Annotated in this window: 191 protein-coding genes and 1 pseudogene (1 of these 192 running past the window's edge); 138 read left to right on the top strand and 54 right to left on the bottom strand. The window is 30.5% G+C overall.

Annotation, left to right across the window (positions count from 1 at the left end):
• The 6 genes from QZU90_RS02295 to QZU90_RS02270 form a co-directional block, all read left to right on the top strand.
• The coding region (locus tag QZU90_RS02295; protein WP_296855309.1) for a 4Fe-4S dicluster domain-containing protein at nt 1-322 on the top strand (322 nt) is incomplete at its 5' end.
• A gap of 109 nt (nt 323-431) precedes the next feature.
• Nucleotides 432-1,538, top strand: coding sequence for a hypothetical protein (locus QZU90_RS02290; protein ID WP_296855308.1), 1,107 nt, complete (start codon nt 432-434; stop codon nt 1,536-1,538).
• A 51-nt stretch (nt 1,539-1,589) separates the two neighbouring features.
• Complete coding sequence (locus QZU90_RS02285) at nt 1,590-2,480, top strand: formylmethanofuran--tetrahydromethanopterin N-formyltransferase (protein WP_296855305.1); 891 nt, start codon at nt 1,590-1,592, stop codon at nt 2,478-2,480.
• 31 nt (nt 2,481-2,511) lie between these two features.
• Nucleotides 2,512-3,555, top strand: coding sequence for a carbohydrate kinase family protein (locus QZU90_RS02280; protein WP_296855303.1), 1,044 nt, complete (start codon nt 2,512-2,514; stop codon nt 3,553-3,555).
• Between the two features lie 156 nt (nt 3,556-3,711).
• The gene (locus tag QZU90_RS02275; RefSeq protein WP_296855301.1) at nt 3,712-4,539 is read left to right on the top strand and encodes a 4Fe-4S binding protein; all 828 of its coding nucleotides are present in this window, start codon (nt 3,712-3,714) and stop codon (nt 4,537-4,539) included.
• Nucleotides 4,540-4,628: 89 nt separating this feature from the next.
• On the top strand, nt 4,629-5,264 hold the full coding sequence (locus QZU90_RS02270) for an HPP family protein (protein WP_296855299.1): 636 nt from the start codon (nt 4,629-4,631) through the stop codon (nt 5,262-5,264).
• A 130-nt stretch (nt 5,265-5,394) separates the two neighbouring features.
• Here the strand turns inward: QZU90_RS02270 and QZU90_RS02265 are convergent, their stop codons facing one another.
• Both QZU90_RS02265 and QZU90_RS02260 read right to left on the bottom strand, forming a co-directional pair.
• Nucleotides 5,395-5,730 carry a DUF2085 domain-containing protein gene (locus tag QZU90_RS02265; protein WP_296855297.1) on the bottom strand — a complete coding sequence of 112 codons (336 nt, stop codon included), beginning with the start codon at nt 5,728-5,730 and terminating at the stop codon, nt 5,395-5,397.
• Between the two features lie 86 nt (nt 5,731-5,816).
• A complete protein-coding gene (locus QZU90_RS02260) occupies nt 5,817-5,960 on the bottom strand; it encodes a hypothetical protein (protein WP_296855295.1) in 144 nt (47 codons plus the stop codon).
• Between the two features lie 242 nt (nt 5,961-6,202).
• On the opposite strand from QZU90_RS02260, the gene QZU90_RS02255 reads away from it, so the two are divergent.
• Complete coding sequence (locus QZU90_RS02255) at nt 6,203-7,198, top strand: NAD-dependent epimerase/dehydratase family protein (RefSeq protein ID WP_296855293.1); 996 nt, start codon at nt 6,203-6,205, stop codon at nt 7,196-7,198.
• A 178-nt stretch (nt 7,199-7,376) separates the two neighbouring features.
• Here the strand turns inward: QZU90_RS02255 and QZU90_RS02250 are convergent, their stop codons facing one another.
• Together QZU90_RS02250 and QZU90_RS02245 are read right to left on the bottom strand one after the other, a co-directional pair.
• Complete coding sequence (locus QZU90_RS02250; protein ID WP_295607497.1) at nt 7,377-7,874, bottom strand: zinc ribbon domain-containing protein; 498 nt, start codon at nt 7,872-7,874, stop codon at nt 7,377-7,379.
• A 157-nt stretch (nt 7,875-8,031) separates the two neighbouring features.
• Nucleotides 8,032-8,448, bottom strand: coding sequence for a DUF3795 domain-containing protein (locus tag QZU90_RS02245; RefSeq protein WP_296855291.1), 417 nt, complete (start codon nt 8,446-8,448; stop codon nt 8,032-8,034).
• 227 nt (nt 8,449-8,675) lie between these two features.
• On the opposite strand from QZU90_RS02245, the gene QZU90_RS02240 reads away from it, so the two are divergent.
• The 3 genes from QZU90_RS02240 (at nt 8,676) to QZU90_RS02230 (ending at nt 10,241) form a co-directional block, all read left to right on the top strand.
• Nucleotides 8,676-9,413: a thermonuclease family protein gene (locus tag QZU90_RS02240; RefSeq protein WP_295607502.1), complete on the top strand. Its 738-nt coding sequence runs from the start codon at nt 8,676-8,678 to the stop codon at nt 9,411-9,413.
• A 146-nt stretch (nt 9,414-9,559) separates the two neighbouring features.
• Nucleotides 9,560-9,883 carry a carboxymuconolactone decarboxylase family protein gene (locus tag QZU90_RS02235; protein ID WP_295607504.1) on the top strand — a complete coding sequence of 108 codons (324 nt, stop codon included), beginning with the start codon at nt 9,560-9,562 and terminating at the stop codon, nt 9,881-9,883.
• Nucleotides 9,884-9,920: 37 nt separating this feature from the next.
• Nucleotides 9,921-10,241 (top strand): carboxymuconolactone decarboxylase family protein, encoded by a 321-nt coding sequence (locus QZU90_RS02230; RefSeq protein WP_296855288.1) that lies wholly within the window; start codon nt 9,921-9,923, stop codon nt 10,239-10,241.
• 56 nt (nt 10,242-10,297) lie between these two features.
• Here the strand turns inward: QZU90_RS02230 and QZU90_RS02225 are convergent, their stop codons facing one another.
• The gene (locus QZU90_RS02225) at nt 10,298-10,837 is read right to left on the bottom strand and encodes a TIGR00730 family Rossman fold protein (protein ID WP_295607510.1); all 540 of its coding nucleotides are present in this window, start codon (nt 10,835-10,837) and stop codon (nt 10,298-10,300) included.
• Between the two features lie 757 nt (nt 10,838-11,594).
• On the opposite strand from QZU90_RS02225, the gene QZU90_RS02220 reads away from it, so the two are divergent.
• The 34 genes and pseudogenes from QZU90_RS02220 to QZU90_RS02055 all read left to right on the top strand — a co-directional run bounded on the left by QZU90_RS02220 (nt 11,595) and on the right by QZU90_RS02055 (nt 45,437).
• Nucleotides 11,595-12,788, top strand: a complete 1,194-nt coding sequence (locus tag QZU90_RS02220; RefSeq protein ID WP_296855285.1) for a glycosyltransferase — start codon at nt 11,595-11,597, stop codon at nt 12,786-12,788.
• 150 nt (nt 12,789-12,938) lie between these two features.
• Nucleotides 12,939-13,409: an MGMT family protein gene (locus tag QZU90_RS02215; RefSeq protein WP_296855283.1), complete on the top strand. Its 471-nt coding sequence runs from the start codon at nt 12,939-12,941 to the stop codon at nt 13,407-13,409.
• Between the two features lie 100 nt (nt 13,410-13,509).
• Nucleotides 13,510-13,989 carry a GNAT family N-acetyltransferase gene (locus QZU90_RS02210; protein ID WP_296855281.1) on the top strand — a complete coding sequence of 160 codons (480 nt, stop codon included), beginning with the start codon at nt 13,510-13,512 and terminating at the stop codon, nt 13,987-13,989.
• A 382-nt stretch (nt 13,990-14,371) separates the two neighbouring features.
• Nucleotides 14,372-15,682 (top strand): uracil-xanthine permease family protein, encoded by a 1,311-nt coding sequence (locus QZU90_RS02205; RefSeq protein ID WP_296855279.1) that lies wholly within the window; start codon nt 14,372-14,374, stop codon nt 15,680-15,682.
• A gap of 243 nt (nt 15,683-15,925) precedes the next feature.
• On the top strand, nt 15,926-17,248 hold the full coding sequence (locus tag QZU90_RS02200) for a UDP-glucose/GDP-mannose dehydrogenase family protein (RefSeq protein WP_296855277.1): 1,323 nt from the start codon (nt 15,926-15,928) through the stop codon (nt 17,246-17,248).
• A 258-nt stretch (nt 17,249-17,506) separates the two neighbouring features.
• A complete protein-coding gene (locus tag QZU90_RS02195) occupies nt 17,507-19,570 on the top strand; it encodes a glycosyltransferase (RefSeq protein WP_296855275.1) in 2,064 nt (687 codons plus the stop codon).
• 8 nt (nt 19,571-19,578) lie between these two features.
• Entirely contained in the window at nt 19,579-21,021 is a 1,443-nt protein-coding gene (locus QZU90_RS02190; RefSeq protein ID WP_296855273.1) for a glycosyltransferase, read from the top strand.
• A gap of 312 nt (nt 21,022-21,333) precedes the next feature.
• On the top strand, nt 21,334-22,155 hold the full coding sequence (locus QZU90_RS02185) for a glycosyltransferase (RefSeq protein ID WP_296855272.1): 822 nt from the start codon (nt 21,334-21,336) through the stop codon (nt 22,153-22,155).
• An 18-nt stretch (nt 22,156-22,173) separates the two neighbouring features.
• On the top strand, nt 22,174-23,169 hold the full coding sequence (locus QZU90_RS02180; RefSeq protein WP_296855270.1) for a hypothetical protein: 996 nt from the start codon (nt 22,174-22,176) through the stop codon (nt 23,167-23,169).
• Between the two features lie 89 nt (nt 23,170-23,258).
• Complete coding sequence (gene upp, locus QZU90_RS02175; RefSeq protein ID WP_296855268.1) at nt 23,259-23,885, top strand: uracil phosphoribosyltransferase; 627 nt, start codon at nt 23,259-23,261, stop codon at nt 23,883-23,885.
• A 24-nt stretch (nt 23,886-23,909) separates the two neighbouring features.
• Nucleotides 23,910-25,385, top strand: coding sequence for a hypothetical protein (locus QZU90_RS02170; RefSeq protein ID WP_296855266.1), 1,476 nt, complete (start codon nt 23,910-23,912; stop codon nt 25,383-25,385).
• A gap of 64 nt (nt 25,386-25,449) precedes the next feature.
• Nucleotides 25,450-26,382 (top strand): glycosyltransferase family 2 protein, encoded by a 933-nt coding sequence (locus QZU90_RS02165; protein WP_296855264.1) that lies wholly within the window; start codon nt 25,450-25,452, stop codon nt 26,380-26,382.
• A 93-nt stretch (nt 26,383-26,475) separates the two neighbouring features.
• Nucleotides 26,476-26,859 carry a GtrA family protein gene (locus QZU90_RS02160; RefSeq protein ID WP_296855262.1) on the top strand — a complete coding sequence of 128 codons (384 nt, stop codon included), beginning with the start codon at nt 26,476-26,478 and terminating at the stop codon, nt 26,857-26,859.
• A gap of 20 nt (nt 26,860-26,879) precedes the next feature.
• The gene (locus QZU90_RS02155; RefSeq protein ID WP_296855260.1) at nt 26,880-27,764 is read left to right on the top strand and encodes an FkbM family methyltransferase; all 885 of its coding nucleotides are present in this window, start codon (nt 26,880-26,882) and stop codon (nt 27,762-27,764) included.
• A 194-nt stretch (nt 27,765-27,958) separates the two neighbouring features.
• Nucleotides 27,959-29,131 carry a methionine adenosyltransferase gene (gene metK / locus QZU90_RS02150; protein ID WP_296855258.1) on the top strand — a complete coding sequence of 391 codons (1,173 nt, stop codon included), beginning with the start codon at nt 27,959-27,961 and terminating at the stop codon, nt 29,129-29,131.
• A gap of 633 nt (nt 29,132-29,764) precedes the next feature.
• Nucleotides 29,765-31,261, top strand: a complete 1,497-nt coding sequence (locus QZU90_RS02145; protein WP_296855256.1) for a DUF2193 domain-containing protein — start codon at nt 29,765-29,767, stop codon at nt 31,259-31,261.
• A 107-nt stretch (nt 31,262-31,368) separates the two neighbouring features.
• Nucleotides 31,369-32,142, top strand: coding sequence for an MIP/aquaporin family protein (locus tag QZU90_RS02140; RefSeq protein ID WP_296855254.1), 774 nt, complete (start codon nt 31,369-31,371; stop codon nt 32,140-32,142).
• Nucleotides 32,143-32,458: 316 nt separating this feature from the next.
• Entirely contained in the window at nt 32,459-33,436 is a 978-nt protein-coding gene (gene bsh, locus QZU90_RS02135; RefSeq protein ID WP_296855252.1) for a choloylglycine hydrolase, read from the top strand.
• 100 nt (nt 33,437-33,536) lie between these two features.
• Nucleotides 33,537-34,082 carry a rubrerythrin gene (gene rbr, locus QZU90_RS02130; protein WP_296855251.1) on the top strand — a complete coding sequence of 182 codons (546 nt, stop codon included), beginning with the start codon at nt 33,537-33,539 and terminating at the stop codon, nt 34,080-34,082.
• Nucleotides 34,083-34,537: 455 nt separating this feature from the next.
• Nucleotides 34,538-35,086 (top strand): 50S ribosomal protein L15e, encoded by a 549-nt coding sequence (locus tag QZU90_RS02125; RefSeq protein ID WP_292787240.1) that lies wholly within the window; start codon nt 34,538-34,540, stop codon nt 35,084-35,086.
• A 147-nt stretch (nt 35,087-35,233) separates the two neighbouring features.
• Complete coding sequence (locus QZU90_RS02120) at nt 35,234-35,674, top strand: RNA-binding protein (protein WP_296855249.1); 441 nt, start codon at nt 35,234-35,236, stop codon at nt 35,672-35,674.
• A 94-nt stretch (nt 35,675-35,768) separates the two neighbouring features.
• The gene (gene rnp3, locus QZU90_RS02115; protein ID WP_296855247.1) at nt 35,769-36,674 is read left to right on the top strand and encodes a ribonuclease P protein component 3; all 906 of its coding nucleotides are present in this window, start codon (nt 35,769-35,771) and stop codon (nt 36,672-36,674) included.
• The gene (locus tag QZU90_RS02110) at nt 36,671-37,060 is read left to right on the top strand and encodes an Rpp14/Pop5 family protein (RefSeq protein ID WP_296855245.1); all 390 of its coding nucleotides are present in this window, start codon (nt 36,671-36,673) and stop codon (nt 37,058-37,060) included. Before rnp3 ends, QZU90_RS02110 begins: the two co-directional genes overlap by 4 nt.
• Nucleotides 37,061-37,561: 501 nt before the next feature.
• Nucleotides 37,562-38,449 carry an archaeal proteasome endopeptidase complex subunit alpha gene (psmA, locus tag QZU90_RS02105; protein ID WP_296855242.1) on the top strand — a complete coding sequence of 296 codons (888 nt, stop codon included), beginning with the start codon at nt 37,562-37,564 and terminating at the stop codon, nt 38,447-38,449.
• 289 nt (nt 38,450-38,738) lie between these two features.
• A complete protein-coding gene (locus QZU90_RS02100) occupies nt 38,739-39,443 on the top strand; it encodes a ribosome assembly factor SBDS (RefSeq protein ID WP_296855240.1) in 705 nt (234 codons plus the stop codon).
• Between the two features lie 140 nt (nt 39,444-39,583).
• A pseudogene (gene rrp4 / locus QZU90_RS02095) lies at nt 39,584-40,414 on the top strand (exosome complex RNA-binding protein Rrp4); the annotation flags it as partial.
• Between the two features lie 617 nt (nt 40,415-41,031).
• Nucleotides 41,032-41,742, top strand: coding sequence for an exosome complex exonuclease Rrp41 (gene rrp41 / locus QZU90_RS02090; protein WP_295607562.1), 711 nt, complete (start codon nt 41,032-41,034; stop codon nt 41,740-41,742).
• A gap of 11 nt (nt 41,743-41,753) precedes the next feature.
• Entirely contained in the window at nt 41,754-42,545 is a 792-nt protein-coding gene (gene rrp42, locus QZU90_RS02085) for an exosome complex protein Rrp42 (RefSeq protein WP_296855238.1), read from the top strand.
• A gap of 504 nt (nt 42,546-43,049) precedes the next feature.
• Nucleotides 43,050-43,319, top strand: coding sequence for a 50S ribosomal protein L37Ae (gene rpl37A / locus QZU90_RS02080; protein ID WP_292788178.1), 270 nt, complete (start codon nt 43,050-43,052; stop codon nt 43,317-43,319).
• Entirely contained in the window at nt 43,320-43,451 is a 132-nt protein-coding gene (locus QZU90_RS02075; RefSeq protein ID WP_292777583.1) for a DNA-directed RNA polymerase subunit P, read from the top strand.
• A 227-nt stretch (nt 43,452-43,678) separates the two neighbouring features.
• Nucleotides 43,679-44,170, top strand: coding sequence for a Brix domain-containing protein (locus QZU90_RS02070; RefSeq protein ID WP_295607567.1), 492 nt, complete (start codon nt 43,679-43,681; stop codon nt 44,168-44,170).
• A gap of 40 nt (nt 44,171-44,210) precedes the next feature.
• A complete protein-coding gene (locus QZU90_RS02065; RefSeq protein ID WP_295607569.1) occupies nt 44,211-44,504 on the top strand; it encodes a KEOPS complex subunit Pcc1 in 294 nt (97 codons plus the stop codon).
• A gap of 200 nt (nt 44,505-44,704) precedes the next feature.
• Complete coding sequence (locus QZU90_RS02060) at nt 44,705-45,052, top strand: prefoldin subunit beta (protein ID WP_295607572.1); 348 nt, start codon at nt 44,705-44,707, stop codon at nt 45,050-45,052.
• 88 nt (nt 45,053-45,140) lie between these two features.
• The gene (locus QZU90_RS02055; RefSeq protein ID WP_295607575.1) at nt 45,141-45,437 is read left to right on the top strand and encodes a DUF3194 domain-containing protein; all 297 of its coding nucleotides are present in this window, start codon (nt 45,141-45,143) and stop codon (nt 45,435-45,437) included.
• Nucleotides 45,438-45,592: 155 nt separating this feature from the next.
• On the opposite strand, the gene QZU90_RS02050 is transcribed toward QZU90_RS02055, so the two are convergent.
• The 3 genes from QZU90_RS02050 to QZU90_RS02040 all read right to left on the bottom strand — a co-directional run bounded on the left by QZU90_RS02050 (nt 45,593) and on the right by QZU90_RS02040 (nt 48,928).
• Complete coding sequence (locus QZU90_RS02050) at nt 45,593-47,029, bottom strand: glycosyltransferase family 2 protein (protein WP_295607577.1); 1,437 nt, start codon at nt 47,027-47,029, stop codon at nt 45,593-45,595.
• A gap of 131 nt (nt 47,030-47,160) precedes the next feature.
• A complete protein-coding gene (locus QZU90_RS02045; protein WP_296855233.1) occupies nt 47,161-47,469 on the bottom strand; it encodes a hypothetical protein in 309 nt (102 codons plus the stop codon).
• Nucleotides 47,470-47,476: 7 nt separating this feature from the next.
• Complete coding sequence (locus QZU90_RS02040; protein ID WP_295607582.1) at nt 47,477-48,928, bottom strand: hypothetical protein; 1,452 nt, start codon at nt 48,926-48,928, stop codon at nt 47,477-47,479.
• Nucleotides 48,929-49,154: 226 nt separating this feature from the next.
• Between QZU90_RS02040 and QZU90_RS02035 the strand changes: the two genes are divergently transcribed.
• On the top strand, nt 49,155-49,913 hold the full coding sequence (locus tag QZU90_RS02035; RefSeq protein WP_295607585.1) for a 4Fe-4S binding protein: 759 nt from the start codon (nt 49,155-49,157) through the stop codon (nt 49,911-49,913).
• A 138-nt stretch (nt 49,914-50,051) separates the two neighbouring features.
• Here QZU90_RS02035 and QZU90_RS02030 read toward each other — a convergent pair whose 3' ends face one another.
• On the bottom strand, nt 50,052-51,041 hold the full coding sequence (locus QZU90_RS02030; protein WP_295607588.1) for an rRNA adenine N-6-methyltransferase family protein: 990 nt from the start codon (nt 51,039-51,041) through the stop codon (nt 50,052-50,054).
• 328 nt (nt 51,042-51,369) lie between these two features.
• Between QZU90_RS02030 and QZU90_RS02025 the strand changes: the two genes are divergently transcribed.
• From QZU90_RS02025 to QZU90_RS01980, 10 genes are all read left to right on the top strand, one after another.
• Nucleotides 51,370-51,882: a hypothetical protein gene (locus QZU90_RS02025; RefSeq protein WP_295607590.1), complete on the top strand. Its 513-nt coding sequence runs from the start codon at nt 51,370-51,372 to the stop codon at nt 51,880-51,882.
• Between the two features lie 312 nt (nt 51,883-52,194).
• Nucleotides 52,195-53,391, top strand: coding sequence for an NAD(P)/FAD-dependent oxidoreductase (locus QZU90_RS02020; RefSeq protein WP_296855230.1), 1,197 nt, complete (start codon nt 52,195-52,197; stop codon nt 53,389-53,391).
• A 397-nt stretch (nt 53,392-53,788) separates the two neighbouring features.
• On the top strand, nt 53,789-54,574 hold the full coding sequence (locus tag QZU90_RS02015) for a TlyA family RNA methyltransferase (protein ID WP_296855228.1): 786 nt from the start codon (nt 53,789-53,791) through the stop codon (nt 54,572-54,574).
• A gap of 274 nt (nt 54,575-54,848) precedes the next feature.
• Nucleotides 54,849-56,876 (top strand): ferrous iron transport protein B, encoded by a 2,028-nt coding sequence (gene feoB / locus QZU90_RS02010; RefSeq protein ID WP_295607602.1) that lies wholly within the window; start codon nt 54,849-54,851, stop codon nt 56,874-56,876.
• A gap of 78 nt (nt 56,877-56,954) precedes the next feature.
• Nucleotides 56,955-57,164 (top strand): hypothetical protein, encoded by a 210-nt coding sequence (locus QZU90_RS02005; RefSeq protein ID WP_295607604.1) that lies wholly within the window; start codon nt 56,955-56,957, stop codon nt 57,162-57,164.
• Between the two features lie 71 nt (nt 57,165-57,235).
• A complete protein-coding gene (locus QZU90_RS02000; RefSeq protein WP_295607607.1) occupies nt 57,236-57,859 on the top strand; it encodes a metal-dependent transcriptional regulator in 624 nt (207 codons plus the stop codon).
• 37 nt (nt 57,860-57,896) lie between these two features.
• Nucleotides 57,897-58,592: a HisA/HisF family protein gene (locus QZU90_RS01995; protein WP_295607609.1), complete on the top strand. Its 696-nt coding sequence runs from the start codon at nt 57,897-57,899 to the stop codon at nt 58,590-58,592.
• Between the two features lie 126 nt (nt 58,593-58,718).
• Nucleotides 58,719-58,898: a hypothetical protein gene (locus QZU90_RS01990; RefSeq protein WP_296855224.1), complete on the top strand. Its 180-nt coding sequence runs from the start codon at nt 58,719-58,721 to the stop codon at nt 58,896-58,898.
• 159 nt (nt 58,899-59,057) lie between these two features.
• Nucleotides 59,058-59,441, top strand: a complete 384-nt coding sequence (locus QZU90_RS01985; protein ID WP_295607615.1) for a helix-turn-helix transcriptional regulator — start codon at nt 59,058-59,060, stop codon at nt 59,439-59,441.
• A gap of 65 nt (nt 59,442-59,506) precedes the next feature.
• Nucleotides 59,507-62,188: a cation-translocating P-type ATPase gene (locus QZU90_RS01980; protein WP_296855222.1), complete on the top strand. Its 2,682-nt coding sequence runs from the start codon at nt 59,507-59,509 to the stop codon at nt 62,186-62,188.
• A gap of 100 nt (nt 62,189-62,288) precedes the next feature.
• Here the strand turns inward: QZU90_RS01980 and QZU90_RS01975 are convergent, their stop codons facing one another.
• Nucleotides 62,289-62,855 carry a sugar O-acetyltransferase gene (locus QZU90_RS01975; protein ID WP_296855220.1) on the bottom strand — a complete coding sequence of 189 codons (567 nt, stop codon included), beginning with the start codon at nt 62,853-62,855 and terminating at the stop codon, nt 62,289-62,291.
• A gap of 77 nt (nt 62,856-62,932) precedes the next feature.
• Nucleotides 62,933-63,355, bottom strand: a complete 423-nt coding sequence (locus QZU90_RS01970; RefSeq protein WP_296855218.1) for a hypothetical protein — start codon at nt 63,353-63,355, stop codon at nt 62,933-62,935.
• 130 nt (nt 63,356-63,485) lie between these two features.
• Between QZU90_RS01970 and QZU90_RS01965 the strand changes: the two genes are divergently transcribed.
• Nucleotides 63,486-64,436: a bile acid:sodium symporter family protein gene (locus QZU90_RS01965; RefSeq protein WP_296855216.1), complete on the top strand. Its 951-nt coding sequence runs from the start codon at nt 63,486-63,488 to the stop codon at nt 64,434-64,436.
• Nucleotides 64,437-64,514: 78 nt separating this feature from the next.
• Here QZU90_RS01965 and QZU90_RS01960 read toward each other — a convergent pair whose 3' ends face one another.
• Complete coding sequence (locus tag QZU90_RS01960; protein WP_296855214.1) at nt 64,515-65,051, bottom strand: YgjV family protein; 537 nt, start codon at nt 65,049-65,051, stop codon at nt 64,515-64,517.
• Nucleotides 65,052-65,263: 212 nt separating this feature from the next.
• Here QZU90_RS01960 and QZU90_RS01955 point away from each other — a divergent pair, with 212 nt between their 5' ends.
• Entirely contained in the window at nt 65,264-66,097 is an 834-nt protein-coding gene (locus QZU90_RS01955) for a PfkB family carbohydrate kinase (RefSeq protein WP_296855212.1), read from the top strand.
• 172 nt (nt 66,098-66,269) lie between these two features.
• Here QZU90_RS01955 and QZU90_RS01950 read toward each other — a convergent pair whose 3' ends face one another.
• Nucleotides 66,270-67,727, bottom strand: a complete 1,458-nt coding sequence (locus QZU90_RS01950) for an NAD(P)/FAD-dependent oxidoreductase (protein ID WP_296855210.1) — start codon at nt 67,725-67,727, stop codon at nt 66,270-66,272.
• Between the two features lie 408 nt (nt 67,728-68,135).
• On the opposite strand from QZU90_RS01950, the gene QZU90_RS01945 reads away from it, so the two are divergent.
• On the top strand, nt 68,136-69,014 hold the full coding sequence (locus QZU90_RS01945) for a cation diffusion facilitator family transporter (protein WP_295607096.1): 879 nt from the start codon (nt 68,136-68,138) through the stop codon (nt 69,012-69,014).
• A gap of 22 nt (nt 69,015-69,036) precedes the next feature.
• Here the strand turns inward: QZU90_RS01945 and QZU90_RS01940 are convergent, their stop codons facing one another.
• The 3 genes from QZU90_RS01940 to QZU90_RS01930 all read right to left on the bottom strand — a co-directional run bounded on the left by QZU90_RS01940 (nt 69,037) and on the right by QZU90_RS01930 (nt 72,051).
• Nucleotides 69,037-70,701, bottom strand: coding sequence for an AMP-binding protein (locus QZU90_RS01940; RefSeq protein ID WP_295607099.1), 1,665 nt, complete (start codon nt 70,699-70,701; stop codon nt 69,037-69,039).
• A 107-nt stretch (nt 70,702-70,808) separates the two neighbouring features.
• The gene (locus QZU90_RS01935; RefSeq protein WP_295607103.1) at nt 70,809-71,378 is read right to left on the bottom strand and encodes a helix-turn-helix domain-containing protein; all 570 of its coding nucleotides are present in this window, start codon (nt 71,376-71,378) and stop codon (nt 70,809-70,811) included.
• Nucleotides 71,379-71,652: 274 nt separating this feature from the next.
• Complete coding sequence (locus tag QZU90_RS01930) at nt 71,653-72,051, bottom strand: hypothetical protein (protein ID WP_295607106.1); 399 nt, start codon at nt 72,049-72,051, stop codon at nt 71,653-71,655.
• Nucleotides 72,052-72,654: 603 nt separating this feature from the next.
• Here QZU90_RS01930 and QZU90_RS01925 point away from each other — a divergent pair.
• From QZU90_RS01925 to QZU90_RS01855, 15 genes are all read left to right on the top strand, one after another.
• The gene (locus QZU90_RS01925) at nt 72,655-73,866 is read left to right on the top strand and encodes an ammonium transporter (protein ID WP_296855207.1); all 1,212 of its coding nucleotides are present in this window, start codon (nt 72,655-72,657) and stop codon (nt 73,864-73,866) included.
• A 26-nt stretch (nt 73,867-73,892) separates the two neighbouring features.
• Entirely contained in the window at nt 73,893-74,231 is a 339-nt protein-coding gene (locus tag QZU90_RS01920; protein WP_295607111.1) for a P-II family nitrogen regulator, read from the top strand.
• A gap of 271 nt (nt 74,232-74,502) precedes the next feature.
• Nucleotides 74,503-75,630, top strand: coding sequence for an adenosylcobinamide amidohydrolase (locus QZU90_RS01915; RefSeq protein ID WP_296855204.1), 1,128 nt, complete (start codon nt 74,503-74,505; stop codon nt 75,628-75,630).
• A gap of 186 nt (nt 75,631-75,816) precedes the next feature.
• Nucleotides 75,817-76,647 (top strand): ATP-binding cassette domain-containing protein, encoded by an 831-nt coding sequence (locus QZU90_RS01910; RefSeq protein ID WP_296855324.1) that lies wholly within the window; start codon nt 75,817-75,819, stop codon nt 76,645-76,647.
• Between the two features lie 203 nt (nt 76,648-76,850).
• Nucleotides 76,851-78,047 carry a type IV pilus biogenesis/stability protein PilW gene (locus tag QZU90_RS01905; protein WP_296855202.1) on the top strand — a complete coding sequence of 399 codons (1,197 nt, stop codon included), beginning with the start codon at nt 76,851-76,853 and terminating at the stop codon, nt 78,045-78,047.
• Between the two features lie 161 nt (nt 78,048-78,208).
• Nucleotides 78,209-78,667, top strand: a complete 459-nt coding sequence (gene ribC, locus QZU90_RS01900; RefSeq protein ID WP_292788836.1) for a riboflavin synthase — start codon at nt 78,209-78,211, stop codon at nt 78,665-78,667.
• Between the two features lie 72 nt (nt 78,668-78,739).
• A complete protein-coding gene (locus tag QZU90_RS01895; protein WP_295607120.1) occupies nt 78,740-79,447 on the top strand; it encodes a glycosyltransferase family 2 protein in 708 nt (235 codons plus the stop codon).
• A gap of 19 nt (nt 79,448-79,466) precedes the next feature.
• Nucleotides 79,467-79,856: a DUF2304 family protein gene (locus QZU90_RS01890; protein WP_363142475.1), complete on the top strand. Its 390-nt coding sequence runs from the start codon at nt 79,467-79,469 to the stop codon at nt 79,854-79,856.
• A 117-nt stretch (nt 79,857-79,973) separates the two neighbouring features.
• Complete coding sequence (locus QZU90_RS01885) at nt 79,974-80,714, top strand: (Fe-S)-binding protein (protein ID WP_295607123.1); 741 nt, start codon at nt 79,974-79,976, stop codon at nt 80,712-80,714.
• Nucleotides 80,711-81,937 carry an LUD domain-containing protein gene (locus QZU90_RS01880; RefSeq protein ID WP_296855200.1) on the top strand — a complete coding sequence of 409 codons (1,227 nt, stop codon included), beginning with the start codon at nt 80,711-80,713 and terminating at the stop codon, nt 81,935-81,937. The genes QZU90_RS01885 and QZU90_RS01880 overlap by 4 nt, the downstream gene beginning before the upstream one ends.
• Nucleotides 81,938-82,327: 390 nt before the next feature.
• Nucleotides 82,328-86,200 (top strand): hypothetical protein, encoded by a 3,873-nt coding sequence (locus QZU90_RS01875; RefSeq protein WP_296855198.1) that lies wholly within the window; start codon nt 82,328-82,330, stop codon nt 86,198-86,200.
• 343 nt (nt 86,201-86,543) lie between these two features.
• Nucleotides 86,544-87,263, top strand: a complete 720-nt coding sequence (locus tag QZU90_RS01870; protein WP_295607129.1) for a (5-formylfuran-3-yl)methyl phosphate synthase — start codon at nt 86,544-86,546, stop codon at nt 87,261-87,263.
• A 129-nt stretch (nt 87,264-87,392) separates the two neighbouring features.
• Nucleotides 87,393-88,886, top strand: a complete 1,494-nt coding sequence (gene guaB, locus QZU90_RS01865) for an IMP dehydrogenase (protein ID WP_295607131.1) — start codon at nt 87,393-87,395, stop codon at nt 88,884-88,886.
• A 244-nt stretch (nt 88,887-89,130) separates the two neighbouring features.
• Nucleotides 89,131-89,379, top strand: a complete 249-nt coding sequence (locus QZU90_RS01860) for a hypothetical protein (protein WP_295607133.1) — start codon at nt 89,131-89,133, stop codon at nt 89,377-89,379.
• Between the two features lie 157 nt (nt 89,380-89,536).
• Nucleotides 89,537-90,304, top strand: a complete 768-nt coding sequence (locus tag QZU90_RS01855) for a hypothetical protein (protein WP_295607135.1) — start codon at nt 89,537-89,539, stop codon at nt 90,302-90,304.
• Nucleotides 90,305-90,436: 132 nt separating this feature from the next.
• Here QZU90_RS01855 and QZU90_RS01850 read toward each other — a convergent pair whose 3' ends face one another.
• Nucleotides 90,437-90,658, bottom strand: coding sequence for a hypothetical protein (locus QZU90_RS01850; protein WP_295607137.1), 222 nt, complete (start codon nt 90,656-90,658; stop codon nt 90,437-90,439).
• Between the two features lie 344 nt (nt 90,659-91,002).
• On the opposite strand from QZU90_RS01850, the gene QZU90_RS01845 reads away from it, so the two are divergent.
• On the top strand, nt 91,003-91,740 hold the full coding sequence (locus QZU90_RS01845) for a molybdenum cofactor guanylyltransferase (protein WP_296855195.1): 738 nt from the start codon (nt 91,003-91,005) through the stop codon (nt 91,738-91,740).
• A gap of 94 nt (nt 91,741-91,834) precedes the next feature.
• Here the strand turns inward: QZU90_RS01845 and QZU90_RS01840 are convergent, their stop codons facing one another.
• The 3 genes from QZU90_RS01840 to QZU90_RS01830 all read right to left on the bottom strand — a co-directional run bounded on the left by QZU90_RS01840 (nt 91,835) and on the right by QZU90_RS01830 (nt 94,308).
• Nucleotides 91,835-92,398 (bottom strand): methyltransferase domain-containing protein, encoded by a 564-nt coding sequence (locus QZU90_RS01840; RefSeq protein WP_295607142.1) that lies wholly within the window; start codon nt 92,396-92,398, stop codon nt 91,835-91,837.
• A 43-nt stretch (nt 92,399-92,441) separates the two neighbouring features.
• Entirely contained in the window at nt 92,442-92,999 is a 558-nt protein-coding gene (locus QZU90_RS01835; RefSeq protein ID WP_296855192.1) for a UbiX family flavin prenyltransferase, read from the bottom strand.
• A gap of 88 nt (nt 93,000-93,087) precedes the next feature.
• On the bottom strand, nt 93,088-94,308 hold the full coding sequence (locus QZU90_RS01830; protein ID WP_295607187.1) for an HD domain-containing protein: 1,221 nt from the start codon (nt 94,306-94,308) through the stop codon (nt 93,088-93,090).
• Between the two features lie 539 nt (nt 94,309-94,847).
• Here QZU90_RS01830 and QZU90_RS01825 point away from each other — a divergent pair.
• Both QZU90_RS01825 and QZU90_RS01820 read left to right on the top strand, forming a co-directional pair.
• On the top strand, nt 94,848-95,054 hold the full coding sequence (locus QZU90_RS01825) for a molybdopterin-binding protein (RefSeq protein ID WP_295607146.1): 207 nt from the start codon (nt 94,848-94,850) through the stop codon (nt 95,052-95,054).
• Nucleotides 95,055-95,095: 41 nt separating this feature from the next.
• Complete coding sequence (locus QZU90_RS01820; RefSeq protein WP_295607148.1) at nt 95,096-95,302, top strand: molybdopterin-binding protein; 207 nt, start codon at nt 95,096-95,098, stop codon at nt 95,300-95,302.
• Between the two features lie 323 nt (nt 95,303-95,625).
• On the opposite strand, the gene QZU90_RS01815 is transcribed toward QZU90_RS01820, so the two are convergent.
• Nucleotides 95,626-96,063, bottom strand: coding sequence for a molybdenum cofactor biosynthesis protein MoaE (locus QZU90_RS01815; protein WP_295607150.1), 438 nt, complete (start codon nt 96,061-96,063; stop codon nt 95,626-95,628).
• Between the two features lie 147 nt (nt 96,064-96,210).
• Nucleotides 96,211-96,747: a nicotinamide-nucleotide adenylyltransferase gene (locus tag QZU90_RS01810; protein WP_295607152.1), complete on the bottom strand. Its 537-nt coding sequence runs from the start codon at nt 96,745-96,747 to the stop codon at nt 96,211-96,213.
• Nucleotides 96,748-97,049: 302 nt separating this feature from the next.
• Here QZU90_RS01810 and cofH point away from each other — a divergent pair, with 302 nt between their 5' ends.
• The 8 genes from cofH to QZU90_RS01770 all read left to right on the top strand — a co-directional run bounded on the left by cofH (nt 97,050) and on the right by QZU90_RS01770 (nt 103,958).
• Nucleotides 97,050-98,171, top strand: coding sequence for a 5-amino-6-(D-ribitylamino)uracil--L-tyrosine 4-hydroxyphenyl transferase CofH (cofH, locus tag QZU90_RS01805; RefSeq protein WP_295607154.1), 1,122 nt, complete (start codon nt 97,050-97,052; stop codon nt 98,169-98,171).
• An 834-nt stretch (nt 98,172-99,005) separates the two neighbouring features.
• Entirely contained in the window at nt 99,006-100,715 is a 1,710-nt protein-coding gene (locus QZU90_RS01800) for an ATP-binding cassette domain-containing protein (RefSeq protein ID WP_295607156.1), read from the top strand.
• A 65-nt stretch (nt 100,716-100,780) separates the two neighbouring features.
• The gene (locus tag QZU90_RS01795) at nt 100,781-101,191 is read left to right on the top strand and encodes a universal stress protein (RefSeq protein ID WP_296855188.1); all 411 of its coding nucleotides are present in this window, start codon (nt 100,781-100,783) and stop codon (nt 101,189-101,191) included.
• Between the two features lie 104 nt (nt 101,192-101,295).
• On the top strand, nt 101,296-101,454 hold the full coding sequence (locus QZU90_RS01790; RefSeq protein ID WP_295607160.1) for a rubredoxin: 159 nt from the start codon (nt 101,296-101,298) through the stop codon (nt 101,452-101,454).
• Nucleotides 101,455-101,508: 54 nt separating this feature from the next.
• Nucleotides 101,509-101,664, top strand: a complete 156-nt coding sequence (locus QZU90_RS01785; protein ID WP_295607161.1) for a rubredoxin — start codon at nt 101,509-101,511, stop codon at nt 101,662-101,664.
• Nucleotides 101,665-101,800: 136 nt separating this feature from the next.
• Nucleotides 101,801-102,298, top strand: coding sequence for a ferritin (locus QZU90_RS01780; RefSeq protein ID WP_295607163.1), 498 nt, complete (start codon nt 101,801-101,803; stop codon nt 102,296-102,298).
• 224 nt (nt 102,299-102,522) lie between these two features.
• Nucleotides 102,523-102,681 carry a hypothetical protein gene (locus QZU90_RS01775; RefSeq protein ID WP_296855186.1) on the top strand — a complete coding sequence of 53 codons (159 nt, stop codon included), beginning with the start codon at nt 102,523-102,525 and terminating at the stop codon, nt 102,679-102,681.
• Between the two features lie 323 nt (nt 102,682-103,004).
• Nucleotides 103,005-103,958, top strand: coding sequence for a malate dehydrogenase (locus QZU90_RS01770; RefSeq protein ID WP_295607165.1), 954 nt, complete (start codon nt 103,005-103,007; stop codon nt 103,956-103,958).
• Between the two features lie 202 nt (nt 103,959-104,160).
• Here QZU90_RS01770 and QZU90_RS01765 read toward each other — a convergent pair whose 3' ends face one another.
• The 6 genes from QZU90_RS01765 to hisS form a co-directional block, all read right to left on the bottom strand.
• Entirely contained in the window at nt 104,161-104,595 is a 435-nt protein-coding gene (locus QZU90_RS01765; protein ID WP_292789127.1) for an acetolactate synthase, read from the bottom strand.
• A 15-nt stretch (nt 104,596-104,610) separates the two neighbouring features.
• Entirely contained in the window at nt 104,611-105,912 is a 1,302-nt protein-coding gene (locus tag QZU90_RS01760; RefSeq protein ID WP_295607170.1) for a phenylacetate--CoA ligase family protein, read from the bottom strand.
• Between the two features lie 103 nt (nt 105,913-106,015).
• Nucleotides 106,016-106,786, bottom strand: a complete 771-nt coding sequence (locus QZU90_RS01755; protein WP_296855184.1) for a sugar phosphate isomerase/epimerase — start codon at nt 106,784-106,786, stop codon at nt 106,016-106,018.
• A 40-nt stretch (nt 106,787-106,826) separates the two neighbouring features.
• Entirely contained in the window at nt 106,827-108,887 is a 2,061-nt protein-coding gene (locus tag QZU90_RS01750; protein WP_296855323.1) for a PINc/VapC family ATPase, read from the bottom strand.
• 174 nt (nt 108,888-109,061) lie between these two features.
• Nucleotides 109,062-109,475 (bottom strand): phosphoribosyl-AMP cyclohydrolase, encoded by a 414-nt coding sequence (gene hisI / locus QZU90_RS01745; protein WP_296855182.1) that lies wholly within the window; start codon nt 109,473-109,475, stop codon nt 109,062-109,064.
• Between the two features lie 96 nt (nt 109,476-109,571).
• Complete coding sequence (gene hisS, locus QZU90_RS01740; RefSeq protein WP_296855181.1) at nt 109,572-110,876, bottom strand: histidine--tRNA ligase; 1,305 nt, start codon at nt 110,874-110,876, stop codon at nt 109,572-109,574.
• 277 nt (nt 110,877-111,153) lie between these two features.
• Here hisS and QZU90_RS01735 point away from each other — a divergent pair, with 277 nt between their 5' ends.
• The 17 genes from QZU90_RS01735 to QZU90_RS01655 all read left to right on the top strand — a co-directional run bounded on the left by QZU90_RS01735 (nt 111,154) and on the right by QZU90_RS01655 (nt 128,519).
• Nucleotides 111,154-113,145, top strand: coding sequence for a peptidoglycan-binding protein (locus QZU90_RS01735; protein WP_296855179.1), 1,992 nt, complete (start codon nt 111,154-111,156; stop codon nt 113,143-113,145).
• A gap of 241 nt (nt 113,146-113,386) precedes the next feature.
• A complete protein-coding gene (locus QZU90_RS01730) occupies nt 113,387-113,950 on the top strand; it encodes a DUF2115 domain-containing protein (RefSeq protein WP_296855178.1) in 564 nt (187 codons plus the stop codon).
• A 142-nt stretch (nt 113,951-114,092) separates the two neighbouring features.
• Complete coding sequence (locus QZU90_RS01725; protein ID WP_296855176.1) at nt 114,093-117,119, top strand: Eco57I restriction-modification methylase domain-containing protein; 3,027 nt, start codon at nt 114,093-114,095, stop codon at nt 117,117-117,119.
• A gap of 48 nt (nt 117,120-117,167) precedes the next feature.
• Complete coding sequence (locus QZU90_RS01720) at nt 117,168-117,698, top strand: DUF2115 family protein (protein ID WP_296855175.1); 531 nt, start codon at nt 117,168-117,170, stop codon at nt 117,696-117,698.
• 8 nt (nt 117,699-117,706) lie between these two features.
• On the top strand, nt 117,707-118,612 hold the full coding sequence (locus tag QZU90_RS01715) for a shikimate dehydrogenase (protein ID WP_296855173.1): 906 nt from the start codon (nt 117,707-117,709) through the stop codon (nt 118,610-118,612).
• 101 nt (nt 118,613-118,713) lie between these two features.
• Nucleotides 118,714-119,469: an ATPase gene (locus tag QZU90_RS01710; RefSeq protein ID WP_296855172.1), complete on the top strand. Its 756-nt coding sequence runs from the start codon at nt 118,714-118,716 to the stop codon at nt 119,467-119,469.
• Nucleotides 119,470-119,706: 237 nt separating this feature from the next.
• Nucleotides 119,707-119,940: an AbrB/MazE/SpoVT family DNA-binding domain-containing protein gene (locus QZU90_RS01705; RefSeq protein WP_295605334.1), complete on the top strand. Its 234-nt coding sequence runs from the start codon at nt 119,707-119,709 to the stop codon at nt 119,938-119,940.
• Nucleotides 119,941-120,324, top strand: coding sequence for a type II toxin-antitoxin system VapC family toxin (locus tag QZU90_RS01700; protein ID WP_295605332.1), 384 nt, complete (start codon nt 119,941-119,943; stop codon nt 120,322-120,324).
• Between the two features lie 128 nt (nt 120,325-120,452).
• Nucleotides 120,453-120,866 (top strand): hypothetical protein, encoded by a 414-nt coding sequence (locus tag QZU90_RS01695; RefSeq protein WP_296855170.1) that lies wholly within the window; start codon nt 120,453-120,455, stop codon nt 120,864-120,866.
• A gap of 285 nt (nt 120,867-121,151) precedes the next feature.
• The gene (pyrG, locus tag QZU90_RS01690; protein WP_296855322.1) at nt 121,152-122,780 is read left to right on the top strand and encodes a glutamine hydrolyzing CTP synthase; all 1,629 of its coding nucleotides are present in this window, start codon (nt 121,152-121,154) and stop codon (nt 122,778-122,780) included.
• A gap of 292 nt (nt 122,781-123,072) precedes the next feature.
• Nucleotides 123,073-123,651, top strand: a complete 579-nt coding sequence (locus tag QZU90_RS01685) for a ribbon-helix-helix domain-containing protein (RefSeq protein WP_296855168.1) — start codon at nt 123,073-123,075, stop codon at nt 123,649-123,651.
• 286 nt (nt 123,652-123,937) lie between these two features.
• Nucleotides 123,938-124,894, top strand: a complete 957-nt coding sequence (locus QZU90_RS01680) for an A24 family peptidase (protein WP_296855167.1) — start codon at nt 123,938-123,940, stop codon at nt 124,892-124,894.
• 59 nt (nt 124,895-124,953) lie between these two features.
• Entirely contained in the window at nt 124,954-125,394 is a 441-nt protein-coding gene (locus tag QZU90_RS01675) for a hypothetical protein (RefSeq protein ID WP_296855166.1), read from the top strand.
• A gap of 281 nt (nt 125,395-125,675) precedes the next feature.
• Nucleotides 125,676-126,494: a hypothetical protein gene (locus QZU90_RS01670; protein WP_296855164.1), complete on the top strand. Its 819-nt coding sequence runs from the start codon at nt 125,676-125,678 to the stop codon at nt 126,492-126,494.
• A 25-nt stretch (nt 126,495-126,519) separates the two neighbouring features.
• A complete protein-coding gene (locus tag QZU90_RS01665) occupies nt 126,520-127,086 on the top strand; it encodes a zinc ribbon domain-containing protein (protein WP_296855162.1) in 567 nt (188 codons plus the stop codon).
• A 42-nt stretch (nt 127,087-127,128) separates the two neighbouring features.
• Complete coding sequence (locus tag QZU90_RS01660; protein WP_296855161.1) at nt 127,129-127,812, top strand: TIGR00289 family protein; 684 nt, start codon at nt 127,129-127,131, stop codon at nt 127,810-127,812.
• Nucleotides 127,813-127,919: 107 nt separating this feature from the next.
• Nucleotides 127,920-128,519: a hypothetical protein gene (locus QZU90_RS01655; protein ID WP_296855159.1), complete on the top strand. Its 600-nt coding sequence runs from the start codon at nt 127,920-127,922 to the stop codon at nt 128,517-128,519.
• A 102-nt stretch (nt 128,520-128,621) separates the two neighbouring features.
• Here the strand turns inward: QZU90_RS01655 and QZU90_RS01650 are convergent, their stop codons facing one another.
• Nucleotides 128,622-129,194, bottom strand: coding sequence for a hypothetical protein (locus tag QZU90_RS01650; protein WP_296855158.1), 573 nt, complete (start codon nt 129,192-129,194; stop codon nt 128,622-128,624).
• A 304-nt stretch (nt 129,195-129,498) separates the two neighbouring features.
• Between QZU90_RS01650 and QZU90_RS01645 the strand changes: the two genes are divergently transcribed.
• The 3 genes from QZU90_RS01645 to QZU90_RS01635 all read left to right on the top strand — a co-directional run bounded on the left by QZU90_RS01645 (nt 129,499) and on the right by QZU90_RS01635 (nt 132,107).
• A complete protein-coding gene (locus QZU90_RS01645) occupies nt 129,499-130,365 on the top strand; it encodes a DUF1002 domain-containing protein (RefSeq protein ID WP_296855156.1) in 867 nt (288 codons plus the stop codon).
• 270 nt (nt 130,366-130,635) lie between these two features.
• The gene (locus QZU90_RS01640) at nt 130,636-131,163 is read left to right on the top strand and encodes a hypothetical protein (protein WP_296855154.1); all 528 of its coding nucleotides are present in this window, start codon (nt 130,636-130,638) and stop codon (nt 131,161-131,163) included.
• Nucleotides 131,164-131,486: 323 nt separating this feature from the next.
• A complete protein-coding gene (locus tag QZU90_RS01635) occupies nt 131,487-132,107 on the top strand; it encodes a thymidylate kinase (protein WP_296855153.1) in 621 nt (206 codons plus the stop codon).
• Between the two features lie 68 nt (nt 132,108-132,175).
• On the opposite strand, the gene QZU90_RS01630 is transcribed toward QZU90_RS01635, so the two are convergent.
• Nucleotides 132,176-132,718: an AAA family ATPase gene (locus tag QZU90_RS01630; protein WP_296855151.1), complete on the bottom strand. Its 543-nt coding sequence runs from the start codon at nt 132,716-132,718 to the stop codon at nt 132,176-132,178.
• Between the two features lie 181 nt (nt 132,719-132,899).
• Nucleotides 132,900-133,646, bottom strand: coding sequence for a 4-phosphopantoate--beta-alanine ligase (locus QZU90_RS01625; protein WP_296855150.1), 747 nt, complete (start codon nt 133,644-133,646; stop codon nt 132,900-132,902).
• A 254-nt stretch (nt 133,647-133,900) separates the two neighbouring features.
• Here QZU90_RS01625 and QZU90_RS01620 point away from each other — a divergent pair, with 254 nt between their 5' ends.
• Together QZU90_RS01620 and QZU90_RS01615 are read left to right on the top strand one after the other, a co-directional pair.
• Nucleotides 133,901-134,395, top strand: coding sequence for an SseB family protein (locus tag QZU90_RS01620; protein ID WP_296855148.1), 495 nt, complete (start codon nt 133,901-133,903; stop codon nt 134,393-134,395).
• Between the two features lie 54 nt (nt 134,396-134,449).
• Nucleotides 134,450-134,872, top strand: coding sequence for a hypothetical protein (locus QZU90_RS01615; RefSeq protein ID WP_296855147.1), 423 nt, complete (start codon nt 134,450-134,452; stop codon nt 134,870-134,872).
• Between the two features lie 47 nt (nt 134,873-134,919).
• Here the strand turns inward: QZU90_RS01615 and uvrC are convergent, their stop codons facing one another.
• Complete coding sequence (gene uvrC, locus QZU90_RS01610) at nt 134,920-136,764, bottom strand: excinuclease ABC subunit UvrC (RefSeq protein WP_296855146.1); 1,845 nt, start codon at nt 136,762-136,764, stop codon at nt 134,920-134,922.
• 252 nt (nt 136,765-137,016) lie between these two features.
• Here uvrC and QZU90_RS01605 point away from each other — a divergent pair, with 252 nt between their 5' ends.
• Nucleotides 137,017-138,069, top strand: a complete 1,053-nt coding sequence (locus QZU90_RS01605) for a hypothetical protein (protein ID WP_296855144.1) — start codon at nt 137,017-137,019, stop codon at nt 138,067-138,069.
• A 42-nt stretch (nt 138,070-138,111) separates the two neighbouring features.
• On the opposite strand, the gene QZU90_RS01600 is transcribed toward QZU90_RS01605, so the two are convergent.
• Nucleotides 138,112-138,981 carry an ion transporter gene (locus QZU90_RS01600; protein ID WP_296855143.1) on the bottom strand — a complete coding sequence of 290 codons (870 nt, stop codon included), beginning with the start codon at nt 138,979-138,981 and terminating at the stop codon, nt 138,112-138,114.
• Between the two features lie 385 nt (nt 138,982-139,366).
• Between QZU90_RS01600 and QZU90_RS01595 the strand changes: the two genes are divergently transcribed.
• The 3 genes from QZU90_RS01595 (at nt 139,367) to QZU90_RS01585 (ending at nt 141,700) form a co-directional block, all read left to right on the top strand.
• Nucleotides 139,367-140,461: a hypothetical protein gene (locus QZU90_RS01595; RefSeq protein ID WP_296855142.1), complete on the top strand. Its 1,095-nt coding sequence runs from the start codon at nt 139,367-139,369 to the stop codon at nt 140,459-140,461.
• Nucleotides 140,462-140,642: 181 nt separating this feature from the next.
• Complete coding sequence (locus tag QZU90_RS01590; protein WP_295605290.1) at nt 140,643-141,002, top strand: hypothetical protein; 360 nt, start codon at nt 140,643-140,645, stop codon at nt 141,000-141,002.
• A 224-nt stretch (nt 141,003-141,226) separates the two neighbouring features.
• A complete protein-coding gene (locus QZU90_RS01585) occupies nt 141,227-141,700 on the top strand; it encodes a tetratricopeptide repeat protein (RefSeq protein ID WP_296855140.1) in 474 nt (157 codons plus the stop codon).
• A 170-nt stretch (nt 141,701-141,870) separates the two neighbouring features.
• Here QZU90_RS01585 and uvrB read toward each other — a convergent pair whose 3' ends face one another.
• Entirely contained in the window at nt 141,871-143,832 is a 1,962-nt protein-coding gene (gene uvrB / locus QZU90_RS01580) for an excinuclease ABC subunit UvrB (RefSeq protein ID WP_296855138.1), read from the bottom strand.
• 340 nt (nt 143,833-144,172) lie between these two features.
• Here uvrB and QZU90_RS01575 point away from each other — a divergent pair, with 340 nt between their 5' ends.
• Nucleotides 144,173-147,196 (top strand): collagen binding domain-containing protein, encoded by a 3,024-nt coding sequence (locus tag QZU90_RS01575; RefSeq protein ID WP_296855135.1) that lies wholly within the window; start codon nt 144,173-144,175, stop codon nt 147,194-147,196.
• Nucleotides 147,197-147,404: 208 nt separating this feature from the next.
• Here QZU90_RS01575 and aroD read toward each other — a convergent pair whose 3' ends face one another.
• Nucleotides 147,405-148,088 carry a type I 3-dehydroquinate dehydratase gene (gene aroD / locus QZU90_RS01570; protein ID WP_296855133.1) on the bottom strand — a complete coding sequence of 228 codons (684 nt, stop codon included), beginning with the start codon at nt 148,086-148,088 and terminating at the stop codon, nt 147,405-147,407.
• Nucleotides 148,089-148,401: 313 nt separating this feature from the next.
• Here aroD and QZU90_RS01565 point away from each other — a divergent pair, with 313 nt between their 5' ends.
• From QZU90_RS01565 to QZU90_RS01490, 16 genes are all read left to right on the top strand, one after another.
• Nucleotides 148,402-149,127 carry a hypothetical protein gene (locus tag QZU90_RS01565; protein WP_296855131.1) on the top strand — a complete coding sequence of 242 codons (726 nt, stop codon included), beginning with the start codon at nt 148,402-148,404 and terminating at the stop codon, nt 149,125-149,127.
• Nucleotides 149,128-149,418: 291 nt separating this feature from the next.
• Complete coding sequence (sucD, locus tag QZU90_RS01560) at nt 149,419-150,285, top strand: succinate--CoA ligase subunit alpha (protein WP_296855129.1); 867 nt, start codon at nt 149,419-149,421, stop codon at nt 150,283-150,285.
• Nucleotides 150,286-150,395: 110 nt separating this feature from the next.
• Nucleotides 150,396-151,598 (top strand): hydroxymethylglutaryl-CoA reductase (NADPH), encoded by a 1,203-nt coding sequence (gene hmgA / locus QZU90_RS01555; RefSeq protein ID WP_296855127.1) that lies wholly within the window; start codon nt 150,396-150,398, stop codon nt 151,596-151,598.
• Between the two features lie 80 nt (nt 151,599-151,678).
• Complete coding sequence (locus tag QZU90_RS01550; protein WP_296855125.1) at nt 151,679-152,047, top strand: hypothetical protein; 369 nt, start codon at nt 151,679-151,681, stop codon at nt 152,045-152,047.
• A 120-nt stretch (nt 152,048-152,167) separates the two neighbouring features.
• Nucleotides 152,168-152,323, top strand: coding sequence for a hypothetical protein (locus tag QZU90_RS01545; protein WP_292779506.1), 156 nt, complete (start codon nt 152,168-152,170; stop codon nt 152,321-152,323).
• A gap of 145 nt (nt 152,324-152,468) precedes the next feature.
• Nucleotides 152,469-152,933, top strand: coding sequence for a hypothetical protein (locus QZU90_RS01540; protein ID WP_296855121.1), 465 nt, complete (start codon nt 152,469-152,471; stop codon nt 152,931-152,933).
• A 176-nt stretch (nt 152,934-153,109) separates the two neighbouring features.
• Nucleotides 153,110-153,775, top strand: coding sequence for a DUF116 domain-containing protein (locus QZU90_RS01535; RefSeq protein WP_296855119.1), 666 nt, complete (start codon nt 153,110-153,112; stop codon nt 153,773-153,775).
• Nucleotides 153,776-153,834: 59 nt separating this feature from the next.
• A complete protein-coding gene (locus tag QZU90_RS01530; protein ID WP_296855117.1) occupies nt 153,835-154,227 on the top strand; it encodes a hypothetical protein in 393 nt (130 codons plus the stop codon).
• Nucleotides 154,228-154,254: 27 nt separating this feature from the next.
• Nucleotides 154,255-154,950, top strand: a complete 696-nt coding sequence (locus tag QZU90_RS01525) for a hypothetical protein (protein WP_296855115.1) — start codon at nt 154,255-154,257, stop codon at nt 154,948-154,950.
• A gap of 99 nt (nt 154,951-155,049) precedes the next feature.
• Nucleotides 155,050-155,568 carry a DUF367 family protein gene (locus QZU90_RS01520; RefSeq protein WP_296855113.1) on the top strand — a complete coding sequence of 173 codons (519 nt, stop codon included), beginning with the start codon at nt 155,050-155,052 and terminating at the stop codon, nt 155,566-155,568.
• A gap of 196 nt (nt 155,569-155,764) precedes the next feature.
• Nucleotides 155,765-155,911 carry a 50S ribosomal protein L40e gene (locus QZU90_RS01515; RefSeq protein ID WP_048812436.1) on the top strand — a complete coding sequence of 49 codons (147 nt, stop codon included), beginning with the start codon at nt 155,765-155,767 and terminating at the stop codon, nt 155,909-155,911.
• Between the two features lie 405 nt (nt 155,912-156,316).
• Complete coding sequence (locus QZU90_RS01510) at nt 156,317-157,066, top strand: geranylgeranylglyceryl/heptaprenylglyceryl phosphate synthase (protein ID WP_296855111.1); 750 nt, start codon at nt 156,317-156,319, stop codon at nt 157,064-157,066.
• A 293-nt stretch (nt 157,067-157,359) separates the two neighbouring features.
• On the top strand, nt 157,360-158,448 hold the full coding sequence (locus QZU90_RS01505) for a DNA double-strand break repair nuclease NurA (protein ID WP_295605262.1): 1,089 nt from the start codon (nt 157,360-157,362) through the stop codon (nt 158,446-158,448).
• Nucleotides 158,449-158,556: 108 nt separating this feature from the next.
• Nucleotides 158,557-160,065 (top strand): ATP-binding protein, encoded by a 1,509-nt coding sequence (locus QZU90_RS01500; RefSeq protein WP_295605260.1) that lies wholly within the window; start codon nt 158,557-158,559, stop codon nt 160,063-160,065.
• A gap of 120 nt (nt 160,066-160,185) precedes the next feature.
• Nucleotides 160,186-161,478, top strand: a complete 1,293-nt coding sequence (locus QZU90_RS01495) for a DNA repair exonuclease (RefSeq protein ID WP_296855108.1) — start codon at nt 160,186-160,188, stop codon at nt 161,476-161,478.
• A 12-nt stretch (nt 161,479-161,490) separates the two neighbouring features.
• A complete protein-coding gene (locus QZU90_RS01490) occupies nt 161,491-164,265 on the top strand; it encodes an AAA family ATPase (RefSeq protein WP_296855106.1) in 2,775 nt (924 codons plus the stop codon).
• A gap of 129 nt (nt 164,266-164,394) precedes the next feature.
• Here QZU90_RS01490 and QZU90_RS01485 read toward each other — a convergent pair whose 3' ends face one another.
• The 4 genes from QZU90_RS01485 to QZU90_RS01470 all read right to left on the bottom strand — a co-directional run bounded on the left by QZU90_RS01485 (nt 164,395) and on the right by QZU90_RS01470 (nt 169,562).
• The gene (locus QZU90_RS01485) at nt 164,395-164,814 is read right to left on the bottom strand and encodes a nuclease (protein WP_295605254.1); all 420 of its coding nucleotides are present in this window, start codon (nt 164,812-164,814) and stop codon (nt 164,395-164,397) included.
• Nucleotides 164,815-165,411: 597 nt separating this feature from the next.
• Entirely contained in the window at nt 165,412-166,467 is a 1,056-nt protein-coding gene (locus QZU90_RS01480) for a ribonuclease H-like domain-containing protein (protein ID WP_296855104.1), read from the bottom strand.
• A 7-nt stretch (nt 166,468-166,474) separates the two neighbouring features.
• A complete protein-coding gene (locus QZU90_RS01475) occupies nt 166,475-166,774 on the bottom strand; it encodes a hypothetical protein (protein WP_295605251.1) in 300 nt (99 codons plus the stop codon).
• A 61-nt stretch (nt 166,775-166,835) separates the two neighbouring features.
• Nucleotides 166,836-169,562, bottom strand: a complete 2,727-nt coding sequence (locus tag QZU90_RS01470) for a DEAD/DEAH box helicase (protein WP_296855101.1) — start codon at nt 169,560-169,562, stop codon at nt 166,836-166,838.
• A gap of 274 nt (nt 169,563-169,836) precedes the next feature.
• Here QZU90_RS01470 and QZU90_RS01465 point away from each other — a divergent pair, with 274 nt between their 5' ends.
• On the top strand, nt 169,837-172,350 hold the full coding sequence (locus QZU90_RS01465; protein ID WP_295605248.1) for a DEAD/DEAH box helicase: 2,514 nt from the start codon (nt 169,837-169,839) through the stop codon (nt 172,348-172,350).
• A 128-nt stretch (nt 172,351-172,478) separates the two neighbouring features.
• Nucleotides 172,479-173,783 carry a hypothetical protein gene (locus QZU90_RS01460; RefSeq protein ID WP_296855099.1) on the top strand — a complete coding sequence of 435 codons (1,305 nt, stop codon included), beginning with the start codon at nt 172,479-172,481 and terminating at the stop codon, nt 173,781-173,783.
• Between the two features lie 103 nt (nt 173,784-173,886).
• Here QZU90_RS01460 and QZU90_RS01455 read toward each other — a convergent pair whose 3' ends face one another.
• Nucleotides 173,887-174,564, bottom strand: coding sequence for a DUF169 domain-containing protein (locus QZU90_RS01455; protein ID WP_295605244.1), 678 nt, complete (start codon nt 174,562-174,564; stop codon nt 173,887-173,889).
• Between the two features lie 315 nt (nt 174,565-174,879).
• Between QZU90_RS01455 and QZU90_RS01450 the strand changes: the two genes are divergently transcribed.
• From QZU90_RS01450 to QZU90_RS01430, 5 genes are all read left to right on the top strand, one after another.
• Nucleotides 174,880-175,632: an exodeoxyribonuclease III gene (locus tag QZU90_RS01450; RefSeq protein ID WP_296855097.1), complete on the top strand. Its 753-nt coding sequence runs from the start codon at nt 174,880-174,882 to the stop codon at nt 175,630-175,632.
• A gap of 299 nt (nt 175,633-175,931) precedes the next feature.
• Nucleotides 175,932-177,257, top strand: a complete 1,326-nt coding sequence (locus tag QZU90_RS01445; protein WP_296855095.1) for a Mur ligase family protein — start codon at nt 175,932-175,934, stop codon at nt 177,255-177,257.
• A 174-nt stretch (nt 177,258-177,431) separates the two neighbouring features.
• Entirely contained in the window at nt 177,432-178,559 is a 1,128-nt protein-coding gene (locus tag QZU90_RS01440; protein ID WP_295605238.1) for a hypothetical protein, read from the top strand.
• A gap of 101 nt (nt 178,560-178,660) precedes the next feature.
• Nucleotides 178,661-179,329, top strand: a complete 669-nt coding sequence (locus QZU90_RS01435) for an NTP transferase domain-containing protein (RefSeq protein ID WP_295605236.1) — start codon at nt 178,661-178,663, stop codon at nt 179,327-179,329.
• Nucleotides 179,330-179,430: 101 nt separating this feature from the next.
• On the top strand, nt 179,431-180,480 hold the full coding sequence (locus QZU90_RS01430; protein WP_295605233.1) for a M42 family metallopeptidase: 1,050 nt from the start codon (nt 179,431-179,433) through the stop codon (nt 180,478-180,480).
• Between the two features lie 148 nt (nt 180,481-180,628).
• On the opposite strand, the gene QZU90_RS01425 is transcribed toward QZU90_RS01430, so the two are convergent.
• Complete coding sequence (locus QZU90_RS01425) at nt 180,629-181,768, bottom strand: aldo/keto reductase (protein WP_295605231.1); 1,140 nt, start codon at nt 181,766-181,768, stop codon at nt 180,629-180,631.
• A gap of 348 nt (nt 181,769-182,116) precedes the next feature.
• Here QZU90_RS01425 and QZU90_RS01420 point away from each other — a divergent pair, with 348 nt between their 5' ends.
• Nucleotides 182,117-189,151 (top strand): DUF3320 domain-containing protein, encoded by a 7,035-nt coding sequence (locus QZU90_RS01420; protein WP_296855093.1) that lies wholly within the window; start codon nt 182,117-182,119, stop codon nt 189,149-189,151.
• A 1,454-nt stretch (nt 189,152-190,605) separates the two neighbouring features.
• Here the strand turns inward: QZU90_RS01420 and QZU90_RS01415 are convergent.
• The 3 genes from QZU90_RS01415 to QZU90_RS01405 all read right to left on the bottom strand — a co-directional run bounded on the left by QZU90_RS01415 (nt 190,606) and on the right by QZU90_RS01405 (nt 193,629).
• Nucleotides 190,606-190,890 carry a hypothetical protein gene (locus QZU90_RS01415; RefSeq protein ID WP_295605227.1) on the bottom strand — a complete coding sequence of 95 codons (285 nt, stop codon included), beginning with the start codon at nt 190,888-190,890 and terminating at the stop codon, nt 190,606-190,608.
• 68 nt (nt 190,891-190,958) lie between these two features.
• Nucleotides 190,959-191,138, bottom strand: a complete 180-nt coding sequence (locus tag QZU90_RS01410) for a hypothetical protein (protein WP_295605225.1) — start codon at nt 191,136-191,138, stop codon at nt 190,959-190,961.
• 295 nt (nt 191,139-191,433) lie between these two features.
• On the bottom strand, nt 191,434-193,629 hold the full coding sequence (locus tag QZU90_RS01405; RefSeq protein WP_296855090.1) for a hypothetical protein: 2,196 nt from the start codon (nt 193,627-193,629) through the stop codon (nt 191,434-191,436).
• A 661-nt stretch (nt 193,630-194,290) separates the two neighbouring features.
• Between QZU90_RS01405 and QZU90_RS01400 the strand changes: the two genes are divergently transcribed.
• Nucleotides 194,291-195,100, top strand: a complete 810-nt coding sequence (locus QZU90_RS01400) for a DUF368 domain-containing protein (protein WP_295605357.1) — start codon at nt 194,291-194,293, stop codon at nt 195,098-195,100.
• Between the two features lie 57 nt (nt 195,101-195,157).
• The gene (locus QZU90_RS01395; RefSeq protein WP_295605221.1) at nt 195,158-196,825 is read left to right on the top strand and encodes a hypothetical protein; all 1,668 of its coding nucleotides are present in this window, start codon (nt 195,158-195,160) and stop codon (nt 196,823-196,825) included.
• A 156-nt stretch (nt 196,826-196,981) separates the two neighbouring features.
• Here QZU90_RS01395 and uvrA read toward each other — a convergent pair whose 3' ends face one another.
• The 8 genes from uvrA to QZU90_RS01355 form a co-directional block, all read right to left on the bottom strand.
• Nucleotides 196,982-199,885: an excinuclease ABC subunit UvrA gene (gene uvrA, locus QZU90_RS01390; protein WP_296855088.1), complete on the bottom strand. Its 2,904-nt coding sequence runs from the start codon at nt 199,883-199,885 to the stop codon at nt 196,982-196,984.
• A gap of 391 nt (nt 199,886-200,276) precedes the next feature.
• Nucleotides 200,277-201,239, bottom strand: coding sequence for a zinc metalloprotease HtpX (locus tag QZU90_RS01385; RefSeq protein WP_295605219.1), 963 nt, complete (start codon nt 201,237-201,239; stop codon nt 200,277-200,279).
• Between the two features lie 151 nt (nt 201,240-201,390).
• Nucleotides 201,391-202,968, bottom strand: coding sequence for a replication factor C large subunit (locus QZU90_RS01380; RefSeq protein ID WP_296855085.1), 1,578 nt, complete (start codon nt 202,966-202,968; stop codon nt 201,391-201,393).
• Nucleotides 202,969-203,070: 102 nt separating this feature from the next.
• Nucleotides 203,071-204,015: a replication factor C small subunit gene (locus QZU90_RS01375; RefSeq protein ID WP_295605215.1), complete on the bottom strand. Its 945-nt coding sequence runs from the start codon at nt 204,013-204,015 to the stop codon at nt 203,071-203,073.
• A gap of 368 nt (nt 204,016-204,383) precedes the next feature.
• The gene (locus QZU90_RS01370; protein ID WP_296855083.1) at nt 204,384-205,589 is read right to left on the bottom strand and encodes a zinc ribbon domain-containing protein; all 1,206 of its coding nucleotides are present in this window, start codon (nt 205,587-205,589) and stop codon (nt 204,384-204,386) included.
• A gap of 407 nt (nt 205,590-205,996) precedes the next feature.
• On the bottom strand, nt 205,997-206,455 hold the full coding sequence (locus tag QZU90_RS01365) for a hypothetical protein (protein ID WP_296855081.1): 459 nt from the start codon (nt 206,453-206,455) through the stop codon (nt 205,997-205,999).
• A gap of 155 nt (nt 206,456-206,610) precedes the next feature.
• Nucleotides 206,611-207,393: an ImmA/IrrE family metallo-endopeptidase gene (locus QZU90_RS01360; RefSeq protein ID WP_296855079.1), complete on the bottom strand. Its 783-nt coding sequence runs from the start codon at nt 207,391-207,393 to the stop codon at nt 206,611-206,613.
• On the bottom strand, nt 207,383-207,724 hold the full coding sequence (locus QZU90_RS01355; RefSeq protein ID WP_295605207.1) for a helix-turn-helix domain-containing protein: 342 nt from the start codon (nt 207,722-207,724) through the stop codon (nt 207,383-207,385). The genes QZU90_RS01360 and QZU90_RS01355 overlap by 11 nt, the downstream gene beginning before the upstream one ends.
• Before the next feature lie 390 nt (nt 207,725-208,114).
• Between QZU90_RS01355 and QZU90_RS01350 the strand changes: the two genes are divergently transcribed.
• On the top strand, nt 208,115-208,969 hold the full coding sequence (locus tag QZU90_RS01350; protein WP_296855076.1) for a winged helix-turn-helix domain-containing protein: 855 nt from the start codon (nt 208,115-208,117) through the stop codon (nt 208,967-208,969).
• 91 nt (nt 208,970-209,060) lie between these two features.
• Here the strand turns inward: QZU90_RS01350 and QZU90_RS01345 are convergent, their stop codons facing one another.
• On the bottom strand, nt 209,061-210,254 hold the full coding sequence (locus QZU90_RS01345; RefSeq protein ID WP_295605203.1) for a lipopolysaccharide assembly protein LapB: 1,194 nt from the start codon (nt 210,252-210,254) through the stop codon (nt 209,061-209,063).
• Between the two features lie 211 nt (nt 210,255-210,465).
• Nucleotides 210,466-210,580 carry the 3' end of a cofactor-independent phosphoglycerate mutase gene (locus QZU90_RS01340; RefSeq protein WP_296855073.1) on the bottom strand. 1,097 nt of this gene lie beyond the right edge of the window, so 115 of the gene's 1,212 nt are visible here — the last part of the coding sequence; its start codon lies off the right edge, out of view; its stop codon occupies nt 210,466-210,468.

Here is a 210,580-nt window from a genome sequence, read left to right as displayed (position 1 = left end):
TTCCTGTGTATACTGCGGATTATGTGCTGAAAGCTGTAATTTTGAAGCAATTAAGCTTAAGGAAGAGTTCTTTACAAATAGGAATCATGAGATATTCTTTATAAAAAGAGACTTGAGAGGAAGAAGAAAGGGTACTGTAGAGATTAATCATCATGCTTGCCAATTGTGTGAAGTTTGTGTGAAAAACTGTCCGGTTGATGCATTAAGTGTTGAAGACGGAAAGGTTGTTGTAAATCATGATGATTGTATTTCATGTAGAAACTGTGAGGGAATCTGTCCAGTGAATGCAGCAAGAGTCTCAACCATTTGGCAGTTCTTATAATATCATTTTAAATTATTTTATTTTAAAATAAAATTTTCTTTTTTTATTTTTATTAGATTACACTTAATGAAATTGAAATTAAACACTTGAAGTTTAGGAAGATTAGATTATGGTAAAAAAAGTCTTTATCACAGATTGTGAAGGGCCATTGACATTAAATGACAATGCTTATGAATTGGCAGATGAGTTTATTGATGATGGTGGAAAATTATTCAAGATCATCAGTCGCTTTGATGATTACTTGGTTGATGATGTCAAGCTTGAAAATTATCATGCTGGTGACACACTTAAACTTATTGTTCCATTTTATAAATTAGCTGGACTTACAAATGAAAAAATGATTAAGTTTTCAAGGGAAAATATCTATCTTGTTGATGGTTCTGATGACACTCTCAGATTCGCAAATGAACTTATTGATTCTTTCATAGTTAGTACTAGTTATGGTCAATATATTGAAGCTCTATGCAATTATATTAATTTCCCATTCCAAAATACTTATCACACACAACTTGATGTAGATGGGGCTACTAATTTTAATCAATCTGATGCAAAATCCAAAACTGTTGGTGTCAAATCACCAAAATTTATTGAGGAACTTAAGAAAGTTGATGAGTTTAGAAAAATCATACTTGAACATGGTGATGAAAGTGAAGATGACTTCAATGTTTTGTATGACATTTTCTTCAATGAGTTTCCAAAGCTTGAAATCAACAAGTACATTGAAAGTGTGAAAACTGTTGGTGGTAAAGGTAAGCAAATTGCAGTTGAGGATATTGTTGAGAAATTGGATTTGGGTCAAGGTTCAATAATCTACATGGGTGACAGCATAACTGATGTTGAGCCATTGCAATATGCAAGGGATAATGGAGGATTGTCTGTTAGTTTCAATGGAAATGAGTATCCTTTGAATGTTGCAGAGATTGCAGTGATATCTGACCATACAATAGTAAGTTCCATATTGATTGACCTTCATTCAAGATTTGATAAGGATTATGTCTTGGACTTTATCAGAACTTATTCTGAAAAGGGTCCTGATGAGGCATTTGGAGACTTTGAAGTTGATTACTCTCTCATTGAAGAGTTTGAAAAGGTCTTCCATAATAAGAATGCCCCAATCATAGAGATTATTTCAGATGAAAATAGGGAGCATTTGCTTAAGTTAAGCAAAGAGATGAGAAATAATATCCGTGGTAAAGATATTGGCGGACTAGGTTAATATTATATTTAGAATATATTTAATTGATTTATTACTAATGAGATGACATTTATGGTAAATTATGATAAGGTTGAAGATACATTCTTTGAATCATTTGATGGAATGTATATCAGAGCATTGATTACAGCAGAAGACGAATTGACTGTAAAGGAAGCAGCTTACGATGCTACAGCTACACCAAGTGCTGTCATTGGCAGAGTTGAAGCAGGTGTGGAAGCTTTTGTAGACGCTGATAAGACTCCTGATGGAAGACCTGGAGCTATTGTCCAGTTCTGGTTAACTGATGACTTGAAAAAATTTGAAAAGGAATTATCCTACAGAATTCGTCAAGACATTCTTGTAAAGCCATTTACAAGGGTATTCAGCATAACTGAAAATCCTGTTGGCGCTATTGGAATGATGGAAAGCGTAGGCCATTGTGGGGATGGCTATGAATGGGAAATTGAAGAGTTTGGAAGAAAGATGATCAATGTCCCAATTGCAGTTCCTGATTTCCAGATTGAATCTGAACTTGCTTATGCAGAAGGAATCATGGGAGGTAACTTCTGGTATATGTGTTCCACAAAAGAAGCTGTCTTAAAGGCAGGCAGAATTATCATCGACACTATTATGGAAGTTGAAGGAGTCTGCACTCCTTTTGGAATATGCTCTGCTGCAAGTAAGCCTGAAACCAATTTCCCTGAAATTGGTCCAAGTACAAATCATCCGTATTGCCCTTCATTGAAGGAAAGACTCGGTGATGAGTCAAAAGTTCCTGAAGGGGTAAATTATATTCCTGAAATCGTTATAAATGCAACCAGTCAGGAAGGTATGAACTTGGCTATTAAAAAAGCTATTGATGCTATAATTGACATCCCTGGTGTTGAAAGGATTTCAGCTGGAAACTTTGAAGGCCAATTAGGTGAGCATAAGACCAATTTATTGGATATTTTGAAAGAATAATACTTTATAATCTTTTTACGATGTGAATTAAATGGAAGAAAATGATAAGAATATTCCAAAATCCTCAAATAATGTAACTGCTGAAGATTTAGGTGTTGATGAAATAGTTTATGATGCAATCAATGTGGATGTAATAGGCTTTGGTGCATTGAATGTAGATAAGCTCTATAAGGTTGGACATATTGCAGAAATCGATGGGGAAAGCTTCATTAAAGGTGAAGAGGAATCTCCGGGGGGTTCAGCAGCCAATACAATCATAGGACTTTCAAAGCTTGGATGCTCAACATCATATATTGGAAAGATAGCAGATGATGAGGAAGGAGACTTATTGGAATACAATTTGATGATCAATGATGTTTACTTAACAAATCTCATCTATGCAGATAGAGGCAATTCAGGTAAGGTATTGGGATTCATTTCTGATGCAGGAGATAGGGCTCTTTATGTAGACCCTGGTGTAAATGATGAGATAACAATTGATGAAATCAATCCATTGAATGTCAATGCATGCAAGATACTTCATTACACCTCATTTGTTGGGGATTCATTCAATGCTCAAAAGGAATTGTTGCCATTATTGGCAGATAAGATTGTCTTAAGTTTTGATCCTGGAATGCTTTATGCTAAAAAAGGAGTAGGAGAACTTAAGGAAATCCTTGAAAGAACTGATATTCTTCTTATTAATGAAGCTGAATTGAAGATATTGTTTGAAGATTATTATAAGGAAAAATTGAATTTATCTGATGATGATTCATTAAGCTTTAGAGATTTGGCAGTTTATGTTCGCAATGATGGCATTGATACTGTGGTTGTAAAAAGAGGCTCTATTGGAGCTTATGCAATAAATAAGAAGGATGAAGAGGTTAAAATACCTGCATTCGAATGTGATGCAGTTGATACAACCGCTGCAGGAGATTCATTCAATGCTGGTTTCCTGTATTCCTATCTTAAAGGATACGATTTGGCTAAATCATGTACAATAGCTAATTGGGTTGCTTCAAAATCAGTTCAAGCTATTGGAATTTCTGGTTTGCCTACTTTAGAGGAATTGGAAGAGTTTACACAGTCCTTATGAAAAATTTTAATTTAAAAGATTATTTGATATAATAAATTATTTAAATTATTTAAAAGATATATAAACATAATAATGTTTTAAACTAGTGAAATTTAAGATTAGAATTTTGGTCATTAGAGTAAATTGATAATAAACTTTATCTATGGGGATAAAAATATGGAAATTAAACTAAAAAAGCAGATTGAAACCTTAGAGAGGGAAATCACTCTTAAATCTGTAGATTTAGATGAAGATATTGAAGACTTTAATGTAGACATTCATGATTTCAACGATCAGGAAAAGCTAATAACCATTTCACCTCGTTGTGTCAGATGCAATCTTTGCGTTGAAGAATGCCCTATTAAGGTTATCAGTTCTTCCACTTGGCTTAAAAGAGCTAAAATAGGTGAAGATTGTGTGCAATGTGAGATTTGTGCTCAAACCTGTCCGGTTTCATGTATTTATGTATGGGATGCTGAATCAGTCATTAAGGAGGATGATTCTGTAGAATATACATTAAAGGAGATTAAGGTTCCTCATAGAACTCTTAAAATGGAAGACATTTCCATAAATCGTAATGAATGTATTGGCTGTGGGTCTTGTCTTAAATACTGTCCTACCAATGCAATATCTCTTAGAACTAAAGAATTCATTGAAGAGCATGGAGAGGCATGTCCAATAGATGGCGCTATTGACTCTGAAGATGGATATGTGTATTCCTATATTGACAAGGACCGTTGTTGCGGTTGTGGATCTTGTGCTAACTTATGTATTCAAGGAGCAATTAACCTTAAAAGGGACTTAGGTCCAGTAGTGATTTACAGTCACATTGATGTCAATCAGGATATCTGTGTAGCTTGTGAGTTATGTGAAGATAACTGTCCTGTTTCTGCCATTAAGGTTGTTGACGGTGAGATTATTCTAAATAATGATAAATGTATAAGATGCAAGGAATGCAGTTCCAGATGTCCTGTAGGTGCTTTAAATTTAGTTTTAGATGATTAAGAAATAAATGAAAAAATTTTTTAAAAAATAAAATTGGATAATGGATTATTTTTACAGATTTTTTAAAATCTTATGGAGAAGTGTTTAAAATGAAAGCTAAAGAGATGATGGATAAGGAATTTGTTTATGTATCAAAAGATGATACTATCGAAGATGTTTCTATAAAAATGGAAGAGTACAGAAGATTCACCGCTCCAGTTTTAGATGAAAACATGAAATTGGAAGGTTGGATTACTTCATTCAACATAACCAAAGGATTACGTGAAGGAAAGACAACCATTGCTGATGTTATGAGTCCTGTTGAGGAAATCATGACCATTAATGAAAATGAAGCGGCAAGAAATGTTGTTATTGCAGCTTCAAACAATAAATTAATCAGCATTCCTATTATCAATGATGAAAATCAGGTAATCGGTGTTACAAGATCTGTAGATATTGTAGATTCCATGTCTTCATTATATGATATTAAAGTAAATAAAATCTACAAAGCTATGGAAAAAGAGCTTAGAGGAGTCAGTTGGGATGAATTGATGGAAGCTTCCGCTAAAATCTCTACAAGAACAACTGGTGTAAAAATCACTGCCGAAGAGTATGAGAAAAATATTGAAAATGCCACATTTGGTGAAGCCATTTGGGCAACTGGTGGTCTTGAAAAGTTCTTTGCAGGCCTTATTTCTGTTGGAGAACTTGTTATTGCACGTAAAGTAGGTCGTGCAAGACGCTAATATTTTCAAATCTCTTTAGATTTAAAATTTCTCCTTTTTTCTTTTTTTATTTTTTTTCCCTGTTCTTATTTTTTTTATCTCTTCGGTTCCTATTTTTATTTTATTCTAATTTTAGTTATTTAAGCCATTTTTATAAGAAATTAAATACAAAAAATTCTATCATGATTTCATAGACTAAAATTAAGCCTATTCCTCCTAAAATTCCTGTAATGAATCTGAGAGTGTTATTGCTTTCTCTCATTTCAAATAGTTGCGTAAATCCATCGATTGCACATGGGATTAAAAGGATGATTCCTAAAAATAGAGTTGTTAAGGAATAGGGAACTGGGAAGAACTTTATAAGGATTATGCTAGCTATCCCACTAATGTAAAACCCTGTGCATCTTGCGCAAACAGGAAATTGGCGTCCTTTATAAAAGAAGCTTCTTTCAGGTCTTCTATGACAGATATAATCGAATACACTCATTTTTTAACCTTTCTTTTAACATTTATTCTTTAAAGAGACTTATACAATCAAGGGTCTATAATCAATAGATTTTACGATAAAGAGGTTTATACTATCAATACATTAACTATTATAAAAAGTACTGCAAGTACTATTAAGGTACTGCAACATCCTTCATTCCTATTTACATTATTTTCGTCATTTTCAAAATAAGTTTCATAAATTAAAAATTCTTCAGGACCAAGATCCATTCTATCACCCTCTAATTATATTATTTAATCTTATTTTATTCCTATTTATTATTTAAATTTAATTAAATTTACTTAATTAATTCTTAGTTAATTGCGTCTAATTGTTCCCATCCCCTTAAAATTTTTTTCATATTGAATAATTTTATTAATAATAAAAACATATCCTATAACATATAAACAGTTAAAATTATTTTTAATTAATTTAAACAAATTTAACAACTATTAACTATGAAGTGATTTTTATGTCTAAATATAATGAATATCAAGATAAAACCATATTAGTAACTGGTGGAGCAGGTTGTGTTGGAAGTAACTTAACAAGAAGATTAGCAGAATTAGGTGCAGAAAAAGTGATTATACTCGACAATATGTCTTCCGCTTATGAATGGAATGTGCCAACAAATGAAAATGTAGAGCTCATTCAGGGGGACATTTTGGATGATGAAGAGCTAAAGAGAGTATTTAAAATGAAACCTGATTATGTTTTCCATTTAGCTGCTCACTTTGCTAACCAAAACAGTGTTGACAATCCTGAAACAGATTTAATGGTAAATGGTATTGGTATCTTGAAAGTTCTTCAATATGCTCAACTTACTGGTGTTGAAAGATTTGTATATTCCTCTTCTGGTTGTGGAGTATACGGTTTAGACTCTAAAATGCCATTTGAAGAACATGACATTTCTATTTCATTGCACACTCCTTACCAAGTAACTAAATTGCTTGGTGAATTATATACCAATTATTTCCATAACTTATATGACATGCCTATTGTAAATGCAAGATTCTTCAATGTATTCGGTCCTGGGGAAGTTCCTGGAAAATACAGAAATGTTATTCCTAACTTCTTCTACTGGTCTATGACTAAACAGGCATTGCCTATTACCGGTGATGGATCTGAAACAAGAGACTGGACCTTTGTAGGAGATATTGTAAATGGTCTCTTATCAATGGGTGTTGAAGAGGAAGCTATTGGTGAAGCTATTAACCTTGGTTCCGGTAAGGACCATAGGGTTATTGACATGGCAAATAAGGTTAATGAATTAACTGGAAACCCTGAAGGAATCGCTTATGTGGCAAGACGTAATTGGGATGCTAAAACCAAATTGTTGTCTTCCATTGATAAGGCAAAAGACATTCTCGGTTACAAACCAACTGTTTCATTTGATGATGGTTTAGAAAGAGTCTATGGTTGGTTTACAGACAACTGGGAAAACATTGAAAGAGATGCAGAGTTCTGATTATCTCTTTTAATTATTTACTATTTTTTATTTTTTAATTATTTTTTAAAAAGAGTTATTTCAATTATTTTTTCTATTTTTGTTATCAATTTTTTAAAAAGAGTTTTTATCTATTTCTTTTTTAATTATTTTTTAAAAAGAGCTATTTTAATCATATAAAAAAAAGAAAATGGTTTATTTAAAAACCAAATAAACTGGATAAATTACTGGAACCACTCATGTTCATTGCACTTGAATTGTACATTTGAGTCATGTTTGTGGTATTGAATGGATTTAAGATAATGTTCGGATCCATTTGACCAGTGAAAATCAAGAAACCGATTAGAGCAAATTCAGCTATTAAAACAACTAATTGGACTAATCCATGTTTTCTCGCGTTTGAATCTTTTCTTGTTATCAGATAAATGGCAAAAATAAAACCAAGAACACTACCTAATATTGCAAATAAGTAACCTATGATAATCATCCATCTGTAACTTTCTTTTCCGGATGAGAGTTTTTCAGGCATATGATTTAGTTTGACTTCTTGTTTTTTTCCTCCACGTGTAGGAATAAAGAAGACATTGGAATCATCTTCCTCTGCATTGTATTCATCATAGATAGTCCCACAGTAAATGCAGAAATCGGTAGTTCCATCGTTTATTTTTCCACATCTAGGACATTTAATTGGATTCATTTATACCACTATTTTAAATATATTTTAAATTTTTATTATTCTATTAATCTTAATTTGAATTTTTAATATAAGCTTTGTACTATATTATTTAATATTTAATATAATTTATAATTTTTTATTCTATTTTCCCCTTATCTTTTTTTTAGAAATAAGTAAACTATTTACCATCATCTTTTAATCCACATTCGCTGCAGACATGCTCCTGAATGCTTATGATTCCTCCGCAAGACTCACACTTCCAGTTAATGCTGTCTTCCAACATTATCTTATTGATTCCAGTATAGGTGATTCTTTTTGCATTGTCTAATGTGGAAAAATTGTATCTTTTCTTGTAATTCTTATCTTGCTTTTTAATGAGTTTGCAAGGAAATTCACTGCATCTGCCACAATACCTGACTCTTTTTGTTTCAAGACATTTTTTTATTTTGCATTTCAATGCTTTTTTGGTCTTGTTAGGACTATCAATAAGGCATCCTGGACATGGGTTATTCTCTGATAAATGCTTTATGCATAGTTTGCAATTCATACCACAAGGTGCAAACATGATTGTATCAATCTTTTCAGGCATTTTCATTTTCAACACTAGAATTATCTTTTTAATTTATTTTTTAAATTCTTTTTTATTTAATTATTTTTAATTTAATATTTTTTAATTTAATTATTTTTTATTTCTCCTTTTTTATTAATTCTTTTTATAATCTTATTTTCCATTAAAGATAAATTTTATATATTTCCAATAATATAATAGTATTATTTATTTTAGAATAAATTTTTCATTTATTTGAATAAAGGGGGATTAATATGAAGTTAAAAGGTAGAAATTTATTAATCATACTAATTATTTTTATTTTAGGATTTTCCATTATATCTGCAGGATCAGCTTATACTGGAACTGGATTCACTCATGATATTCCTTTTTCCAAATATTCTGATTTGTCCAATGATGATATCTTAAAGAAATATGATGATACAGATTGCCAGCCGGAATTCACTGGTTTGTGCACTTATGTAACTGATGGTGACACCATTGAAGTCGATGGACTTGGAAAGGTGCGTTTTGTGGGAGTGAACACTCCGGAAAGAGGAGTGGAAGGTTATATCTGCTCTAAACGTTTTGTTCAGAAATTTTGCTTGAACAAGGAAGTGAGCTTGGATATTGATGATTCAAAGTACACAGATAAATATGGCAGATACTTGGCTGTTGTCATTGTAGACGGCAAGAACCTAAATGAAATGCTTTTGAAGGAAGGGCTTGCTGAAGTCATGTATATTCCTCCAAGTGAGTTCTATCCATATGATTGGGCACCTAATTCAGATGGATACTCAAAGTATGTAAGTTCATACAGCTCTTCAAACAGCGGCAGTTCTTCATCCAGTTCAGATTCTGGATCTTATATAGCAAGTGCAAACAGCCATAAGTTCCATTACACTACCTGTAGGTGGGGTAAAAAGATTTCTGAAAAGAATAAGGTCACTTTCAATAGCAGATCTGATGCAATTAGCCAAGGTTACGAACCATGTAAGGTTTGCCAACCTTAATTGCTTTTACTATAGTTATAGTGATAAAAACAATAAGTATTAGTTACTTTTTAGCATAATCAAGTGACAAAAGCATTAAATATTTTTTAAAATAAATTATTATTATCTATTATTATTTAAAAAGACTATTTTTTGGAGTTTTTACAATGAAAGAGGAAGTGTTTTACGGTAAAGGCATGGGAAAATTAAAAGAGGAAGATGAAGATTTATACCAAGCTATTGTAGCATTAAATGATGCTGTATGGAATGGAAAGGCATTGGATTACAAGACTCAAAAGTTGATAGCTATTGGAATTGCAGCTTCCAATGCAGACAGCCGTGCAACTGAAAAGCAGATCATGAGTGCTAAAAAGGAATTGGGTGTCACTCGTGATGAAGTTGTGGATGTTTTGAAAGTTGTATTGTTGACTTCAGGCATGCAACCATTCAATAAGGCTTTGCAAATAGCTAATAAAGTCTTCGAAGAGTAATTTAATAGTTTATTATTTTTTTTTAGGTTGTAAAATTATGGGTGAAAAGGTATTTTACGGCAAAGGCATTCGCAGAATTAAAAAAGAGGATTCTGAACTATATGATTCAATTGAAAATTTAGATAAGAATGTTTGGAATGCCAATGCTTTGGATTACAGGACTCAAAAGTTAATAGCTATTGCAATCTCTGCAACTAAACCTGAAAGCTCTTCATTCTTAAAACAGGTTTCTAAAGCTAAAAAGGAACTTGACATCAGTCGTGATGAAATGATGGATGTTTTAAAGGTAGTTCTTTTAACTTCAGGTATGCAGCCATTCAATAAGGCTTTAGAAGTGGTTAATAAATTGTATGATTGATTTTTTTATTTTTATTTTTAGATTAATTTTTTGCTATTTTTTTTACTTTTTTTAAATTATTCTTTTTCCAAAAGCTCAAAAACTCTTTCAATTGAATCAGCTATTTTAAAGGTGTTCTTATCAATCTCTTCTCTAACGACTCCTTCTTCCAACATAAAATCAAGCATTTCTAACATAGGGTCATAATAATCGAAGAGATTAAAGAGGATTATCTTTTTGTTGTGCTGTTTTAATTTCTTCAACACAATGATTTCAAAGAATTCATCAAGGGTTCCTATTCCACCAGGGGCTATTATGAAAGCATCTGAATTTTTTAAAAATAGCTTTTTTCTCTCATCCATGGATTCTGTGTAAATGAATTCATCGCAATCTCTACAGATTCCTTCAAAATCTTCCATCCATTCCGGTGCAATTCCTATAACTTTTCCATTATTGTCTATTGCTCCTTTTGAAACAGCACCCATAACCCCTGTAGATCCTCCACCAAATACAAGAGTATGTCCTCTTTTAGCTATTTCCTCTCCTAATTTGTATGATTCTTCAGTATATTTGGATTTTATTTGAGTGCTTCCAGCACCATAAAGACAAATTCTCATATTATCACAATTATTATTTTTAAAATGAATAGATATTTATTATTGTATGTTTAATTAATAAAAAAGCTATAGAAAAATTATAATTAAAGTATAAAAATAGTATAATTTATTATTAAAGGAAAGTAATGTTCCTTTAATAATCCCATTTTCAAGAAAATATTTTAAATAATAATTTCTAGATAATACTTAGTATTATCAATTAATATTTTACTATTTTTAATATTTAAACATTTGCTAGATATTAAAGTTAAATTAAACCATTTTAGCCCATTTTTTAATTTACTAAACTAGTTAAATAAAGTAGAGGAAATTCACTCCAAAGAAATCTAACTTTAGTTTTTTTTTAAGAAATTAATTATTTAATTAGGAGGATAATTAATTTCAAAACTTCGACAAAGTAAAAGAAAAATTCTTTGAATGAAATCTGGGAATTGATTTCAATGATTAAAAGGAATATTTCTTTAACCGAAATTTTAATATTATCACCTCCAAAATTTTCTCGAAAATGGGTGATTTTTTAATGGAGTGAAAAAACCTCTAAAATTAAATTATCTTTGTTTGTTTATAAAATAATAGGAAAATTAGAGGTTAATGTTGATTTAAACTTGGCATATTGTTTTTATTTCGTTATAACATTGATTTAAGATTAGAAAATCAATTTTTAATTAGAAATTTATTTTTTATAATTCTTTATCTATTTAAATAAAAAATTACATATAAATAAATAATAATTCTTTTTTGGAAATTTGGTGAGTTTATGAAAATATTAGTAGTTCAAGAATCAGACTGGTTAAAGAGGAATCCACATCAGCAACACCATTTGATGGACCGTATGGTACTGCGTGGACATGAAGTGAAAGTTATAGATTATCCTATTGATTGGCCAAAAGAGGATCCTGATGGATTCATGTTCAAAAGGGAAGTTCATGACAATGTATTCAAAGTAAAGCCAGAAGCAGACATTCAAGTAATCAGGCCTTCTTTCATTAAAAAACCAGTTTTAAACTACATGTCATTATATTATACTCATAAAAAGGAAATCAAAAGGCAAATTGAAGAATTCAAGCCAGATGTAATCATGGGATTGGGTTTGCTTAATGCTTATTCCGCTTCAAAGCTTGCAAATAAACATAATATTCCATTTGTATACTACTTGATTGATGTGCTATATGCACTTATTCCAGAAAAGACATTTCAGTCATTTGGAAAGAAAGTCAACATCAAGGCAATAGAACGTTCTGACCTTGTAATTACTATCAATCAAAAGCTTAAAGAACTGGCAATGGATTTGGGTGCTAATCCAAATGAAACCATTTTAATTGATGCTGGAATTGATTTAAATGACTTTGACCCTCAACTTGATGATTCAAATATAAGGGATATGTATAACATCGATAAAAATGACACAGTTCTATTCTTTATGGGGTGGATCTATGAATTTGCAGGCATGAAGGAATTGGCTATGGAACTTGGAAAAAATAAGGAAAAGTATCATAACATGAAGATTCTCATTGTAGGTGATGGTGATGCCTATGACAAGATGGTTAAAATTAAAGAGGAGTATGACCTTGGTGACCAATTGATTCTCACTGGAAAGCAACCTTATGAAATGATTCCTGAGTTTTTGGCTTCTGCAGATTTCTGTCTTCTTCCAGCTTATATCGATGAGGAAATCATGCAGGATATCGTTCCAATAAAGCTTTATGAGTATTTGGCTATGGAAAAGGTGGTTATAGCAACAGAGCTTCCTGGAATTTCTAAAGAGTTTGGTTATGGAAACGGAATTGAGTATGTTCAAAAGGCAGAGGAAGTTTTAGAGACTGCTCAAAGGATTCTTGATGAAGGAAAATATGAAGAGATTTCCAAAAAAGGAAGGGAATATGTAAAGTCAAATGATTGGGAAGCAATCACCGATAAATTTGAAAATGCTTTGAATGACTTGGTCGAGTAATAATAGTTTTAAGATATAAGAACAAGTAGAAATCTTTATAACCCATTAAGTTCAATTAAGATTTACACATAAATTTTTTAACTTTTTGAAGTGATGTTAAATTATTTTAAAAATTTTTGTTTTAACTGAAAAGTTCTAATTGGTGATATTATGGCGAGAAAAACTTTTAATGAAAAACTTAACGATTCTAAAGACATGCCTAAAATTATTAAAGTTACAGATGAGAAATCCATTGAACGTTATGGTGGAGAGGATATGCTGATTGCTCCTCCATTTGAGTATAATGAAATCATGGCTAAGATTCCTAAGGGAAAACTGATTACTACAGGCCAAATTAGAGAATTTTTAGCAAAGAAACATGGTGCTGAATTTACTTGTCCGTTGACTGCAGGTATTTTCATTTCTTTAGCTGCTCAAGCAAGTGAGGAAAGAGAGGATAATAAGATACCATTTTGGAGAACTCTTAAAAAGGATGGGGAATTGAATCAGAAATATCCTGGAGGAGTGGAATATCAAAAGGAAATGCTTGAATATGAGGGCCATAGCTTCATTACAAAGGGAAGAAAGAATATAAGATATTTTGTTGAAGATTATGAAGATAAATTATTTGAGTTAGAATAACCTTTTAGTTATTTTAACTAATTTTTATATTTGATTGGATAATTAATTTTTTATATTTTGATTTAACTAATTTTTACCATTAAATAATTGGAGACTGTTTATGCCGGAATTAACATTTAGAAATGCAGAAGAAAAAGATGTTCCTTTAATATTGGAATTTATCAAGAAATTAGCTGATTATGAGCATCGTTTAGATGAGGTTATAGCTACTGAAGAGGCATTGAAGTATTGGATTTTCGATAAGAATCAAGCTGAAGTCATTTTTGCTCTTGAAGATGGAAAGGAAATAGGGTTTGCATTTTTCTTCTTAAGCTTTTCAACTTACATTGCCAATGTCAATATGCACCTTGAAGACCTTTTCATAGACCCTGAATATCGTGGGAAAGGTTATGGTAAGGCATTGTTAAGGGAACTTGCTAAGATTGTAAAGGAAAGAGGTTATGGAAGATTTGAATGGACTTGTCTTGAATGGAATGAACCAAGCAAGGAATTCTATAAATCCCTTGGGGCGGAAGAAAAGGATTGGGATGTTTTCCATTTTACAGGAAAATCCTTAGATGATTTTGTTAATGAAGATTAATTCTTTTCAATTCTAAATTCCTTTATTCTTTTACTTTTTACAATCTTTATTTTCTATTTTTACTTTTATTTTTAAAATTATTCATTTTTTAATTATTTATATTTAATAATTAATCAATAGTTCATTTTTTCCATTATTTTATTTTTGATAATTAATCAATAGTTCATTTTTTAATAATTTTCTTACTATTTTTTATAAAAAATTCATTTATTTTATTGAAAAACACACTCTGTTCAAAAGTTTTAAAAAAGTTTTAATAATGGGATTAATAAATATAAATTTGATAATAAATTAATTAATAAATTTTGAATTAATTTATTTCTTTTTTATAATTTTTATTAATTAATTAAATTATTAACTCTTTAGTTTATAGTGTGATATAATGAGTGAAAATGATAGTGATATGATTTATGGTTTATGGGATAAACCTCCTATTTTTGAGTTGATTTTATTATCCCTTCAACGTTTATGCGCTATTTTTGGTGCTACAATCTTAGTACCAATTGTAGTAAACACCACTGTTGGCGAACCTGTGCTATCTGTTCCAGTTGCTTTGATTGCTTCAGGGATAGGTACACTTATTTATGTAATTGTTACACGGAATAGAAGTCCAGTATATCTGGGAAGTTCATTTGCTTTTATTGCTCCTATGATTGCAGGATTTGCTATTGGAGGTAAGTCAAGTATTTTCTCAGCTTTAATGGTTGTAGGTTTAGTGTATATGGCTATTGCTATAATCATCAGAATTACTGGTAATGAATGGATTAACAAGTTACTTCCTCCAGTAATTGTAGGTCCTATGATTATGGTTATCGGTTTATGTTTAGCTCCTACTGCAATTCAGGAAATCGGTCTTGATCAAGCTGTAGTTCCAATCAATAACCTTATTGTTGCACTTGTTGCATTCTTGACAACTGCTGTAATAGCTATTCGTGGTAGAGGAATGCTTAAGGTTATTCCTTTCTTGATTGGTATTATTGTATCATATGCTGTAGCAGCTTGCTTAGGTATGGTTGACTTCTCAGGATTCTTTGCAGCTAGCTTATTTGAAATTCCTGATTTCTATATGCCATTTATAAACTATAGCTTCAATCCTGCAGCTCTTTTGACAATTGTTCCAATCGCTCTTGTAACTATGGTAGAGCATGTAGGGGACCATAAGGTATTAGGTGAAATCATTGGTCGTGACTTGATTTCTGATCCTGGTTTAAACAAAACCCTTTTTGGTGATGGTCTTGCTACTTTCGTTGCAGCATTCATTGGTGGTCCTGCAAACACAACTTATGGTGAAAACACTTCAGTTGTAGGTTTAACTAGAGTTGCATCCATTTATGTAATCGGTTTGACTGCAGTATTTGCAATTCTCTTTGCATTCTCTGGACATTTAACTGCACTTCTTGCAGCTATGCCTAACCCTGTAATCGGTGGTGTAGCTATTCTCCTTTACGGTTTCATTGCAGTTAATGGGGTAAAGCTCTTGATTCAAGAGGAAGTGAACTTCAACAACAACAAGAACATTGTTGTAGCAGCTACCATGTTGGTTTTAGGTTTAGGTGGAGCTACCTTATCTATCGTTCAAGGTGACTTGTCAGTTTCCATTTCAGGTATGGCTCTTGCAGCAATCGTTGGTGTAATACTCAATTTACTTATTCCAGAAAGAAAAGAGGATAATGAATTCACTGAAGTTCATTAAGATAATGAATTCACTGAAGTTCATTAATCTCTTTTTTTCTTTTTTTTTAAAATTATTATTTTTCTTAAATCTAAAAAACTTTCTCATCTGAATCTGCTTTTTTTATTTATTTTTTCATTTCTTTTTTTAAAATTTTAATTAACTTATTTAATAAATAATCTATAAAAAATTTTATATGTTTTTAAATCAAATATTATAATAATATAATTAATTTTTTTATTATTTTATTTTTTCGGTGATTTAATGCGTATAACTGTAATTGGAACTGGCTATGTTGGCCTTGTAACTGGTGCATGCTTTTCAAAAATGGGAAATAAGGTCTATTGCGTAGATATTGTAGAAGAAAAGATAAATAACCTTAAAAAAGGAATCTTGCCTATTTTTGAACCTCATTTAGGAACTATGGTTATTAATGGTCAAGAGAAAGGAGACTTGGTTTTCACAACTGACATTAAGGAAGCTTTAGATGATTCCAATATCATTTTCATTGCTGTTGGAACTCCTATGGCTGAAGATGGCAGTGCTAATCTAGATTATATATTCTCAGCTGCAACAGATATTGCAAATAACATTTCCCATGATTCCTTGGTTGTTATTAAGTCAACTGTTCCTATAGGTACTGGTTATAAGGTTAAGAATCATATCGAATGCATACTCAAGGAAAACAATTCTCCTGTTAAAATCAGCATTGCATCAAATCCGGAATTCCTAAAAGAGGGAAGGGCTATTGAGGATTGCATGCATCCTGATCGTGTGGTTATTGGTGCTGAAGATGATGAAGTTTTTGAGACTTTAAAGGATTTGTACCAGTCATTTGTTCTTAATCATGATAGGTTTGTATTGATGGATATAAAATCTGCTGAAATGACTAAATATGTTGCCAATGCAATGCTTGCTACTAAAATATCTTTTATGAATGAAATAGCTAATATTTGTGAGGTTACCGGTGCAAATGTTCAGAAAGTGCGCTTAGGAATAGGTTCAGACAGAAGAATAGGTTATGATTTCATTTATGCAGGTTGTGGATATGGTGGAAGCTGTTTCCCAAAGGATGTTCAAGCTTTAATAAACACATCCCAATCACACGGATATTTCCCAAGGATTTTGTCAAATGTTGAAGAGGTCAATAAAGATCAAAAGATGGTATTGGTAAACAAGGTAGTAGATAGATTCGGTGATGATTTATCAGGTCTTACTTTTAGCATTTGGGGTCTTTCATTCAAACCAGGAACTGATGATGTACGTGAAGCCACATCAATCATTGTAATTTCAGAACTTATTAAAAGAGGAGCTAAAATCAAGGCATATGACCCTCAAGCTACTGCAGAGTTCAAAAGAGTTATTGATGATGAGTATTTAAGTTCTATTGAGTTTACTGAAAATAGATATGATGCTTTAGATGGGTCTGATGCTCTTATTTTAATCACTGAATGGAAAGAGTTCAGATATCTTGATTTTGAATTGTTTGAAGAGAAATTAAATCAAAAGATCATATTTGATGGAAGAAACATTTATGATAAGAAAATAGAAAAATTAGGATTTGAATTGTTCCAGATTGGTTGTTGATTCCAAGAATTTTGCGGGGATTCATCATATTATTGTTGTTTTTAAAAGAAATTGCAAACAATACATTTTTAGAATTATTACATGATAAAAACATAACCTTTTAATTTTAGTTTATGGGAAAAATTAACTCGTTTTATGCTGCAAAATACAGATTTATTGAATGGATATAAATATTTTAAATTTTAAAAATCTTTAAATATTATATTTTATATATAATATCATTATATATGAATGTATTTTTGTTTTTTGGGTGATTGTATGGTTAATGTTTCAGTGATTATGCCAGTGTATAATGATGCTTCCCGTCTTGAAAAATCTATTAATAGTTTCCTTAAACAAACTTTAATTGAAAAAGAGTTAATATGTGTTAATGATGGTTCTACAGACAATTCTTTAGAAGTGTTAAATGAGTTTGCTGAAAAGTATGAATCTATTAAAGTTTTCTCTCAAGAGAATCAGGGATCAGGTAAAGCAAGAAATTTGGGGATTACTGAAGCAAAGGGGCAATATATTGGTTTTTTAGATGCTGATGATTTTTTTATAGATGATGATGCTTTAGAGAAATTATATGAGGAAGCAAATAATAATGATGCAAATTTAGTTACTGGAAATATTAAATTAGTAAATGAAAAAGATGAGTTTTCTCCATTTGCAAATTTTAAATATTATGAAGATTATGAATCATTTGAACCTCAAGAGTATGGAATTCCTTGGTCTTTTTATAAGAACATATATAAAAAAGATTTTTTAATTTCTAATTCCATATTTTTCCCAGATTTATTAAGAGGGCAGGATCCGGTTTTTTTAGCTGAAGTTTTAGCTAATCTGGATATGATTTTTGCAGTACCTACAGATGTTTATGCTTATTTTTATGTTAATGGTGCTAATCAATGTAATACGTATAAAAAACGTTATGATCATATGATGCATTATAAAATGGTTTTTGATTATCTAAAAGATTCAAAATTTGATGAAATTAATCATTTATTTAGATATGAAATGATGGGATTTATTAATTTTATAGGGCCTGATGGTGCTAGTGATATTTTAAATGCTTCAAGAGAAATTTTTTCTAAGGATTCTAAGTTGTTAAGAGATTTTGAAGATATTTTTTATTTTAAATATAAAAATAATGAAAATTTAAAAGATTTAGTTAATTTCACTCAAAATCCTGAAAAACCAAGAATATCAGTTGTAATTCCTATTTATAATGTAGAACAGTATCTTGAAGAGGCAATTTCTAGTCTTTTACGTCAAACATTCATTGATTTTGAGCTTCTTTGTGTAAATGATGGATCTCCAGATAATTCTTTAGCTATTTTGGAAGATTTTTCAAAAAAAGATTCTCGTGTAAAAATTATTAATAAAGAAAATGGAGGATGTGGTTCTGCTAGAAATAGAGCATTAGAAGAAGCTTCTGGAGAATATGTCTATTTTTTCGACCCTGATGATTATGTTTTGCCTAACACACTTGAAGATTTGTATATAAATGCATTATTAAATGAATCAGATTTGGTTATTTTTAAAATAGCTAGATTCATTGATGGGCAGGATATCGAGTATGATTCTCCATATTTTGATTTTGATAATGTTTTTAAAGGAGTAAATTTTAATAGATTCACTTTCGATTATCATGATGCGAAACATTATGTTATGAATGCTGCTTTTGCCCCATGGTCTAAATTATATAAAAAATCATTTATAGATAAGTATGATGATTTTCGTTTTGATTTGGGGGTTGCTTTTGATGATGTTCCATTCCATGTAAAATCTATGTTAAGAGCAAAAAGGATTTCTTTCGTACCCAAATTTTTATATCATTATAGATATGTAAATCCTACTTCTGTTAATCACACATCTACAAAAAATAAAGATATTTTTAAGATTTTTGATTTAGTTGAAGACTTTTTAAAGAAAAATGGATATTTTGAAGAATTAAAAGAAGAATACTATACATTTTGTTTAACTCATACTTCTTATTATATAATTCCTTCTAATTCTGAGGAATATTTTAAATTAGCTAAAGAGAAATATGAAAGTATAGATTATCAATATGTTGCAAACCTTTCACAATATATGCAAAAGATTTATGAATATGTTCTTATTTCAGAGAATCTTAGAGAATATAAATTAAGATTAGATTATTATCTGGCTTCTGATAAGAATTTAAGATTAAATAAACGTATTGAACGTTTAGAAGCTGAAAATAAAAAGTTTAAAAAAGAAATTTCTTCATCAAAAAAGTTTAAAAAAGAAATTCTTTCATCAAAAAGCTGGAAATTAACTAAACCCCTAAGAAAAATTAAAAAATTAATCAAATAGTTAAGGTTGTGCTTATCATTAAAAATAAAATAATGTCTAAATTTTTATCTAACAGTAATCAATTTAAATATTATAAAAACAATTTCAATAAATTAAAAAAAGAAAATGGTAAGTTAAAAAAGAGTAATGTTAGTTTAAAGAAGAAGAATTCTAGTTTAAGAAATGAATTAGATTTTTCTAATCAGATTATTAACGATTTAAAAAATTTTTATATTTTAAATAAAGATTCATTAAAAAATAATCAATCTAATTCAAAGAAAAAATTATTGTATGTCTTACATTCAGGGTCTGGAGGAACACCAAAGAATGTTTTTGATATTTCAAAGAATATTACTGTTGATTTTGATATTTATTTATTAACTGCAAATAATGATGATATGATATTATATCACTTTATTGGCAATGAATTTAGAAAGATAAATGAATGGACTTTATATAGTGGATGGTATATTGAAAAAACATATATCATGGAATATTCCAATATTTATCTTAATATTCTAATAAATTATTCTATTGATATGGTTCATATTCATCATTTACTGTTCCATACATTTGATTTGCCTAGATTATGTAAAGAGTTGGAAATACCTGTAATTTTATCTATTCATGATCTTTATTTTATTTGTCCTGCTTATACTTTGTTAGATGGTGATTTGAAGTTCTGTCATGGTAAATGCATTAACTCAAGGAGTGAGAAAAATTGTTTCATGCCAATGTCTGATATTTCTAAAATAAAAAATATGAAATCTTTTGTTTACAATTGGAGATATATGGTTTCTCAAATGTTTTCAGATATTTCTTATTTTATAACTCCAACAAATTATATAAAAAATATTCTATTTGAGAATTATGATTTGGATGAAAATAATTTTAGTATTATTGAACATGGTTTGGAATTGAATGAAGTTAAAGAAGAATTATTTGAGATTCCATCTATAGAAGAGCCTACAAAAATTTTATTCCTTGGAAATTTACATCCACAAAAGGGAATTAATATTATTAAAGAATTATATGATATTGATAAAGATTCAAATTTAGAATTTCATTTTTTAGGTTTTACTCCTTCTTATTTAAAGAACATAGGAATTCATCATGGAAAGTATGATTATGAAGATTTATATGAACATATAAAGAATATTAAACCCTCATTTATAGGGATTTTTTCTATTTGTGCGGAATCATTTTCTTTTACTTTATCGGAAGCATGGAATTTTGGAATACCTGTTCTTGTTAGTAAATTAGGTGCTTTAGAAGAAAGAGTTTTGGAGAATGATGGTGGTTGGTTTATAAATATATATGATATGGATGAAACTTATAATATTATTTCCTCCATCATTGGGGATCAGGAAAAATATTGTTCTAAACAAAAGCAAATTCAGAATATTCAATTAAAATCCATTGATTCCATGGTTGAAGATTATTTACAAATTTATAATAACATTAATTATTAGGGTGATTTTATTAAGGATAAATTTTTTTCAAAGATATTATCAAAAAGTGGTCAATTTAAATATTATAAAAAAAACTACTTAAAATTTAAAAAACAGAATAATGCGCTTAAGAAAAAAAATAGAAAACTTAGTGCTGATTTAAAAATCAGTAATGCTAATTTAGCAATTACTGGGAAAAAATTAGGAAAATTCACTAAACCTAAAATAATTGAAAAGTTAAGAAATGAGGAATATGACAATTTAACTATTGCAATAAAATGTCCATCTCCTAAAGGTTCAAATCATTGGGGAGATTATTTCTTTGCAGTTGCGTTGAAAAAAGCTTTTGAAAAAAAAGGTTTTTATGTACTTTTGCATGAAAGGGAAGATTGGTATTCAATAGATGATAAAGTTGATATTAATATAGTCTTAAGAGGATTAGTAGATTTCAGACCTAGTTATGATAAAATTAATATCCTATGGAATATTTCTCACCCTGATATGGTTAGTTTAGAAGAATATGATAAATATGATATATCCTTCATAGCCTCTGAAAAATATGCAAAAATTATAAATAATAAAATTAATACTCCCGTTCTACCTCTTTTTCAATGTACTGATCCAAGTGTATTCTACCATGAAGAATGTGATGAACTTGAAGATGAAATTCTTTTTGTAGGAGTAACACGAGGTGTTTTCAGAGAGATTGTAAGAGATGTTATGGAAACTGATCATAATGTTTCTGTTTATGGTATGGGTTGGGAAAAATTTATTGATAAGGAAAATATTAAAGGGAAATTCATACCTAATAAAGATTTGCATAAAAATTATTCATCTTGTAAAATATTGTTGAATGACCATTGGGAAGATATGAAAATTAAAGATTTCCCATCAAATAGGTTATTTGATGCTTTAGCTTGTGGAACATTTATTATTTCAGATCAAATTCCCTCTGCTATTTCTTTATTTGAAGGTAATATAATCACTTATGACTCAATTGATGATTTGAATAATAAATTGGAATATTTCTTGGCTAATGATGAAGAAAGAGAAAAACTATCTAAGAAAGGTCAGGAAATAGTTTTAAATAATCATACATTTGATAATCGTGTGGATACCATTTTAAAATGTCTAAAGGACCTTTCATTAGAATAATTATTTTAGAGTGGAAAAATGTCATTTAAAGAGAACTTATTAAATAAGAGCAATAGTTATAATTATTATAAGGAAACTACCGAATCTTTATCATTAGAGAATAAAGAATTAAAAGAAATTATAAATCAATTAAAAAAAGATTTAGAAAATAAAGATAAAAATATTTCCCTTTTAAAAGAGGAAATTAAATTATTAAATGATAAAAATGATCATGAAATAGAATTTTTAGATAGTGTAAGTAATAAAATTAACACTATTCTTTCAGATAGTTTTAATAGATTTAATGATTATAAGAGGATTACTGCAAAAAATGATAAATTTTATAGGCAAATCAATAATGAACTAAAATATGCATTCGTGTTTAATGATACTATAAAGGAGTCAGAATGGTTAATTAAAAAGGATTTTTCATTAGTCAATTCTGCAGCCAATTATTCATTTATGTACTCTCTTTATAGAATATTAAATGATGCTGAACCTAAGAATATTTTGGAATTAGGAATGGGTCAAACAACTAAATTAACTTCACAATTTGCAAATTATTTTAATGATTGTAAATTAACTGTTCTGGAAGGGGATGAAATTTGGATAGAAAATTTCGCTGAACAATTGGTCATTTCTGAGAATATACATATTTGCCATATGGATTTAGAAAATGTTACAATAGATGGTACTTTAAATACTAGATTTAAAGGGGTTTTGGACATTGTTGCCGATGACAAATTTGATTTAGTTATAATTGATGGGCCTCAAGGTTTTGTTGTCGAGAATGGTGTAAGTAAAGAGTTAGATTATTCCAGGTCTAATGTTTTGGAGCTAATTCCAAAAAACCTTGCTGAAGATTTTATAATAATTATTGATGATTTTAATAGGCAAGGTGAACAAAACACTATGTCTATAGTAAAAGAATTGCTTTCTAGAGAGGGTATAGAATTTTATGAATATTCATGCACAGGTCTAAAAAGACAATATGTAATTTGTACAGAAAAATACAGATATGTAACTTGGATATGATTGAATTTTTTTTAATGATATTTTTCAAATAATAACCTATTTAACATATTTATTCCAAATATATTAACAATAATCCTTGGAGACATAATATGAATGAAATTGTTTTGAATCATCCATTAATAACACATAAATTAGGTATTTTAAGAGATGTAAATACTGGTACAAAAGAGTTTAGAGAGCTTGTAACAGAAATTTCCACTCTTTTGTGTTATGAGGCAACTAAAGATGCAAAGCTTGAAGAAACTGAAATTGAAACTCCTCTTGCAAAAATGAAAACCGGTAAGTTAAATGAGGATAATTATGCTGTTGTGCCTATTTTAAGGGCAGGTATGGGTATGGTGGAAGGAATCATAAATGTAATTCCTAACGCTAAAGTAGGTCATATTGGTCTCTATCGTAACGAGGAAACCTTTGAACCTGTTGAATACTACTACAAGATGCCTGATGGAATTGGTGATAGGATAGCTATGATTATCGATCCTATGCTTGCAACTGGTGGAAGTGTATCCGCTACTATAGATAGGCTTAAGGAAGATGGTGTAAAGGCAATTAAGTTTTTATGCATTGTTGCAGCTCCTGAAGGAATTAAAGTCATTGAAACAAACCATCCTGACGTTCAAATCTATTGTGCAGTGGTGGATAAGGGATTAAATGAAAATAAATATATCGTTCCAGGTCTTGGAGATGCTGGAGATAGAATCTACGGTACTAAATAATTTTATTATTAATGGAGGGTTTGAATGTTTGAAACAAAGGAGGCCATTGGAAAAATTTTGTTTATTATAAGTTGTTTCATATGTATATTCATGATTTTTTCACCTTTAGCAAATTCCCTTTTTCATATTGATGAATTCTTCACATTAAGTTTAATAAAATATTCAATCAATAATGCGATTACAATAACTTCTTATGATGTTCATCCTCCATTATATTACATTATCCTTAAAATTGTAACAAAAATATTAACTTTATTAAATATAAATTTTAACACTATTTTTGTTATGAAAATGATGAGTGTTATTCCATATATTTTGATATTGATAATAAGTCTTACAAAAATAAAAAAAGAATATGGTTGGTTAACTGCTGGGCTAATGTCATTTACCGTAGTTGCTATGCCTGAATTTTTTTATAAGTACTTATTCATAAGAATGTATAGTTGGGCTTTGTTCTTTTTATTAATATCCTTTGTATATTTAAAGGATGTTATTACTAAATCAGATATGAAATCATGGATAATCTTCACTGCTTTAACTATATGCTGTGCTTATACCCATTATTTTGCAGCTTTATCCTCTGTAATTATTTATTTGATTTTGTTTGTATACATTCTTTTAAATAAAGACATAGATTATGATAGGTTTTCTGAATTAAAGAAATGGGTCATTTCAGTAATCGTAATTTTCATTTCTTATATACCCTGGGGTTTGATTTTATTAAATCAAATATCCAGAGTCCATCAATCATTTTGGGTTGAACCAGTTACATTTATAACTATTATGGATTCATTATCTTATTTCATGATTCCTATAACTTGTGATGATACATTAAAGATTTTTTCAATCATAATACTTTTTGTTTTAGTGGGAAGCATAATATATTATTATAAGAATCTAAATGAAAAGGACAATATTTACATAGTATTCGGAATTTTCGCTTCATTTGGGACAGTTTTAGCTCTTATCATATTATCTTTAACATATAAGCCGGTTCTTTTACATAGGTATTTGATTCCTGTAATTGCAGTATTCTGGTTTTCAATTTCAATATTTATTAGTAAAATTGAAGAAAAGAGATTATTTGCGATTCTTTTAACTTTGGTATTAATAATGGGTAGCTGTTCTTTATTCTATTCATTTGAAGAAGCTCAAAATCTATCTGAAATTGGTAGTAATAACTGTAAATTTATTGATGGAATAAACAATAATGATTCTGTTATAATTGTAGATGAAATTGAAATTATGCAATTTGGACCTAATTTAAATCATGCAAAAATATATATAAATGCAGATTCTGTCAATGGTGTTTCTTTTGAGGATATGAAAGATGTGATGGATATTCATAAGTTAAAAGATATTAATCAAGTGGTTGAAGAAAATAAAGATAAGAAGATTTATATAATTTTACATAAAAAACGTTCAAACCTTAAATGTGATATTCCTAAAAATAATATATATTATATTGGGTTAAATAATTTTTATGAGTTGGATATATGAGCTATGGTTCTGGTTAGAAATATATTTTGTAAAGAATTAAGAATTGTTTTGGGTAGGAATTTTAATGTTGTTAAGTGTAGTTGTGCCATGTTTTAATGAAGAAAAATCTGTCATCATATTCTTTGATGAGATTTATAAAGTATTGAATGGATTAGACATGGATTGGGAAATAATTTTTATCAATGATGGTTCAAGGGATAATACTTTAGCCAATATAAAAGATTTATCTAATAAACTTAAATCAATAAAATATATTTCATTTTCAAGAAATTTTGGTAAAGAATCTGCCTTATATGCCGGTTTAAAAAAATCAAAAGGAGATTATGTGGTAGTAATTGATGTGGATTTACAGGATCCTCCTAATTTACTTCCAGAAATGTTAAAAATTATTAAAACTGAAGATTATGATATCGTAGCAACAAGAAGAGTCTCTAGAAAAGGGGAACCTGTTATACGTTCTCTTTTTGCAAGATCTTTTTATAAATTAATTAATGCATTGTCTGAAATAAATTTAGTGGATGGTGCTAGGGATTATAGGTTAATGACTAGGCCTGTAGTAGATTCAATTTTAGAATTAGATGAATATAATCGTTTTTCAAAAGGATTATTTGAATGGGTTGGATTTAAGACTAAATGGATTGAATATGAAAATGTTGAAAGGGCAGTTGGTGAAACTAGTTGGTCATTTTGGGGATTATTCAGATATTCCATAGATGCAATAGTAAGTTTTTCCACAATCCCATTATCAATTTCAACATTTTTCGGAGTTTTGTTTTCCCTAATGTCTTTTATATTGATTCTCTTTATTATTATAAAAAATATATTATACAATAACCCTGTACCTGGATGGCCTTCAACTATTTGTATCATATTGCTTATTGGTGGAATTCAGTTATTTTCCATAGGTATTTTAGGCAAATATTTAGAAAAAACATATATTGAAACTAAAAATAGGCCTATTTTTATTATAAAGGAAACAAATATTGATGATGAGTAATTGATTATGTTATTATTTAATCAAGTTGATGATGAGTAATTGATTATGTTATTATTTAATCAATTATGGATATGCATTGGAAATGTAGATATTATGAATCTTAAAAAAGAATTACTAACTTATATAATTTTTGGAATATTAACATCAATAATAAACATAGGAACTTATTTGATATTAACAGATGTTTTTCATGTTTATTATGTATTTTCAAATATTTTTGCTTGGATACTATCTGTATTTTTCGCATATTTCACTAATAGGACATGGGTATTTGAAAGTGAAAATAAAAATATAATCAAAGAAATATCAATGTTTTATTCTGCAAGACTCTTTACAGGAGTTATAGATACATTACTGATGATAGTATTTATTGATGTTTTAAGTTTAGAAAACACATTCTCAAAATTAGTTACTGCAGTTGTAATCATCACATTAAATTATTTGTTTAGTAAAGTCATTATCTTTAAAAAAGTTTAGAATTGTTTTAGAGGTTAATAATGAAAAGAAGTCAAGCTTATTATGAATTTAAACAAGCAATTAAATTATTAAAAGAGCTTTATAATCCCATTTCCTCATTTTTATATTATATAGGGGTTAAGGATAATGTAATTGTCAAATCAAAGAAAATTGGCTCATTTAAATTTGATTCAAGTCAAAGGGACCTATGCCATTCACTGTTATTGGTGTTGCCTTATTTAAAGGATTCTGATAAACAAAAATGTAAGGATTTCTTCAATCAAGCATCTCAAGGAGAAATAGTGGAACTGGAGAAATTTAAGGTTGTTCGTGAAGAATGCGGAATTTTTGCAGAGGAATTCTGTGAATATCCTTATGAGTTTAAAAATATGGAAAAGGGCAAGATAATCCTTGATATTGGATCCAATGTAGGGGATACTGCTTTGGATTTTGCAAGCAAAGGTTTAACTGTATATGGTTTTGAACCCGTAAGAGAATTATATGAATTATCTTTAAAGAATGTTGGATTAAATCCACATCTTAAGGATAAAACCAATTTATTCAACTATGCCGTTTCCTATAAAAAAGGAACAATTTCCATAGATAAAATGGATTCTACTTCAGAGTATATTGATTCTGAAGATTCTTATGAAATTGAAGTCATTACCTTGGAGGATATTTTAAGCAAATTCAATATTAAACCTACACTATTAAAAATGGATTGTGAAGGATGCGAATTTGATATCATCAGAAACACAGATCTAAGTGGTTTTGAAGAAATCATAATGGAACATCATGCAGGGTTAAGAAATGATAATCATGAGGATATTGTAAATATTTTAGAAAAACAAGGTTTTAAAGTAAATGTTGTTCCTCTTTGGACTTTTGATATAGAAGATATTGGAATTATCCACGCATATAAATAATTTTTTTTTAAAAACCAAGTATATATATAAGAAAATAGAGAAATATAAATAGATAATAATTAATCAATATTTCATATTCTTTAAAAATTTTTAAATTCTTTTTGGAATATAATTTGATTAAAAATTGAGATAATTTTTATATAAATAATTTTTTATGAACAAACAATTTATACGTATTATTATATGGTGAAAATATGAGTGAAGTATATAAAACATTCACATCCGAATCAGTAACTCAAGGACATCCTGATAAAGTTGCTGATATTATATCTGATGCAATTTTAGATGCATACATGGAACAGGACCCTCATGCTCACGTTGCATGTGAAACTTGTGTAACAACTGATTTCTGTCTGGTATTCGGTGAAGTTACAGCAGATGCTAACATTACTAGAGAAGATATTGAAAGAATCATTAGAGACACTATCATTGAAATCGGATATGACAATCCTGAATTGAAATTTGATGGTCATAACTGTGAAGTAGTCAGTTTGCTTCATGCTCAATCTCCAGACATCAAGCAAGGTGTAGACCGTGAAGGTGAAGAAAGCGGTGCTGGAGATCAAGGTATGATGTTCGGTTATGCAACTAATGAGACTGATTCATTAATGCCATTCCCAATTGATTTGGCACGTAAGCTTACAAATAAATTAACAGAATTAAGGGAAACTGGTGAAATTCCATATTTAAGGCCTGATGGTAAAGCTCAAGTTTCCGTAAACTATGATAAGGACGGAAATGTGCTTTCATTGGATGCAATTGTTCTTTCAACCCAACATGATGAGACAATGTCCAATAATCAAGAGCAACTTAAGGCAGATATCCGTGAAAAGTTATTTAAGGCAGTCATTCCACAGGAATTAATGACCGAAAACACCAAAGAGCACATCAACCCAACCGGTGTCTTTGAAATCGGTGGTCCTCATGGTGATGCAGGATTAACCGGTCGTAAGATTATTGTAGACACCTACGGAGGATATGCAAGACACGGTGGTGGAGCATTTTCAGGTAAGGACTGCACTAAAGTGGACAGAAGCGCATGTTACATGGCAAGATACATTGCAAAGAACATTGTAGCAAGTGGGCTTGCTGAAAAATGTGAAATCCAAATTTCCTATGCAATTGGAGTTGCTGAACCGACTTCCGTTATGGTGGATACCTATGGAACTGAAGTGAAAACCAGCAAATCCTTTGATGAAATCGTTCGTGAAAACTTTAAGTTAACTCCTGATGGAATCATTGAAACCTTGAACTTAAGATCTACCAAGTATAAGCAAACCGCTAAATACGGTCACTTTGGTATTGAAGGTCTTCCATGGGAGCAAACCGATAAGGCTGAAGACTTAAAGAAATACATTGTAGAATAATTTAAATTATTTCTTATATCTATTCTCAATATTTATTTCTTGAATCTTTTTGAGACTTCTTAATGAAGTTTCTACTTTTTTTTATTTTTTACATTTTTTTACTATTTTTAACACATCATGTAGGATAAACATATTACATTCATAATAATTTTCAGTTCTATTCTTTTTAACAAATTTTTGGATAAACAATTCTAATAGTTTTAGTCTAAAACATCATTTTAATTAATCATATATTCAATTAAATTAAATCAAATTTCATATCTATTTTTTCTATTTTTTTTAACGAATATAGATTATTAGTATAATTTAGAATCATTTCAAAAATTATATATATTTATTCAATTAATTATAATATAAGAGAAGATTATACTTTATAGATTTTTATTCAATATTTCATCAAAATAAAGATAAATTCTTATTTTTATTTGATTTAAATATTTTTTAATCTATTTTTTAATATAATCTTAATCTTTTATGCGTTTATTTTAATTTAACATATTGAATGAATTAATTTAATTTAACATTTTAAATTAATTTAATTTAATTTAACCTTTTAGAATAAACTAATTGATTTAACCTTTTAAAATAAAATAAACTTTAGCGGTCGAATTTTTTATATAATGTGGTGTTATGATGAAAGAATTATATGAAAAAATGATTAATGAATCAGTAGCTGCACTTCAAGCAGATATTGATGTAATTTCTAAAAATAGATACAATGACTTCAAGATTGTTGATGCAAAACCTTATGCAGATGCTGTAGCAGGCATGACCTGTGCAGATGGACAAGCAGAATCTGTAATTGACTTGCACAAGAAATCTGTAGAAAGCCATTACAAAGTATTGACTTCTGTTGCTGAAACAATCAGACCGGAAGACGATCCATTTATTGAACATTACCAAACTCCTCCTGTACTTGAAATCTTATGTGAGGAAGATGGTGAATTTGCAGATAGCATGGATGTTTTCATTAAGGCCATTGCTGACAATGAAGCATTGATTGCAAAAGAATCCATTCGTCGTTATGGCGGATTCTATGGTCCTACCTGTGTAGTGGACTTTGCATTGATGCCTGGTAGTACCTCTAATGTAGTAAACCAAATCTTGCAAACCATTGACATTCCTGTAATGCACAAGCAAGCTATTTTATCTGCAAAATCCTGGGGTATGAACACTTCCTATGGTGTTGGAGATGCATTTGCAAACGCTATTGAAGCTGGCGCAACTGCTGCTGAAGCAACTCAAAAAGAAATTGAAGCATTGCAAATGATTTACAAAGAGCCTGTAGAAGCTCAAGGAAAATTAATGGACGATGCAGGTCACTCCTCATTTGATGTAAGAAAATTCATGTTAGGATACAAAAAGGAAATGACTTCTGTTGTAAAAGCTGCAATGGATGATGGCGTACACTACGGTAACATTGTAACCGTGCCAGCATACTGTGTTGGAGATATTGGTCACCACATTGGTCAAGCAAGCTACAACATGTGTAAGGATGACGTAATCTTAGCAGTTATTCAAGCAACTGCAAAAGTAATGGAAGCTTCCTTAAAAGCTAATGTTGACAACTTCAAAACCCCTTACAATGTCTTGTCATTAGCAACCGGTTCAACTGCATGTGCTGCTGAATACATTCTTGAATTAGATGGATTCAATGCACCTATGGTTGTAGACTTATTAACCAAAAGATTCCACAACTTCGTACAACAATACCCTACCAGAGGAGCAGCTGCAGAATTGCACAACTGTGACTTTATGGACATGATCTATAGAGGTTACACTTCAATCAACAATGCTAGAAAAGCTAGAAGCAGTCAAAAAATTGACCTTGTGCCTAAAGCTGCTGGATTTGACGTTGACTTAAGTGCTATTGCTGAAAATGAAGTACTTATGAATCCACAAAGATACACTTACCCTGCTTGTGGAATTACAGTAAGATTCTCTTCATTAATGAGACTTGCAGACTACCCTTGCTTACTTACTCCTGAACCTGTAACCGCTACCATGATGACTAACATCATTGCACTTAACAAGGAAGTTCCTGGTTCCCCTGTAAGAGGATGTAAGAACTGTGCTGCATGTATGATTGATGCAAAACACGAATACTGTCAATGGAAAGAATCTGTATAAATAAGTTTATTGGATAATTTAAAGATTTTTCTTTAAGTTATCTTTATTTTTTTTTTAAGGTTTCAAACTTAATCAGTATAAGATTATTTAAATATAGGAGAGAAATTATGGCTTCATGTAATATTACTAAAAAATTCATTGCAGAGCTTATTGGTACCTTTTTCCTAGTGTTCTTCGGTACTGGATCTGCAGTTGTAACTTTACTTATTGATGATGGTGTTGATCCTGGTGCAGCTGGTATTGGGCTCCTTGGTGGTTTAGGAGACTGGTTAGCTATTGGACTTGCATTCGGATTAACTGTAATGGCATGTATTTACTTATTTGGAAAAATTTCAGGTGCACACTTAAACCCTGCTGTAACAATCGGTTTGCTTGTAAGCAAAAACATTTCATTAATTGATAGTGTTTACTACATCGTAGCACAAGCGATCGGTGCAGTTTTAGGAAGTTTATTATTATTTGTATGTTTAGGTGCTCCTGCTGTAACAATTGGAGGATTAGGTGCTACTGCGCCTGGTTTGAGTGTAGGATATATTCCAGCAATGATTGCAGAATGTATCGGTACTTTCTTCTTGATGCTTGTTGTAATGGGTGTTGCTGTGGATAAAAAAGCAGACCCTGGTGTTGCAGGTATCTCCATTGGTATGACTGTAGCTGCTGTAATCATTGTACTTGGTGCATTCACTGGTGCATCCATTAACCCAGCACGTACCTTTGGTCCTTACTTAATGGACACCTTACTTGGTGGAGCTAACCTTTGGGGATTCTTCCCAATTTATTTAGTTGGCCCTATTGTAGGTGCTATCCTTGCAGCTTTAATTTACACATACTTAGCAAAAGGAAACGACGCTTGTGCTTTGCCACAACCATTTGAAGAATAATATTTTTTTAAAATAAGAGTTTTCTCTTATTTCCTATTTTTTATTTTTTTTAATTATTAGAATTTCCCAACTTTTTTTTAATTTTTGAATTTATTGACCATTTTTCAAATTTTTTATCTATTTATTTTCATAATTGAATATTTTTTAAGATTTATATAAAAATTGTCCATTTTTTAATATTTTTATTTATACAGTTTTATAAAATTATTTTAATTTTCTATACAAAAGTTTAAATATAAGATAAAATAAATATTAAATTAACTAATTGTTTTAAAATATATGAACATTTAATTAGATTAACTTTTGAGGGATTAAAATGTGTACTGCTAGTGAATATCTAACAGCAAACCATTATTTTGGTAGAAACTTTGACTATGAAATTTCATATAATGAAAGAGTTTGCATAACTCCAAGAAACTACGAATTCAAATTTCGGAAAATAGATGACATGAAATCACATTTTGCAATCATTGGTATTACTGCAGGCATTGATGAGTATCCTTTATATTATGATGCTTGCAATGAAAAAGGAGTGGCTATTGCAGGTCTTAACTTTGCAGGAAATGCTATTTATAGAGAAATTGAGGATGATATGGTGAATGTTACACCATTTGAATTTATTCCTTATTTGTTATCGCAGTCAGAGTCGATAGAGGATGTTAAGGAATTGCTTATGAATCTTAATTTAGTAAATATAAACTATTCGGATAACTTGCCTTTATCTCCTCTTCATTGGATGATATCTGATGAGAATTCATCTATTATTGTTGAACCTTTAGAAGATGGGTTGAAAGTTTATGATAATCCTGTTGGGGTTTTAACTAATAATCCTCGCTTTGATATGCAATTATTCAATTTGAATAATTATAGGAACTTATCTGTTAAAACACCGGAAAATACCTTCTCTAAAGATATTGAATTGGATACTTATAGCAGAGGTATGGGTGCAATTGGACTTCCTGGTGACTTGTCCTCTTCATCAAGATTTGCAAAAGTGGCATTCACTAAAGAAAATTCATTCTCTGGCGAAAGTGAAAGTGAAAGTGTTTCTCAATTTTTCCATATTTTGGCCTCTGTTGAACAGCAGAAAGGATTGACATTTATTGATGATCCTGATTTATATGAATATACAATTTATTCATCCTGTTACAACACTAATAAAGGCATTTTATATTATAAAACATATGATAATCATCAAATAACTGCTGTAGATTTAAATAAAGAGAATCTTGATGGTGAAAGTTTGATCATTTATCCTTTAATTGATGAAGCGCAAATAAATTTTGTAAATTGATGCTAATCTTTTTATTATTGTTTATTTTATACAATTTTTAAAAAGTTTTTATGGCATGAAAATATAATATTAGTAATGAATTAATATTAGGAGGAATTTTATGGCAGATTTAAAAGGAACAAAAACTGAAGAAAACTTAAAAGCAGCTCTTGCTGGCGAATCTCAAGCTCGTGTAAAATATGAATTTTATGCTTCTCAAGCTAAAAAAGATGGTTATGTGGAAATCAAGGACATTTTCCAGGAATCATCTGACAATGAAAAAGAACATGCAAAAATCTGGTTCAAGCTCTTGAATGGTGGAAAAGTACCTGACACTTTAAGCAACCTTGCAGATGCTGCAGCAGGTGAGCATTATGAATGGACTGAGATGTACAATGAATTTGCAGAAACCGCAAGAGAAGAAGGATTCGATGACATTGCAGATTTATTTGATGCCGCAGGTGCTACTGAAAAGGTCCACGAAGACAGATACAATGCTTTATCTGCTAAGATAAAAGCAGACAAAGTCTTTAAAAAAGATGAAGAGATTGCATGGAAATGTAATAACTGTGGTTATATCCATATTGGAAAAGATGCACCTGAAGTCTGTCCATTATGTGATCACCCACAAGCACACTTCAGAAAACAAGACACAAGTTATATCTAATATTTTAAACTATAACTAGTTTTTTTTATTTTTTTATAGAATTAACTAGTTTTTTTTTATTTTTTTATAGAATTAACTAGAGTTTTTTTTTATTTTTTTATAGAATTAACTAGAGTTTTTTTTTATTTTTTTATAGAATTAACTAGTATTTTATTTTTTCATATTTGATTTATTTTAATAGTCTATCAATCTTCTCCCAATTCTAAAATATCTGTTTTTATACAAAAACTTTTTAAATGATTACTAGTATATATTATAATATGTTAGTGTATTTGCTGTTTGATAGCAATGTTCTAACAAAAAATTAAACTCTTATGGACTATAATATTTAGAATTTGATTAATAATTAAATAGCTATTCACTACTCTATTTAAACTAATACACTTAATCAAAAAACCATTTTAAATATTGTCCTTTGGATGTGGCGTAAAGCTGAACAAGAGGTTATTTAAATGATGTACAAATATATTAGAGATGCATGGAAAAATCCAGATGAGTCTTATGTAAGAGAACTTATGTGGCAAAGAGTTCCTCAATGGAGGAAACAACCTGCAATCACTAGAATCGATAGACCAACCAGAATTGATCGTGCAAGATCTTTAGGTTACAGGGCTAAAAAAGGTTTCGTGGTTGTAAGAGTAAAGGTTAGACGTGGTGGACGTAGGAAAACTCGTTTCAAACATGGTCGTAGACCAAAAAGAATGGGTGTAAACAAAATTACCATGGCTAAGTCTATTCAAAGAATCGGTGAAGAACGTGTAGCTAAAAAATACCCTAACATGGAAGTATTAAACTCTTACTGGGTATGGGCTGACGGAAAATACAAATACTTTGAAGTAATCTTAGTAGACCCACAAAGTCCTTCTATTAAAAACGACCCTAAAATCAACTGGATTTGTGAAAAACAGCACAGAAGCAGAGCTCTCAGAGGCTTAACCAGTGCTGGTAAAAAAGGCCGTGGCCGTAGAAATAGAGGAAAAGGTAGTGAAAAAAGATTAAAATAATCTTTTTTTAATTTTTCTTTTCTTTTTATTTTTTTTATTTTTTTAAAACTATTTTTAATTATAATCTATACTTTTTTTCAATTATTATAATTTTATTTTATAATTTTAATTAAATTTAAATTAATTTCATTATTGGGATTGTTAATCATGATTCATAATATCAGATATCGTGTCTTTATTTACGAAAATGAGGATAAGGATGAAGTTTTAGAAGCTCTTTTTAATATCTTGCCTACTGCAGAACCTGAAGTGGAAGAGGCAGAAGGTCTTTTGGAAGAGAAAATGCTTATCTTAACTGGAACTGTATCTAAAAAAAGAGAAACAAAAGAATTCATTAACACTCTTATAGAATCCATTGGAGAAGATCAGCTTGTTAAATTGTATAATGATCTAGATAGAAAAATGGATGAAAAGGGCAATTTGTTCTTAAGATTATCTAAGGAAAAGGCCTTAGAAGAGGAGTGGGAAATTCTTGATGGTGGAGACAGCATTCACTTAAAGATTAAAATAGCTGCATATCCTGCTAAAAAAGAGGTTGCAATCAAGAAAATCTCTGAAATATTCCCTGAAAATATCAAAAAAGATTAGAAACTATTTTAAACATTAATAATAAATTATAAAATATACTATTCTAATAACTACTCTAAAAAAATTATATTTAAAAGCGAATTAAGGTAATCAAATGAAATTTTATGACTTGAATCTAAGAGGGCAGAATTACGATAATGATTTGGCCTTGGTAAAGGAAGCCAATAAGTTCGGATGGGATTATCTTAATTTGAATTATTCTCCTGATAATTTTGAAAAGGCTCTTGAATATAAGGATGATTTGATTGGGGAATTATCCTCAGTTGACTTCAATCAGACCTATAGAAACAAAAAAACTAATTTTGAGCATGCTGAGCTTTCTATGGGGATAAATATCCTAAATGCCAATTCAAATGAAATCAGAAAAATAATCAACAAATATCGCAATAAGTCCAATTACATCAGCTGTTTAGGCGGTGACTTGAAGGTTAATCGTAGCGTTTGTGAAAACCATAGGATTGATGTATTGTCAAGACCTTACTATAAAAGAAGAGATTCCGGTATGAATCATGTATTGGCAAAGGAAGCTAAAAGAAACAATGTAGCTATTGAATTATGCTTTAGAGACATCTTAAACAATCATCTCAGATACAGGGCTAATGTAATAAGCAGCTTTAAGGAAATCCTTAAGTTCCATCGCAAATTCAAGTTCCCATTGATTCTAACAACAGATTCCAAATCAATTTATGATGTACGCTCTACAAGGGATGTTGTATCCTTTTTCAAGTCCATTGGATTTAGCAATGAAGAGATATACAATGGATTTTATTATTATCCTAAGCAAATCGTTGACTTCAATAAGGAAAGGAAAAGCATGATTGTTAAAGGCGTGAAACGTATAGATGGGGATGATTTCACTGATACTTATGACAATCTTGAGAGTGATTTGGAAGAATTCAATGAATTTGGGGACTTTGATGAAGACTTCGATTATGATTTGATTGATGATGAAGATATTAATGATGAATATATTGATAATGAAGAGGAGGATGAATTATGAAACTAAAGGTATTGCCTCCAACATTAAGGAAAAATCATCATTACCTGATTCTTGATGTAAAGTCAGAAGTGGAAATATCCAAGGAAGACATGTTGGTATATTGCTGGGATGCTTGCATTAGATACTGGGGAGAAAACCATTCAAGCAACTTTGACTTATGGGTCATGAGACATTATCTAATTGAAGAAAGCACCCATAATGATGAAGCTATTTTCAATTATAAGACAGTCTTAAGATGCGGAAGATCCTATGAGAATGATGTAAGGGTTGCTCTATCCACTTTAACAAGGCAAAACAAAAGGAAAATTGCCATCAATACAATTGGAGTTTCCGGAACAGTCAAATCAGGAATTTCAAAATTCATTGATGGTGATATCATCCAATAGAACTTTTTTTTTTTAAATCCGTTACTATTTAAAATCTTTCTATTTATTTCCTCTCTTTTTTTTTAAAAAATTTCTCTTTTTCTTTTCAATAAATCAATAATAAAATAAAAATTTGAAAACATTTATAAATAACTTTATTATAATATAGTATTGACAGAAATATCAATAAAATACATATTACCAAATAACAGAATGTTTGGTTTATTTTTTAAAATTAATTTGAATTTGTTTAAACGTAAATTATGGCTGAAATTTTATTTATTCTTTTTAAAAGGCTGTAATTTAGAATATAAGATGAAAATAAGATGAAATGAGTTAAATAATGCATAATCTTTAAATTTAAAAATAAATTTAAAAAGTATTTAGTTTATTTATTATTTGATAAAGTAATTATGCTGTTATTATTTTAGATAAATTGGATTGATTTTAAATAAAATATGTAATTTATTAAGTAATTTGTTTGTGAAATTAAAAATTCTAGAAAAAAATAGGTGATATTAAATGCAACCTTTACAACAACAAAATGCTGGCTATGACAGAGCAATTACTGTATTCAGTCCAGATGGAAGACTTTTCCAAGTAGAATATGCAAGAGAAGCTGTAAAAAGAGGAACCACCTCTTTAGGTCTCAAATCCAAAGAAGGTGTAGTTCTTATTGTAGATAAAAGAACTGTAAGCAGATTAGTTGAAGCAAAATCTATTGAAAAAATATTCCAAATTGACAATCATATCGGTGCTGCTACTTCTGGTCTTGTAGCTGATGCAAGAGCATTGATTGAAAGAGCACGTATTGAATCTCAAATTAACAGAATAACTTATAATGAACCAATTCTTGTTGGAGGTTTAGCTAAAAAAATCTGTGACATGAAACAAATGTACACTCAAAATGGTGGTGTAAGACCTTTCGGTTCAGCACTCATCATTGGTGGAGTGAATGGTGAAGAAGTAAAATTATTCGAAACAGACCCAAGTGGAGCTTTAATTGAATATAAGGCAACAGCTATTGGATCTGGTGTACAAGCAGCTATGGATGTCTTTGAAGAAAGATATGAAGACGACATTAGCTTATATGATGCTATAAACTTAGGTTTAGATGCACTTTATGAAGCTACTGAAGGCAGAACCACTGCTCAAAGCGTTGAAATAGCTGTCATTGAAGTAGATACTCAAAGCTACAGAAAATTATCTGATGATGAAGTATCTGAATATGTCGAAGCTCTTCTTGAGAGAAATGCTGAAGAAGAGGAAGAGGAATCCGAGGAAGATGCTGAAGATGTAGTAGATGAAAAAGCAGATCAAACCGCTGAAGCTTCCGAAGAGACTTCTGAAGATGAAGTAGATGAAAATGTTACTGAAGAAAGCGTTGGTGAAAAAGATTCTGAAGAGTAAGGCTTTAAGGGAAACTGCAAAGTTTGGCGTTAAGCTAGTTCTTACAGAAAAATTCTTAAGCGAACATAAACATTTAAGGATGATTATTAAGCATATCTAAAATCTTAGAGGATATGGGGGTTTCCCACATCTTTCTCAACATTCTTAAATTTTTATATTTTAATTTTTGAGTTCATAATGAACTCATTTTCATTTTTACATTTTTATTAATGTATATAAATTACATTTTTTATTTTTTTAAAATGTATTAAAAAGCAATATCAAATTAATTGGTTTTTGGTGAGTAAGCATGGTAAATGTAGATGATGCTATTATTGCAAGATTAGAATCTTTTGGAGAAAAATTTGAAATTTTAGTTGATCCTGATTTAGCTGCAGACTTTAGAAATCCAGATAATGAAAAAGAAATTGAAATTGAAGACATCTTGGCTGTTGAAGAAATATTCAAGGATTCCAAAAAAGGAGACAAGGCTTCTGAGGAAGCTATGGAAAAGGTATTTGGAACAACTGATGTTTTGGAAGTGGCTAGCCAAATTCTTAAAAAGGGGCATGTTCAATTAACTGCTGAGCAAAGAAGACAAATGCAAGAAGACAAGAGGAAACAGGTTATTGCTAAAATAGCTAGAGAAGGTATTAACCCTCAAAACGGTCTTCCACATCCAGCAATGAGAATTGAAAATGCAATGAACGAGGCAAAAGTTAAAGTCGATGCATTTAAATCTGTTGATGAACAGGTTCAAATTGCTTTAAAAGCAATTAAAGTTTTAATCCCAATTAAATTTGAAAAAGTTAAAATGGCTGTTAGATTGCCAAGCACAGCAGCAGGTAATGCTTATTCTGCAATTCGCCCATTTGGAAAAATTGTAAATGAAGAATGGCAGCAAGATGGTTCTTGGATTGGAATTGTAGAAATGCCTGGTGGTCTTCAAGATGATTTTAATCATAAAATGGCTTCTATCTCAGGAGGAGAAGCTGAAACTAAATTAATAAATTAACTATTTGAATGGTCTATTTGCAATTAAATGCTGATGGATTTTAATTTGATTAGAGAATAAGAGACTAATTGGATTAACTTATAGGTGTTTTAATTTAGGTGTGTAGTTGAATTTAATATACTCTTATGGGAAGTATATGTATGATATATGTGAATGAAAAAGATTTAGTTGTTCCTGGAGAATTATTAGCAGAGGATGATTATTATCCAGGAAGAGGAACCTTTGAAGATGATGGAAAAATTTGTTCCAAACTCTTAGGTTTAGTTTCTTTAAGGAATAAGAAAATTAGTGTAATTCCTTTGAAAAGCAAATATCTTCCTAAAAAAGGTGATGTGGTCATTGGTAAAATCGATGATGTCAGATTCTCAATGTGGGGAGTGGACATTAACTCACCATACTCTGGTATCTTGCCTGCATCTGAAGTATTCGGAAGAGAGAAAAAGGAATTAAGTAGAGTATTTGATATCGGTGATGTTCTTTTCTTAAGAATCGTCGATGTTGATGAAGTTAAAAAGGTTAAATTAGGTTTAAAAGGCCGTGGAATGGGCAAATTCAAAGGGGGAGTTATTGTAGATATCGCTCCTACTAAAGTGCCTCGTTTAATTGGTAAGAAAGGGTCCATGATTAATATGATCAAGGATAAAACCGGCTGTAAGATTGTAGTCGGTCAAAATGGTCTTGTTTGGGTAAAAGGTAATGAAGACATGGAACAAATCGTCAAGAACATTATCAAGTTAATCGAAAGAGAAGCTCATACCTCTGGTTTAACTGATAGAATTAAAAACAAGCTTTGTTTACTTATTGACGGCGAATTACCTCCAGAAGAGGAAGAAGTCGAAGAAATAGTCGAAGAAGAAGCTGAAGAAGAGGATGCATTTGAAGAAGGTTTGAAAAAACCTGAACTTCAAGATTTCAGAGATGAAGTTGAAAAGGAATTAGCTGAAGAAGGATTCCTTGATGATGACTCAGAAGAAGACTTGGATGATGATGATTCTGAAGAAGATGAATTCGAGGATGATGTAGAAGACTTCAATGATGAAACTGAAGATTACGAAGATATCGATGAGGAAGACTTAGATGATGAGGATTCTGAAGACGAAGATGAGGAAGACTTAGATGATGAGGATTCTGAAGAAGAAATCGAAGACTTTGAAGACGATATCTCTGATGAAGAATTGGAAGATGTAATCTCTGATGCTATTTCTGAAGATGAAGAAGACGTGGAAGAAGATTCTGAAGATTTAGAGGATTCTGAAGAGGAAATTTCTGAAGAAGAAGCTGTAGAAGAAGATTCTGAAGATGAAGATGCAGTGGAAGATGAAGAGGCTCCTGAAGAGGAAGTTGAAGAAGTTGCTTCCCAAGAAGATTCTGAAGATGATGAAAAGGAAGAAAAATCAAAAAAGCCTAATTTCATGGATACCTATGAATTTATCAATGAGCAAAAAAAGAACAATAAATCTTCTTTTGATTTAAGTCGTGCAGATAATTCTAAATCTCCTACTTTAAACATTTCACAAGGAAGAGGTATTTAAGCTGTTGAATTAAAAATTTAATAATTATTGTTAATTATGAATGTGATTTTGAAGAGGTGTTTTTTATTATCTCAAATGACAAAGAATTAAGAGCTGACGGCAGAGCTTATAATGAGCTCCGTCCAATTAAAATTGAAGCTGGAGTCTTGAAAAGAGCAGATGGTTCTGCTTACTTGGAAGTTGGTGGAAATAAAATCTTAGCATCTGTATACGGCCCAAGAGAATCCTATATCAGACGTTTATTAAAACCTAATACTGGTGTAATTAGAGTAAGATACAATATGGCTCCATTTTCAGTAGATGACCGTAAGAGACCTGGTCCAGATAGAAGATCAACTGAAATTTCCAAAATTGCTGCTGATGCACTCAGACCTGCTTTAATGTTGGAATCTTTCCCAAGATCAATGGTTGATGTATCAATTGAAGTTATTGAAGCAGAAGGAGGAACCCGTTGTGCAGGAATCACTGCAGCTGCTGTTGCTTTAGCTGATGCAGGTATTCCAATGAAAGATATTGTAGTGGGTTGTGCTGCAGGTAAGGTAAACGACCAAATTGTTTTAGACTTATCTGAAAAAGAGGATAAGGAAGGACAAGCTGACGTTCCTATCGCAATCATGCCAAGAACCGGTGAAATTACTTTACTCCAAGCAGACGGTAACTTAACTGAAGAAGAATTTGAAGAAGCTTTGGATTTAGCTATGGAAGGATGTATGAAAATTAGCGAACTCCAACATGAAGCTTTAAAAAACAGGTATAGTTCTGAATAGGTTGTGAAAATATGGATATTGTACCAGAAATTACTAGAAGAAGTATTACAAGACTTATAAATGATGGTAAAAGAGCTGATGGAAGAGCTTTTGATGAAAGAAGAGATATTTTCATTGAACCTAATGTGATCGATAAGGCAGAAGGTTCTGCAAGAGTTAGATTAGGTGACACTCAAGTTATTGTAGGTGTTAAACCAACTATTGGTGAACCATTTGGAGACACCCCTAATTTAGGTGTATTGATGACCAATTGTGAACTATTGCCAATGGCTGCTCCTGGATTTGAACCAGGTCCACCTAGCCCTGAATCCATTGAACTTGCACGTGTTGTAGATCGTGGAATCCGTGAAAGTGAATTAGTGGACTTAGAAAAGCTTTGTATTGAAGAAGGCAAAAAAGTATGGATGCTTTTCATTGACTTACACGTAATTGATTACGATGGAAACTTGTTTGATGCATCCAATCTTGCTGTAATGGCAGCTTTAATGAACACCAAATTGCCTGTTGCTGAATACATTGATGATGAAGTTGTTTTATCTGAAGATGAAACCATGGATTTACCTATTAGAGATAAATTGGCTTTATCCACCTTTGTAAAAATCGGCAATGGATTGATTTTAGATCCTTCCTTAGAAGAGGAAGAAATCTTGGATGCAAGAATTACCATTGGTGTAACTGATGAAGGAAATCATGTCTGTTCCATGCAAAAAGGTGGAGAAGCACCTTTAAGTAGAGATGAAATCCTTGATGCTGTTCACATGGCATTCACTACCAAAGATGACTTATTAAGTCATTTAGACTAGTTTGGGAACTATTCCTAACTAGTTTTTAATTATTTTTTATTTTTTAATTTATTTTCAAAATTTTATTTTTATTTTCAAAAATCCTTTCAATATATATAATTATTGTAAAAAATGGTTTAATTCAATGTTAAATTGTAAAATTAAAGATTTATTTAAATCTAAAATAAAAAATAGCTATTTTTCTCAAATTAAAATATCAAAAAACCATTAACTTTATATACTTTTAAATACTATATTATATTATTAGTTAAGTTTATAGCCTAATTGCTGTAATGGCTTTATAATTTTAACAATATTCTCTTTATTTTAATTATCGTTTATAGGTTATAATTAGTAAAGTAGATCTTTTTATTTAATCTTATAATTAAAGACAAGAGTATGTCTTATTACTTCATATTTATTGTTTATCATGTGATGGATTAAATAATACATAAAATTAAGCTTTGTAGGTGTTGAAGCTTAATCACTTATTTAATTAATTCAATTTTACTGGAGATATTTTAAATGGCAAGAACAAAAAAAGTTGGTATTACTGGCAGATTTGGTGCTAGATACGGAAGAAAAGCAAAAAGACAAGTTAAGAAAATCGAAGAAAACATGAAAAAGAAACATGTTTGCCCTAAATGTGACAGACCTTACGTAAAAAGAGTAAGCGCTGGAATTTGGGAATGTAAAAAATGTGGTACTGTCTTTACCGGTGGAGCATACGTACCTGAAACTCCAATGGCAAAAGCTGCTACCCGTAACATTAAAAGAGTAGTTGGAGGAAACTAATTGTACAGATGTCCTGAATGTGGAACTGAAGTTGACCACAAAGGTTACATGGAAAATAAATGTCCTAAATGCAGATATAGGATTTTATTTAAAAAAGTTCCAGAAGTCAGAAAACTTGTAAAAGCAAGATAGTTATTAAATAATTTTTTATTTATAATTATTCTTTAATTATCTTTAATAACTATTTAGCTTGGCGGTCTGATCACTGCTTTCATTTTCTATTTTTATTAGCTATTTAGTTATTTTAGCTATTTGCTAATTTTAATTGCCTATATTAAAATTAGCCTTTTTATAATTTTTACTAATTTTATGCATATCTATTTCTAATTCCTATCAAAATTATAAAAAAGAGGATTATCATGCTTATTTCTACATCAAGAAAACCATCTCAGAAAACAAGAACATTCTGCAAGAACTTTTCCCATGCTTTTGGATTTGATTATACCAATAGGGGAAAAAGCAGCTTAAGGGATTTGCTTATTAAAGCTAAGCAATTAGGTCATGACAGTCTTGTTTTAGTGTATCAGATAAAGGGAAATCCAAGCAAACTAACCTTTTATGACCTTGAGGCAAATGAAAAATTGGCATTGCTTGTTTCTGTCAACACTACAAATGAGCGTCTTCACATCAGCCCTAAGGATTTGAAAATCAGATCAACTGTCAGGGAGTTGGATGTTTTGGCTGAAGTATTGGGGATTGAAGTTACTACAGAGCCTCAAGACTCAAATTACATCAGGATATCCTATGCTGACTATGATGATGAAAAGAACTTTGCAATACTCTATTTTGTAAATAAGAAAGGGGAACAAATAGATTTCCAAATAAACGTAAAAAAAATAGTAGAAAATTAAATTCATTTATTATTTGCTTTAAAATCATTGATTTATTAATTTGTTTTATCCAGGGGAGATTCTTATTAGTGAAAGTGAAATTCTAAAATCAATAAACAGTGATATTGTAATTGATTTTGATACAGAAAAGCAAGCTAAAATCGTTTACGATTCCATTTTGCTTGAATTTGAGACTTCTCCTGATTACAGATCTTCTATGGATTTGAAATTGGATAAGAATTCTATCATAATCACAATAGATGCAGAAGATGCCACATCTTTTAGAGCATCAATCAATTCAGCTATCAAATGGATTAACTTATCCGTTGAGATAAATGAATTGACTGAAAACTAATTGTTTGCTTGAGATTAATTTTTAGTTTTCTAATTTTAAAATTAATCAATTTCTCAATTTCAATCAATTTAAATTTTCTAAATCAATAGTTTTAAATATTTAACTAATAATATATTATAGTATAATGATTTATTAGCTAATTATATTAAATAATTAAAAATTAAACTAATATTATTATAAAAAAGATTAAAGGTGAAAATATGGAAATTCCACAAAATATACAACATCAATTAAACCAATTCCAACAATTACAACAACAAGCTCAAGCTGTTACCATTCAAAAACAAAATGTTGACATTCAATTAAGAGAAACCGAAACTGCGCTTGAAGAACTTAAAAAGACTCCAGAAGGAGCTGAAGTATTCAAATCTGCAGGAAACTTATTAATTAAAGTTGAACGTAATGAAACTTTAGAAGAGCTTGAAGATAAAGTTGAAACTCTTAAATTAAGACAACAAACCATGACCCGTCAAGAAGAAAGAGTCATGAAAAAACTTGAAGAAATGCAAGCAACCATCCAACAAGCTATGGGTGGAGTACAAGGATAAATAGATTAAATTAATTTTTATCTATTTTCTTTTTTTATCTTTCATTTTTTAATTCGTATTGTATAAAATGATTTTTTAAGGTGTTAACATGGTATCAAAACTTAAAGAATTATCAGAAGATGATCTTGAAGACATTTCAAATTTTTTGTCTGAAACTATTGAGAAAAAAATTCAAGCATCTGTAAAGTCACAAAAGGAAATTTTGGATATGGATGTAAGCATTGAAATTAGCTATCCTGATGAAAATGGTGAACTTGATGTAGATGCATCAATTGAAATTGATACAGATGAGTTGTCCGACTTATCTAATGAAAGAATCGATGAAGTAATCGATGAGTCTTACTTAGAACTTGATGAATACATTAATGAAAATTATAGATTATAAGTTGTAATCTTTTTTTAAAATTTTCATCTATATTTTCATAACTTTTTTTATATTTTTTTATTAAATTTTCTTCTAAATTTTATAATTTTTCTATTATTTCATTTTTTTAGAAACATCTTTTTTTTTTTTTTTTAATGATAATTAATTCAACAATTTTATTCATTGTGATAAATTACTAAAGTGTATTTATCTAAAATGATGTTTTCGTCATGATTAGGAAAATTCAATTTCATAGGATATTTATTTGAATCTATTTCCATATCAAAATGAATTCTATTTTCACTATCTCTTAGATCAAATTTCATTTCATAGAAATATCTTTTAGCAATTATCTGGCTAGTTGAAATTGTGCTTTCCTCTTTGAATAAGTTCAAATCCAATGCCTCATCATTTCTGTAGGCAGTGATTCTAAAATTATCCCATGGATAAAATCCAAATGAGCATTTTAAATTTATAGAGTTTCCTTCTTTTTTCAAATCTGTAATTTTTATCTTATGATTTGATAGCTTATCAAATTCCTTTTTGCCGTAATATAAAATTAAGTCTTTATCCCATTTTTCAATATCAAAAGAATCTTTTCCATTTTTAAAACTAAGAATATGGTATTTTTGGAATTTATTTAGTTTCTGTGATAGAATTATCTCATCATCCACATGCTGAATTACATCATGGATATTTTTATAATATTCTTTCATTTCCCTTTCATCCAATATTCCATCTTGAGTATTTTCCAAAAATAGCCATTGGAGGTCGTACATTAAGACAGATTGGATATATTTCAAAACAGATCCGTATTTTTCCATTGAATATCTTATCAATTCCTTAAAATAAATCTCCATACGTGGATTAAAATATGACTTTTCAAATTTTTTTGTATTTATTAATGACTCTTCTTCAAATCGTTTTCGATAGAGATATCTTGTAGTTCCCACTACCCCAAATTTACATTTTTCAAGTATTATCTTATTTATAAAAAGGGAATCTTCGGATATGAAAAGGCCTTTCTTGAATTTAAATTTTATTGCTGCTTCTCTTCTTAAGAATGAAGAGTTTACAGGGGTTCTCGGAAAATCGTATTCCTCAAAAATGTTTACAACACGATTCTTTTTGAATTTATGATTTAAACCCATAGGGCCTTCAACGGCATCAAATTGGTATCTTGGCATTGAAATTACATCAATATCCTCATCAAAATCTAATAAATTTGAAAATATTTCCTCTAAGGCATTTGATTCTAACTTATCATCACTATCTAAAAAATTAATCCATTTACCTTTTGCATATTTCATGGAAGTATTCCTTGCAACTGATACTCCCTGATTTTCCTGATAGAAATATTCTATATTGCGAGGATATTTTTCACAGTATTCCTTGCAAATCTCTGAAGAGCTATCTGAACTGCCGTCATCCATTAAAATGATTTGAACTTTTTGGAAATCGAAGGTCTGATTTATAACAGAATCAATAGCCTCAGCTAAATATTTTTCTGTATTATATATTGGTATAATGATGGAAAAGATAAATCCCTTTTCATTATTAAAAAAATTAGTTTTTTTAAAAATTCTGTAAATGAGTTTCTCTTTTATTGACATGAAAATCTTAAAAGTATTATTTTTTTCTTTTGCATAGAAATTGAAGAAGTCATTTGATTAATTTGCTGATGTATCTTAAAGGTTTAGTAATTCTCCAACTAATAGTGGATTTGATAAGTTTATTTTCATTTTTAAGTTTTGAAATTGTTTTTTCTTTTGTTTTTGTTTCTTGTTTTAAAGCTTTCACTTTCTGTTCTTTTGCGTTTTTTTGCGTTTATTTTTTGTTTCAGTGCTTTTGTTTCCTGTTCTTTTGCGTTTATTTTTTGTTTCAGTGCTTTTGTTTCCTGTTCTTTTGCGTTTATTTTCCGTTTTAGGGTGTTTATCTCTTGTTCTAGAATAAATGAATATTCAATGTTTCGATTTAAAATTATGTCTTTTTCATTTAACAGGGAATCCAATTTATTAAAATATTCTTCATCAAATTTCTCTTCTGTTTTCATAAGGTAATCACCCAACAAACTCTTTTTGTTTTTTTTCATTTATTATGATCTTTTTAATTTCTGGAAAATGTTCTAATAAATTATTGAATTGCTTATCATTGTTTCCTTCTTTGTTGTAAAGCCATAATGTAGGAGCATTAATAAGACCAAGTTCTTGCGTAATATTTACATATTTCAGTATGTTAAAAGGATTATCAATACATGTAATTTTAGTTTTGTTTAAGACGGCCATTGCCCAAAACCAAAGATCATCAGTTGTAGGGCAGAATTCTTCGAATAAGTTTTTTTCAAATACCTTATTGGAAAGGGCATTTGGGAAATATAATATGCCTCCAGCACCAGTAGGTAAATTTAGATATGAGCTTTCACTATCATCATTAATCAGATTCCAATTGTTGTATGGAAGTATTTCATCTTCAGAATTAATTTTGATACGTCTTGTTCTTGAGGATATGATTGTATTTGGGTGTTTTTCGTATACTTTCCACATATCCTCTAGCCATGTTTCATGATAGTAAATGTCATCATCAGCAGTAACTAAAAAATCTTTAGGATATTTCTCTAGGGCAGGTATTAGTTTTTTATAGGATTTGATGTCATCACACCATTCAATTGTTAAGCCATTAGACTTTAGTTTCAATAGATTATTAGGCAAATCTTCTTCCTTATTTGGAAATTGTTCTTCAGCTAACCATAGAACTACTTTGTCTGGCTTTAATCTTTGGTTTAAAAGGGAATAGATAGTATAATGAATTTCATTTATGCGGGCTGGAAAAGAAGTTAATGTGACAATTAATAAAGGGGCATTCTGTTTATCTTGATTAATGCCTATTTTTGAAAAACTTTCTATTTCAGAATCTAGTTCCTTTTTAATAATGTAATTATAGAATCCATTTGCATGCATTTCAAAAGATGAATACTTTAATTGGGTTTCCTCATTTAAAACCCATATGAAGAATCTATACAAGTCTAAAGGTAATTTTTTAAAGATTTCATTGCTTATGTCTGTATTTATGAAATCTGAACGCATCATTCTATAAAAATCTTCTTTATGGTTCTCTTGTGAGTCCTCTAAAAATTTTTTTGAAATTTTTAATTTAAGCTTTAGGAAATCAAGATTGTAATATTCCTGCAAGGAATTTTCTTTTAGGAATCTTTCAAATTCTTTCAAAATGTCAAAAATAAATGTTTCTTCTTTAAATGAATATTCCTTAATAAAATCAGATGATTCGCCATTATCAGTTTTAATTAAATTATCTTTTACAAAATTATTATCTTGAATGGCTTTTTTTAATGGTTCAGTTTCAGAAATTGAATAAATAATTTCAGATGATTCATTATGGCTCTTAATGTAAATTATTTCAATTTCATAAAGTGTTTGATTTCTAATTGTGTTATCAAAATTATTTGCCCTATCTTCAATTTTTAAAATAGGGATTTTAATAAGTAATTTAGACATTTTTTCTCCAGAATATCATTTATTAACTAAATTAAGTTTAGTTAATCCTTTCTTTCTTTATTTAAGGATTATATGTTGAGGTATATATATATATTTTTAGTTTTTTTTATAGGGTATAATACTACTCATATTAACAAAATGTACATATTTAAAAAATAATAAATATAATAATAAAAATAGTATAAATCATTTTTTAGAAATTTAGATTTTAAATTAAGGTGAGAATATGAGTAAAATAACAAATATATTTTTTAGCCCGTCTGAAACAACAAAAAAAGTACTTAATCAAATGGCGAGTAACTTTAGTAAAGATTATGAAATTTGTGATTTGCTTTACTTTGATGGTGAAAAAGAATTTTCATCGGATGATATTGTTTTAGTTGGAATGCCTGTTTTTGCAGGAAGAATTCCAAAAACCGCAAGAGCAAGATTATCCAAGTTAACTGGAGACAATACAAAAGCAATAGCTGTTGTAAATTATGGAAATGCACATGTAACTGATGCATTGCTTGAACTTGTTGACTTATTGGATGAAAATGGTTTTGATGTAATTGCTGCTGCATCCACTATCAGCCATCATTCCATATTTGATGGTGTTGCAGTTGGAAGGCCTGATGATTCAGATATTGGAAAAATCAATGAATTTGCACAAAAGTGTATTGAAAAAATAGCAGCTGGTGATTCTTTAGAAACTGAAATTCCAGGAAACAGACCTTATGTAGATTATAAAACCCTTCCATTCATTGTATCCTGTGATGAAAGTAAATGTGTATTCTGTCTTGAATGTATAGGTGTTTGTCCTGAGAAAGCTATTCCTGATGATGATCCAGCAGATGTTGACCTAGACTTATGTACAAGATGCACTTCATGCATAAACATTTGCCCAGAAAATGCTAGGGCTTTCACTGGAGAAGCATTTGAAGCTAAAAAACCAGCATTTGAAAGTGCAAATGCAGAAAGAAAAGAACCTGAATTTTACTTATAGTTTTTTATTTTTATTTCTTTTTTTTTAATCTATTTTTATATTTTATTCCTTTTTTTATTTTTATTTCTTTTTTTTTTTTATTTTTATTTCTTTTTTTTAATCTTATTCTTTTTCATTTTTACTCATTTTTCCAAAATTTTAGATCCAACTAATAAATCTATATTTTTCAGAAAAAATTGCATGTTGTGTTTTTAATCCTTTAGAGGTATATGAAAATATGTCTATATCATTTTCTTTTAACAATTCTTTAGTATGGTCCATAGTGTTTCTTTCACCTTTTCTTTCATAATCATCAATTATGATTATAAAATCATCTGCTAGATTGGATGGAATCATTTGCCATATATTTGATCTTGAATAATCTAAAAGTTCATTTTTTCCATCTTTTACTATAAACCCTCTTGGACCGTCGATAATGATTAAATCGTATTTTTCATCTTCAACAATTTTTGAAATGTCTTTAAAACGGAGATTGATTGTGTTATTATATTCAAATGTTTCCACATCAAGGTTAAGTATTTGTATATTTTCTGAGATCTCTAGATTTTTAGAGAAATTTTCTATCCAAGTTTCATCACTTTCCAAGACTGTTAATTTAGCATCGTTAAAATATTTGGCATATTGGGAGGTTAATTTAGTAGTTTGCCCTAAACCCATTTCTAAAATATTTTTTGGCTGTGCATCATTTAAAATACGATATAATGAATACATGAATGAGTAATTTGCAGCAGAATTAACCAATGAAAAATTTCTTTCTTTTAACCATTCTGAGTTTTTTATTGTATCATTAAATACAAAAGCATATTTAAGTTCATTATTGATTATTTCTTCTGAATGATTAATATTCATTAAATCATTTTTGAGTGAATTTAAATTTTTATTCATCTCACCAATTTCATGGCTGTATTTTTTATTAAGTTCACGGATATCATGATTATATTTTTTATTAAGCTTTTCAGTCTCTTTGCCGTATTTTTCATTTAATTTTTTTATTTTATTTTCATAATTCTTTTCATCACTCTCTTTTTCCGCTATCAATTCTTTATTTTCTTTTTTTAATTTTTCAAAATTGGTTTTGTAATAATTATAACTATTGCTTTTGGATAAAATTTTATTCATTATTTTCATTTGATGCACCTGATTATTCACGTAATAATGTTTTTTGTATTGATTTTTATATTGGGAAAAATATGGGGTTTCTTAATAAAATATAAGTTTTCTAATATATAAATAGTTAATTTTGTTAATTGTTAAGTATAAAAACTATTTTATAAAAAATTCAATATTTCATTTTTTATTTAAAATATGAATATTTTTTAATTATTTTACATTTCTATTATTAAAATAGTATTAATTATTAATATTGATTAACAATTTAATAATTATTTTTAATATTTTAAAACATATATATAATGAAAGATTAATATATCTATAACAAAAACTTAAGGTTGATAATATGAATAAAAAATTATTTGCTCTATTGGTTGTAGCGATTATAGCTATTGTTAGTATAGGGGCGGTCAATGCTTTTGATCTTGGAAGTCTCCTGGGTGGTGGAAATACAGTAACTGTGGATGGAGTCAATTTCAATGTTCCTGATGGATTTGAAGAAGTTGTAAGAAACACCACAACAAAATATAACAAGACTGTTGATAATATAGCTTATTTCTCAGAGATAAAGAATTATAAAAAAGATAATGATACACTTTCATTAAGCGTTTCTAAAAACCCTAGCCATAAGGCAACTGATGACACAGCTCGTCATTATGGGGGGAATAGTGAAACCATAAATGGAGTTGCTGGTTATTTGGAGTATCACCCTCAAAATGTAACCAGATTTGTAAGCGGTAATTACATTTATACCATTACAACTTATCCGTACTATACTTTTGCATATGCAAAAGATGATAAATTGGTTGTTGTTTCAGCATCTGAAAAAGAATTTATATCTGATGCAGTAAAGGCTTAATTTTTATTTTAAGTATTAACTGTGGGTTTAAATGATTAAACCCATAATTTTACTTTTTTTAACTTTTTTTTAATAATTTTACTTTTTTTAACTTTTTTTAATAATTTTATTTTTTTTAATTTTATATTTTATAATGGGGCTGTTTTTAATTAGTTTCCACTTTACATTCTTTTAATTTTTATATATGATTTTAGCATGTTTAATGGATTAAATTTCTAAAAATTTAAATATTACATTTTCTTAATTATTATATGTTCTAAATTTTAGATTAGGGACTTTAGTTAAAAAAATTTATTGGTTTTGATGATAATTATGATGGAAACTGATGTTTTAGTAATTGGTGCAGGTCCTGCTGGCTCTGCTGCAGCTAAACATGCTGCTTTAGGAGGGGCAAGCGTAATATTGATAGATAAGAAGTCAGAAATAGGGACTCCTAAAAGATGTGCAGAAGGCATTTATGACCATGGGCTTAAATGGCTTGAGATTGAACCGAATCCACAATGGGCTGTTCAGAGAATCAATGGGGGAGCTATTATTGCACCGGATAAAACAAGATTGACTCTTGATGAGACAGTGCTGCCAGAAAAGGGATATGTCATTGAAAGGAAGGTCTTTGATAAGTATATGGCTATGGATGCTGCAAGAGCAGGTGCTAAAATAATGGTTAAGACATTAGCAAAATCCATTATGAAAGATGAGGATTCCGATGGTTCATTTTATGTAATTGACTGTGAACATATGGGAGAAATCATTGAAATAAAGGCTCGCATAGTAATTGCTGCAGATGGTCCTGAATCTCGAGTGGCCAAGGCATTTGGCATAAACTCCACTAAAAAGCCACAGCAAATGATGTCTGGAGTTCAATATGAAATGGTTGGAGTCGATTGTGAAAGGATGGACTTGGTTGAGCTTCATTTAGGCGCTTTTGCAAATGGTGGCTATGCATGGGTATTTCCAAAGGGAGATGACATTGCAAATGTTGGCATTGCAATATCTTCAGCAAGCAAAAGGCCAGCCATTGACTACTTAAATGAATTCATTGAATCATATCCTCCTTTGAAAAATGCAAAGGCAGTTGAACTGAATGTTGGTGGAGACCCAATCGGAGGTTTGATTGGCCAAATATGCAGCGATAACCTATTGGTTTGCGGTGATGCAGCAGGTCAGGTAGATCCTATCACTGGTGGTGGAATAATTTTGGGCATGCTTGGAGGAAAGACTGCAGGCCAAGTGGCAGCTAGAGCTATAAGGGACAAGGATTATTCAGCAGAAAGACTTAAGGAATATGAAGTATTGTATGATGAATACACTCAAGGTGCTATTCCTAAATTAGCTATTGCCCATGAGGTATTTCTTTCTTTAAGTGATAATGATTTGAATCAGATTATTCATGCTTTCGTCGGGCTTGATTACAGGAATATGGCTCCAAAGGACATTTTAAAGGTATTTTTAAAAATATCTCCTCGTCTTGCCTTGAAGTTTACAAAGTTGTTTAAGATTTTATTTTAAAGCCATGATTTAATTTTTTATTCTATTATTTTTTTTACATTTTATTCAAATCAATTAAAATTTATTATTTTTCAAGTAAACTTTATATACTATAAAGTATAAAATATGTTTAAGGGTTCATTCTCTTTATTTTTAATCTTAGCTAGTATTTTTAAACACAATATGAATAAGAAAAGAGATGAATTCTCTTTTCTTTTTCTCCCCCATTTTATTTTTTTATTCATTCATTCTATCTGATTTTCCAGTTTATTTTAATCATTCCCCCTTTATTATTTCTATTATTGCCCTATTCTGATTTTCATAATCAATTATTTTTACATACATCAGTTTTAATATATACAATAAACAAATTATTATTATTGGTAAAAATTTAAGGATTTTCTATATCGGTGTTTAGATGAAAGAAAGATTGGATAGATATTTAGTGAATAATAATTTTACATATTCCAGAACTAAAGCAAAGGAACTGATCAAATCTGGGTCTGTAAAGGTAAATGACAATATAATGACTAAAGCAAGTTATAGCGTTAAGGATAATGATAAAGTCGAAATTATCGATAGCAGTTCCATTAAGTATGTATCAAGAGCAGGATTAAAGCTTGAAGGTGCTATAGAATCATTTAATTTGGACTTGAATGATAAAAGCGTTATGGACATTGGGTCATCTACTGGAGGATTTACAGACTGCTCCCTAAGGAATGGTGCAAAAAGGGTGGTTGCAATTGATGTTGGAACTGATTTGATGGCAAATTCATTAAGGAATGATGGAAGGGTTGAACTTCATGAGCAATTGAACTTCAAGAATGCTCCAAGCAATCTCTTTGATGGCATAGATATTATAGTATCTGATGTGTCCTTCATTTCCTTAAAGCATATTATAGATAGGATATCCTTGGAGGATGAGGATTTTGAATTGGTATTTCTCATAAAGCCTCAATTTGAATGTGGTAAGGAAATAGCAGATAAATTCAAGGGGATCATCAATGATAAGGAAGTTCATAAGGATGTAATTCTTGATATAATTGCTTATTTTAAGAAATATGGATATAACATAATTGATTTGGATGTTTCAAAAATTCAAGGTAAAAGTGGAAATATTGAGTATCTTGCCCATTTCAAAAGAACTGAAGATGCAACTAATATTGATATAGAAACAATTGTAAATAAGGCATTTTTTAAATAAGGTTAATATTGTCCTTTTTTAATATCCTCTCACTTTTTTTAATATTAATAATAATTATAGAAATATTTATATAATTAGGAAATAAAATTATTATTTAGGTTTACCTAATTTCTTTTTAACTTATAAATAAATCTAATTTTTTACATATATACATTATTAACTAAGTAAATTAAAAATAGATTTATATCATCTGGTTTTGTTCAATATCGATGGATAAAATTAGTTTTAGGTAAAGATTATTAAGTAGTTTTATTCAATTTTTGAGAAGGTAAAAATGGGGAAGGATACTAATTCTAAGATTGATTCAGAGGATGATAAATCAATCAATAATGATAAAGCATACTACAAAAACGTTCTTTTAATAGGAAGTCCTAATGTAGGGAAGAGTTTAACATTCAATAAATTGACTGGTATGACTGCAATGGTTTCAAATTACCCTGGAACCACAGTGGATATCGATGAGGGTAATTTCACCTATGATAACAAGACAGTCCATATAACTGACCCTCCAGGACTTTATGATTTAAATACAATCACAGAAGAGGAAAGAGTAGCTAAATTGTTGGTTTTAGATGAACAGTTTGACTTGATGGTTCATGTAGTGGATGCTAAGAACATTGAAAAGTCAATTGACCTTACTTTGCAGTTGATTGATGCAGGAAAAGAAGTGATTTTAGTTTTAAATATGATGGATGAGCTTGAAAAGATTGGGGCAACTGTTGATGCTGAAAGCTTGTCACATGAGCTCGGAATTCCTATTGTCTTGACTGCTGCTGCAGAAAACAGGGGATTGGAAGAATTAAAACATACAATCGTCAACTATGATTCAATTGAAAATCAAATATTAAGCGAATCAAAAACTTTTTTGGATGTAGACTATGGAAGGTCTATTGAAATAGCCATTTCTGAGATAAAGAATAACATTAAGGGATCTTATCCGGTTTCTAAAAGATATTTGGCTGTTTCTCTCCTTGAAGGTGATGAAGACAGTGAAAACCTTGTAAAAGAGAAGGAAGATTATGCTCTCTTATCAAAGATTATTGATGCTCAAAAAGCCAAGTTTGACCAACCGGTCAAGTATCTGACAAAACTTAGGCTTGCTGATTATGCTAAGCACATCAAATCAAACTACACAACAATAGATAGTGTAAATGTTCAGGATAAGGATAGCTTAGGTGAAAAATTAAGCAGAATAATGATTCATCCGATTTACGGACTTATCATACTTGCTTGTGTACTTTACTTTGGCCTTTATTTGATAGTTGGAGTGCTTGGAGCAGGCATTCTTGTAGACTTTTTGGAAAATACCATTTTTGGCCAGTACATTAACCCTGCAGTGACTGCTGTTGTTGTTCAGTATATTCCTTGGGTACCGATTCAAAACCTATTTATTGGTGAATATGGTATCGTCACCCTTGGTTTAACCTATGGATTCGGGATTATCCTCCCTATTGTATCACTTTTCTTCATTGTATTTTCAATACTTGAAGATAGCGGATACCTTCCAAGGCTTGCTCTCCTAGTGGATAATGGGTTTAAAAAGATAGGTTTGAGTGGAAGAAGCGTTATTCCATTTGTGCTTGCAGTTGGCTGTGGAAGTATGGCAACAATGGTGACAAGAACACTTGAAACAAGAAGGGAGAGAAACATTGCTACAATGCTTATGGCTCTTACAATTCCTTGTTCTGCACAATTGGGGGTTATTATGGCACTCTTATCCCAACATCAAAATGCCATTTGGATTTGGTTTGCTGTAATCCTATTCAACTTTGTAGTCATTGGTTTCCTTGCAAAAAGATTTGTTCCAGGGGCACAGCCAAGTTTCTTTATGGAATTGCCTCCTTTAAGATGGCCTAAATTGTCCCATATCGCTAAAAAGACTTGGACACGTCTTGTAATGTATATCAAGGAATTGATTCCAATTTTCATATTGATCAGTGTAATCATTTGGGCTCTTGACTTATGCGGAATATTCCAATGGATCATTGCATGCATCAGCCCTGTAGTCAATGCAATTGGCCTTCCTACTTCAACAAGTTCCTCATTTGTGCTCGGATTCTTTAGAAGGGACTTTGGTGCTGCAGGACTTATGACAATTCAGAATCAATTGACAGGAGTTCAATTGCTTGTTGCTTCTGTAACATTAACTTTGTTCTTGCCTTGTGTAGCTCAATTGATGATTATGATTAAGGAAAGAGGTGTTAAGTTAGCTGGTTTGATTGCTGTAATGAGCATAGTTCTTGCATTTACAATGGGTTTTATCGTAAACTTCATATTGACTAGCTTGAATGTGGTTTTATAATTATTTAGGATTTAATCTTTTAGATGTGGGTTTATAAGAATATGATTTTAACGTTTTTAGATGGATAGGGGCTTTGAAATGGAAGAGAATGATAAAAAAGATCAAATAGTAAAATGTGAATTCTGCGGTTTCACATTTCAAAAGTGTGATGGAATAAGCTGTGATTCATGCCCTATCAATTGCAAAACAGTTAAATGTCCCAATTGCGGATATGAGATTCTGCCTGAATCCAAATCATATAAGTTTATAGAAGACAGTTTTAAAAAGATTAAAAGCATGATTAAATAGTTTCTAACAATTTGGTGTTTAAAAAGATTAAAAGCATGATTAAATAGTTTCTAACAATTTTGGTGTTTAAAATGGAAAAAAGTGAAATTGAACATTATTTGCGTGATATTTGGGTTAGAGAATTTGAAAAGGAAGAGAAATTGGTCATTGATGAATTTAATAAGGAAGATATTGAATTATTGGCTAAGAAGGAATATGTCAAGATTGATGATGGCTTTGTCAACTTAACTGAAAATGGAGAACATTTGGGAAGATCTTTAGTTAGAAAACATAGGATTGCAGAAAAGGTAGTGGCAGACTTGTTTTTAGCTGACATGGATGAAATGGAAGAGCTGGCAGACCAGATTGAGCATGTAATGAGTGAAGAGGTTGAAGACAATATATGCAGAATCTTGGGAAACCCTGAAAACTGTCCTCACAACAATCCAATTCCTAAAGGAGATAGTGATAATGATTTGGGAAACGAGTATTCATTGCCTTTAGTTTCTTGTCACAGTGGAGAATCCGGTGAAGTTTCACACATCAAAACAGAAGATGCTCGTAAATTAAGAAAAATCATGAATTTAGGGCTTATTCCAGGTTCCAGGATTTGTCTAATTCAAAAGTTCCCTAACTATGTGTTCCAATTGGGAAACACTCAATTGGCTGTAGATAAGGAATTGGCTAACGAAATATTTATAAAATTAGATGAATAATTTATAATTATCAAAAATATGGTATGATGGTGAAAATATGTTAGAGATTATTCCTGTTTTAGATTTAATGAATTCTGTTGCTGTATCTGGTAAAAGCGGCAATAGAGACACTTACACCCCTTTACAAACTATTTATGCATCTTCATCTGACCCTGTTGAAATAGCTAACTCATTAAAAAGGGCAAATGCAAAAGAGATGTATATAGCTGATTTGGACCTTATCGAAAGGAATGGGAATCATAATATCTATAAGATAAAGGAAGTCAATACCATTTTGCCTGTTATTGTGGATGTAGGTGTAGATAATCTTGAAACATTTGAATTCATGCTTGATTTTGCTTATAAGATTATTGTAGCTACTGAAACACTTGAATCAATTGAAGAGCTTGAGAAGATCTTTGAAAAGTATCCTAAGGAAAGAATTATCGTAAGTGTGGATGTGAAAAACAATGAACTCTATACTAAACATATGGATTTGGACTTGGAAGGATTTAAGGAAGTCTTAAGAAGAATTGACCCTAATGAAATTATTTTGCTTGATATTTCATCAGTAGGTACAGAAGCCGGTTTCAATAAGGAATTGTTTGAAAAATTTGATGAATTCAAGGATAAAATAATTTTAGGGGGAGGAATCACTAAAGATGAAATTCCTCTAATCAATGAATTAGGAATTAAAAAGGCTTTAGTAGGGACTGCTTTACATAAAGGAGAAATAGATATTACAATTTTCTAATAATTCTTCTTTGTTTTAATTTAATAATTTTTATATTTTCTTTTTTTAGCTATTTTTTTCTGCTTAAATTTAAATATTAAATTAAATAAATTATTATATAATTGAAAAAAGTATTTATGTGATATAATGGCAAATGGATTTATTATTATATTTTCTCATATCTTACCCTTAATATTAGGATTTTTCAGTATTTTATTAATCATTAATGGAATAATGGATGAACAAAAGCATATTGCTGCTTTAGGCATAGGACTTTTCCTTCTTGCAGCCATAGGCCCATTCTTTATTTTACCATTTTTCATATAGTTAAATTTTTTTAACTCTTTTCTTTTTTTCTATTTTTTCTACTTTTTATTAATTTTTAGCATTTTTCAATATTTTTTTAATAACATATCATAATATCATGATATGAAAACATTTAAATATGTTGACATGTTATACTATTATTATAAAAAGGTGTTCCAAATGAAAAATCAAAATTCACAAAATGAAGAAAATAAACATGATGATATGTGTGAAATATATCATCCCCATGAAGATTCAATAGAAAGAGCTAAAAAGCATATCTTGGCTGATGATGAATATTCTGACCTTTCAGAGTTCTTTAAGATTTTTGGAAATCCTACAAGGCTTAAGATAATTTCCCTTTTGAGCTATGAGGATTTATGTGTATGTGACATATGCGAATCATTAGGATTGAATCAAAATGCAGTGTCTAATCAATTAAGGATATTGAGGGCACATAATATTGTTAAATTTGAGAAAGAAGGAAAACAAGCCAGGTATTCATTAACTGACCTTCATGTTGAAATGATTTACAAGATGGGTTTGGAACACTTGAATGAATAATAACTTTTGGATATTCTTCAATTAAATTTTTTATTTTATTTTATTTTATTTATTAAGGTGTCAATATGGTAGAAAATAAATGTTATGATCCTGATTGTAATGAAGAGGAATGCTTTAATCCCGAACATTACAATTATATTTGTTTTGATCCTGACTGCAGTGATGAAAAATGTATGAATGAAAAGCATTACAATAAGCAGTTATTGAAGGATTATCAGAAAAGCACTGATTTAAGTGTTTTTGATCATAGAGAAGAGATAGATTATGATGAAGATGTTGATATAAGTCTTTGTGGATGCCCTGATTGTGCAGATGATGACCATGACCATGATCACGACCATCATCACGACCACAGCCATGAGCATAATCATGACCACAGTCATGGTCACGAACATGAGCATGGACATGAGGAAGAAAAACATGATGAGTCCTGTCGCTGTGGATGTGAAGATGATGACTGCCATGATGAAGAAGATGACCACGAGCATCATCATGACCACAATCATAATCATCATCATGAGCATGAAGAAGAATCTTGTGGTTGTGGTTGTGATGACGATGATTGTCATGATGAAGATCATGAGCATCATCATGAGCATGGACATGAGCATAATCTTAAAATAGTGGAGAATTCTTGTGAAGACCCTGATTGTGATTGTCATGACCATGGCCATAATCATGAACATGACCATCACCATCATGGACATGAGCGTCATCATGACCATGACCACGATCATGAGCATGAGGATGGAACTTGTGGTTGTGGTTGTGATGACGATGATGACGATTTCTCTCTATGCGGGTGCCCTGATTGTACAGATGATGAAGATAAAGAGGAACATGAAGAGCTTATAGCAGAAGGAAAACCTCTTATTTACAATAGGCCAATTCAAATCATGGTTTCAAGTGGAATACTCTTTATAGGGGGACATATACTTGAATGGTTATCCTTTGACCATACAATTGTAACCATAATATACATGCTTGGAGCACTTATAGCAGGTTATGAAATAGCTATTCTTGCATATAAATCCCTTGTAAAACGTCATACTGTCGGTCCAGCACTTCTTGTAGTGATTGCTTGTATCGCTTCATTCATAATAGGCCATGGGGAAGAGGGTGCAGCTGTAGCATTATTATATTACATAGCGGAATTCTTGGAAGACTTGGCTGAGCATAGAGCAAAACGTTCAATCAAATCATTGGTTGAATTAGCTCCAGAAACTGCAAGGGTAAAAGTTGAAGATGGAGAGGAAGTCCGTAATGTTGATGATGTCAAAATCGGTGAAATTGTAGTTATAAGGCCTGGAGACAAAGTTCCTTTGGATGGAAATATAGTTTCAGGTATTTCTTCAATCAATCAGGCATCCATTACCGGTGAAAGTCTTCCTGTAACCAAGACTGTTGGGGATGAAGTCTTCTCAGGTACCGTTAATGAAGACGGGTATTTGGAAATGGTTGTAACAAAAGAAGCTAAGGATTCAGTTATTTCTAAAATTGTAACCCTTGTTAAAAGGTCTCAATTGAATAGATCAAACACTGAAACTTTGGTAGAACGTATTTCCAAGTATTACACTCCATTGATGATTGTAATTGCAGCTTGTGTGGCGTTCGTACCTCCCTTGTTCTTTGGACAAAACCTTGTGGACTGGGTTTACAAAGCACTTTCAATTATGGTAATCTCATGTCCTTGTGCATTCCTGATTTCCACTCCAATCGGTATGGTGTCAGCTATCACTTCAGCTACCAAAAAAGGGGTGTTAATCAAAGGAAGTACCTATGTAGAGGAAATGCGTAATGTAAAAGCGGTAATTTTCGATAAAACAGGTACCTTAACAGAAGGAAAACTCGAATTAAGTGACATCAATGTATTGAATGATGATTATGCTGAAGATGAAATTGTCAGGATAGCTGCTTCATTGGAGAACAGTTCATCTCACCCTATAGCAAATGCGATTGTTAATTATGCTACATTAAATGATATAGAGTTTGAGGAAATTGAGGACTTTAAGAATGTTCCTGGAAAAGGCATTATAGCTAATGTTGAAGGAAAACAATTCTATGCTGCAAATGAGTCTTTAATTGAAGGCAGTGAGTTTAACATTTCCCAAGAAGAAATTAATCAGTTCTCTGCCGAAGGTAAAACAGTTGTCTTCATTGGTGATGAGGATGGAGTTATTGCAAGCTTAACAGTTGTTGATAAGATTCGTGACAATGCTCCAGATGTAATCAAGGATCTTAAGGAACAAGGTGTAAAAACCATTATGTTAACTGGTGACAATAAGATTGCTGCCAAGAAAGTTGCTGATGAAATCGGACTGGATTATGTCTACTCCAATCTTTTGCCTGAAGATAAGCTAAACATTCTTGACACTATCCGTAACAAGTTTGGTGATGTGGCTATGGTTGGTGACGGTATCAATGATGCACCTGCATTGGCACGTGCAAACATCGGTATTGCAATGGGTGCTGCAGGTTCCGATGTAGCTATTGAAACCGCTGATGTGGCTCTAATGCAGGATGACATTAGTAAGTTGCCTTACCTATTCAGTTTAAGCCAAAAGACAATGAATATTATTAAACAAAACATTTCACTATCCATTTTCGTAAAGGCTCTCTTTGTAATCCTTGCGATATTAGGTTTAATTACTTTAATGACGTCTGTTGGTATTGGTGACCTGGGATTAACTTTGGTGGTTATACTTAATTCATTTAGGATTGCTAGAGTGAAAGATCCATTATTTTAGAAAAACTTTGGTTAAGTTAAAACTTAACCTATTTTTTATTTTTATATTTTTCCTCTTTTTAAATCATTTTTTAAATCATTTTTTTTTATTATTTTTTTAATCAATCAATATCATTTTCCAATTTTTTAACAACTCTCGCAGGAACTCCAAGTGCAAGGGAATTGTCAGGAATGTCTTTGCTGACCACTGCACCAGCACCAACAACCACATTATTTCCAATGGTCACTCCAGGAAGAATTGTCACATTTGCACCTAACCATACGTCATTTCCAATTCTGATTTCAGAGGCCTGTGCCAAATGGTCTCGTCTTTTTTTAGGGGATAATGGATGGCCAACTGTTGTTATAGTAGTATTTGGACCAATCATTACATTATCTCCAATGTAGACTTCTTTGATGTCAAGTATTGTCAAGTTGAAGTTTCCAGTAAAATTGTTGCCGATGAAAATGTTTTTGCCATTATCAAAGCAGAATCGCTTTGCAATCCATACCTTTTCACCAACAGAACCTAAAATCTCGGATAATACCTCATGCTGTTTGTCTAAATCATCTTCTGCGAGAGAATTAAATACGTTTGCATTTTCTATGGCATGCAATTTCATCATTGAAATATCTTCATCGTCATAACAATATTCCAATCCAGCTTGCATTTTCTCAATTTCTTTCATTGATTAATCCCCGTATTATTGGTTAATTTCTTATTTTTTATAATTTTTTTATAATTTTTTTTATATGATAATGTTCTCTAATCAATCAGATTATCTATTTTCTCAAAAAGTTCATGATAGTTTTCATAAAGATTCTTGAATTCTTCATCGTTTTTAGACATTAAATCTATTTTAATCTGTTTATCATTTTTAGAGAATTCAACTTGTTCAGATTGTTTGTTCTCAAATGTATCAATAATCAATGATTTAATTTCATTGTATCGGTCTTCAGTTAAATTGTACATTCTGCTATGATTTAATATGTTCATTGCATGAATAAGTCCATTTTCTCCATTATCAAGGCAAGAAGAGAGTCTGATTTTGGTATTCATATAATAAGGAGCTTCTAATTTGTCTCTACGAAGTACAATTGAAATTCTTGATATCACATGATCATCATTGACGTTTTCATTTAGGAATTTAATCAATTGGAATTGTTTTATATTTGCATTATTATTCATGAAAGTCATGTTAATATATTATTTTTAAAAATATTTAAGTTTAGTGAAGTAAGAGATTTTTTCATGTGTTCCTTATGATTTAATTCTTTAATATAAACATTTATTTATAGATTTAACAAATATTAAAGTTATGAAAAGAATTTTTAAATTGGTTGAAAAATATTTTTTTATAATCATTCTTATTGCAGTTGTAATTGCTGTAATCATTCCAAATTCATTCAATTGGGTTATGGAAGAGTTTATGGGAATAAATGTTATTAATGTTCTTTTAGGGGTAATCCTCTTTGGAATGGGTACAACATTAAAAATAGAGAACTTTGTAAATGTATTCAAAAGGCCTAAAGAGATTTTGTTAGGGGTCAGTGCCCAATATCTGTTAATGCCATTGATAGCATTTGCAATTGCAAGCATCTTATCTTTAAATGAGGCATTGACTGTAGGGCTTGTTCTTGTTGGAACAGTTCCTGGAGGAACAGCATCTGATGTAATCACATTTCTAGCAAAAGGTGATGTGGCGCTTTCAGTTTCACTCACTGCAGTTTCCACAGTTATTTCACCTATCTTAACTCCAATAATCACATTGCTTCTGATTGGAAATACAATAGCGTTCAATCCAGTTGACATGTTCATTTCAATTGTGCAGATTGTAATAATTCCAATAGCTTTAGGATTGTTCCTTAACTATAAATTTCCAGACTTTTGTGAGAAATTGAAGGATTATTTGCCTGCATTGTCTTCTGTTGTTATTGCGATAATCGTTGCAGGAGTCATTGGAGCAAACAAGGAAGCAATCATCAGTTCATCTCTTGTAATAATTGCTGCAATCGTTTTGCAATATTTCATAGCAATGCTTTTAGGATTTGCGGTAGGTTACTTGTCTGGAATGAAGAGAAAACAGATGGTTACCATTGCTATTGAACTTGCTTTCCAGAACTCAGGATTGTCTACAAGTCTTGCAAAAACACATTTCCCAGCATTGACTTTGGCAACAGTTCCTGGAGCATTATATTCAGTATGGCAAAACTTTGCAGGATCAATTCTTGCATATATCTTTACAAAATATTTTAGTAATGAAGAGTAATTCTTAAGTTTCTCTCTTCAAATATTTTCTTTTTTTATTATCAAAGAATTAATGCAGTATTTATTCATTTATTTTTATTTAAATTATTTTTTCTTCTTTTTCATTTTTAATTAACTTAAATAATGAAATAAATCCAATTATTGCTGTAATCACTTGAGTAAGGCATGATACAATATCGTAGATTCCTATAAAGTAAATTGCATAAATCAAAACGTTTACAATGAATGCTACCTTAATCCATTTGATTGTTTTCAAGTAATAGTTGCAAATGGTAAGCTGTATGATTCCAATCATAGGAAGAAGTCCAATCAAGCCCATTGTATTGATTATAGGGCAAATGATTAGGGTAATTATGATGAACATAATCGCTAATTTGGAACTTAACTTTTCATTCATTACTAAGTAGTTCCTTGCTGCTGCAATGAGCATGGTAAGTATTCCGGTCCATGATAGGAAAAATGCTGAAGAAACTGTAAGAATGAGCGCTTCAATAACCTGATACTTATAAGCTTCCCTTTTGTCATTGACAATGCAACTTAAAATAAGTGCAATTGATGCAAAAAAAGATATTACATTTCCAATGATGATGTTAATGGGTAAGCTTAAAATATCCATCTTATTACCTATAATTGTTTTTTTTATTTACGAAAATTAGTTTTTTGTTTATATTAATTTAATTTCTTTTTTTATACTAATTAATCTTTCACTATATTTATATATTTTTAAAAAGAAAATAATTTTAGATTGAAAATTTATAATATTTGAATGAATATTTTTAAATTGGAAATTTTATTTTTTCTATTAAAAACAAATAATGATGGATTGCAATGACACTTGTTTTAATTGGGCCAGCATGTGAAGATCTTATTATCATTGGAGATAAGGAAAACTCAAAGGTAGGGGGAGCCAGTTATTTCCAAAGCTTTGTCTATGAAGAGTTTAATGAGGATTATTTAGCTATTGTAAATGCTTCAAGTGAGGATTTAATCAATTCATTTCCAGATAAATCAAAAGTTAAACTCATTTTAAAGGATGAAACACATCATTTCATTAATGAATATCCTGATAAGGATAATCTAGATATAAGAAGGCAATCAACTAATTTTGCAAATGTTCCTATACTCAGCGATGAATTGAAAAATATTTTTGAAGAATGTGAAATTGATAATGATGATATCGATGCCTTTGTCTTGACACCACTTAACAGCAATGACTTTCCAATTGAAACTTTGGAATTTCTGAAAACTTTTGAAGTTCCAATCTATGTTTCACTTCAAGGTTTCTTAAGATTTATGGATGAAGATAATTCGATGATATTAAAACTATCTGATAATCTAGATCATGTTTTTGATATAAGTGATACAATTTTCATGGATGAGAGTGAATTTGATATCATAAAAAGTGAAAAATTTGCAGATTCCAACTTAGTTATCACAAATGGTAGCAAAGGTTCAAGAATTATTGAAGTTGGTGGTACAACTATTAAAATAAATGCAGTTAAATGTGATAATATTGTAGATGCTACTGGATGTGGTGATACTTATATGGCTGCATATATATTAGCAATATTAAATAATAAAACTTTAATAGAATCTGCTGATTTTGCATCAAGGATAGCAAGTAAGAAATTGGAAAATTATGGGCCTTATAAAAAATCATAAAAATATAAAAAAATAAAAACATTAAAAGAAATTTTAAAGATTATATAAAATTATAAAAAAATAAAAACATTATAAAAAATTTTAAAAAATATATAAAATAATAAAAATTATAAAATTATAAAAAATTAAAAATAGAAAAAATAGAAAAAATAGGAAAATAATTGATTCCTATTTAAAATGCATAATGTATATTATGCAATTTATACAAACATACAGAACTGCTTGAAGGGAATGCATAAATCATATGGTCAAGCTCTTTAAGGCTTATTTTTTGATTGATGATGAATGTAAACATATTTGCCACATTTTCAGCATCTGCTGCCATGATTTCTGCACCGACTATTTGAAGGTCCTTATCTACAATGACCTTTGCTTCAGCAGTCCTATCGTTTTTAAGCTCAAGTGAATATGACTTACCATATTGGATTCTATGAACTTCATATCCATCCATCTCTTCAGCTACAAATGCAGGAACTCCCACTGTAGCTATTCTTGGAATGGTGTAAGCAACTGCAGGAACAACAGGATAATCTATTTTCTCAGGATTTTTCTCCAATAATGCTTTTCCAAGGTATTTGGATTGATGAATCGCAACGGTTACAAGCTTAGCAATTCCACTATCCGCTACATCACCGCATGCATAGATATTAGGAACATCAGTTTGGAGGTATTCATTTACCTTAATTCCTCTTTTGGTGTATGCCAATCCAACATTTTCAAGGCCAATGTCCTCTACATTTGCCTCTCTTCCCATAGCTGCAATGACATAGTCTCCAGTTAAGCTTAGTCCGCTTTCACAGTTTACTGTAAATGCATTTTCATAAGCCTTATTATCTATTTTAGCATCAGGATCTCTTAATTTATCATCAGTATTCAATGCATTTTCAAGATTAAGAACTCTTTCTTCAGGATTATCGATTACAACATTCTCATCTTTAATGATTTCTGTTACGGTTTCATTGAAGTGGAATCTGATGTTTTTCTCTTTAAGTATTTCAATCACATGTTGAACGTAAGGTTGGTGGAAGTATTTTAATGCCATATCTCCTCTGATTATCACATCTGCTTCAAGTCCTGCTTCTGCAAGGATTGATGCAAATTCCATTCCAACAAATCCTGCCCCTATGATAATCGCATGCTTTGGAAGCTCATCAATGTCTAAAAAGTCAGTGCTGTCATGTAGGTATTCCTTTCCAGGAATGTCTGGAATTACAGGTTTTAAACCGGTACAAATGACTATTTTCTCTGTGGTGAATTTCTCTTCTCCAACTTGAACTGTATGCTCATCAATGATTATTCCTTTTCCATGAGCCACATCGAGGTCATATTCCTTAAATTTTCCATCAAGGAAAGGAGCCATATTTGCAATTCTCTTACGTTTCAATTCCATCAATGCAGTCCAATCCACATCGAAATCACCGGATTTTCCACAGCCTTCGAAATTGTCTGCCAATGCCTTTATTTCATATGGAGCATCAAGAAGCGCTTTTGAGTTGCAACCTCTGTTTGCACATGTTCCACCATATAGGCTTTCTTCAACAATTAATATTTTAAGGTCTGCTTTTCTTAAGAAACGGCCTCCTTGCCATGCTGCATTTCCACTTCCAATATATATTACATCATAATCCATATTAATTCCTCTAAATATTATATGTAAAAAATAGTAGATATTATTTATTATTTTTAAAAGTTTTTATTCTTTTTGATTTTTTTCTATCATTATTATTTTATATATTTTTAAATTAAATAGTAAAACATATAAAATTATAAGAGTTTGCAATTTAATATAATATGATATTGATTCAATTAAAAAAATCTTTAATCTATATTTTTATATTTGGGTTTTTAAAAGATAATGATAGGTTTTTGCCAATATCTGATTCAAAAGAATTTTTCTTTATGCAGTTATAAAGAAAAAAATGTGAATGGCTTTATGGGACTTTAAAAACTCTTTTATAGAATAATTGTAATTTTTTTATTCTTTCTAAAATTGTTATGATAGAATTTAATTTCAAGATCTTGATAAAAGGAGGATACTTTGATTAAAAAAAATTTCAAAAAACATAATGTACATAAAGAAGCTAGCGAAAACCTTTCCATTGCATTGGTTTTAAATATAATATTTAATATTATCGTTATCAGCGGAGGAATTTTCACGAATAGTGTAGCAATCCTATCTGATGCTTTGCATGATTTAAGTGATACAATTTCAATATTGATTGCATGGATTTTGGAAAAATTTTCCATTAGCAAATCCAATGATAATTTTACTTACGGTTTCCAAAGATTATCCATTTTTGGAGCCTTACTTAATTCCACTATAGTCATTCTAGTCTCTATGACTGTTGCTTATGAAGCATTGCATCGACTATTCATAAGCCAATCTCCTGATGCTTCAGGCATGATCCTGATTGCTATTTTAGGCATAATATTTAAAGGGGCTTCTTTAATTAGATTGCATAAAGGAAGAACATTTAATGAAAAGGCCATTTCTATTCATATGCTTGGAGATGTATTCGAATGGGTTGCTCTTCTAATAGTCAGTTTGATTTTATATTTTGCAAACATTCCAATTCTCGATCCAATTGCATCTATTTTAGTAAGTGTTTGGGTTATCTATAATTTGGCCAAAACATTAATTGCAAGCGTTAAAATACTTTTGCAATCAAGTCCAAGCAATATTGATGTTGATTCATTAAAAAAAGATTTATTAAGTGTTAATCATGTTGAATCAATTGATGATTTTCATATTTGGTCATTGGATGGAATAGAAAATGTTCTCACATCCAAGCTTAAATTATCAGTGAATAGTGAAAATGTTAATGGTATTGAGTCAACACTAGCTGACTTAAGGAAAGTGGCTATTGGTTATGGTATTGATGAAACAACTTTTGAATTCACATATTTAAAAAAATAATTGAAAGAGGGGTTAAGGAGAATTATAATTCTCCTCTTTCTCTTCTCTCATCGAGAAGTCTTAAACCGATTTCGCCTAATTTGTATTTTTGGATTTTACCACTTGTTGTAAGTGGGAATTCATCTACAAAGAATACATATTTAGGAACTTTATATCTAGCAATGCTGCCGATACAGAAGTCTCTGATATCCGCTTCAGTAACATCATCGTATCCAGGTTCCTTGATAATGAATGCACCGACGATTTCGCCGTATTTCTCATCAGGAATACCTGCTACCTGCACATCCTGTACACATTCATGAGTGAAGAGATACTCTTCGATTTCTCTTGGGTAGATATTTTCTCCTCCACGGATAATCATGTCCTTGATTCTCCCTACAATGGAGTAGTAACCTTCCTCATCTACAGTAGCTAAGTCTCCAGAGTGTAACCATCCATCTGGCTCAATGGTTTCAGCGGTTTTTTCAGGCATATTGTAGTAACCTTTCATTACATTGAAACCTCTGCACATGATTTCTCCAGTTTCACCAGGTCCAAGTTCCTCACCGGTTTCAGGATCTACAATCTTAACTTCAATATTAGGGAATTTCCTTCCTACAGTATTGATCTTTTTCTCAAATGAATCAGCTGCATTGGTTTGAGTAAAACCAGGTCCTGCTTCTGTAAGGCCGTATACACTGGTAATCTCTTTCATGTTCATTTTGTTGATTGCATCCTTCATGGTTTCAACAGGGCAAGTTGAACCTGCCATGATACCAGTTCTAAGTGAAGACATGTCAAACATCTCAAACATTGGATGGTTCATCATACCAATGAACATTGTAGGAACTCCATAAATGGAAGTGCACTTTTCCTTTTGAATGGATGAGATAGCAAGAAGAGGGTCATACTCTTCAAGGACGACCATGGTTGAACCGTGGGTAATTACAGCCATTACACCAAGTACAGTTCCAAAGCAGTGGAATAAAGGTACTTGCAAGAGAAGCTTGTCCTTTTCAGTGTAATTCATGTTCTCTCCAATGTAGTAACCGTCATTTAGGATGTTACGGCTTGTAAGCATTACACCTTTAGGGAATCCTTCAGTACCGCTTGTATATTGCATATTGATTACATCGTTTTGAGTAACTGCATCCTTGATCTTTTGATACTCATCATCATCATAGTTCATACCAAGAAGTAACAATTCGTTAGTGTTGAACATTCCTCTGTGCTTTTCTTGCCCTACATGGATAATGTATTTTAAATAAGGGAATTTTTCGCTGTTTAAATTTCCTCTAGCACTTGTTAACATTTCAGGCACAAGCTCATGAATGATGTCAAAGTAACTTGTGTCCCTAAATCCATCTGTCATACCAATAGCTTTCATTTCGGATTGAGCTAATACATATTCAAGTTCATGTGATTGGTAAGCGGTGTTTACAGTTACAATGGCTGCACCGATTTTAGCGCATGCAAACATAAATGTTAACCATTCAGGCACGTTTTTAGCCCAAATACCTACTCTGTCTCCAGGTTTAATTCCAATTGAGAGCATTCCTTTTGCAAGATTGTCTACTCTTTCATCAAATTCTTTATAAGTAAATCTAAGGTTTCTATCAGGATAAATTATAAATTCGTGGTCTGGTTGCTTTTCAACCATATTTTCGAAGAATTTACCAATAGGAAGTTCAGTAAATAGTTCACTCATATTTTCACCATTTTCAATAATTATTAGTTGTTTTATATTTTGTTTTTAATTTTTTTCTTTTAATTTGCTTTCCGTATAAAGGTTAGATTATTCAAATTCTAATTTATTTAATAAGGAGTGTATAAAACAGCTAATATTTTAGCTTTGTCACCGCTGGAGTGTAAATGATGAGGTACAACTGAATCATAGAATATGCTGTCTCCTGCAGCTACAGTAAATTTATCTTTACCATATTCCACTTCAATTTCTCCTTCTAATACATAAATGAACTCTTCTCCTTCGTGGGAAGATAATTTGTAATCTTCTTCATAGGTAATGTCAATTATATATGGATCGATGTTTCTGTCGATTTTACCTGCACCTAAAGAGTGGAATTCTAAGTTACTTGCATTTGTCACATCTTCTCTTCCGGAGAAGTATAATACATTGTTTGGTTTTCCGCCTCTTACTACAACAGGTCCAATCTGTGGGGTGTCATCAAGGAAAGTTCCAACTCTAACTCCAAGTGCCTTTGCCATTTTAGTAAGCGGAGTGAGGGAAGGAATGATTTCACCATTTTCCATAGCTTGAAGAACTTCTAATTTCACATCACTTTTTTCTGCAAGCTCTTCAATGCTCATATGTTGTCTTTCTCTAATGCTTTTTACCTTTAAAGCAAATTCTTTGTTTTCTTTCATTGTTTCACCTTTATACATAACTTTTGTTTACAGTTTTTATTAGTTATTTTTTATTAGTTATTTTTTATTAGTTATTTTTTGTTAGTTATTTTTTATTAGTTATTTTTTATTAGTTATTTTTTATTAGTTATTTTTATTAGTTTTAAAGTTTTAAATTTTATTTTTTGATTATAAATATTTCATTATATTCTCTATAAACGAGTAATTTTGCATTAAATGTTTAAAAAAGAGAATAAAGAAGTAAATAAATTTAATAAAAAAAGATTTATGGAGATTATTCATCATCACCAGTATCTGTTTGACCGGAACTTGGTTTTGAATGTGAATTGTCTCCTCCACCATTTTCATTGTTGTTTGAATTTGAGTCACTGTTTTGATTGTTGTTTCTATTGGAACCATCATCAGTATTATCTTCTATAGTGGAATTTGAATCAGTTGAATTATCTGTTTCATTGACTTCTTCTACAACTTTTTTTTGTTCATAAACCGCATTTATACTTGCTGGAGAAAAATTATCGTCATCCAAGGCAATCATTTTATCAGTATCATTGATTCCAGGCAATGATGTGCTGACAAAACCTCCTGTAAATGCAGCTGCAAAATTACTCAATCCCAAGGCAAGGATTGCAATAACAAAAAATATGCAGAATTTAGCTTTTCGATCAACTTTCAAATTCTCACCTCTTCAAAATTTTAATATTATTCATAAACATAATAGTTAATTTAATAGCATATTTTTAAATTAATACACATTACTAATTTTACAATTATTTAGTATTTATATATTATGGTAAAATTATTTTTTATTTACTTATTTTTCCTTTATTCCTTAATTCGTTTAACTTAAAGCATTAAAATCATTTATCCTTGTTAATCCTTTCATTTATTTAGTTTATTTTCCTTATTTTGCTTTATCTATTTTTTATGGGAAATATTTATATACTTGAAAAACATATAGTATTATGTCGGAAGTCGGAAGCCGTCTTCCGATAGGAAATAAATAATTTTCATTTGGAACGAATGAGTTCATGATTATTATTCAAACTAAAAACTAATTAAAATTAATATAATCCTTAAATTTAATCTAAAATTAGTCTAAAACATCAAATTTCTTAATTAGTTTATAATCAAAAAAATAGCTGAAATTCTTATTAAGGTTCTTTATTAAAGTTCTTTATTAAAGTTCTTTATTAAATTACTTTATTAAAAAAATTATTTTAAAATTATTTATTTCCTTAAATTTTTATTATTAATTGATTTATGAGTAAATGATAATATGGTTATGTTAAGTACAGGAGATACTGCATGGATTCTCATAGCTACCATTTTAGTTCTTTTAATGAGTATTCCTGGAGTAGCTTTCTTTTATAGTGGTTTAACAAAAAGGAAAAATGTTTTAAATACAATGTTTTTAACTTTTATAGCTTTTGCTATAGCAAGTATAATATGGGTTGCTTATGGATATCCATTTGCTTTTGGAGATGTAAGCATTAGCGGTTTAATTGCTGAGCCAGCACATTTCTTTATGACTGGCATTGGTGTTAATGATTTAACTGGATCCATTCCTACAATATTGTTTATTGTATTCCAGTTAACCTTTGCAGGACTTACTGCAGCACTTATTTCCGGTGCTATTGTCGGAAGGATGAAAACCTCTGCTTGGATGTTATTCATCATTGCATGGGTGACTATAGTATATATCCCTATTGCCCACTGGGTATGGGGTGGAGGATGGTTAATGCAAATGGGAGCATTAGACTTTGCAGGTGGTACAGTTGTACACATTAACTCAGGGGTAACTGCTCTTGCATTAGCACTTGTACTTGGAAAAAGGAAAAATCCTTCATTGCTACCTCATAACTTAGGATATTCAGTTTTAGGTGCAGGATTCCTATGGTTTGGATGGATGGGATTCAATGGTGGATCTGCTCTTGCAGCAAACGGTCTTGCAGCTTCAGCTATCTTAGTTTCAAATATCGCTGCAGCTACTGCACTCATCACTTGGGTATTGATTGATATGGTTAAAGTCGGCAAACCTACTATGTTAGGTGCAATTACCGGTGGTGTTGCAGGTCTTGTAGCAATTACTCCTGCAGCAGGATTTGTAGATGTTCCAGCAGCAATCATAATAGGTTTTATTACTGCATTTGTATCTTACTTCGGAATCTACTACTTAAAAGCAAAATTCGGTTACGACGATACATTGGATGTATTCGGAGTCCACGGTCTCTCTGGTGCATGGGGAGCAATAGCTACTGGTATCTTTGCTTCACCTGCAATCAATGGAGCAGCAGGGTTATTATTCGGAAATCCTGGCCAAGTTACAATACAAATCATCAGTATTATTGCAACAGCGGCTTATGCATTTGTAATCAGCATAATTCTTGCAAAAATCCTTGACAAGACAATTGGCATTAGAGTCGACGAAAAAGCTGAAATTGAAGGGCTTGATGCAAACTTACACAATGAATCAGGATACAGATTGTAGAATTTGCTTAAAGTGGAGTGATATTTATGAAAAGGATAATCGCAGTTATTCGTCAGGAAAAGTTTGAAAGCGTTAAAAAAGCACTGATTGACGCGGGATGTGAAGGAATGAATGTTTCAGAGGTTAAAGGAAGAGGAAGGCAAATGGGTATCAGGGAATCCTATAGAGGTTCCAGTTACTGCATTGATTTAATTCCTAAAACACGTCTAGAGCTCGTTGTCAATGATGAGGACTTGGAACGCATTTTGGATGTAATTGTTGAAAGTGCTCGCACTGGTGAAGTTGGAGACGGTAAGATCTTTGTTTCTGATGTGGCTGAAGTGATTAGGATCAGAACTGGTGAAAGAGGTTCTGATGCTGTTTAGACCCAGCTTTTCCAGGCCTTCGGCCTGCAAAACCTGGACCAAAACTTTTTCCTCTAGTTTGGAGTAATATTCATAAGTTTTTTTATTTTTTTATTTTATTTTTTTTAATTTTCTTTTTATATTTTTATTTTCATTTTATCTAATTTTTTAATTTTCATATTTTTAATTTTTTTATATATTTAAATACTATTTTTAATAAATTATTATTTAGAAAAATAAAAAAATCATTTAAATTTATTATTTGTTTTTTAACTATTTTTAGAGGAATTTTATGTCAATTGATGATAAAAATCAGGAATTTGAATTGATCATGAAAACAAGTGATGGTGATGAAATACTAAAGAATTCAGACACTGTGCTTGTTAAATTTGGCCCTGAAAGAAATGGGATAATCACTTCTTGGTTAAATGGAGGTTACAATGAGGATTTATCTGCTGTTTTCAATCATCAATTGTCTCAGGAAAACATTGATAAGTATGTTGATGGAGGAATATTGGATTTCCTAAAGGACTTATCCTCTGATTTTTGCAATGATTTGGATTTAAGGAGCGATAAGTTAAGCGGTCTTATTACCTCTGCAGACATGAATAGCTATTCAATAGCTTGTGAAAGATACCGAGATATTGAAGTTATTGCAATAACTACTGCAGGTGCTAGAGTAAATGCAGTTTCAGCAGGAGATCTCGCTTCATATTATGAAATCAATGCAGATTATCGTTATGATTTAGATGAAGATTCTGACAATAATCAAAATCCCAATAAGCCTGGAACTATCAATACAATCCTTTTAATCAATACAAAACTTGATGAAAGCTCCCTTTTATTGGCAGAAATGATTGCTGTAGAGGCAAAAGCAGTTGCCCTTAGGGATTTAATGGTATCAAGCAACTATTCAAATGAGATAGCTACAGGCACAGGAACTGATGGAATAGCTATTTTCTCAAATCTGGAAAGTGAAAACTTCACTGATAATGTAAGCAAACATGCTAAAATAGGGGAGCTTATTGGAAAAGTGGTTATTGATTCAATCAAGGATGCTTTGGCAAAATTGCAATGGTTGACTCCAACTTATCAATTGAATGCATTGGTTAGATTGGATAGGTTCCAATACAATTTAGATGATTTTTATAATAATTATTTGCCAAAACATGTGAGAATGGAAGATGAAAATGATAAAAGGGAATTCATTCTTTCATTAATCGGCATTTCTAAAAATCCAGAATTGGTTTCATATGTTTCACTTATCATTCATCTTTTAGATCAGTATAGATATGGCTTGTTAAGCAAGAAAACAGTTTTAAAAGCTTCCAATTCAATTTTGGAAAATCAATTGAATAATGATGAATGGCTTTCCATGAAATTGCTTTTAGATTATATCATCAAGAATCAATTAGACTGATTTTCAAAACATATTTTTCATTTTCTTTTTCTATTTTATCTATTTTTTATTACATGCTTGATATTTTTTCAAATCTGATTTATTTAAAAGTATTACTTTTTTTAAGATTTTATAGGGTTTTTTATTACTTTTTAAACATTTATATACTCTTATTTATATAATAAATAATCAGTTGGAGGTTTTAGTATTTTAGAGGCAAGAAATATAGTTTATGAATATCCGGATGGGACAAGGGCATTGAACAACATTAATTTTAAGGTTAATAAAGGAGAAATGGTAGCTCTTTTAGGAAGAAATGGAGCAGGAAAATCAACTCTATTCTTACATTTCAATGGTATTCATATTCCAAAATCCGGTGAAGTTTTTATCGATGGTGAGAAGTTGGAATATGATAAGGAAAGCCTTTTTAAAGCCCGTCAAAAGATAGGAATCGTATTTCAAAACCCTGATAATCAATTGTTTGCTCCAACTGTAGAAGAGGATGTGGCTTTTGGGCCAATGAATTTAGGACTTCCAATTGAAGAGGTTGAACAAATGGTTAAGGATTCCCTTGAAAAGGTTGGAATGGCCGGATTTGAAAAGAAATCCCCTCACCACTTAAGCGGTGGACAAAAGAAAAGGGTAGCTATTGCAGGTATTTTGGCTATGAAACCAGAACTGATGATTCTCGATGAACCTACCTCCGGTTTGGATCCGAAAGGAGCTTCACATATTCTTAAATTATTGTATGAATTGAATAAGGAAGGAATGACTATTGTCATCTCCACTCATGATGTGGATTTGGTTCCTGTCTATTCCAGTGAGATTCATTTGATAAGTGATGGGGAAATCATTGCTGAGGGAAAACCTAATGATGTCTTTTCTGATGTAGAAACAATCAGAGCTGCAGATTTACGTCTTCCAAGAATGGCGCATCTTGCTGAAATCTTAGAAAAAGAGGATAATATTGATTTCGGTGGAGATTATCCCTTAACTATTGGTCAGGCACGTAAAAAGTTCCTGGATTTATTGGAATAATTGAATTTATTTTCCAATACTAATTTTTACTATTTGCTATTTTTTGATAATTTTTATCCATTTATTTTTATTTTTTAATTTTTATTTTATGTGAAATTGTGCACATTCATTTTTTCTTTTTTTTCATCTTATAATATCATTTAAATAGGATTATCAATAAAAAAATTAGTAGAAAACTTTACTGTTTCTTTGTGATGATTTAAATGACTAAAGAGATTATTAACCAAATTAAGAGGAATTTAAGCGGAAATCCAGATTTGGATAGGGATTATTTGGTATCCCAATTGGATTATTATAAAAATCATGAATCCGCATACGAGATCATTAAAGAGATTTCAGGATTGATTTGGCAATCTTTAGACTTTTATCATGAAGAGAATAATGAGGAATCCAAGAAGACAAATGTATCAAGGATTCTTGATGAAGTCATTCCACTTATTGAAAATCGTGATAAGAAAACCGCTTTGGAAAAATTAGACAATTTCATGAGTCATTTTGGGGATAAGTATGAAAATGAGGAAATTCATAAGGAAAGCGATTTCAAATCAAATAGGTCAATCACTGAAATTCAATATATGAGATATGAGTTAAACAAATTGTCCAGAAGTCCTAAGTCATATAATCTCAATCAGAAAAAGAGCAATAGAGTTAATTGGCGCAAAGATGTAAAAATCAATAAGATGAATAAGGCAAATGATGAAGAAATTTCTGTTCAAAAGGAGTATCATAGCTTTTTAAATCCTCTTGAAGAAATCCTATTTTATCAATACATAGGCTTAGAGAAGGAATTGGCATATATTCCATTCAATGAACCATTATTTGACTTGTATTACATTTATGGGACATTGCTATTGGAAAATGATGATTTTGCAAAGGCAGAGGAATATCTTCTTAAGGCATTAAGAATCAATCCAGTCTCTTCAAAAACCATTCTTTCCCTTGCAGACATTTACAAATCAAAGACACGAACCTACAATAGGTTTTTCCTATACAATGTGGATGCATTAAAGTTTGCATACAAGAATGAAGATATTGCAAGAGCATATAGAAATTTCGGTTTCTTCTATGTTGAGGAAAATCAATTGGATATTGCAGCTGTCTTCTATGATTTCAGCCTAAACTTTGATTTCAATAGGCAGGCATTCAGAGAGCTGGAATATTTGAAATCCAGAGGAATCAATACTGAAATTGATAGAAAGGATGCAGAAAATATCATTGAATCTAAAAAGATTCAAGTGGGAGTTAATCCGTTTATTTTAGACACTTTAAGGATTATTTGTGCTGATTTGGAAAATAGGAAATATTATAGAGGGGCTTTGTATTTCTATAGAATCCTATATGATTTGACTAAGGATAATCATATCTTAGGCAAAATCAATTCAATTCAAAATAGAATTTAAACAATTTATTAAATTTTATTAAGAAATTTTCATAATTAATTTACTTTATATATAATTAAAAACATATTCTATAATGTATTAAAATATTAAGATTAATTATTAAGATAGTTTTATTGGAATAATAAAATACTTTTTAAAATAATGTTTATTTGGTGAGTAAAATGAGAATAGGAATTGCAGATACTACTTTTGCTCGTTATGATATGGGTGCTGCAGCTATTGATGAATTAAAGAAAAACGCTTCAGACTTAAAGATTATTCGCGTTACTGTTCCAGGTGTTAAAGATCTTCCAGTAGCAAGTAAAAAGCTAATTGAAGAGGAAGACTGTGAAATTGTAATGGCATTGGGAATGCCTGGTCCTATGGAAAAGGATAAGATGTGTGCTCATGAGGCATCAACAGGATTGATTCGTGCTCAACTCATGACCAACACTCATATTTTGGAAGTGTTTGTTCATGAAGATGAAGAGGAAGACCCTAAGGAACTCAAAAAATTAGCAGACAATAGGGCTCGTGAACATGCTCAGAATCTTATCAAGATGATGTTCCATCCTAAACAAATGAGAAAAGAAGCAGGAAAAGGAATGAGAGAAGGTAAAGAGGACGCAGGTCCTTTATAATTTTAATTTAATGTAATATTTTAATTTAAGATTTAATTTTAAGTTTATAAAGAATATTGAAATTAAGATAGTATGTCAGATGTAAATTCAGAAATCACTAAAGATGTTTATTTAGTTGTTCCAGCATTCAATGAAGAGAAAACAGTTTCTCAAATTATTGAAGGGATTGCAGCTGAAGGATATAATGTGATTCTAGTAAATGATGGTTCTAGAGATAAAACCCTTGATTTGGCTATTGAATCAAAAAGGAAATATCCTCATCAGATATTTGTAGTCTCTCATGTAATCAACAGAGGGTTGGGGGCTGCATTGAAAACTGGAATGGTTCTTGCACTTGAAAAGGGCGCTAAATACATTGTAACATTTGATGCTGATGGACAGCATGAAATAAAGGATATTCCAAAGGTATGCAATCCTTTAGCTGATGGGGAAGCTGATGTTGTGATTGGTGCAAGGCCATTTGAAGACATGCCACTCAGTAAAAGCTTTGCAAATTATATCATGAACGCTTTAACTCTCCTATTTTATGGAAGAAAAGTTAAGGATTCACAATCTGGCCTTAGAGCATTTACAGCCCATGCAGCTGATGTGATAAATATCGTTTCAAGAGGATATGGGGTATCATCCGAATTCATTAAGGAAATAAGCGATAAGAATTTAAGATTAACTGAAGTTACAATTACTACAATATATACTCCCGAAACCCAAAACAAGGGGACCGATGCAATAGTTGGCTTAAGAATTTTAACTAAAATGATTATTGATTTATTTAGGATATAATTAAAGTAAGTCTTTTAGGATAATTAAAGGAAGTGTTATTATTATAGGTCCATTTCGTACATATCAAATTTTATTAATCATTGCAACTATAATAGTCATTATATTCTTCTATAGGAGATTAAGAGTTAAGAAAATCACTCCTGCTACATTTGTACTGTGGATTTTAGTCTGTATATTGGTTAATTTCTTTGCTTTTGCTCCTAAATTAAGTGATCCTCTTGCAGGATTCTTTGGTTTTGGTAGAGGATTAGATTTATTGCTTGTTTTAGGATATGCACTTCTAGTTTATGCAATTTTTAGACTATATGTTAAAGTTGATGAGTTAAATAGGAATACAACTGAGCTAGTTAGGGATTTAGCCATTAGAAATGAAATAAAATTAGAAGATATTGATAATGAAGACGAATAATTTTTTAATTATTTATTCATTTTTCAAATAACTAAGATAATGAAGACGAATAATTTTTTTAAATTTTTTCATTCATTAAAAGAATTTGTCATATTGTGATTTAAGTAAGGTTATATTATGTTATTATATTTTAGAGGATGCACAGCACGTGAAAAATTGAATTCCATAAGCAAGGCCACTGAAAGAATATTAAAAATAGCAAAAATCAATTATGAGACCTTAGAAGATGAAAAATGTTGTGGATCTGTACTCTTGAGAACTGGTTTTGTAGATGATGCAATCGAGCAGATGAAAGGAAATTTAGAGGATTTGGAAGGAAAAACCATTCTAACTTCATGTGCAGGTTGCTATAAGACATTAAAGGAAGATTACAAGAATTACCTTGGTGTTGACTTAAATGTAATTCATATTTCTCAATTATTGGAGCAATTGATTAATGAAAATAAAATCAATCTTAAAGTCAATAAAGACTTGAAGGTCACCTATCATGATTCATGCCATTTAGGCAGGCATGCTGGAGAATATGAAGCTCCCCGCAATGTAATCAATTCCATTTCCAATTTAGTTGAAATGGAAAACAATAGGGAAAAGGCAAGATGCTGCGGCTCTGGAGGAGGAGTGAAATCCGCTTATGGTGAATTATCCAATTCAATCGCTGATTTGAGAATTCAAGAGGCAAAGGATACTGATGCAGATTTATTGGTTAGTGCATGTCCATTCTGCAAATTGAATTTAAGTCAAAATTCTGATGATTTAGAAATTTTAGACTTGTCTGAATTTGTTTTAGAGCATTTGAATTCAATCGATGATAATGAAATCACAAGTCGTTCTGATTCCAAAGAGGGGGAAATCCAATGAAGGATGAGGAAATTGAATCAATGAGAAAGGTATTCAATAACTTAAAGGACAGGATAGAGCCCCTTGTGAAATCTCCAAAGATCCAAGCTCTCCAAAAAAGGGTCATAGATATTAGAAAGGATGCAATAGACAATAATGAAGAGCTATTAGCTATTGCAATGAAGAGCTTAAAGGAAAATGATATTGATTGCTTTTATGCAAGTGATGATGAAGAGGCAAGAAAGATATTGCTTGATTTAATAAATGAGGAAATTGAAAATAGCAATATTGATAAAAATGAGGTTTATATTGCCAAATCAAAGTCCAATACTCTACGTGAAATTGATGCAACTCAATTTTTAGAAGATGAAGGCATGACAATTGTCGAAACTGATTTGGGAGACCGTATTCTGCAATTGAAAAAAGATGATAACAGTCCAGTTCATCCTACTGGCCCTGCTTCCCATTTGACTGTTTATGACATTGCAAAGATTGTCAATGAGTCTATGAATTTGGATTTGCCTGCAGAACCAAGGCCAATTATGGAAGCGGTTAGGGAGGATGTTTTAAGCCTTCTAGAGAAATCTTCCATAGGGCTCAGCGGTACCAATTCAATTGCTGCTGAAGACGGGGCTGTTTTAATGGTTCACAATGAAGGAAACATCAGTTTGGTTCAAAACAAAAAGCTTCATATCATTGTTGCAGGAATCGATAAATTGGTTCCATTGCTTGAGGATTGCGTTTCAATAGGTAAGCTTGAAACAGCATTTGCAACTGGAAAACCCTTGACTTCATATATAAATATTGTAGCAGGCCCTTCCAAAACTGCAGATATTGAGAAAAAGCTTCTAAAAAACATGTATGGTGCTGAAAAAGTAGCAGTCATTTTACTGGATAACGGCAGAAAGGAAGCCATTAAGGAATGTCTTTGGTGCATTGGCTGTGGAAATTGCGTTGTCAATTGCCCTGTCTATAATGTTGTAGGTAATGAATTCGGTTATCACAGCTATTTAGGTGGCCGTGGTGTTGCATTGAGCAAATACCTTAAGGATAACAAGGGATCTGTCGATTCTGGTTTGTATATGTGTACATTATGTGGTATGTGCACTGAAAATTGTCCAGTTTTAACTCCTACAAATAAGATTATTGAGGATTTAAGAAATTCAACTCAAAAAGATGGACTTTCTAGAGAGCAACATAAAAAAATTAGGGATAACATTAAAGAAAAGGGATCTCCTTATTAATTTTTTTATTTTTTCTCCCTTTCTTAACTCTTTTCACTGATTTTTTTAACTAATCTTTTTTCAGTAATTTTATCTTTTTTACTAATTTTTTTATCTTTTTTTAAATTTTTTATTTTTTATAAATCTTTTTCTTTTTTAAATAAAAATATAATAAAAAATTAATTTAATTTAATAAATTTCAATTTAAATATAAAATAATAATTATTTAGTAAATTAATCTGTAATTTTAATTTTATTTCAATATTAAAACAAGATTATGGGCTTAAATCAATTTTAAAGACCAAAAAACTGTTTAATTTATAAATGATTACTTCAAACATATTTTTGAAGAAAAATATTCATTAAGATTAGTTCTCTTAATCATTTTTTCTTCAAAATTTATGAGGTGTTATGACAGTGAAAATTAAATCAATTTATTTAATTTGTATGATTCTCTGTGTTTTTTTAACATTTTCAACAGTAAGTGCAGCTGATTTAAATGTGGATTCTATATCTGATTCCATTTCAGAATCCATTTTGGAATCTAACAATAATTCAGCTGTAGAAAAATCACAGTCTGAATCTTCTTTAACAAGTTTAAATCAGAATAGAGGTTCTATTGAATATAATAATGAAGATAAGGATTGTGTAGATTCTATGAATGAATTATCTAATTTAAATTTGGATGAGTCAGATTTAAATTCTATTAATTCAGATGAGAAATCTCTTAAATCTAGTCTTGATTATATTAATTCAAATGGTGGAAATAAAAATTCTAGTGTTTATAGTAATTCTTTAAATGCTAATCCTTTAAAGGCAAATTCATATACTTTCAGTGATTTACAAAATTTAATTGACAATTCCCCTGAATCTTCAGTTATTAATTTAGATGGAAAAACATTTATTGGTAATGGCACTCCAATTACCATAAACAAAGCCATAACTATAAATGGAGGTTCTATGGATAATATGGCAACTTTAGATGCAAAAAAATTATCAAGAATTCTAAAAATTAAATCTAGTAATGTCCATTTATTAAATTGTAATTTCATTAATGGTATTTCTATTGCTGTGGATTTTTTAGGAAATGATTCTTCAGTGTCCAATTGTAATTTCAGAAATAATTTCAAACATTTGATTGTTGAAATTGGTTCAGAAAACTTTTATCTTGAAAATAGCAATTTTTCTTTTTCTAATTCAGATGTATCCAGTTCTGTTATCCTTTTAGCAAAAAATGTAACTGTTAAAAATTCTAATTTCTTTAATAATACAATAATTGATAATACTGGTCTTCAAGGGCATGGAGCTGCTCTGCAGATAGGTGAAAAAATTAATGGTACTAATGTAGGTTATATTGTTAATTGTACTTTCGCCAATAATACTGTAATAACCAATGCCAATGATACACATGCTGGAGCTTTATGTTTCCGTCCTGGAATTAAAGTAATTAATTCTACTTTTATAAATAATTACTGCAATAAGGTTGGTGGTGCCACCACTCTTCATAGTGACGGTGAATTGATAAATTGTATTTTTATCAATAATACTGCTGGAGAGTACGGAGGTGCAATAAGCACTGGCTTTTTAGCGGATGATATTAGTGTAAATATTACTGGTTGTGTCTTTATCAATAACTCTGCTCCTATGGGTGGAGCTATTCAAATTAAAGGACATAATGTAAAGGTAACAAATTCCATATTTGAAGGCAATAAAGCGAATGAAAGTGACGGTGGAGCTATTTTCATAGTAGGAAATAATGCTTTAATAATAAACTCCACATTTAATTCCAATTCTGCAAAAAATTTTGGAGCAGGAATATTCATTAATGGGTCTGATGCATCAATCTTGAATTCCAGTTTTGAAAAAAATTTTGCTGATTTTGGTGCAGCAGTTTATGTATTAGGGGCTAATGCTAATCTATTCAGTTCAAATTTTACAAATCATATGATAAAAAATGGTTCTGTATACATTGAGGGCATAAACACATATGTCTATGATAGCATTTTTGAAAATAATGTTGGAGTGTCAGGTGCAGGCCTGTATATCGAAGGACCTGATGCTAATTTAATATTAAGTAATTTTAGTCACAATGATGTCAGTCAAAAAGGTGGAGCTATTTTCATTGATGGGTCAAATGCTAAAGTAATATCATCTAATTTTTTAAATAATAATGCAATTCCTAATCCTAATGAACTTGATAGTGGTTTAGGTGGTGCCATTTATATTAAAGGCGATGAGAATACCATTGACTCTTCAATATTTAACTTCAATACAGCACGAAATGGATCTGCAATTTACACTGATGGATTGGATATGACTTTATCAAATACTAGTTTTGATAAGAATCAAGCATGGTCTTATTCTTTGGAATCAAATGTAAATCCTTCTGTCAGCTATTTTAATGAAAGTGATATAATTATTAACTTCACATTAGTGGGAGGCAATAATATTGCTAATTCAATATATAATGCTGCTTCAATGGATGAAATATATTTCTATAATGTAAGTTATATATCCTCCAAAGGCAAGAAAACCACTTCTGAAGATGAGATTCACCCAGTAATTGGTGCTCAAAACAGCTATAATGGCAGCTTATTGTATCAGGATGATAGGGAAGATAATCAAATAGTTAATATAATTATTTATAAAGACTCTCAAAATAATGACTCTTCTAGCAATAGGAGCGATATGGATATTAGTATCAATGGTCCCAATGATATTTCAGAGGATATAATATTTAACAAAACTTTAAAAACAGGTATTTTAGGAGATATTTATCTTAATCTAAGTGATTATTTCAATCAACCCCTTGAACCAGGAAAATATCTGATTTATGCAAAGCATTTTGAAGATGATTACTATAAGGGAATTGATGAGGATAATCAGTTTGAAATTATTCCAATAGTTGACTTATCAGTAAATATTGGATCCAGCAGAGTAAACATTGATTTCAATAAAACTGTAAAGTACACTATTAAAGTCTGTAATAATGGTCCAAATAATGCAAGTGGGGTAAATTTAAGTGCTGTTCTTCCTGAAGGATTAGTATACTTATCTGCAACTCCTTCAATCGGAACTTATGACCCTGAAGATGGAATTTGGCTTATTGGCAATTTGTGCATTGGAGAAAATCAAACCTTGATTATTAATGCATTAACCAATCAAACTGGTTTAATTGATTTTCCAGTAAATGTATCTTCTATTGAAGAGGATTCAAATTTATCCAATAACTTTAAAAATAAGACTATTAAAGTCTTAAGTGCAGATTTGACTATTGATATTGAGGCTTCACAAGATCTAGTGGATTATGGCGATATTCTCAATTGGACAGTGACCATTAGAAATGATGGTCCTGATGATGCAAGCAAGTTAATAGTTTCATTTGGTGAATTAGAGGATGATTTGATTTATTTAAACTGTTCCAATCCTGATTTTAATCAATCAAGTCTAAAATTGGATATTCCAAGTTTATCAGTTGGTGAAGAAATTAGCTTTGTAATTTCCACTAAAGTCAATTCATCAAATAAAGAGATAATCTTACCGACTAATGTCACTGCAGAAACTTATGACCCTGATGAATCTAATAATTTCGATTGTGATTCAGTAACTGTTTCATCTTTATGTGATTTATTGATTACAATCATTCCAGATAAGGATCCAACAGCTGTTGGTGAAACTGTTAATTGGATAATTAATGTAACTAACATTGGTCCGGACAATGCAAGTGATGTTAATGTCTTTAACAATATCCCTGAAGGATTGGAATATGTGATTCATGAATCCAGTAAAGGAGAAGTGGTGAATGTCACTGATGAAAATGGAAATATTGATTTAACTTGGAAAGTTGGAGATTTGGAAAATAATGAGTCTGCATTTTTAATCATTTCCACTAAAACTTTAGAAGAGGGGATTGTATTAAATAATGCTACTGCAAATTCTTCAACAAAAGATATAAATGAATCAAATAATTTCGATTCATCAAGGATTGAAGTTGTTCCATTAAATGATGATCCTGATGATGGACAAAATAATGATTCTGATGATCCTCAAGATGATTTTGATGATGATTATCCTTTGGATGATTATAACTTCCCTGACGATGGAGGAAACAATTCTAGGGATGAATTGGAAAATGATCCTCATTCAAAAAATAAATCTTTAAGTTCATCAGTCAAAAAAATCAGTAGCCATATTAATATTTCTTCTAAAAAAACAGGAAATCCATTAATCTTAGTTATATTGTCTCTATTGACTTTATTTTTAGTTAAAGTTAGGAAAAATTAAATTATCTTTTTATTTGGAGTTATTTCTAACTCCTTTTTCTTTTTTTTATTTTTCAATTGCCCACTATTTTACTTTTACTCTGATAACTATTTTTTTCTAAAAAAATTTCTAAAAAAATTAAAAGTATTTATATTATTATTTATATAATTATAGATAATCTAAAATATTTATAGAATATTAAACTTATTAAGGGTTTGCTTCATGCAAATAATTCTTAAATGGATATTTTATAAAATTTTAAATTATAAATAAACTTATTAGAATTATAAATTAAATTATTAAAATTATAATTGATAGATATTATGAAGAATATTGTAAAAATATATAGTTTGGAGGAATATATTTGCTTTTATTAATTAGTCCTATAAATCATGATGAAGCTATTGAATCCATTGAAGGTGGAGCAGACATAGTTGATGTAAAAAATCCTAAAGAAGGGTCCCTTGGTGCTAATTTCCCTTGGGTAATTAAGGATATCAGAGAACTTACTCCTAGCGACATGCTTGTAAGTGCAACTTTAGGGGATGTTCCATACAAGCCTGGAACCGTTTCTTTAGCTGCTATGGGTGCATTAGTTTCTGGTGCAGATTACATTAAAGTAGGATTATACGGTCCAAGTAACTATGAAGAAGCTTTAGAAGTAATGGAAAATGTAGTCAAAACCGTAAAAGACACTGATCCTAATGCTATTGTTGTTGCTTCCGGTTATGCTGATGCTCATAGAGTTGGAGCTGTAAGTCCATGGGATATTCCTAAAGTGGCAAGAGATGCTGGAGCAGATTTGGCTATGTTAGATACTGCTGTTAAGGATGGACACACCTTATTTGATTATTTGGATATTGATGATTGTAAAAAATTCACAGAAGAAGCTCACAGTTATGGTTTAAAAGTTGCTTTAGCAGGGTCTGTTAAAAAAGGTCAATTAAAACCATTATATGATATTGGTTGTGATGTAGTTGGTGTTAGAGGAGCTGCATGTGTAGGTGGAGACAGAAACACTGGTCACATTGACCGCACTGCTGTAGCTGAATTAAAAGAATTGGTCAAATCATTTGAAGAATAATTTCAAATATTTCTTAATTGATGCTTATAATTATCTTAATTTTCTTAAATTAGGATAATTTTTTTTAAATCATTTTCATGAATTTTTAATTATAATTTTATTTTTTTACAATTTTTAGGAGGAAAAAAATTGCAATTTTCAGATAAGATATATAATGCAAAACCTGGTTACACTTATGATGATTTTTTATTAGTTCCTAACGCTTCCTGGATTGAAGCAAAAGATGTGGTGACTAAAGTAAACTTAACAAAAGACATCCAATTAAATATACCTATTATGAGTGCTGCAATGGATACAGTAACTGAAGCTAATTTGGCTATTGCACTTGCTCAAGAAGGAGGAATTGGTGTAATTCACCGTAACATCACTCAAGAGGCACAAGTGGAAGAGGTTAAGAAAGTTAAAAGTGCTGAAGACATTACAGTACGTGATGTAGTGACCATCAGCCCTGAATCTTCCATTGAAACTGTCCAAGACATTATGGAAAATGAATCTGTTAGCGGTCTTCCTGTTATAGAAAATGAGAAGATTGTAGGAATTATCTCAAAAAGGGATGTAAGACCTTTCTTAAAATCAGATTCTAAAAAATTAGTTAAAGACATAATGACCTCTGAAGTTGTTACAATTAAAGAGAATATCTCTTCTGAAGAGGCATTGGATATTGCTTATGAAAACAAGGTTGAAAGATTGCCTGTTGTAAGTGAAGATGGTGATTTGGTAGGTATTCTTACCATTAAAGACATTTTAAATCAAGATCAACATCCTAACGCTGCAGTTGATAAAAAAGGAAAATACTTAGTTGCAGCAGCTTGTGGTCCTTTCGATTTGGACAGGGCTATGGCATTGGATGAGGCTGGAGCAGACATCATTTCAATTGACTGTGCTCATGCTCATAACATGAATGTAGTTAAATTTGCAGAAACCATCAAGGACAATATCGATGCAGACTTATGTATGGGTAACATTGCAACCCGTGAAGCTGCAGAAGACTTGATTGCTCATGGTGCAGATGGTCTTAAGGTAGGTATTGGTCCAGGTTCCATTTGTACTACCCGTATTGTAGCAGGTATCGGTGTACCTCAAGTAACAGCTATTGCAGAAGTGGCAGATATTGCTAGCGAAGCTGGAGTTCCTGTCATTGCTGATGGAGGTCTTAGATACTCTGGTGACATTGCAAAAGCTATTGGTGCTGGTGCAGATGTTGTAATGCTTGGTAACTTGCTTGCAGGAACCTTGGAGGCTCCGGGTGACATTGTGACCATGAATGGTAGAAAATACAAAACCTACCGTGGAATGGGTTCCATTGGAGCTATGACTGGTGGATCTGGTGGTGGAGCTGACAGATACTTCCAAGAAGTTGATAAAGGCACCCATATGAAACATTCAAAATTAGTGGCTGAAGGTGTAGAAGGTGTAGTTCCATATAAGGGAACTGTAGCTGAAGTTGTCTTCCAATTGGTTGGAGGATTAAAGTCTTCTATGGGCTACTGTGGTGCTCGTGACATTCAAACCATGAAGGAAGTTGCTCGTTTCGTTAGAATCACTGCAAGTGGTATTAAGGAATCACATCCTCATGAATTGATGATCACTAACGAAAGTCCAAACTACCCAAATTTTGAATAGTTTGAATTATTTAATGGATTTTAGAATAATTTTATCATTATTCTATTTTTCATTTTTTTCAAAAATCATTTTTATTTTAATTTGTTTATTTTTTCAAATTAAATAATTCTTTTTTTACAATTCTAATTGAATTGCTTTTTAAAGTCTTTAAATAGTAGATAAAATATTTTAAAAAAAATTATTTATTCTATTTTTAACAGGTTTTATAAAATATTTAAAAAAATTTACTATAAGGAGATATATTATGTTAGATTTTATTAAAAGACTTTGGAATCCTGTTGCATTTTGGATTAGTTTTATGATGAGCATTATCATGCCAATTATTTTTGGTGTAATTCCATTTTATTTAACTGGAAATGGAATTTCAATGGAAAACTGTTTGATATTATGGCCTTTAAGATGGTTAGTGGCTTATTTATTAATCAATACATTCGTTAGGGATACTGGTATGAAATTAGCTGCGAAGGTTTTTAAATTTGACCCTGGCTATTAATTACTTAACGGATTTAATTTATTTCTCTTAAAACGAATACTTTATTAAATTAAAGGAATAAACTACTAATATAAATTAATTAAGAATTATTTGCTTATTTGATTAAAAAGTCTTATAGTGATTATTAATTTGTATAATTTTTATTGGAGTTTATATAATGAGAGATAACAACGAAAGAAGTTGGAAAATCAGATTTGCAATAATCATGTTTGTCTTGGCTGTTCTCATCTTTTTAGCCAGATATCTTATCTTTGGAGATGGTGAAGAGATTATTGCTTATCTTTGGAAACATATAGGTTTCATTCCAATTGACATATTGATTGTTGCATTCCTGCTTGAAGGCATAATGGGCAAAAAGGAACATGAAGCTATTTTAGAGAAAATAGATATGCTTATGGGTACTTTCTTCTCAGAAATTGGAAATGATCTTTTAGCTGAGCTCAGCAAAGTCAATAAAAACAAGATCAATACAGAAAACCTAAAGGATATCAGAAACTGGGATGAAAAGGATTTCGATAATAAGATGAAGGAATTGAAAGAAAATGGTCTCGATTTCAAAGCGGATATTTCCCCAGAAGAAAGGGAAGAGTTCTTAACAAACATTCATTCAATTCTTGTTGAAAAAAGGGAATTTTTAGTAAACCTCATCAACAACCCTAATCTTTTAGAGAAAGATGAATTCTCTTCACTCTTGCTTGCTTTATTGCATTTGGATGAAGAGCTTTCCCGCAGAGGTGAATTCTCTGACATCAAGGATGCTGATTTCAATCACTTAAACGGTGACATGAAGAGAGTTTACTCTAAATTGGTTTATGAATGGGTTTATTATTTAAAATACCTTAAGAAATACTATCCTTACATGATTTCTCTTGCTATCCGTACCAATCCATTCGATACTGAAGCGGACGTTCATGTAAAAGAATAAAAATATGATATCTTATCATATTTTTCTTTCTTTTTTTAGATGGATTTTTATTTTATTTATTATCTTTTTTTATTTTACTTTTTTTAGATGGATTTTTAATTTATTTCTTTATCTTTTTTAATTTTATCGCTATTAATAGGAATCAATTAAATTCTGAAAGAGATTAACTGTTTCATCAACATTCATTTCTGCACGTAGGCTAACTTCTTCAAGATTAGCTTCCCATAATGATATTTTTCCCATTTGGGTTACTAAAAAAGTAAATTTAGGATTTAAACGAACAAGATCAGTTTTTAGTAAGGGATATTCATTTAAAAGATCCATATATTTTGAATCGCTTGTAACTTTAATCATGATTTCACCTAAATTAAACTTTAAAATTAATTCCTTTTAAAATTTTTGTAACTATTTTAGGGTAAAAAGTGTTTTTATTAAGCCATTTATTCATTAAAAAAATAAATATATTAAGAAATTTATAATCTATTCCTTCATTAAAAAACTAATAAATTTAAAAATTTATAATATATTCCTTCATAAAAAATTAATTAATTTAAAAATTTATAATATATTCCTTCATTAAAAAATAAATATATTTAAAAATATTAATTATTAAATAATTATTTAGAAATATTTTTTTAACTGTTGTCCAGAAAAATTAATTAATCGAATATTTTTCAAAGTATTATTAGATGATTATCATGAATGGTCAAAAATTGTATTCTTGCATAGTTTTATCAGGAGGAATGAGTAGAAGAATGGGTCAGGATAAGGGATCTATGATTATTCAAGAGAAACCTATGATTTTACACATACTTGAAAGATTAAACTATAAAATAAATGATGCTGTAATTGTTTTAAATGATGCTCAAAGGATAGCTGATTATCAGTCATTACTTAATCAGTATTGTGAAGGTGATATTGAAAGCAATTTTGATTATTCATTGGAATTTGTTGAAGATGAGATTAAGGAAAAAGGCCCGATATCAGGAATCATGACTGGGCTTAAGAATATAAAAACAGATTATGCACTTGTATTGCCTTGTGATTCTCCTTTTATAAGTGAGGATAATATAGATGCAATGTTTGCCTTGCTTGAAGAAAATTTAAATTCAAATAATGATGTTGATGCAATCATACCATTTCACATAAAATCAAATAAGGACAAGTTCAAGGATAATGATGAATTTAACTTTAATGATGCAAGTGAAATGACTGCTGATATGAAAATAGCAAACAGTGAGCCATTGCATTCCATTTATAAAAAAGAGAATGTTGAAAACATTAATGAGCTTTTAAAAGAAGATAAATTATATGTTAAGTCATTCATTAAAGGATTGAAAAATTCTTGTTTTATAGAAGTTGACAATAAGGTTCTCTTTGAAAAGGACTTCAGAAACTTTAACAGAAAAGAAGATCTTAAGGATTTGGAAATATAATAATTATATTTTAATGTTATTTTTATCAATTTTTTTAGTAGCTATTTTTATCATTTTTCTTTTTAGTAGCTATTTTTTAACTATTTTTTTACAATTATCTTTTTTTAGCAAAAATTATTGTCATTGGGTTTTGACTTTCCATTTTTATTCCCTTATATAATAATTGTCCTTTTGAAATGTTTATTTGTGTGATTTGTGGATTGTAATTCAGTTCATCCAATTTATTGACTACATTCACTTCAATGTCAAGTATATTTGTTAAAATAAGAATTCTACCTTTGGAATTGATTTTTTCATGGATAATATCTATAATTTCATTGTATTTGTCATTTTTAGCATGTAAGATAGCAATATCAAAATTCTCTATTTTTTCAATTGCAGATAATCCATCTTCATTTATCATTTCAACATTATCGATATTTCCATGCTTTTCAATATTATTTTGGCTTATTGTGATAGCTTGTGGACTTTCATCAATTGCATATACCTTTTGGGCAAGATTGGAAAATTCTGAGGAAATCTCTCCAACACCACAATTGATGTCTAAAACAATATCTGAATCCTTCACAGCAGATTTATAGATTAGGATTGATCTGATTTCCTCTTTAATAAATCCTGAAATGTCACATGTTGTCAATAAATCAAAGTCATTAATCATATTTACAACTCAAAAAAGATTATTTAAGTAGATTATGCCATTATTATGGTTTTTCCCATCTTTTGAACATTTCATTGTCTATTCTTAAAACATCCAAAACCTTACCTACAATAAAGTCAGTCATGTCCTTGATTTCTTGAGGTTCATGGTAGAATGCAGGCATTGCAGGTAGGATAATTCCTCCCTCTTTAGAGATTCTAAGCATATTTTCAAGGTGAACATCCCTTAAAGGAGTTTCTCTTGGCACTAAAACAAGGTTTCTGCGCTCTTTCAATGCAACATCTGCCACACGGCTTATTGAGTTGGATGCATAACCATTAGCTATTGCAGATACTGTTTTCATGGAACATGGGATGATTACCATTGAATCGAACTTAAATGAACCGCTGTTTATTGATGAATCAATTTCATTTGCTTCGAAATAGTGGTCTGCCAATGATTCAATCTCTTCCAAATTGCAATTATTCAATTCATATTTCATCACTATTTTAGCTGAATCACTGATCATTAGTCCGGTTTCTATATTAAGTCTTTTTAGTGCCTTTAGCAATTCCACTCCGTAAACTACTCCGCTTGCACCTGTAATAGCTATTACTATCATCTTATCCTCTCTAAAAACATTATTTCTTTTAAATCAATATTTAAATTATATAATTATGATTTATTTCTTAATTACTTTATTATTTTACTTAAAACAATGTTGACTGTTCAAAGTGAATTGTATCAAATTTATTCACTCTTTCTGGCAAATCAATGTAATTGTCAAGCTTTAATCTGTTTATTTTATCCAAATCTTCCTTAGGGACATAAAGTGCAATATCTGCTGAATTGAACCTTGCACTGCTTAATGCACCTACTATACTTGAAATTTCATTCAGATGGTATAGGTTTTCCCCAAAGGAAACCCAGGTTTTCATTTCATCAAAGCTTGGGTATTCAGATACATTTAGAATAACGTAATTTCTGTCCAAACCGAAGTCTTCACTGATTTCCTCTTCAGCCTTTGCCAGTTTTTCCTTTTCGATTTTAAATATTTGTTCTGGCTTTTCAAATCCATTTACGGGTTCTGATTTAGCTACCTTCAATAGCTGTCTATTATCAATTCTTTCCATAATGTCTCTTGAAAATCCTTCAGAGCTTCTGCACATGCTTATCATATCTGCATCATCGTATTTGTACATCTCATTAGGATTTACAATGTCTTGGCTTATCATATGCCTTAGGCATCTTCTAAACATTGCGTTGATGATTCTTGTGGTGTGATGCTGATAAACACTTGGATACATTAGATAACGGGCTGTTAAAGCAGCTTCTGCAGCTTGAACACCTTTGATGTCTATTATCAATTCTCTCTTTAGCTTCAAATTGCTTATGATACGTTCAGTATCGATTACTCCATAAGCAACACCTGTATAATGTGAATCCCTAATGAGGTAATCCATACGATCCATATCCAATTCGCCAGAGATTATGGGTCCTAATCTGCCTTTACCGTTTATTATGTCAACGATTTCCTGTGTGTCAAATTTTTCGGAAAGCTTATCTGCCAAACTTGTTTTTCTAACTACAAATCCAGTTAATTCCTCATGTGGAACTTCAAAAACAGCTTCTGAAACATGTGAAAATGGCCCATGTCCTGCATCGTGTAACAATCCTGCCATTCTAACCAATTCCTTGTCATGTTCATCCAATTCCAATTGTTCAGCAAGCTTTGATGCAAGATGCATTGTTCCAATGCAATGCTCAAAACGAGAGTGATTAGCTCCAGGATAGATCAATGAAATGAATCCCAATTGTTTCACCCTTCTTAATCTTTGAACTTGTGGATAATCCAATACTTCAACTTCGAATTCAGTTAGTGGCAAGTTTCCATGTATGCTGTCTCTGATGAATTTTTGGCGTGACATAATAACACATCTTAAGTTATCTTGAATTTTTAAAAATTATTATATTTATTTAGTTTTTTATTCTCTATTTTTTTCTTTCTCTTCATTTTTGATTATTAAATCTTAAAATATTCAATAATTATCTAATGGTATTTTTAAAAGACTTATTTAATAAAGTTTTCTAATATTTAGATTAGTTTAAGCTTTTTATTCCCATTTTTTTGATAGTTAAATTAAAATTTTTTAATTTCAATCAATATTTTCCTTTATTTGAAATTTTCAATCTCATTTTCATATTGTTTTCATTTTTGAATTGGTTTTAAAATTAAAAAATTTTTTTATATCTTTATTCAGTTAATGAGAATGGTGGGGTTTTCTTTATTATCTTTCATTATTATCGATTGAATAAAATCATAATTTTTCTTTCGATATGTATTAAATTGTAAAATTAAATAAGCATTTATATCAATTAACTGTAAGATTTATATAATATTAAGGGTAATTATAATATATGCAATTATCGAATTGCATACTTATTAACAAATTCATATCGAGGTATTATTATGGAAATTAGTGCAAGAAACGGATTAACCGGAAAAGTCGAAGATGTAAAATTAGGTGAAGTTATGGCAAGTATCAAAATTGAAATAACCGAACCTGGTGTCATCACTGCAGTTATTACCAGAGAATCTGCAGAAGAATTAGATTTAAAAGAAGGAGACGAAGTAAAAGCTATTATTAAATCTACCGAAGTAATGGTAGCTAAATAAGTTTAATGGCATTTATTAGAAAATTATTTATTGGTGATAAAATGGAAATTAGTGCAAGAAACGGTATTAAAGGAACTGTTGAAAGTGTAAAATTAGGTGCTGTAATGGCAAGCATTAAAATTAAAGTAGAAGATCCAGCTTTAATCACTGCAGCAATTACCAGAGAATCTGCAGAAGAATTAGAATTAGCTATTGGTGATGAAGTAAAAGCTATTATTAAATCTACCGAAGTAATGGTAGCTAAATAGATTTATTCTATTTACTTTTGTTTAACTTTAATTTTAAAAATTTAAGAATTTATAATTTGTATTAATTAAATAGTATTTAGGTATTAAAGATATTTTAATGGATTAATTTCGTTAAAATTAGTTTTAAGGTGTTTTAAGGTAATTTATAGATTTTTTTAAAATCTATCTCTTTTTAATCTTTTTATATAATTTTAAAAATATTTTAAATAGTTTTTTAATATTTTTTTATAATTTTAAAAATAGTTTTTTAGTAGTTTTTTAATAATTTTTTTAATAAAAAATAAGATTTATATTTGTTTAAAAAATAGTTAATGGAAGAAGAATTATCCTCCTGCCATTATAACTTTAGTTCCTTGATTTGAAAGCTCTTCTTTTTTAAAGTCTATTTCATGTTTTACTCTTTCTACAACTTCGGTAAGAGCTTCTAAGGTTTCTCCTCTATGAGGTCCGAGAACAACTACAAGGAACAATTGATCTCCAGTGTAGAACTCTCCAATATAATGGATAACGCTTATTTCAAATACGCCATGCTTTACTTTTGCAGTTTCTACTATGGTTTCAATTTCAGATAATCCCTTTTCCTTATCTGGAAGAGTTAATGTAAGTTTATCTACTGTCTTGTTTTCTTCTGTTCCTCTTACAATTCCTTCAAAACTGTAAATTGCTCCAGCTTCATCAACTCTTTGTGATTTTTTAATGTCTTCAATTAAGTCTCCAATAGTAAAGTATTCTTCATCTTTTTCTACAATTTTTATTACCATTTTATCATCCTAAAAAATAATGAATAAAAAATTTAAGTTTGATACTTAAAGTTAATTTGTCTTATTCCATTAATATATTTAATTTTTTTATTAATAAATATAACGATTGTTATAAAATTGCTTTAAAAAAATAGAAATTAAATAAGGTTATATTTCACTTAATTCCTTTTTGCTCAATTCCTTGATTCTGTTTACTCCATCTATCTCGTCAATGACATCCGCAGTAGCTTTAGGAACAAGAGATTGCCAATCTCCATCATTTAGGATTCTATCTCTGACTTCAGTTCCAGACAAGACTTCCCTATCAAATAGCTCTGGTTGATAGACTTCGTATCCTTCTTCCTTGAACAATCGTTTTACAAGTGCATTTCCGCTATAGACTTTAGAAAAAGGAGGAGTCAGCATCTTCACTTGAGCAACCCACAATGCATTTCTGTTGATGTCCTCAATAGGTATGATGTAATATCTTTTAGGGTCGATATCTGCATCATCCAATGCTTGGGTCATCATCATGATCCTTTCACCTGCAGTAAATGGGTCCTTTAGCTCATGGCTTAATTGAGCGCTTCCAATTCCAATTACAACTTCATCAACATAATTCAATGTCTTCTCTATAATTTGGATATGGCCATTATGAACCGGTTGCATTCTTCCAATTAATAAGCCGCGTGTTACTTTATTCATTGTATCTCTTTTTATTCCTTATAATATTAATATTTGATTATTTGATTTTTTCTTTTATTTCTATTATTTCTTTTATAATTAAAAAATTATATTAATTGCTAACTTAAATTAAATGTATAAAAATAATCATTTTTATCTTAAAATGTCTGATTTTTTACTTAATTTAATTAATAAATATTTTCTTATCTTTATTAATAGTTTAATCACTTTTTAGTTAATATATAATCATTTAACCTATTAAAATTAATTATTTTTTTTAATTCATAGAAAACTATATATGCTAATAAAACTGATTTAAAATTATGTACGATAGAATTAATGTGGCATCCAAAACTAAGAAGATTTTAGATAGCGCTTTTGATGAGCCTATCTCAGTTGAAGATGGGAATTACTTAATGAACCTAAAGGGTTCAGAAATTTATCCGCTTTTGGCTACTGCAGATGCAGTGCGTGAAGAGATTGTTGGTGATAAGGTCACTTTCATCAATAACTGCAATATCAACTTCACAAACATCTGCCATGTACGCTGTGGATTCTGTGCTTTCGGTAAGGATCCTGATGATCCAGAAGCATACTTATTAGATGATGAGGGCATTCTAAATAAGGCTGAAGGCGGTTATCGTGATGGGGCACGTGAATTTACCTTGATGGGCGGAGTGCTTGAAGATGCAACAATAGAATATTATGAGCATCTTTTGAAATTGCTCAAATCACATTATCCTAAAGTGGAAATCCATGGATTTTCACCAACAATGATTAGAGATGCTGCATTAAATAGTGAAATACCTGTAGATGAGGCATTCAAGATATTGAAAAAGGCAGGTTTGGACACATTGCCTGGAACTGCAGCAGAAATATTGACTGATAGGTCCAGAGAGATAATCTGTCCTAAAAAGGTATCAACTCAAGAATGGATTGATGTAGTGAAGATAGCTCAGGAAGCGGGAATAACCGGATCTGCTACCATGATGTACGGTCATGTAGAGACTATAGAAGAGAGAGTTGAGCATTTGGATATCTTAAGGCAGATTCAACTTGATACCGGTGGATTCAATGAGTTCATTCCAATGACATTCATGCATGAATACTCTCCGATTTTCCTTGAAGGACAAAGGGATTTGGGAGCTACAGGAACTCAAGACCTAAAGCTTTATGCTGTAGCTAGATTAATGTTTAGGGATATCATTCCTAATATTCAAGTCTCTTGGGTGAAAATGGGCTTTAGATTTGCTCAAGTTTCTCTTTTAGCTGGTGCAAATGACTTAGGCGGTACTTTAGGTGGAGATGAATTGTCTGCAGCTTCTGGAGCTCCAGATGGTGTAAATGCAAGCATTAGGGACCTAACTAAAATAGTCAATGACTTGGGAAGAGTTCCTATAGAGAGAAACTCCACTTATACTGAATTCTATCCAATTGAATTATAAATTAACTTTTTTATACTTTTTTTTTATTTTTTTATAACTTATTTTACATTTTTTAACTTTTTTTAATCTATTTTTAATAAGGATGAAAGGATATCTAAGGCAAATCAAACCATAAACTTTTTGTAAAATTCGACTATCGTGAAACTACAGTTTATTCAATGAAGATTAAGATCATTTGAATTATGAAAAGGATAACAAGCAAAGCTTGTCTCAAAGTCACGACCATAATTTCACCTCCTTTAATTGGGAAATTGAGGATTTATTTTAGATATCGAAACCTTGATAATAGTTTAAAATAATTATTTATAAATTTAACCAATTTTATGCTTTTTGTTTACATTTTAATTATCATATTGCTTTTATTTTGTAAAAAACAATCTATCTAGAATATTTATATTAAATTAGATTATGCAAAACTAGTATTTTTTTTTTAAAAATTAGTTTGAAAAATAGTTTAGAGTATATTAAAATTTTTAATTATAAAAAATAACAAGTAATAGTTAACGTTAAAAGAATCCAAAAAGGAGGATTCTTCAACGTTTCAATTTCCCAATAAAGGAGTTTACATAAAGGTGTAAACCCTTAAACTTATTTTAGGATTTATATTATTTAAATCTTATCAATTATTAATTAATTCTCTTTATTTTATAGTAAATATTGCTTTAATTTCGTCATTTTTCAATTTTTTCAGGAATTTTGAAAAGGTTTTAAATATAGGTAATTTAATATTATATAATGTATAAATATTTTAATAATATTTAAAATTAAACAAATTATTTAAATTAATTATTCTAATTAATAAAATAATCATTTAAAAATTAAAATCGTGGTATAATGATAAGTATTAAAAACCTTTCTAAATCATATAAATTAGATAATGGGGAAGAAGTGAAAGCCCTAAATAACATTAATCTTGAAGTTAAAGAAGGAGAAATCGTAGGTATTTTAGGTACAAGCGGTTCCGGTAAAACAACTCTTTTAAGAATCTTAAGAGGTGTGGAAAAATTTGATGAAGGTGAAGTTAGAGTAGAAAGATACACCTTAAAGCCGGATTCCTCTCAATTTTATTTCAATCAAGTAAAAAAGGAAACTGCAATTCACTTGCAAAGGTCTTTTGGTATTTGGCCTGAAACTGTACTGGACAATGTTGTAAGAAAGCTATATGGTGCAAAATACGGTGATGAGGCAGGGACTGACTTTGAATTGGCTCATGACCAATTCGATAAGGAAGCTTATGAGCTATTGGAGCTTGTAGGCCTTAAGGAAAAGTCCGGCCACTTGGCTTCTGTATTAAGTGGTGGTGAAAAGCAAAGACTTATCATGGCAAGACAGCTTGCTAAAAAGCCTAAAGTCATGCTTCTTGATGAGCCTGCTACAATGGCATGTCCTAAAACCAAACAGGAAATCTTGGATGCTGTTAAAAAGATCAATGAGGAATTGAACATCACTATTGTTTTGGTATCACACTTGCCTGAGATTCATAAATTCTTAGCTGAAAAGGTAATACTTTTGGAAAATGGTGAAATAGCTAAAGAGGGGGATGTCGATGAGATTATCGATGAGTTCCTATCTGACATTGAAGATCCTGTTGACATTAAGCTTGAATCCACAGATGAAACCTTGATTAAAGCATGTGATTTGGATAAAAGGTTCTATTTGCTAAAAGGTAAAGATGTTTTGCATATGAAGGACATCAGTTTTGAAGTAAAAAGAGGAGATATCCTATCTCTAGTAGGTCCAAGTGGAGCAGGTAAGACAATTCTTCTTCGTATGTTAGGTGGTATGGATGTCCCTGACAGTGGAGATGTATTTTTCAAGCTTGAAAAGGATGGAGAAATCAAATGGGTAGACATCAGAAAAGCAAGCCTTGACAGGATGGAAGTTAGAAGAAACATCGGTTTCATGCATCAGGAATTTGCATTAGTTTATTGGGCTACCGTTCAAAGCCAATTAGCTAAGAAATTAGGTTATAAAAGATTTGATATGGTTCAGGAAGCTAAGGAAAGAGCTAGAGAAGAAGGATTGCCTGACATTTTGCTTGATGCATTGTATCAATTGACTGACCTTCCAGAAAGGGAAGCTAAAGCACGTCTTGAGCAAGTAGGACTTGAACCAAGCATTTTAGATGAATTGTTCCCTAAATTCCCAGAAACTGAAATTGCAGAACAGGTTGCAGACCTCTTTGAAGCGCTTGACTTGCCTTTAGACATTTTAGGAAGAAGATCATTTGAATTGTCTGGTGGTCAAAAGGTAAGGGCTATGCTTGCACTTGTGCTTGTATCCAAACCTGATATCCTATTGCTTGACGAACCGTTTGGAGACTTGGATCCAAAAACATTGAGAACAGTCACAAACTCACTTAAGAGAATCTGTAAGGAGTTTGGTACTACCATTGTTATGGTTTCACACAATACAGACTTCATTAGGGAATTAAGTAACAGGGCTATCTTCATAGACCAAGGTCTTCTCAAGGATGACACTAAAGATGTTGATAGGTTAGTTGATGATTTCATTGGATTCTGTAAGGCTGATTACTTGATGTAATCAGTTAATTTTTTATTTTTCATTATTTTTTAATCAATAATTTTTATTCTTTTTAAGATGATACTATGTTTAAGAATATTTTAGTTGCTAGCGACGGTTCCAAATGTGGAGACAAGGCAGTTGATTTGGCTATTGATTTGGCAAGCAAATACTGTGCAAAGATTTCTGCTTTATACGTTATGGATTTTGCATTGGACTTCACATATGATGACTTGGATGATGCTGGCGGAGCGGTTTTGGATGAGATTACAGCTAAAGGAAAGGAAAAGGATGTTGTTGTAGTTGAGCATATCATCACTGCAGATCCTATTCAGGACATGGCAACAATGATTAGAAAGATAAACCCTGACATTGCTGTCTTTGGAGCTTTTGGAAAGTCTATGGAAACGCAAGAGAATATTGATTATTCTAAAATTGGCAGTGTAGCTGAAAATGCCTTAAAAGTCTCTAAAGTTCCTGTAATTTTAGTTAAATAATTATTGCTTTTTGCTGTTTTTTAAAATAAGTTGTAATAAAATAAAACAATTTATATATTATTAGAATTAAAGATATTATTAATTAGTTATTGGAGGTTAACACTATGGCTGAATACAAATGTACTATTTGCGGATACGTATACGACACTGAAAAAGGTGAATCTAGAAGAGATGTTGCTGCAGGAACTGCTTGGGAAGATGTAGCTGATGATTTCAGATGCCCTTTATGTGGTGCTGTTAAAAACATGTTTAAAGCATTATAATTGATTTAAACTTTATGATACTACTTTCTTAAAATTTAATCGAAGGTGAATAAAATGGTATTTGTATGTGATATTTGCGGATACGAATATAATCCTGATGCTGGTGACCCAGATAATGGTGTAGAACCAGGCACTGCTTTTGCAGACTTACCGGATGATTGGGTTTGCCCATTATGCGGTGCAGAAAAAGGAGATTTCGTAGAAGAATAAATAAATTTTTAAATCATGATTATTAAATTATCATTTCAATGTTTAATTTTGAAAAAATTTTCTAGATTTTGATTTATTAAATTATTTCAATGTTTAATTTAATAAAAATTTTATTTTTTAATTTTAAGGTGTTATTATGGTAAATGAAAAAATGGAAGCAGCATTAAATGCTCAATTAAATGCAGAAGTATATTCAGGATACTTATACTTATCTATGGCAGCTTACTTTGAAGACATCGACTTAGCAGGATTTGCTAACTGGATGAGAGTACAAGCTGCAGAAGAATTAGAACATGGTATGAAATTCTATGATTACATCATTAGAAGAGGGGCAAGCGTAACCCTTACTGCAATTGAAGCTCCACAAACTGAATGGGAATCTCCACTTGCAGCATTCGAACATGTTTTATCCCACGAACAAATGGTTACCGGCTTAATCAACGATTTAGTAGACTTAGCTATTGAAGAAAAAGACCATGCAACCAACAACTTCTTGCAATGGTTCGTAGAAGAACAAGTTGAAGAAGAAGAAAACGCTATGGAAAACTTAGCTAAACTCAGATTAGCTGGCGATGACAACTCTTTATTATACAAACTCAATGAAGAGTTCGCAGGTCGTGGAACTGCAGAATAGATTTGATCTATTCTTTTCTTTTTTTATTTTTTCTATTTTTTTCTAATTTTCTAATTTTAACTATTTTTTCTCTAAATTTAAACAATAATCAAATCTCTTATTTTTACGAAATAACATCAATTTGATTGAATAATTATGATATATCAATTAAAATGAAAGTTAACTCCTAAAAAAACTATAATATTTATTTATAATGAAAATTAAGTATCAATTGAAGGTTTTTTATGCCTGCAGAAAATATATTCATTACTTGGAGGCATAAAATGAAAACCAAAATTAGAGATATTCTTAAATATTCATTTGGGGTCTTTAGAGAACGTTCTGGAGATATTCTTAAATATTCATTAGAAATCTTGAAGATTTTCATAATGCTAATGAAATAAATTTGTAATCTGTTGTCGAATTTTAAAAAATTTTTGTTTAATATTTTCATTGGGTAGTTTTTTACCTTCAAAATAATAAAGATTATATATTTCTAAAAATAGAATATATGTTAGAGTTTATTTCAAACTCCAAGTAATGAAAATTTAAAGTTAAGAATTCTTTTGAATTCTTATACTTTAAGTTTTAAAAACTATCTTTTTTTATATTATTTTAAAATTCATTTTGTTTTATTTTTAGTAAACTATTTTTATTAGAAATAAAATAATATAACTATATAAGTAATTTATTGTTTTAATTAAAATTAATCTTAAGGAGGCAAATTATGGTAAAGGTTAGTGTAATGGGTTCAACCGGTGTAATAGGTAAAAACGTTACTTTCAAATTGGCTAGAGCAGATACAATAACTGAAGTTGTATTGTTTGCAAGACCTGAAAGCATTGACAAGGCAAAGGGCCAAAGCTATGACATGTATGATGCATTGGCTGCTGAGGATATTGATTGTTTACTCTTCCCATCATGCAATTATGAAGATCTTGCAGATTCCCAAATTGTATTGATTTCTGCAGGTGCTCCAAGGCATGAGGGGATGAGCAGAAGGGATTTGGCTTTTGTCAATGGAAAAATCGTATCAAATTATGCAAGACAAGTGGCTAAATATGCTCCAGATGCCATTATAGTAGTTGCAACAAATCCTGTGGATGTAATGACCACAATCGCTTTGGACGCTTCAGGTTTCGATAGAGACAAGGTCATTGGTGTAGGAAACCACTTGGATTCCTTAAGACTCAAAAATTACTTTGCAAGACGATTAAACATCAACAGCAGTGAAATCCATACAAGGGTTATCGGTGAGCATGGAGACAATATGGTTCCTCTTTTAAGTTCAACCACCATTGGTGGTATCCCTTTGAAATACTTTATTAGAGAGGTGGAATTGGACATTAGGGAGATCATTCAGACTCTTAGAAATGCAGGAAACACTATTATTTCCAAAAAGGGAGCTACTGAATATGGTCCTGCATATGCTATTTCCAACTTGATCATAACACTCATTACAAATTCCCATAAGATATTGACTGTAAGCTTATATTTGGATGGTGAAATTGCTGGTGTCAAGGGAGTTTCATTAGGTGTTCCTTCTGTTTTATCCGAAAAGGGAAATGCAATGATTGTTCCTATTCATATGAATGATTATGAGACTAAAAAGTTCCAATCAGCTGCTGAACAGATTGGAAAACTTACAGAAGAAGTTAGAGAAAGTCTAAAAGAAGAATAATGATTATCTTCTTTATTCTTTTATTATTTCTTTTTATCAATTTTTATCATTTTTTTAAAAAGAGTATTTTATTTATTTTAACTATTTTTATCTATTTTTTTTACTTTTAGACTATTTTTAATCAATTAATATTTTAAAAAAGATTTTTCGTATGGATTGGTTAATTTGATTTTAAAAAAAGGAAAATAAGTTTATAATTTAATCATAAATTATAAACTTCTTCAGCTGGTACAAGAGGAACCTTATAAGCAGTTAAAATGTTTATAAGATTGTCCAAATCTTCTGCTTGCAATAATAGAATAGCTTTTTCAGTCTTTTCATGAGTGAATGCATAAAGATATTCAAGATCAATCTCTTCATCATTCAATATCTTTAAGACAGAAGACAATCCACCAGGGGTATCATCGAGTTCAGCTCCAACGATTGGAGTGTTTTTAACAATGTACCAGTGTTCTTCAAGTATTTTTTTAGCTTTTATAGGGTCTTGAACAACCAATCTTAAAATACCGAATTCAGTTGTGTCTGCTAATGATAAAGCTCTTATGTTTATGTCATTTGCAGCAAGCAAATCTAATGTGTTATAAAGATTCCCTCTTTTGTTTTCCAAAAATATGGATAATTGTGTTATTTTATACATTTTAAAACTCCCTAATTAATGTAAATTACGTTTATCAATCACTCTTTGTATTTTACCTTTTGTGCTTCTTGGAATGCTCTTAGGTGCTACTAAACTAACATTTACTGCAATTCCAATCTCATTTTGAATGTATTCACCAATTTTACGTTTTACACCCATCATCTCTTTGATGTCGTCTGAGAAAAGAGCTTCTGAAGCTTCTACTTTAATTTCAATTTCATCCATTATATCCGGTCTTGTAACAATGATTTGATAGTGAGGCTCGATGTTACTGACCTTAAGAAGCGCCTTTTCGATTTGTGATGGGAATACAGCAACTCCTTTCACTTTAATCATGTCATCTGATCTGCCGGTAATCCTTTCCATTCTTGCAAGGGTTCGGCCACACTCACAAGTGTCATAGTGAAGTGCAGTGAGGTCCTTGGTTCTGAATCTGATTACAGGCATGCTTTCTCTTTCAAGGTTGGTCAATACCAATTCACCGTGAGTGCCTTCAGGTAATGTGATTCCAGTTTTTGGATCAATGATTTCCGGATAGAAGAAATCTTCAGCAATGTGCAAGCCGTTCTGTGCACAGCATTCCATACCAATACCTGGACCCATCAATTCTGTAAGGCCGTAAATGTTATAAGCTTTGGTCTTAAATGTCTCTTCGATTCTGTCTCTCATTTCAGCTGTCCACATTTCAGCTCCGAAACCTATAGCTTTAAGACCAATTTCATCGAAATCTATTCCCTCTTCCTTAGCAACTTCTCCTAAGTAGATACCATAGGATGGAGTGACGATAAGACAGGTACTTCCGAAGTCTGCCATGATTTCAACTTGTCTTCTGGTCTGTCCAGTTGAAATAGGGATGATTGTAGCTCCTAATCTGTGAGCGCCATAGTGAACACCGAATCCTCCTGTAAACAATCCGTAACCGTGTGTGTTCTGTATTATGTCGTCTTCATCAAGGCCCATCATGGTAAGCCCTCTTGCAACGATTTCTCCCCAATTGTCTATGTCACCTTGGGTGTATCCGCTTACAACAGGCTTTCCAGTAGTTCCTGAAGAGGAGTGTACCTCTATGATTTTCTTCTTATCGACTGCAAACATTCCAAATGGATAACATGCTCTTAAATCATCTTTAGTAAGGAACGGCAACTTTTCAATATCCTTTAAGGTTTCTATGTCTTCAGGGAAAACATTTGCTTGAGTGTACTTTTCAGTGTAAAAAGGAATCTTGTCAAATGCCCTTTTTACAGTAGCCTGCAACTTCTTCAATTGAAGTTCAAAAATGTCTTCTCTTGACATGCATTCAATTTCTTCATTCCACATATTCTAACCTTTTTTATTTGTGTAATTTTTGAATTTCTGTAATTATTATAATTATAATTAAATCTCTTATTTTTTATATATGCTAATTTGTATAGTTAATATTTTAGATTAATCCTAAATTCTTCATGTATTCCAAACTTTTTTCAATGAAATCTACAGACATTAACTCTAACATGTAGATGCCATCATACTTTTTCTTAGTAAAAACATCAAAGAACCCATTTACATCAAAAGTCCCATCACCTAATGCAAGGTGTGTGTCATCATCGCCAGGATTATCATGCACATGTATGTGTTTAATTGAGTCGAAGTAAATTTCATCTGGAGTGAAGCCATTTGTATGGGCATGACCTATATCCATAGTCATAGGAAGGTCAAGCTTGACTAATGTATCATTCAGTTGATTCACATCCATAAACATGAAGTCAGTAATGTTCGGCAGGTTTTCAATACATGCATCAACTCCACAATCTTTTGAATAGTTGCCGATGACTTCAAGATGTTTCTCTGATATTTGATAGACCAAGTCTTCCTTTCCCCTTCCATGGAATCCAAGAATTCCTGGATGAACAACAACAAGATTGCTGTCAATCATGTTTGCAAGGTCTATTGATCTCTCAATTTCCCTTACTGAAAAATCTGCAACTGCAGGATTCAAGGAAGCGATATTTATGTCTATGAATGGAGCGTGAATAGTGTATTTCAAGTCATATGAGTTAATGAGGTCTATCAGTTCATTGTCATCATTGATTTCCCTATAAGGGTAATCATGGACTATTTCAACATAATCTATATACTTATTGCTGTCAAAGTATTCTAAAGCTTCTTCTATTGTTCTGTCTTCGGTCGCTAACATTGAAGCTCCTATCTTCATCTAATCTCCTCTATTTAAATGATCATAATTTTATATTATTCTAATCTCTAACTCGAGCAACAACTCTTAAGCCATTATCCAAACCGTCTATGATTTCATCAGTCAGGTCAAGGTTCTTATGAAGCTTTACATAGCCCCTTTTGCCTACGGTTGCAGTGAACATGTACTTGTCCTCTAAAAGAATGTCAAATGAACTTCCTACGAATTTCTTTCCGATAGGCAATACAAGATGATCCTTTCTTATTTCTGGATATAGTTCAAAGACTTCATAATAGAATTCAGATGTTTCTCCTTCTTCATAATCCTCTTCTTCTTCACTTAAGTCAAAGTAATTGTCCTTGCTGTAATCCTTCTTGCCTTCATCGATAATGTAATCATCCATATTATCATTATATTCCTTCAATTGGGACTTTTTTGACTTCTTATGCTTGTCTTTCTTATCCTTTTTTGATTTTTTAGACCTTTTTGTAAGTCTTTCAGCAAAGCTGTCAGGTGCCTTTTCAAGAGGTTCAACATTCATGCTTATTCCAATCTCATTTTCAAGTTCGGTTATTCTTTTACCGCCTTTTCCAATGATTTTAGGAATGTACTTTTCAGTGATGTAAATGTTAACTCTTCTGTCATTTTCCATGCTCACTTCAATGGATGCCTTTGGAGCTATTCTTTTCATGGTTTTAAGGATTTCCCTTTCAGCAATCAATTGGACAGGAGTCTTGTCCTTTTTATTTGCCTTTTTGGACTGTTCAACCATGCCAATATCCATTACAATGGTCTGTTCACCGTAAGTGTAGATTTCATTAACCAAGGTTCCGCTTTCAAAGTCCCTCACTTCAATCACTGGTCTTGCAAGGTCTCTTTCTTCCATTCCACTTGGAACCTTTACTGTAAGCTTGTTTTCATAAATGGCGGATATTTCACCATCTTCAATATAAATAGTAGTGTCTACGATTGATGGGATGGTACCTAAATCCACTCTGCTTGCAATCCTTTGAATTGCATCGATAGGCCTTGTTGCATGAACAACACCAATCATTCCTACACCTGCAAGTCTCATGTCTGCAAATATCTTGAAGTCATGATTCTTTCTAAGCTCATCGTAAATGGTGAAGTCAGGTCTTACTAATAGCAATATGTCTGCAGTGTTCTCCATATCCCCTTCAAGAGGAGCATATTGGGTGATTGTATCTCCAACCTGCAAGTCTCTTGGAGATTCCATGGTTTTAACTACCTTGTTTAAATCTTCATCATAGAATTTAGCTATTGCCTGAGCAAATGTACTTTTACCTGCTCCAGGTGAACCTGAAATCAATATTCCTCTTGCACTGTTTGTCAATCTTTCAATCAATTGACTTGATAAGTGGTATTGGTCAAGTGAGACTTCAGCTACAGGCCTTACTGCAGTTATTTCAAGTGCTTCTGAAAATGGAGGTCTTGCTATTGATATTCTAAGGTCTCTTGATTGGACTACAATAGCACCTTGCTTGTCCACTTCCAAATATGTTTTTGGGTCGTATCTTTCCTTTTCAAGGATTTCCTCTGCAATCGCTTCCAATTGCTTGTATGTGAATTTCTCATCTGCGAGCTTTACAAGTTCAATATGTCCTGGCTTACCCTTTTTAGCCATTGGCACAACATTTTCCTTTAAATGAACGCTCATTGTGTCATCGTCAAAGAATTTAGCTATTTTCAAGTCTATTGCACCTTTGTATTCCTGTGCATAATAGATTGTAGGTATTCCTTGTGCCTCTGCAGTCTTTGCTTGAATCTTATCGCTTGTTAATAGTAGTGCAAGTTCATCCTTAGCCACATCTCTGATTAATCCGTCTATCTCTCCAAGCTTTGCATTGTCCTTTTCAAACTTGGTAGGCCTTCTGCCGGTTATTCTAATGGATACTTCACCGATTTCAGCTAAATCCTGAAGTTTCTTTACATTCTCAAGACCTCTGATTCCTGTTGGCCTTTGATTGTTAGCTTGATGTTCAAGTTCAGCGATTACAGCTTCTGGTATGATGATTTCCGGATAGTTCAATCCTTTTTCTTTTATTATTTTCTCTACATTTCCTTCTATGATTGCACTTGTATCAGGGACTATCCTTTTTATCTCATCATTCAAGTCATCTTCATCATTATAATCGCTATTGTACTCATATTCATTAAAATCCATATTTTCACCTCCTTTGAGGTTTGATTAATTTAATAATTCTTAGTTTAATTAAAGAAAATAATTTAAATTCATATTTTAAGAAAAAATTAATTAAAATCTAATTTAAAATATTTATCCGTACATTTCCTTTGGATCAAACAATCTTTCGGAAATGACTTTAACGTCATCATCTGTAAGATTGTCAATGTCAATATTCTCCTTATCAATGTCCAATTGCCTAAAGAAGCAAGATCTGTATCCTTCATGGCATGCTGCACCGATTTGTTCAACCTTCATTATGATTGCATCTGCATCACAGTCAATGTACATTTCCTTAACGGTTTGAACATTTCCAGAGCTTTCTCCCTTTAGCCATTGCTTTTGTCTTGAAGTGGAGTAGTAGTGAGCCTTTTTGGTCTTTAATGTTTGCTCTACAGCTTCCTTATTCATGAAAGCCACCATCAATACGTCATTTGTTTGCCAATCCTGTGCAATTGCAATGACCAAGTCTTCTCCACCCATGTTAAGTCTGAAATTTAATTCCATTGTCACACCTTTATTATAAAATAAAAATTACTGAATATTATCTATTATTGATAGTTCATCTTAATTGTATAATTTTTTTAATTGTATAATTTTTTTTTAATTGTATAATTTATCCTTAATGTAATCAACTACATTACCAATATCCACTAATTCCTGTTCTCCAGAGAGCATGTCCTTTACGGTAACTTTTCCTTCTTCCAAGTCACGTTCTCCAACTAAAACAGTGTATTTAACGTCTATCTTATTTGCATAAGCCAAGATCTTCTTGAATTTCTTTCTGGACAAGTCCACTTCAGTTGGAATGTCTGCTTTTCTAAGAGTCTGAGCAATGTTGAATGCATCATGTCTTGTACAGTCTGAAATGGCTGCTACATAGGTGCTTACGATAGGTTCAAGTTCTGGCTTTCCATTTAGCTCTTCGATAGCATTCATCAATCTGTCAAATCCTAATGCAAATCCAGTAGAGACAACGTCTTCTCCTCCAAATAATTTAACGAGATTGTAAGTTCCCCCACCACAAACCTGCTTTTGTGCACCAAGCCCTTCCACATATACCTCAAACACTATTCCAGTATAGTAGTCAAGTCCTCTTGCAACTCCAAGATTGAGTTTGTAATTGAACACTTGGAAACTTTCAAGGGTTTTTACAAGTTCTTCAAACTCTTCTAATGCTTCTTGGGTTTCTTCGTATGGAGCAACTAAGTCTCTTATGTCCGCAATTATTGAAGAGTCTCCAACCATATCCATAAGCTTGAACAATACGTCATTCAATTCTGGATTGTCCTTGATGATAGGATTGTCTCCAACAAGGGATTCTTTCAATAATTCCTTATCTCCCTTATCGATGACAACCATGATTTCCCTTTGTGTAGCAGTATCAATATCAAAGTGAGCGAATAATCCTCTAATGATTCCCAAGTGGTTTACATTGAATTCAGCAGTAGTGATTCCAAGCTCTTCAATAGCATTGTTACACATAGCTATTACTTCAGCTTCACCTTCAGGAGTCTTAGCTCCAATCAATTCACATCCGAATTGCCAGAATTGTCTGAATCTGCCTTTTTGTGGTCTTTCATATCTGAAACAGCTTCCATAATAGTAAATCTTGATTGGCTTTGAGGTTTTCTGTAATTCATTTAAGTATAATCTTGCAATAGGAGCAGTTATCTCTGGTCTTAAAGCTAAATCCCTGTCTCCCTTGTCCTTAAAGTTGTATAATTGATCTACAATTTCCTCACCGGATTTTGTAGTGAATAATTTTAAGTCTTCAAATAAAGGGGTCTGGACTTCACCAAAACCATAGTTTTCAAATACATTTCTTAAAATGTCTTCAGCATGTTTTCTTTGCCTCATTTCTTCAAAGAGGAAATCCCTTGTTCCCCTTGGTCTTTCAAATTCCATTATTGATTCTCCAATGTTTTTAATGATTTAATCGGGTATAATTATTATTTTTAATAGTAAATCGTTTAACAATATTATATTTAATATTTATTTATATATAATAGTTGTTAATATTATACAATTTCAATTAGTTTTATTGAAGTTTATGATTTAAAAAATATTCATTTTTGATAAGAGTTTGCTGAATGAAATCATAAACTATTAGAAATATTTATATATTATTTTTATATACATATATATATAACTTGAAAATAAATTTTTCAAGGGGGCAACTGAAATGAATATCAAAAGATATCTATATATATTGCTAATTTTTCTTGTTTTAGTCAGCCTGTCTGCCGTTAGCGCAGCAGATGACAATGCAAATGGGATTATTAGCGTTGATGACAATGACGAACTTATTTTAGACGAAGCAATCGATGATGATGTTTCAAGCGCTAATAATAATTATGATGAAGAACTTATTTTAGAAACCCCTGCTGATGATCTTGTTGGAAGTGAAAATGATGCAACTCCCCTAAAGGAGGGTGCAACAGGCTCATTTTCAGATTTGAATAAATTGATTAATGAAGATTTCAGCAGCAATGACACAATCACTTTGGATAAGAATTATACTTATAATCCTGATATTGATTCTGATTTTAAAAATGGGGTGAAAATCTACCGCACAGTGACAATCATTGGAAACGGATATACAATAGACGGTGCAGGCCAAGCAAGAATACTTGATCTCCAACAGGGAAAAACAACATTGAAAAATATTACTTTTAAAAATGGAAGTCAAAGTTACTTTTTCGGAGGAGGTGCAATTCGTTGCGTTGCATTAGTCGAGATTACAAACTGCACTTTCATAAATAACGGAGCCCCTTCAGGAGGAGCCGTTCAACTGCAGGGCTGGGACAATGTAATCTCCGATTGTGTTTTCATTGGCAACACTGCAGGTCAGGGTGGTGCGATACAATTGAGTGCAGCAGCTTACAATACAATTACTCGCTGTGTATTTTATGACAATGATATTTTCGCATCACAGGCTGATGGATGTGAAATTAACAACAACATTTTCTTCAATTCAAGCATCACATTTGATTGGACCCAAAATTACAATATTGACAATAACTGGTTTGGAAATAATGCGACAAACTATGATGAAATGCCAGTACAAGAGGATTACAGTATTAAAAGCTGGTTGTTTTTAAACGCAACAGCAACTCCTGATACAATCTCCATTATTGATGTGTCTGACATCATCTTTAAATTGTACGTTTATAATCCAAATTCCGGTGATGTATCCGAGTATGATTCCGGTCTTTTATATCCGGTTAACTTGAATGTAACTGCAATCAATGGTACTATTAATAAAAATACTGTTAAATTAGGTGAACCAATAATATTTGGACCGTTTGCTTTGGGTTCAGGTAGTGTAACTGCTTCAATTGAAAATGCAAACTATATGAGCATTATAACCGTCAAAAAGATTCAAACAGAAATAACTGGCAATGCAATAACTGCAACCTACAATGTCAACAAGGATTTGGTTATCACATTGAAAGACAGCGATGGAAATCCAGTTAGTGGTGTTAATGTCACTGTTGACTTAAACGGTGCCAAAACATACACTACCGACAGCAACGGTCAGGTTAAAGTGTCAACCAAAGGTTTAGCGCCTAATACTTACATGGCAAAGGTAACATTCAACGGCGATACCTACTATGACAAGTCTACCTTGGATGTGAAGGTCACTGTCAACAAGGCTTCTCCTAAATTGACTGCCAAAGCAAAGACATTCAAATTCGAGGACAAGACAAAAAAATATACAGTCACACTCAAGGACAATAATGGAAATGTCTTGAAAAACAAGAAAATTTCCTTGAAAGTCAACGGAAAGACCTACACAGCAAATACAAATAGCAAGGGTGTTGCTACATTCAAATTGGCTAAATTGACTAAGAAAGGAACCTATAATGCAGTTATTTCTTTTGCTGGTGACAAGGACTACAACAAGATTAGCAAGAGTGCTAAGTTGACTGTTAAGGCTCCTGCTTGGAAGACTATTGCTAAAGGCAGCAAGGATAAGTCTATGGTCAAGAAGATCCAAAGGGCTTTGAAGAAGAACGGTTTCTACCTTAGTTACAAGGGCAGATACTTGAAAGTTGATGGTCTTTTCCACAAATACACTCAAATGGCTGTTAAGCAATTCCAAAAGGCTAAAAAGCTTAAAGTCACTGGAAAAGTGGACTACGCAACTGCTAAAAAACTAAAATTAATATAAAAAAGGAGTTTTAAAAACTCTTTTTTTCCAATTTTTATTCATTTCCCCTAATTTATTTTTTTCATTTTTATTTTTTTAAACTAATTTTTTCACAACTATTTTTCCATTTAATGATTAATTAAATATTGATATTAATTGATTAAGAAAAATTATAAACATTTATAACAAATCTTTTTAATAATACATAAAATTTTAAATGATAAAATACTATAAATTAATATAAAAAAATTAAGTGTGAATTATGTTTGAAGAATTGCATGAATTGTTAGAGGACAAAAGGATTTCAAAGAATGAGCTCCTGGCTATTTTAAAGGAAAAGGCTCAAAAGATATCTGTTTTTGATTTGATGGAGGCCAATCAGTATATACTTCAGGATGTGGAGTTTGTACAGGACAGATATCAGGATGACTTCCGTCAAGCTTATGTTAAGCAATTCATCGGCCATATAAACAATATAAAAAATGACAATACAGATTATGACAGCAGAGGCAAAAAGGAGAGAATTGATAAAAAACAGTTTGAAAAGTCATTAGAGGATTTGCATAATGTTTATGATGGTGTGGACTTTGACAAGGATAAGGTACAGCTCATTTACTGCTTGGTTTCTCTATATGCCACTTTCATATTGAATGAACCTATTCATTCACTGGACACTCCTTTCCCAGGCAATTTGAAGATTAAAAAGTTAGGTAAGTTTTATTATTGCCCTGTTAAGGCAACTCAAAAGAATACTGAAGGGGCAGTTTGCAATATCTGCATTTCACGTGAGATTGATTATGATCCGAAATTAAATGCAAGCAGTTAAGGATTATTTTTTTAAATAAACTTTTTTTTTTAATGAAAAGGATACTTGTTAAATAAGTATAATGTTTCATTTCATTTTTTTCAATAATTATTTATAATTTATACAATAAATTACTATTAGTAATTATTTAAGTAGGGATTCTATGGTAGCTCCAAAAACAATTATTGATTTAGTTGAAACTTTTAAAAAAAATGAAAATATTTATACCAATGGTGACTTATTTGATGAAGAAAACACCAAAACTGATTTTATTAATCCATTTTTTGAAGCCTTAGGGTGGGATGTAACAAATAAAAAGCATAGAAGCCCACAGTTTAAAGATGTTGTTTATGAAAAATCTATAAAAGTAGGAAATAAAACTAAAGCGCCTGATTATGAATTCCGTGTAGGTGGAACTCCTATATTTTTTGTGGAAGCTAAAAAACCAAGTGTAAATCTTGAAACTGATAAGAGCCCTGCTTTTCAAGTAAGGAGATATGGTTGGAGTGCTAAACTTAAATTATGCATATTAACTGATTTTGAAGAGCTTGCAGTTTACGAAACCACAACTAAACCTGATAAAAAACAAAGTGCAAGCATTGGAAGAGTAAAATATTATCATTATTCAGAATATATTGAAAAATGGGATGAAATAGCATCCATTTTCTCAAAGGAAGCAGTTTTAAATGGCGACTTTGATAACTTTGCAGACTCTAATTCCGATAAAAAGAAAAGAGGCACTGGTGAGGTAGATGATGAATTCCTTAAGGAAATGGAGCATTGGAGAGATTTATTGGCCCGTAATATTGCCTTGAGAAATAAGGATTTAAATGAGGATTCCCTAAATTATGCAGTCCAAATTACTATTGACCGTATTTTATTCTGTAGAATGGCTGAAGATAGAGGAATAGAAAAATATGGAACTCTTTTGGAATTAACCAAGAAAGATAATATTTATCAACACTTAATGGAAATATTCAGAATAGCAGATTTAAAGTATAATAGTGGTTTATTCTGTTTATCAGCAGACCCTGATAGACATATTAATCGTGATATGGTTACAGAACATCTCACAATTGATGATGGGGTATTTAAAGAGATATTCACTGGTCTTTATTATCCAAACAGTCCTTATGAATTCAGTGTCATTTCTCCTGAGATTTTAGGGCAAGTATATGAACAGCTTTTAGGCAGCATTATTCGTCTCACTCCATCACATATGGCAAAGGTTGAAGTAAAACCTGAGGTTAAAAAAGCAGGTGGTGTATTTTACACTCCGCAATATATTGTAAAATATATTATAAAGAATACTTTAGGTAAATTATTACAAGATAAAACACCAAATCAAGTTTCAAAACTTAAAATACTTGATCCTGCTTGTGGTAGTGGAAGTTTTTTACTTGTAGCCTATCAGGAATTATTAAATTATCATTTAGATTATTATACTAAATTAGAAAAACCTCCAAAAAATGTTATTTATCAAGGCAAGGATGGGGAATGGAGATTAACCATCACTGAAAAGAAAAGAATTCTGAGAAATAACATTTACGGGGTTGATTTAGACTTTTTAGCAGTTGAGGTTACAAAATTATCCTTACTTTTAAAAGTGTTAGAAGATCAAAATAAGGATGTTGTAGAACAACAACAAAAATTATTCCATGAACGAGTTTTACCTGATTTAAGTAATAATATTAAAAATGGAAATAGTTTAGCTTCTAGCGATATACTTGAAAAAGATTTAACTGATGATGAAATTAAAAGTATAAATCCTTTTGATTGGGATGATGAATTTGAATCAGTCTTTAAGAATGGTGGATTTGATGCTATTGTTGGAAATCCCCCATATATTAAAATGCAAATTTTAAGAAGTATTTATCCAAAATCAAGTGATTATTATAAAGAGAAATATGAAACTTCTTCAAAAGGAAATTATGATATCTATGTGCTTTTTGTTGAAAAGGCACTTCAATTATTAAATGATGAAGGAAAAATGGGCTATATTTTGCCACATAAATTCTTTACAGCTAGTTATGGAAAGCCTTTGCGAAAAATAATTGCAGAAAATAAAAATTTATATAAAATAGTGCATTTTGGAGACCAACAAGTCTTTGATAATGCCACTACTTACACAGCTTTATTATTTTTGAATAAGAAAATTAATAAAACATTTGAATATGATAGAATTTCAGATTTAGAACAATTTAAGAATGGGCATTATGTTGAAGAGGATAATATTCTTGATTTTTCAAGAGTTACATCTGATGAATGGGTTTTTGTTTCTGGTGATGAAGAAAAGGTATTTTATAAATTATATGATATGCCTCATAAGATTGTTGATTATACAACCCTGTCAGTAGGTCTTCAAACTAGTGCAGATAAGGTTTATATCATGCCTTTAATTGAAAAATCAGAAAAAACTTCAAAAGTAGAGTCTAAAGAACTTAAAGAGAATTTTATCATCGAAAATGATATTTTAAAACCATTATTAAAAGGTAATGAAATTAAAAGATATGAATATCCAGTTAATAATCATGTTCTTATTTACCCCTATGCCTTCGATTCTAATGAAATAATACCTTTTACTAGAAAGGAAATATCTCAATTTGAATTATGTTATGAATATTTAAAATTAAATAGGGATAAATTATTAAAAAGAAGTAATGTTGATTCTCGTAATTGGTGGATTTATCCTTATCCAAAGAATTTAAAAGTAATGGCCAAACCTAAAATTTTATATCAAGTTTTAAGTCAAAAAGGTTCTTTTACTTTAGATGAAAAAGGAGAATTTTACTTTGTTGGTGGTGGAAATGCAGGAGGATATGCTATAACTACTAAAAACAATAACATTAGCGAATTAAAATACTTGTTAGGCATTTTAAACTCTAAATTAACATCATTTTTTATTTCAAAAGTAGGATCTTGCTTTAGAGGGGGATATTACTCCTTTGGTAAACATTCTTTTGAAAAATTCCCGTTACCTTCTGAAAAATTAGAAAATGAAGAATTGGAAAATCTTGTTGATAAAATGATTAATTTGAATAAAGAATTATCAGAAGCTATTGTTCCAAGAGATAAAAAACTACTTAAAAAACAAATTGAAAATACAGATAATCTAATTAACCACTTAGTTTATGAATTATATGGTTTAAATGATGAAGAAATTAAAATTATTGAAGAAAGTATTAAATAAAAATAATTTGAGATTATTATTAAATATGATATAACACTTTGTGATAGGATGTTTGAAAAGTTTGATGCATTGATAGGTGAAGATGATAAGATATCAAAGGATGATCTTATGAATGTCCTAAAGGAAGAGCTTATTGTTGTGTCTGTTTTTGATTTGATGATTATTTCTGCTGAAATCATTGAAAACAACAAATATGTTCAGAAATCCTATCAGGAAAAAAGCAAAAAGATTTATGTAGACTCTTTCATAAACAGAGTGAATGAAATAAGAAGCAATGATACTGTTTATGATGATTATTTCAATAGAGATGACTTTGTAGAAAAATTAAACAATTTAAAGGATATTTTTAAACTTGTTTCTAAAGACAGAAAGAACAAAAGTTCGATTATTAGTTTTGTGGTGTCCCTTTACACTACATTTGTGCTTGATGAGCCTATTCATCCTATTGGAACTCCTTTCCCTGGATCTTTAGAGGTTATAATGGAAAATGGAGTTTATTATTGTCCTGTTAAAGAGGCTAATATTGATACTCCAAATTCTGTATGCAGACTTTGTATAGCTGAACAGTTAGATTTTTAGGTGATAAAATGGTAGATGGAAAAACAAAAATATTAGGAGTTATTGGAGATCCTATTGAACACACTTTCTCTCCAGCTATGCATAATGCAGGACTTAATGAATTAGGTCTTAATTACATTTATCTTCCATTTCATGTTAAAGAGGAAAGATTAGGCGAATGCATTCAAGGTGCAAAAGCTATGGGGATAAAAGGTTTGAATGTAACCATACCTCATAAAAGCAATGTCATTAAACACCTTGATGATATCGATTCAGTAGCTTCAATGATTGGTGCAGTAAACACAATCCAATTCATTTATGATGAAGATAATGAATCATCTAATCAAGATAATGGCATCAATGTAAGAACTAAAGGATTCAACACTGATGGATATGGATGCGTCCGTGCAATTGAGGAAAAAACTTCAATAAAAGACAAGAAAGTTAGCATTACCGGTGCCGGCGGAGCAGCAAGGGCAGTAGCTTTTCAGATAGCAAACAGTGGAATTGATGAATTGTCAATATTGAACCGTAATCTAAGCAAGGCGCAATCTCTTGCAAATGATTTAAAGATTAATTTAGAAAGTATTGGCATTGATATAAGTATTAATGCTTATGATTTAGAAGAATTGAAAAGAGAACTCTCAGATTCAGACATATTTATAGATACAACACCTATCGGAATGTATCCGAATGTGGATGATAAGCCAGTGGCAAGTGCAGATATGCTTCATGAGGATCTTCTTGTAAATGATATTGTCTACACTCCTATGAAAACATCATTGATAAGGGAAGCTGAATTGGCTAATGCAGAAGTTGTTTATGGATATAAGATGCTATTGTATCAGGGAATCAGAAGCTTTGAAATCTGGTTAGGAAGAGAAGCTCCTGCAGATGTTATGGAAAATGCATTGTTGGATGTTTTAGGAATTTAATTGTTTTGGAAAAGGCATTGTTGGATGTTTTAGGAATTTAATTGTTTTGGAAAAGGCATTGTTGGATGTTTAGAATTTTTTTAATTTTTTTTAGTGATATTATGGATGATTTTCTATCAAATTTTATTTTGAAAGAGGATGAAAAGGAACTGTCCGATTCAAAGAAGGATGTTATGAAGTTCTTAAAGCAAATAGGTGTTGACACTCGTTTTGTAAGCTTCTTTGATGATGGGGACATTAAGCTTTATATAGAAAATCTTCGCTTTTCAAAGTTTTCCAAAAAAAGAAGAGAAACCTTCAACAGGCATTATTCTGATATAGAAGTGGTAAGGTCATCTCTTTTTCAAAAGATCTGTTCAAGGTCTTCAAAGACATTGGCGGAGTCCTTAAGCCCAAAGGAAAGGATTCTCATTCCAAGAATGGATAATGATTACAACAAGTTTTTATACATAGTAATCGAGCCATATTCAAGAAAATATGGTATAACTTTCATTGAATATGATGAAAATATCAGTGCAGATGACTTTGATTCTGTAATTTCTCCATTGAACCTGAATCAGGAAGTTAATCATATCTTGAATGATATATTTGATGGAAAGGGAATCGAATGGGACAGGAAATTTGATTTATCCAGCATATATGATATGGACTTAAGCAATAAGAACATTATATTTCCTTTTATCAATGTTCCCCAAGAGTGGATCAATGACTTTTTAGGCATTGAAAAGGAATATGAAATAGACTATGAAAATGAGGATATTGGAGAGTCATTCATGGGATTCCTGACTGAAATCAATCCCCAATTCAAGGAAAATGTATTGGCTGCATCTTCATTTTTGGAAACTCATCAAAAATAATTTTTACTTTTTTAATTAATTTTACTTATTTTTTAATATAATCGCTATTTTTCAAAATAAAATCAATATTTTCATTGTATTGAATAAATAAAGATTAAATCTAGTTAAATTTATAAATAACTTAGTTTAAACCTATCTTTAATAATATTTTTAAACCTAATATTAATTTTATCAGATAATTTAAATTTCAGGTAATTATAAATATCTGATATTATATAGTAATATTAGGTGAATAAAATGGTTTGTACAAGGTTGTATAAGGGGTTTCAAACTGTAGTTCCTGCAGAAATCAGGAAAGAGTTGGATTTGAGTTTGGATGATGTATTGGATTGGAGTACAGAAGATGGTAAAATGATTATAGAAATCAAAAGACAAAGACCAATAAGTGATTTATCTAAATTTGTAATCAAGGGAACAGGACCTACAAATGCTGTTGAATTAAAGAAAAAAGCTGGAAGAGGAGAACTATAATTGATTTTTATAGATAGCAGTTATTATATTGCCCGCTTAATCGAAGATGATAAGTTTCATAAAAGGGCCATTGAATTGGAACCACAACTAAACGAGAAAAGGTATATCAATAGCACTGTTTTAAATGAAACTTTAAATGCATTTGGAAGTAATGGCGGTGAAGAAATCAATGATCTTTTCATTTATTTGAATGAAATGAATGAAATTGTTTATTTGAAAGAAAAGGATTATGCTGAATCAGTTAAATTATCAGGATACTATAATTCCTCAATTAACTTTTCAGATTGCACTATTTTAGAATCAATGCAAAAGTTAGGAATCAATAAGATAGTTTCATTCGATAGTGATTTTTCTAAGATAAAAGGATTATCCGTTATAAAATAAGTAAATTTTTCTTTTTTCTTTTAAAAATAATAGAAAATTATTAAACATAGTTAAATAGAATAAATTATAGATAATATAAATAATTATTAATTCAAAATATTTTTGTGATTATATTAAGAGGTTTTAACATGGCAAATGAAATTACTGTGGAATTAAATGATGAGCAATTTGAAAGATATCAAATCATGGAAGAAAATGGATTAAGCGTAGGTGAAGCTATTGACTTGATTTTCTATTTACGTGACCATTATGGAGTTCGTAATGATCAGCTTCTTGAAGAAAGGCTTGAACAGTTAGTCATTAAAAAATCAAAATTAGAAGATGAAATGGAAAATACTGACAAGGATTTAACTCCAGAATTAGAAAAAGTAACTGCAGAAATGGATGTTATTAACAAATTAAAAGACACTGCATATGACTTTGAAGCTAAAGAGAAAATCTTGGAAAAAGAATATGCTGCTATTGATGACTCCTATGAAATGAAGGTTCAAGATCATAAGCGCGTAATCAAATGGGGTAAATTCTTCGACAGTATTTTATGATTTCCATTTTTAATCTTTTTCTTTTTTTCATTTTATTTTAAATTTTTTCTTAAATCCCTTATTTTTCTTTATTTTTAATTTAAACTATTTTAATCTATTTTTTCAAAATTTAATCATATGAGTTTTTTTATTATGATTTTTCAAATTTTAGATTCATAAGATAAGTTTTATATAATAAATTAAACTAATATTTTATTGAGTATTCATTATGGATTTTTTTATATAAAAACAATAAGAAAATTCAAATAAATTCAAAATTATTAAATCAATTAGGAGTGGATTTGTCTGACAAAATATATTATAATTACTGGTGGAGTAGTAAGTTCCATTGGAAAAGGAATTACCTCTGCATCCATTGGCCGTATATTACGTTCTTACGGCTTGAAGGTTGCAGCGATTAAGATTGACCCATACTTAAACTGGGATTCTGGTACTTTAAACCCATACCAACATGGAGAAGTGTTTGTCACTTATGACGGTATGGAAACTGATCTTGACTTAGGTCACTATGAAAGGTTCTTGGACGTAGAGCTTCCAGGAATATCAAACATCACTACCGGAAAAGTTTATCAATCTGTTATCAGCAAAGAAAGAAAAGGTGATTTCCTCGGAGCTTGCGTTCAAATTATCCCGCATATCACAAACGAAATCAAAGAGATGGTACGTGAAATCTCTGCTAAGGATGACTATGATGTCGTTTTGGTAGAGCTTGGAGGTACTGTAGGGGATATTGAAAGCCAACCATTCCTTGAGGCATTAAGACAATTGAGAAATGAGGAAGGCTCTGAAAACGTAATGTTTGTACACGTAACATTCGTTCCTTACTTGGAAGCTGCCGGTGAATTCAAGACAAAACCAACTCAACACTCTTCAAAAGAACTTAGAAGCATGGGTATCAACCCTAACATGATTGTTTTAAGAAGTCAAAAGCCTATTGACGATGACTTGAAGAGAAAAATCGCTCACTTCTGTGATGTCGAATTTGATGCTGTTGTAAACACTCCTGATGCTCAAACAATCTATGAAGTTCCATTAGTGTTGGATAGGGAAAACGCTGGCCAGTACATTTCCAACAGAATTAATTTAGGAATTGATTTTGAAAATGACAAGAATACTCTACATGAATGGGCAGAAATTGTGGATTCACTTAAGATTCAAGATCCAGTGGTTACCATTGGTATCGTAGGAAAATATGTGGAATTGGAAGACGCTTATATCAGTATCAGAGAATCCTTGCACCACGCAGCAGCGAAAATTGGCGCTAAAATGAAAATTGTATACCTTTCATCTGATGTGGATGTGGAAAATGAAGATGAATTGAATGCTTTCCATGAAGAGCTTTCAAAGCTTGATGGTATTCTCATTCCTGGAGGATTTGGAGACCGTGGTGTAGAAGGTAAGTTAAGTGCTGTTGACTATGCAATTGAAAATGAAGTTCCTATTTTCGGTATCTGTTTAGGTATGCAATGTATGGTAATTCAATTTGCAAGAAGAATCGGAATGGACGGTGCAAACAGCAGTGAATTCAAAGATGACCTCAAATACCCAGTTATTGACATGATGGAAGAGCAAAAGAAAATCAAGAACATGGGCGGAACCATGCGTTTAGGTGCTTATGACTGTAAATTGATTGACGGCACCAGAACCAAAGAGGCATATGGTGAAGACTTCATTCAGGAAAGACATAGACACAGATATGAATACAATAACGAATACAGAGATGTATTGACTGAAAACGGTCTTGTCATTGCAGGAACAACTCCAGATGACTTCTTGGTTGAAATTGTTGAATTGCCTGACCATCCTTGGTTTATCGGATGTCAATTCCATCCAGAGTTCAAGTCAAGACCAAACAATGCACACCCATTGTTTGCTTCATTTGTAAAGGCATCTTTTGAAAACAAAGAAGAATAATTTTATTCTTTCTTTTTTATTCTATTTTTCTATTTTTTCTAATTTTATAGATTTTAATTATTTTTATACTATTTTTTCTATTTTAACTATTTTTCTAATTTTAATCTATTTATTCTATTTTTCTATTTTTAATAAATCTTTAATTTTTTTAACCATTATGATTTTACACAATTGTGATTTTGTGTAATTGTGCAATTAATATTTTTATTTTTTTCGCATTTCAAATCATTTTATATTGAATTAAGACCTATTTAGTAACATATTCATTAAAAAAATTATTAAAGGGGATTATATGAGCGAAATAAGTAAAAACAATAAAGAAATTGGAAAAACAATAGCTACAAAGGTTCCGATAAACATACATAATCAATTGATTAATCTAATAGAAAACGGCGATTACTTAAGCATTTCAGATTTTTTAAGGGAAGCAATACGAGAGCAGCTTAAGACATATAAGGTTGCCAATTTCAGGGAGATCAATTATTTTGATGCAAAAAAGGAAGTTCTAAGCTATTTTATAAGATATAATGATTGCTTTTTAGATGAGATAGCTATTGATTTGGAGCTGGATTTTGAATTGGTTTTAAACATCCTCAATGATCTTATACAGGAAGGTAGAATTGTCAAGATTTCAAATGAGGAACTCTTGGAAAAAAGAGGAATTGACAATCCAGAATCATATCACTCAAAAAATAACAATAGTGTCTATAAGATTGAGGGAAAGCGATTGATTGTTGAATCAAGATCCAAGGATTACGAATTCATCAGCATAAGGCACAATATGGATTACAACTCAATTTTTAAAAATAATGGTGCTGTAGTTGAAAACGCTTCTGTAATCTTGTCTGAAGCTTATTCATTTATTAAATAGATTTTTTAAATTTCCTATAACTTTTTTTATTTTTTTTAAATTTTTTTATTTCCATTTTGATTAAAATTTTTTAATTAACTTATAATTAATGATTTGCTTTTATTTTTTCAATTTAATCTCAATTTATACTTTAAAAATAATATAACAATTAATTTGTACTTGTTTTTCTATAAAAACTGTTATACTTAAATATAATGAAAAAATAATATTCAATTGTCTTATAAAAACAATTTAAATAAATTAGATTGCTTTTTTAAGATTGATAGTATAAATTGGAGGTTTCCTCTTGTATGCTTGTATTTTTATTGGGAATATTCTGGATTCATTAATAAATCATTCATTTAACAGTTCACATCTTTTGATCAATTCATGTCAAATACATTTGTTCGTAATACTATTAATTCTATTGATTGCTGATTATTATGATTTGAAATTTGGAATTATTCCTAATAAATTAAGCTTAATTCTATTGATTTATGCTTTACTCTTTGATTTAATCTTAAGCATATGTTTTAGCAATCCTTTAATTTTAATATTTTCAATGGCTTTAACGGCTTTAATAACACTTATTTCATTTATCTTATGGCATATCGGCTTTTGGGGAGGTGGAGACTTTAAGCTTTTCATTGGTTTGTCTTTGGCATTATCCTTTTTGGACTTGAATCATTTCAATATAAATTATTTCCACAATTTGGATTTAGCAATCCTAAATCAATTCATCTTTTATCCAAAGATGATCTCAATACTTCTAAATGGCATTCTAATAGCTTTAGCATTTATTATCCTATTTGTCATTTACAATCTAATTAGAGAAAAAAAGTTAAAATATTATTCAAAATTATCTATTTTGGATTTTAGATTAGCATTTAAGCAATTAACATATAAAACTGTTTACATTGAAAGTTTAGAAGAAGGCATGGTGTTGAATGAATATTTCTTTAAAAGTCAAATTGCATTTGATAGGATAAATGATGAAATGAATAAAAGCAATTCAAAAATTAATTTAAATGCAATTAAAGTGGAGGATATTTATTGTTTCTCTTCATTAAACAGTATGGGATTGACTAGAGAAGATATAAAATTAATAAAAGCATTATACAAAATGGATCTGATCAAGAGTCCTAAGTTTAAAATCAAGATTGAGATTCCATTCATGCCATTCATTACACTTGGATATATGGCTTTTTTAATCTTTGGAGATTTCATATCCATTATTTCAGGATTTATAAAGATAATGCTTTAGTATGAAATAAGTTTTTTGCAGGTTAAACTTTTAAAGAATTTCAGGAAATGATGAGAAATATGATTTTAGACAATAAAGGCCAATTATCACTTGAATACGTATTAAGTTCCATGATAGTGATATTAATTATCACCTTGATTTCTGTTCCAATTCTATTGGCTGCAATGGATTATTCAAATGATATTATAGATGCAATCAACGCTAAAAGCGAATTGTCTAAAATAACCGATGCCATTGACTTTTGCTATGCATCTGGAAAGGGATCAAAAAGAATTGTATATGTTGATTTAAATCGAAATGTGGATATTAGACTTTATAATGATGGCAATAAAGGGTTTGCATCAATTGATTTGAATCTATCAGATAATTCAAAAGAAATCACCAGCTCTTTTGATTATAATGGTTTAAATGAAAATATTCATTTATCAAAGGGCTTTAATAAAATTACAGTAATATGGGATGAGGATTCAAATATGATTGAAGTGAACAGATTAATTTAATTTCTCTAATTTTTTTCAAATTCTCTTTTTTAATTTTAAAAAATACTCTTTTCATAAAATATATAAATTAAGTTTTTTATATATAATAAGTAGAATAATAATTCTTAATTTTAAAATATTTATAATAAAATTGTTTAAAATCTTAAATAAATTTAGTTATTTTCTTTTATTTTAAAAATTAGGACTTATTTTAATGTAATATTTGTTTATAAATTTATTTAATTAATTAAAACTGAATTAAGATAAATTTATATCTAAAATCGTTAAAAGAGTTGATTATGATGGATTTAATTACTGGAATTATATATATTATCCTATTCCTTATAATTATGGTATTTGCCTTTTCCATGGGAATTTTATCCCCATATGTTGGTAGAAAGGAAATTGTGTCCATAGTTATAATCGGATTTGTTCTTGGCGCTATCGGAGGATACTTCTTCATTGACCCTATTTATGAGGAAAGCCCATATATTATAGGTAATGCTCAAGGACTGTTTACATTGGATAGTGAAGTGATTAATCTGAACATTCCATCAACTTCTAACATTAGTGATGTAACCAATAAGATTAGCAATCTAAATGGGGTAAATTCAGTTTCCACAAACGGTTTTGAGCTGAAAACAGGTTTCATTAAGAACAGCACCAAAATTTATGTGGAAAATCATTTAAGGGCTGATCCTGAGATTGAAACATTTAAGGTAACCAACAATTCCGTTTCAGTAGACTTAAAAAATCCTGCAAGTTCAACCACTACGCTAGGATCTCTTGTAAATTGGCTAAGCAATAGGGCAGGAGTAGGGTCTGAATTCGCATTTGTTCATATTCAAGTGAGTGTAAATGCAAATGATGTGGTAGACGTTAGGGATTATTTAAATGAAAGCGATTATAATATAATCTCTATAGAAGGACCTGTACAAAATACAGTTCATTATTTTGAAGACCATTTGGCTCCAACTTATGTGGTAATGTTTATTACAGGACTTGTAGGAGTGGCTGTAGCTATTGCAGGAGTCTTTGTTGAACCTTTAACCAAATTTACTAGAAGATTTAAGAAAGACCAGTCTGAAAAATTAAGAAGCAGAAGACGAAGGAGACGTTAATTAGTTTTATTTAAGGGGTGATGATATGACTAAATTCTGTCCAGAATGTGGGTTTGAACAACATAATGACAATAATCGTTATTGTTCCAATTGCGGCTTTGACTTTTCTAAATTGGAAAGCGATATCAAATCACAAGAATCTGACAATTCAAGTGTTGTTGTACCTATAAGTTCAGATGATAGTCCTGTATCCAAACCTAAAGTTCCTGATTCTAGTACTTCTACAAGCACTAAAAGTCCTGATGGTTCTAGTCCTAAAAAAACCATTAGCTCTGCTGGTTCTAGTGCAAAGACTGCAAAGCCTAATAGGCCAAAATCAACAAATAACGATTTTTTATCTAATTTAACTTTCAATAAATGCTTTTTAGCCTTTGCTGTTCTATTGATACTATTGGCCGTTATAGGCATGTTAAGTCAAGCTACTCAAACAGAGCCTTACTCTGATGATGGATTGACATCATTTATGGAAAGGTCAAGCAGTTATGGATTATCTGATTTTATTGAAGATTCCAATAATGGTTATGATGATCCTAGTTATGAATATTTAAGTTATAGTGGACACGACGATTCTGCAAACTTTATCGAAAATTGAAATCTAATTACTTTTTTTATTACTTAATTAATGGTGTAAATTATGAAATCTGCTGTTTTATTTTCAGGTGGAAAGGATAGTGTAATGGCTTTAAATTATGCCCTTAATAAGGGGGATGATGTTAAATATCTTCTCTCAATCAAGTCCCAAAATGATGAATCCTATATGTTTCATGTTCCAAACATCCATTTAACAGATTTGCAGGCAGCTGCTATAGGAATTCCTATAATTGAAGTGACAACTGCTGGAGTGAAGGAAGAGGAGCTTGAAGACTTAAAGGAAGGATTCAATCAATTGAAAAGCCTTGGAATTGAAGCTATTTACACAGGCGCATTGTTTTCCACTTATCAAAAATCAAGAATAGAAAGATTGGCAGATGAGATTGGGATTGAAGCCATTTCACCATATTGGCATGCAGATCCAAAGGAATATATGGATTTGGTGATTGATTCTGGCTTTAAGGTTATTATAAGCGGTGTTTTTGCTGATGGGCTTGATGAGTCATGGTTAGGAAGGCTAATTGACAAGGAATCATTGGCAGAACTTGAGAAAATCAGTGAAAAGACATATATCCATCTTGCTTTTGAAGGTGGAGAAGCTGAAACATTGGTTATAGATGGGCCTATCTTTAAAAAAAGGATTGAAATATTAGATGCAGATATAGATTGGCATCATGATAGCGGCACATACAATATAACTGATGCCTGTGTGGTTGATAAGGAATAATTGCAAAATAATTGAAAAGCAAATTGTAGTTGATTGATATTGAATAATTGCAAATATTTATATTAAACAATGTTTATTTATGTGTATAGTTAATGGGGGTTATTGATATGGCAAAAGGTTTTAAAAAAAGCATTTTAACTATTTCACTTATTTTAATGATTCTTTTTTCAGCAGTGTTGATCATTGATTCCATTTCTGCTGAAGACAATGTGCCAAAGGGCTTTGAAACTTATTATATGAGAGGATATGGATTTAATGTTCCAAGTTCCTACAAATTGGTTAATGAAGGATGGGATGAAGTTAACCATTTGAATTACATGAACTTCCAAAAGGGCAAGAATTTTGTAAACATAAGTTTGGAAAGGCATTCATCAAGTTTCAATAAGAATGTAATGGATGGGTTCAGTTCATTTAAGTTGAATGATGAAAAGCTGTATAAGACTTCAATCTCAGGAATCACTGGATTTTACAATAAAAGAAATAAAGTTAAAACATTTGTTTTCGCATCAGAAGACGATATGATCTATTTGCACATTAAAGGGCCAAGTGTTACCAATGTGGTTTCATCTATAGACCAAAGGGATTATAGGCCTTATCATAGCAATGAATATGATTTCGATGATGATGCATATTACGAATCTGATGCTTATGATGACTCTTTTGACGATTCCTTTGATGATGCATCATATTATAATTATAGATGGTAAAAATAATTTTTACCAATCTTTTTTAAAACAAGTTTACTTTTTTTATTTAATTTAATAGAAGCAATTTTTTTCATTCCATTATAAGATAAAAATTAATTTATTTTAATAGACTACTTTATAGTCTATTTTATTCTTTTCTCTTTTTTCAGAATCCATTTTAACAAGGTCAAAGATCAATTTATCCTCTGTTAACCTTTCCCACATTTTATAAATCTTTTTAAGGAAATCCTCATCCAAATCCATTTTATCAACTATTATTGGACATTGGTAAGTCATGTCATCCATATCATAAATCAATTGCAGATTGTTGTCCTTATCGAAATGTGGGCTAAGAGGGAAAGACCTGCATTGAATTGGCCTTAATCTTCTATTGCAGTGTGGCGGATTGGTGCATTTTATATAATAGACTTCCCCATCCCAAGAGTCAGGATATTCAATCTCATCAGTTGTTTCATAGAACATCTCAAACCAATCAGACTCGTTTTCAAGCATCTCCTCTTCACCAGGAAGCAAATACAATACCATCTCTTCCAGCACATCATTTCTTTCACCATTTTCAACAGTGCAGCAAATGGAATCGCATAATTCTCCACAATTGAACTTGCCTAATGGAGATGCATTATTGGTTATATTATATATTTTCAAATAATCCTTTTTTCTTATTGAAGATTTCATTTTTTTCACATTATGCCATTTATTTTAGAAATATCATTTTTTAATTTTTCATTAATATTTTTGTATCCTTTTAATAAAAACTTATTGTTTATAGGAATTTCTTTATAGGTAAGATATTTTTTTTAAAAAACAATTTTAAAGGCTTCTTTTATTAAAAAACAGGAACTGACATCATTACATAAATTCTCAATTTTTTGAAAAAATTAGTTATTTTCTTTATAAATCTTTCGATTATGTAAAAAATAGATTACATTTATATACTAGTTCAACAAAATAAGATTATGAATTTATAAGAGGTGATAAAATGCATAAAAGAATTCTAGCTATATGCGTTGCCATATTTTTGGCATTAGCTGTTATTCCAACTGGATTTGCAGACAATTCAGATCAAGTTGTAATAACCTATGGTGAAACTGCATATATGAATCAGCAATATAAATCAATTGTTGACAACTATTTTGCAGGAAAAACTAATGTGAACATAAATGATATAGATTCAAAAGTGATCACTGCTGGAGATGTAAACAAGATTTCCGGTGGTTTCTCAGGAAAGCAATACAATTCAAATCAAATATTTTCCTCTGCACTTCTTGACTTGAACCAAAATGGGGAAATTACTGTAGAGGTAGATAACTCAATTACCACAATCACTCCTGAAATGTACATGTCAGCACTTAAGTCTGCAGGTATTCAAGGAGGGCATGTCTACGTAACAAGCCCAGTAAGCGCTACCGGTGAATCCGCTCTTGCAGGCATTATGGATTGTTATGAGGAAGCTACTGATGTAGAAATTCCAGATAATGTTAAAGAGGCAGCAAATCAAGAGATTGCTACTCAAGCGGAAATCCTAAACAATTCAAATGTTAGTGCTGATGACTTGAATAAATTAGTGGATGATGTTAAGGAAAAGGTGAATGAGGAAGGCATTACCGATCATGCAACCATTGTAAACATTATCAATGATTACAGTACAACATACAATATCAACATATCCGATAATGATATTGAAAACCTTGCATATACCATTGAACAAGTTCAGTCTGTTCAAGATGATGCAAATGCCTACAAAGAGCAAATCAGCGATTTTGTTGATAGTTCCTCTTCTGGCAATGGATTTTCCTTAGATGGATTGTTCAATAGCATATTAAGCATTTTTAATTTCAATATTTAAAATAATTCAGTGATCTTTATTCACTAAAATTATTTTTCTTTTTTATTTTTTTATTTTAAATTACAATAATTATTTAAGAATTATTTTTCTTATTTTGTTTAAATTTCATTATTTCTTCTTTTTTATTTTAAAATATTGCTATTTTTATAGAAAATCTTAAAAAAAATATCAAAAATTATTTATTGCTAATTTTATAAACTATTATTAATTAATTCAGATAATCTAATAAATCCTGGATTTATTATTTTATTGAATTAAGGAGGAATTAAAATGAAATTTAATAGGATTGCAATTATAGCTATTTTGGCAATTTTAACTGTTGTTTTAGCAGGTTCTGCATCCGCATTTGATTTAGGTTTTTTAGGCGGCGGTGACAGCGAAGCTCAACAAATAACTGTAGGCGGTATTGACTTTAACATACCTGCTGGTTTTACTGAAAACGAAGATTACAAGATGGATAATGAAAAAAGCAACTCCACCACTGGAGTTGACTATACCATGTCTGCTGCTGGCTTTGAAGATGATAAAAAAGAAAAAGCAATCTATATATTGGTTGGAGATTATAGAGATTATAATGTAACTGATCAAGTTATCGAATATGTTTTAGATGGCATGGACTATGAAAAGAAAACCATTAATGGTCATGACGGTTATTTGGTTCAACAAAACACTACCGACAGTTCCTCTTTAATGGCAACTGAACAACCAGTGTACATGTTCGTTTATGAAGAAAATGGTGATCTCGTATTCATTGGTGCAACTGATGAATCATATTTCGGTGATGTAATAATCGAATAGTTTAATTTACCTTTTCTTTTTTATTTTATTTTTTTCACTTATTCTTAGCTTATTTTAATTATTTTTCACTTATTTTTTAATTTATTTTCTTATGTTATGATATTCAAATAATTTTTATAAAACTTTATAATGTATTATAAATATATAATTACTTAATTGGGTTACATATCCATTCTTATTCAATCTAAAATCCATAAAAAATCGAATTGAAAATACAATTAATTAAAATAAAAATATGTTTAATATTTTTAATACTTATTATTTTAAAATGCATTTTAAATAATCATGTAATCATTTATTTTAATTGTCTGTGAGATGTTACAATGAAGAGGTTTATTGCTATAGATGGGCTTGATGGTTCTGGTAAAGATACACAAGCTAGACTCATAAAAGAGAAATATGAAAAGGAAGGAACTGTCATCATTCGTTCTCATCCAACATCAGACAACTTTTTTGGCCGTAATTCAAAGGCTGCTCTCGAAAGAGGTGGAAAGCTTAATAAGATTATAGCTACATTATGCTATGGGGCAGATGCAATAAGATCTGTAATAAAGTATTATGGAAAGGCGGATACTGTTATCTTTGTAAGATATACTTTAGCTGTTTCTTACTTGAACAAGGCAATTTCTGTTCCTGTTTACAAGATTGTATGCTTTGCACTTCCTGTTTCTGAATATTTCTTCTATTTGGATGTTTCTCCTGAAAAATTGGTTGAACGTGTTCAAAAGAGAAATGAAAAAGAGGAAATGTTTGAAAATTACGAATCTTTTGTAAAGGTAAGGCAAAAGGCAGAGCCTGTTTTATACAATTGGCATGTAATTCAGGCAGATGATTCACTAGATGAAATATTTGAAAGAATAGAGACTATTTTAGATGATTTGGATTCAAAGCTATTGAATGAACCTAAAAAATTAGAAAAAAGAAAAAATAGTTTAATTAAATAGTCAAAATAGTTAAAAAAAGTTTTTAAAAAAGTTAATAAAAATTTATAAAAAAAATGAATAAAATGGATTTAATCCATTTCTTTTTCTACAAATTCAGCAACTCTTTCTTTAAACTCTTCAAGAGAGCATTCATTTTCAATTAAGTAATCGGTAGTGGACACTACATCTCCAATTCCGAAACCTAATTCCCTGTTCTCTCTTACCATGAATTCATCAAAATCAGTTGTGTCATCTTCTCTTCCTCTTAAAGAGATTCTTTCAAATCTGGTACGAGGGCTAGCATAAATTGATACAGAGATAAAGTTATCAAAGTTTTCCTTAAAGAGTTCAATTTCATATGGGCTTCTGATTCCATCCACTAAAATGGTTTTGATGTCTCCTTTTTCTTCTAAAAGTTGTTTTATTTTTTCAACAGTTAATTCAGCAACGATATATTGTCCAAATTCCTCTCTTAAGGTTCTTGCTGTTGTACCTGTGTCTTCTCCTCTTTCTGCAGCCTTTTCTCTAATGATGTCTCCCATGCTAACTACAAGTGCGCCTTTTTCCTTTGCTGTGTCAAAGAAAATGCTTTTTCCAGATCCTTGTAAACCGGTTACTCCTATTACTTTCATCATAATCCCATTAAATTATTATTTTTAAATTTCATTGTAAATTTTTGTTATAAGAAAAGTATATGTATATTTTTAATTATTATTAAATTTATCTTAAATTTATATTCAATATGTCTTAAATCATGTTAAAATTTAGAAATAGATTAGAATAAATTAAAAAAATTAAATTAAATTAAGAAAATTATTTTAATTTAATAGCAGCCAATGAATCTTTTAGATTTTGTTCATTGGAGAAATTATTGACTATGTTTTCTAAAAATTCCTTGTCATCTGCTTTTCCAGATGCCTTGAATTCATTAGCTATTTCAGTCATCAATGGAACTGCCCTTACAACATTATCCACAATGGATATAGTAGACATTTTAGCTGTTCTTGAGAGAGGATTCAAGTCAATGCATATGATCTTTTTGCCGTTTTGAACCAATACTTCTGCCCTATCACCATCTTCAAGAGGAACAAGCATAACATCCGCTATGTAACTGCCTTCCTTGCTTGCAGTTGCTCTTGGACTGTTAAGATTGTCGATATAAGCCAATTCCTCATCATTTGTTCCAAGAATGTCTTCCCAACCTCTTTCCTTAAACATTCTTGTAATGATTTCAACACGTTCAGGAGTCCTATAAAATAGATTGATTTCAATTTTTGAATCAGTTGCCTTTGCAAGCTCTATGATTTCATCAATGGCCAGTGCAGTTGTATTTCCATTCACTGACAAGACAGGATTTTCAGCAAGCAATATTGTTGCAACAGCCGCTTCACATGCCTTTTTAGCGGTTTCAGTTGTTTTCTCTCCAATCAAGTAATCGAATGTTTCACCTCTTCCATGGGCAATCATGCCGGAATCTGCCAAATATCCTTCCTTAAAGGCATTTTTTACTTTATCTCTTAATAATAATGATTTATAACGTGGATGAGTTTTAGGTATCATATTTAATACTATAGTTAAATTGATTAATAAAATTATAGTTTAATAAAATTATAGTTAATAAAATTATAGTTAATAAAATTATAGTTAAAATAGATTTTTGTAATGAATTTTGGTAGTGAAATTAGTTTAAAAATATAATTGTATTCTATTTATATGATAAATTATAAACTATAATTAATTGTTAATTATTTGATTGTTTTATGAATTTAATTGAAATTTTTAAAAATTTTTAAAAGATCTATGGAGAAATATTTATGGATGAAAGAGTTGAAAATCCAGAACTTAAGGAAATCATGAAAACCAGACCTGAAGAAATGACTGAAGAGCAATTGGAAGCTTTTGTAGATGCATTTATGGAAGCTACCTTTATCATTCCAGCCGAATTGAATTCAGATGCTGAAGCTCTTGAAGGAAAAACCGATGAGGAAATAGCTTTAGATGAAGAGATTGACCTTGAAATCATGAGACTTGAAGATGAGGATGGAAATGTTCTCTTCCCAATTTACACTGATGATGATGAGCTTGAAAAATTAGCTGAAGAAGAGGATTTTGACATTTTTGGTTTAGTTATTTCAGCTGAAGACCTTGCTATGCTACTCTCTGATATTGAGGATGATGATTTTGATGGTGTTGTAATCAATCCATTCCATGAAAATGCTGTAGAGCTTCCTTTAGAAGCTATTATTGAACTTTATGACTTTGAGGAATGTGATGACCCTGATTGTGATGACCCAAGTCATAATCACTAATAAAACATTAAAGAAATGTTATTTAGCAGATTTAGAAGAAAAAACAATGATCTAATGGTTAAGAAACCATCTGAAGAAGTATTGAAAGCCCATAATGATGCTGAAGTCATCATTAAGGAGAATAATATAGACAGATTCCTTTTAAACATGTTTATGGATAAGAAAGGAATCAATAAGTTCTATACCACTCCAGAGCTTGTAAACGAGTTCTTGAATTCAGATTGGTTCTTGAACCTTGAATTAAAGTGCCTTCTTCAAATTAATGATGAATCAAAAAGAATTCGCACTAATGCTTATTTAACTAAAAAAGATTTAATATTCAAAGATAAGGAAAATATAACAATAAGTATGGCTAATATCCTAGATTATAAAATTAATGGAAAAAAAGTAGATATAATCTGTGATGATGCCAACTATAAAGTCATGTTTACAAATAAGAACTTGGCGAAGCTGTTTTTTGATTATATCTCAAGATAACTCTTTTTTATATTTCAGATACTCTTTTTTTATATCTCAAGATAATCCTAGTCATTTGTTTCATTATGGAAATAGTCATAAACATTTGATGCTGCTTTTTCACTCATTCCATTAACTTCTTTTAACTCATCTATACTTGCATTTTTAATGGCTTCTAAATCTCCAAAATGTCTTAAGAGCTCTATTTTTCTTTTTTTGCCTATGCCAACAATATTGTCCAACGGTGATTCCTCAATCTTTTTGGACCTTAATTTCCTATGATATGTAACTGCAAACCTATGAGATTCATCCCTAACTTGCTGGAGCAAATGAAGTGCTTCATTGTCCTGAGGAATTCTTATTGGAAAACTGCTGTTTGGAATATAAATTTCTTCAAATTCCTTTGCAAGACCGATTATAGGTATATGTGTAAGATTATATTCTTTCAATACATCAACAGCCATGCCTAATTGTCCTTTTCCACCATCGATTACGATAAGATTTGGCTCTTCCCCTAATTTTAATGGAACGATTCTTTCAGTTTCTGCCTCGTTCTTTTTCAGGTGTTCTTCATTGATTCTTATCTTTTCGTAATGTTCCTTAAGTGGCTTCAATCTTCTCTCAAGAAGTTCCTGCATCATAGCAAAATCGTTAGGGCCAGGAGTGTTCATCTTGAATTTCTTATATTGCTTCTTATTTGGCTTTCCATCCAAGAATGAAACCTTGGATCCGACAGCCAGTTTTCCTGAAATGTTTGAAATGTCGTATCCTTCAATAACTCTTGGAAGCTTTTCAAGCTTGAGATACTTCTTAAGCTCAATCATGGAGTTTTCCATCTTTTGCTTTTGATTCTTTATGATGTCAGCATTTTTTCCTGCCATTCTAACTAATCTGAGCTTGTTTCCTTTCTGAGGGACTTTTATAGACACCTTGTTTCCCCTTAGGTCACTTAGCCATTCTTCAATAAGCTTGTCATCAGGTATCTCCTCTTCGATTAAAATCTCTTTTGGTATATGCCTATTTATTCCATAGAATTGCTTGATGAATGCGGAAATGACCTCATCAGAGGTTGTGTGCTGGGAACCATCCATTAGGAAATCGTCTTTTCCAATGATTTTGCCGTTTCTGATATTCATAACCACTACAACAGCATTTTGAGTGGTGTATGAGATTGCAATTATGTCTTGGTCAAGCTCATTGTTCAATTCAACGAATTGCTTGTTCATCACTTCCTCAATTGAACTGATTTGGTCCCTTATGACCGCTGCCTTTTCAAATTCCTGATTTTTTGCAGCTTCTTTCATTTCAGATTCAAGGTCCTTGATGATCTTATTGTACTTTCCTTGGAAGAAGAGGTCTATCTTCTTGATATGCTCATGATATTCCTCTTTTGAAATGCTTCCGTTACAAGGAGCGTAACATAAGTCAATCTGACTGTTCAAGCATGGACCATCCATTCTTTTGCAGGTTCTTATCCTAAATAACTGCTTTAGGAACTTTACGGTTTGCCTTACAGCAGTCACATCTGTAAAAGGGCCGTAGTATGAACCTTTTTTGCCAATATCCCTTGTAATGACTATCTTTGGAAAATCCTCATCTGTTATCTTGACATAAGGGTACCTTTTGTCATCCTTTAAGCTGATGTTATATCTTGGCCTATGCTTTTTGATTAGATTGGCTTCTAGAATAAGTGCCTCTTTTTCTGTATTTGTTACAATGTATTCGAGGCTATTGAAATGACTCATCAGGACTTGAGTCTTAGGCCTATCAAGGTTTTTTTGAAAATAGGATCTCACTCTGCTTCTAAGAGATTTTGATTTGCCCACATAGATTATTTCCTCATTCTTGTCCTTCATTATGTATATTCCAGGCTTTCTAGGAAGTTCATCTGGTGAGTTTACTTTAGTTGACATTTTTATACCTTGATAATTTTATTGAAAATTTTTTTAATTTTTATTTAGTCTTGATTTTTTAATAATTTGTTAATTGTTATACTAATAATATTTTTAATTATTCTTAACTTATAATAATTTTTATTTTTTATAAATCTTTGCTTTAAAATACTTTATTTTTTACATTATTTTTTTTACAGTTTTAATTGAAAAATTATATATTAATTGAAAACATATAAATATATGTTTAAATTTAAAAAAAGGGGGAATCATATGGAAAAATCTGCTTTTAGCACTTTAGAAAAAATTTTTTTGATTATAGTTTCATTCATTCCTTTTCTAAATGGGATGACTTTTGTTTATATGGGATCAAAGGAATCCAATAAGAACTGGATTATTGAAGGTTTAGTGTATGAATTGCCTTGGTTTTTGCAATTTTTATTTGCTTTTAATGAGGGCATTTCAACTACAATTGCAAGTTTTGGGATATTGTTCATGTTAATTTGTCTTTTAAGGACATTATATGTATCTTATACCTATAAGAAAGAGATGGGCAGTTCTACAGAAATGAGGAAAAGATCAAGTTCATTTTGGATGGTATTTTCATTGATCATGTTCTTGAACGGTATAGGATTAATTATTGTAGGATATAAAAGAAATGTTCAAAGATGGGTTATAGAAGGTGCATTGTTTGAGTTCCTTTGGATTCTATATCTAATAATATATGGTATTGCCAATGGGGTAATAGATTTCTTCATTGCAATAGCTGTAATTGGGTGGATCTTGTCAATTGCAAGAACAATCATGATTTACTTTGAGGAAAAGAGAATGGATAATGCGGTGTTTACCACATCACCTCAACCTGTAGTAAGTGCACCGACACCTAAAGTGAGTCCGAAGCCAGTTGAAAACGCTGTAGTGGATATTATTCCTGAGTTTAAATCCTATAAGTATGAGATTGATAATCTAAAGCAAGCTTTTGATAAAAAAGAAGACAATATAACTGGATTAATCAATAAACGGTTTGAAAGTGGTGAATTAAGTCATAATCGTTTCATGTCAGTCATAGATAGTTGCCATAAGCTATTCTATCATCAATCTGATTCAGCTACAAGCATTATTGAGATGGCTCCAGAATACAGTGAAAGATTAGATGAAACTGTTAAAGGCAAAATAAGCATTATGGAATCAATCAATGATGAGATGAATAATCTTATAGAAGAACTCATTATCCATGATGGTGATAATGAAAAATCAGATGAGGACCTACAGGAATTGTTCTCAAATATGGATAATTTGATAAATTCAGTAAAGGATTATAAATAATCATATCTTTTACCATCTTTTTTTTTTAAAAAATAGTATTTCCTAATCATTTAAATTATCCTTTTTCAAATTATCGTTTAAATTTTTTATTTCTTGTTTTAATTCTTTATTTAACTCTTTTAACTCATTTAATTCTTTTTTAAGAGACTCTACATCATTATCTATTTTATCCACTTTGGCGTGAACTTCATTTAGATTCTTCTTATTGAAACTCAAATCCTCTTTTAAAAGTTCAATATTATCGTCATGTTCGGTAATGTTGAAGTCTTCATTGATCAATACCCTTCTTGCAAAGTATGATGCAATAGCTCCTGTAACTGTACTGAATATCAACACTCCCACAATCAGGATAATTAAACCTATCATCTTTCCAACTCCGGATTGAGGCAAGATGTCACCGTAACCTACGGTTGTGATTGTTGAAAGAACAAACCAAAGGCTGTCAAACAAGCTGTTTATGCTTGGGTCAAATAGGTATAATCCAAGAGTTGATGCAAGTACAACAAGAAGGGTTATGCCGAATATCTCATCCAAATGAGTCTTCTTTAGGAAAACGTCGATTGTTTCAAAGAATTGTGAAAACAGCGCTATTACCTTAATGAATTTCAATACTCTAAGCAATCTTAAGAAACGTGTATAGTTCAATACAAATGGGAGCATTATCAAGTCAAATGGTATTGCAGCTATAAGCTCTGTCCAGTTCTTTAGGAAAAACTGCTTCTTATTGTCTGAATCCATTAGTCGAGTAAAAAACTCAATAAGCAAGATTATGCATAAGACGGTATCAAAGACAACTATGCTATAGTACATCTCTCCAACATCGGAGATCAATGTTAGTGTAATCAAGATCAAATCGATTACTATTAATATTGATAAAAAGAAATTAAACCTATTATTTTGATATAAACCCATAGTATGCCTCTGATATTTTATTGAAAAAATAAGATTTTTTTATTCTTAATTAAAGTTTTTATCTTATTCATTATAAATTTATTCAATCTTTTAAGAAATATTTAAGATATTTAAGAAATATTTAGGAAAATTAAAGAATTTTTAAGAAACGCTATAGAAAATCATTGTTGTTTTTGATGAAATTTAAAAAAAGTATACATTTTTGAAAAATAAATACAAAACCTTATATACTAAAAATATTAAAGTAACTTTAGGATATGAAAATATCCTGCAAATACATTAGAAACTATAAACTAAAACTATTAGAAACTAAAAGTTTAATTAAATATTTAATTAAAAATTTAAAGAAATAAAGAATAATTTGAAAAAGTTGTAGGTGGGGGTTATGACACGAACTATTTTTTCAAAGATTACAAGCTCTTTATGGGTCTTGACTTCCTTTATTCCATTGTTTAATGGTTTAGGATTTGTATATATAGGAAACAAGTATGGAAACACCAACTGGTTTATTGAAGGTTTGTTATATGAAGTTCCTTGGCTTCTTGGTATTATGACAATGCCAAATCTTGGAGTTGCAACATTATTTTTCACAATTGCAAGTTTAGCGTCATTTGTATCAATTATCAGAAGCGTTATGGTAGATTTTACTCTTCAAAAACAGCTCGACCAATCAAATCTAATTGAAAAGAGCATTGAAGAGAAAGTGAATGATGTCATTGATTCATTATGGGTTTTGATTTCCTTTATCCCAATATTGAATGGTGTTGGATTAGCTTATAAAGGAAAGACAAGTCCAAAGAAATCTCGGATAACAGAAGGACTTGTATACACTCTTCCTTGGATTATAGGATTCATTACTTGGGGTATTCAACCTGTTAGATCTGTAGCATTTGAATTAGCATTTGTTTTCTATTTCGTATCCATAGTCAGATCAATTATGATTGCAAGTGAACCTAAACCATTGTATGCAAGGGATGAGATACCTAGTAAAGAAGCTGAATTTAAAATTAAATCAAACGATACTAAAGTAAAACAAGAAGAAAAAGAATCTGTTAACGTTAAGGTTGAAGAAGGAGTCATTCCAGCATTTCAATTTTACGAAAAGCATTTTAAGGAGTTAGAGGAATTATATCCTAAAAAGGAGAAAAGCACTTTAGAGTTAATCGAAAAGAGATTTGCTCCTCCTCAATTGACTTATTCAAGATTCAAGAGAGTTGTTGATGATTCTCATGAAACATTCTATAGCCAGTTGAATGCAGGATATAATATTCTTGAATTAAGTACTGAATACAGTACAAAAGTAGAGGACGAGCTTAAAAACAAGCTTTTATTGTTAAATTCAATTATTAAAGGTTTAGACAAGTTGTCTGAAGAATTGGTTCTCAACATTTCTCAAGTTGATACCGAGTCAGATGATGAAATCGACCATTTGTTTGATGAATTTACAAGGGCAACTCGTTCTGTAAGCGCTTATGAATAAATTGATTGATGATTTAATTAATTTATTCAATTATTTTTTTTTTAATTATTTTTAATATTTTAACCTTTTTTTATTCTATTTTTATTTAATTCCACTCATTTTTATCTCTCATCTTTCCTTAAATTCATAAAAATTTATAAACATAGCCAATATAATATATATTGTAGATTTGAGTGATAACATGACTATGAAAACAGGAAGCAATTTAAAATTCAATGATCAATATGAATATTTAACATTTGATTTAGACCAGGAATTCCTATTAGGCGAATTAAAAGGAGAGGAAATAAGAGATAAAATGATTTCCGCACAGGAAATATTAGATAATCACTTGGAAAACAATTACAGTCCTGGAGATGAAATAGAAATCGATGATCCTTTTGATGAACCAAGACTTAGGAAATTCATTAAGATAAATGATGTGACAGATGACATGCTTGATATAATCTATTATCAGCATCAAATAAATAAGGATGTTTATAAGTTTGTAACAATGAGTGAACCTCCTGTAAGAGGCCGTATTTTAATTCCAAAAGAATAAAAATACATTTTTATTTTATTTTTTTTATATTTTCTAATTTTTTTACATTTTTAAACTATTTTTTCAACTATTTTTTCATTCAATCACTATTCTTAACTATTTTTATTTTCAAAGCATTGCTTTATAATGATAAATTTTATTAACACGTGTTAACAAAATATAAAACAGGAAAAATATTAATTAATAGTTTTTAAATTTAAAATTATTCTTATCCAGGTGATTCTATGGAATTCGATGAATTGATGGAGAAAGGAAATCAATTAAGAAAAGAAAAAAAGTATGAAGAAGCATTAGATGCTTATCAGGCTGCATTGAAAGCTGATAAAAGACGTACTGAAGCTTGGAATATGAAAGCGAGTACTTTAGGTCTTTTAGGCAAAACCGATGAAGCTATTGAATGTTTCGACAGGTCATTGGAACTTGACTTTGAAAATGAGCAAACCTGGTTTTTAAAGGGAATGACTTTATTTGCTGTAAATCGTTTCAATGAAGCGGATTCCTGTTTTGATAAGGCAGTGAATGCAGACCCTCACAATCCAGTATATTGGAAATACAAGGGAATGGTATTAAGTCAATTAAATCACAATGCAGATGCCTTGAAATGCTTGGACAATGCATTGGAATTAAATCCTGATGATGAAGCGGTTCTAGTATTCAGACATACTGTCATAGAAGCTTTAGAAAAAGAAGAAAATTAAGTCGTAGGATTTTTCCTACAACTCTTTTTTTATTAATTTTTTGATTAGATTATTTAATAACTTATAGATTAGTTTATTTAATCATTTATAGTTTTTAAATGCCTTATTTTAGACTATTTTTTAAATTCAAATATTAATTTCATAGTACATATTTAAATTATTGATTCATTTTAGAACTTTTTAATACTCTTCAATGCAACTATTTGATCTCTTAAAACAGCTGCTCTTTCAAAGTCTAAGTCATTAGCGGCTTCTTTCATTTCTGCCTCTAAGTCCTTGATCAATAGTTTGAGCTCGTCCTTAGGCATTCCTTTAAGATCATCTCTTGAAGGAGTCTTCTTAGTGGAGATTTTCTTATCCTTAAGGGTTCTGTATGTTGACTGAGGAGTGATGTTATACTTTTCATTGTATGCCATTTGAAGCTTTCTTCTCTTGTTAGTGATGTCTACAGCATTCCTTACTGAATCTGTCATGTCATCCACATACATGAGAACTTCACCGTCAACATTCCTTGCAGCTCTTCCGATTGTCTGAATAAGAGATGTTTCAGACCTTAGGAATCCTTCCTTGTCTGCATCCAAAATAGCTACAAGTCCCACTTCAGGTAGGTCAAGCCCTTCCCTAAGAAGGTTTACACCAACAAGAACATCAAACTCTCCACGCCTTAAATCGTCGATTATTTCCACTCTCTCCAATGTATCAATCTCTGAGTGAAGATACCTTACCTTAATTCCGATTTTAGCATAGTAATCTGTCAAGTCCTCTGCCATTCTCTTGGTAAGTGTAGTGACGAGAATCCGTTGGTCCTTTGCCACCTTTTTCCTCACTTCACCAAGCAAGTCTTCAACTTGCCCTTGAACAGGTCTGATGGTGATTTTAGGGTCAACCAATCCAGTTGGCCTGATGATTTGCTCTACTACATTTTGGCTTCTGGACATTTCATAAGGTCCAGGAGTAGCTGAAACATAAATTACTTGGTTTTGAATGGCTTCAAACTCATCAAATCTAAGTGGCCTGTTTTCCTTTGCAGAAGGCAATCTGAAACCGTATTCCACAAGGGTTTCCTTTCTTGACCTATCCCCATTGTACATTCCCCTAATCTGTGGAACTGTTACATGGGATTCATCAATAATTGTTAAATAGTCATCTGGGAAGTATTTAAGCAATGAATAAGGCATATCTCCCCAATTTCTACCTGATAGGTGCATGGAATAGTTTTCAATTCCTGGACAGTAACCCATTTCCTGAAGCATTTCTATATCAAAACGGGTTCTCTGTTCCAACCTTTGCGCTTCCACATATTTTCCATTGAAATTCAATTCCCTAAGCCGGCTTTCAAGCTCATCATTGATGTCCTTTAAGGCCTGATCCATCCTGTCAGCACCTACAACGAAGTGCTTTGCTGGAAATATCATATACCTTTGAAGAGGCTCTTCCTTTTTGCCGGTTACAGGGTCTATTAAACTAATTGCGTCTATTTCATCACCAAAGAGTTCAATCCTTATTGGAGGTGTTCCATGAACAGGATTGATTTCAATAACATCTCCCCTTACCCTAAACTGACCTCTTTCAAATGCAATGTCATTTCTCTCATATTGCATGAAGATAAGCTTTCTTAAGATGTCACTGCGTTCGTAAATGTCTCCTACAGCTATGGAAAATGCAAATTCCCCATAATCTTCAGGTGAACCGATACCATAGATGCAGCTTACACTGCTCACTACAATCACATCATCACGGGACAAAAGGGATTGGGTGGCTGAGTGCCTCATTATGTCTATCTCTTCATTGATTGAAGCCTCTTTATCAATGAATGTATCTGTTCTTGGCACATAAGCTTCTGGCTGGTAGTAATCATAATAACTGACAAAGTATTCTACAGCATTATCTGGGAAAAATACCTTGAATTCCTCGTATAATTGCGCTGCCAATGTCTTGTTGTGAGATATGATCAATGTTGGCTTTTGAACCTTTTCAATGATGTTAGCCATTGTATATGTCTTTCCAGAACCGGTGACACCTAATAGTGTCTGTTCATGATATCCCTTCTTAATGCCGTTTACAAGGGAGTCAATGGCCTGTGGCTGGTCACCAAGTGGTTTATATGGAGATTTAAGTTTGAATTCTTTCATTTTTGCACCTATTAATTTAAGTTTTTAAGGTAATTTTCATAATATACTTTTAGCTTTATTTCTTATAATGGTATGTATTTTTTAAAACAGATTTATTTTAAAATCTTAAATCTTAAGTTTAATTTATAAATATTAAAACAAAAATGATATATATTATTATAAAAATATTATATAATGTATTAATTATAAGTGAAAATTATGGACTAAAAGCCAAAATTTAAAATCACTTAATTATATGATATAAGAAATTTATATGAAAAAATTTGAAATATATGAATTAATTCAATATTATAAGAATTTATGTATTTGACTGAAAATATTTAAGGAGGATACAAAATTTATGAAATTTAAGAAATCACATATCCTTTTGATTTCATTGATATCATTGTTCTTGTTATTGAGCATGAGTGCAGTTTCTGCTGCAAGCGATGATGCAAGCATTGCTCAAGCTACAGAAATTAATGATATTGATGCAATTGATGATATGGGTAATTCTGATATATTATCTGATTATGGTGATGGGACAGGTGGAGATGATCCAATCCCTGATGATCCTGGAACAGGTGAAACAACTGACCCTCTTCCAGTTTCCACTACTAATGTTACATCAGAAAATAAAACCTATCCATTCGGTTCCAATATCACATTTGATGTTGAAGTTAAAGACAATCAAAGTGCACCTATCACTAATATTGGGCTAGATAGTTTTAAAGTGTATTATAAAACAAATACAACAAATTATACAGAAATAGATTATAATTATTCCGATTCTAAAATAAAGTTGGATTTTGATACAAATAAGACATTGCCAGTTGAAAATTACACTATAAAAATAGTATTTGTAAATAGTGTAATCGGTGGTGTTAATTATACAGAATCTGAAACAACTCTCAATTTGACTATAACTAAAACTAACACTACTATCAATGCAAGTGATGTTACAATTAATTTGGGAAAAGATTTAATAATTCCACTGGTTATGAAAGTTGAATCTAATAAGACTCTAAACTTCAATGAAACGCTAATGCATGCTTATTATCTTAAGGGTAATGAAAATATAACTATTAACTTCACTAAAGTGAATGGCGGCATTAAATTACTTAATTTTACCGAAGGAATTGGTAATTATACCATTTATATGTATTATGATGGTAACCATAATTGTAATCCATCTAATGGTTCAGCTAATTTAATCATTGCTGAAAATAATACTATTAACATTAAGGAGAATATTAGTGTAGACTTTGGAACAAAAAATATTTCTATTCCAATCACTATTGATAATAATGGTAATCCAATTGAATTACATGAAGATAACATTACTTTAGTATTGACTTATAAGGATGGTACTACTAAAAAAGAGAAAATTGAAGATTTTGAATTTGCTAATGTAGATGGCATTTATACAATTAGTTTTGTAAAAGATGTTCAATTAAATAATGCTAAATTGACTATTATTTACGCAAATGGCACATTAAATGAAACCAGTAAAGTAATTAGTTTCATTGAAAAAAATACCATTATCTCAGATAGCATTATAAATGTTAATAACTACACTCATAATGTGTCTATACCAATAATGATTAATCATACTACTATGGTTATTTATGATGGTAAAAATATTACTAATGTAACTACTTTAAATTTAACTGAAGACAACATTACTTTAGACATTAAATATGTTAATGGTGAAAATAATATTACTGAACCATTTGATATTCATGGTAAATTTTCTGATGAAAATGGTAATTATACAATTAATTTCATTATTGATGCTGAAAAATTTAACAATACTGCTTTTACCATATTTTATAATGATACTTTAGGTAAAATTAATAAGACTGTTACTTTAAATCCTGTTATTGTAGCTACTATTATACCTATTAATGATACACTAGATTATCAATCTGGTGAATTTGTATTTAGATTGATAGATAATTATACTGGTGAAAATAAACCTTTAGTAAATACCACTATTTCAATAGATGGATGCTTTTTAGGATATAAGATGGATTCAGGACATTATAAGATAGAAAGTAGTGTCTTTACTTCTGATGAAGATGGATACATTAAAATTCCAAATGCAAAATTTATCCGTTATGATGGAGGACTTTTAAAAACAGGAGAATACAATATCACTTTTAAAGGCTCTGGTTCTATAGTATTAAATGATACAGTTGGAATTAAAGTAAATCAGGCTCAAGCGGAAATTATAGCATCTCCACTTATTGAAGAATATGAAGATGGTAAAAATTTATACTATACTTTCAAGGTAATCAACTCAAAAACTGGAGAAGCAATTCAATCTGTTTTAGTTCAATTCAGAATTTACTCTAACGTTATTGATGCAACTATAAATGGAACCACTAATTCATCTGGGTACTACAAAAGTTTACCTTTGAATTTAAGTGGAGGCACTTATAATTTAACTCTCAAATCATTAGACAGCAACTTGATTTGCAGTGCTGTTAAACAGACTATAACTCTTAAACAAAGGGATGCTGTCATAAGTGCAAGCAATAGGACCATTTTATATGGTTCCGGAATTACTGTTGTTGCTACTGTAAAAGATAAGAAAACTGGAAATCCTGTACCAAATGCATATGTATTAGTTAAGGTTTACATCACTTCCAGTAAAGTAAGCAACTTCTTGGTAAGAACAGATTCTAAAGGTGTTATAAGATTCAGCACTGGCTTATCCGTCGGAAAACATAAAGTGATCATTTCAATGTTTGATACTAACTATAAGTCTGGTTCTCTTACAAGATATGTCACTGTTAAGAAGGCAACAGGCCAGTTCAGTGCTCCTAGTGTAAGCACTTATTACAAATCTGGCAGATATTATAAGGTTAAATTGACCAATACTAAAAATAAGGCATTGATGTATGCTTCTACAGTTAATATTAAAGTATACATTTCAAAATACAGATACTATAATTTAACTGGAGTCACTGATGCTAATGGTATAGTCCAATTTAAAATAACATTTAAGCCAGGAACTTATAAGGTTGTAGTTAGCTCTGCTGACAAAGGTTACTCTGCAAAGGCAGTAACCAGTCAAATCAAGGTAAGCAAATCACCTATTAAGATTGCTCCTACATCTTTAAAGGTTAAAAGATACAGCTACTTTAAAGTAAAAGTAACTAGCACAAAATCTAAAAAGGTCCTTTCTGGAGTAAAAGTTAAAGTAAGAGTTTATACTGGCAGAAAGTATAAAACATACACTATCAAAACCAATAAGAAAGGAATCGCTAGTTTAAAGATTTCTCAAAAAAGAGGTAAGCATAAGGTAGTCCTTTCACCTGGAAGCCCTACTTATTATTATGCTAAAGCTATTACTAGAACTTTAACAGTAACAAGATAAGATAAATTCAATTTATATTAGTTTAATTAAGAGATTTTTTCTCTTAATTCTTTTTTTATTTTTTTAAAACAAGTTTTTATATAATTTTAACAATTTAATCTATTTTTTTAAAGAATTATATTAATAATTATTGCATAGATTTCTCTATTTTTAAAAAAAGCATAATGAGAATTTCTTTATTTTTAAGAAAAGCATAAAAGATGATTATTTACTTTAAATCATCTGTATTGATTAAATCACTGTTCATCAATGATTTCATTGTGTCAATGTCTATTTGACCAGGAGCTGTATTGTCATTAACCACAGCAAATGTAAATGGAACATTGAATTTAGATGCTATAACCCTTGTATAGCTTCCCAATTCTCCCATGGAGATTGCCACAACATTGTCAAAATGGGATAAGATAGGCAATATTGTCAATGTGTCTTCAAGGGTATTAGGCATTACAGCAATCTTTGCAATGTCTCCAATCTCCTTTTCCTGAATGACAATATCCATCAATATGTCTAAATCTGGGGTTTGCTTAAAGTTATGGTAGGAAATGATTGATGTCACTCCAGTTTCTGTGATTGTTTCTATGAGATCCCTATCGGTTTGAAGCTCAACATCAACATAATCTGCAACATCACAGCATTCTCTTAGAATAGCTATTCTATCCTCTTCACTGCCTCTGAATGATCCTCCTTCTTTAGAGCATCTGTTAGTGGCTATAATTGGGAAGTTAATCTCTTCAATAATTTCCTTTACAATCTTAGGATTAGGATTATCCATTCCATCTATTCTAAGCTCTAGAATATCTGCTCCTTTAATAATACATTCTTCAGCTACCTTTAGGATATCTTCCTTATTTCTTTGGAATATGGGAATAGCTATTTTAGTTTCACTGTACACGTTGTTTCCCCATTTATAATCAATGATTATTTAAATTTAATAAATTTAATTTTTATTTTAATTTTTATCTATTAATATATTTAACTTATTTAATTAAATACTTAATTGATTTTTAGAGCTTTTTTTAAATTATTTGGGGTGGCGAATTAAAGAATAAAAGAATTCTTTTTAAATTAAAATAATTTAAGATATAACTATAAAATCAAAGAGATTAATTTTAAAATAATTAAAGATATTAACTATAAAATCAAAGAGATTAATTTTAAAATAATTAAAGATATTAACTATAAAATCAAAAGATATTAATGATATTATGAAAGTAGTAGCTATTGGTGCAGATATTTCAAGCAATGATGTTTCTGTTTCTGAGTCATTAGTTGAAAACATTGAAAAGGATATTCCTAAACTATTGGAATTGGGAGCAAGAAAGGCAGCTTTAACAAATATAACCGGTGATGATGTTGTAATCACTGCATTTGTTGAAGATGAACTCTTGGAAACAGTCAATGCAGGCATTGTAGAAATATTAAGAAATAATGCAGAGGACTTAGGAGATGTCGCTGGAATATCACAAGACCCTAATAAGGGAGGTGAAGGAGTCTCCTATGCAGAAGCGAACCTCGAAGATGGTGAGTATCAGGATGCTATAATAATGGCCTTTGACACTTATGGAGGTGAATCATTTGTAGCGGATGTTGCTAATTCTGTCATAGAAGCTGCCAGTGGCATGAAAGCAGTCACAGGCCTAAGCGATAAGATAGGCACAAGAACTGATATTCCGGGAGTCGGATATGTCTCACCTGATGATACGGATGATCCTGTTGTGGTTGTTTCAGTCAATGAACTGGAACAGATTGCTGTTGTAGCAAGTGCAATGATTGGAGCAGCTTTAGGAAATAAGAACACCTATCTTGTAAAGAGGCATACTGCATGCAATGTGCTTCCAGGAAGCGTCTTGGTATCTGTAACTGCATTAATGAATGGAAATATGATAGATTTATCTATACCATTTGAAAACAAAACAAGAATTTTAGGTTAAGTATCATTTTAATTAATTTAACATTTAATATTTTTAATATTTTTATTTTTAAAACTAATTTAATTGATTGTTATTTTAATTAAAATTGCATTTATTTTTTTACTATTTTTTTATACAATATTTCAGCATTATTTTACCAATTAAATAATGAATAACTATTTAATATTTAAAGACTAAATATATTATTGATTAATAATTTTATATAAAATTTATATAATTATTATCTAGATTTAAACTTGATAAAATTAATTGCAATTCAAAAAATTATTTAAAATTACGATTGTGGTTCATATGATAATATTAAATGAAAATACAAAATGTTTGGTACAGGGAATTACTGGAAAACAAGGTCAATTCCATACTGAACAAATGATAAAATACAATACAAAGATTGTAGCAGGAGTAACTCCAGGCAAAGGCGGTCAGGAAGTTTGTGGAGTTCCTGTTTTTGATTCTATTGAAGAAGCTAAGGAAAATGTTGATGTAAATGCATCAATCATATTTGTACCTGCACCTTTTGCAAAGGATGCAGCATTTGAATCCATTGATCATTTGGATTTGGTTATTATAATCACTGAACACATACCTATTCATGACACTATGGAAATCATGGCTTATGCAAAGGCAAAAGGCGTTACTGTCATTGGACCAAACACTCCTGGTGTAATCTCTCCTAAAGTGGGAAAACTTGGTATTATGCCAACACATATCTTCTCTGAAGGTGATGTTGGAGTTATTTCCAGAAGCGGTACATTGACTTATGAAATTGCAAGCCAATTGACTCGTGCAGGAATCGGACAAAGCACTTGTGTAGGTATTGGAGGAGACCCTGTAATCGGTACTCCATACATTGATGTATTGGACATGTTCGAAAATGACCCAGATACAAAGGAAATAGTATTGATTGGTGAAATCGGTGGAGGAGCTGAAGAGGCTGCAGCTGAATACATTAAGGAGAACATTACTAAACCTGTTGTAGCTTATATTGCAGGTCTTTCTGCACCACCTGGAAAAAGAATGGGTCACGCAGGAGCTATCATTGCTGGTAACTCCGGTACTGCAAAAAGTAAAATGGAAGCTTTGACGGCTGCTGGCGTTAAAGTAGCTAAAAAACCTTCTGAAATTGTAGAATTTATTAAAGAAGCTCGTGGAGAATAATCTCTCCATCTTTTTTTATTTTTTCAATTAGAATTAAAATCATACAAATCTAAAAATTAAAATTTACAAAAACTGCTGTTTTTATTGAAACTATTTTTCTCGGTGATATTATGGATAAAGAAGAAATTATTGAAAAGTTATTGGCTGGTGAAATGAAGCTTTATCAAATTGACAAGTTTACTGAAAATGCAACAGAAGCTTTAGACATCAGAAGGGAGTTTATAGAGAGACATTCCAATTGCAAGCTTGAAAAGATTGCTGATTATACTTTGGATATGGAACTTGCATTCGCAAAGAACATTGAGAATCCTATAGGAACTGTACAAATACCTATTGGAGTGGCAGGTCCATTAAAAGTCAATGGGGAATATGCGAAAGATGATTTCTTTGTACCTCTTGCAACATCTGAAGGCGCATTATTGGCTTCAGTCAATAGGGGCTGTTCAGCTATCACTGCAGCTGGAGGGGCTAATGCAAGGGTTATCGGCGATAAGATGACCAGAGCTCCAGCCATTAAAACAGATTCAGTTGTTGAAGCTGTAAAGGTCAAGCAATGGTTTGAAGATAAGTTTGATGAGCTTAAGGCAATTGCAGAATCAACAACTAGCCATGGAAAATTGGTTAAGATAGATCCTATTATCATTGTAGGAAATTATGTTTATCCTCGTTTCGTTTACTCAACTGGAGACAGTATGGGTATGAATATGGTAACAATTGCCACTGAAAAGGTATTGGCTAAATTGCATGAGGATTTAGGAGTTCATGCTTTGGCTTTAAGTGGAAATCTATGTGTTGACAAAAAGCCTGCAGCAATCAATATTGTTGAAGGAAGAGGAAAAACAGTGGTTGCAGACATATTAATACCGGAAGCAATTGTCAGAGCAAAGCTTAAGACAACTGCAAAGGCAATAGAAGAGGTAAACACCGCTAAAAACTTAATAGGTTCTGCTGCAGCAGGAAGCATGGCTTTCAATGCTCACTTTGCAAACATGATAGGAGCGATATTCTTGGCAACCGGTCAGGATGAAGCACATGTTGTGGAAGGTTCCTTAGGAATTACAACTGCAGAGGATAGGGATGGAGACTTATACTTCTCTGTAAACATGCCTGATTTGCCTATTGCTACCATTGGCGGTGGAACAAGACTTGAAACTGCTAATGAAGGATTGCAGATAATCGATTGTGCAGGATCCGGCAAGGTAAACAAATTTGCTGAAATTGTCATTTCAACTGTTATGGCTGGTGAATTGTCCTTAATTGCAGCAATATCTGCAGGACACTTGGCAAAAGCTCACCAAGAGCTAGGAAGATAATTGATTTTAATTATCTTTTTTTAATTTCTTTATTTTTTTACTTTTTTACTTATTCATTTATTTTTATTTATTTGATTTTTATGGAAAAAGAGCATATTGATTTCAGGAAAGAATTTGAAGAATTCAAAAAGGAATTGGAAAATAGCAAACCTATCTTTGATGATGATTCCATTGAGTTTAATGATTTTGACAATTTAATATCAAATGATGATTTCAATCCTTTAGACGGCCTTGACGAATCTAATGATCAAGCTATTTTTAGCAAGAATTTTCCTCAAATTTCTCTTGAAACCGATGATATTCTAATGAATTTAACCATTAAAAAGGATTATTCATCTATTGAAGACTTAGATAAAAGAAAAGAAGAGTTTATCAAGGATTTAAAGGATTTCATTGATGAGTTTGAATCAACAGAAGAATCAAGCCAATTGATGAAATATTATGACTAATTTTTAATTATTTAGTTTCAAATATAAAATAATAAATACTAAAATGAACATATAAACAATTACTTATTAACAATAGTTAAAAATTTCCAGTATTTTACTGTTTTAATAAAAGGTGATATTATGTGTAGTTCTGGAGGCCCAATGGCTGAACTTTCAATGAAAAAATTGAAAACAAAGAAATATAAATGCTTAGATTGTGGAAATGACTTTAAAGGATTAGGTAAAAAGGTTATCTGTCCTTCCTGTCAAAGTGACAATGTAGAAGCACAAGAATAAACCTATTGCTATTTTAAGTGTTAAGAGTAAATATTAATTTGCTCTTTAACTTTTTTTATTGAATTATTATACTTTTTTTGATTATTGCAGATTATTTTAGGTTTGATTTTGATTTAGATTATTAAATCGATTATGTGGGATTATCATGGAAACAGAAATCAAGTTTACAAAGGATGAAATACTGTTTTTGCTTGGTGAAAGCGGTATGGTTGGAATAGTTAAGGCTGGAGAGGATAAGATGCTGTTTATAGGAACTCCAGACAGTGATGAGATTGTCCAATATCTTGAAAAAGATGATTTAATAGCTGTTTCCTCCTTTAATTTAGGTGAAAAGTATGAAAAGGGAATAAGGTCTCTTGCTTATCTTACAAGGGATATAGAGTCACCTATACTTGTCCTTCCAAAGGATCATCCATCATCAAAACGTCTTAAAATGGTATTGTCTGTTGGTGAAAACGTTAGATTAGACTGTGGAATAGTTCCTGGAACACACCCTGAACAGGATATCTTATGCTCCTGTGACAGCTTATCAGGATTGAATATAGTCAAATCCAAAGATGGTGTTGTTATTGAAGGGGAAGTCAAGAACTATAAGATTGAGCCATTTTAAGCATTTTTATTAATAATTTTATTTATTTATTTATTTTTTTAAAAAATAGATTATCTTTTCTAAGATTCCATATCTTATTTTTTTTTAATATTTATAATTTTATTTTAAAAAGTTTTATATATATAAAATAAAATAGTATTAAATGAATTTATTTAAAAATTATAGAATTGAAAATTATGTTATTGCATGAACAAGCATTCCAATTAATCGGTGAAGGAGTTGTACTCTTAATATTCCTGATAGTGGTTATACTCATTGTAGGACTTCTTTTAGGAATAATTTTAGTAAGGAGAAATAAACTGGTAATGCCATCAGTTATAATATTTATTGTAAATGTGTTTTATTCTCCATTGAAGAGTTTTGCAAACCTTTTAGGGCTTGATGATTCATTGGTTGACAATATTGGAATTGAAGTAAGAAACAAGGTCAATAAGGCTAAATTCGAAAAGATAGCTCCTGAAGACAAGATCATTGTATTGCCACACTGCCTTAGGTCTGCTCATTGTGAAGCTAGCTTAAAGGAAACTGGTGTTCAATGCACATACTGCGGTAAATGTGCAATTGGTGTCATTAAGGCAAAGGCCGAACCAATGGGATATAGGGTATTTACCGTACCGGGTTCCAGTTTTGTTAAAAAAATTATTCAGCAGAACAAGTTCAAGTCTGTTGTTGGAGTGGCTTGTCATGTGGACTTGAATCAAACCATGATGGCCTTATCAGATTTTGCTCCTCAAGGGGTTCTTTTATCTACCTCTGGTTGCTTTGAAACAAAGGTAGACGTTTCAAAAGTTCTTGAAACAATAGGTTATTACGATTATAAAAAACAAGAAGAAAACCTTTAAGTTTAAAAGAATAGATTATTATGATTATAAAAAGAAGAAAACGTAGATGAGGTGAAAATATGCCTGAAAATGATATAAATCCATTTTTTACCATTAAGAAAGTAAGAGAAGGGGATGAATTGAAAATGGACCAGAAATTCATAAAGATCAGAATGAATTCAAATAAGGTCATGGCTATTCATTATAAAGCTCCTATGGAAAGAACAATTGAGTTAGAGATGTTCTTTGAAAATTTCAATCCTATTGATAGAATAAACTATGATATAGGTGGAACCGGTTGGGTAGGTGCAAATTTCAGAGGCCTTATTGACGGTAAAGACGATTCATTGCAGGTTGATTACGATTATAAGATTCTAATGCTAGAGGAATACAAATGTCCTACTAAAGTGGAACTTAAGAATTTAAAGAGAAGTTCTAAATTTAGGCCTAATTTCACTTTGGCAGATTCCTAGTCTTTAAAATATTCATGGAGGATAACTATGAACAGTAAAAAAACAGCAATATTTGCTATTGCAGTGCTTGCAATTGTCATAAGTTCATTAGGTGCCGTTTCAGCTTTTGAACTGTTTGGAATGAACCTTTTCGATTCTTCCACTGATTTTGACAATAAATTCATGTCAGGCACATTCAATGGTGAAGTGATTCAAAATGAAATCAAGGATAATGGTTCAACTAAAGGTTGGACAGATTCCTATAGTGACAATGAAAATAATATAACCTATAATATGACCTGTGTAAAGGATGGAAACTTTATCACAGATGTTTATCAATTGCAAGGATTAGGTGCTCCTGAAGTAAGGAATTACAATGGTCAACCTTGGAAAATATTCTATTCACAAGCTGTTCCAGACAACAATGTGACTGATAATAAAACATCTGGAAACGATACAAACAATACAATAAACGTCTATATCTGTGAAGCGGATATCAATGGAACTGCATATACAATCAATGTAATGGCTTATGATAACAAAACCGAATGTGACGGTACCTTATTCTGTCCATTGTATAAGGATTACATAGGTCCTTTAGTTGAAAGCATTAAATTTAAAGATGCTAAAAAGGCTCCTGAAATGTCTGATTTATTGGGCATGTCAGATGAGGAGTTTAAATTCAATAAGGATTATGTGGACGGAATTTTAAATGGAACCATTGATCCTAGTAAACTTCAATAAATAAAATAAATAATTAATTTAAGAGAACAGAATAATTAAATAGTTATTCTGTTGATTTTTCTTTTTTTTTTAATGAATGGTTAAGTTTAAGTGATATTTATGAAAGTAACTGTTTTTCATGCTAATGAATGTGATAAAAGGAAATGCACAGCATTTAAAATGGAAAAGCAAGGAAAATGCAAAATAGTCTATAAGATACACCAGATTCCACGTGGTGCAGTTGTCCTTAATCCATTTTCCGAAAAGGCAGTTTCCTATGAGGATAGGCCCCTTGTTGAGAATAAGGGAATTGTAGGACTTGACTGTTCCTGGAATAAGGTGTCAAAGTCTGCAAGTTTCTTCAGTTTATCAAGATATCACAGATCTCTTCCCTTTTTAATAGCTGCAAATCCCGTAAATTTCGGAAAGCCTTGCATATTGTCTACAAATGAAGCGATTGCAGCTACATTTTACATAACCGGATTTAAAGATGAGGCACATCATATCATGGATGGTTTCAAATGGGGTCATTCCTTCATTGAAATGAATTATGACTTATTGGAAGCTTACAGTGATGTAAAAACAAGTGAAGAGGTAGTACGAATACAAAATGAGTTCTTAAAGGCTCATCAAAGGTAATAATAAACCTAACATTTATATAGTATTAAATTAATATATTTTATTAATAGTTATGATTACATGCTGTTGTAATTCATAATTTATTCTTTTAAACTTTTATTATGAATTTAATGAATTATTTCTCTAGAATTTTTTCATGAATTTCTATTTAAGTTATATTGATCAATTAATTTAATAAGATATGGAGGAATTGTTAATGGCAAGATTTGAAGAAGCAGAAAACAGAATGTTTAATGTAAAAATCTGTTTAAAATGTAATGCACGTAATCCTGCTGGAGCTACTACTTGTAGAAAATGTGGTTACAAAGGTTTAAGATTCAAAGCAAAAGAACCTAGAGGATAGATTCAATCTATCCCTTTAAACTTAAAAGAGAATTTTTATTCTCTTTAGATTTTTATATTAAATTTCTTATTTTAAAAACTAATTTTAACTAATTTTATAATTATAACTATTTTTATCAATTTTACTAATTTTAACTAATTATATAGTTTCAACTATTTTTATCAATTTTACTAATTTTAACTAATTATATAGTTTCAACTATTTTTATCAATTTTACTAATTTTAACTTATCCTTTTTTGAAATTATTATAAAAATTTTTAAAAAAGCGATATTAATTTTAAATACTAATAAGTTAATAAATATATGTAATTAATAGATTATTTAAAAAATTAACTTATATTAAACTAAATAATCTAAATTAATTTACTTTAATTAACTATATTTAAAATTCATTGTGTGATTATATGGAAAATGTAGAAGCTCATTTTAAGGAAATATTAAAAACTCGTAAAATTCATTTAACTTTAATCGATCCTGATGAACAAAGCCCAGAAGAAGCTGTATCTATTGCTAAAGCAGCAATTGAAGGTGGCAGTGATGGTATTATGGTTGGAGGTTCCACTGTAGATACTGCTGCACTTGACGGAACTTGTAAGGCATTATCTGAAAACATTGATTTGCCTATTGTATTGTTCCCAGGAAACATCAATGGTGCAAGCAAATATGCAGATGCTATCTTCTTCATGAGTTATTTAAATTCAAACAATCCTTACTGGATTATCGGTGCACAAGCATTGGCATCACCTGCAGTTAATAAAACTGGAATTGAAAAGATTCCTATGGGTTATGTTGTAGCTGAACCTGGTGGAACTGTCGGTTGGGTTGGAGATGCTAAATTAATCCCACGAAACAAGCCAAAAATCCCTGCGATTTATGCTATGGCAGCTGAGAACTTAGGTATGAGATACTTCTATATTGAAGCAGGCTCTGGTGCAGATCAACCTATTCCTCCTGAAATGGTTGCTTATACAAAAAGAGTTACCCAAGACATTGTTCTTGTAGTAGGTGGAGGAATCCGTGATGCAACAGCAGCTTATACTGCAGCAAAAGCTGGTGCAGACATCATTGTTACTGGTACTGTTGTAGAGGAAACTTCAGATGTTAAAGGTAAAATCCAAGAGATAGTAGCAGGAGTTCGTAAGGCTTCTGAATAATTAAACTATTTCTTTTTTCTCTTTTTTTACTATTTTTATCTATTTTTACTATTTTTTATCTATTTTTAACAATTTTTCATCTATTATAACTATTCTTTATCTATTTTTAACAATTTTTTAACTAAATAATTATTTTTCAAATGCTCTTTCTAAAAATTAATTATATATTTAATAAATATACTTAATTATGAAATAATTTATAATAAAATAATTTATAAGATTAAATCAATATTTTAATATATAATAAATATGCTTTTGAAATTAAGAAAAAATTATAATTTTTAGGTTTTATCATGTTAAATTCGTTATATACAGAGGCTATTAGAAAAAAAGGATTAATCAATGAACCTTTGGAGGAATATAAGGAATCTGAAATAGACATTGAATCCAAATGGCATGAAGAGGAGATTATTTCAAGTGATTCAAATCCTATTCTTGCTGCTGGTGATGGAAGCTATAACAAAAAGAAATATCTCAGCTTCAATTTCTATGCAGTGGCTGCACAATCTCTCATTTATAATCCAAATGATACAGAATCAAAACTAAAGGCAATTGAATCTGCAGAGCTTGATATTATACCTCATCAATCATTCTTGGAGGAAAGATTGAGAAATATGATGAGCATATTTGAGATAAAGACTGCAATAAAGACATTCAATGACTTTGATATAGATTATTATATGGATGATGGATCTATTTTAGGCGATTTAATCCGTCCAATTCCTGTAGAAAAGAGCATTGCACCGGAATACAAATCAAGAATAATAGCTCAAGTCAAGGAAAAGCTGGAATCTGAAATACAATCCAATGAATTAAATCTATCTTCATTTAATTTCAAAGAAGAGTTTAAAGACTTGTTTGAAGATGAAAACATTGATGAATATGCTTTAATAACCTTCTTGGAGAGTTTGGAAAACTTGATTGCCTTAAAATATCTTTTAGAAAATAAAGAGAAAATCATAGCCATTTCCAAAACATCATCAAGCAATGAAATATTCCATGCAAATATACCAGATATGGCTATTTTAGATGGAATGACAAGAAAACAAGGATTCAGTGAACCTTATCACAGAAAGGTAACATATAAAACCAAGCATGATTTCCCAATCGAAAACGAGTTCTTTAGGGAGCTTTGGTTTACAATATTCTTTGCACGACTTGATGACAATAAGAACATAATTAAAATAGAATTGCCTTATTACACTAAAGATTTGGATGATATAAGGGAAGTTTTAAAGGTTTTAAAGTCAAATTCAACAGAAGGATATCCATTTTTACTAAAGAAAGCGCATAAGGATGTTGTTATTTCAAATCAGGATATGAATAGCTTGTCTAAAATAATCGGATTTTTGGATAAGTCAGGTCGTGAAATGTTAAATTAGGATAAATAGTCCCTATAAGATAATTAATAATCGAAATTAAGTTTTATTGAAGTTTATAATATAAAAAAATTAAATATTACAAATATAATTGAGTTTAGAGGTTTAAAAATGATTGGAAGATGCATAGGAGAAACATCTCTTATTGAAGTGAGTTTCATTTCAAAAGAAATGCCGCAAGTAGGTGAATACGTAACACTTGAATATGATGGAAAAATCATTTTAGGAATGATAGAATCAATGGTTCGTGGAAGCGTTTCCTTGAATAATGAAATATATGATCCTGATACAATTGCAAAGATAAGGGAAATTGAAGGTGATGACTATTACATTAAGGGCAATATATCCATTCTTGGTGATGTGAATGACAATTTAAAGTTGCCACGTACCCCTGCACCTCCTGGAACACCTATTTATCCTGCTCCTAGTGAAGTTTTAGATAAGATCTTCCACATTGAAAACTCTCTTAAGCTTGGTCATCTGATAAACAATGAAGATGTGGAAGTGGGTGTAGACATCAATAAGATGGTTTCTCGTCACTTGGCAATTCTGGCAATGACTGGTGCAGGTAAGTCAAACACAGTTTCTGTAATCATTGATGGTCTTTTAGAGTACAACGGTTGCATGCTAATCTTTGATATGCACTCAGAATATGTTGATGCGGAATTTACTAATGGTAATGTCAATGTAATCAAACCAATGATAAATCCTCAATATATGGAATTTTCAGAGATGAAAAAATTAGCTAAAATTCCTGGATCCGCTCCCCTTCAGGAAAGGTACTTTAGAAGAGCATTTAATAAGGCAAGGGAATTAGTCCGTGAAGGAACAGCAAGCACTGCTGATTTTATTGAATTGCTTTACAAAATTTTAGATGATTGGTATAATGATGAGGACTATGACCCGGGCAATAAGAAGAATATCATGGATGTAATCAATAAAATTGAGGATTTAAATGTAAAATATGATAAATTATTGAATGTTAATATCGGTGACTTCCTTACTCAAATAAAACCTGGAATGGCAAATGTGCTTGATTTAGGTCAAGTGGATGAAAATACTGCTGAAGTTCTTGTAGCACATGTCCTTAGAAGGTCTCTTAGAAGCAGAAAGCAATATGTAAGGCACAATGATAGTGATGCTTTGTCATTCCCAGTGTTCTTTGTGGTTGAAGAGGCACATATCTTAGCTCCTCAAAGCAGGAATCCGGACAGTAAATATTGGATTACACGTATAGCAAGAGAAGGGCGTAAGTTTGGTTTAGGTCTTTGTTTAGTTAGCCAATCTCCAAAATCTGTTGATGGGGAAACATTATCACAAGCCAACAATATGATTATACTTAGATTAGTGGAGCCAAAAGACCAAAAGCATGTTCAAACAGCAAGTGAAAGCCTTAGTGAAGATTTGGTAAAACAGCTCCCTTCACTTAACATAGGGGAAGCATTGGTTTTAGGCCTTATGACCAAGGTTCCAACCCTTGTAAAGATCAATGAATTCAAAGGACGCCAACGTGGCGGAGACTTAAATATCATTGAGCAATGGCAATCAAAAAAGGAAGATGAAGAAAAAGCTTTACAAGAAGAATTAAGCAAATTCAACAGTTTAGGCGGAGGATACTGATAATTTATAAATTTTAAAAAGATTTATAAACTATTAATCCAATTTCTTGTATCCATTAGAAAATAAATTATAATTATACAGTGATTTAAAAATTTAAAAAAAATAAGTGGGTGATAATATATGAGATTTGCACATTTGTCTGATAGTCATTTAGGGTATAGGCAATTTGGTATTTTGGAACGTGAACAGGACTTTTATGATGTATTTGCTAGAAACATTGATAAGATAATTGAAATGGATGTGGATTTTGTAATTCACAGTGGAGACTTATTCGATAACAATCGCCCTTCAACAGAAGCATTGCTAGCATTTCAAAAGGCTTTGCTTAGATTGAAAGAAGCAAAAATACCTATTTATGCAATAGCTGGAAACCATGATTCAATTTTAAGAAAAGACGCTTTGCCTCCACAGGTCTTATTTAAGGATATAGGACTTAATTTAATCAGTCCTGATAATCCTCTTTATAATGAAGGGGCAGTTTTAATCTGTGGTATTCCTTATATGCCAAGCTCACAGGGACGGGCATTGAAAGAGAGGTATGACCAATTGTCAAGAATTGCAGATAAATACCTTAAATCAATATTGGTATCTCACCAAGGAATTGATAAATGGATGCATGAGGACACATATGAAATTGAATTGTCCCAAATGCCAGAGAATTTTGACTATTATGCTATGGGTCATGTACACAATTATGTTGAAGAGGATTTCGGTAAAGGAAAACTGGTTTATCCAGGATCTATGGAAATATGGAGAAATTCCGAATCCAATAATAATTATAGGGAGTTTGGTAAAGGATTCGTCGTAGTTGATTTAAGTTATGATACTCCACAAGTAGAAAGAGTTAAAATAGATCTCCCAAGAAAGTTCTATAAGGAAATTATCGATTATAATAAGTTTGATGAGAAGATTCATGAATTAAAAGAAGAGATTCTATCTTTAGATAATAAGCCTATGATAGATTTAAGTGTTGTTGGTGGAGATTTTGAAAGCGCTGATGTTTATGAGGCAATTAAGAATACAATAGGAGAGCATGTCTTGAATCTTAGACCAACATTTAAGCCAGATAAGCTTCTAATTGATGAAATTGAAATTGACCTTGATAAGACATTGGATCCAAGGTCATTATTGCATCTAAAAGTCAATGAGAAATACGGTAGGGAAGAAGTGAATAGATTATCTGTAGATTTATTGGATAATTTATCTGTAGGCAGAATAGATGATGCTCAAATGATTTCTGATAGGTTTTACAAAGACTATTACTTCAATGATGAGGAGATGAATGGCAAGGACTTAGGAAATTCCGAGTCAGATAGTTTAGATGATTATTTGGATAGGAATATGGACAATTCCAAAGATGCAACCGTTGAAGAAAAGTCAAATTCCAAGCAAATGAGTTTTGATGATTTTTAATTGGGTGATATGATGATATTTAAAAAACTAGAATTAAAAAACTTTAAGTCCCACGCTAACACTACATTGGAATTCAGTCCAGGCATTAGCCTTATTGTGGGAGAAAATGGGGCTGGAAAGTCTTCAATTTTTGAAGCAATTACATTTGCATTGTTTAAGGTATACAGTGCTAAAACCATCACAGATTTAGTCAGATCCAATAAGAACATAGGCGATAAGATAGAAATGATGGTTAAATTAACCTTTTATACAAACAATCATGAATATAGAGTGGAAAGAAGTGTTACTTTAGCCAAATCCTCAAAATCCACATCAGAATTATATAAGATTACTAATGGCCATGAAGAGATAATTGCTTCTGGAAACAAGGCTGTTGACAATGAGATAGAAATCATTTTAAGCATGGACTCCTCAACATTCCTGAATGCAATTCATATTAGGCAAGGTGAAATAGCTGATTTAATCGACAAGACACCTGCCACTCGTAAAAAGCTTATCGGTAAGTTATTGAAGCTTGAAGAACTGGAAAAGGCATATGAAAATCTTCCAAGGATCAGTGAAGACTATAAGACTAGAAAAGCTATCTTGAAAGATAGGATTCAGAGCGAATCAGAACTTAATTTTGAGCTTAAAAAAGCTAAACAAGAGCAATTTGAATTATCTGAAAAAAATAAAGCTCTAAAAGCTGACTATGAAGCTCTCGATAAGGATATTAAGGATAAAAATAAGGAAAAAGAAGAATTGGACAAGCAAAAATCAGAATTTGAAGCTCTTCAATTAAAACTTGTTCATGAAAATACTAATTTAGAAGGAATGAAGAAAAGAAAAGCAGAATTAATAGAAAAATATGATGAGATCCAAAGAAATGAAAAGGAAATGAATCTCTTGAAGCCTTCCACTGAAAAGCTTCCTATCTATAAGGACTTTAAAGAGTCTTTAAACAACTTAAACAAATTTAAGGATGATGAAAAGGACAATAAGCAGAAATTAGTTCAAATTGAAGGATACAAATCAACTATTGATGCTGAAAAGGAAAATCATGAAAAGTTCATTGGATTGGATGGTGAAATCAAAGCATTGAACAATAAGAAAGCAGAATTATCTGCTGAGTTAAAACGCATAAATGAATTGGAAAATGAGAGAAAAACCTTAATCAAGGATATTGAAGATAACAATAAAGTTTTAGAAGAGTTCTCTAATGATTCAATTTCCGTTTTAGCACTCTTTGATGAAAATATAGCTCCAATAAAAAGCAATGATGACTTAACTAATTTAGACAGCATTGTTGAGGCTAAAAGAACCACTCTCAGAACTGAAATTGAAGGTATTGATTCTGAGATAAATGAGTTGAATAATCAAATCATTACTTTAAAGCAAGAGATAAAATCATTTGACAAACCATTGTCTGATATTCAAAAGGTTGAAAATAAATGCCCTATCTGTCAGTCAGATATCAGTGAAGATAAGAAGAATGAACTGATTGATATGTATGAGGAAACTATATCCAATGATTCCAAGAAGATAAATGAAAATAATGAAATACTTGTTAAATTAAATAATGAGAAATCATTAAAAGATGCTAATTTATTGAAGCTTGACTCAATTAAAACAAAGATTTATCAGAATAAGCATATTGTTGGTGATTTGGATAAATTCAATCTTAGCTTGGAGTCTGTAAACACTAAAATAAATGAACTTCAGGACAAGATCAAAGAGCTTGAGGAATTGGATAAGATTATTGAATCCAAAAACAATGAGTTCAAAGAGCTTGAATCCCATAACAAGAAGTACTTGGAAGCAACTACTCTTCTTAAATCAGCTCCAGATGAATCTAAAATCAGGGATGAATTATACACCATTGCAGGGAAAATCAATAGTGAAAGTGAAAAGCTAAAAGCATTCATTGCCTCAGATTCAATGCTCTCATTGGAAATCACTGAAGAAACACTGGATGAATTAATTGATGACTTGACTAAAAAAGACAGCAAATATCATGTTTTGCTTGGATCCATTAAGGGTAAAGAGGAATATGAAGAAAAGATTAAAGTCAATGAGAAAGATATTGAATCCAAGGAAAATGAGATAAAAGAGATTAATAAAGCAATTGAGACTTCTCCTTACAATGAAGAGAACTATAATTACATGAGCTTTTTAATTGAAAGATTGAATGAAAAATTCAATAAATTATCTCAACTTATTGCAGTTAATGATAATAATATAACTATATATGATACTACAATAGGTACAATAGAAAAGACCATTGAAAATAATAGAAAGAATAAGGAAGAGTACATTGCAATTAAGGAATATTATTCATTGCTTGAGGAATTAAGAACATTATATGGTAAGGATGGTATTCAAGGCGACTTAAGAAGCCAGTCAAGACCATTGATTCAGAAGTATACAAGGGAATTCTTTGAAAAATTCAATTTCAACTACTCTGACCTTATACTGGACAATGAATATAACATTTCCATTTTTGGTCCTGAAGGTGAAGCTAACATAGATATGGTTAGTGGTGGTGAAAAAATTGCTATCGCTCTTGCATTAAGGTTAGGAATCACACAGGCAATGTCTAAAGGAAATATTGAAACAATCCTTTTGGATGAGCCAACAATTCATTTAGACAGTTATCGTAGACAAGAATTGATTAGTGTACTGCGTAGTATGTCTGTAATTCCTCAAATGCTAATAGTTACTCATGATGATGAATTGGAAAATGCTGCCGATACATTGATTAGAGTAATAAAAGAAGATGGCATTTCCAATGTTGAAATCAATAGCTAAATATTTTTAGATAAGTAATCTATTCATTTACTTATCCTATTTTTTTTTTTTTTTATTTGATATTGTGTTTATTTTACTTTAAAAAAAGCTGATTTTATTAATATTTAAAAAAAGAAGGAATTGATTTAATTAAAAATCATCACAAAATTCGTCATAATCTCCACTGACAATTGATCTTATGTCATCTACAATGCAGTTTGCATTCCATCCAACCACTGCCTTTGCTTTTTTCTCAAGCTCTTCTGGAACTATTTCCATACCATACGGACGCACTAAAAGTATAGGAATGTTAAATTCTTCTGCCTTTTCAATTAAAATGTCGATATACATCTGATTATAATTGTAAATTCCGGATAAAACAACAATAACATCTACTTTCTTAAAGAAGCTTTCACCAAATGGAGCATAATCCTTTGCCATTGATTCTGTCCATAGGAAGTCAGGTTTAGAGTATAGTTTCTCTGTAAATTGTCCATATTCATTTTCCTGATCAATTCCACGTGTTATGATGAGATTATAGATTTTATTGTCTTGTTCTTCTTCAAACATTTTATCCTTCCTTTTTATTTTTAGTTAATTTTATTTTTTTTTATTTGTTCAATTCTTATATTCTATATTGTTTTCTTAATATTAAAAATTTTATATAAAAATCAACTTAATTAAAAATTTTTATTAAAAAAATGCATGATGGTTAGATATTCATTATTGATTAGTTAATAAGTAAAGTTTATTTGAAAAATAGGATATAATCTAAAAATGAAAATATGAATCAAATCTAAAAACAGTTAAAAAGAAAGATAAAAATTAAGTATTTTTAGTTTTTTTATATGGGATAATCATTTTTTTTAAAAATAACTTAATTTTTATTCTTTAACTTAGTTAGAGTCTTACCTTAAAGGTTATCTTCAATTTATTTTTTATAATTCATTATTTATAAATGTAATGTTTATTTAATCTAATTTTATCTATTCATTTTGATATCTAGAAACAAATATTAATTATTATTCTCATTAAGGCAATATTTTTAAGTTAATTAATGTTTAAATAACTTTAATACAATTTAAAAAAAATTTATTACTCAATTAGAATTTAGAAATGGATAAATTATATTTTATAAAAAAAGGGAAAAAGAGGATTATTAAAAAATTAGAATGACTCTTCATATATTCTCATGAGGAAATGGGCAAGTGAAACGATATCCATACGGTTATGCTCTATTATAGGGATTAAAGGACCTATATTCTTTGTTGTTAAATAGGTTCTATAGTAATCTGGAATATAAGCTCCAGGCACATCATCATCCCTTTTGATACCGAATAAATGCTCTTCAATGGTTGTTAATTTACAGTTTGGGAGCTTGTCTTTCCATAAATTACGGGCAGGATATATTAAGTCAAAATGAGTTTGATCAAGATTGCAATTCATTCTATATAATCTTGCTCTGTTCTTAATGAAAGGAATATCGAATTGGGCGCCGTTATAAGTTACATGAACGCTTGCTTCATCAATATGGGAAAGGTAGCTTTCAATAAGTGCAGGTTCCTCTTCCTTATTCCTAAGCAAATATTGATTGGATTCAATATAATTCCCTTTTATCTCAGCAATTCCAATTAAAATTATTGCTGCATTTGACAATCCGAGAGTTTCAATATCCATAAACTTGAGATTGAATGGATCGAGAGAACTTAAAGCCTTAATTGTGCTGTTTCTAGAATTAGGATATTTATTTAAGCTTTTAAGTAGATTAAATTCCTTTATGAAACATTCCTTTTCTATTTTTTCTATTAATCGTTCTGCTTTCTTTGCATAATTGGGATGGTTTAACAAATCATAAAATGTATTGTATCCCTCTTCCTTAAGTTTCATTTCTGTCTGAAATCCTATTCCAGGCATTAGCTTTAAGTTTGAGGCTAAGTCATCTTTGATTGATTTGTTCTTGCTTTCTAAGGAAAAGTCTATTTTTTCTTTTCTGGTGATTTTCAATGTCTCTCCATAGATGTTTTCAATGACTTTGCTTCCTTCAATATCCAAGAAATTCCAATCTTTGTATTTATGCATCAATCCGAATTTAAGATTGTTAAAATAAGTGAGAGAGTCCAATCTACCTCTTTCATAAGCTTCTTTAGATGGATTTGCAGAAGATAATGAATTTGAAAGGATCTTTTCAAGATATGGTTCATGCTCTTCTCTACGTGATGTCATAGTATCTTTAGAAATTTATATGAAATGTAATGTAAGTATATGGCAATTCACAGCAAGGAACAACATCTCTTGAATTGATTACAACTTTTCCAAACTTATCCAAGTAGGATTCAATCTCAGCTCTGACTGCCTTGACTTTGTTTGGATCATGAACCCTTACATTTCCTAAAAAACTGGTACCTTTAGATGTTTTCATAACGGAAAGCCCATCCATTCTGTAAGGCAGTTCATGTTTTTCAAGGATATTGTTGATGTCTATATTGATTTGGTCTTTTATTTCATTCTTATTTTCATCAGTGATTTCCATAATATCACCTTTTTACATATAATTATTTATTTTTATGATAAATATATTATCTATTTCAATTTTAATGTTTCAATTTAAGCAAGAATTCATTAGCGTCTTCATGTCCAGGGTCAATTGAAATGGCTTTTTTTACAAAAGATAACGCCCCTAACTTATCATCTTGTTCATAAAGGATTTTTCCAATGAGATAATATGCATCAGCACTATCTTCCTTGATTATGATATTGGTTAATATTTCTTTAGCAATGCTATAGTTTCCCTTATTGAACTCTTCAAGGGCATCCGCATATGCTTCATCTAAAGGGTTAGTCTCTTTATTATCCTCACTTTTATCCTCACTTTCAAGCATATCTTCTTCAAATGATTCATTAGAATAATAATTATGGGCATTTCTTTTATCTTTTTGATTATAGTATGTTTCATTATATGATATATTATCTTCCACATCCTGATTTTCCAATGCTGATAATTCCTCTGGAGATAACTTATTCATCTCTTCCCACATGTAATCCAAAATAAACTCAGTTGCTTTCTTGTGCAATGGCTTATTATCATTTCCGCATTTGGGAGAGTATATGCATGAAGGACATCCGTTTTCACATTCACAGGTCTTAAGCAGATTCCTTGTGGAACTGGTTAATTTGCTGAATACATCAATAGCCTTTTCACAAATACCAATTCCTCCTTCGTATGCATCATAAATGAAAATTGAAGCTTCTTGAGTGTCTTCATGATAATTGGTAGAAAGCCCACCAATATCAAACCTATCACACATAACATGAAGTGGGAACAGTCCTATCAAAGCATGTTCTGCACCGTGGAGACCTCCTGCAAAGACTTCACTTTCATTTTTAAATCTCTCTTCCAATGTCTCTTTGACACTGTCTGGTATGGTAAACCATAATCCTTTTGTCTTGAATTTCAATGGAGGCAAGTCTAGAATGTATGTTCCAATTGTCTTTGAAAACTCCATTCTTTTGTATTTGTAATAATCTTCCTCTACTTCAAGCTCTCCATAATGAACTGTGAAATCTCCGATTTTAACCTTTTTGATCTTTTTAATGATTTTTGTTTGAGTTCTCTTAAGTGCAATAGTATGTGCATTAACATCCCTTTTAATCACATCTATAATATGAGTATTGAAGTCAACATCAGTTACAATGTATGTCTGGCCTTTATTGATTAAGATAGCTCCTTCATGAGCTTCCCTATACATTTGTGACCTTTCAATCTTTTCAATCAGATTATTTCCATTCATTACGCTGAATATTTCATTGGAAATCTGGTCAAGTGAAAATTCAAATGCAGGATTATCGTCATATGGATAAATGTAAAGTCCAGCACTCTTTCTCAAGTCTCTATTTTGAACAATATTATCTATGAAATCTTCATCAACATCAAACACCTCTTCAATCTCTTCTGGAGCAAGAGGCAATTCATTAGCAGCACAGATAATATGATTATTCAATAGCTTTTCATTATTTAAATCGATTACAACGTTTTCATGAGGTTTGTCAAAGAAGAATTCAGGGTTTTTCATAAAGTATTGGTCTAATTGGTTTTCAAAAGCAACCAAGATAACAAGGGATTTTTGATTCCCTCTACCCGATCTTCCTCCTTGTTGCCATGTTGAAATCATGGAGCCAGGGAATCCTGAAATGATAACAGCATCAAGGCTGCCTACATCTATACCTAACTCAAGTGCATTTGTAGAAGTGACTCCCAAATATTTTCTTGATTTAAGGCCATCTTCTATTTCTCTTCTATCTTCTGCTAAATATCCTGCCCTATAAGCTGAAATCCTATCCACATAGCGTTTTTTAGTATGCTCCATATCCCTTTTTGTCCATAATGCAATTAATTCTGCAATCTTTCTGCTTGATGTGAAGCATAATGTTTGTATGTCTTTGAGTAGCAAATAAAGGAAAATCCTTTCAGTTTCCTGGTGTATGGAGAGATTTTCATCATCAGAATGCACTGGCAATTTCTTATATGGATTATATAGGATAAAGTCTTTCTCACCACTTGGTGAACTGTCTTCATCTATCAATTCAAATTCCTCTCCAGTCAGCTTTTCTGCGAGCTCTAAAGGATTAGCAAGTGTTGCAGAAGACAATATAAATTTAGGATTTGAACCATAAAAATTGGCAATTCTCTTTAGTCTTCTGATTAGGAATGCAACATTTGAACCGAATATTCCTTTGTAATAATGGGCTTCATCAATAACAATATACTTTAGATTTGAATAGAAGCGTTCCCATTGATGATGCCATTGCAAGATCAAATGGATTTGATAGGGATTTGTAAGAATGACCCGTGATTCTTGTCTTATCTTATACCTTTTTGCCTTTGGAGTGTCTCCATCATAAGGATTTGGATGAATGTCAAGGTCCAATTCATCATCAAATTTCCTTAAAACCTTCAATTGATCGTAAGACAATGCCTTTGCAGGATAAATGTATAATGCACAAGCATCATTATCCTTAATGAGCTCTTCCAATACTGGCAAATTGAAGGATAATGTTTTTCCGCTTGCAGTAGGTGTTGTAATGATTATGTTCTTATCCTCTCTGGATTTTTCAATAGCTAAAGCCTGGTGTTTATATAGCTTTATTTCCCTTTCCTCAAGGTAGCATAATATCTTTTTCTCTAATTTATCCACCTTTTTATAGCTAGCCTCTTTTGCAGGAATGGTCTCGACATGCTCAATTTTTTTTCTAAAACGGATATCGTTTTTAAACTTGTCGATATTTTCCATCTCGTCTTTGTCTTTAGCCATACTTGTCATAATAATCATTAAAGAATTTAGTAATTAATAAGTAAAAAGTTTTATAATATATATTTGTCAAGCAAATTTAATAAAACTTATCCTATATTTCTTTTTATATTAAATAAAACTTTTCCCATTAGTTTTATTTTAGTTTTCATTTGCTCTATGTTTATTTATTTAAATACAAAAATTAAAATATTTCTTAAATTAATATAAGTATAGATATGACTATGGATATGGCTATAGATTTTGACTATATATAAAATTTTAATAAAATGTAAGAGGGGTAAATTTGATAGATTATAATGAATTTGAAGAAATAGTCGTTAATGTTTTAGAAAGGGATATTTCTTCAAATGAAGACCAAAAATTAGCTATTTCATCACCTAAAGATCAATCATTGTTCATTGTTGCAGGACCAGGGTCTGGCAAAACAACCGTAATGGTGCTTAAGATATTGAAGTTCATTTTTGTAGATGACATTTCACCTAATGAGATATTGGCAACCACTTTTACAAGAAAGGCCGCAAGTGAACTGTTATCACGTATTCTTAGTTGGGGAGACAAGATAAAATACAAGCTCATAGCCAATTACATGGATAAGATGTTCAGCGGTGAAATCACTGATGATTCCATAATAAAGGAAATCAATAGAATTGATTTCAATCAGATTAATATAGGAACCATAGACAGCATTGCAGATGAATTATTGCGTATTCATCGTCAAGCGGGAACAAGCCAACCTATTTTAATTGAGGATTTCGTTGCAAATTCAGTTATGATAAATGAGTGCCTTCTTAAGGATGACAGATATAAGCATGACTCATTGCAAGAGTATTTGGCAGAGATTACTGGAAAGCAATCAAATACTGAAGAAAAGCCTAAAATAAAGAATCTGACCATGATGGCAAGCATATTGATTGAAATCAAGGAACACATTTACTACAATATGGTAGACATCAATAATATCTTAAGAAATATTCAATCTAATGAAATAGGAAAGCAATTGTCTTTAAAGCTAATTTTAGAATATGCAGAAATACTTAAAAGCCAAAACATCTATGATTTTGCAATGCTTGAAACTGAATTCTTAAGAAGATTGAATTCAGATAGCTTAAATGTATTCTTGAATGATATAAAAATCATTTTAGTTGATGAATATCAGGATACAAACCTATTGCAAGAGAGCATTTACTTTAAAATTGCTAAATCAGCCATTCAAAATGGGGGAAACATTACAGTAGTAGGGGATGATGACCAGTCTTTATATAGGTTTAGAGGAGCTAGTGTAGATTTATTCACTAATTTCATTGAAAGAATAGCTAAGATTGGTATTGAGGCAAAGGAAGTTAATCTGAAAACCAATTACAGATCCACAGAAAATATCATTGACTTATGCAATGACTTTGTTGAATTGGATGATGAATACCAATCAGCAAGGGTTAAGGAAAAGCCAAAGATTGAAGTCCCAAGCATTAATGGTGATGATTCAAATCAAGTGCCTATTTTAGGCATGTTCAGAAACAATGAGCAGCTTCTTGCCAATGATTTGGCCAAATTCATTGATGAATTAAATAGAAATGGAATAGTTAAACGTAAGATTAAAAGAGTTTTAACTAAAGATGATAATCAGAAATTCAATTCAGACAATAAGACAACTTTAATCAATTATAGAGATAAAGGATTTGATTTGGCAGAAAATGAAGATGAAATAGTTATTGAACTTGGAGATGATGGTTCTGCTGAAGATATTGCATTTTTAACTTATTCTCCAAAAGAACTAACTGCAAGAGGCAGTCGTACATTTACCTTTGCATTAAAAAAGCAATTGGGAAGGCTTAGGCATCCTATTGAAGTATTTAACCCTAGAGGTCAGGATTTGCAGAATATAGATTGTGTAGCTGTATTTTGCGGTTTGATGTTGGAATGCATAGATCCAAGTTCAAAATATCAAAGGACTAATGATAAATTGCCTAATGCTGCAAGCATGAATATGAATGTTTGGCGTAGAAAGGCAAATTCATACATTAAGGATGTCAATCCAGAGCCTCATTCACCGGTTTCATTAGAGAAATTCGTAACGCATTGGCAAATAAGACATCCATTTTCTTCCGATGAATCAAGTGACCTTAAATGGCCTATAAAAGCAAATCTAATGGAATTGGCATATAAATTGGTCAGTTGGATTCCTGAATTCCAGGAAGATGATGAAGGTGTAGTGTATCTGAAGGCAATCACTCAAACAATTACACAGACAAGTTTCTTTAATAAGTATTCAGCAAATATCGATTTTTCTTCACCGGAAGCGGAAAAGGAATCAATAAATGAGGCATTGCTAAACATCTTCGTTCCAATTGCCACTGGTGGAGTGCAGATTGATGAGAATTTATTTGAAGTCATTCCTTCAAATCGTTTTAATATCATGTCCATTCATCAGGCAAAGGGATTGGAATTTCCTCTTGTAATTGTTGATGTTGGATCAAGATTTAAGAAGAACCTATCTAAAGATGCTAATTTAAGATTCCCTAAAGATGCTGATTCCTCTTCCATTATTCAAGATAGGATAAGAAAATACAGTGCACTGTCTAATAATAATAGGGATTCTAAAGACATGGCATTTGATGATTTGACAAGATTGTATTTTGTTGCATTCTCCAGGGCAAAAGATGTTTTGCTATTAGTAGGATTAAATCCAAACATTGATGGATATAAACAAAAAGAAAAACAAATGAAAATACCTAATGTTGCATTAGGTTGGAATAGGGATGAAGAATTTATAGGTTTTGACAATATATTTTTAATTTAATTAATCGTTCTTTTAAGTAAATTATATGAAACTTTATATGAAATTATTTGATATTTATTAAAAATATTATTGGTAAATAAAATTTTAGATAATTAAAATATTATAAAATTTATTAGATTGGTGTAAAAATGAAATTATCAACTAGATCAAGGGAATATATCATACCGGAATATAGCTTAACTGGTGATTTATTATCATTTTTAACTTGTAATTTACAGTATCGTTATCAAAACAAGGGAAATCTTCCACCTTCAATGCCTGTTCAATTGTGGTTTGGAGAATTCATTCATGGGGCATTGGAAGAGGCATTTTTAAAATGGAAAAAGTATTCAAATACAGATCAATTAGCATTCCCTTGGGACTGGGAAGAGGAAATAAAGCCGATTGAAGACTTAATTACCGGAAGATTAAAGGTAAAAGGTTTAAACCCTCCATATGAATATGTAAATAATTACGGTCCAAAAGATAATATATATAGTGCAAGATTAGAGCGTTCAATTAACCTTTGGGGACCTCATCTATTCCCTTTAATTGAAGATACGGAAGTGTTGATAAAAGGATTAAGGTCTATGAATGATGAAAATGGCCGTTCTGATTACTATTCCATAAATGGTGTTGTTGATGTATTGAGTTCAAAAATGGTTGATAGGTTTTATCAAAAAACAAATAATAATCCATTACAACAAACTTTAGATGACTATTTCGATCTTTCCCAAACTAACAGCATAATCAGCTACCTATATAATAATGATGAGTTTAAGAGATTATTGGATGATGAATTAAATGAATATGAAATAATCATTGATTATAAGGGAATGAGAAGGCCAAGCGCACCATCTAAAGAAGAATTATTGAAAATTCAATCATTAATGGAAAATGGTGAGCTTTTTGATTCTGAGGAATATGAAAAGTATAAGGTTTGGATTCAACATGAATGGCAGATTTTAACTTATGCTTGGCTTAGGAGAAATCAGGAAAATTCAGATAAGCCGATTGTAGGAATTATTTTTTACTTAAATGAATTGGTTCCATCAAATGATGACTTGAAGGCAATCAAGGAAGATTTATTGAATAATCAAACTGATGTTTCCATAAATCAAATTAGTGAAGATGATTGGCTAAGGTTAAGGAATTGGAATGAAGACTCTGAAATAGCTATCCATAGGGACTTGTCAGACAAGTTCAAGATGGACAGATCCATTAGAATAATTAATGTCGAAGAGGATTTGATAGATAATTCCCTATATCAATTTGATAATGTCGTTAATGATATAGAGTCTTCTTTGATAAAGGAAATGAATGGCTGCAAGATTAAGGATGCCTGGAAAGCTGAAGCTGAGGATAGAACCTGCAGTGCATGTGACTTTAGAACATTCTGCAATAAGAAAAAAGGTCAAGAATCAGAAAATAAGCAAGTTTTTACAATTCCTTAAAAAATAAATGAAAAAAGAGTTAGTATAATTTCTTATAACATTAATTTAATTATATTGAATTATACTAATTAATATTAAATTTAAACTTATTTTATTACTTAAATTATATATTTTCAAATGCTTCCAGTAATGGTTTAAGACTATCACAAGGTAAACCTATGATGATTTCCTCATCTTCGATACCAGCATAACCTCTAGAACCATTGCATGCTAAAGTAGTGTTAACCTTATTGCTTACGTAAGGGCCACTTACAGCATCTGCACATAATGATTGAATTCCTGCACAGCTGGATTCCACTTTGCCTCCATGATTGTAGACAATTCCTTGTGAAATGTACATGCCGAATTTAGGTAGTGTGATAACAACAACTACATCTGGAATAAAATCAGCTTTTTCTAAAGGTGCATAGATGATTCCTAAGCTTTGCTCGTCTTTTCTTGGAATATTGTCTATTACTGATTTGGCGGTTTCAACACTATCAAACCTACCTAAATTATAATAGAATTCTCCAGAAGCGATCTTAGGTGGGAGAGGTTCCAATCCCATTGCACTTGATCCGCCTTTACATTTTTGTTCTGCAGCAGTTGAATAGAATATAGCCCCGTCAGCTGCTTTAGTAACCATTTCACAGTGTCTAAGTGTTTCAACTATTTTTTCAACACCATCTGGAATTTCACTTTCATCATTGAAAAACTTAATAGCTACTGGAAGTCTAGTTAAGTTAAGTTTCTCTTTTAAAACTTCTGCAGTTTTTTCATTATCTTCCTTTTTATAATCCATATTATCACCGATTAATTATTCATAATGAATTTAATTAATTATTTCTAAATTATAATATATTAAAGTTATGAATTATTATTCATTATGAATTTTGTTTTAATAGATTTTTTAATTATCTTATGAAAATTTTTGTATTTTTTTTATATACTTTTAATTTAAATTCTACAATAAGTTTATATGATTTAAAAGTCAATATTATATTTGTTTATAGTTTTAATAAACAAGAATATTTATTAAATTAATTTATTAATAATTTGGGCTTAAATTAATTTATATTGTATTTATTTTTATTATTTAATTTAGGGAAGCAATATAATGAGTGAATTAAAGATTATTTCATGGAATGTAAACGGTATTAGGACTCGTATAAAAAACAAGGATGTAAATCCAGTCTTAGAAAAAGAAGCTGATATCTTATTATTCCAAGAAACAAAAACATCTTATGAAAAAATGGATAAAAAATTCTTGGATAAATGTGGTTATGAATATTATTTCTTAAAAGGAGAAAGCGCTAGAACTGGCGGATTAGCTACATTTACCAAAGAAAAACCTTGTATAGTTAGAAGATTCTTTATGGAATCTGCTGATGCATTAGGAAGGGCATCTATCTTAAATTATGAAAATTTCTCTTTAATTCATGTTTATGCTCCTGTAGGAACTGGTACTAAAGCTAAATTAAATGAAAAGATTGATTATCTTAATAACCTATTATCTTTTGCAGGATTGGCTAAGGATAAGGATGTTATCATTGCTGGTGACTTTAATATTGCTCATAAAGAAGAGGATATTTCTGACTTGGATACTAAAGTTACTTTCACCGATGAAGAAAGGGAAATTCTAAATAAGTTAGAATCATTTGGCTTTGTTGATGCTTTCAGATCATCCAACAAGGAAGAGAAACAATTCACTTCCTGGAAGAATCAAGAAGCTCGTGAAAACAACGAAGGTGCACGTTTAGATTATTTCTTTGTTTCTAAATCATTAGCAGATAAAGTTAAATCATGCACAATTTTAGATGAAATTGATAGCTCTAAACATGCTCCAATAGAGTTAATTTTAGACATTTAATTCTAATTCCTATTTTTATTTTCAGATTTAACTCTATTTATATCAATTTTTATTATTTTTATCTATTTTTAATTATTTTTATCAATTTTTAACTATTTTTAATTATTTTTATTTTTCTTTTTTAATCATTTTCATTTTTTAAATTTTATCATTATTTTTTTTCTAATTTTTTTTAAAAAATCTTAAGTTTATTTCAAATCATACTAACTTTTATTAATTAGAATATACATATATAAATACATATAATAGATTACTATCTATAATTTACTAATATTATATAAAAAAATTATTGTGAAATCATGAAAGCAGCTGTTATAGGTTTGGGTGTAGAAGGCAAAAAGGCTTTAAATTCCTTATTGAAACATGATTGGGAAGTTTATGCCACAGATTTGAATGTAAATATTAGTCTGGATGATTTGCCTATATCCCTTGCAGGTGTTGACATTTCACCACAAAAAGATAAAATCAGCTTCATTAAAGATAATCTGTCCATTGATTTAGGATTTAACGATCAAGAAGAAATAGATTCATGTGATGCTGTTGTTTTAAGTCCTAGCATATGGGGAAGCAAAATAGCAGAACATTATAAGGAATCAAATAAATTGCTTTGTGATGTTATAACAAAACACAAGGATATGTTCTCTATAGGAGTCACCGGAACCAATGGTAAAACCACTACTGTAACTATGATAAAGGAAATCCTTGAAAATTCCGGGAAAAAAGTTTTAGTTGGAGGCAATGCCGGTGGTGGATTTGAAGGTTACTATGACCTTATCCTGGAAGCAGAAAATGGAGATTATGATGTTTTGCTTGTTGAAGTCTGCGATATGACCGTTGGATTCTGCAGCTATTGTTTTGACTTTGATTTGATTGCCCTTACAAATATGGGAAATGATCATATGAATGTTCATGGTTCAATGGAAGGATATAAGGATTCACTTAAAGGATTTTTCAGAGGCAAAACCATTTTTATCAATGAAAATCAGGAATTTGGCGAAGAGTTTAAGGAAGTTGCTGGATCAACCATTGAATATGATGAAACTAAATATGATTTAAGCTTGTTTGGTAAATTCAATAAATTGAATGCAGGTCTTAGTGAAGCTATAGCAAATTATATTGATAAAAACCTTTTTAAAATTGGTGAAAGCATCATAAAGGATAGTTTAGAAAATTTTAAGCCTGTAAAAGGTAGATTGGAAGTATTGAAATTAAATGATTGCGAGATATATATCGGAAAGTCTGACAATTCCGATGCAATTAAGCCAATATTAGAGGAAGTTGATTTCTCAGCTATCTTTGTAGGAACTCCAAGGCATAATGAAAATCATAGATTAGACATTTTGAATGAAGTTGTAAAGGCTAATCCAGAAGCAATCATTCTCTTTCCAGGATTAGAGGATACATTAGATCAGGCTAAATATAGATTAAATTCACTTGATTATAAAGGAAGAATTGAAATAGCTAACAATCTAGATGAAATCATTGCATTTGTTGCAGAGTTTTCACATGAAAACGCTATTTTAATTGGAGGAAATGGTCAAGAAAACATAATCAAGATACAAGATAGATTAAAGCAGATTTGTGATTCCTTTAATTCTAAGGATGATAAGTTATTATTTGAATAATTAAATATCATAATCATATTGTAATAAATATAAGATTTAAATAAAGGAAGTGTAAGTATTAGTTCAAGAAGATTAACTCAAAGAAATTCATTTAAAATATTTGTTGCATTAATTGCAATAATTATTATTCTAATACCTGTCTCCCTTGCAACTACAACCACTCATCATCAGAATATGAGTGAAATAGCAAAGTATGAAAACGGAAGCACTGTATTTGCAGGAGATAATGTAATAGATAAAAACAAGATAGATAAATATCCAATAGTTTCCAATTTTGGTTCTCTACTAACCCAAATAGGAGATGGAGAACTTGTAGATGCCTTTTTCTCAATTGCCACAGGGGCAGTTCCTACCCCATCATCTGAATTGCTTTATGGAAATGTAAGTACTGATGGTGTAGTGGATGAATTTGAAGGACCTGGATACGTTGTTGTAGATAATGATAAGATTACTGTAAATCCTCCTGGAGAGTTTGTTTGGGGATATAACAGCCCATATTTGCAAGCAAAAATTGTTCCTGATGGAATAGACATTTTCAATAATAAAACCAATCAAACAGTAGGTCATATTGATCCAAAAACCATGACTAATGATACAATTCCAGGTCAAAGGGTAAATGTGGAAACCTTAAAGTATTGGTACAACCATTATGGTCAAGGTTCCAAATACAATTTAGATTACTGTATTAATGGTTTTAATGACAATAGGTCTTATATTACTCCAGATATGTTAAAAGAAAAGTTCCCAGAAGCTTATGAGTATTCTCTCAAATATCCTGGAGGTTCTCCAGTTATTGTTTATGGTGAAAACTATACAGAAACCAAAGTGGCAAGCACATATACTTATTTGGATTCTCACCCACAATACAATGATAGAAACAGAGAATTCAATGCAAAACAGTTTGTAAAAGCTTGGAACGGTACTATAATCCCTTCAAATGCATATGGTTGTGGAAGAGAAGGTGTTGGATTCAGTTCAGTACCTGAAAGTGATGCAGAATCCGGTATGGCTACACATGGAGTATGTCCTCCTGCAAGGTCACTTAGAAATGCTGTTTTATCTTTAGGATTCAGTTTGCCTATTGGTATGGATTCTGGACGTGATGCTGTGCTTTATGGTTTCAGCCCTTCCACTGGAATTAAAATCAATAACACTCTTAAATATCCAATTAAGATTAATATGTGGACTGAAGGTTCCGGTGCGGGAATGAGAATTTATACTAACGTTTATGAAATGATTCCTAATAGTTATATTGCTAACAATACTAATAGTACTAATTCAACAAACAGCACAAACAATTAATTCATTGATTAGTTCATTATTGAAAATTCATTGATTAATTATTAAATTTATTAAAATTTATTAAAATATATTAAAAATAATTTATTAATTAAGGTAATATTATGCTTACAGTCTCAGCAGTAATAACTGCAGCTGGAAAAAATTCTAGAATGAGAAAAGACCAGGAAAACTTGAATATTCCCCTACAAAACAAACTTACACTTCCATTAAAAAATGGGGAAAATTCCAGTACAATCATTGAAACTACAATTCATAATGTATTGAATACTCAAAATATCGATGAATGTATCGTGGTTCTTGGCCATTACTGTGATGAAATATTGCCTTTTATTAATAATATTCATGATGATAGATTGAAAATTATTAAAAATGACCCTGTGATGGTAGGTCTATCTGTTTCTTTATTAAATGGTCTTCAAAATATTAATTCAGATATTGCATTATGTGTAACTGGAGATCAACCTACAGTCACTACAGAAACTTTCAATAATATTTTAAACACTCTTTTTAACTCAGAAAATCCTGAAAAGACCATTTCCATTCTCAGAAGACGAAAGACTGGAAAACTACACACTGCTGAAGGATTAGGAATGCCTTTTGCAGCTAATAGGTTGGAATTGATTAAATATCTAAATGGTAAGGATGATAATTTAAATCCTATCTTAAGAGAGATATTTGCAGATGGATTTGATTTTTATGGAGTTAAGGAGATTCATCCAAATGAATTAATTAATATAAATCATTACAGTGAATACGAAAGTATTTTATAAAGTTCAATTATTAATTTATAAATTATTATTAATGTTACAGTGAATACGAAAGTGTTTTATAAAATTTTATACTTATTATATAATATATAAAAGGTGAAAATATGTCTTTTGAAAAAGAAATTAAATTAGTAGAAGAACTCTGTATGACTCCAGGTATTTCTGGACATGAAGAAAAGATTGCAGAGATTATTAAAAGAGAATTAAAAGATGTAGCTGATGATATTGAGACAGATTTAATGGGTAATGTAATAGCTACTAAAAAAGGTTCCTCTAAAAAAGGGCCAAAAGTTATGCTTGCAGCTCATATGGATGAAATTGGATTGATGGTAAGATATATTGATGATAACGGTTACATAAAATTCTCAACCATTGGTGGAATAAATGACCAAATGCTAATGAATCAAACTGTTGTAATTCACTCTAAAAATGGCGATTTAACTGGTGTGATCGGTTCTAAACCACCTCATGTCACTAAACCTGAAGAGCGTAAGAAAGTTGTTCCTTACGATGAAATGTTTATTGACATTGGAGCAAAGGACAAGGAACAGGCTGAAGAAATGGTTTCCATTGGAGATCCAATCACTTTCAAATCATGGTTTGAAGCATTCCCTAATAACTTGGTAATGTGTAAGGCATTGGATAATCGTCTCGGATGCTATGTGATGATGGAAGTTTTAAAAAGAGTAGACTCCAAAGCAACCGTTTATGGTGTTGGAACAACTCAAGAAGAAGTAGGATTGAAAGGAGCTAAAGTAACTTCCTATAAATTAAACCCTGATATGGCATTTGCTTTAGATGTAACATTATCAGGTGACCATCCAGGAATCAAACCAGAAGAAGCGCCTGTAGTCATTGGAAAAGGACCTGCTGTAATCATGATTGATGCAAGTGGAAGAGGAATCATCACTCCTAAAATCATTAGAGACTTATTGATTGGCACTGGAGAAAAAGAAGAAATTCCATTCCAACTTGAAGTAAGTGATGGTGGTACTACTGATGGTACAGCTATTCACCTTACTAGAGAAGGTATTCCAACAGGTGTTTTATCTGTTCCAACCAGATACATTCACACAACTGTTAGTGTAGCTAGCATGGAAGATGTTGAAAACACTATCCAGTTGATTGTAGCTGCTATTAACAGTTTAGAATAAAATTGAATAAAATTAGAATTTAGTATAATAAGAATAAAATTAGAATAATTTTAAATAATTATTATTCTATTTATTCTCTTTTTGTTTTTTTTATTTGTTATTTTTTTTAAATTTTAAAGAAGTCTTTTTTACTATTTTTCATTTATTCTTATCCATAAGGGCTGAATCCTTCTTGGAAATGCTCACATACTTCTTCTAACTTTTCTGGAATGTTTATTTTTTGTGTACAGTAATCAATGCAGGTTTCACATTGGGTGCAATCACTTGCAGGAACCTTTTCTTCACCTAATTTATCATAATACAATCTGTATATATTGGACTGTTTCTGTACACTATGATGATTATATAATCTGAAATACTCTGGAATTGGGATTTCCAATGGACAAGCTTTAAGGCAATAGCCGCATTCACTGCATGGTACAGCAAGATTTCCCCTTAATTTATCTGCTTCTTCTAATAAGAACATATGTTCCTCTTCGCTTAATGGCTCAAAGTTTTCAAAGGTATCTATATTATCCAATAAATCTTCCATCTTATTCATTCCACTTAAAACCATTTTTACATGTTCCAATGAAGCGCAGAACCTCATTGCAAAGCTTGCAATAGACTTATCTGGATTGAATGACTTAAAATCATCATTGATGCTTTCTGGCTGATTTACAATTACACCACCTTTAAGTGGTTCCATAACATAAACGTCAAGACCGTGCTTTACACATAAATCATAGCATTTGTGAGCTTCAATAGCTGGATCTTCCCAATCCAAGTAATTAAGTTCCAATTGGACTATATCAAGAATATCTGCATACTTATCAAGGAATTTCTCAAGCAAATCAGAGTTGTCATGGAAACTTATACCTATTTTCTTAGTTATGCCTTTTTCTTTCATGTTCTTTACATATTCAAAGGTATTGTGCTCTTCAGCTAACTTTAACCATGGAACATTGATATTATGTACAAAAAATACGTCAAAATAGTCAATTCCAAGCCTTTCAAGCATGGTATTAACAAATTTATCGTTATCTTCTTCACTTGTCAATGCCCATGTAGGCATTTTATCACATATTTGGTAGGATTCACGAGGATATTTATCAACTATTGCTTTTTTCATTGCAACTTCACTAACTCCATTATGATAAGCAAATGAGGTATCAAAGTAGTTGAATCCTTTTTCCATATAAAGGTCTACCATTTCATTAAATAATTCCTGGTCAATTTTAGTAGGGTCATTTGCATCAGTTTGAGGCAATCTCATGCATCCAAATCCAAATTTTGATTTATATTCCATTTTTTCACTCCAAATATTTTTTTATCAGTTTTTTTTAATCTATAAACCTTGTTAAATTAATATAATTGTATATATAAAAATACTTTTAATTAATTGTATATATAAATGTTTTTATATGAAAAAACTATTAAAATTTATTCCAATTATTTTCTTTTATTTCATTAAAAAAGATTAAAAAATTCTTATTTTTTAAATTAAATCTTTTTTAGAGATTTATATAAAAATTGCTATTTACAAAACTTTATAAATTACTATAAATATAAATATAATTGTATCAAAAAATTATTAAATATTTTATATAAATCTTAAAAATATTAATTATAATTTCACCTAAAAAGGGATAATAATATGCAATTCAGAACACCATCAAAAAATAACACTATATCTAATAAGGATATTGAGAAGGAGTTTAAGAATCTAAGAAAGGAACTCTTGGATTTAACCTTACGAAACCCTCTTCTTAGCTTCAAGGCAAGGAACAGAAATCTCAGTATCATTAACCAAACACCTATGAATGCATATAAGATCCTTGTTTTAGAGAATAAGAAAATGTATTTCTCTCCTAATAAGGCAGAGACCAAGAAATCCAGAGCTCACACTTTCATAGATCAAACCAAGGAATTCTTATCATCTGAAAGCGATAAAACCTTAAAAGCAGATTTGACACCTAGTGAGCTTCAAAAAAGACTATTTTATATTGACCAGCAATCTAAGACAATGGTTCAGGAACAAGGTTACAATATTTTGTATATTGCTCTTGGTTTTATAGAATGGATTGACAAGAAGAAACCAAGACAAAAGAATTTAGCCCCACTTATTCTTATTCCAGTAGCTATGGAACGTAAGAAGGTTGGAAATTCATTTTCATTATCCTGGACTGGAGAAGACATTCAAAACAACATCTCAATTCAAGCTAAATTGCGTGAAGCGGGAATAGAGCTTCCTAAATTTGAGCAAACTTCTTATATTGAAGGTGTAAACCAATATTTAGCAGATGTTAAAAAGGCAATCAGACCATTTAGCAAATGGGATGTTAAGGATGATGTGGCTTTAGGATTCTTTTCATTTACTAAATTTGTCATGTATAATGACTTGAATCCTGAAAGTTGGAGCAAAGATGTTGATTTAACTAAAAATGAACTTATTCAATCAATATTTAATCCAAGCAAAAATGTCTATGAGGATACATTTGAGGAAGAGGATGTTGATGAAAAACTCCATTATAAAACAATGTATCAAGTCTTGGATGCTGATTCATCACAGATTGCGGTTATAGAAAACGTAAAGGCAGGCCATAATTTAGTTGTAGAAGGACCTCCAGGAACAGGTAAATCACAAACTATCGTAAACTTAATTGCAGAGCTTATAGCAGAAGGAAAAACAGTTCTCTTTGTAAGTGAAAAGATGGCTGCACTTGAAGTTGTAAAAAGCAGATTGGATAGCGTAGGCCTTGGAAAATTCGTATTAGAATTGCATTCACACAAGACAAGACGAAAACAATTCTTGAAAAACCTTAAGAAAGCAACTAATGTAAGGGCTACAAGAGACTTGAAATTAGATCAAACCCTTAGAAAGCTTGAAAACTTACGTGACCAATTAGATCAATATGCTGAAATAATTCACACTCCAATGGCTAATGTAAATCTCACACCATTTGAATTATATGGTATGAAAGAGTCTTCAGAAGACTATTTTGCAAGACAAAGTAAGTTGTTGCCATTAGTCAGATTCAATAATGCTGAAGACTTAACAATGAAGGAATTGGATGATATTATAATATCATTAGAGAATTTAGCAGAATTATACTCAACCATTTCCAAAAACAATCCGTGGAGCTATTGCAATCCAAAGAGCTTGCTTCCTGCGGATTTAAGGGAAATTGAATTATTGATAAGGGATAGCTTAGAGTCTTTAAGTGATTTCAGATATGAAATGAATGTTGTCAATGAAGTATATGGTATTAAGATTCCGAATACCTTAAAAGAATATGAAGACTCAATCACTGCTTTAAACATTTTAAATAGTGAAAGCGCTAACTTAGTGGATAGTTCCATCTTGCTTAGCAAATATTGGTTCAATAGTCCAGAGAAATCCTTGGAACTCATTAAGCTATTGCAGCATTATCAGCATGCGTCTGGATTATTCAATAAATTCTCAGATTATCTGCTTGTTGCAGATTTAGATACAATAATATATGATTTGGAAAAGGAATCCCATAAGAAATTCAAGCTCTTTGGTGGAAATTCCCATAAGGAAGAGCTTTATAAGCTTTATAACGGCAATGTTCCAAGTGATAGGGAAGCATTGAATGACTTGATTAAAGTGAGAAACCATATTAAAATCAGACAAAGCCTAAAGGATAACGAAGCTCTTGGAAGAGCATATTTCGGTGATTTATGGAGTGAAAACGCTAATATAAATGACTTGAAGCAAGTGGCTAATTGGATGAATAAATTTGTCTATCTCATATCAAATGGCACTTTTAGTGAAACTACTGTAAAAATGCTTTCAAATGATCTTTTCCTTCCGGATATGGATTCCAGCATAGATGACTATGTTGAAAAGGGAAATAGATTCTATGAAAATCTTAAGAAATTGGAGTCAAAATTAAATCCAAGAAGCAAAATCATCTTTAAAAGGGAAACAGATGATGTTCCATTTGACAAATGGGAAAATCAATTGAATAAATGGAAAGGACAATTATCAAGCTTACATTTATGGTCTCAGTATTCCAACACCAAAAGGGCATGCAGGAATAGTGAGGCATCATTATTCATTAAGACCATTGAAAAAAGAAACATTAAGAAAGATGACGTTAAACCAATGGTTTTAGGTAATTTTGCAGACAGCTTACTCAATATTGTCTTCAATGAAAATGACACTTTAGCAACATTTATCGGTGAATTGCACGAAAACAGAATCAAGGAATTCAAGGATTTGGATGTAAAGATCATTAACTTGAATAGAAAAAGGATTTTCAATAAGCTAAATAGCCAAATTCCTAAGATTTATGGTGCTGCTAATGATCCAGAAGCTAAGGTATTGGCAGGAGAATTTACAAGAAAAAGTGGACATTTACCTGTTAGAACATTGCTTGAAAAGGCAGGAGGAACCATTAAAAAGATTAAACCTGTCTTTATGATGAGTCCATTGTCCATTGCACAATATCTTGATCCTACAAATCCTAAATTGCAATTTGACGTAGTCATTTTCGACGAAGCAAGTCAGGTGAAACCTGAGGATGCATTAGGTGCATTCATGAGAGGTAAGACTGCTGTTGTAATGGGAGACACTCAACAATTGCCTCCTACAAGCTTCTTTGACCAAATGACTGATAGTGAAAGTGGGGAAGAAGTGGCAACTGCTTTGGATATGGAAAGCATATTGCATTTATGTAAATTATCATTCCCAGTTAAAATGCTTAAATGGCACTACAGAAGCCGTCATGAGTCTTTAATTAATATCTCTAACAGGGAGTTTTATGATAATGAACTATTGGTTTATCCATCTCCATCCCACACAGATCCTGAATTAGGGCTTAAGTTCCATTATAATCCTAATACACAATACCACAGAGGAGAAGGCTCAGCAAATCCTCTTGAAGCAAAGGATGTAGTGAAAGAGATATTTAAGCACTTTGCAAAATATGGTGATAAGAAGAGTTTAGGTGTAGGTACATTCTCTGTAGCTCAAAAGAATGCAATTTTAGAGGAATTGGAGATTGAAAGAAAAGCACATCCTGAATATGAAGCTCTCTTTTCAGAAAATAAGGAAGAAAGATTCTTTGTTAAAAACCTTGAAACAATACAAGGTGATGAAAGGGACGTCATATTGATCAGTGTTGGATACGGTTATGACACAGAAGGTAAAATGTCTTTAAACTTTGGTCCATTAAACCAAGACGGTGGAGAAAGACGTTTAAATGTGCTTGTTACAAGGGCAAGAGAAAAATGTGTTGTATTTACCAACTTCAGAGCTCATGATATTCATTTGACTGCAAATCCTCCATTTGGTGTAAAATCATTGCAAGCCTTCTTGGAATATGCTGAAAACTTGCATTATAACCAATCAGTTCAATATGATGATTATGAGGAAGCTCCGTTTGAAGATGCAATTTGCAACTTCATAGCTGAAAATGGATATGAAGTGGATAAAAAGGTTGGTTGTGCAGGATTTAGAGTGGATTTAGCTATTAAAGACCCTGATAATCCTGGAAAATACATTTTAGGAATTCAATGTGATGGTCATAATTACGCTTCAAGTAAGGTTGCAAGAGATAGGGATAGATTAAGAGAACAAGTCCTAAATGGTTTAGGTTGGAATATTTATCATATATGGTCTACTGATTGGTATAGAAACAGAGACTTAGCAAGAGCTAAATTATTGGAAAATATTGAATCAACTATTGTCAACACTAAAGTTAAAGACTTGAAGAAAAAGATCAATGATGTTGAATCAATGAAAATCAATCCAGTCACTACTGTCATCCTTGGAAAAGACGATGATGAAGAGGACAACGATGATTTCATAGAGAATAACGAAGAAAATGACATGGATATTTCTGATAATATTTCAGATAGTATAGAAGATAAAATAATGGATAATGATTTGGCAAATATTCAATCTATAAAAGAGGAAATCAATATAAAGACTGAAAAGGATAAGGAAAAAGAGAATTTAATCAATAAATATTTAGAAGGGTTTGATGATGAATTTACTAAAAACACTTCCAATGAGGATAAAACTTCCATTGATGATATTCCTGATCTTATCGATGATGAAAATGAAATCGATATTCCATCCGTAGACAATATAAAAATAGAGGATAAGAATCCTAATGTTCCTAGAAATAAGGACATTAATAAGGATATAAATAAGAATAAAAGCAATGAAAAAGATGAAAATACTGATATTCCTATAAAAAGAAATATCAAAAAAGAGGAAAAATCTCAAAACAAACAATCAAATACTCATATAAAGCACGAAAAAGAGAAAAAATCTAATTTAAAACCTCAAAGAAGTACTAAATTCAATTCATCTAAAGATGATGTTTCCTCTAAATTTGAAGGAAATTCAAAAGATAAAAAAACTAAATCTAAAGATAATTCTTCAAATAAAAAAGGCATTCTTGATGGTGAATTTAAAGTAAAAGAGAATTTTGCTGGTTCTAATAAAGCAAATAATACTCCAAAGGAGAATAGGAATAATGGAAATACTATGGCAAAATCTCTTATGAATAGATTAAGGAATATAGGGGATGAATTAGTAAATAATAGGCAAAATAATGGTTCTCAAAACATAGATGGGTCTGAAAAAGCTCAAAAATCTAAAAAAGAGCAAATTAAAAAGTCTAATGAACCACAAGTTGAAAAAACAATTCCTCAAAAAGAGGAAAATAAGCCTATTGAGAAAAAATCAATTGAAAGAGAACGGCTTAAAGAGGAACCTGTTGATTTAGAAACAAATAACATTCATGATCAAACTTATGAGAATGTGAATGAATTTGAAGAAAAGGAAAGTATTATTAGTGATGATGATATAGAATATACTACTGAAGAAAATCTTGAAGTGGATATTAAAGAAAACATTAAAGAGGATAATAAAGAAATATTCGAAGAAAAAGTCGAAGATGAAATTGATGAGGATATCAAAGGGGCACCTGTATACAGTTTTGATGAAGAAGACGAAGATGATGATGTAATTGTATACAGCCTTGAAGATGATATCGAAGATGACATAGAGGATATTTCAGAAGATATTATTCAAGAGTTAAATGAAGAAGATTTAGAAACTAATGAATCTGAAGGTATTGAAAACATGAGAGAATATAAAGCTCCTAGAAGAAAGAAAGATGATGATGCATTTGATGATGCTCCAGATGTTATTGTTCCTATTAGCGCTGAAATTAGAAATAATAATCATAATAATTCTTATGGAGAAGATGGAGATTATATTTCTCCAATCGATAATGATGAATTTGAAGAGTTTTATGAGGAATCTAAAGATTCAGTCAATGAAATAGACAATGCCCAATCAAATGATCATTCTCAAGCTCAAGATGAATCTTTCCATGACCCTAATAATCCGGAAAGTCCTTATTATTATAGTGCAGTGGGAATAGATAATGCTCTTAAAAAGAATGCTGTTCAATATCCTAGAACTAATGATAGAAATAAGACAGGCCTTGCTGGAACAGTTAGCAGCCTTAAAAATGAAATGTTATACTTAAAAGCGTCTATGGATGAAATAGAAAATCCGACTGAAAGGGAAACAGTTTATGTAATAGACCGTAATGCTGATGATGAATTCTTTGAAGATCCATATGACCCATATCAAGAGCCAACTGTAATTGATAATACTCAAAAATCAGAAGAAAAGCGTTACGATTCATTATTTACATCTAAAAAACATGAATATTTAGATAAAATTGAAGAGTATACTAATGAATCTTCTAATGATTATTTAGGAGATTCTGCTGATTCATTTTTAGATGAAATTCCTGAATTTGATTATATTGATGAAGAAACAGAACCTATTATACCTATAAGTTCATCAATTAATCAGGAAACTGACATTTATGAAACCAATTCAGAAACTTATATTCAAAGCAATGAATCTATTCCTGACCATAGGACAGAAGAATCTATTATTTTAGAGGAATTAGGCGAAAAATTAATTGATTCTGATGACGAGTTTGAACATATAGATGATATAGAAATTGATGATAAACAATTTGAAGATATCATCTCTGGTGTTGGACAAGGTTATCAAGACATGGAAGATGAAAGAATAAAGGAAACTAATGTTCTTAGAGCAGTAGATAATACAAGACTTACTCCTACTGGTGAATTAAGCGATTATATTGAAGACTATAAGGAAATTGAGAACTTAATTATTCAATCCCCATCTGAAATCTATGAAGATGAAAAGAAATTGGCAACTGCTATTATGGATATTGTAGCTGCTGAAGGTCCTGTTCATGTAGACACAGTTATCCGTAGATTAAGAGAAGGTTGCGGATTATCCCGTGCAGGTACTAAGTTTAAAAATACCATATTGCAAGTAATTGATAGAAATGAAAATCATTTGCTTTTAATTAGAGAAAATGATTTCCTATTCATTGACTATGACTCTGTTAAGGTTAGAAAGAGAGTTAAGCCAAATATTGATTTAATTTCAGAAGTAGAAATTGAAAAATCCATTGATTTGGTATTAAGTTTTGAAAAATCATTGAAAGTTCAAGAGTTAGCTAAGAATGTTTCCAGAACTTTCGGATTTAGATCAACTTCCAAGAAGACTTCCAATAAAATCACTTTAGTCATTGATTCAATGATTGGTAAAGGAATTTTGATTAATAATAATGGTAAAATTGAATTTAGATAAATCAATTTACTATTTATTTTTTATATTAAATTTTTCCTATCATAAACTACTGTTTTTATTATAACTATCAAAATAATTAGGTATTTCTTTAATATTATTCATACTTATATTAAAATTTATATTTTAGAACTGTTGGATGTATATGCTTTTATTATTTTATATGATTTTAGCCATTTTATATTCATTCTCGTCTATTTTTTATTCATTTTTCTTTCTATTAGATCCATTATTTTTCTTATCTTATAATCTTCCAAAATGATAATTATTAAATTTCTTATAGTTATTACTTTTTTTATATAAATTATTATTAATATATTACTTTTTTCTTAATTAGTAATACATTATATTTTTGATAATTATTAAAAAAAGTCCAATAAGTATTACTATAAAATTTCAAAAAGTATTAATAAATTAATAATTAGTAATACTTTTTATCTTAATCAAAGTAATAATAAACTATAAATTTTTATTATTTATTAATAATAATTTATCATAAAGTATTACTCTAATAATTAATAATTTTTTTGTTTAAAGTATTACTATTTTATAAAATTGATAATTTTTAAATTTTTTAATTAATGATGCTGATAATTAAGAAATTCATTATTAGTTTCTTCTAATCAAAACATTTTCTTGATTACAATTATGGAAATTTTACTCCTGGAGATTATGAAGATGAAAAATTTCAAAATTTTTCTAAAAAAAATATTTTGGTTTAATTTCAAGTGTAAAATTAAAAAATTTAGCTAAAAATCAAAAATGCACTAAAATATTAAAATGATACTATTACATATACATCAATTGGTAATTTTTTTATACTTTTAAACATTTATTTTTCTAAAATATTTTTTACTTCGTTATACTGTAGTTTAACGAAGTAAATTTTTATAAAAAATCTTGAAAAAACAGCTCTAAGGAGTTCTTTTAGAAAAATATAAAATCGATTTTTTTAAAGGTTTTTATTGGATTATTTTCCAGAAAAATTAATTCTTAAATTTTTCAAATAAGGATCTGCAGGAAAAATATATTATTAATTATAATTTGCATCCATTTCTTAAGATCAGATAAAAAAAATTATAAAATTTAATAATTAGATTATTTTAATTAATACGAATGTTCTATAAATATAAAATCATTATTAGATTTCATAAAATAATCACAATTTTAAAAAAAAGTAATTTGTCTTAATTTTTACGAACTATTAGGTTGTATAAAAACAATAAAAAATAAAAGGATAATTTAAAATAATTATTTTAATTATTACGAATAGTCCAATAAATTATAAATAGTTTGAATTAATATAAATAGTTTAAATTAATTAAATAGTTTAAATTTATAAAAATAGTTTTTAAATATATAAATAGTTAGTAAAATATTAAATTAAATTTTTCAATATTTCGACAAAGAGATTAAAAAAAGATTAAAAAGGTTATAAATAAAAAAGAGAAATAAAATTAGTTTATCTCTTCTAATTCTTCCAATTCATCCTTAAATTTATAATCCTGGAATTGATAATACTTAAATCTATAAGGCATCTTAGCTCTTTTAGGCCTTTTTTTAGCTTTAGGTTTATTCTTATTTTTAAGCCTGTCTAATTGAGCTCTCTTCTTTTCCCTATTTCTTTGAGCTCTTTCAGCTTGAGTAGTAGCTAATAACTTTTTATTTTTTCTATGATGCGGAGAATTATAAGAGTTAGCTTGAACCAATCTTCTCCTGCTTCTGATTAAAGTGATTGACATTTTAAAACCTATCGCTAAAAATAATTAGTAAAAAATATAAAAGATCAATTATTTTTATTTTTAAAAAACTAGATTGTATTAGTTCTTTTATCTAAAGTATTTTGTATTTCATCGATTCTATCAACCACTACACGAATTGCTTGTTCACCGTTTCTAGTAGGATTAATACCTTGTTCTACTAATAATGCATCTCTAATATCTCTTAATCTATCAATGGAATCAATTTTCATTATAGTACTGTAAAACATAATTTTCACCAAAATAATCTAAATAAGAGTAGTAAAATTCTATATTATGAATTATATCTGTGTTTTAATTTTTAATTAAATACTATTTAAATATATGAATTTTCTAATATTAATAGTTATTAGTAAGTAAAATAGAAAAATTAGATTTGAAAGATAATAAAGATTTAAAGAAAAAGATATTTAAAAAGATTAAAACCAGAATTAAATTAAAATTAAAATAAGATAAAAATCATAAGAAAAAGAGATAAAAAAGATTAAAAATAAAAAAAGAGTAATATCTTAAAAGATATTACATTTATAATATAGTTACTTTAGATTGGATAGTATCAGCAACATATCCTAATGCAGTATTGGAATATGAACATTTCATAGTGTAAGTTCCAGAACTTAAATCACTTATAGTTGCAAATCCATTTTCATCAGTAGTTACCTTATATGTATCGATATCACAAGGGATTGTATTGTTTAAACCAATACTTAATCCTTTAACCGCATAATTAAGGAAGTTATTAGCCATTTCTGCAGCAGTTCTTCCATAAACATAATCCATATTATGATCATTTAAGTAAGTTCCAGGATTAGATAATCCTGTAAAGCTTAAAGGACTGTAATTATCATCATGAGCCCTTTTAAGCCAAGTGCAAGTTGCTAAATCAACTTGGGTTCTTGTGAATCCTAAGACTACTCTATTATCATATTGATTTAAATAGTTCTGATACCATTTGCTGCTCATATCATAAAACATACCACTGTCGCATCCTCCAAAGATACAGAAGATACAGGAATTTTCATAGCCATATTTATAAATATCCTTACAGTGTTCATTTGGACCGATATCATCATTAACTAAAACTTTATATCCTTTGGATCTTAATATTTGAGCTATATCGTTAATGAATTTTAAATCAGTTGCCTTATTGTATATGTTATCGGAGTCAATGATAATAGTTTTTGTAGTTATCTTATCTCCAGTTCCAGCAGCTTGATTACCATGAATGGAAGTTATGCTAACATTTTGATTAGCTATAGGATTTCCGTTTAAATCAGTTAATCTTACAGTAAACTCACCAGGGCCACTAGTCTTAATGTTTAATTTTGCAGTCACATTATTCAATACCTTAAGAGTTAAGGATTTACTTGAAGATTTATAACTAATAGAACCAGCATAATTTAATTTAACACTATATGATTTTACTGGAGAATTAATCTTCAATGATACTCTACCATTGGAATCTGTAGTTTTTGAGTATTTATCACCATTAAAGGTTATAACTACTTTTTGATTAGCTATTGCCTTATTGGAACTGTCTTTTAAGTAAGCATAGAAATACTTTCCTCTAACGACAGATGAATTTGCAACGGTGAACTTTGTACTAGCAACATAGGATTTCAATTGAAATGATTTTGTATAAGGTTTATAGTATCCAGAACCGGAATAAATGATTTTTGTAGTGTAATAACCCGGTTTATTATTAATCTTTAAACTTACTCTACCATTGCTATTAGTGGTTTTATAGAAATATTTATATCGATACTTACTATAGTAAAATTTAATTTTTACTGATTTGGATGCTAAAGGATTTCCTTTGCTATCTTTTAAGTAAGCATATAAATATTTACCTCTAATAACTGATTTGCTAGCAACTGTAATGTTAGTTTTTGTCTTATAAACATTTAATGTAAAAGACTTACTGCTTGATTTATAACTTGTATTACCTGCATAGGTAATTTTAGTTGTATATTTAGATGCAACAGAAGTTATCTTAAGACTAACTCTACCATTGCTGTTGGTAACTTTAGTGTAAGTCTTGCCTCTAAACTTTATCTTTACAGTCTGTCCTGAGATTGCTTTACCAGAACTGTCCTTTAAGTAAGCATATAAATATTTGCCTCTAGCAACTGATTGGCTTGAAACTGTAATCTTTGTAGCAGATTGATAAATATTTAATGAAAATGAATCATTGCTGGAAAGGTAATCTGAATCCTCATTAAAAGTTACTTTTAAAGTGTATTTACCTAAAAGTGAGCTGAATTTTAATGAGACAGCACCGTTATTATCAGTTGTTTTTGTATATTTATTGCCTCCTATATCCAAGGATAAAGTTTTTCCTGATATAGGATTACCATTACTATCTTTCAAATAAATATAAAGCACAGTACCTCTCTGTATTGAAGTTTTTGAGACAGAGATAGTAGTTTTTTCTTTGGAAACTTCTGTATTGGAAGTTATGTCATCTGAATCTGAACCTGCAGAATCACCGTTTCCATCATTTAAATTGGAATCTGCAGAATCTGTATTACCATCATCATTATTTGATTGGCCATCAGATAGGTTATCTGTTTGTAAATTTTCTTCATTTTGATCTTCAATCAAATCAGAAGAAATTACATTGGTATTGTCAACTGAATCCATTCCTATAACATCAGCTGAGTTTATACCAGTTAAATCATTGTCATTTATTTCATTAGCTGATATTGCATTAATACCCAAGAACAATATTAATACTAAAATCAGGGTAAATTGTATCCTTTTCGATATATTTACACCTCCATTTTGAAATAAATTGTTCGTATAAACTATATTGTTTTTAAATTCTTGTACTTAAAAATTTATTTTTTATCTTATATATACTTTTAGTAAAAAATGGGCTTTTTTTCAAAAAATAAGCACAATATGTTATTATTTGGGAAAATAAATAACGGATATCCATTTTTTAAAATTCATTTAAAAAGCAATTAGTTTTTCTATTTAAAAACTAATATTCAATAATTAATTAAAATGTCTATTTTTCAATAAAAACAATTATTTTTAAGTTAAAATAGAAATAAAGCAATTTAAGAAAAAATCATCATACATGAATGAATCGATTAAAGATTAACTTGTTTTTTGTTATTAAATCTAATAATAAGCAAGTATAAAGTATTATTTTCGAAAAATAAGGATTTTAATAAATAAAATTTAATATAATTAATAATATATTATTATTTTAGATAATAAAATTTATTTCAATGTATTCCACTTATAAAAACTAATATAAATATTAAATTATAAAAATAAAAAATAAAATTAAAATTATTTTTAATGTTTTTGAGGAATAAAAATGAATTCGGATTTAAAAGAAATAATATTGATTTTCCTTAAAGGATTATTTATGGGATCTGCAGATATTGTTCCAGGTGTTTCTGGAGGAACAATCGCTTTAATTACAGGAATATATGAACGTCTAATTTCTGCTATAAGCAGTATCAGATTTAGCTTTTTAAAACCATTATTAAAGGCTAATTTCAGCGAATTTAAAGAAAAGCTAATCGATGAAATTGATTTTGAATTATTCATTCCATTGATTTTAGGTATTGGAATAGCATTTATTACTCTTGCAAAAGTCATCAGCTATTTGCTTGATACCCAAACAGCATATACATTTTCATTCTTCTTAGGCCTTATATTGGCTTCTGCATATATCCTTTACACAAAATTAGAGAATTTCAATATCAAATTAATCGTTATATCCCTAATAGGAATTATTCTCTCTTATATATTTGTAGGATTAAATCCAATTGCAGCTAATCATAGCTTGATTGTAATATTCATTTCAGGACTTATAGCAATATGTGCAATGATCTTGCCAGGAATCTCTGGGTCCTTTTTATTATTGCTACTTGGACAGTACCAATACATGCTAAATGCTTTAAATTCAAGAAATCTAGTAGAAATTTTTGTTTTTGGTATAGGTGCAGTAATAGGTATTTTAGGATTTTCCAAACTCTTGAACTATTTGCTTGAAAGGTATGAATCAGCTACAATGGCATTTTTAATAGGAATTATGGTTGGAACATTAAGGTTACCTGTTATGAAAATAACATCTACAATTCAAGGTTCCTGGATTCCATGCATTATTTTAGCTTTAATTGCATTTGTACTTATTATCGTTTTAGAGAAAAAATTTAAAAAAGAAGAATAATTGTTAATTAATTAAAAAAATGAAAATTATCCCTTAATTATCAGATTTGGTGAAAGAATGGGCTTATTTGACTTCATAAAAAAAGAAAAAAAGGACAAAAAAGACAAGGATAAGAAAGATAAAAAAAGAGGGGAAAAATCAATTGATTTCTCTTCAATAGACAATATAAGCCCTGAAGATTTAAAAAATGCTAAAGAAAAACGTCTTAAAAATGATTCACGTACTAAAGAAGAAATATTGAAAGATGAAACATTTAGAAGCGTCGCTATGAACCATAGCAACAGAAACAATAGAATTGCTGCAGTTATGGAAATGAAATCTCAAGATGTTTTGGAAGATTTAGCTATTGACAATAAGGACAGATATGTAAGAACCATTTCCGCTTCTAGAATTACAGACCCCAATATTTTAGAGGAATTGGCTTACAATGCAAAGTATAGCGATGTTAGGCAGATTGCTTTTGACAAATTAGGAAAAGTTAATCATGCCCTTGGAGAGATTGCCAAGTATGATAAAAAAGGAAAAGACAGATTATCTGCAGTTCGTGAAATAGATGATGAACTTGTACTTATGGATTTATGTTTAAATGCTAAAGATCAAAAAGTGAGAATGCTTGCAATAGAAAAGATTGAAAATAATCAGATATTAACTGAAATATTGAAAAATTCCTCTGACAATAAGATATTTAATAAAATAATCAATAAGGAAAGCTTTTGTGATGAAGAGATTTTATCTGATATTGCAAAAAGCAATGAATATGACAAGTTCATTAGGGTTGAAGCATTAAATAAGTTAGATACTAATCAAAATAATGAAACCATAAAAGAGATTGCATTCAATGAAATAGATGAGCATGTATGTTCAGCAGCAATAGATAAATTAGACTCAGAAGATGATTTGATTGAAATTGCATTGAATTCAAGCTATTCATCATCAAGAATTAAAGCTACTGAAAAAATCGAAAACGAAGATGTTTTAAAAGAGATTGGATTGAATGATACTGATAAGTTTGTTCGTATTGAAGCAATAAAACATGTGAAAAATGAGAATATTATTAAAGAAATATATCTGCAAGAGAAAGATAGCTTTGTTAGAAGTGAAGCTATTAAGAATATTAATTCTTTAGTTAATTTAATTGATATTAGTATCAAAGATGATGATTTAATTGTAGCTAAAAATGCTTTAAATAAAGTCATAAGCAATAAGGAAAATTATATTGATAATGGATATGATATCAAAGATTTTGAAAATCTTTTAAAGAATGTTGCAAACGAATCAAAACATGAGGAAATAAGTAAATTAGCAGTTAATAAGATTGCCAATGATGATCTTTTAATTGAAATCAGCAAAGAATCCATTTATTCCGATTGCCAAATGGAAGCAGTATCTAAAATTAAATCAGAAAAATTATTGGCTAAGATAGCAAAAAGCAATAATGATTCCAATATCAGATTAAATGCAATTAGAAGAATTAAGGATAAAAAGATTTTAGAAGAGATTGCAATCAGTGGCGAATACAGTGATGCACGTATAGAAGCTATTTCTAAAGTTAAGAATCAAGAGATATTGGTTGATTTGGCATATAATGATAATGATTCAAAGATCCGTGAATCCGCTTGTAAAAACATTCAAACTGTATCTGTTTTAGATGATATAGCTATTAAAGATGAAGATAAATATGTAAGGGAAGTAGCTAAAAAAAGGTCAGCATTGCTTAAAAAATAGAAATATTATGTAAATAGTAAATAATTTATAAAAATAGTAAAAATTTATAAAAATAGTAAATAATTTATAAAAATAGTATAATATAAGATTAAAATAGATAAAAAATTAAAAAACTTATTTTTAAAAAAATAAATTTTAGTAAATAATAGAAAACTATTATTTACTTGCATTTTCTTCAACTAACTCTTTTGCATGAGCAGTTATATTCTCGCTTAAGACTTCTTTTAGGAAATCTCCTGTATAAGTTCCAGATTCTGCAATCTCTTCAGGTGTTCCAGTAGCAATGACTTCTCCACCGCCATCTCCACCTTCAGGACCTAAATCAATGATATAATCTGCTGTTTTAATAACATCCAAGTTATGCTCAATCACTACAACAGAGTTTCCTGCATCTGTCAATCTGTTTAAAACGTTTAATAATTTCTTTATATCATCAAAATGAAGGCCGGTAGTAGGTTCATCCAATATGTATAATGTTTGACCAGTGCTGGATTTAGAGAGTTCTTTAGCGAGCTTTACCCTTTGCGCTTCACCTCCAGAGAGAGTGGTAGCAGGTTGTCCTAACTTTATATAACCTAAACCGACATCATATAAGGTTTGAAGCTTTTTAGCTATTCTTGGTACATTTTCAAAGAATTTCAAAGCCTCTTCCACAGTCATTTCCAATACTTCATAGATATTCTTTCCCTTATAACGGATATCCAATGTCTCATCATTGTATCTCTTACCTTTACAGACTTCACAAGGAACATAAACATCAGATAGGAAGTGCATTTCAATTTGTATGATACCATCACCATAACAGGATTCACATCTTCCTCCTTTCACGTTAAAACTGAATCTTCCAGGCTTATAGCCTCTCGCCTTGGATTCTGGAGTTTCTGCGAATAATTCCCTGATTGGAGTGAATACCCCTACATATGTAGCAGGGTTAGAACGTGGAGTTCTACCGATAGGAGTTTGATCTATTCTAATGATCTTATCGATATTCTCAATTCCTTCGATATAATCATGCTTTCCGGGATGCAAATACTTCTTATTGATGATAGTTGATAAACCTTTATACAAGACCTGATTGATTAAGCTGCTTTTTCCAGAACCGCTTACACCAGTAACACATGTAAAGACTCCCAGTGGAATATCTACATCAACATTTTTAAGATTGTTCTCTCTAGCGCCTTTAACAGTCAAGAATTTACCGTTTCCGTGTCTTCTTTCAGTATTGATTGGGATGGTTTCCCTTCTTGACAAGTATTTACCTGTAATGGAGTCTGGAGATTTCATTATCTCTTCTGGACTTCCTTCAGCGATGATTTTACCACCATGTTCACCAGCACCAGGACCTATGTCAATGACATAATCTGCAGATAAAATTGTCTCTTCATCATGCTCTACGACGATTAAAGTGTTTCCAATGTCTCTTAAATGCTTTAATGTGCCAATTAATTTTTTATTATCCCTTTGGTGAAGACCAATACTTGGTTCATCCAAAATATATAAAACCCCAACAAGTCCAGAACCTATTTGGGTAGCAAGTCTTATTCTTTGTGCTTCCCCACCGGATAAGGTACCAGAAGACCTTGACATTGTAATATAATCCAATCCTACATCAACAAGGAACTTCAATCTTGCCTTAATCTCTTTCAAAATCTCCTTTCCAATGAACAACTGTCTTTCTGTGAGTTCTAAATCCTGGAAGAATTGATAGCTGTCCTTAATGGATAAGTCACATACATCCATAATGTTCATATCACCTACAGTTACAGCTAAAACCTCAGGACGAAGTCTTCTTCCACCACAAACAGGACATTTGCGGTCACTCATGAACTTAGAGATATAGCTTCTGTTATAATTGGATTTGGTTTCAATGTATAATCTTTCCATTCTTGTAATTACACCTTCAAACTTACGGTTTACTCTGTAAGACCTGTTTCTTCTTTTGAAAGCAAATGCTACCTTTTCATTTGAACCGTAAAGAATAATGTGTTGCTCTTCTTCAGTTAAATCCTTGAATGGAGTGTCCATGCTAAAGCCAAAGTGTTCAGAGACTGCCTTAAGCATTTGATAATAGTAATTTTCCTTTTTAGTTGATTTTGACCATGGAACTATTGCTCCATCATTTAAGCTTAGGTTCTTGTTTGGAACAATCAAGTCAGGGTCCATTTCCATTTTTGTACCAATACCATTACATTCTGGACATGCCCCTTGAGGTGCATTGAATGAAAACATACGTGGAGTCAATTCCTGGAAACTTATGCCGCAGTCGGTACATGCAAAGTCTTCTGAATAGGTTTTTTCATATGTTGATTCATTTCCTTCATCATCCCTTTTATTAAACATGACAGTTACAAGACCTTCTGCAAAATTACAAGCGGTTTCTACAGAATCTGATAATCTTCTTTGGAAGTCAATTCCTTCCCTAATGACAAGCCTATCCACTACAAGCTCTATGTTATGCCTGAAGTTCTTTCCAAGTTCAATATCCTCATCAAGACCTCTAATTTCACCATCTACACGGACTCTAACAAAACCTTTTTTTCTAAAATCATCTAAAATATCCTTATGCTCACCTTTACGGTCCTTTACAACAGGAGCAAGCACATGTATCTTAGTTCTTTCTCCCTCTTCAATAATGGATTCTGTTATCTGTCCAATGGTTTGATGAGATATTTCCTTACCACAATTAGGACAATGAGGAATTCCTATTCTTGCAAACAATAAACGCAAATAATCATAAATTTCTGTAATGGTACCTACAGTTGACCTTGGATTTACCTTTGTAGTCTTTTGATCTATTGAAATTGCAGGGGATAATCCTTCGATATAATCCACTTCAGGCTTTTTCATTTGGCCTAAGAACTGTCTTGCATAAGCTGATAATGATTCAACATATCTACGCTGTCCTTCAGCATAAATGGTGTCGAATGCAAGTGTTGATTTACCTGAACCACTTAAACCTGTAACAACTACAAACTGGTCCCTTGGTATGGATAAATCAATGTTTTGGAGGTTATGCTCCCTTCCTCCCTTTAGTATAATGTTTTTTCTTTCGGTACTCATCTTCTCACCATTAGTTATAAGTAAATTAATTTTAGTTTAATATAATAATTGATTAAATGTTTTTAATTTTTATATAAAAATTTGTTATATTATATATAAATCTAAGCAGTAAGAGCTTTTGAAAACTAATAATTTAGTTTTTATTCATACAAACTAATATTAGTCCTAACTATTATATAAATATATGTTATATATGTATAAATTTGTAAAAAGTTAATAAAAAATATTTTAAAATAAATAAAAAAGTAAAAATAAGTATTTAATAAGAAATAGAGTAAAAATAAAATAAAAATAGAAAAAAAGTAGAAAAAAAGTAGAATAAATGTAGAAAAAAGTTGAATAAATGTAGAAAAAAGTTGAATAAAAAGATAAAAAAAGAAAATATGATAGATTAGCTATAATCTGCTAATCTTTTAATTCTCTTAAGCATGTCTGGGTGAGTGGACAATAATTCCATAATCTTATTGGAAGTGCCTACATTCACTTTAGAATCCCTTAAGACATTTAGCTCATCAGCACTGATTGTACCGTCTTTATCCAAGTCCAATTGAGCCAAGTTATTGAATTCATTTCTTGCATTTGAGATATCAGTTAAGAAAAATGCTTTAGTTCCTTCAATATCCTTAATTTCAGATTGTGGAACTCTTGCTGCACCATAAACCAATTTATATAATGCAGAAGCTAATTTTTCAGGCTTGCAACCTAATTCCACACTTCCTGCATCAGCATAATATTCTCTTATTCTTGAAATGAAAAGTACAATCAACTGTCCCAAGAAGTAAGCGATCAATGCTAAAATACCTAAAATAGGTCCGCCATTATCGTTGTCTCCACCACCTGAAAACATAAATGAGAACGCTAAATAGTAGCAAATAAGTGGAATTGCACTTACAACAGTTGTAATGGCCATATCATTATGTTTAATATGGGACATTTCATGACCTAAAACAGCTCTAAGCTCTTCCTCATCAAGTAAGCCAAGGATCCCTCTTGTAACACATACATGTCCGCTGCGTTTGGATCTGCCGTATGCAAAAGCATTAGGAACCATGGTATTAGATATTCCCACTTTAGGCTTAGGGATATTAGCTGCAGCAGCCAATTCAGATACCATTTGATGGAGTTGAGGAGCTTCAGCTTCACTTAATTGATGAACTCCCATTGAACTTTCTACAATCTTTGGGCCAAATAGATATTGCAAGAATAAAACAACTAGACCTGCAATTGCATAGAATCCATAAAAGCCCCCATATCCTAAGAAGTTACCGGCAAGCATGATTAAAACATACACTATACCAAACATAACCACCATGGCAAGCCATAATCTTAATTTGAGTTTCCAAGTTCCTTTCATATAAAAACCCCTTTATATTTTTATTTAAATAATCTTGATAATTTTATAATATTATTTTTTATAAATATTACTCTTTTAGTATTTAAATATATCCTTATCAAATATAAATTTTATAATTTTTTTAAGAAATAGATGAGCCTATAAATCATTATTAGAAGCTAAATAAAGTTGTTTGTCCTTTATCTAGTTTTTCCTCTTTTTTCTCTTCTTTAGATTTATCATCAGAAGATTTCTTTTTTCTTAATTTTGATTTAGGGCCATTGCTTAATGAGTATTCATTAGCTATTTCATCCAATTCATCATCATCAAAATCATCAAATATATCTATTACAGTATTGTTTTTATGGGAATCGATATCATCAACTTCCTCTTCAATGAAGTCTGATTCAATATTTTCCAATTCCTGAGGTGGGATCTCTCTAAAAATACCATCTTTAATGGTTTTTCTCCATTCCTCTTTTTCTTCTTCCCTCATTTCAGCTTTGACCTTTTCCATCTTATTTATTACAGATTTTGGAATCTTTTTCTTTCTGAAGAATTTGATCTCATCATCTTCAAGCTCTAAAAAGTCTGAAATTTCCCAAGCAACTTCATCATTTTCAAACATTATCTCAAAATATGGGAAAATGGTATATGCCACTTGAAGTGAAACATGCATCTTTTCTTCCATTTTAGAAGCTATTTGATCCCTTAAAGCTCTTTTACCACGGGTTCTTCCCATCATGGAAAATGCCATAGGGCTTACAACCTTGCTGAATTTACGATAGGTGTCCCTTTTGGATACTGATACTCCAACACCCATAAAGTCTGATGCATATTTCCAATAGCCATAATATTGGCTTGAACGGGTTCTTCCAAAGTATAGATCAGCTTGAGAAATCATTTCATAAGCCTTTTTGACTTCTAAATTGCTTTCATATTCCCTTGGAATATTCTCAGCAATATACTCCATAACCAATGTCGGATCCTCATTGTTTTCAAACATTGACCGCTTTACATGCTCTGGATTCTTGCTTTTCAATACCCTTGTTACAGTGTCAAATATAGTGCTTGTATTGTCCTTTTGGCTAGTTGAATCAAGAGCCTCTTCTGTGAGTTCCCCTCCATTTTCAACAAGTGCCTGTAAGGTATTTACTGCAGAACGCAAATCTCCACTGGATCTTTTGGATAATTTCATCAAAACATCCTTATCAACTGCAATCTCTTCATTCTTAAGAACTACATCACGTAAATATTTATTGATTGAAGGAGATTTGATCTTATCCATCTTGATAACTTGGGCATTTTTCTTTATAGTGGTTAATTTATTGCTATAAAAATCATTAGCCATCATTACAATAGGCTGTTTGCTTTCCTTAATGATTTTATTTAAAGCTTTAGTTCCACCCCTATCATTGGTTCCATGAATACCATCCACTTCGTCCATTATGATTAATTTACGATTATTTCCAAATAGTGAATAGGTATTTGCTGATTCTCCAATGGTTGTCATCAATAAATCATGTGAACGCTTGTCACTTGCATTGAGTTCTATATATTCGGAGAATTCATTTGCAATGATATGAGCGATTGTGGTTTTACCAGTTCCTGCTGGCCCTATAAGCAATAAAGGTGGTTGTGGTTCTCCATTTTTCCACTTTTCAACCCATTTTTGAATAATTGCTTTTTGCTTTACATTACCGACTACATCATTAAAGGTCTTTGGCCGGTATTTATCTGTCCATAACATAATTGTTACCTGAAATTAAAATATAATTCATAAAAATTACTATCAATATGAAAATCTTATAATTTTACTTTCATAGATTTTACTATTTTTCTATAAGATTTTCTATAAGAATTTAGCCAATAATGCCTCTAATTGAATTCTTGGATTAGCTCCTTCCCTAATTCTGAAATCTGTTTCAGCTATTGCTCCAATTAAATTCATATAGATATCTCCATCCATTTGTCCATTCATCACTCTGGAAGAGACATCCTGGTAAATCTGATTGACCATATCCTCTCCGCTTGTACCTTGCAAGATCATAACTTCCCTTAGGATTTCACGGGATTTCATAAAGTCTCCCATTAAAGCAGCATTGACCATTTTCTTAATTTCTTGTGGTTTCGCTTTAGATACAACTTCAAATACATGGTCTTCAGTTATTGAACCTGTAGATGCTGCAGATTGCAACATATTGACAGATTTACGCATATCCCCTTCTGCGAAATTGACTATTGTGGTTATTGCTTCATCCTCATATTGGCAGCCTTCCGCTTCTGCGATATATTTTAATCTATCTGCTATTTCTTCAGCTTTAATTGGGGTAAATCTGAATATAGCACATCTGGATTGGATAGGATCAATTATTTTGGAAGAATAGTTACAGGAAAGTATGAATGATGCGGTTTTGGTATACATTTCCATTTCACGTCTTAAAGCATGCTGTGCATCTTTAGTCATGTTGTCCACTTCATCAAGGAAGATAATCCTGAATGGAGCTCCAACAGGTTTTAAACGGCAGAAATTCTTAATGTTTGTTCTTACAGTTTCTATCCCTCTTGCATCTGAAGCATTCAATTCCAAGAAGTTTTGTCTCCAGTACTCGCCTAAAATTGATTTGACAAGTGCAAGAGCAGATGTTGTTTTTCCCACTCCTGCCGGACCGGTAAACATTAAGTTTGGCATGCTTCCTTCTTCTACATATTGCTTTAATCTGCTTACAATATGCTTTTGTCCAACAACATCATCTAAAGTTTGTGGTCTGTATTTTTCTACCCAAGGTCCTAACATATTATCACTTTATAATCATTAATTTCATTTATTTTTTAAATTAAACCGTTTTAAATCATTATTTAGACTTAAAATTTATATTTGGAAAATACTTAAAATATATTTTTTTATACTATATATAATATGATTTTCATATTTTTTAAAACTTATTATTTTTATAGTTACATATTTAATTTTCATAGATTTTAATAAAAAAATTTTAAATTAACTCATTATATAAACTTAAAAAAAATGAGTAATAAATTATCTAAAACTATTTAAAATAATTAAAAAATTTAATAAAAAAAAGAATAGAAACTATTTAAAATAATTAAAAAATTTAATAAAAAAAAGAATAGAGAATAAATATTCTCTAATTATTTAAAACATTAGATATCAACGGATTCAGGCAATTCTTCAGTGATTGAATACTCTAAAGTTGCTAAAGTGAAAAGCTTAAGCATCATTTTAGGGGAAAGGTCTTTTGCTCCAATTCCACTAATTCCCACATAATTAGGAACAGTATCCTTTTGATCCATCCAGCTATGGACTCTTTGAGCCATGCTTAAGTAATCTGCCTTGTCTATGGATTGGCTTAAGTCTTCGCCAGAAGGATTAGACGCCTTTTTAACATCTTCCACTTCAATTGAAGAATCCTTATTCTTATCAATGTTCAAGAGATATTCAGAGAAGATATAAATGCATTGGCCTTCATCATATTCATTTCCTTTATATTCAATAGTTGAGAAGGCATAATTCTTTTCGGAAACCATTTTAGCAAGATTAGGAACGTCTTGCATTTCAATTTCAATTAAGGAATCATCAGAAGCATCATCACTGTCATTTGAATCATCTGAACCATTATTTTCTGTATTATTTAATCCATCATCTGAATCATTAGTATCTGAATCTGTAGAAAATCCAGGAATTATAAAGGAATTTTCAGAATCCTCCTTGTCAGAATCAGATATAATGTTTTTATCAGATTTATTCTTATTTGCAGAATTATCTGATTTATTGACTTTTTCAGTAATGGTTTTTGATGAATTGTTCTTTGAACTGTTAGTTTGATTTTTAATCTTATTTACAGTTTTATTTATATCTTTACTGGTTTGATTGGTCTTGTTTTCAACCTTTTCAGTTAATGTTTTACTTTTATTAGTACCATTTTTTGTATCATTTGTTGTGTTATCATTCTGCATTTGCGCTTGAGTAGGATCATTATTTGCATTATCATTTAAGAATCCATTGTCATCTGTAGGAAGGATAGTACTGAAACCATCATCACCTCCAGAACCGCCATTATAATAGGCCATTCCGGTTACAGCTCCAATAGCCAATATGATAACTAAAGCACAGATTATAGGCACCTTATACATACTAAAGAATGATTTCTTAGTATTTTCTTCAATAACTTGCTTTCTAAATGTGTTTACTGGAGTTAAAACGGTTCCACATTCCTTACAGTATTTGGAATTGGAATCATTGGTTTTTCCACAAGTAGGGCAAATTCTTGATGAATTCAATTGGAAACCACAATTTCTACAGAATTTCTCTTCATCATCATTTACTGTATGACATTTTGGACAAATCATATTTTTCACCCCCGATAGGTTAAAAATATTTATGAATATCTGATTTATGAATATTTAATCAATATAACGAAATAAATTATTATATAAAATATTCATCACTATTATATTAGTTAACTAATATTTAAATATTTATATTAAATAAGAGAGAAAAATAAGAAAAAAGATTTAATAAATCTGATAGAATCTATTTGAAAAATAAATTAATAAATAATAAAAAAAGATTTAATAGATTGATAAAATCTATAAAAAAAATAAATAACAAATAATAAAAAAAGATTTAATAGATTGATAAAATCTATAAAAAAATAAATAACAAATAATAAAAAAAGATTTAATAGATTGATAAAATCTATAAAAAAAATAAATTAACTAATAAATAAAAAAATAAAAAAAGAGTTTAGGAAAGATTATTTCTTTAAAAAGTGATTAAGTTCCTCTTTGGATATTATACCTTTTTTGAATAAAGCATTAAAAATATCTTCAGAGGTAATGCATCTTAAATCATATTTCTCCAAATAATCCTTTATGGCATTAGGATTATTATAAGCTACAACTCCCTTGTTTTTAATTGCTATGGCAATGGAAGAAGCTTCTCCATCCCCTAAAATCTGATTCTTTTTGTCATTTTTAATTTCATAATATATATCAAATGTCTTTGTGTTATATGAAATTTCCTCAACTTTAACGAATTCCTTATCCACAAGTTCATTTAGTTTGTCTTTTATAAAATCAGGAATGCTCGGATTGTTTAAAGAATTAAAGACTTTATTGGAAATAACAATGTGACTGAATAATTCCTCCAATAAATCAGTTCTTTTTATCTTTAAAAAGTATAACAAGCAGTCTATATCATAAATTATTTTCATATTCACCCTCTTTACATATATTCATTAGTTTTCTTAAAAACTACAAAATCCCTTTACTAAACCTTCACATCTTAAAATCATTGATTTTAATTTAAAAACTAAACCTTTGCATATTAATTAAAAATTCTTTAAAAAATTAAAGAATTCCACCCCTATTAGAAAAATTTATAGGTTAGATCACTTCTAAAAGCATCCAATAGCAATTCATCACGTTTTCCAGGGCTTATCTTATTATCATTAAATGCCTTTTCGACTGATCTAATGTATTTACCTAATGAGAAATATTTTTCAGATTTAGTGGATGGAACATATAAAGTATCACTAAATCCATTGATTCTAGCATTATAACCAATTTGAACTGACCTAAGCTCCTTACACTCTTCAAGACTTATGAAATCATGTTCTCTAAGTCTGAATAGCATTGCATGATGGCTTATTTGGAAATATTGCTCAGCTCTTATGATTTCTTCTAAGGACCATTCTGTGAGATTGTTAACTTTTGCATATCTTTCCAAACCTTCATAAGTCATAATAAGGTAAGATGCAAAGATGTTTGCTTCTATTTCTGAATCATCATCATTTGAAGCTTCACAGATGATTAAATCTCTCTTATCCTCTTCAAAGAGCAAATGATATAACTCATGCGCTAAAGTAAATCTTTGTCTGCCTTTAGACATATTAGTATTAATGCAAATAAACATATCCTTAGAGGATTGTTCATTGGAATCTTTTAATTCCTTTAGCTCATTTACATCAATGCCATTTATATCCTTTATGCACATGCCGCTTGTATTGTCAGACATTGGATAAAAAAGAATGGTTAAATCAGGCAATTTAGATAGAACTATAGAGAACAAATCAATTGGACTGTAAGGATTCAAATCCCAGTCTCTCCTTAATTCCACTGCCAAGGAATTCAATTTGATCTTATCTCTCATCCTCATCACCATCATTCAATTCATTTAAAAATCGCATATTCATGATTATCTTATGCACTGAAGAAATGCAATCCAAATCCTGTTTAGCTGCATTCTTTGATCTGAATGAAAAATTGATTGAATTATATTCATCGCTTTTGCAAAGGATGTAGGAATCACTGCATCCATAAAGTGAACATAACTTATCAAGGAGAGATAAATTCAAATTACGATTACCAGATTCAATCTGAGACAATAAGGGCTGAGAAATCCCTAAATAACTTGCTAAATCAGATTGAGATAATCCTTTGGACTCTCTAAGTTCCTGTAATCTTTTACCTATCTTTTTCATAGAATCACTATAATATCTCTAATATTATTTTAGTAATAAAAATATATAAATATATCGATTAAAATATTACAAATAATTTTTTTTCATATAATTTTTAAAATAATTTTCTAATTTAAATATTATAAAATTTAATTAAATTTAAAAATATTTATAGAAAATTGATATTTTTAAGTAAAATTCAGTTAAAATGAATAATTTATAAAAATTAATATTTTTTTAATAAAAAAAATAAAAATAAATAAAAAATAAGAATTATTACAAAATAGAATATTTTTGATTTTTAACAAATAAATATTATTGCTAAATGGAACATTTAGATATTTTAAAAAATAATAAAATTAAATAAGTAAAATAACAAATTACTATATAAGCAAGAACAGGAGAAATAATATGGCAATTCCAGAAACCTATGATTTAGTTTTACCTTTACTTGAGATAATCAAAGACAAGGATGAATATAAAGTTCAGGAAGTTACAGAAGAAGTAATAGATTACATTGACATTTCTGATGAAGACAAGGAGATAACCTTACCAAATAACGAACCTGTAATAAATTCAAGAATCAGCACTGCAAACACTTACCTTAAAAAAGCTGAATTGATTGAATCCAATCGTTTTATGTACTTTAATATTACAGAAGAAGGTTTAAGATTATTGGATGAGAATCCAGATAAAATAACTGAAGAAGATTTAATGGAATACGATGGATTTAGAGAATATAAAAAGGTATTTATTCATGATGACACTAAAAATCTTGACATTAATGAATTGAATCCAACAGATGCCTTAAGAGAAAGCTTTAAAAAGCAAATGGAAAGTGTTCAAAAAGAGATTGAAGATGATATGAAAGAAGAGAATAAAAAGGCTCAGAATAAAAAATACTTCCAATCCAAGGAATATGATGATTCAAATAAGGTCTTTGGCATTAAGGCAGACAGAGAAAAGATAAAAGATAAGGAATATGATGATGAAGAATACTCAAAATGTCATCATAAAAAGCATAGACATAGCAAAGGTAAAGGAAAATGTCACCACAAGCATGACAAGGACAAATGCAGATGTCATAAGCATGGCCATGGCAAATGCAAATGCAAATGCCACCGTAAAAAAGTGGTTTTCAATATTGAATTCTCACCTGCAGAGGAATTATTGAACTATGCAGAACTCTTGGAAAAAGGCTATTTGACTAAAGAAGAGTTTGAAAAGAAAAAAGAAGAATTATTGAATATTGAATATAAAATTTAAGAAAAAAAATTTTAAAGATTGATTAGACCAATCAATCTTATTTACTATTTTTTATTGTATAATAATTTAATTTTTAATTAAAATAACTATTTTAAAGCATTTCACAGTAAATGTTTACCGCATTTTTAACCATTTCATCTTTGGATTTATTGTAAGCATCCTCTAAATAGAATGAAACTTCTGTTCCTTCATAGATGTAATCCTTATCATCCTTGAATTCATAGGTCTTGAAATAGTAAGATTTGCCATTTGCCTTAATGAATCCTGCTTTTCCATCAGGAAATACCTTGTCTATGACACCATATTGCCTTTCCTGACCAAAGTATTTCATGCTGATCCACATGTTTTCATATTCTTTATATAAAGATTTGAAGTCTGTATTTTCCAAATCAAGACCATAACTCTCTAATAAATCCTTTAATTCATCATCAATAGGCCATTCCTTAGCGTTTCTAATTACATAATACATGTATTTATTCATGATTGCCTCATCTTCAAAGCCTTTGATTTCCAAAATGTCTCCAACTAAAGAGAATAATTTAACTTTGTTTTCAAGCTTACCGTCACGAGCCAATATTCCTTTTGCAGCCCATTTCAATGATTCATCAAATTCCTCTTTGAAGAAGTAATTTTCAGCCATATCCCTTGATATATACCAATCCTGCTTGGTTTTGTAGATGTCCTTTAAAAAATCAATGGAATCATCATACTCTCCTAATTCCTTATAGGATTTAGCTATTCTTAATTTAAACCAAACGTCATTGTTGTTATTGAATTCAGGAATGGTAACCAATGCATCCTGACAATACTTGATTGTTTGATCGTATTTATCAATTTCAAGTAATGCTTTAGTGGTTTGAAGATAGTAATTTTCCTTATTGGAATTCATTGTCACCTCAGCATTTGGCTTGAATTGCTGATTGCTTAATTTTTTAGGGTCTAATTTAGATGCCCAACGCAATACATCCAAATATTTTTCATTTTCTGTATAGATCTTCATTAATCTTATTACAGATAAAGTGTATGGGCATGGTTTAGCTGCTTTAGATGAGTCCTTTTGACTAACAACACTAACTATCTTTTTAGCAGCCTCTTCGATTTCATCATTGAATTCATTATCCTTAACCTTTACAAAGTATAAATCCCAAGCATATTTATCCTTATCTCCTTGGCTTAATTCTCCATCAGCTTCCAATGCCAATTCATAATGCTCTAAGGATTCCTCATATTTCTTTACCTTATTGTATGCTCTTGCTTTTTCTAAATTAACTTCTACACTAGACATTGTTTTCCCCTTTTTATATGAATTATTATTGTCAATTTAATTTTTTTTATTGTAATATAAAAATACTATAAAATCCGTTTTATATAAATATTATTAATTTTTTCAAAAATAGTTAAAAAAAGAAAGTAATTATAAAGAATACTAAAAAAAGTTAAAAAAAGTAAAAAAATAGTTAAAAAAAGTTAAATAAAAAAGTAGAATAATGATTAAATTATTCTAATAATAGTTTAAGCAAATTGCAACCTACCAATTCACCTAATGCACCATCTTTAACGCTGTCTTCATCGTAGACCAAAACATCATCTGCTTCATCTTTTGATGAATAT

The sequence above is a fragment of the uncultured Methanobrevibacter sp. genome (assembly GCF_902784195.1).
Taxonomy (GTDB): domain Archaea; phylum Methanobacteriota; class Methanobacteria; order Methanobacteriales; family Methanobacteriaceae; genus Methanobrevibacter.
Note: the sequence above shows the minus strand (reverse complement) of the source record. Positions and strands in the feature narration are given on the sequence as shown.

Coding starts and splice junctions, on each gene's coding strand:
- QZU90_RS02145 (WP_296855256.1), top strand. CDS start 29,765: ATGAAAGAATTATATGAAAAAATGATTAATGAATCAGTAGCTGCACTT.
- QZU90_RS02215 (WP_296855283.1), top strand. CDS start 12,939: ATGGCGAGAAAAACTTTTAATGAAAAACTTAACGATTCTAAAGACATG.
- QZU90_RS01840 (WP_295607142.1), bottom strand. CDS start 92,398: ATGATTAATGACTTTGATTTATTGACAACATGTGACATTTCAGGATTT.
- QZU90_RS02015 (WP_296855228.1), top strand. CDS start 53,789: ATGAAAGAAAGATTGGATAGATATTTAGTGAATAATAATTTTACATAT.
- QZU90_RS01980 (WP_296855222.1), top strand. CDS start 59,507: ATGGTAGAAAATAAATGTTATGATCCTGATTGTAATGAAGAGGAATGC.
- QZU90_RS01590 (WP_295605290.1), top strand. CDS start 140,643: ATGACTATGAAAACAGGAAGCAATTTAAAATTCAATGATCAATATGAA.
- QZU90_RS01355 (WP_295605207.1), bottom strand. CDS start 207,724: ATGAAAAAGATAGGTAAAAGATTACAGGAACTTAGAGAGTCCAAAGGA.
- QZU90_RS02045 (WP_296855233.1), bottom strand. CDS start 47,469: ATGAAAACAGAAGAGAAATTTGATGAAGAATATTTTAATAAATTGGAT.
- QZU90_RS02250 (WP_295607497.1), bottom strand. CDS start 7,874: ATGAATCCAATTAAATGTCCTAGATGTGGAAAAATAAACGATGGAACT.
- QZU90_RS02210 (WP_296855281.1), top strand. CDS start 13,510: ATGCCGGAATTAACATTTAGAAATGCAGAAGAAAAAGATGTTCCTTTA.
- QZU90_RS01940 (WP_295607099.1), bottom strand. CDS start 70,701: ATGAGTGAACTATTTACTGAACTTCCTATTGGTAAATTCTTCGAAAAT.
- QZU90_RS01360 (WP_296855079.1), bottom strand. CDS start 207,393: ATGAGAGATAAGATCAAATTGAATTCCTTGGCAGTGGAATTAAGGAGA.
- uvrB (WP_296855138.1), bottom strand. CDS start 143,832: ATGAAAGAATTCAAACTTAAATCTCCATATAAACCACTTGGTGACCAG.
- QZU90_RS01375 (WP_295605215.1), bottom strand. CDS start 204,015: ATGTTAGGACCTTGGGTAGAAAAATACAGACCACAAACTTTAGATGAT.
- QZU90_RS01475 (WP_295605251.1), bottom strand. CDS start 166,774: ATGGAAATCACTGATGAAAATAAGAATGAAATAAAAGACCAAATCAAT.
- QZU90_RS01960 (WP_296855214.1), bottom strand. CDS start 65,051: ATGGATATTTTAAGCTTACCCATTAACATCATCATTGGAAATGTAATA.
- QZU90_RS01770 (WP_295607165.1), top strand. CDS start 103,005: ATGGTAAAGGTTAGTGTAATGGGTTCAACCGGTGTAATAGGTAAAAAC.
- QZU90_RS02225 (WP_295607510.1), bottom strand. CDS start 10,837: ATGAGAATTTGTCTTTATGGTGCTGGAAGCACTCAAATAAAATCCAAA.
- QZU90_RS02285 (WP_296855305.1), top strand. CDS start 1,590: ATGGTAAATTATGATAAGGTTGAAGATACATTCTTTGAATCATTTGAT.
- uvrC (WP_296855146.1), bottom strand. CDS start 136,764: ATGTCAACTAAAGTAAACTCACCAGATGAACTTCCTAGAAAGCCTGGA.
- QZU90_RS02280 (WP_296855303.1), top strand. CDS start 2,512: ATGGAAGAAAATGATAAGAATATTCCAAAATCCTCAAATAATGTAACT.
- QZU90_RS02265 (WP_296855297.1), bottom strand. CDS start 5,730: ATGAGTGTATTCGATTATATCTGTCATAGAAGACCTGAAAGAAGCTTC.
- QZU90_RS01675 (WP_296855166.1), top strand. CDS start 124,954: ATGATTTTAGACAATAAAGGCCAATTATCACTTGAATACGTATTAAGT.
- QZU90_RS02230 (WP_296855288.1), top strand. CDS start 9,921: ATGGGTGAAAAGGTATTTTACGGCAAAGGCATTCGCAGAATTAAAAAA.
- QZU90_RS02060 (WP_295607572.1), top strand. CDS start 44,705: ATGGAAATTCCACAAAATATACAACATCAATTAAACCAATTCCAACAA.
- QZU90_RS01665 (WP_296855162.1), top strand. CDS start 126,520: ATGACTAAATTCTGTCCAGAATGTGGGTTTGAACAACATAATGACAAT.
- QZU90_RS01820 (WP_295607148.1), top strand. CDS start 95,096: ATGGAAATTAGTGCAAGAAACGGTATTAAAGGAACTGTTGAAAGTGTA.
- QZU90_RS02040 (WP_295607582.1), bottom strand. CDS start 48,928: ATGTCTAAATTACTTATTAAAATCCCTATTTTAAAAATTGAAGATAGG.
- uvrA (WP_296855088.1), bottom strand. CDS start 199,885: ATGAGTACCGAAAGAAAAAACATTATACTAAAGGGAGGAAGGGAGCAT.
- psmA (WP_296855242.1), top strand. CDS start 37,562: ATGCAACCTTTACAACAACAAAATGCTGGCTATGACAGAGCAATTACT.
- QZU90_RS02120 (WP_296855249.1), top strand. CDS start 35,234: ATGATTCATAATATCAGATATCGTGTCTTTATTTACGAAAATGAGGAT.
- QZU90_RS01510 (WP_296855111.1), top strand. CDS start 156,317: ATGGAAAATGTAGAAGCTCATTTTAAGGAAATATTAAAAACTCGTAAA.
- QZU90_RS01385 (WP_295605219.1), bottom strand. CDS start 201,239: ATGAAAGGAACTTGGAAACTCAAATTAAGATTATGGCTTGCCATGGTG.
- QZU90_RS01760 (WP_295607170.1), bottom strand. CDS start 105,912: ATGTGGAATGAAGAAATTGAATGCATGTCAAGAGAAGACATTTTTGAA.
- QZU90_RS02195 (WP_296855275.1), top strand. CDS start 17,507: ATGGTTAATGTTTCAGTGATTATGCCAGTGTATAATGATGCTTCCCGT.
- QZU90_RS01710 (WP_296855172.1), top strand. CDS start 118,714: ATGGATGATTTTCTATCAAATTTTATTTTGAAAGAGGATGAAAAGGAA.
- QZU90_RS01825 (WP_295607146.1), top strand. CDS start 94,848: ATGGAAATTAGTGCAAGAAACGGATTAACCGGAAAAGTCGAAGATGTA.
- QZU90_RS02205 (WP_296855279.1), top strand. CDS start 14,372: ATGAGTGAAAATGATAGTGATATGATTTATGGTTTATGGGATAAACCT.
- QZU90_RS02160 (WP_296855262.1), top strand. CDS start 26,476: ATGAATCTTAAAAAAGAATTACTAACTTATATAATTTTTGGAATATTA.
- QZU90_RS02240 (WP_295607502.1), top strand. CDS start 8,676: ATGAAGTTAAAAGGTAGAAATTTATTAATCATACTAATTATTTTTATT.
- QZU90_RS01845 (WP_296855195.1), top strand. CDS start 91,003: ATGAATGGTCAAAAATTGTATTCTTGCATAGTTTTATCAGGAGGAATG.
- QZU90_RS02025 (WP_295607590.1), top strand. CDS start 51,370: ATGAATAAAAAATTATTTGCTCTATTGGTTGTAGCGATTATAGCTATT.
- QZU90_RS01990 (WP_296855224.1), top strand. CDS start 58,719: ATGGCAAATGGATTTATTATTATATTTTCTCATATCTTACCCTTAATA.
- QZU90_RS01525 (WP_296855115.1), top strand. CDS start 154,255: ATGAACAGTAAAAAAACAGCAATATTTGCTATTGCAGTGCTTGCAATT.
- QZU90_RS02050 (WP_295607577.1), bottom strand. CDS start 47,029: ATGTCAATAAAAGAGAAACTCATTTACAGAATTTTTAAAAAAACTAAT.
- QZU90_RS02200 (WP_296855277.1), top strand. CDS start 15,926: ATGCGTATAACTGTAATTGGAACTGGCTATGTTGGCCTTGTAACTGGT.
- QZU90_RS01885 (WP_295607123.1), top strand. CDS start 79,974: ATGTTATTATATTTTAGAGGATGCACAGCACGTGAAAAATTGAATTCC.
- QZU90_RS02180 (WP_296855270.1), top strand. CDS start 22,174: ATGTCATTTAAAGAGAACTTATTAAATAAGAGCAATAGTTATAATTAT.
- QZU90_RS02035 (WP_295607585.1), top strand. CDS start 49,155: ATGAGTAAAATAACAAATATATTTTTTAGCCCGTCTGAAACAACAAAA.
- QZU90_RS01935 (WP_295607103.1), bottom strand. CDS start 71,378: ATGAAAGAAAACAAAGAATTTGCTTTAAAGGTAAAAAGCATTAGAGAA.
- QZU90_RS01915 (WP_296855204.1), top strand. CDS start 74,503: ATGTCAATTGATGATAAAAATCAGGAATTTGAATTGATCATGAAAACA.
- QZU90_RS02255 (WP_296855293.1), top strand. CDS start 6,203: ATGTCTAAATATAATGAATATCAAGATAAAACCATATTAGTAACTGGT.
- QZU90_RS01460 (WP_296855099.1), top strand. CDS start 172,479: ATGAAATTATCAACTAGATCAAGGGAATATATCATACCGGAATATAGC.
- QZU90_RS01765 (WP_292789127.1), bottom strand. CDS start 104,595: ATGTATAAAATAACACAATTATCCATATTTTTGGAAAACAAAAGAGGG.
- QZU90_RS01545 (WP_292779506.1), top strand. CDS start 152,168: ATGTGTAGTTCTGGAGGCCCAATGGCTGAACTTTCAATGAAAAAATTG.
- QZU90_RS01715 (WP_296855173.1), top strand. CDS start 117,707: ATGGTAGATGGAAAAACAAAAATATTAGGAGTTATTGGAGATCCTATT.
- feoB (WP_295607602.1), top strand. CDS start 54,849: ATGGGGAAGGATACTAATTCTAAGATTGATTCAGAGGATGATAAATCA.
- QZU90_RS02220 (WP_296855285.1), top strand. CDS start 11,595: ATGAAAATATTAGTAGTTCAAGAATCAGACTGGTTAAAGAGGAATCCA.
- QZU90_RS01920 (WP_295607111.1), top strand. CDS start 73,893: ATGAAAAGGATAATCGCAGTTATTCGTCAGGAAAAGTTTGAAAGCGTT.
- QZU90_RS01425 (WP_295605231.1), bottom strand. CDS start 181,768: ATGGAATATAAATCAAAATTTGGATTTGGATGCATGAGATTGCCTCAA.
- QZU90_RS02000 (WP_295607607.1), top strand. CDS start 57,236: ATGGAAAAAAGTGAAATTGAACATTATTTGCGTGATATTTGGGTTAGA.
- sucD (WP_296855129.1), top strand. CDS start 149,419: ATGATAATATTAAATGAAAATACAAAATGTTTGGTACAGGGAATTACT.
- QZU90_RS01975 (WP_296855220.1), bottom strand. CDS start 62,855: ATGAAAGAAATTGAGAAAATGCAAGCTGGATTGGAATATTGTTATGAC.
- QZU90_RS02290 (WP_296855308.1), top strand. CDS start 432: ATGGTAAAAAAAGTCTTTATCACAGATTGTGAAGGGCCATTGACATTA.
- QZU90_RS01860 (WP_295607133.1), top strand. CDS start 89,131: ATGTTAGATTTTATTAAAAGACTTTGGAATCCTGTTGCATTTTGGATT.
- QZU90_RS01635 (WP_296855153.1), top strand. CDS start 131,487: ATGAAGAGGTTTATTGCTATAGATGGGCTTGATGGTTCTGGTAAAGAT.
- QZU90_RS01705 (WP_295605334.1), top strand. CDS start 119,707: ATGGTTTGTACAAGGTTGTATAAGGGGTTTCAAACTGTAGTTCCTGCA.
- QZU90_RS01445 (WP_296855095.1), top strand. CDS start 175,932: ATGAAAGCAGCTGTTATAGGTTTGGGTGTAGAAGGCAAAAAGGCTTTA.
- QZU90_RS01550 (WP_296855125.1), top strand. CDS start 151,679: ATGGAAAAAGAGCATATTGATTTCAGGAAAGAATTTGAAGAATTCAAA.
- QZU90_RS02170 (WP_296855266.1), top strand. CDS start 23,910: ATGTTTGAAACAAAGGAGGCCATTGGAAAAATTTTGTTTATTATAAGT.
- QZU90_RS01440 (WP_295605238.1), top strand. CDS start 177,432: ATGAGTGAAATAGCAAAGTATGAAAACGGAAGCACTGTATTTGCAGGA.
- QZU90_RS01595 (WP_296855142.1), top strand. CDS start 139,367: ATGACACGAACTATTTTTTCAAAGATTACAAGCTCTTTATGGGTCTTG.
- QZU90_RS01395 (WP_295605221.1), top strand. CDS start 195,158: ATGGGCTTATTTGACTTCATAAAAAAAGAAAAAAAGGACAAAAAAGAC.
- QZU90_RS02020 (WP_296855230.1), top strand. CDS start 52,195: ATGATGGAAACTGATGTTTTAGTAATTGGTGCAGGTCCTGCTGGCTCT.
- QZU90_RS01895 (WP_295607120.1), top strand. CDS start 78,740: ATGTCAGATGTAAATTCAGAAATCACTAAAGATGTTTATTTAGTTGTT.
- QZU90_RS02155 (WP_296855260.1), top strand. CDS start 26,880: ATGAAAAGAAGTCAAGCTTATTATGAATTTAAACAAGCAATTAAATTA.
- QZU90_RS02235 (WP_295607504.1), top strand. CDS start 9,560: ATGAAAGAGGAAGTGTTTTACGGTAAAGGCATGGGAAAATTAAAAGAG.
- QZU90_RS01520 (WP_296855113.1), top strand. CDS start 155,050: ATGAAAGTAACTGTTTTTCATGCTAATGAATGTGATAAAAGGAAATGC.
- rbr (WP_296855251.1), top strand. CDS start 33,537: ATGGCAGATTTAAAAGGAACAAAAACTGAAGAAAACTTAAAAGCAGCT.
- QZU90_RS01695 (WP_296855170.1), top strand. CDS start 120,453: ATGGCAAATGAAATTACTGTGGAATTAAATGATGAGCAATTTGAAAGA.
- QZU90_RS01530 (WP_296855117.1), top strand. CDS start 153,835: ATGCCTGAAAATGATATAAATCCATTTTTTACCATTAAGAAAGTAAGA.
- QZU90_RS02055 (WP_295607575.1), top strand. CDS start 45,141: ATGGTATCAAAACTTAAAGAATTATCAGAAGATGATCTTGAAGACATT.
- QZU90_RS01985 (WP_295607615.1), top strand. CDS start 59,058: ATGAAAAATCAAAATTCACAAAATGAAGAAAATAAACATGATGATATG.
- QZU90_RS01500 (WP_295605260.1), top strand. CDS start 158,557: ATGATTGGAAGATGCATAGGAGAAACATCTCTTATTGAAGTGAGTTTC.
- QZU90_RS01775 (WP_296855186.1), top strand. CDS start 102,523: ATGCCTGCAGAAAATATATTCATTACTTGGAGGCATAAAATGAAAACC.
- rnp3 (WP_296855247.1), top strand. CDS start 35,769: ATGAAATTTTATGACTTGAATCTAAGAGGGCAGAATTACGATAATGAT.
- QZU90_RS01810 (WP_295607152.1), bottom strand. CDS start 96,747: ATGAATAAAGTAACACGCGGCTTATTAATTGGAAGAATGCAACCGGTT.
- QZU90_RS01370 (WP_296855083.1), bottom strand. CDS start 205,589: ATGATTTGTCCAAAATGTCATACAGTAAATGATGATGAAGAGAAATTC.
- QZU90_RS01815 (WP_295607150.1), bottom strand. CDS start 96,063: ATGGTAATAAAAATTGTAGAAAAAGATGAAGAATACTTTACTATTGGA.
- metK (WP_296855258.1), top strand. CDS start 27,959: ATGAGTGAAGTATATAAAACATTCACATCCGAATCAGTAACTCAAGGA.
- QZU90_RS01720 (WP_296855175.1), top strand. CDS start 117,168: ATGTTTGAAAAGTTTGATGCATTGATAGGTGAAGATGATAAGATATCA.
- QZU90_RS01615 (WP_296855147.1), top strand. CDS start 134,450: ATGGTTAAGAAACCATCTGAAGAAGTATTGAAAGCCCATAATGATGCT.
- QZU90_RS02140 (WP_296855254.1), top strand. CDS start 31,369: ATGGCTTCATGTAATATTACTAAAAAATTCATTGCAGAGCTTATTGGT.
- QZU90_RS01855 (WP_295607135.1), top strand. CDS start 89,537: ATGAGAGATAACAACGAAAGAAGTTGGAAAATCAGATTTGCAATAATC.
- QZU90_RS01640 (WP_296855154.1), top strand. CDS start 130,636: ATGAAATTTAATAGGATTGCAATTATAGCTATTTTGGCAATTTTAACT.
- QZU90_RS02100 (WP_296855240.1), top strand. CDS start 38,739: ATGGTAAATGTAGATGATGCTATTATTGCAAGATTAGAATCTTTTGGA.
- QZU90_RS02110 (WP_296855245.1), top strand. CDS start 36,671: ATGAAACTAAAGGTATTGCCTCCAACATTAAGGAAAAATCATCATTAC.
- QZU90_RS02260 (WP_296855295.1), bottom strand. CDS start 5,960: ATGGATCTTGGTCCTGAAGAATTTTTAATTTATGAAACTTATTTTGAA.
- QZU90_RS01540 (WP_296855121.1), top strand. CDS start 152,469: ATGGAAACAGAAATCAAGTTTACAAAGGATGAAATACTGTTTTTGCTT.
- QZU90_RS01670 (WP_296855164.1), top strand. CDS start 125,676: ATGGATTTAATTACTGGAATTATATATATTATCCTATTCCTTATAATT.
- QZU90_RS01470 (WP_296855101.1), bottom strand. CDS start 169,562: ATGACAAGTATGGCTAAAGACAAAGACGAGATGGAAAATATCGACAAG.
- QZU90_RS01780 (WP_295607163.1), top strand. CDS start 101,801: ATGGTAAATGAAAAAATGGAAGCAGCATTAAATGCTCAATTAAATGCA.
- QZU90_RS01630 (WP_296855151.1), bottom strand. CDS start 132,718: ATGAAAGTAATAGGAGTAACCGGTTTACAAGGATCTGGAAAAAGCATT.
- QZU90_RS01455 (WP_295605244.1), bottom strand. CDS start 174,564: ATGGATTATAAAAAGGAAGATAATGAAAAAACTGCAGAAGTTTTAAAA.
- QZU90_RS01365 (WP_296855081.1), bottom strand. CDS start 206,455: ATGAAAATAATTTATGATATAGACTGCTTGTTATACTTTTTAAAGATA.
- QZU90_RS01575 (WP_296855135.1), top strand. CDS start 144,173: ATGAAATTTAAGAAATCACATATCCTTTTGATTTCATTGATATCATTG.
- hisS (WP_296855181.1), bottom strand. CDS start 110,876: ATGGAATTTGAAAGACCAAGGGGAACAAGGGATTTCCTCTTTGAAGAA.
- QZU90_RS01875 (WP_296855198.1), top strand. CDS start 82,328: ATGACAGTGAAAATTAAATCAATTTATTTAATTTGTATGATTCTCTGT.
- QZU90_RS01850 (WP_295607137.1), bottom strand. CDS start 90,658: ATGATTAAAGTTACAAGCGATTCAAAATATATGGATCTTTTAAATGAA.
- QZU90_RS01905 (WP_296855202.1), top strand. CDS start 76,851: ATGACTAAAGAGATTATTAACCAAATTAAGAGGAATTTAAGCGGAAAT.
- QZU90_RS01645 (WP_296855156.1), top strand. CDS start 129,499: ATGCATAAAAGAATTCTAGCTATATGCGTTGCCATATTTTTGGCATTA.
- QZU90_RS02165 (WP_296855264.1), top strand. CDS start 25,450: ATGTTGTTAAGTGTAGTTGTGCCATGTTTTAATGAAGAAAAATCTGTC.
- QZU90_RS02125 (WP_292787240.1), top strand. CDS start 34,538: ATGTACAAATATATTAGAGATGCATGGAAAAATCCAGATGAGTCTTAT.
- QZU90_RS01535 (WP_296855119.1), top strand. CDS start 153,110: ATGTTATTGCATGAACAAGCATTCCAATTAATCGGTGAAGGAGTTGTA.
- QZU90_RS01515 (WP_048812436.1), top strand. CDS start 155,765: ATGGCAAGATTTGAAGAAGCAGAAAACAGAATGTTTAATGTAAAAATC.
- QZU90_RS01430 (WP_295605233.1), top strand. CDS start 179,431: ATGTCTTTTGAAAAAGAAATTAAATTAGTAGAAGAACTCTGTATGACT.
- QZU90_RS01965 (WP_296855216.1), top strand. CDS start 63,486: ATGAAAAGAATTTTTAAATTGGTTGAAAAATATTTTTTTATAATCATT.
- QZU90_RS02275 (WP_296855301.1), top strand. CDS start 3,712: ATGGAAATTAAACTAAAAAAGCAGATTGAAACCTTAGAGAGGGAAATC.
- QZU90_RS02070 (WP_295607567.1), top strand. CDS start 43,679: ATGCTTATTTCTACATCAAGAAAACCATCTCAGAAAACAAGAACATTC.
- QZU90_RS01625 (WP_296855150.1), bottom strand. CDS start 133,646: ATGATACCTAAAACTCATCCACGTTATAAATCATTATTATTAAGAGAT.
- QZU90_RS01620 (WP_296855148.1), top strand. CDS start 133,901: ATGGATGAAAGAGTTGAAAATCCAGAACTTAAGGAAATCATGAAAACC.
- QZU90_RS01420 (WP_296855093.1), top strand. CDS start 182,117: ATGCAATTCAGAACACCATCAAAAAATAACACTATATCTAATAAGGAT.
- QZU90_RS02270 (WP_296855299.1), top strand. CDS start 4,629: ATGAAAGCTAAAGAGATGATGGATAAGGAATTTGTTTATGTATCAAAA.
- QZU90_RS01660 (WP_296855161.1), top strand. CDS start 127,129: ATGAAATCTGCTGTTTTATTTTCAGGTGGAAAGGATAGTGTAATGGCT.
- QZU90_RS01995 (WP_295607609.1), top strand. CDS start 57,897: ATGTTAGAGATTATTCCTGTTTTAGATTTAATGAATTCTGTTGCTGTA.
- QZU90_RS01790 (WP_295607160.1), top strand. CDS start 101,296: ATGGCTGAATACAAATGTACTATTTGCGGATACGTATACGACACTGAA.
- QZU90_RS01565 (WP_296855131.1), top strand. CDS start 148,402: ATGAAAGTAGTAGCTATTGGTGCAGATATTTCAAGCAATGATGTTTCT.
- QZU90_RS01725 (WP_296855176.1), top strand. CDS start 114,093: ATGGTAGCTCCAAAAACAATTATTGATTTAGTTGAAACTTTTAAAAAA.
- bsh (WP_296855252.1), top strand. CDS start 32,459: ATGTGTACTGCTAGTGAATATCTAACAGCAAACCATTATTTTGGTAGA.
- hmgA (WP_296855127.1), top strand. CDS start 150,396: ATGGATAAAGAAGAAATTATTGAAAAGTTATTGGCTGGTGAAATGAAG.
- cofH (WP_295607154.1), top strand. CDS start 97,050: ATGTACGATAGAATTAATGTGGCATCCAAAACTAAGAAGATTTTAGAT.
- QZU90_RS01970 (WP_296855218.1), bottom strand. CDS start 63,355: ATGAATAATAATGCAAATATAAAACAATTCCAATTGATTAAATTCCTA.
- QZU90_RS01655 (WP_296855159.1), top strand. CDS start 127,920: ATGGCAAAAGGTTTTAAAAAAAGCATTTTAACTATTTCACTTATTTTA.
- QZU90_RS01585 (WP_296855140.1), top strand. CDS start 141,227: ATGGAATTCGATGAATTGATGGAGAAAGGAAATCAATTAAGAAAAGAA.
- QZU90_RS01485 (WP_295605254.1), bottom strand. CDS start 164,814: ATGTTTGAAGAAGAACAAGACAATAAAATCTATAATCTCATCATAACA.
- QZU90_RS01505 (WP_295605262.1), top strand. CDS start 157,360: ATGTTAAATTCGTTATATACAGAGGCTATTAGAAAAAAAGGATTAATC.
- QZU90_RS01950 (WP_296855210.1), bottom strand. CDS start 67,727: ATGGATTATGATGTAATATATATTGGAAGTGGAAATGCAGCATGGCAA.
- QZU90_RS01685 (WP_296855168.1), top strand. CDS start 123,073: ATGAGCGAAATAAGTAAAAACAATAAAGAAATTGGAAAAACAATAGCT.
- QZU90_RS01605 (WP_296855144.1), top strand. CDS start 137,017: ATGGAAAAATCTGCTTTTAGCACTTTAGAAAAAATTTTTTTGATTATA.
- QZU90_RS01795 (WP_296855188.1), top strand. CDS start 100,781: ATGTTTAAGAATATTTTAGTTGCTAGCGACGGTTCCAAATGTGGAGAC.
- QZU90_RS02030 (WP_295607588.1), bottom strand. CDS start 51,041: ATGAAAATAATGAATAAAATTTTATCCAAAAGCAATAGTTATAATTAT.
- QZU90_RS01880 (WP_296855200.1), top strand. CDS start 80,711: ATGAAGGATGAGGAAATTGAATCAATGAGAAAGGTATTCAATAACTTA.
- QZU90_RS01380 (WP_296855085.1), bottom strand. CDS start 202,968: ATGTTATGGACAGATAAATACCGGCCAAAGACCTTTAATGATGTAGTC.
- QZU90_RS01495 (WP_296855108.1), top strand. CDS start 160,186: ATGAGATTTGCACATTTGTCTGATAGTCATTTAGGGTATAGGCAATTT.
- QZU90_RS01755 (WP_296855184.1), bottom strand. CDS start 106,786: ATGAAGATAGGAGCTTCAATGTTAGCGACCGAAGACAGAACAATAGAA.
- QZU90_RS01415 (WP_295605227.1), bottom strand. CDS start 190,890: ATGTCAATCACTTTAATCAGAAGCAGGAGAAGATTGGTTCAAGCTAAC.
- QZU90_RS01600 (WP_296855143.1), bottom strand. CDS start 138,981: ATGGGTTTATATCAAAATAATAGGTTTAATTTCTTTTTATCAATATTA.
- upp (WP_296855268.1), top strand. CDS start 23,259: ATGAATGAAATTGTTTTGAATCATCCATTAATAACACATAAATTAGGT.
- QZU90_RS01650 (WP_296855158.1), bottom strand. CDS start 129,194: ATGAAATCTTCAATAAGAAAAAAGGATTATTTGAAAATATATAATATA.
- QZU90_RS01450 (WP_296855097.1), top strand. CDS start 174,880: ATGAGTGAATTAAAGATTATTTCATGGAATGTAAACGGTATTAGGACT.
- QZU90_RS01735 (WP_296855179.1), top strand. CDS start 111,154: ATGAATATCAAAAGATATCTATATATATTGCTAATTTTTCTTGTTTTA.
- QZU90_RS01835 (WP_296855192.1), bottom strand. CDS start 92,999: ATGATAGTAATAGCTATTACAGGTGCAAGCGGAGTAGTTTACGGAGTG.
- ribC (WP_292788836.1), top strand. CDS start 78,209: ATGAGAATAGGAATTGCAGATACTACTTTTGCTCGTTATGATATGGGT.
- QZU90_RS01925 (WP_296855207.1), top strand. CDS start 72,655: ATGGTTATGTTAAGTACAGGAGATACTGCATGGATTCTCATAGCTACC.
- QZU90_RS01400 (WP_295605357.1), top strand. CDS start 194,291: ATGGGATCTGCAGATATTGTTCCAGGTGTTTCTGGAGGAACAATCGCT.
- QZU90_RS02245 (WP_296855291.1), bottom strand. CDS start 8,448: ATGAAAATGCCTGAAAAGATTGATACAATCATGTTTGCACCTTGTGGT.
- QZU90_RS01490 (WP_296855106.1), top strand. CDS start 161,491: ATGATATTTAAAAAACTAGAATTAAAAAACTTTAAGTCCCACGCTAAC.
- QZU90_RS01410 (WP_295605225.1), bottom strand. CDS start 191,138: ATGTTTTACAGTACTATAATGAAAATTGATTCCATTGATAGATTAAGA.
- QZU90_RS01785 (WP_295607161.1), top strand. CDS start 101,509: ATGGTATTTGTATGTGATATTTGCGGATACGAATATAATCCTGATGCT.
- QZU90_RS01800 (WP_295607156.1), top strand. CDS start 99,006: ATGATAAGTATTAAAAACCTTTCTAAATCATATAAATTAGATAATGGG.
- hisI (WP_296855182.1), bottom strand. CDS start 109,475: ATGGAATTAAATTTCAGACTTAACATGGGTGGAGAAGACTTGGTCATT.
- QZU90_RS01730 (WP_296855178.1), top strand. CDS start 113,387: ATGTTTGAAGAATTGCATGAATTGTTAGAGGACAAAAGGATTTCAAAG.
- QZU90_RS01480 (WP_296855104.1), bottom strand. CDS start 166,467: ATGACATCACGTAGAGAAGAGCATGAACCATATCTTGAAAAGATCCTT.
- QZU90_RS01955 (WP_296855212.1), top strand. CDS start 65,264: ATGACACTTGTTTTAATTGGGCCAGCATGTGAAGATCTTATTATCATT.
- rrp42 (WP_296855238.1), top strand. CDS start 41,754: ATGGATATTGTACCAGAAATTACTAGAAGAAGTATTACAAGACTTATA.
- QZU90_RS01435 (WP_295605236.1), top strand. CDS start 178,661: ATGCTTACAGTCTCAGCAGTAATAACTGCAGCTGGAAAAAATTCTAGA.
- QZU90_RS01350 (WP_296855076.1), top strand. CDS start 208,115: ATGGCAATTCCAGAAACCTATGATTTAGTTTTACCTTTACTTGAGATA.
- rpl37A (WP_292788178.1), top strand. CDS start 43,050: ATGGCAAGAACAAAAAAAGTTGGTATTACTGGCAGATTTGGTGCTAGA.
- QZU90_RS01345 (WP_295605203.1), bottom strand. CDS start 210,254: ATGTCTAGTGTAGAAGTTAATTTAGAAAAAGCAAGAGCATACAATAAG.
- QZU90_RS02005 (WP_295607604.1), top strand. CDS start 56,955: ATGGAAGAGAATGATAAAAAAGATCAAATAGTAAAATGTGAATTCTGC.